Annotated in this window: 211 protein-coding genes and 2 tRNA genes (2 of these 213 running past the window's edge); 72 read left to right on the forward strand and 141 right to left on the reverse strand. The window is 71.5% G+C overall.

The features are described 5' to 3' along the window. From ACRQ4C_RS08960 to ACRQ4C_RS08970, 3 genes are all read right to left on the reverse strand, one after another. Nucleotides 1-198: the beginning of a glycosyltransferase gene (locus ACRQ4C_RS08960; RefSeq protein WP_439688437.1), read on the reverse strand. 819 nt of this gene lie to the left of the window's left edge; the window shows 198 of its 1,017 coding nt (coding positions 1-198); its start codon is at nt 196-198; its stop codon lies off the left edge, out of view. Between the two features lie 71 nt (nt 199-269). Then, nucleotides 270-1,337 (reverse strand): glycosyltransferase family 9 protein, encoded by a 1,068-nt coding sequence (locus tag ACRQ4C_RS08965; RefSeq protein ID WP_439688438.1) that lies wholly within the window; start codon nt 1,335-1,337, stop codon nt 270-272. Next, complete coding sequence (locus tag ACRQ4C_RS08970) at nt 1,334-1,885, reverse strand: D-glycero-alpha-D-manno-heptose-1,7-bisphosphate 7-phosphatase (RefSeq protein WP_439688439.1); 552 nt, start codon at nt 1,883-1,885, stop codon at nt 1,334-1,336. Before ACRQ4C_RS08970 ends, ACRQ4C_RS08965 begins: the two co-directional genes overlap by 4 nt. A 102-nt stretch (nt 1,886-1,987) precedes the next feature. Here ACRQ4C_RS08970 and ACRQ4C_RS08975 point away from each other — a divergent pair, with 102 nt between their 5' ends. The 3 genes from ACRQ4C_RS08975 (at nt 1,988) to ACRQ4C_RS08985 (ending at nt 4,554) form a co-directional block, all read left to right on the forward strand. Further along, complete coding sequence (locus ACRQ4C_RS08975) at nt 1,988-2,983, forward strand: glycosyltransferase family 9 protein (RefSeq protein ID WP_439688440.1); 996 nt, start codon at nt 1,988-1,990, stop codon at nt 2,981-2,983. Between the two features lie 47 nt (nt 2,984-3,030). Continuing rightward, a complete protein-coding gene (locus tag ACRQ4C_RS08980) occupies nt 3,031-3,387 on the forward strand; it encodes a PRC-barrel domain-containing protein (RefSeq protein WP_290131770.1) in 357 nt (118 codons plus the stop codon). 111 nt (nt 3,388-3,498) lie between these two features. Continuing rightward, complete coding sequence (locus tag ACRQ4C_RS08985; protein WP_439688441.1) at nt 3,499-4,554, forward strand: SGNH/GDSL hydrolase family protein; 1,056 nt, start codon at nt 3,499-3,501, stop codon at nt 4,552-4,554. An 18-nt stretch (nt 4,555-4,572) separates the two neighbouring features. Here the strand turns inward: ACRQ4C_RS08985 and ACRQ4C_RS08990 are convergent, their stop codons facing one another. Continuing rightward, nucleotides 4,573-5,421, reverse strand: a complete 849-nt coding sequence (locus ACRQ4C_RS08990) for a universal stress protein (protein ID WP_439688442.1) — start codon at nt 5,419-5,421, stop codon at nt 4,573-4,575. Between the two features lie 250 nt (nt 5,422-5,671). Between ACRQ4C_RS08990 and ACRQ4C_RS08995 the strand changes: the two genes are divergently transcribed. The 3 genes from ACRQ4C_RS08995 (at nt 5,672) to ACRQ4C_RS09005 (ending at nt 9,915) form a co-directional block, all read left to right on the forward strand. Next, nucleotides 5,672-6,133 carry an NUDIX domain-containing protein gene (locus ACRQ4C_RS08995; protein WP_290131767.1) on the forward strand — a complete coding sequence of 154 codons (462 nt, stop codon included), beginning with the start codon at nt 5,672-5,674 and terminating at the stop codon, nt 6,131-6,133. Nucleotides 6,134-6,251: 118 nt separating this feature from the next. After that, nucleotides 6,252-8,270 carry a carboxypeptidase regulatory-like domain-containing protein gene (locus tag ACRQ4C_RS09000; protein ID WP_439688443.1) on the forward strand — a complete coding sequence of 673 codons (2,019 nt, stop codon included), beginning with the start codon at nt 6,252-6,254 and terminating at the stop codon, nt 8,268-8,270. Between the two features lie 268 nt (nt 8,271-8,538). Then, complete coding sequence (locus tag ACRQ4C_RS09005) at nt 8,539-9,915, forward strand: MFS transporter (protein WP_400414083.1); 1,377 nt, start codon at nt 8,539-8,541, stop codon at nt 9,913-9,915. 26 nt (nt 9,916-9,941) lie between these two features. On the opposite strand, the gene ACRQ4C_RS09010 is transcribed toward ACRQ4C_RS09005, so the two are convergent. Next, nucleotides 9,942-10,961 carry a hypothetical protein gene (locus ACRQ4C_RS09010; RefSeq protein WP_439688444.1) on the reverse strand — a complete coding sequence of 340 codons (1,020 nt, stop codon included), beginning with the start codon at nt 10,959-10,961 and terminating at the stop codon, nt 9,942-9,944. A gap of 92 nt (nt 10,962-11,053) precedes the next feature. On the opposite strand from ACRQ4C_RS09010, the gene ACRQ4C_RS09015 reads away from it, so the two are divergent. After that, complete coding sequence (locus tag ACRQ4C_RS09015) at nt 11,054-11,272, forward strand: hypothetical protein (protein ID WP_439688445.1); 219 nt, start codon at nt 11,054-11,056, stop codon at nt 11,270-11,272. Here ACRQ4C_RS09015 and yidC read toward each other — a convergent pair. Both yidC and ACRQ4C_RS09025 read right to left on the reverse strand, forming a co-directional pair. Then, entirely contained in the window at nt 11,269-12,018 is a 750-nt protein-coding gene (gene yidC, locus ACRQ4C_RS09020) for a membrane protein insertase YidC (protein WP_439688446.1), read from the reverse strand. The two genes, ACRQ4C_RS09015 and yidC, sit on opposite strands and share 4 nt — an antisense overlap. 56 nt (nt 12,019-12,074) lie before the next feature. Beyond that, nucleotides 12,075-12,371 (reverse strand): DUF6412 domain-containing protein, encoded by a 297-nt coding sequence (locus tag ACRQ4C_RS09025; protein ID WP_439688447.1) that lies wholly within the window; start codon nt 12,369-12,371, stop codon nt 12,075-12,077. Nucleotides 12,372-12,437: 66 nt separating this feature from the next. Between ACRQ4C_RS09025 and ybaK the strand changes: the two genes are divergently transcribed. From ybaK to ACRQ4C_RS09115, 18 genes are all read left to right on the forward strand, one after another. After that, nucleotides 12,438-12,923: a Cys-tRNA(Pro) deacylase gene (gene ybaK, locus ACRQ4C_RS09030; RefSeq protein ID WP_290131760.1), complete on the forward strand. Its 486-nt coding sequence runs from the start codon at nt 12,438-12,440 to the stop codon at nt 12,921-12,923. 145 nt (nt 12,924-13,068) lie between these two features. Further along, nucleotides 13,069-15,723, forward strand: a complete 2,655-nt coding sequence (locus ACRQ4C_RS09035) for an ATP-dependent Clp protease ATP-binding subunit (protein WP_439688448.1) — start codon at nt 13,069-13,071, stop codon at nt 15,721-15,723. Nucleotides 15,724-15,894: 171 nt separating this feature from the next. Continuing rightward, nucleotides 15,895-16,017, forward strand: a complete 123-nt coding sequence (locus ACRQ4C_RS09040) for a hypothetical protein (protein WP_439688449.1) — start codon at nt 15,895-15,897, stop codon at nt 16,015-16,017. Nucleotides 16,018-16,353: 336 nt separating this feature from the next. After that, nucleotides 16,354-16,587: a hypothetical protein gene (locus ACRQ4C_RS09045; RefSeq protein WP_290131757.1), complete on the forward strand. Its 234-nt coding sequence runs from the start codon at nt 16,354-16,356 to the stop codon at nt 16,585-16,587. Nucleotides 16,588-16,675: 88 nt separating this feature from the next. After that, nucleotides 16,676-17,218 (forward strand): adenine phosphoribosyltransferase, encoded by a 543-nt coding sequence (locus ACRQ4C_RS09050; RefSeq protein WP_439688450.1) that lies wholly within the window; start codon nt 16,676-16,678, stop codon nt 17,216-17,218. A gap of 135 nt (nt 17,219-17,353) precedes the next feature. Next, nucleotides 17,354-19,390 (forward strand): threonine--tRNA ligase, encoded by a 2,037-nt coding sequence (thrS, locus tag ACRQ4C_RS09055; RefSeq protein ID WP_439688451.1) that lies wholly within the window; start codon nt 17,354-17,356, stop codon nt 19,388-19,390. After that, entirely contained in the window at nt 19,390-20,043 is a 654-nt protein-coding gene (locus ACRQ4C_RS09060) for an HIT family protein (protein WP_439688452.1), read from the forward strand. The genes thrS and ACRQ4C_RS09060 overlap by 1 nt, the downstream gene beginning before the upstream one ends. Before the next feature lie 12 nt (nt 20,044-20,055). Then, nucleotides 20,056-20,976, forward strand: a complete 921-nt coding sequence (gene pdxS / locus ACRQ4C_RS09065) for a pyridoxal 5'-phosphate synthase lyase subunit PdxS (protein ID WP_175350594.1) — start codon at nt 20,056-20,058, stop codon at nt 20,974-20,976. After that, nucleotides 20,966-21,571, forward strand: a complete 606-nt coding sequence (gene pdxT, locus ACRQ4C_RS09070) for a pyridoxal 5'-phosphate synthase glutaminase subunit PdxT (RefSeq protein ID WP_439688453.1) — start codon at nt 20,966-20,968, stop codon at nt 21,569-21,571. The genes pdxS and pdxT overlap by 11 nt, the downstream gene beginning before the upstream one ends. A 157-nt stretch (nt 21,572-21,728) precedes the next feature. After that, a complete protein-coding gene (locus ACRQ4C_RS09075; protein ID WP_290131753.1) occupies nt 21,729-22,496 on the forward strand; it encodes a YebC/PmpR family DNA-binding transcriptional regulator in 768 nt (255 codons plus the stop codon). 2 nt (nt 22,497-22,498) lie between these two features. Further along, the gene (gene ruvC / locus ACRQ4C_RS09080; protein WP_290131752.1) at nt 22,499-23,164 is read left to right on the forward strand and encodes a crossover junction endodeoxyribonuclease RuvC; all 666 of its coding nucleotides are present in this window, start codon (nt 22,499-22,501) and stop codon (nt 23,162-23,164) included. Then, nucleotides 23,161-23,781 (forward strand): Holliday junction branch migration protein RuvA, encoded by a 621-nt coding sequence (ruvA, locus tag ACRQ4C_RS09085; RefSeq protein WP_439688454.1) that lies wholly within the window; start codon nt 23,161-23,163, stop codon nt 23,779-23,781. Before ruvC ends, ruvA begins: the two co-directional genes overlap by 4 nt. Further along, on the forward strand, nt 23,778-24,809 hold the full coding sequence (ruvB, locus tag ACRQ4C_RS09090; RefSeq protein WP_290131750.1) for a Holliday junction branch migration DNA helicase RuvB: 1,032 nt from the start codon (nt 23,778-23,780) through the stop codon (nt 24,807-24,809). Before ruvA ends, ruvB begins: the two co-directional genes overlap by 4 nt. 102 nt (nt 24,810-24,911) lie before the next feature. Beyond that, complete coding sequence (locus ACRQ4C_RS09095; RefSeq protein ID WP_290131749.1) at nt 24,912-25,310, forward strand: preprotein translocase subunit YajC; 399 nt, start codon at nt 24,912-24,914, stop codon at nt 25,308-25,310. Between the two features lie 89 nt (nt 25,311-25,399). Then, nucleotides 25,400-27,154 (forward strand): protein translocase subunit SecD, encoded by a 1,755-nt coding sequence (gene secD, locus ACRQ4C_RS09100; protein WP_290131748.1) that lies wholly within the window; start codon nt 25,400-25,402, stop codon nt 27,152-27,154. Further along, nucleotides 27,154-28,155 (forward strand): protein translocase subunit SecF, encoded by a 1,002-nt coding sequence (gene secF / locus ACRQ4C_RS09105; protein WP_290131747.1) that lies wholly within the window; start codon nt 27,154-27,156, stop codon nt 28,153-28,155. Before secD ends, secF begins: the two co-directional genes overlap by 1 nt. Further along, on the forward strand, nt 28,155-28,502 hold the full coding sequence (locus ACRQ4C_RS09110) for a rhodanese-like domain-containing protein (protein ID WP_290131746.1): 348 nt from the start codon (nt 28,155-28,157) through the stop codon (nt 28,500-28,502). The genes secF and ACRQ4C_RS09110 overlap by 1 nt, the downstream gene beginning before the upstream one ends. A gap of 72 nt (nt 28,503-28,574) precedes the next feature. Continuing rightward, nucleotides 28,575-30,902, forward strand: coding sequence for a RelA/SpoT family protein (locus ACRQ4C_RS09115; protein ID WP_290131745.1), 2,328 nt, complete (start codon nt 28,575-28,577; stop codon nt 30,900-30,902). Nucleotides 30,903-30,963: 61 nt separating this feature from the next. Here ACRQ4C_RS09115 and ACRQ4C_RS09120 read toward each other — a convergent pair whose 3' ends face one another. The 3 genes from ACRQ4C_RS09120 to deoC form a co-directional block, all read right to left on the reverse strand. After that, complete coding sequence (locus ACRQ4C_RS09120; RefSeq protein WP_439688455.1) at nt 30,964-31,530, reverse strand: type IV toxin-antitoxin system AbiEi family antitoxin; 567 nt, start codon at nt 31,528-31,530, stop codon at nt 30,964-30,966. A 179-nt stretch (nt 31,531-31,709) separates the two neighbouring features. Beyond that, entirely contained in the window at nt 31,710-32,675 is a 966-nt protein-coding gene (locus ACRQ4C_RS09125; RefSeq protein ID WP_439688456.1) for an ROK family protein, read from the reverse strand. A gap of 91 nt (nt 32,676-32,766) precedes the next feature. Then, nucleotides 32,767-33,510, reverse strand: coding sequence for a deoxyribose-phosphate aldolase (gene deoC, locus ACRQ4C_RS09130; RefSeq protein WP_439688457.1), 744 nt, complete (start codon nt 33,508-33,510; stop codon nt 32,767-32,769). 42 nt (nt 33,511-33,552) lie between these two features. On the opposite strand from deoC, the gene ACRQ4C_RS09135 reads away from it, so the two are divergent. The 4 genes from ACRQ4C_RS09135 to ACRQ4C_RS09150 all read left to right on the forward strand — a co-directional run bounded on the left by ACRQ4C_RS09135 (nt 33,553) and on the right by ACRQ4C_RS09150 (nt 37,826). Beyond that, entirely contained in the window at nt 33,553-35,085 is a 1,533-nt protein-coding gene (locus ACRQ4C_RS09135; RefSeq protein ID WP_439688458.1) for an SDR family oxidoreductase, read from the forward strand. Further along, a complete protein-coding gene (locus tag ACRQ4C_RS09140) occupies nt 35,082-35,666 on the forward strand; it encodes a GDSL-type esterase/lipase family protein (RefSeq protein ID WP_290131740.1) in 585 nt (194 codons plus the stop codon). Before ACRQ4C_RS09135 ends, ACRQ4C_RS09140 begins: the two co-directional genes overlap by 4 nt. Before the next feature lie 47 nt (nt 35,667-35,713). Further along, nucleotides 35,714-36,103, forward strand: coding sequence for a DUF6804 family protein (locus ACRQ4C_RS09145; RefSeq protein WP_439688459.1), 390 nt, complete (start codon nt 35,714-35,716; stop codon nt 36,101-36,103). 169 nt (nt 36,104-36,272) lie between these two features. After that, on the forward strand, nt 36,273-37,826 hold the full coding sequence (locus ACRQ4C_RS09150; RefSeq protein ID WP_439688460.1) for a stealth conserved region 3 domain-containing protein: 1,554 nt from the start codon (nt 36,273-36,275) through the stop codon (nt 37,824-37,826). Nucleotides 37,827-38,103: 277 nt separating this feature from the next. On the opposite strand, the gene ACRQ4C_RS09155 is transcribed toward ACRQ4C_RS09150, so the two are convergent. The 5 genes from ACRQ4C_RS09155 to ctaE form a co-directional block, all read right to left on the reverse strand. Beyond that, nucleotides 38,104-39,063 carry a phosphodiesterase gene (locus ACRQ4C_RS09155; RefSeq protein ID WP_439688461.1) on the reverse strand — a complete coding sequence of 320 codons (960 nt, stop codon included), beginning with the start codon at nt 39,061-39,063 and terminating at the stop codon, nt 38,104-38,106. Between the two features lie 169 nt (nt 39,064-39,232). Continuing rightward, complete coding sequence (gene qcrB, locus ACRQ4C_RS09160) at nt 39,233-40,921, reverse strand: cytochrome bc1 complex cytochrome b subunit (protein WP_290131736.1); 1,689 nt, start codon at nt 40,919-40,921, stop codon at nt 39,233-39,235. Further along, entirely contained in the window at nt 40,921-41,997 is a 1,077-nt protein-coding gene (gene qcrA, locus ACRQ4C_RS09165) for a cytochrome bc1 complex Rieske iron-sulfur subunit (RefSeq protein WP_290131735.1), read from the reverse strand. Before qcrA ends, qcrB begins: the two co-directional genes overlap by 1 nt. Nucleotides 41,998-42,030: 33 nt before the next feature. Next, entirely contained in the window at nt 42,031-42,840 is an 810-nt protein-coding gene (qcrC, locus tag ACRQ4C_RS09170) for a cytochrome bc1 complex diheme cytochrome c subunit (RefSeq protein ID WP_290131734.1), read from the reverse strand. Between the two features lie 21 nt (nt 42,841-42,861). Beyond that, nucleotides 42,862-43,500 carry an aa3-type cytochrome oxidase subunit III gene (gene ctaE, locus ACRQ4C_RS09175; protein ID WP_058724425.1) on the reverse strand — a complete coding sequence of 213 codons (639 nt, stop codon included), beginning with the start codon at nt 43,498-43,500 and terminating at the stop codon, nt 42,862-42,864. A gap of 70 nt (nt 43,501-43,570) precedes the next feature. On the opposite strand from ctaE, the gene trpD reads away from it, so the two are divergent. Next, nucleotides 43,571-44,626, forward strand: coding sequence for an anthranilate phosphoribosyltransferase (trpD, locus tag ACRQ4C_RS09180; protein ID WP_439688462.1), 1,056 nt, complete (start codon nt 43,571-43,573; stop codon nt 44,624-44,626). Nucleotides 44,627-44,817: 191 nt separating this feature from the next. Here the strand turns inward: trpD and glpK are convergent, their stop codons facing one another. Continuing rightward, on the reverse strand, nt 44,818-46,329 hold the full coding sequence (gene glpK, locus ACRQ4C_RS09185; protein ID WP_400414148.1) for a glycerol kinase GlpK: 1,512 nt from the start codon (nt 46,327-46,329) through the stop codon (nt 44,818-44,820). A 232-nt stretch (nt 46,330-46,561) separates the two neighbouring features. Next, nucleotides 46,562-47,287 carry an MIP/aquaporin family protein gene (locus ACRQ4C_RS09190; RefSeq protein WP_290131731.1) on the reverse strand — a complete coding sequence of 242 codons (726 nt, stop codon included), beginning with the start codon at nt 47,285-47,287 and terminating at the stop codon, nt 46,562-46,564. A gap of 293 nt (nt 47,288-47,580) precedes the next feature. Here ACRQ4C_RS09190 and dhaK point away from each other — a divergent pair, with 293 nt between their 5' ends. The 3 genes from dhaK to dhaM are packed head-to-tail and all read left to right on the forward strand — an operon-like array spanning nt 47,581 to nt 49,985. Beyond that, nucleotides 47,581-48,582, forward strand: a complete 1,002-nt coding sequence (gene dhaK / locus ACRQ4C_RS09195; RefSeq protein ID WP_439688463.1) for a dihydroxyacetone kinase subunit DhaK — start codon at nt 47,581-47,583, stop codon at nt 48,580-48,582. 57 nt (nt 48,583-48,639) lie between these two features. Further along, entirely contained in the window at nt 48,640-49,266 is a 627-nt protein-coding gene (gene dhaL, locus ACRQ4C_RS09200) for a dihydroxyacetone kinase subunit DhaL (RefSeq protein ID WP_400414155.1), read from the forward strand. Beyond that, complete coding sequence (dhaM, locus tag ACRQ4C_RS09205) at nt 49,263-49,985, forward strand: dihydroxyacetone kinase phosphoryl donor subunit DhaM (RefSeq protein WP_290131728.1); 723 nt, start codon at nt 49,263-49,265, stop codon at nt 49,983-49,985. The genes dhaL and dhaM overlap by 4 nt, the downstream gene beginning before the upstream one ends. A 6-nt stretch (nt 49,986-49,991) precedes the next feature. Here dhaM and ACRQ4C_RS09210 read toward each other — a convergent pair whose 3' ends face one another. Next, entirely contained in the window at nt 49,992-50,573 is a 582-nt protein-coding gene (locus tag ACRQ4C_RS09210) for a TetR/AcrR family transcriptional regulator C-terminal domain-containing protein (RefSeq protein ID WP_439688464.1), read from the reverse strand. Nucleotides 50,574-50,630: 57 nt separating this feature from the next. Between ACRQ4C_RS09210 and ACRQ4C_RS09215 the strand changes: the two genes are divergently transcribed. Beyond that, on the forward strand, nt 50,631-51,851 hold the full coding sequence (locus tag ACRQ4C_RS09215) for a beta-ketoacyl-[acyl-carrier-protein] synthase family protein (protein WP_439688465.1): 1,221 nt from the start codon (nt 50,631-50,633) through the stop codon (nt 51,849-51,851). Between the two features lie 162 nt (nt 51,852-52,013). On the opposite strand, the gene ACRQ4C_RS09220 is transcribed toward ACRQ4C_RS09215, so the two are convergent. Further along, nucleotides 52,014-52,646 (reverse strand): copper resistance CopC family protein, encoded by a 633-nt coding sequence (locus ACRQ4C_RS09220; protein WP_439688466.1) that lies wholly within the window; start codon nt 52,644-52,646, stop codon nt 52,014-52,016. Nucleotides 52,647-52,724: 78 nt separating this feature from the next. Here ACRQ4C_RS09220 and ACRQ4C_RS09225 point away from each other — a divergent pair, with 78 nt between their 5' ends. After that, nucleotides 52,725-53,756: an alcohol dehydrogenase catalytic domain-containing protein gene (locus ACRQ4C_RS09225; RefSeq protein ID WP_439688467.1), complete on the forward strand. Its 1,032-nt coding sequence runs from the start codon at nt 52,725-52,727 to the stop codon at nt 53,754-53,756. Between the two features lie 138 nt (nt 53,757-53,894). Next, the gene (locus ACRQ4C_RS09230) at nt 53,895-54,887 is read left to right on the forward strand and encodes a lipid II:glycine glycyltransferase FemX (RefSeq protein ID WP_439688468.1); all 993 of its coding nucleotides are present in this window, start codon (nt 53,895-53,897) and stop codon (nt 54,885-54,887) included. Between the two features lie 12 nt (nt 54,888-54,899). Here ACRQ4C_RS09230 and ACRQ4C_RS09235 read toward each other — a convergent pair whose 3' ends face one another. Continuing rightward, entirely contained in the window at nt 54,900-55,268 is a 369-nt protein-coding gene (locus ACRQ4C_RS09235; protein ID WP_290131722.1) for a VOC family protein, read from the reverse strand. A 61-nt stretch (nt 55,269-55,329) separates the two neighbouring features. Between ACRQ4C_RS09235 and ACRQ4C_RS09240 the strand changes: the two genes are divergently transcribed. Further along, nucleotides 55,330-55,776, forward strand: a complete 447-nt coding sequence (locus tag ACRQ4C_RS09240) for a MarR family winged helix-turn-helix transcriptional regulator (RefSeq protein ID WP_290131721.1) — start codon at nt 55,330-55,332, stop codon at nt 55,774-55,776. A 24-nt stretch (nt 55,777-55,800) separates the two neighbouring features. On the opposite strand, the gene ACRQ4C_RS09245 is transcribed toward ACRQ4C_RS09240, so the two are convergent. The 4 genes from ACRQ4C_RS09245 to ACRQ4C_RS09260 form a co-directional block, all read right to left on the reverse strand. Then, on the reverse strand, nt 55,801-55,998 hold the full coding sequence (locus tag ACRQ4C_RS09245) for a hypothetical protein (RefSeq protein ID WP_290131720.1): 198 nt from the start codon (nt 55,996-55,998) through the stop codon (nt 55,801-55,803). 100 nt (nt 55,999-56,098) lie between these two features. Beyond that, nucleotides 56,099-58,465 carry an ATP-binding cassette domain-containing protein gene (locus ACRQ4C_RS09250; protein ID WP_439688469.1) on the reverse strand — a complete coding sequence of 789 codons (2,367 nt, stop codon included), beginning with the start codon at nt 58,463-58,465 and terminating at the stop codon, nt 56,099-56,101. 99 nt (nt 58,466-58,564) lie between these two features. Next, nucleotides 58,565-59,026, reverse strand: a complete 462-nt coding sequence (locus tag ACRQ4C_RS09255) for an NUDIX hydrolase (RefSeq protein ID WP_290131719.1) — start codon at nt 59,024-59,026, stop codon at nt 58,565-58,567. Between the two features lie 10 nt (nt 59,027-59,036). Further along, a complete protein-coding gene (locus ACRQ4C_RS09260; protein ID WP_439688470.1) occupies nt 59,037-59,798 on the reverse strand; it encodes an SDR family oxidoreductase in 762 nt (253 codons plus the stop codon). A gap of 151 nt (nt 59,799-59,949) precedes the next feature. Between ACRQ4C_RS09260 and ACRQ4C_RS09265 the strand changes: the two genes are divergently transcribed. Both ACRQ4C_RS09265 and ACRQ4C_RS09270 read left to right on the forward strand, forming a co-directional pair. Beyond that, nucleotides 59,950-60,423 (forward strand): NfeD family protein, encoded by a 474-nt coding sequence (locus ACRQ4C_RS09265; protein ID WP_439688471.1) that lies wholly within the window; start codon nt 59,950-59,952, stop codon nt 60,421-60,423. Then, on the forward strand, nt 60,420-61,571 hold the full coding sequence (locus ACRQ4C_RS09270) for an SPFH domain-containing protein (protein WP_290131716.1): 1,152 nt from the start codon (nt 60,420-60,422) through the stop codon (nt 61,569-61,571). Before ACRQ4C_RS09265 ends, ACRQ4C_RS09270 begins: the two co-directional genes overlap by 4 nt. Nucleotides 61,572-61,649: 78 nt before the next feature. Here ACRQ4C_RS09270 and ACRQ4C_RS09275 read toward each other — a convergent pair whose 3' ends face one another. The 9 genes from ACRQ4C_RS09275 to ACRQ4C_RS09315 form a co-directional block, all read right to left on the reverse strand. After that, the gene (locus ACRQ4C_RS09275) at nt 61,650-62,000 is read right to left on the reverse strand and encodes an RNA polymerase-binding protein RbpA (protein ID WP_290131715.1); all 351 of its coding nucleotides are present in this window, start codon (nt 61,998-62,000) and stop codon (nt 61,650-61,652) included. A 480-nt stretch (nt 62,001-62,480) separates the two neighbouring features. Further along, nucleotides 62,481-64,181 (reverse strand): apolipoprotein N-acyltransferase, encoded by a 1,701-nt coding sequence (lnt, locus tag ACRQ4C_RS09280; protein WP_439688472.1) that lies wholly within the window; start codon nt 64,179-64,181, stop codon nt 62,481-62,483. Between the two features lie 11 nt (nt 64,182-64,192). Continuing rightward, a complete protein-coding gene (locus ACRQ4C_RS09285) occupies nt 64,193-66,643 on the reverse strand; it encodes a DEAD/DEAH box helicase (protein WP_439688473.1) in 2,451 nt (816 codons plus the stop codon). After that, nucleotides 66,640-67,392: a twin-arginine translocase subunit TatC gene (tatC, locus tag ACRQ4C_RS09290; protein WP_290134243.1), complete on the reverse strand. Its 753-nt coding sequence runs from the start codon at nt 67,390-67,392 to the stop codon at nt 66,640-66,642. Before tatC ends, ACRQ4C_RS09285 begins: the two co-directional genes overlap by 4 nt. A 229-nt stretch (nt 67,393-67,621) precedes the next feature. After that, on the reverse strand, nt 67,622-68,593 hold the full coding sequence (locus ACRQ4C_RS09295) for a helix-turn-helix transcriptional regulator (RefSeq protein ID WP_290131712.1): 972 nt from the start codon (nt 68,591-68,593) through the stop codon (nt 67,622-67,624). After that, nucleotides 68,586-69,608 (reverse strand): helix-turn-helix transcriptional regulator, encoded by a 1,023-nt coding sequence (locus ACRQ4C_RS09300; RefSeq protein WP_290131711.1) that lies wholly within the window; start codon nt 69,606-69,608, stop codon nt 68,586-68,588. Before ACRQ4C_RS09300 ends, ACRQ4C_RS09295 begins: the two co-directional genes overlap by 8 nt. Before the next feature lie 71 nt (nt 69,609-69,679). After that, nucleotides 69,680-70,612: a hypothetical protein gene (locus tag ACRQ4C_RS09305; protein ID WP_439688474.1), complete on the reverse strand. Its 933-nt coding sequence runs from the start codon at nt 70,610-70,612 to the stop codon at nt 69,680-69,682. A gap of 10 nt (nt 70,613-70,622) precedes the next feature. Continuing rightward, complete coding sequence (locus tag ACRQ4C_RS09310) at nt 70,623-71,804, reverse strand: tRNA (adenine-N1)-methyltransferase (protein ID WP_439690885.1); 1,182 nt, start codon at nt 71,802-71,804, stop codon at nt 70,623-70,625. Between the two features lie 71 nt (nt 71,805-71,875). Beyond that, nucleotides 71,876-72,706, reverse strand: coding sequence for an HAD family hydrolase (locus tag ACRQ4C_RS09315; RefSeq protein WP_439688475.1), 831 nt, complete (start codon nt 72,704-72,706; stop codon nt 71,876-71,878). A 228-nt stretch (nt 72,707-72,934) separates the two neighbouring features. On the opposite strand from ACRQ4C_RS09315, the gene ACRQ4C_RS09320 reads away from it, so the two are divergent. Continuing rightward, nucleotides 72,935-73,864 carry a proteasome assembly chaperone family protein gene (locus ACRQ4C_RS09320; RefSeq protein WP_290131708.1) on the forward strand — a complete coding sequence of 310 codons (930 nt, stop codon included), beginning with the start codon at nt 72,935-72,937 and terminating at the stop codon, nt 73,862-73,864. A 548-nt stretch (nt 73,865-74,412) separates the two neighbouring features. Here ACRQ4C_RS09320 and mshC read toward each other — a convergent pair. From mshC to ACRQ4C_RS09335, 3 genes are all read right to left on the reverse strand, one after another. After that, nucleotides 74,413-75,654 (reverse strand): cysteine--1-D-myo-inosityl 2-amino-2-deoxy-alpha-D-glucopyranoside ligase, encoded by a 1,242-nt coding sequence (gene mshC / locus ACRQ4C_RS09325; RefSeq protein ID WP_439688476.1) that lies wholly within the window; start codon nt 75,652-75,654, stop codon nt 74,413-74,415. Beyond that, entirely contained in the window at nt 75,651-76,481 is an 831-nt protein-coding gene (locus ACRQ4C_RS09330; RefSeq protein WP_439690886.1) for an undecaprenyl-diphosphate phosphatase, read from the reverse strand. Before ACRQ4C_RS09330 ends, mshC begins: the two co-directional genes overlap by 4 nt. Nucleotides 76,482-76,568: 87 nt before the next feature. Then, nucleotides 76,569-77,894, reverse strand: coding sequence for a M20/M25/M40 family metallo-hydrolase (locus ACRQ4C_RS09335; protein ID WP_439688477.1), 1,326 nt, complete (start codon nt 77,892-77,894; stop codon nt 76,569-76,571). A 174-nt stretch (nt 77,895-78,068) separates the two neighbouring features. Between ACRQ4C_RS09335 and ACRQ4C_RS09340 the strand changes: the two genes are divergently transcribed. Beyond that, nucleotides 78,069-78,154, forward strand: a tRNA-Leu gene (locus ACRQ4C_RS09340). 294 nt (nt 78,155-78,448) lie between these two features. Here ACRQ4C_RS09340 and ACRQ4C_RS09345 read toward each other — a convergent pair. The 3 genes from ACRQ4C_RS09345 to ACRQ4C_RS09355 all read right to left on the reverse strand — a co-directional run bounded on the left by ACRQ4C_RS09345 (nt 78,449) and on the right by ACRQ4C_RS09355 (nt 81,776). Continuing rightward, nucleotides 78,449-79,042 (reverse strand): hypothetical protein, encoded by a 594-nt coding sequence (locus ACRQ4C_RS09345; RefSeq protein WP_439688478.1) that lies wholly within the window; start codon nt 79,040-79,042, stop codon nt 78,449-78,451. Between the two features lie 11 nt (nt 79,043-79,053). Beyond that, complete coding sequence (locus ACRQ4C_RS09350; protein WP_439688479.1) at nt 79,054-80,193, reverse strand: zinc-dependent alcohol dehydrogenase; 1,140 nt, start codon at nt 80,191-80,193, stop codon at nt 79,054-79,056. Nucleotides 80,194-80,447: 254 nt separating this feature from the next. Continuing rightward, a complete protein-coding gene (locus tag ACRQ4C_RS09355; RefSeq protein ID WP_439688480.1) occupies nt 80,448-81,776 on the reverse strand; it encodes an NAD(P)/FAD-dependent oxidoreductase in 1,329 nt (442 codons plus the stop codon). Nucleotides 81,777-82,154: 378 nt separating this feature from the next. Between ACRQ4C_RS09355 and ACRQ4C_RS09360 the strand changes: the two genes are divergently transcribed. Continuing rightward, the gene (locus tag ACRQ4C_RS09360) at nt 82,155-82,358 is read left to right on the forward strand and encodes a GNAT family N-acetyltransferase (RefSeq protein ID WP_439688481.1); all 204 of its coding nucleotides are present in this window, start codon (nt 82,155-82,157) and stop codon (nt 82,356-82,358) included. Between the two features lie 59 nt (nt 82,359-82,417). Here ACRQ4C_RS09360 and ACRQ4C_RS09365 read toward each other — a convergent pair whose 3' ends face one another. The 4 genes from ACRQ4C_RS09365 to ACRQ4C_RS09380 all read right to left on the reverse strand — a co-directional run bounded on the left by ACRQ4C_RS09365 (nt 82,418) and on the right by ACRQ4C_RS09380 (nt 87,073). After that, complete coding sequence (locus ACRQ4C_RS09365; protein WP_439688482.1) at nt 82,418-82,636, reverse strand: hypothetical protein; 219 nt, start codon at nt 82,634-82,636, stop codon at nt 82,418-82,420. Between the two features lie 7 nt (nt 82,637-82,643). Beyond that, entirely contained in the window at nt 82,644-84,401 is a 1,758-nt protein-coding gene (locus ACRQ4C_RS09370) for a DEAD/DEAH box helicase (protein ID WP_439690887.1), read from the reverse strand. Between the two features lie 209 nt (nt 84,402-84,610). Then, nucleotides 84,611-85,861, reverse strand: coding sequence for a DNA polymerase IV (gene dinB / locus ACRQ4C_RS09375; protein ID WP_439688483.1), 1,251 nt, complete (start codon nt 85,859-85,861; stop codon nt 84,611-84,613). 66 nt (nt 85,862-85,927) lie between these two features. After that, nucleotides 85,928-87,073, reverse strand: a complete 1,146-nt coding sequence (locus ACRQ4C_RS09380; RefSeq protein ID WP_439688484.1) for an acyl-CoA dehydrogenase family protein — start codon at nt 87,071-87,073, stop codon at nt 85,928-85,930. A 23-nt stretch (nt 87,074-87,096) separates the two neighbouring features. On the opposite strand from ACRQ4C_RS09380, the gene ACRQ4C_RS09385 reads away from it, so the two are divergent. After that, complete coding sequence (locus ACRQ4C_RS09385) at nt 87,097-87,906, forward strand: SGNH/GDSL hydrolase family protein (protein ID WP_439688485.1); 810 nt, start codon at nt 87,097-87,099, stop codon at nt 87,904-87,906. Nucleotides 87,907-87,931: 25 nt separating this feature from the next. Here ACRQ4C_RS09385 and ACRQ4C_RS09390 read toward each other — a convergent pair whose 3' ends face one another. The 3 genes from ACRQ4C_RS09390 to ACRQ4C_RS09400 form a co-directional block, all read right to left on the reverse strand. Next, nucleotides 87,932-89,275: a serine hydrolase domain-containing protein gene (locus ACRQ4C_RS09390; protein ID WP_439688486.1), complete on the reverse strand. Its 1,344-nt coding sequence runs from the start codon at nt 89,273-89,275 to the stop codon at nt 87,932-87,934. A 21-nt stretch (nt 89,276-89,296) separates the two neighbouring features. Further along, on the reverse strand, nt 89,297-90,529 hold the full coding sequence (locus ACRQ4C_RS09395) for a D-alanyl-D-alanine carboxypeptidase family protein (RefSeq protein ID WP_439688487.1): 1,233 nt from the start codon (nt 90,527-90,529) through the stop codon (nt 89,297-89,299). Nucleotides 90,530-90,644: 115 nt separating this feature from the next. Beyond that, nucleotides 90,645-91,460, reverse strand: a complete 816-nt coding sequence (locus ACRQ4C_RS09400; RefSeq protein WP_439688488.1) for a TrmH family RNA methyltransferase — start codon at nt 91,458-91,460, stop codon at nt 90,645-90,647. 62 nt (nt 91,461-91,522) lie between these two features. Between ACRQ4C_RS09400 and ACRQ4C_RS09405 the strand changes: the two genes are divergently transcribed. The 3 genes from ACRQ4C_RS09405 to ACRQ4C_RS09415 all read left to right on the forward strand — a co-directional run bounded on the left by ACRQ4C_RS09405 (nt 91,523) and on the right by ACRQ4C_RS09415 (nt 94,070). Next, complete coding sequence (locus tag ACRQ4C_RS09405; protein WP_439688489.1) at nt 91,523-92,407, forward strand: Sir2 family NAD-dependent protein deacetylase; 885 nt, start codon at nt 91,523-91,525, stop codon at nt 92,405-92,407. After that, nucleotides 92,404-93,042, forward strand: a complete 639-nt coding sequence (locus ACRQ4C_RS09410) for a histidine phosphatase family protein (RefSeq protein ID WP_290131690.1) — start codon at nt 92,404-92,406, stop codon at nt 93,040-93,042. The genes ACRQ4C_RS09405 and ACRQ4C_RS09410 overlap by 4 nt, the downstream gene beginning before the upstream one ends. A 302-nt stretch (nt 93,043-93,344) precedes the next feature. Beyond that, complete coding sequence (locus ACRQ4C_RS09415) at nt 93,345-94,070, forward strand: hypothetical protein (protein ID WP_439688490.1); 726 nt, start codon at nt 93,345-93,347, stop codon at nt 94,068-94,070. Between the two features lie 41 nt (nt 94,071-94,111). Here the strand turns inward: ACRQ4C_RS09415 and ACRQ4C_RS09420 are convergent, their stop codons facing one another. Together ACRQ4C_RS09420 and ACRQ4C_RS09425 are read right to left on the reverse strand one after the other, a co-directional pair. Beyond that, nucleotides 94,112-95,194 (reverse strand): glycosyltransferase family 4 protein, encoded by a 1,083-nt coding sequence (locus tag ACRQ4C_RS09420; protein WP_439688491.1) that lies wholly within the window; start codon nt 95,192-95,194, stop codon nt 94,112-94,114. Next, on the reverse strand, nt 95,191-96,228 hold the full coding sequence (locus tag ACRQ4C_RS09425) for an alpha/beta fold hydrolase (protein WP_439688492.1): 1,038 nt from the start codon (nt 96,226-96,228) through the stop codon (nt 95,191-95,193). Before ACRQ4C_RS09425 ends, ACRQ4C_RS09420 begins: the two co-directional genes overlap by 4 nt. Nucleotides 96,229-96,381: 153 nt before the next feature. On the opposite strand from ACRQ4C_RS09425, the gene treS reads away from it, so the two are divergent. Together treS and ACRQ4C_RS09435 are read left to right on the forward strand one after the other, a co-directional pair. Further along, on the forward strand, nt 96,382-98,136 hold the full coding sequence (gene treS / locus ACRQ4C_RS09430) for a maltose alpha-D-glucosyltransferase (protein ID WP_439688493.1): 1,755 nt from the start codon (nt 96,382-96,384) through the stop codon (nt 98,134-98,136). A 196-nt stretch (nt 98,137-98,332) separates the two neighbouring features. Further along, nucleotides 98,333-99,040, forward strand: coding sequence for an exonuclease domain-containing protein (locus ACRQ4C_RS09435; RefSeq protein ID WP_290134239.1), 708 nt, complete (start codon nt 98,333-98,335; stop codon nt 99,038-99,040). 475 nt (nt 99,041-99,515) lie between these two features. Here ACRQ4C_RS09435 and ACRQ4C_RS09440 read toward each other — a convergent pair whose 3' ends face one another. From ACRQ4C_RS09440 to glgA, 3 genes are all read right to left on the reverse strand, one after another. Further along, nucleotides 99,516-99,764, reverse strand: a complete 249-nt coding sequence (locus ACRQ4C_RS09440; protein ID WP_022905175.1) for a type B 50S ribosomal protein L31 — start codon at nt 99,762-99,764, stop codon at nt 99,516-99,518. A gap of 111 nt (nt 99,765-99,875) precedes the next feature. Continuing rightward, entirely contained in the window at nt 99,876-100,658 is a 783-nt protein-coding gene (locus ACRQ4C_RS09445) for an ABC transporter ATP-binding protein (RefSeq protein WP_290131685.1), read from the reverse strand. 90 nt (nt 100,659-100,748) lie between these two features. Next, the gene (gene glgA / locus ACRQ4C_RS09450) at nt 100,749-101,945 is read right to left on the reverse strand and encodes a glycogen synthase (RefSeq protein WP_439688494.1); all 1,197 of its coding nucleotides are present in this window, start codon (nt 101,943-101,945) and stop codon (nt 100,749-100,751) included. Nucleotides 101,946-101,992: 47 nt separating this feature from the next. Here glgA and ACRQ4C_RS09455 point away from each other — a divergent pair, with 47 nt between their 5' ends. Both ACRQ4C_RS09455 and serB read left to right on the forward strand, forming a co-directional pair. Beyond that, the gene (locus ACRQ4C_RS09455; protein WP_290131683.1) at nt 101,993-103,234 is read left to right on the forward strand and encodes a glucose-1-phosphate adenylyltransferase; all 1,242 of its coding nucleotides are present in this window, start codon (nt 101,993-101,995) and stop codon (nt 103,232-103,234) included. Nucleotides 103,235-103,316: 82 nt separating this feature from the next. Then, nucleotides 103,317-103,955 carry a phosphoserine phosphatase SerB gene (gene serB, locus ACRQ4C_RS09460; protein WP_439688495.1) on the forward strand — a complete coding sequence of 213 codons (639 nt, stop codon included), beginning with the start codon at nt 103,317-103,319 and terminating at the stop codon, nt 103,953-103,955. A 24-nt stretch (nt 103,956-103,979) separates the two neighbouring features. On the opposite strand, the gene fabG is transcribed toward serB, so the two are convergent. Then, on the reverse strand, nt 103,980-104,693 hold the full coding sequence (gene fabG, locus ACRQ4C_RS09465; RefSeq protein WP_290131681.1) for a 3-oxoacyl-ACP reductase FabG: 714 nt from the start codon (nt 104,691-104,693) through the stop codon (nt 103,980-103,982). 150 nt (nt 104,694-104,843) lie between these two features. Here fabG and ACRQ4C_RS09470 point away from each other — a divergent pair, with 150 nt between their 5' ends. The 3 genes from ACRQ4C_RS09470 to ACRQ4C_RS09480 are packed head-to-tail and all read left to right on the forward strand — an operon-like array spanning nt 104,844 to nt 106,548. Next, nucleotides 104,844-105,278: a DUF3099 domain-containing protein gene (locus ACRQ4C_RS09470; protein ID WP_439688496.1), complete on the forward strand. Its 435-nt coding sequence runs from the start codon at nt 104,844-104,846 to the stop codon at nt 105,276-105,278. Then, nucleotides 105,278-105,586, forward strand: a complete 309-nt coding sequence (locus ACRQ4C_RS09475; RefSeq protein WP_354670479.1) for a hypothetical protein — start codon at nt 105,278-105,280, stop codon at nt 105,584-105,586. The genes ACRQ4C_RS09470 and ACRQ4C_RS09475 overlap by 1 nt, the downstream gene beginning before the upstream one ends. Further along, on the forward strand, nt 105,583-106,548 hold the full coding sequence (locus tag ACRQ4C_RS09480) for an SURF1 family cytochrome oxidase biogenesis protein (RefSeq protein ID WP_439688497.1): 966 nt from the start codon (nt 105,583-105,585) through the stop codon (nt 106,546-106,548). The genes ACRQ4C_RS09475 and ACRQ4C_RS09480 overlap by 4 nt, the downstream gene beginning before the upstream one ends. 82 nt (nt 106,549-106,630) lie before the next feature. Here ACRQ4C_RS09480 and ACRQ4C_RS09485 read toward each other — a convergent pair whose 3' ends face one another. Beyond that, nucleotides 106,631-108,229, reverse strand: coding sequence for an ABC-F family ATP-binding cassette domain-containing protein (locus ACRQ4C_RS09485; protein ID WP_439688498.1), 1,599 nt, complete (start codon nt 108,227-108,229; stop codon nt 106,631-106,633). Between the two features lie 116 nt (nt 108,230-108,345). Between ACRQ4C_RS09485 and ACRQ4C_RS09490 the strand changes: the two genes are divergently transcribed. After that, a complete protein-coding gene (locus ACRQ4C_RS09490) occupies nt 108,346-108,945 on the forward strand; it encodes a biotin transporter BioY (RefSeq protein ID WP_439688499.1) in 600 nt (199 codons plus the stop codon). 335 nt (nt 108,946-109,280) lie between these two features. Here the strand turns inward: ACRQ4C_RS09490 and ACRQ4C_RS09495 are convergent, their stop codons facing one another. From ACRQ4C_RS09495 to sufB, 5 genes are all read right to left on the reverse strand, one after another. Further along, on the reverse strand, nt 109,281-109,610 hold the full coding sequence (locus tag ACRQ4C_RS09495) for a metal-sulfur cluster assembly factor (RefSeq protein WP_022902786.1): 330 nt from the start codon (nt 109,608-109,610) through the stop codon (nt 109,281-109,283). Next, nucleotides 109,610-110,383, reverse strand: coding sequence for a Fe-S cluster assembly ATPase SufC (gene sufC, locus ACRQ4C_RS09500; protein ID WP_439688500.1), 774 nt, complete (start codon nt 110,381-110,383; stop codon nt 109,610-109,612). The genes ACRQ4C_RS09495 and sufC overlap by 1 nt, the downstream gene beginning before the upstream one ends. Nucleotides 110,384-110,445: 62 nt before the next feature. Further along, on the reverse strand, nt 110,446-110,772 hold the full coding sequence (locus tag ACRQ4C_RS09505; RefSeq protein ID WP_439688501.1) for a non-heme iron oxygenase ferredoxin subunit: 327 nt from the start codon (nt 110,770-110,772) through the stop codon (nt 110,446-110,448). Further along, the gene (gene sufD / locus ACRQ4C_RS09510) at nt 110,772-112,043 is read right to left on the reverse strand and encodes a Fe-S cluster assembly protein SufD (RefSeq protein ID WP_439688502.1); all 1,272 of its coding nucleotides are present in this window, start codon (nt 112,041-112,043) and stop codon (nt 110,772-110,774) included. Before sufD ends, ACRQ4C_RS09505 begins: the two co-directional genes overlap by 1 nt. Next, complete coding sequence (sufB, locus tag ACRQ4C_RS09515) at nt 112,044-113,462, reverse strand: Fe-S cluster assembly protein SufB (protein WP_290131673.1); 1,419 nt, start codon at nt 113,460-113,462, stop codon at nt 112,044-112,046. A 251-nt stretch (nt 113,463-113,713) separates the two neighbouring features. On the opposite strand from sufB, the gene ACRQ4C_RS09520 reads away from it, so the two are divergent. Beyond that, complete coding sequence (locus ACRQ4C_RS09520; protein WP_439688503.1) at nt 113,714-114,685, forward strand: COX15/CtaA family protein; 972 nt, start codon at nt 113,714-113,716, stop codon at nt 114,683-114,685. A 498-nt stretch (nt 114,686-115,183) separates the two neighbouring features. Here the strand turns inward: ACRQ4C_RS09520 and ACRQ4C_RS09525 are convergent, their stop codons facing one another. Further along, nucleotides 115,184-116,110 carry a heme o synthase gene (locus ACRQ4C_RS09525; RefSeq protein WP_290134238.1) on the reverse strand — a complete coding sequence of 309 codons (927 nt, stop codon included), beginning with the start codon at nt 116,108-116,110 and terminating at the stop codon, nt 115,184-115,186. A 510-nt stretch (nt 116,111-116,620) separates the two neighbouring features. Here ACRQ4C_RS09525 and tkt point away from each other — a divergent pair. The 6 genes from tkt to pgl all read left to right on the forward strand — a co-directional run bounded on the left by tkt (nt 116,621) and on the right by pgl (nt 124,924). After that, complete coding sequence (gene tkt, locus ACRQ4C_RS09530) at nt 116,621-118,714, forward strand: transketolase (protein ID WP_439688504.1); 2,094 nt, start codon at nt 116,621-116,623, stop codon at nt 118,712-118,714. A 127-nt stretch (nt 118,715-118,841) separates the two neighbouring features. Continuing rightward, the gene (tal, locus tag ACRQ4C_RS09535; protein WP_439688505.1) at nt 118,842-119,954 is read left to right on the forward strand and encodes a transaldolase; all 1,113 of its coding nucleotides are present in this window, start codon (nt 118,842-118,844) and stop codon (nt 119,952-119,954) included. Between the two features lies 1 nt (nt 119,955). Beyond that, nucleotides 119,956-121,554: a glucose-6-phosphate isomerase gene (locus ACRQ4C_RS09540; RefSeq protein ID WP_439688506.1), complete on the forward strand. Its 1,599-nt coding sequence runs from the start codon at nt 119,956-119,958 to the stop codon at nt 121,552-121,554. Nucleotides 121,555-121,576: 22 nt separating this feature from the next. Continuing rightward, nucleotides 121,577-123,115, forward strand: a complete 1,539-nt coding sequence (zwf, locus tag ACRQ4C_RS09545; RefSeq protein WP_290131668.1) for a glucose-6-phosphate dehydrogenase — start codon at nt 121,577-121,579, stop codon at nt 123,113-123,115. Then, complete coding sequence (locus tag ACRQ4C_RS09550) at nt 123,112-124,056, forward strand: glucose-6-phosphate dehydrogenase assembly protein OpcA (protein WP_290131667.1); 945 nt, start codon at nt 123,112-123,114, stop codon at nt 124,054-124,056. Before zwf ends, ACRQ4C_RS09550 begins: the two co-directional genes overlap by 4 nt. Nucleotides 124,057-124,153: 97 nt before the next feature. Beyond that, nucleotides 124,154-124,924: a 6-phosphogluconolactonase gene (gene pgl, locus ACRQ4C_RS09555; protein ID WP_400414276.1), complete on the forward strand. Its 771-nt coding sequence runs from the start codon at nt 124,154-124,156 to the stop codon at nt 124,922-124,924. A 268-nt stretch (nt 124,925-125,192) separates the two neighbouring features. On the opposite strand, the gene ACRQ4C_RS09560 is transcribed toward pgl, so the two are convergent. The 11 genes from ACRQ4C_RS09560 to uvrB form a co-directional block, all read right to left on the reverse strand. Continuing rightward, nucleotides 125,193-125,555: an RNA polymerase-binding protein RbpA gene (locus tag ACRQ4C_RS09560; RefSeq protein WP_290131665.1), complete on the reverse strand. Its 363-nt coding sequence runs from the start codon at nt 125,553-125,555 to the stop codon at nt 125,193-125,195. Nucleotides 125,556-125,558: 3 nt separating this feature from the next. Further along, nucleotides 125,559-125,810: a preprotein translocase subunit SecG gene (gene secG, locus ACRQ4C_RS09565; protein WP_022902309.1), complete on the reverse strand. Its 252-nt coding sequence runs from the start codon at nt 125,808-125,810 to the stop codon at nt 125,559-125,561. A 117-nt stretch (nt 125,811-125,927) separates the two neighbouring features. After that, complete coding sequence (gene tpiA / locus ACRQ4C_RS09570) at nt 125,928-126,707, reverse strand: triose-phosphate isomerase (protein ID WP_290131664.1); 780 nt, start codon at nt 126,705-126,707, stop codon at nt 125,928-125,930. Next, nucleotides 126,704-127,921: a phosphoglycerate kinase gene (locus tag ACRQ4C_RS09575; protein ID WP_439688507.1), complete on the reverse strand. Its 1,218-nt coding sequence runs from the start codon at nt 127,919-127,921 to the stop codon at nt 126,704-126,706. Before ACRQ4C_RS09575 ends, tpiA begins: the two co-directional genes overlap by 4 nt. A 3-nt stretch (nt 127,922-127,924) precedes the next feature. Then, a complete protein-coding gene (gene gap / locus ACRQ4C_RS09580; protein ID WP_058726334.1) occupies nt 127,925-128,929 on the reverse strand; it encodes a type I glyceraldehyde-3-phosphate dehydrogenase in 1,005 nt (334 codons plus the stop codon). A gap of 303 nt (nt 128,930-129,232) precedes the next feature. Then, nucleotides 129,233-130,213, reverse strand: a complete 981-nt coding sequence (gene whiA, locus ACRQ4C_RS09585) for a DNA-binding protein WhiA (protein ID WP_439688508.1) — start codon at nt 130,211-130,213, stop codon at nt 129,233-129,235. A gap of 75 nt (nt 130,214-130,288) precedes the next feature. Continuing rightward, nucleotides 130,289-131,185 (reverse strand): RNase adapter RapZ, encoded by an 897-nt coding sequence (gene rapZ / locus ACRQ4C_RS09590; protein ID WP_290131661.1) that lies wholly within the window; start codon nt 131,183-131,185, stop codon nt 130,289-130,291. A 188-nt stretch (nt 131,186-131,373) separates the two neighbouring features. Continuing rightward, nucleotides 131,374-133,491, reverse strand: a complete 2,118-nt coding sequence (gene uvrC, locus ACRQ4C_RS09595) for an excinuclease ABC subunit UvrC (RefSeq protein ID WP_439688509.1) — start codon at nt 133,489-133,491, stop codon at nt 131,374-131,376. Beyond that, nucleotides 133,492-136,551 carry an excinuclease ABC subunit UvrA gene (gene uvrA, locus ACRQ4C_RS09600; RefSeq protein WP_439688510.1) on the reverse strand — a complete coding sequence of 1,020 codons (3,060 nt, stop codon included), beginning with the start codon at nt 136,549-136,551 and terminating at the stop codon, nt 133,492-133,494. It abuts the gene before it with no gap. A 48-nt stretch (nt 136,552-136,599) separates the two neighbouring features. Continuing rightward, complete coding sequence (locus tag ACRQ4C_RS09605; protein ID WP_439688511.1) at nt 136,600-137,523, reverse strand: SDR family NAD(P)-dependent oxidoreductase; 924 nt, start codon at nt 137,521-137,523, stop codon at nt 136,600-136,602. After that, the gene (gene uvrB / locus ACRQ4C_RS09610) at nt 137,513-139,585 is read right to left on the reverse strand and encodes an excinuclease ABC subunit UvrB (RefSeq protein WP_439690888.1); all 2,073 of its coding nucleotides are present in this window, start codon (nt 139,583-139,585) and stop codon (nt 137,513-137,515) included. Before uvrB ends, ACRQ4C_RS09605 begins: the two co-directional genes overlap by 11 nt. A gap of 212 nt (nt 139,586-139,797) precedes the next feature. Here uvrB and ACRQ4C_RS09615 point away from each other — a divergent pair, with 212 nt between their 5' ends. After that, nucleotides 139,798-141,132 (forward strand): MFS transporter, encoded by a 1,335-nt coding sequence (locus tag ACRQ4C_RS09615; protein WP_439688512.1) that lies wholly within the window; start codon nt 139,798-139,800, stop codon nt 141,130-141,132. Between the two features lie 115 nt (nt 141,133-141,247). On the opposite strand, the gene ACRQ4C_RS09620 is transcribed toward ACRQ4C_RS09615, so the two are convergent. The 7 genes from ACRQ4C_RS09620 to polA form a co-directional block, all read right to left on the reverse strand. Continuing rightward, the gene (locus ACRQ4C_RS09620; protein WP_439688513.1) at nt 141,248-142,456 is read right to left on the reverse strand and encodes an acyltransferase; all 1,209 of its coding nucleotides are present in this window, start codon (nt 142,454-142,456) and stop codon (nt 141,248-141,250) included. Next, the gene (locus tag ACRQ4C_RS09625; RefSeq protein WP_439688514.1) at nt 142,453-143,949 is read right to left on the reverse strand and encodes a class I adenylate-forming enzyme family protein; all 1,497 of its coding nucleotides are present in this window, start codon (nt 143,947-143,949) and stop codon (nt 142,453-142,455) included. Before ACRQ4C_RS09625 ends, ACRQ4C_RS09620 begins: the two co-directional genes overlap by 4 nt. 22 nt (nt 143,950-143,971) lie before the next feature. Beyond that, entirely contained in the window at nt 143,972-145,099 is a 1,128-nt protein-coding gene (locus ACRQ4C_RS09630) for a BPSS1187 family protein (protein WP_439688515.1), read from the reverse strand. Next, complete coding sequence (coaE, locus tag ACRQ4C_RS09635) at nt 145,096-145,698, reverse strand: dephospho-CoA kinase (RefSeq protein WP_439688516.1); 603 nt, start codon at nt 145,696-145,698, stop codon at nt 145,096-145,098. The genes ACRQ4C_RS09630 and coaE overlap by 4 nt, the downstream gene beginning before the upstream one ends. Before the next feature lie 96 nt (nt 145,699-145,794). Further along, entirely contained in the window at nt 145,795-147,258 is a 1,464-nt protein-coding gene (gene rpsA, locus ACRQ4C_RS09640) for a 30S ribosomal protein S1 (protein ID WP_290131652.1), read from the reverse strand. A gap of 243 nt (nt 147,259-147,501) precedes the next feature. Beyond that, nucleotides 147,502-149,181 (reverse strand): DUF885 domain-containing protein, encoded by a 1,680-nt coding sequence (locus ACRQ4C_RS09645; RefSeq protein WP_439688517.1) that lies wholly within the window; start codon nt 149,179-149,181, stop codon nt 147,502-147,504. 123 nt (nt 149,182-149,304) lie between these two features. Beyond that, complete coding sequence (polA, locus tag ACRQ4C_RS09650) at nt 149,305-151,974, reverse strand: DNA polymerase I (protein ID WP_439688518.1); 2,670 nt, start codon at nt 151,972-151,974, stop codon at nt 149,305-149,307. A 101-nt stretch (nt 151,975-152,075) separates the two neighbouring features. Between polA and ACRQ4C_RS09655 the strand changes: the two genes are divergently transcribed. Beyond that, entirely contained in the window at nt 152,076-152,444 is a 369-nt protein-coding gene (locus tag ACRQ4C_RS09655) for a PaaI family thioesterase (RefSeq protein ID WP_439690889.1), read from the forward strand. A 62-nt stretch (nt 152,445-152,506) separates the two neighbouring features. Then, entirely contained in the window at nt 152,507-152,890 is a 384-nt protein-coding gene (locus tag ACRQ4C_RS09660; RefSeq protein WP_290131649.1) for a VOC family protein, read from the forward strand. 55 nt (nt 152,891-152,945) lie between these two features. Here the strand turns inward: ACRQ4C_RS09660 and ACRQ4C_RS09665 are convergent, their stop codons facing one another. The 5 genes from ACRQ4C_RS09665 to ACRQ4C_RS09685 form a co-directional block, all read right to left on the reverse strand. Then, nucleotides 152,946-153,416 (reverse strand): GNAT family N-acetyltransferase, encoded by a 471-nt coding sequence (locus tag ACRQ4C_RS09665; protein ID WP_439688519.1) that lies wholly within the window; start codon nt 153,414-153,416, stop codon nt 152,946-152,948. A gap of 130 nt (nt 153,417-153,546) precedes the next feature. After that, nucleotides 153,547-154,152 (reverse strand): ANTAR domain-containing response regulator, encoded by a 606-nt coding sequence (locus tag ACRQ4C_RS09670; RefSeq protein ID WP_022903868.1) that lies wholly within the window; start codon nt 154,150-154,152, stop codon nt 153,547-153,549. A gap of 51 nt (nt 154,153-154,203) precedes the next feature. After that, nucleotides 154,204-154,284, reverse strand: a tRNA-Leu gene (locus ACRQ4C_RS09675). Between the two features lie 7 nt (nt 154,285-154,291). Then, a complete protein-coding gene (locus tag ACRQ4C_RS09680; RefSeq protein WP_439688520.1) occupies nt 154,292-155,797 on the reverse strand; it encodes an ATP-binding protein in 1,506 nt (501 codons plus the stop codon). Next, the gene (locus ACRQ4C_RS09685; protein ID WP_439688521.1) at nt 155,794-156,477 is read right to left on the reverse strand and encodes a response regulator transcription factor; all 684 of its coding nucleotides are present in this window, start codon (nt 156,475-156,477) and stop codon (nt 155,794-155,796) included. The genes ACRQ4C_RS09680 and ACRQ4C_RS09685 overlap by 4 nt, the downstream gene beginning before the upstream one ends. A gap of 156 nt (nt 156,478-156,633) precedes the next feature. Between ACRQ4C_RS09685 and ACRQ4C_RS09690 the strand changes: the two genes are divergently transcribed. Next, nucleotides 156,634-157,194, forward strand: coding sequence for a hypothetical protein (locus ACRQ4C_RS09690; protein ID WP_439688522.1), 561 nt, complete (start codon nt 156,634-156,636; stop codon nt 157,192-157,194). Nucleotides 157,195-157,281: 87 nt separating this feature from the next. Here the strand turns inward: ACRQ4C_RS09690 and ACRQ4C_RS09695 are convergent, their stop codons facing one another. From ACRQ4C_RS09695 to exaC, 3 genes are read right to left on the reverse strand one after another with little or no spacing between them, the layout of a single operon-like run. Then, the gene (locus ACRQ4C_RS09695) at nt 157,282-158,460 is read right to left on the reverse strand and encodes a GAF domain-containing protein (RefSeq protein WP_439688523.1); all 1,179 of its coding nucleotides are present in this window, start codon (nt 158,458-158,460) and stop codon (nt 157,282-157,284) included. Between the two features lie 52 nt (nt 158,461-158,512). After that, nucleotides 158,513-158,941 (reverse strand): DUF779 domain-containing protein, encoded by a 429-nt coding sequence (locus ACRQ4C_RS09700; protein WP_290131643.1) that lies wholly within the window; start codon nt 158,939-158,941, stop codon nt 158,513-158,515. Next, entirely contained in the window at nt 158,941-160,482 is a 1,542-nt protein-coding gene (gene exaC, locus ACRQ4C_RS09705) for an acetaldehyde dehydrogenase ExaC (protein ID WP_290131642.1), read from the reverse strand. Before exaC ends, ACRQ4C_RS09700 begins: the two co-directional genes overlap by 1 nt. 237 nt (nt 160,483-160,719) lie before the next feature. Here exaC and ACRQ4C_RS09710 point away from each other — a divergent pair, with 237 nt between their 5' ends. Further along, on the forward strand, nt 160,720-161,259 hold the full coding sequence (locus ACRQ4C_RS09710) for an HdeD family acid-resistance protein (protein WP_439688524.1): 540 nt from the start codon (nt 160,720-160,722) through the stop codon (nt 161,257-161,259). A gap of 110 nt (nt 161,260-161,369) precedes the next feature. On the opposite strand, the gene ACRQ4C_RS09715 is transcribed toward ACRQ4C_RS09710, so the two are convergent. The 18 genes from ACRQ4C_RS09715 to fmt all read right to left on the reverse strand — a co-directional run bounded on the left by ACRQ4C_RS09715 (nt 161,370) and on the right by fmt (nt 183,115). Further along, nucleotides 161,370-162,467, reverse strand: coding sequence for a VIT1/CCC1 transporter family protein (locus tag ACRQ4C_RS09715; RefSeq protein ID WP_439688525.1), 1,098 nt, complete (start codon nt 162,465-162,467; stop codon nt 161,370-161,372). A gap of 249 nt (nt 162,468-162,716) precedes the next feature. Beyond that, nucleotides 162,717-164,162, reverse strand: coding sequence for a pyruvate kinase (pyk, locus tag ACRQ4C_RS09720; protein WP_058727235.1), 1,446 nt, complete (start codon nt 164,160-164,162; stop codon nt 162,717-162,719). Nucleotides 164,163-164,280: 118 nt separating this feature from the next. After that, a complete protein-coding gene (locus tag ACRQ4C_RS09725; RefSeq protein WP_439688526.1) occupies nt 164,281-165,738 on the reverse strand; it encodes a glutamate synthase subunit beta in 1,458 nt (485 codons plus the stop codon). Nucleotides 165,739-165,791: 53 nt separating this feature from the next. Further along, nucleotides 165,792-170,399: a glutamate synthase large subunit gene (gene gltB / locus ACRQ4C_RS09730; RefSeq protein WP_439688527.1), complete on the reverse strand. Its 4,608-nt coding sequence runs from the start codon at nt 170,397-170,399 to the stop codon at nt 165,792-165,794. Between the two features lie 203 nt (nt 170,400-170,602). Next, nucleotides 170,603-171,586 (reverse strand): prolipoprotein diacylglyceryl transferase, encoded by a 984-nt coding sequence (lgt, locus tag ACRQ4C_RS09735; RefSeq protein ID WP_290131637.1) that lies wholly within the window; start codon nt 171,584-171,586, stop codon nt 170,603-170,605. A gap of 214 nt (nt 171,587-171,800) precedes the next feature. Further along, entirely contained in the window at nt 171,801-172,601 is an 801-nt protein-coding gene (gene trpA, locus ACRQ4C_RS09740; protein ID WP_439688528.1) for a tryptophan synthase subunit alpha, read from the reverse strand. Continuing rightward, the gene (gene trpB / locus ACRQ4C_RS09745; RefSeq protein ID WP_439688529.1) at nt 172,598-173,812 is read right to left on the reverse strand and encodes a tryptophan synthase subunit beta; all 1,215 of its coding nucleotides are present in this window, start codon (nt 173,810-173,812) and stop codon (nt 172,598-172,600) included. Before trpB ends, trpA begins: the two co-directional genes overlap by 4 nt. Before the next feature lie 112 nt (nt 173,813-173,924). Continuing rightward, a complete protein-coding gene (trpC, locus tag ACRQ4C_RS09750; protein ID WP_439690890.1) occupies nt 173,925-174,707 on the reverse strand; it encodes an indole-3-glycerol phosphate synthase TrpC in 783 nt (260 codons plus the stop codon). Nucleotides 174,708-174,723: 16 nt separating this feature from the next. Beyond that, nucleotides 174,724-174,963, reverse strand: a complete 240-nt coding sequence (locus ACRQ4C_RS09755; RefSeq protein ID WP_412880880.1) for an HGxxPAAW family protein — start codon at nt 174,961-174,963, stop codon at nt 174,724-174,726. Beyond that, the gene (locus ACRQ4C_RS09760) at nt 174,950-175,702 is read right to left on the reverse strand and encodes a Trp biosynthesis-associated membrane protein (protein WP_290131633.1); all 753 of its coding nucleotides are present in this window, start codon (nt 175,700-175,702) and stop codon (nt 174,950-174,952) included. The genes ACRQ4C_RS09755 and ACRQ4C_RS09760 overlap by 14 nt, the downstream gene beginning before the upstream one ends. Further along, on the reverse strand, nt 175,699-177,228 hold the full coding sequence (locus ACRQ4C_RS09765; RefSeq protein WP_439688530.1) for an anthranilate synthase component I: 1,530 nt from the start codon (nt 177,226-177,228) through the stop codon (nt 175,699-175,701). Before ACRQ4C_RS09765 ends, ACRQ4C_RS09760 begins: the two co-directional genes overlap by 4 nt. Then, complete coding sequence (gene hisI, locus ACRQ4C_RS09770; protein ID WP_400414356.1) at nt 177,225-177,608, reverse strand: phosphoribosyl-AMP cyclohydrolase; 384 nt, start codon at nt 177,606-177,608, stop codon at nt 177,225-177,227. Before hisI ends, ACRQ4C_RS09765 begins: the two co-directional genes overlap by 4 nt. A gap of 109 nt (nt 177,609-177,717) precedes the next feature. After that, a complete protein-coding gene (gene hisF, locus ACRQ4C_RS09775; protein ID WP_439688531.1) occupies nt 177,718-178,512 on the reverse strand; it encodes an imidazole glycerol phosphate synthase subunit HisF in 795 nt (264 codons plus the stop codon). A gap of 8 nt (nt 178,513-178,520) precedes the next feature. Then, on the reverse strand, nt 178,521-179,360 hold the full coding sequence (gene hisG / locus ACRQ4C_RS09780; protein WP_290131630.1) for an ATP phosphoribosyltransferase: 840 nt from the start codon (nt 179,358-179,360) through the stop codon (nt 178,521-178,523). Between the two features lie 74 nt (nt 179,361-179,434). Beyond that, nucleotides 179,435-179,698: a phosphoribosyl-ATP diphosphatase gene (locus ACRQ4C_RS09785; protein ID WP_058726551.1), complete on the reverse strand. Its 264-nt coding sequence runs from the start codon at nt 179,696-179,698 to the stop codon at nt 179,435-179,437. A gap of 80 nt (nt 179,699-179,778) precedes the next feature. Further along, nucleotides 179,779-180,438 (reverse strand): ribulose-phosphate 3-epimerase, encoded by a 660-nt coding sequence (gene rpe / locus ACRQ4C_RS09790; RefSeq protein ID WP_290131629.1) that lies wholly within the window; start codon nt 180,436-180,438, stop codon nt 179,779-179,781. Nucleotides 180,439-180,650: 212 nt separating this feature from the next. Beyond that, nucleotides 180,651-182,183 carry an RsmB/NOP family class I SAM-dependent RNA methyltransferase gene (locus tag ACRQ4C_RS09795; RefSeq protein WP_439688532.1) on the reverse strand — a complete coding sequence of 511 codons (1,533 nt, stop codon included), beginning with the start codon at nt 182,181-182,183 and terminating at the stop codon, nt 180,651-180,653. Further along, nucleotides 182,180-183,115 carry a methionyl-tRNA formyltransferase gene (gene fmt, locus ACRQ4C_RS09800; protein WP_439688533.1) on the reverse strand — a complete coding sequence of 312 codons (936 nt, stop codon included), beginning with the start codon at nt 183,113-183,115 and terminating at the stop codon, nt 182,180-182,182. Before fmt ends, ACRQ4C_RS09795 begins: the two co-directional genes overlap by 4 nt. A gap of 196 nt (nt 183,116-183,311) precedes the next feature. Between fmt and ACRQ4C_RS09805 the strand changes: the two genes are divergently transcribed. Beyond that, nucleotides 183,312-183,767: a DUF4383 domain-containing protein gene (locus ACRQ4C_RS09805; protein WP_439688534.1), complete on the forward strand. Its 456-nt coding sequence runs from the start codon at nt 183,312-183,314 to the stop codon at nt 183,765-183,767. Between the two features lie 69 nt (nt 183,768-183,836). On the opposite strand, the gene ACRQ4C_RS09810 is transcribed toward ACRQ4C_RS09805, so the two are convergent. The 16 genes from ACRQ4C_RS09810 to ACRQ4C_RS09885 all read right to left on the reverse strand — a co-directional run bounded on the left by ACRQ4C_RS09810 (nt 183,837) and on the right by ACRQ4C_RS09885 (nt 202,786). Further along, nucleotides 183,837-185,021 (reverse strand): glycine C-acetyltransferase, encoded by a 1,185-nt coding sequence (locus ACRQ4C_RS09810; RefSeq protein ID WP_439688535.1) that lies wholly within the window; start codon nt 185,019-185,021, stop codon nt 183,837-183,839. Continuing rightward, nucleotides 185,021-186,088, reverse strand: coding sequence for an L-threonine 3-dehydrogenase (gene tdh / locus ACRQ4C_RS09815; protein WP_439690891.1), 1,068 nt, complete (start codon nt 186,086-186,088; stop codon nt 185,021-185,023). The genes ACRQ4C_RS09810 and tdh overlap by 1 nt, the downstream gene beginning before the upstream one ends. A gap of 428 nt (nt 186,089-186,516) precedes the next feature. After that, nucleotides 186,517-188,499, reverse strand: coding sequence for a primosomal protein N' (locus ACRQ4C_RS09820; protein WP_439688536.1), 1,983 nt, complete (start codon nt 188,497-188,499; stop codon nt 186,517-186,519). A 9-nt stretch (nt 188,500-188,508) separates the two neighbouring features. Continuing rightward, the gene (metK, locus tag ACRQ4C_RS09825) at nt 188,509-189,723 is read right to left on the reverse strand and encodes a methionine adenosyltransferase (RefSeq protein WP_290131623.1); all 1,215 of its coding nucleotides are present in this window, start codon (nt 189,721-189,723) and stop codon (nt 188,509-188,511) included. 5 nt (nt 189,724-189,728) lie between these two features. Next, a complete protein-coding gene (gene rpoZ / locus ACRQ4C_RS09830; RefSeq protein ID WP_022906709.1) occupies nt 189,729-189,992 on the reverse strand; it encodes a DNA-directed RNA polymerase subunit omega in 264 nt (87 codons plus the stop codon). 35 nt (nt 189,993-190,027) lie between these two features. After that, the gene (gmk, locus tag ACRQ4C_RS09835) at nt 190,028-190,948 is read right to left on the reverse strand and encodes a guanylate kinase (protein WP_439688537.1); all 921 of its coding nucleotides are present in this window, start codon (nt 190,946-190,948) and stop codon (nt 190,028-190,030) included. Next, complete coding sequence (gene pyrF / locus ACRQ4C_RS09840) at nt 190,945-191,823, reverse strand: orotidine-5'-phosphate decarboxylase (RefSeq protein WP_439688538.1); 879 nt, start codon at nt 191,821-191,823, stop codon at nt 190,945-190,947. Before pyrF ends, gmk begins: the two co-directional genes overlap by 4 nt. Nucleotides 191,824-191,903: 80 nt before the next feature. Next, entirely contained in the window at nt 191,904-195,182 is a 3,279-nt protein-coding gene (gene carB, locus ACRQ4C_RS09845; RefSeq protein WP_439688539.1) for a carbamoyl-phosphate synthase large subunit, read from the reverse strand. Then, entirely contained in the window at nt 195,182-196,381 is a 1,200-nt protein-coding gene (gene carA / locus ACRQ4C_RS09850) for a glutamine-hydrolyzing carbamoyl-phosphate synthase small subunit (RefSeq protein ID WP_290131619.1), read from the reverse strand. The genes carB and carA overlap by 1 nt, the downstream gene beginning before the upstream one ends. Continuing rightward, nucleotides 196,381-196,926, reverse strand: a complete 546-nt coding sequence (locus ACRQ4C_RS09855) for a PH-like domain-containing protein (protein ID WP_290131618.1) — start codon at nt 196,924-196,926, stop codon at nt 196,381-196,383. The genes carA and ACRQ4C_RS09855 overlap by 1 nt, the downstream gene beginning before the upstream one ends. Next, nucleotides 196,923-198,302, reverse strand: a complete 1,380-nt coding sequence (locus ACRQ4C_RS09860; RefSeq protein WP_439688540.1) for a dihydroorotase — start codon at nt 198,300-198,302, stop codon at nt 196,923-196,925. Before ACRQ4C_RS09860 ends, ACRQ4C_RS09855 begins: the two co-directional genes overlap by 4 nt. Further along, entirely contained in the window at nt 198,299-199,261 is a 963-nt protein-coding gene (locus ACRQ4C_RS09865; RefSeq protein ID WP_290131616.1) for an aspartate carbamoyltransferase catalytic subunit, read from the reverse strand. The genes ACRQ4C_RS09860 and ACRQ4C_RS09865 overlap by 4 nt, the downstream gene beginning before the upstream one ends. Continuing rightward, complete coding sequence (pyrR, locus tag ACRQ4C_RS09870; RefSeq protein ID WP_439688541.1) at nt 199,261-199,869, reverse strand: bifunctional pyr operon transcriptional regulator/uracil phosphoribosyltransferase PyrR; 609 nt, start codon at nt 199,867-199,869, stop codon at nt 199,261-199,263. The genes ACRQ4C_RS09865 and pyrR overlap by 1 nt, the downstream gene beginning before the upstream one ends. A 57-nt stretch (nt 199,870-199,926) precedes the next feature. Beyond that, entirely contained in the window at nt 199,927-200,403 is a 477-nt protein-coding gene (gene nusB / locus ACRQ4C_RS09875; RefSeq protein ID WP_290131614.1) for a transcription antitermination factor NusB, read from the reverse strand. A 10-nt stretch (nt 200,404-200,413) separates the two neighbouring features. Then, the gene (gene efp, locus ACRQ4C_RS09880; protein WP_290131613.1) at nt 200,414-200,977 is read right to left on the reverse strand and encodes an elongation factor P; all 564 of its coding nucleotides are present in this window, start codon (nt 200,975-200,977) and stop codon (nt 200,414-200,416) included. Between the two features lie 120 nt (nt 200,978-201,097). Beyond that, a complete protein-coding gene (locus ACRQ4C_RS09885) occupies nt 201,098-202,786 on the reverse strand; it encodes an ABC1 kinase family protein (RefSeq protein ID WP_439688542.1) in 1,689 nt (562 codons plus the stop codon). 146 nt (nt 202,787-202,932) lie between these two features. Between ACRQ4C_RS09885 and ACRQ4C_RS09890 the strand changes: the two genes are divergently transcribed. Together ACRQ4C_RS09890 and ACRQ4C_RS09895 are read left to right on the forward strand one after the other, a co-directional pair. After that, a complete protein-coding gene (locus ACRQ4C_RS09890; protein ID WP_439688543.1) occupies nt 202,933-203,247 on the forward strand; it encodes a hypothetical protein in 315 nt (104 codons plus the stop codon). Further along, a complete protein-coding gene (locus ACRQ4C_RS09895) occupies nt 203,247-203,426 on the forward strand; it encodes a hypothetical protein (RefSeq protein ID WP_290131610.1) in 180 nt (59 codons plus the stop codon). The genes ACRQ4C_RS09890 and ACRQ4C_RS09895 overlap by 1 nt, the downstream gene beginning before the upstream one ends. A 27-nt stretch (nt 203,427-203,453) precedes the next feature. Here the strand turns inward: ACRQ4C_RS09895 and aroB are convergent, their stop codons facing one another. The 9 genes from aroB to ACRQ4C_RS09940 form a co-directional block, all read right to left on the reverse strand. Then, nucleotides 203,454-204,551 carry a 3-dehydroquinate synthase gene (gene aroB, locus ACRQ4C_RS09900; protein WP_439688544.1) on the reverse strand — a complete coding sequence of 366 codons (1,098 nt, stop codon included), beginning with the start codon at nt 204,549-204,551 and terminating at the stop codon, nt 203,454-203,456. Beyond that, the gene (locus ACRQ4C_RS09905) at nt 204,548-205,201 is read right to left on the reverse strand and encodes a shikimate kinase (RefSeq protein ID WP_439688545.1); all 654 of its coding nucleotides are present in this window, start codon (nt 205,199-205,201) and stop codon (nt 204,548-204,550) included. The genes aroB and ACRQ4C_RS09905 overlap by 4 nt, the downstream gene beginning before the upstream one ends. Next, nucleotides 205,198-206,418, reverse strand: coding sequence for a chorismate synthase (gene aroC / locus ACRQ4C_RS09910; protein ID WP_290131609.1), 1,221 nt, complete (start codon nt 206,416-206,418; stop codon nt 205,198-205,200). Before aroC ends, ACRQ4C_RS09905 begins: the two co-directional genes overlap by 4 nt. 42 nt (nt 206,419-206,460) lie before the next feature. Beyond that, nucleotides 206,461-208,005, reverse strand: coding sequence for an endolytic transglycosylase MltG (mltG, locus tag ACRQ4C_RS09915; RefSeq protein WP_439688546.1), 1,545 nt, complete (start codon nt 208,003-208,005; stop codon nt 206,461-206,463). 91 nt (nt 208,006-208,096) lie between these two features. Continuing rightward, nucleotides 208,097-208,540, reverse strand: coding sequence for a Holliday junction resolvase RuvX (gene ruvX / locus ACRQ4C_RS09920; RefSeq protein WP_290134231.1), 444 nt, complete (start codon nt 208,538-208,540; stop codon nt 208,097-208,099). 8 nt (nt 208,541-208,548) lie between these two features. Beyond that, the gene (gene alaS, locus ACRQ4C_RS09925; RefSeq protein ID WP_439688547.1) at nt 208,549-211,206 is read right to left on the reverse strand and encodes an alanine--tRNA ligase; all 2,658 of its coding nucleotides are present in this window, start codon (nt 211,204-211,206) and stop codon (nt 208,549-208,551) included. A gap of 62 nt (nt 211,207-211,268) precedes the next feature. Next, nucleotides 211,269-211,451, reverse strand: a complete 183-nt coding sequence (locus ACRQ4C_RS09930; protein ID WP_439688548.1) for a hypothetical protein — start codon at nt 211,449-211,451, stop codon at nt 211,269-211,271. Between the two features lie 126 nt (nt 211,452-211,577). Further along, a complete protein-coding gene (gene rpsD, locus ACRQ4C_RS09935) occupies nt 211,578-212,207 on the reverse strand; it encodes a 30S ribosomal protein S4 (RefSeq protein WP_058726527.1) in 630 nt (209 codons plus the stop codon). Nucleotides 212,208-212,442: 235 nt separating this feature from the next. Next, nucleotides 212,443-213,795, reverse strand: coding sequence for a replication-associated recombination protein A (locus tag ACRQ4C_RS09940; RefSeq protein WP_439690892.1), 1,353 nt, complete (start codon nt 213,793-213,795; stop codon nt 212,443-212,445). A 165-nt stretch (nt 213,796-213,960) separates the two neighbouring features. Between ACRQ4C_RS09940 and ACRQ4C_RS09945 the strand changes: the two genes are divergently transcribed. Beyond that, nucleotides 213,961-214,767, forward strand: coding sequence for a peptidylprolyl isomerase (locus ACRQ4C_RS09945; RefSeq protein ID WP_439688549.1), 807 nt, complete (start codon nt 213,961-213,963; stop codon nt 214,765-214,767). 113 nt (nt 214,768-214,880) lie between these two features. Then, on the forward strand, nt 214,881-216,113 hold the full coding sequence (locus tag ACRQ4C_RS09950) for a DUF349 domain-containing protein (RefSeq protein WP_439688550.1): 1,233 nt from the start codon (nt 214,881-214,883) through the stop codon (nt 216,111-216,113). A gap of 259 nt (nt 216,114-216,372) precedes the next feature. Here ACRQ4C_RS09950 and ACRQ4C_RS09955 read toward each other — a convergent pair whose 3' ends face one another. From ACRQ4C_RS09955 to ACRQ4C_RS09975, 5 genes are read right to left on the reverse strand one after another with little or no spacing between them, the layout of a single operon-like run. Next, nucleotides 216,373-217,335 (reverse strand): bifunctional riboflavin kinase/FAD synthetase, encoded by a 963-nt coding sequence (locus ACRQ4C_RS09955; protein ID WP_290131603.1) that lies wholly within the window; start codon nt 217,333-217,335, stop codon nt 216,373-216,375. An 8-nt stretch (nt 217,336-217,343) separates the two neighbouring features. After that, entirely contained in the window at nt 217,344-217,802 is a 459-nt protein-coding gene (locus ACRQ4C_RS09960) for a hypothetical protein (protein ID WP_439688551.1), read from the reverse strand. A 59-nt stretch (nt 217,803-217,861) separates the two neighbouring features. Then, entirely contained in the window at nt 217,862-218,227 is a 366-nt protein-coding gene (locus ACRQ4C_RS09965) for a hypothetical protein (protein ID WP_290131601.1), read from the reverse strand. 3 nt (nt 218,228-218,230) lie between these two features. After that, nucleotides 218,231-219,178, reverse strand: a complete 948-nt coding sequence (gene truB / locus ACRQ4C_RS09970; RefSeq protein WP_439688552.1) for a tRNA pseudouridine(55) synthase TruB — start codon at nt 219,176-219,178, stop codon at nt 218,231-218,233. A 39-nt stretch (nt 219,179-219,217) separates the two neighbouring features. Further along, nucleotides 219,218-219,664 carry a hypothetical protein gene (locus ACRQ4C_RS09975; RefSeq protein WP_439688553.1) on the reverse strand — a complete coding sequence of 149 codons (447 nt, stop codon included), beginning with the start codon at nt 219,662-219,664 and terminating at the stop codon, nt 219,218-219,220. Between the two features lie 104 nt (nt 219,665-219,768). On the opposite strand from ACRQ4C_RS09975, the gene ACRQ4C_RS09980 reads away from it, so the two are divergent. Beyond that, on the forward strand, nt 219,769-220,635 hold the full coding sequence (locus tag ACRQ4C_RS09980) for an A/G-specific adenine glycosylase (RefSeq protein WP_439690893.1): 867 nt from the start codon (nt 219,769-219,771) through the stop codon (nt 220,633-220,635). A 3-nt stretch (nt 220,636-220,638) separates the two neighbouring features. Here ACRQ4C_RS09980 and rbfA read toward each other — a convergent pair whose 3' ends face one another. The 8 genes from rbfA to ACRQ4C_RS10020 all read right to left on the reverse strand — a co-directional run. Then, a complete protein-coding gene (gene rbfA / locus ACRQ4C_RS09985) occupies nt 220,639-221,085 on the reverse strand; it encodes a 30S ribosome-binding factor RbfA (protein WP_058726535.1) in 447 nt (148 codons plus the stop codon). 90 nt (nt 221,086-221,175) lie between these two features. Then, on the reverse strand, nt 221,176-224,022 hold the full coding sequence (gene infB, locus ACRQ4C_RS09990) for a translation initiation factor IF-2 (protein ID WP_290131597.1): 2,847 nt from the start codon (nt 224,020-224,022) through the stop codon (nt 221,176-221,178). A gap of 74 nt (nt 224,023-224,096) precedes the next feature. Continuing rightward, entirely contained in the window at nt 224,097-224,411 is a 315-nt protein-coding gene (locus ACRQ4C_RS09995; protein WP_058726537.1) for a YlxR family protein, read from the reverse strand. A gap of 134 nt (nt 224,412-224,545) precedes the next feature. After that, nucleotides 224,546-225,541 (reverse strand): transcription termination factor NusA, encoded by a 996-nt coding sequence (gene nusA, locus ACRQ4C_RS10000; RefSeq protein WP_290131596.1) that lies wholly within the window; start codon nt 225,539-225,541, stop codon nt 224,546-224,548. 149 nt (nt 225,542-225,690) lie between these two features. Then, nucleotides 225,691-227,445 carry a proline--tRNA ligase gene (locus ACRQ4C_RS10005; RefSeq protein ID WP_290131595.1) on the reverse strand — a complete coding sequence of 585 codons (1,755 nt, stop codon included), beginning with the start codon at nt 227,443-227,445 and terminating at the stop codon, nt 225,691-225,693. 163 nt (nt 227,446-227,608) lie between these two features. Further along, nucleotides 227,609-228,742, reverse strand: coding sequence for a flavodoxin-dependent (E)-4-hydroxy-3-methylbut-2-enyl-diphosphate synthase (gene ispG / locus ACRQ4C_RS10010; RefSeq protein WP_439690894.1), 1,134 nt, complete (start codon nt 228,740-228,742; stop codon nt 227,609-227,611). A gap of 123 nt (nt 228,743-228,865) precedes the next feature. After that, the gene (locus ACRQ4C_RS10015; RefSeq protein WP_439688554.1) at nt 228,866-229,420 is read right to left on the reverse strand and encodes a cysteine hydrolase family protein; all 555 of its coding nucleotides are present in this window, start codon (nt 229,418-229,420) and stop codon (nt 228,866-228,868) included. Further along, on the reverse strand, nt 229,417-230,686 hold the 3' portion of the coding sequence (locus ACRQ4C_RS10020) for a purine-cytosine permease family protein (RefSeq protein ID WP_439688555.1). Its footprint extends 173 nt past the window's final position; the window shows 1,270 of its 1,443 coding nt (coding positions 174-1,443); the start codon falls outside the window, past its right edge; it ends in the stop codon at nt 229,417-229,419. The genes ACRQ4C_RS10015 and ACRQ4C_RS10020 overlap by 4 nt, the downstream gene beginning before the upstream one ends.

Genomic DNA, 230,686 nt, shown 5'->3' on the forward strand with positions numbered 1-230,686 from the left:
CTGCAGCACGACCACGTCGACCTCGGCGTCGGCGACGTCCTCCGGCGCTATCTCGACGACCGATGCCGGCCAGTCCCTGCCCCCGCGTCCGAGGCCGTCGGCGTCGCGCGCCGCGGTCGTCGGGACGAGGTACTGGTGCTGGCCGCGGACGAAGGCGTCCATCCAGCCGCCGTGGACGTGCCACACGAGGATGCGCATGCAGGCCTTCCGGGTCGAGGAGCAGGAGGAGAAGGAGAAGCAGTGGCGCACGCTACGCAGCGCTCGCCCGGCTACGGCGCAGGAAGGTGCTCGGTGATCCGCGAAGCGCGGTCCTGCAGTCGGCGGTGCGCATCCAGCACATCCTGGACGGACACACGGGCGAGGCAGGGGTGGCCCGGGACCGGGCACGCACGGGCACGGCTGAGTCGGCACGGTGCGCTCTGGTCGCCGAGCACCTCGACGAGCGGCGCGTACGGCGCCCACTTCACCGCCGGGACGACGGGGGAGAACAGGCTGACGATCGGCACGCTCACGGCGGCCGCGAGGTGCGCCGGACCGGTGTTGCCGACGACGACCACCTCCGCTCCCGCGAGGACTGCGGCGAGCTCCGCCGGGGTCGTCGAGCCGCCGAGGTCGATCCCGGTGGACCCGGCCACCTCGGCCGTCAGTGCCCGCTCACCAGGCGATCCCGTGACCACCACGGGCACCCCGGCGGCGGCGTAGGCGGCGACGAGCGCTCGGTGCTGCTCGGCCGGCCACGCCCGGGCCGGGACGCTCGCACCGGGGTGGACGACCACGTACCTGCCCAGACCGGCCACGGCCGCGGGTGGGGCGGCGTCGAGGCGCACCGCGAGCCTCCCGGCATCGTCGTCGGGGAGCGCGAAGCCCGCGGCCTGCGCGATGCGCAGCGCACGCTCGGGCTCGGGGAGGTCCTCGGGCAGGTCCTCGCCCGGTCGGAGGCGCACGTCGAGGAGCGACCCGGGGTGGTCGACCGACGCGCCGCTCACCCGCGGGACGCCGGCGAGCCGGAGCAGCAGCGCGAGCGGCAGCGGGGACTGGTGGAAGGACGTCAGGACGACGGCCTCGTCCGGGCGCTCCTCGGCGACCAGTGCGCGGAACTCGTCGACGACGGCGTCGTCGATGGGTCGGGCGGTCTCGGTCACCCACGGTGCCGCCCACGTCCGGAGGCTGTCGACGCCGGGGAGCAACCGGCCCGCGGGGGCACCCTGCGGGCCGCAGAGGAGCGTGACGTGCGAGGCGCCGGCGGCGACCGCACGCACTGCCGGACCGGCGACGAGGACGTCGCCGAAGGAGTCGAGCCGCGCGACGAGGACGCGCGGGCCGCGGGTCCCGCTCACGCGACCGGCGTCGGACGCTGTGCGAGGACGAGCGTCACCGCGTCGTCGAGGGTCGCGGCGACGGTGTCCGCCGCGTCGACCTCGGCCGGCCGGGTCCGCGCGGTGGGGACGAGGATGCCCTGCGCCCCGGCCGCCCGGGCCGCCTCGACGTCGGCGCCGATGTCTCCGATCACGACGAGTTCGGTGGCGGGCACCCCGAGCACCTCGGCGGCGCGCAGGACCATGCCGGGCCGGGGCTTCCGGCAGTCGCAGCCGTCGTCGGCGTCGTGCGGGCAGACGCACCACACGTCGAACGGTCCGATCAGCTCGTCCACCCGCGCGTTCGTCGCGTCGACCTGCGCACGGGAGGCCATGCCCTTCGCGATCACGGACTGGTTCGTGACGACCCCGGTCCGCAGGCCCGCGGCGCGGACGCGCTCGACCGCCCGGTGCGCCCCCGGCACCGGGACGACCAGGTGCGGGTCGGCGTTGTAGGGCACGTCGATGACGAGGGTGTCGTCACGATCGAAGAGGACGCCGCCGACGGGGCGGTCCGGTGCGAGGGCCATGCACCGAGCAGTACCGGTCCGGCACCCCGCGTCGGCCCAGGAAGAGCCGTTCCGCGCGGTGCTGACCGCGCCCGCAGGGACGCCCGCCTAGCGTCCGCGACCGTGACCGCCCTGCCGACCATGCCCCCGTCCGACGGCCGACCGGAGCTCCTCGTGCTCCGCGCCATCAAGCTCGGGGACCTGCTCGTCGCCGTGCCTGCCCTGACCGCGCTGCGTCGTGCGTTCCCCGGCCACCGCATCACCCTCGCGACGACGGCCTGGCTCGCCCCCGTCGTCGAGCTCGTCCCGGCGGTCGACGTGCACCTCGCCCAGCATGGGCTCGACCACCCGATCGCCGCCCCGACCGGCTCCGTCGACGTCGCGGTGAACCTGCACGGGGTGGGACCCGAGTCGAACGACCTGCTCGAGGCCCTCCGACCCGGCCGGGTCGTCGGCCACCGGGACCCGGACCGCGGACACGACGGTCCGGAGTGGCCCGAGGGCCTGAACGAACGCGAGCGGTGGGCACGCCTGCTCACCTGGCACGGCATCCCCGCCGACCCGGACGAGGTCGCGATCGACCGGCCGGTGACGCCGTCCGTCGCGCCCGGCGCCGCGGTCGTGCACGTCGGGGCCTTCCACGGCGCACGGCACTGGCCGACCGACCGCTTCGCCGAGGTGGTGCGCGGGCTCAGGGCGCGCGGACACGACGTGGTCCTGACGGGAGGCGCGGACGACGTCGACCGCGCCCGTGCGGTCGCGGACGCGGCCGGCCTGCCGCCGGGGGCGGTCCTCGCGGGAGTCCTCGACCTGCAGCCGTTCGCGGCGGTCGTGGCCGACGCCGCGGTGGTCGTGACCGTCGACACCGGCGCGGCGCACCTGGCCTCCGCCTACGGGGTGCCGTCGGTCGTCCTGTTCGGCCCGGCCCCGCCCGAGGCGTGGGGTCCGCCGGCGTCCGGTCCGCACGTCGTGCTCACCGACGCAGCGCAGCGACGCGGCGACGTGTTCTCCGAGGAGCCGGACCCGGCGCTGCTCGCGGTGGGGCCGGACGACGTGCTGGCGGCGGTGGACGGACTCGGGGTCGTGCCGGTGCGGTCGGGTCCAGCCGTTCGTCAGTAGGTTCGGGAGCGGCAGCCGGAGGGTCCGGCCGCCGGGAGGGAACGACCGTGTTCGAAGCCGCGAACATCCGGGACTGGATCGGCCTGCCGGTCGTGGACCAGTCCGACGAGAAGATCGGGACGCTCGAGAGCATCTACTACGACACGGCGACGTCCGACCCGGCGTTCGGTGCCGTGACCACGGGGCTCGTCGGCTTCCAGAAGCTCGTGTTCGTCCCGCTCACCGGTGCGCTCGTCGCCCCGAAGCACCTCGTCGTCGCGTTCCCGAAGAAGCTCGTGAAGGACGCGCCGTCGATCGCGACGGACGGTGAGCTCGACGCCGCGGTCGAGCCGGGCCTGTACGAGCACTACGGGCTGACCTACCAGACGGGCAGCAACGGCGAGCGACGACTCGGGCGGCGCTGAGGGGCACACTGCGGGTGACGCCGAGGACGAGCCGCTAGCCTGGGCGCTCCGTCCGCCCGTCCTCGTCCGTCCCGTCCGCCGGAGGTCCCCCTGTCCCGCTCGGTCCGCCCGGTGTCCGCCGCCGTCCTGGCCTTGGTCGCTGCGGTCTGCGTCCTCGTGACGACCGGCGTGGTGCCGGGAGCGCCGGGGCCGTCGGCCGCCGAGGCCGCGCCGTCGTGGCCGCAGCCGCAGCCGTTCCCGGTGTCGTCGGACCCGCCCGAGCGACTCGCCGACGTCCCGCCGGGTAGCGAGTACGTGGCACTGGGGGACTCGTACTCGGCCGGGTACGGGCTCGACGACCCGAGTCACCTGCCGACGAACGCCTGCGGGCAGTCCGCCCGCGACTACCCGCACCGCATCGCGCAGCGCTTCGGGCTGCAGCTCACCGACGTCACGTGCGGCGGCGCGACGAGCGACGACGTCACCTCGGGCTTCCAGTTCAAGGGTGTCCCGCCGCAGATCCGTGCACTGTCCGCGTCGACGCGGCTCGTCACACTGACCATCGGCGGCAACGACGCCGACCTCTTCGGCACGGCCGCGTCGTGCCTGGCGCTCAGCGCGAAGGGGCCGGTGTTCTCCGGACGCGATGCCCCGTCGTGCGAGAGCACCCTCGTCCGGGACGGCGAGGACCAGCTCGGCACGAAGATCGCCTCCCGGGTCGCGCTCGGCATCGCGGACACGCTCGCCCGCGTGCAGGAGGCTGCGCCGAACGCCGTCATCGTGTTCCTGGGCTACCCGGCGATCTTCCCCGACGCGGAGCACACGCCGGCGAAGGGCTGCTTCCGTGCGGCGGTGGACCTCGGGACGCTCGCGGGCTCGTTCCCGACCGACACGTACCCGTTCACCGACACCGACGTCGTGTACCTGCACGGCGTCCAGGAGCAACTCGACGACGTGTCCGCCGAGGCCGCCCGTGCCGCCGGGGTCCGGTTCGTCGACGTGTTCGCGGACACCCAGGCGCGGTCTGCCTGCGCGACGAAGCGGCCCTACGTCTCCGGGGTGTCGCTCGACGGCGCGAGCAACCTGCAGCGCATCGACCTCGAGCCGGGAGCCCTGCACCCGAACGAGCGCGGTGTCGCCTACCTGACGGACCGGGTCGCGTCGGCCGTGCAGGACCTCGCCGGCTGACCGACGGCCCGGCCCGGGTCACGCGGTCGCTTCGCGCTCCTCGGCGGCGGCGTGCGCGGTCGGTGGGACGACGCACACCGGCGACACCGCCTCGCGGAGCACGTCGTGCAGGACCGAACCGGAGAGGGCGTGGACGTGGCCCTGCCCGAGCACGACGAGCGACGCCGTGCGCGAGTGCGCCGCGATCGCGTGACCGGGGTGTCCCTCGACCAGCAGCGGGTGGATCCGCAGGTGCGGGTACCGCCGCCGCAGCTCGGCTGTCACCCGGTCGAGCAAATCGGCGTTCCGCGCGCGCCAGCGCATCGGGTCCTCGGCGAAGTCGGTGAGGCCGGTCCGGGTGAGGACGGGCATCTCCCACGCCCGGAGCACGGTCAGTCGCCGGTGCCGCCGCTCCGCTTCGTCGACCGCGATCGCGACCGCCCGTTCGTCGAGCGGCTCCTCGACCGCGAGGACGACGTCACCGTCGATCGGGTGCGGCCCGTCCGGCACGACGACCGTCGGTACCGGGGCGCGCTCCGCCACCCGGGCTGGCCCTGACCCCACCGTCGTCCCGCGGCGGCTCCGCCACGACCCGACCACCAGGAGGTCACCCTCGTCGGACGCCGTCACGAGCGCGTTCACGAACGACCCCGCGTGCCGGTCGACCACGACCTCGACGCCGGGCAGAGCCGTTCGCGCGGCGTCGGCGAGCGCATCGGCGACCCGCTTGCCGTCCGCGCCGACACGGCCCTCCTGCGCCGGGTCGACGCCGATCACCCGGACCCGTTCGATGCCGGTCCCCGACCTGCCGGCGACCCACCGCAGCGCCTGCTCGTGGGGCTTCGCCGCGTCCGCTGCCAACGTCACCGTCGACCACCGTTCGTCCATCCCGATCGACCTCCTCGTGCCGGTGTCGGGGCGTCTGTCGGCGCTCCTTGGCCGCGGAGCGTACTCCCGCGTGTGCAGCGCCGGCTGCACGCTCCCTGCGGTTCCTCCGAGGTGCCGCGCCACCGGTCGCGGGCGCACACCGGGCCGGACGGGAGGGACGAGGCGGGCTGGCACCGTGCCTCCCGGGCGGATCGCCGCACACTGCGTGACCGCACCGACACGTGTGCCGCGCGCTGCGTAGCCTCGGGGCGTGCGTACGAGTGCCGGACTCCTCCTCCACCGCGCTGGGCCGACCGGCACGGAGGTCTTCGTCGCGCACATGGGCGGGCCGTTCTGGCAGCGTCGCCCGCGGTCCTGGTCCATCCCGAAGGGCGAGGTCGAGCCGGGCGAGGACCCGCTCGCGACGGCGCGGCGGGAGTTCGCCGAGGAGATCGGGTCCGCCGCTCCCGACGGCGACGTCGTCGACCTCGGGGAGCACCGGCAGTCCGCCAAGGTCGTGCGGGTGTTCGCCCTGCACGCGCCGCACTTCGAGGTCGCCGAGGTCGTGAGCAACACGGTGCGGCTCGAGCTCCCGCGCGGGTCCGGTCGGTTCGTGGAGGTGCCGGAGGTCGACGCCGCGCGCTGGGTGCCCGTCGACGAGGCCCGGGATCTGCTCGTCCTCGGACAGGTGGCGGCCCTCGACGCCCTCGTCCGTGCGGTCCGACCCGCGTAACGGGCACGTTGCGATTCGGACGGAGTCCGCGCTCGCTGGATAGCCTGAGCGAACGTCGAGATCGCGACGTCTGGTGCAGGGACCAGGACAGCACGAGCAGGGGAGCACGATGCGGCGCTTGCGCACCGTCACGGCGGCACTGACCGCCCTCGCACTCGGAGGGGGACTCGCGCTCGTCGGCGCGTCGTCGGCCTCCGCTGACCCGGCCGGGCACTGGGGGACGTTCACCCTCGCCGGCCAGGCCCGGGACTACTCCGGCACCATGACCCTGCCGGGGTTCCCGGCGACCACCTTCGAGTCGAACGCCCGTCAGGCGACCGTGATCAGCGGCAACTCGACCTGGCAGGGGCCGAACACCGGTCCCGGTGCGGCCTACGGCTCGAGCCGTGGGAACACCTACCTGAACCAGCGGCCGCTCGCCGATGCCGCCGGCCAGCCGTCGGTCACGACGTACACCTTCGCGACGCCGACGCCCGGAGCCAGCAGTTGGTCGTTCGTCCTCGGTGACGTCGACGCCGACCGGGTGACGATCGCAGCGACGACCCAGGGCGGGGGAACCGCGACCGCGGCCGACCTCGGCTTCTCCGGCGTGTACAACTCCTGCTCGGCCTCCACCGCCGGTGGGTGGTCCTGCCCGGCCGACCCGGACGGCACCACCGGACGGGACGTCCCGAGCTGGGACGGGGCGTCGCTGACGCTCACCGGCAACGCTGGCTCCGTCGACACCTCGGGCGCCACCGCGTGGTTCACGCCCACCGTCCCGCTCACGAGCCTCACGCTCACGTTCGAGCGTCGCAGCGGCTTCCCCGTCTACCAGACGTGGTTCGCGAACCGCACCGCGGCGATCTCCGGGACCGCCACGCTCGACGGCACGCCGATCCCCGGTGCCACCGTCACGGTGACGGCACCGCGCGGCACTGTCTACACGACCACGACGAGGGCCGACGGCACGTACGAGTTCCCGGCGCTGCCGGTCATCAACGACTACGAAGTGTCCATCACGCCGCCGCCCGGAGCCACCGGAGCAGCCACCGTGACGGGTGTCTCGCTGAACGGGGTCCCCGGGGGCGAGGACCGGGTCGTGCCCTTCGCGTTCACGTCGCCCGCGGGCACGACGTCGATCATCGGCCAGGTCGTCGACACGAACGGCGACCCCGCGGCCGACGTCCCGGTGGTCATCACCGACCCCACCGCGAACACGACGACCACGACCGTCACCAACGACGAGGGCTACTACACCGCTTCCGGCCTGACGCCGAACACGGCGGTCACCGTCGCTGTGGACGGCGCCGACCCGGTGCAGGTCACGACGGGCGGGGCAGCTCCGGCGGCACCGACCCGGCCCCGGCCGATCGAGACCGACGCGGTGAGCACGGTCAGCGGTGTGGTCCGGCTCGACGGCACTCCCCAGGCGGGCGTCACGGTCGACCTCCTCGACGGTGCCGGCACGGTGGTCGCCACGACGGTCACCGATGCCGACGGCGGGTACTCGTTCACGACCGTGGACGGCACGTACACGGTGCGCTCGGCGCTCCCGGCACCGGGTGCGACGGGCACGACGACGAGCACCGCGGTGACACTGGTGGGCGGTGGCCCGGCCCAGACCCGCGACTTCGCGTTCGTCATGCCGCCTGCTCCGGAGGCCGTCGTCACCAGCGCCAACGGCCGCGTGGTCGACACGAACAACGCGCCCGTCGCCGGCCGCACCGTCACGGCCACGCCGGTCGAGCCCGACTCCGGTGCACCGGTGACCGCGACCACGGGCACCGACGGCCGGTACACCCTCCAGGGGCTGAACCCCGCGACCGACTACACGGTCACGGTCTCCGGGAGCACCGCCACGGTGGACTTCACCTCCGGCCCCGACGCGGGCGCCGTGGTGACCGTCGTCGACCTCGTCGTCGCTGCCGCCGCGACCCCGAGCCCCACCCCGACGGCGACGCCCACCGCGAGTGCCGCCCCGACGACCGCACCGGTCGCCGCGACGGGCTCCGGTCCGACGTCGGGCGCCCTCGCCTACACGGGTGCGGACCTCGGCCCGGGGCTGGTCGCCGCCGGCGTGCTCGTGCTCCTCGGTGCGGGCCTGTTGACGTACCGCTCCGTGCGGCACCGTCGCCGGACGCACCTGCACGACTGACACCTGTCGCGCAACGAGGTGGGACCGCTCGGTCCCACCCCGTTCGTCGTTCCGGGAACAAACCCCGGACCGACGCCGTTGGAGCGCTCCGAGGAAGTTCTCAGTGGTAGCCCCTCGCGCAGCTCGAGTGCATCGTGCAACACTGGAGGAGCGCACTCGCCGTGGAGTCGTACCCACAACACCATCCACAGCTCGAGCGCGCAGCTCCTCGTCGTCCCGGACGTCGTTCGCCGCGCGCTCGGACGTCCCCAGCGAGGAGGTCAGCCCCGTGTCCACCACCACCACCCGAACCTCGGCCGTGCCGGCACACACGCGGCCGATCACCGTCACGACGGGCTCGATCGTCGGCATCGCCGTGCTCGGGCTCGCGACGTTCTTCGCCATCACCACCGAACTCATGCCGGTCGGTCTGCTCGGCACCATGAGCCGTGACCTCGGCGTCTCCGAGTCCACGATGGGTGTGGTCGTCACCGTCTACGCCGCAGCCGTGGCCCTGCTCGCGCTGCCGCTGACGTCCTTCACCGCCCGGCTGCCCCGGAAGACCGTGCTCGTCGCGACGCTCGTCGGCTACGCGGTGTCGAACCTCATGGTGGCGCTCGCGCCGTCCTTCGCCGTGGTGTGCGCGGGCCGGGTCGTCGGCGGCGTCGCCCACGCGCTGTTCTTCTCGGTGGCGTCGGCGTACGCCACCCGCATCGTGCCGCCGCGCCTCGCGGGCCGCGCGATCGCGTTCGTGTACTCGGGCAGCTCGCTCGGCTTCGTGCTGGGCGTGCCGATCGCCACCTGGGTCGCACAGACCATCGGCTGGCGTCCGGCCGTCGGTTCGGTCGCCGTGGCGTCGGCCGTGCTCGCCGGTGTCGCGCTGGCGTTCCTCCCGGCCGTCCGCGGTGCGTCGTCGCCGCACATCGGCTCGCCGCGTGCCTGGGCGCGCACCGGTCTGCTCTCGGTCGTCGTCGCGGACCTGCTGCTGTTCGCAGGGCACTACGTCGTCTACACGTACATCGGCCCGTACGCGATCGACGCCGGGCTCGACGCGCACCTCGTCTCCGGTGCCCTGCTCGTCCTCGGGGCCACCGGGGTCGTCGGGCTCTGGATCGCCGGGCTCTTCGTCGACCGTGCGCCCCGCCAGACCCTCATCGTCGCGGTCGCCGTGATGGCCGCCGCGTTCGCCGTGCTGCCGTTCGTGCACGGGTCGCTCGTCGGCACCATGGCGGTCGCCGGTGTCTGGATGGCGGCGAACGGCACGACCGGCACCCTGTTCATGGCGGCCGCGATCCGGACCGGGGGTGTGTCGCCCGACATCGCCGGCGCCCTCGTCAACGGCGCGTCGAACATCGGCATCGCCGGGGGAGCGGCGCTCGGTGGCCAGGCCCTCGGCGTGGTCGGACTGCAGTGGATGCCGTTCGCCGGCGGCGCGGTCCTGCTCGCCTCGCTCGGGGTCGTCGTCGCGGCACGCAAGGGCTTCCCGGTGCACTCGCACGCGCAGGAGCACCTGTCGACCTCCTCGATCGAGGCCATCACGTCGTCCCTCGCCGTCGTCACGACGTCGGTCCCGACGATCAGCCGGGCGATCCAGACCCTCACGGGGTCGGTCGCCGTCGTCACCGGCGCGGTCCGCACCCACCGCTCCGGCGAGCCGACCGCGTAGCGCGAGCGGCGCTCAGCGGGCGGTGCTCAGTACGAGTCGGTGACCGTGCCCTGCACCCCGCCACCGCGCAGCCAGAGGGTCAGCGTCCCGCTCCTGGACTGCGCGGACAGGGACACCGAGCCGTGCAGCGCGTCCTCCCGCGGGTAGCAGGCCGTCGACGACTCGATCCGGTCGGCCGTCGCGACGAGGCAGATGGTCGAACGGTCGGTTCCGACCCCCGCCCAGACGTTCCACGGCGTCTCCAGGTCGCCGCCGTCGAGGGCCCGGTTCGTGAAGATCAGCCGGGTGCTGTGCAGGCTCACCGGCGCGTCGACGGGGCCCGGGAGCTGGTCCGCGTAGGTCTGCGGCACGTCGAGCAACTGCTCCAGCGTCACGGTGCCCGCCGTCGGCGTGATGCTCGGCGCCGCGGGCATCGACGGCCGCGCCGTCCCGACGACCGTTCCGGCCGCGAACGCCACTCCGACGGCGGCGGCCGCGCCGAGCGCGATCCACACGCGGGGGCGGCGGGTCCACAGCAGGTCGTGGACGCGGCGGCGCCACCCTGCCTGGAGGCTCGCCCCGCCTCCGTCATCCGTCGTCGCCGCCGCCTCGGGGTCGGCCGACGCCACGGTCGCCGGCACTCCGGTCACTCCCGAGGCGGTCGCTCCCGAGGCGGTCGCTCCCGAGGCGGTCGCTCCCGAGGCGGTCGCTCCAGGGGCGGTCGCTCCGAGGGTGGTCGATCCTGGGTCAGCGTCGGGCGCTGCAGGAGCCGCCGGCGCGGGGCCGGCGTCGTCATGTCGGTCGTCGGCGAGCACGTCGCCGACCGGGGCGGCAGGTGCAGTCGGGACGCCGCCGGCGCCGTGCCCCGCAGGCGCTCCCGCCTCGGCGAGGCGCCCGCCCCCGCGCTCCGCGGGCGTTTCGGCGGACGACGGCCGCCGTGGCCGCCGGCCCGCGGCGAGGTCCTGGAGCGCGATGCGTGCGCGGGCGGCCTCCACGGGTGTCGAGTCGGCACCCCATGCCACGGCTTCGAGTCGCGCTCGCTCCTTCGCCAGGTCGTCGTCGGCCATGCGTACTCCCGTTCCGGGTCCTGCTGCCCGCCCCATGGTCGCACTCGGACGGCGACCGTGTTCACCCAGTGCGCGAGGAGTACCCAGGAGCGATGACCAGCTCCGCGAACGACCAGCCCCGCCCGGCCGACGACGAGACCCTCGAGCCGCTCAGCCACGACACCCAGTCCGGCGAGGCCGACTACGTCGCGACGAGCCCGGGCGGGACCGGCACCGAACGCCACGTGCCGACCGCCGACGAGGAACAGGGCCGCGGCACCGAGTACGACCCCGCCGACCAGGGCCCGCAGCAGGAGGGCCAGGGCGGCTAGCCGGCGGCGCGCTCCAGCGCCCGTCGGAGCACCGCGCGCTCTCCGAGTGCCCACGCGGCACTCGTGACGACGTACAGCGCCGCGGCGAGGGGCGCGACCGCGGCGAACACCACCGTGACGAACGGCGCCACCCGCCCGACGGACGCCGCGACGGCGGCACCGGGGACGCTGGGGTCCGTGGGCTCCACGGGGTTCCACCGGCGGTTCGCGCGCCGGGTCGCCTCCACCACGAGCGCGAGGACGGCGAGCAGGACGAGCACGACCCAGGCGTGTGCCCAGAGCGGTGAGGCGAGCGTGACCACGAGCGAGTGCGCCAGCGGCACGCCGACGAACGTCGCCTCGAGCAGCGTGTTCGCCACGCCCCCGATCGTCGCGTGTGTGAACAGGGTGTACAGGAGCGACACCACCGGGGCCTGCGCGAGCACCGGCAGGCACCCGGCGAGCGGCGACACCCGTTCGGCGGTGTAGAGCTCCTGGACGGCGCGCTGGAGTCGCTCGCGGTCCCGTCCGTACCGGCGACGGAGTCCGGCGAGCTGCGGCGCGAGGCGGCGTCGATCCCGCTCGGCTCGCACCTGCAGGACGGACAACGGCACGAGCAGCACGCGGACGGCGAGGGTGAGGGCGACCACCGCGAGCGCCGCGGCGAACGACCCGGCGAAGGGTTGGAAGCAGCCCGTGAGGGCGGCGAGCAGGTCGGCGCCGGCGTGCAGGAGCGTGCCGACGACGGGCAGGGTGGAGAGGTCCATGGGGGTCCGATCGGTCGAGGTGGAGGGGTCGCGGAGCGGTCCGACCACCGACGCGGTCAGACCGGTGCGACGACCCCGGGTGCCCTCGGTCGCGCGTGACCGTCCGCGTCCGGGTGCGACGAAGCGATGTCCGTCCGGAGCACGGCCCACGCGGCGTGGTCGACCACAGTGCTGGGCGCAGGCGTGGCGAGCACGCCGGCGACGACCGCGGTGAGGACCACGACTGCGACGACCGCGGCACTGCCGAGTGCCGTGACGACGACCGCGGGGAGCAGGTCGCCCGCCCCCGTCGCCACCGGTGCCCCCGCGCCGAGCACGGCGACGAGGCGCAGCAAGAACTCGACGACGACCATGGTGCGTTCAGCGTAGCGTCCGCGCGCCGCCCCGGTCCGGCGTCCGGGGAGCGGCATGATCGCGGCATGACCGCTGCATCGCCGAGCACCCCCGCGACGGTCGCACTGGACCGCGCGGGCGTGCCGTACACGCCGCACGTGTACGAGCACCACGAGACCGCCACGAACTTCGGGGAAGAGGCGGCCGCCGCCCTCGGGCTCCGTGAGGAGCAGGTGTTCAAGACCCTGGTGGTGTCGGTGGACGGCGCCCTCGCCGTGGCCATCGTGCCGGTCGCGAACCGCCTCGACCTCAAGGCGATCGCCGCGGCCGTCGGCGGCAAGAAGGCCACGCTGGCCGACCCGGCACTCGCCGAGAAGCGCACCGGCTACGTGGTCGGCGGCATCAGCCCCGTCGGGCAGAAGACCGCACTCCGGACCGTGCTCGACGAGTCGGCGCTGGCGTACGACAGCATCTTCGTGTCCGGTGGACGCCGGGGCTTCGACATCGAGCTCACCCCCGCCGACCTCGTGCGGGTCACGGACGCGATCGCGAAGCCCATCGCCCGGACCTGAGTCGGCAGCGACCTGAGTCGGCACCGACCTGGGTCGACATCGACTTGAGCCGAGTCGCCGCAAGTTTCTCCCCGGACCGGGAATGGGCCGCCCGCCGCTGCGTTGCATTGAGTCGAAGGCACTCAAGTCCAACCAGGAGGCACCCTTGCCAGAGACGTTCGGTCCCGCCGGCAGCGACTCGTTCGACGAGTTCCTCGCACGGCTCATCGCGGCGCAGCAGGCCGGTCAGCAGCGGCCGGTCCCGTTCGGACGCCCCGTCGACATCACGCGACTGCTCAGCTGTCGCACCCACCAGCTGCTCCAGCGCACCGCCGAGTACGCGACCGAGCAGGGCCAGCACGAGATCGACGCACTGCACCTGCTGCACGTCCTCGTCCGGACCGATCCGTTCACTGCGGTCGTCCGCCGGGCCGGCGCCGACCCGGAGCGCCTCGCCGACGAGGTCGAGCAGCGGCTGCCCGCACCGTCCGACGACGACGCACTGACCGAGGGTCGCCCGGCACTGACCGGCACCGCCCAGCGCATCCTGCTCGAGGCGACCCAGGCCGCCAAGGGCTTCGGCAGCACCTACACGGACCCGGAGCACGTCTTCTTCGCGCTCGTCATGGACCAGGACACCGTGACCGGACAGCTCCTCGCGAGCGCCGGCGTCACCCCGCAGGTGATGCAGGAGTACGCGGCGGAGGCGTCGGCTGCGGCACGGGCGGGACGCACGGTGCCCGGCACGACGACGGACAGCGGAAGCACCGAGCAGAGCTCCACGCCGACCCTCGACCAGTACGGCACCGACCTCACGGCCCGTGCCCGCGACGGACGCATCGACCCGGTCATCGGTCGGGCGGACGAGATCGAGCAGACGGTCGAGATCCTGCTCCGCCGCACGAAGAACAACCCCGTCCTGATCGGCGAACCCGGCGTCGGCAAGACCGCGATCGTCGAGGGGCTCGCGCAGCGCATCGTGGACGGTGACGTCCCGGCGCTCCTGCAGGGCAAGCGCGTCGTCGCGATCGACCTGCCCGGCATGCTCGCCGGTGCCCGGTACCGCGGCGACTTCGAGGAGCGCCTCACGAAGGTCGTGGACGAGATCGCCGAGCACGCGGAGGAGCTCATCGTCTTCGTCGACGAGCTGCACACGCTCGTGGGCGCCGGCGGTGGCGGCGAGGGCGGTTCGATGGACGCCGGCAACATCCTCAAGCCGCGCCTCGCCCGCGGCGACCTGCACATGGTCGGCGCGACGACCCTGAACGAGTACCGCCGCATCGAGAAGGACGCCGCGCTCGAGCGTCGCTTCCAGCCGGTGACCGTGGGGGAGCCGAGCGTCGAGGACGCCGTCGCGATCCTCACGGGCCTCGCGCCCCGCTACGAGGAGCACCACGACGTGACCTACACGCCCGAGGCGCTCCGCGCGGCCGTCGAGCTCTCGCACCGCTACGTGACGGACCGCCACCTGCCCGACAAGGCCATCGACCTCGTCGACCAGGCCGGTGCCCGCCGTCGGCTCGCGCTGTCCGGCGACGTGGACGTGGAGACGCTGCGCGTCGAGATCGCCGCGCTCAGCGCGTCCAAGGACGCTGCCGTGGCGGAGGAGCACTACGAGGAGGCGTCGCGCCTGCGCGACCAGATCGACGGCCTGGAGGCCCGGATCACCGCCGCCTCGGAGGCGGGCGCGAGCCGCGCTCCCCACCGGCACGGCCGCGACGCCGCTGACGCGTCGCCGCGGGACCGGCGACCTGGGCCCACCAGTCCGGAACCGGGTGACCGGCAGATCACGGAGGCCGACATCGCCAGCGTGGTCTCCCGCGCCACCGGCATCCCGGCGACACGCCTGAGCCAGGGCGACCGCTCCCGCCTGGCCGTCCTCGAGGACGAGCTGCACGAGCGCGTCGTCGGTCAGGACGACGCCGTGCAGGCGATCGCCCGCGCAGTGCGGCGCAGTCGGACCGGCATGGGCGACCCCCGCCGACCGGTGGGCAGCTTCCTGTTCCTCGGACCGACCGGCGTCGGCAAGACCGAACTCGCGAAGGCGCTCGCGTCCTCGTTGTTCGGCGACGAGTCGGCCATGCTCCGCTTCGACATGAGCGAGTTCGGCGAGCGGCACACGGTCTCGCGGTTGGTCGGTGCCCCTCCCGGGTACGTCGGCTACGACGAGGCCGGGCAGCTCACCGAGCGCGTCCGTCGGAACCCGTACTCGGTGATCCTGCTCGACGAGGTCGAGAAGGCCCACCCGGACGTCTTCAACCTGCTGCTGCAGGTGCTCGACGACGGCCGACTGACCGACGGCCAGGGTCGCACGGTCGACTTCCGGAACACGGTCGTGATCATGACGTCGAACATCGGGTCCGAGTTCCTCGCGTCGCGCTCCGGCGCCCTCGGGTTCTCGGCGGTCGGGGCCGCGGAGGGCTTCGCGGAGGACGACCTGCGTGCCCGGGTGATGGGCAAGCTCCGTGAAGCGATGCGGCCGGAGTTCATCAACCGCATCGACGAGATCGTGCTGTTCCGGAAGCTGACGTCGTCACAGATCTCGTCGATCGTGGCGCTCCTGCTGGAGGACACCGCGCTCCGGCTGCTCGGCCAGGGCATGACCCTGTCGGTCTCCGACGAGGCCGTCGCCTGGCTCGCCGAGCACGGCTACGAGCCCGAGTACGGCGCCCGCCCGCTCCGTCGGCTGATCCAGCGCGAGGTCGACGACCGGATCGCGACCCTCGTGGTGGCCGAGACGGTCCGGAGCGGGGACACGGTCCGCGTGGACGTGGCGGACGGTGTGCTCACCGTGACCGCGGCCCAGCCCGCCGAGGTCTGATCCCGCTCTCCCGGTCGCCTGAACGGCCCGGTGTCTGCACGACACCGGGCCGTTCTGTCGTTGTCGGCGAACAATTCCGGAGCATTTTCATGGAAATGCTTGCGCGGACATTCCCGGTGTGGATAGTGTTCACGAGCACCGTTCAGCACGAGACCGAGAGGGGGCGAGACCATGATGATCATCACCATCACGACGCACCGCGCGACGCCGTTCACCGGCACCGTGCCGTTCACCGGCACCGCGCCGTTCCGTGGCATCACCGGACTCTTCGGCACCCCTGTCCGGGTCCGCTGACCGGAAGCGTCCGCCTCTCCGCACGCCCGCGCTGACAGCGCTGCCGAGCCTCCCGCTCGCGGTCGCTGCCCGTGACGCCCGTCACCCGTACCGCTGTGAGCGGTCCGGGTGGGGCGGCCCGGGGGACGCGTCGGTCGACGACGGTGGCCGACCGGACGCTCTCGCCATCGCCACGCATTCCTGAATGCATTCCGACGCATTCTTCCGACATCGCGCCCGGCGCCGATGCGGTGGTTCGTCGCGCATTCATCCGTCATTTTGTCCGGCCCGCACACCGGGTCGTTCCGTCGCGCCCGGAAGACGTCCGGGCGACCATCCAGTAGGGGATCCACCACCATGTCCACGAAGACCTCCACCCGTCCTCCCGATACCCGTGCGGTGCGCCGTCGGGTCTCGCTGCCCGACCGCATCGCCCTCCGGGTCGGCCTCTGGCTGATCCTGTGGAGTCGGCGCACCACGCCCGTCCGGGTGTCGGTCGACTTCGAGACCCGCCAGCGGATCGAGCGTGAGCAGCGCGACAGCCAGCTGCGGTTGCTGCTGCAGAGCGGTGCCATGCAGCTCTGGCGCTGAGCGACGTGCTGACCTTCCAGCGCCCCGGCCTCCCGGGCGGGGCGCTGGGAGGTCCGGCCGACCGCCGCCACTGCCGTACCGTTGTGCGGTGACCGAAACCGCAGCTGCCCTCGTCGACCGACTCACCGCGATCGTGCCGGACTTCCCGAAGCCGGGGATCCTGTTCCGCGACGTCACACCCGTGTTCTCGGACCCGGTGGCGTTCGGCCGGGTGTGCGAGGCCCTCGCGGCACCGTTCGCCGTGGGCGAGGGCTTCCAGGCCGTCGCCGGCATCGAGGCCCGTGGCTTCGCCCTCGCCGGGGGCATCGCCGCGCAGCACCAGGTCGGCGTCCTGACCGTCCGCAAGGCCGGGAAGCTCCCGGGCGAGGTGCTCAGCGAGCAGTACGCACTCGAGTACGGCGAGGCCGAGCTCGAGCTGCGCCCCGGTCAGCTGCCGCAGGGCACCCGCGTGCTCGTCGTCGACGACGTCCTCGCGACCGGCGGCACCGCGGCCGCGACGATCACGCTCCTGGAGCGCGCCGGCTACGAGGCCATCGGCTTCGCCGCGCTGCTGGAGCTCGACGGCCTCGCGGGCCGCGAGCGCGTCGAGGCTCGTGTCCCGGTGACCACGCTCGGCACCGTCCCGGCCTGACGGAACCGCACCGCGCCTCCAGGCCGTTCCTGCACACCCGCACGCGCCCCGGGCACGCCCCACAGGCGGGCCGCGCCGCGGTCGCGGCGCACTAGTCTTGACGCACCCCTGAACCAATCGAGGAGCACCACGATCGTGACCGAGTCAGTCGCAGCGCCCGCCGACGGCGCCGAGCCCGCAGACCTTCCCCAGGCACCCGAGCCCCGCACCGCGACGACGACCACGACCGGCACGGAGCTGTTCGACGGAGTCCGCGGCGTGGTCGCGATCCGTGTCGCCGGGGTGCTGAAGGACCTCGACGCCGAGGTGCACGAGGGTGACCTCGTCGAGCCCGTCACCCTCGACGAGCAGGACGGCCTCGACATCCTCCGCCACTCCGCCGCGCACGTGCTCGCGCAGGCCGTGCAGCAGATCAACCCCGACGCGAAGCTCGGCATCGGACCGCCCGTCACCGACGGCTACTACTACGACTTCGACGTCGCCGACCCCTTCACGCCGGAGGACCTCAAGGCGATCGAGAAGGGCATGGACCGGATCATCCGGCAGGCCCAGTGCTTCCGTCGCGTCGTCGTGACCGACGAGGAAGCCCGTGATCGCATGGCGGGGGAGCCCTACAAGCAGGAGCTCATCGGCCTCAAGGGCGCCGCGGACACCGGTGACTCGGGCGAGAGCGTCGAGGTCGGTGCCGGCGAGCTCACGGTGTACGAGAACGTCGACCCGAAGACCGGCGAGGTCGTGTGGCAGGACCTCTGCCGCGGTCCGCACGTGCCGCACACCCGGTGGATCGGCAACGCGTCCAAGCTCATGCGCGTCGCGGCGGCGTACTGGCGCGGCTCGGAGAAGAACCCGCAGCTGCAGCGTGTGTACGGCACCGCGTGGCCCGACAAGGACCAGCTGAAGGCGTACCTGGTCCGGCTCGAGGAAGCCGCCAAGCGCGACCACCGCAAGCTCGGTGCCGAGCTCGACCTCTTCTCGTTCCCGGACGAGATCGGTTCCGGCCTCGCGATCTTCCACCCGAAGGGCGGCATCATCCGCCGCGAGATGGAGGACTACTCGCGTCGCCGGCACGAGCAAGAGGGCTACTCGTTCGTCTACACGCCGCACATCACCAAGGGCGACCTGTTCGAGCAGTCGGGTCACCTCGGCTGGTACAAGGACGGCATGTTCCCGGCCATGCACATGGACGAGGCACGCGACGAGGACGGCAACGTCACCCGTCAGGGCGCGGACTACTACCTCAAGCCGATGAACTGCCCGATGCACATCCTCGCGTACCGCTCGCAGGCCCGCTCCTACCGCGACCTGCCGCTCCGGATGTTCGAGTTCGGCACCGTGTACCGCAACGAGAAGTCCGGCGTGATCCACGGCCTCACCCGCGTCCGGGGCATGACCCAGGACGACGCCCACATCTTCACCACGCAGGAGAAGATGAAGGAGGAGCTCACCACGACCCTCGAGTTCGTGCTCTCGCTCCTGCGCGACTACGGCCTCGACGACTTCTACCTCGAACTCTCCACGAAGGACCCGGAGAAGTACGTCGGCGACGACGAGGTGTGGGAGGTCGCGACGAACACCCTGCGCGAGGTCGCCGAGGAGTCCGGGCTCGAGCTCGTCCCCGACCCCGCCGGCGCGGCGTTCTACGGCCCGAAGATCTCCGTGCAGGCGCGGGACGCCATCGGCCGCACCTGGCAGATGTCGACCGTCCAGCTCGACTTCAACCTGCCGGAACGGTTCGAGCTCGAGTACACCGCGCCCGACGGATCCCGCCAGCGCCCGGTGATGATCCACCGTGCCCTCTTCGGTTCGATCGAGCGGTTCTTCGGCGTCCTCACCGAGCACTACGCCGGCGCGTTCCCGGCGTGGCTGTCCCCGGTGCAGGTCGTCGGGATCCCGGTCGCGGCGGAGTACGGCGACTACCTCGACGAGGTCATCTCGAAGCTCCGCTCGCACGGCGTCCGCGCCGAGGTCGACCACTCCGACGACCGCATGCAGAAGAAGATCCGCACGCACACCAAGGCGAAGGTGCCGTTCCAGCTCATCGCGGGCGGCGACGACCGCGACGCCGGAGCCGTGTCGTTCCGCTTCCGCGATGGTCGGCAGGACAACGCCGTGCCGGTTGACGAGGCGGTCGACCGCATCCTGACCGCGATCCGCGACCGCGCGCAGGTCTGATGGACCAGGAGCGGCCGGGAGGCACCGAGCACGTCCCCGGAACCGGTCACGTCGCCGACGTGGCCGGGTCCGGGGTCCCCGGCAAGGGTTCCGGAGACGACCCGCTGGTGATCCGCGACGCCGCGACCGGCGCCGCGGTGCCGGACGCCTTCCAGCGCCTCTGGAACCCGCACCGGATGGCGTACATCGACGCCGGGCGCGAGGGTCGGGGCCGCGGCCACGAGGACGACTGCCCGTTCTGCGAGGCACCCGGCAAGTCCGACGAGGACGCCCTCATCGTCGCCCGCGGGGAGCACGCCTACGTGCTGCTCAACCTGTTCCCGTACAACAACGGCCACCTGCTCGTGTGCCCCTACCGGCACGTGCCGCTGTACGACGAGGCCACGGCGGACGAGCTCCGCGAGATGGGGGAGCTGACGCAGACGGCCATGCGTGTCCTGCGTGCGGTCTCGCACTGCGACGGCTTCAACATCGGCATGAACCAGGGCGAGGTCGCGGGGGCCGGTGTGGCCGGGCACCTCCACCAGCACATCGTCCCTCGGTGGCAGTCCGACTCGAACTTCTTCCCGATCATCGCGCGCACGAAGTCGATGTCGCAGCTGCTCGGCGAGACCCGCCGACTCGTCGCGGAAGGGTGGTCCGCGGAGCACTAGACTGTCGGCATCATGAGCGACAGCAGCAGCACCCCGAGCACCCCCGGCACCTCGATCACCGGCTCCGACCGCGTCAAGCGCGGCCTCGCGGAGATGCTCAAGGGCGGCGTCATCATGGACGTCGTCGACGCCGAGCAGGCCCGCATCGCCGAGGAAGCCGGCGCCACCGCCGTCATGGCGCTCGAGCGCGTCCCCGCCGACATCCGGGCACAGGGCGGCGTCGCCCGCATGTCCGACCCGTCCATGATCGAGGAGATCATCGCCGCGGTGTCGATCCCCGTCATGGCGAAGGCCCGCATCGGACACTTCGTCGAGGCGCAGGTGCTGCAGGAGCTCGGCGTCGACTACATCGACGAGTCCGAGGTGCTCTCGCCCGCCGACTACGTCAACCACATCGACAAGTGGAACTTCACCACGCCCTTCGTCTGCGGTGCGACCAATCTCGGTGAGGCCCTCCGTCGCATCACCGAGGGCGCGGCCATGATCCGCTCCAAGGGCGAGGCCGGCACCGGCGACGTGTCCGAGGCCACCAAGCACATCCGCACGATCAACAAGGAGATCGCTGCCCTCCGGCACCTCAAGGAGGACGAGCTCTACGTCGCCGCGAAGGAGCTCCAGGCGCCGTTCGACGTCGTCAAGGAGGTCGCGCAGACCGGCAAGCTCCCCGTGGTGCTCTTCACCGCGGGTGGCGTGGCCACCCCGGCCGATGCCGCGATGATGATGCAGCTCGGCGCGGACGGCGTCTTCGTCGGCTCCGGAATCTTCAAGTCGGGCGACCCGGCCAAGCGCGCGGCCGCGATCGTCAAGGCCACGACCTTCCACGACGACCCGAAGGTCATCGCCGAGGTCTCCCGCGGGCTCGGTGAGGCCATGGTGGGCATCAACGTCGCCGACGTCCCCGCGCCGCACCGCCTGGCCGAGCGTGGCTGGTAGTCCGACCGCGCACCCGCGCATCGGCGTCCTCGCGCTCCAGGGCGACTTCCGCGAGCACATCGCGTCGCTGACCGAACTCGGCGCCGACGTCGTGCCGCTCCGCCGTCCGGAGGAGATCGCGTCGCTCGACGGCGTGGTCGTCCCCGGCGGCGAGTCGAGCGTCATGGACAAGCTCTCGCGTGCGTTCGGTGTCGCGGAGCCGCTGGCCGCCGCCATCCGCGGTGGTCTCCCCACGTACGGGACCTGCGCGGGCATGATCATGCTCTCGTCGCGCATCGCCGCGGGCATCCCGGGGCAGCAGACCCTCGACGTGCTCGACACGACCGTGCGGCGGAACGCCTTCGGGAGCCAGAACGACTCGTTCGAGATCGACATCCCGATGCCAGAGCTCGGTGAGGCCCCGGTGCACGCCGTGTTCATCCGCGCACCCGTGGTCGAGGAGCACGGGCCGGGGGTCGAGGTCCTCGGGGCGCTCCCGGACGGCCAGGTCGTCGCCGTGCAGCAGGGCAACGTGATCGCCAGCGCGTTCCACCCCGAGGTCGCGGGGGAGGACCGGTTCCACCGGCGCTTCCTCGACCTCGTCCACAGTGCTTGATGCAACCAGTGCCTGACCCGACCAGTGCCTGACCCGACCACCCTGGCGGTTCCCTCGACCGGCCACGCGCTGTCCACAGGACCAGCGCGCCGGACCGACACCGTGCCTCCCGGCTCGGTAGACTGACCAGGATCTTCCGCAAGACGCAAGGAGCACCGTGTCCGGGCATTCCAAGTGGGCAACGACCAAGCACAAGAAGGCGGTCATCGACCAGCGCCGTGCCAAGTCGTTCGCCAAGCTCATCAAGAACATCGAGGTCGCCGCGAAGATGGGCGGCGCCGACCTGTCGGGGAACCCGACCCTGGTCGACGCCGTGCAGAAGGCGAAGAAGACCTCGGTGCCGAACGACAACATCGACCGCGCCATCAAGCGCGGTGCCGGTCTCACCGGTGAGTCGATCGAGTACACGACGATCATGTACGAGGGTTACGGCCCGAACGGCGTCGCGATGCTGATCGAGTGCCTCACGGACAACAAGAACCGTGCCGCGGCCGAGGTCCGGACGGCGATGTCGCGCAACGGTGGCACCATGGCCGACCCGGGCAGCGTCGCGTACAACTTCTCCCGCAAGGGCGTCATCTCGGTCACGAAGACCGATGGCCTCGACGAGGACACCGTGATGGGTGCCGTGCTCGACGCCGGTGTCGAGGACGTCATCGACCAGGGCGGCGGCTTCGAGGTCATCACCGAGGCGACCGACCTCGTCGCGGCCCGCACGGCCCTGCAGGACGCCGGCATCGACTACGACTCGGCCGACGCCGAGTTCGTCCCGGGGCTCAAGGTCCCGGTCGACGCCGAGACCGCCCGCAAGGTGTTCCGGCTGATCGACGCGCTCGAGGACTCGGACGACGTGCAGAACGTCTACTCGAACTTCGACATCCCCGCGGACGTCCAGGCCGAGCTCGACGAGGACGAGGGCGAGTAGCCGTGCTCCGGGTGCTCGGGGTCGACCCCGGGCTCACCCGGTGCGGCGTCGGCGTGGTCGAGGTCGCACCGAACCGGCGTGCCCGGCTCGTGCACGTGACCGTCGTCCGGACACCGGCGGACATGGCGCTCGAGCAGCGCCTCCTCCGGATCGCGGACGGCATCGCCGCCGAGATCGACGAGCACCGTCCGCAAGCGGTCGCCGTCGAGCGGGTCTTCGCGCAGGCGAACGTCCGCACCGTGATGGGCACCGCGCAGGCGGCGGGCCTGGCACTGCACGCGGCGGCGGCGCGCGGCCTGCCGGTCGGCCTGCACACCCCGTCCGAGGTCAAGGCGGCGATCACCGGGTACGGCAACGCCGACAAGCGACAGGTGCAGACGATGGTCGCCGCCGTGCTCGGCCTCGCCGAGGCGCCGAAGCCCGCGGACGCTGCGGACGCGCTCGCCCTCGCGGTGTGCCACGCCTGGAGGCTCGGATCACCAGACCAGGCCGGGTCCGGTCCGTCGTCGCTCACCCCGGCGCAGCGTGCCTGGCGGGACGCGCAGCAGGGCACCGGTGCCGACTCGCCCCTGGCCCGCGCGGCGGCCGCCGCGGCGCGTGGTGGCTCGCGCGGCGTCGCGCGTGGTGCGGGGGCAACGTCGGTGGGCGGCCCTAGGCTCGGAGCATGATCGCGAGTCTCCGGGGCACCTGCATCGACGTCGCCGGATCGAGCGTGGTGATCGAGGTCGGGGGAGTCGGGTACGCCGTCACCGTCACGCCCGCGCACGCCCTGACGATGCGACACGGGGCCGAGGTCTTCGTCCGCACCGCGATGATCGTGCGCGAGGACGAACACCTCCTGTTCGGGTTCGAGACGACCGACGCACTCCGCGTGTTCGACCTCCTGCGCAGCGTGTCCGGTGTGGGGCCGAAGTCCGCTCTCGGGGTGCTCGCCCACCTGGACCCGGGGCAGATCGCCACCGCCGTCGCGAACGAGGACGACGCTGCGTTCCGCAAGGTGTCCGGCATCGGGCCGAAGACCGCGAAGCTCATCACCGTCGCCCTGGCCGGCAAGCTCGCCGCGTTCGAGCAGCCCACCGCGGCGGCGGCAGGTTCGACGTCCGGTGCGCACCCCGCGTCGGAGGACGTCGTCGTCGCCCTCGTCGGCCTCGGTTGGCGTGAGGACGCGGCGCGCGCTGCGGTCGACGCCGTCGTCACCGAGGACCCGGCCGCCGCGACGTTCGGCACCCAGGCGCTCCTCCGCGCCGCCCTCGGGGCCCTCCGACCGGCCGGAGCGGGCCGATGAGCGGCATCACGGCCGCCGGGGCGGAGTCGCAGGAGGAACTCGCCTTCGAAGGCGCCCTCCGCCCCCGTTCCCTCGACGAGTTCGTGGGACAGCGCAAGGTCCGCGGTCAGCTCGACCTGCTGCTCAAGGCGGCGGCGATGCAGGAGCGCACACCCGACCACATCCTGATGGCGGGGCCGCCCGGACTCGGCAAGACCACCCTCGCGATGATCGTCGCGCACGAGTCCGGCCGGCCACTGCGGATGTCGAGCGGTCCGGCGATCCAGCACGCCGGCGACCTCGCAGCCGTGCTCTCGTCACTGGTGCCGGGTGAAGTCCTGTTCATCGACGAGATCCACCGCATGGCACGGTCGGCGGAAGAGATGCTCTACCTCGCGATGGAGGACTTCCGGATCGACGTCATGGTCGGCAAGGGAGCCGGCGCGACGAGCATCCCGCTCGACCTCGCACCGTTCACGCTGGTCGGCGCGACGACCCGGGCCGGCCTGTTGCCGAACCCGCTGCGGGACCGCTTCGGCTTCACCGCACACCTCGAGTTCTACGAGAAGGACGAGCTGGAGCAGGTGCTCATCCGCGCGGCGCACCTGCTGGAGCTCGACATCGACCGCTCCGCCCTGCGCGAGATCGCTGGGCGCTCCCGGGGCACCCCGCGCATCGCGAACCGCTTGCTCCGACGCGTCCGCGACTTCACGCTGGTCCACCGTCCCCGCGACGGCATGGCCGCGGTGCAGGGCGCCCTCGAGCTGTACGACGTCGACGAACTCGGCCTCGACCGACTCGACCGGGCCGTGGTCGAGACGATGCTGACCCGGTTCGACGGCGGGCCCGTGGGGTTGAACACGCTCGCGGTGTCCGTCGGCGAAGAATCCGAGACGATCGAGTCGGTCGTCGAGCCGTTCCTCGTCCGGCTCGGTCTCGTCACCCGCACCCCCCGCGGTCGGATCGCGACGCCGCAGGCATGGCGGCACTTCGGCATGACGCCGGGGCAGTCGAGCGCCGGTCCCGCACTCTTCGGCGACGACGACTGAACCCCCACCGACCGAGCAGTCCCCGAGCGCACACGTCGCCCAGCGAGGAGTGCCCTAGACTGCTACGGCCCGAAACCGAGCAACCAGAGAAGGCATCGCATCATGGGTCAAGAAGTCATCCTCATCGTCATCGTCGTGGCGTTCGCGGCCTTCATGTTCTACAACAGCCGGAAGCGCAAGAAGCAGCAGGCGGAGCTCGCCACCAAGATGGTCCCGGGCGCGCAGGTCATGCTGTCCTTCGGCCTCTACGGCAAGCTCCTCTCGGTCGATGACGAGAAGGTCACCGCCGAGGTCGAGGTCGCCCCGGGCACGATCGTGACCGTGCACCGCCAGACGCTCTCCCGCGTCGTGGACGCGACCGCCGACGACGTCGACACCGCCGTCACGCCGGAGGACGAGCCGAAGCACGTCACCGAGCTTAACGGCCAGCCGGTCGTCGACGACCAGGCCCCGGCCTACGGTGAGCGCACCGACGAGCCGAACCGCAAGAACGACAACTGATGTTCTTGGCTGTCGGGTCGTGAGGCCCGGCAGCATCACTCCTGCCGTCGGCTCGCGTCGTCGGTCCTGACAGAAAGACGAGACGACCGGTGGCACGATCGACACCCGTCAAGAAGGCGCTCCGCTCGCTCACCTGGTTGGTGATCCTGATGGCGGTCCTCGCAGGACTCAACACCGCTGCATCGATCCTCGCCAGCACGACGAAGGACGACACCGACAAGTGGTTCGCGGGCGCCAGCTGGGTCCCGGAGCTCGCGCTCGACCTGCAGGGCGGCACGCAGCTGACCCTCGCGGCGCAGAACACCGAGGGCGGCTCGGTCACGAGCCAGCAGCTCAACCAGGCCGTGAACATCATCCGCCAGCGCATCAACGCGACGGGTGTGTCGGAGTCGCAGATCAACACGCAGGGGACGAACAACATCGTCGTCTCGATCCCCGGCAAGCCCGACCAGGCGACCATCGACCGGATCGAAGCAGCGGCGAAGCTGACCTTCCGTCCGGTGCTGTACACCGAGGCCGCCACGAACACCGCCGTCGGTGGCAGCGACGGCGCCTCGGCCTCGCCGACGCCCTACACGCCGCCGGCATCGCTGCAGGCCACGCCGAGCACGAAGCCGACGAACGGCAGCGATCTCTCGCAGGTCACGCCGGCGCTCCAGGCGCTCTACACGAACTACAACTGCAAGGCACCGGACGACGTCACCGCCGCTCCCGACGACGAACCGCTCGTGACGTGCGACCAGGACGGCGCCGCGAAGTACATCCTCGGTCCGGTCGAGGTCTCGGGCTCCGGCATCAGCAACGCCACCTCGGGTCTCGCCACCGACTCGCAGGGTGCGTCCACCGGCCAGTGGGCCGTCAACCTGACGTTCTCGGGCAAGAGCTCGGACGACTTCCGCGACGTCACCAGCCGGCTCGTGAAGCTGCAGGCGCCGCAGAACCAGTTCGCGATCGTCCTCGACGGCACGGTCATCACCGCTCCGGCGTCGAACGCGGCCATCACCAACGGCAAGGCGCAGATCACCGGCAACTTCACGGCCGACTCCGCGAAGACCCTCGCGGACCAGCTCAAGTACGGCGCGCTGCCGATCAACTTCCAGGTCCAGTCGAACGAGAACATCTCGGCGACGCTCGGGACCGCACAGCTCGTCGGCGGTCTCGTCGCCGGCCTGATCGGCCTCATCCTGGTGATCATCTACTCGGTCATCCAGTACCGGGCGCTCGCGTTCGTGACGGTCCTGTCGCTCGGGGTCGCAGCAGCCCTGACCTACCTCGTCATCGCGATCATGTCCTGGCGCGTCGACTACCGCCTGTCGTTGGCGGGTGTGGCAGGTCTGATCGTGGCGATCGGCATCACCGCGGACTCGTTCATCGTGTACTTCGAACGCATCCGCGACGAGCTGCGGGACGGCCGCGGTCTCGAGGGTGCCGTCGAGTCCGGATGGCGTCGAGCCCTGCGCACGATCCTCGCGTCGGACTCGATCAACTTCCTCGCCGCCGTGGTCCTGTACATCCTCGCCGTCAGTGACGTGAAGGGCTTCGCGTTCACGCTGCTCCTCACGACCCTGATCGACGTCGTCGTCGTGGTGCTGTTCACGCACCCGATGATGCAGCTCATCGCACGCAGCCGGTTCTTCGGCGAGGGCCACAAGTTCAGCGGGCTCGATCCGAGCGCCCTGGGGGCCGTCTACCGGGGACGCGCGCAGTTCCGGGCACCGGTCGTGGACGGCAAGCGTCAGCAGCGGAGCGCCGGTGAGGCGCAGCGCCGCCAGACGATCGCCGAGCGGAAGGCCCGCGAAGCCGCGGGCGACAACGGCACGACGCCGGACGGGAAGGACGACTGATGGCCAGCTTCAGCCAGTTCGGCAGCGACCTCTACACGGGCAAGCGCTCCTACGACATCGTCGGACGCCGTCGCACGTGGTACCTCATCGCGATCGTGATGATCGTGCTCTCCCTCGGCATCCCGTGGCTCCGCGGCGGGTACCAGCTCGGGATCGAGTTCACGGGCGGGTCGGAGTTCACCATCTCCGACGTCAAGACCACGAACCAGGCGATCGCGACCGACACCGTCGAGTCGATCGTCCCCGAGGGTGTGCCGCGCGTGTCGCAGCTCGGGCAGCACGGCATCCGCGTGCAGACCGGTCAGCTGACCGACCGGCAGACGACCGAGGTGCAGGACGCCCTCGCGAAGGCGTACGACGTCCCGGACAGTCAGGTCGCGGCGACGTTCATCGGTGCGACCTGGGGTGCGGACGTCCTCGCGCAGGCCATCCGCGGCCTCGTGATCTTCCTCGCCCTCGCGGCCGTGGTCATGGCGCTGTACTTCCGCACGTGGAAGATGTCGGTGGCCGCCATGACGGCGCTGCTGCACGACCTCCTCATCACGGCGGGCGTGTACGGCATCGTGGGCCTCGAGGTCACCCCGGCGGCCGTGATCGGCTTCCTGACGATCCTCGGGTACTCGCTGTACGACACCGTCGTGGTCTTCGACAAGGTGCGTGAGAACACCAGCCAGGAGAGCGTCCGGACGTTCAAGCAGTCGGTGAACCTCGCCGTGAACCAGACCCTCGTGCGCTCGATCAACACCTCCGTGGTCGCCCTGCTGCCGGTCGCGGCGATCCTCTTCATCGGATCGTACGTCCTGGGCGCCGGGACGCTGCGCGACATCTCGCTCGCGCTGTTCATCGGCATCATCGTCGGCACGTACTCGACGATCTTCATCGCGTCGCCGATGTACGCGCACCTCCGGGAGAACGAGCCGAAGATCAAGCAGGCCGACGCCAAGAAGGAACAGGCCGCGGCGAAGCGGCAGCAGCAGGTCGACGCGACGGCGAACGTCTGATGGCCGTGGACATCACCGACATCGACGTCGCGGAGGCCCGGCGCCGGCTCGCCGAGGGCGCGAAACTGTTCGACGTCCGCGAGCAGGGGGAGTGGGACGAGGTCCACGCTCCCGAGGCGACGCTCGTCCCGATGTCCGAGCTGGTGTCGCGGTGGCAGGAGATCGACGGCGGCGACACCCCCGCGATGGTCATCTGCCACTCCGGCGGTCGCTCGGCGCGCGTGGTCGCTGCCCTCGAACAATCGGGGGTCTCCGCCGTGAACGTGCTCGGCGGGATGACCGCGTGGGAGCAGTCGGGTGCCGCAGTCGTCCGCGGTGCCCAGAGCGAACCGCGTCACGAGCACTGACCGGACGCGCGTAGTCTTGTCGGATCGAGCGCGGAGGAACTCCGCACCGGACGAGGTCTCGGGAGGCGCATCATGACCGACACGCGCGAATCGTCGCCGTCGGACGCCGCGAGCCGCCCGGCCTCGCCCGCCCGTCCGACGAGTCCGATCGGCCCGAACACCACGGGCAACCTCGGCTCGCTCCGCTCCCTGCTCCCGCGCCTGTTCTCCCGTGCGCAGCCAGCCGGAGCGGTCGACACGCTCATCCGCACGGTGCGGTCGCACCACCCGAAGGCCGACGTCACCCTCATCGAACGGGCGTACTCGGTCGCCGAGCAGGCGCACGACGGGCAGAAGCGCAAGTCCGGCGAGCCCTACATCACCCACCCGGTCGCGGTCGCGCAGATCCTCGCCGACCTCGGCATCGGCACGATCACGATCGCCGCGGCGCTCCTGCACGACACCGTCGAGGACACGGACTACCAGCTCGACCAGCTCCGCGCCGACTTCGGTGACGAGATCGCGATGCTGGTCGACGGCGTCACGAAGCTCGACAAGGTCAAGTACGGCGACAGCGCACAGGCCGAAACCGTCCGCAAGATGGTCATCGCGATGTCGAAGGACATCCGAGTGCTCGTCATCAAGCTCGCGGACCGCCTGCACAACGCCCGCACGTGGGGCTTCGTGGAGTCCGCCTCCGCGACGCGCAAGGCCAAGGAGACGCTCGAGATCTACGCGCCCCTGGCGCACCGGCTCGGCATCCAGATGATCAAGCTGGAGCTCGAGGACCTCTCGTTCGCGGTGCTGCACCCGAAGCTCTACGTCGAGATCGACAGCCTCGTGAAGGAACGGCAGCCGAAGCGCGAGCAGTTCGTGCAGAACGTCATCGGCACGCTGAAGAAGGACCTCAAGGCCGCGAAGATCCGCGGTGACGTGATGGGCCGACCGAAGCAGTACTACTCGATCTACCAGAAGATGATCGTGCGTGGGCGCGAGTTCGACGAGATCTACGACCTCGTCGGGATCCGCGTTCTCGTCCCGACCGTGCGGGACTGCTACGCGATGCTCGGCTCCGTGCACGCTCGGTGGACGCCGCTGCCCGGGCGGTTCAAGGACTACATCGCGACGCCGAAGTTCAACCTGTACCAGTCGCTGCACACCACCGTCCTCGGTCCCCAGGGCCGCGCGGTCGAGATCCAGATCCGCACCCACGAGATGCACCAGCGCGCCGAGTTCGGTGTCGCTGCCCACTGGAAGTACAAGCAGCGCGTCACCGGCCGCGACGTCGACTCGTCGAGCCAGAACGACCAGGACATGGCGTGGCTCGCCCACATCACCGACTGGCAGGCGGAGACGAGCGATCCCGGCGAGTTCCTCGACTCGCTGCGCTACGAGATCGGCGCGAAGGAGACCTACGTCTTCACGCCGCAGGGCAAGGTCATCGGCCTGCCGTCGGGCGCCACCCCGGTCGACTTCGCGTACGCCGTGCACACCGAGATCGGCCACCGCACGATGGGGGCGAAGGTCAACGGGCGGCTCGTCCCGCTCGAGAGCACCCTGTCGAGCGGCGACGTCGTCGAGATCTTCACGTCGAAGAACCCCGACTCCGGCCCGAGCCAGGACTGGCTGACCTTCGTCCGGAGCCCGCGCGCTCGGAACAAGATCAAGCAGTGGTTCACCAAGGAGCGTCGCGAAGAGGCCATCGAGCAGGGCCGTGACGCCATCGCCCGCGCGATGCGGAAGCAGAACCTGCCGCTGCAGCGCATCCTCAGCCAGGACACCATCGCCGAGGTCGCGTCCTCGATGCGCTACGAGGACGTCTCTGCCCTCTACGCGGCGATCGGGGAGGGGCACGTCTCGACGCAGTCCGTCATCGAGAAGGTGCTGGGCAGCGTCCAGACCGAGACCGAGACGGACGAGCCGGAGCTGGCGTTCCCGCGGCAGATCACGAGCCGCCAGCTGCGCAACAGCGACTCGGGCGTCCTCGTCCGTGGTGCGCCGGACATCCTCGTGAAGCTCGCGAAGTGCTGCACCCCGGTGCCCGGCGACCAGATCGTCGGGTTCATCACCCGCGGCCAGGGTGTCTCCGTGCACCAGGCGTCGTGCTCGAACGTGAAGTCCCTCATGAACGAGCCGGACCGCATGATCGAGGTCGAGTGGGCACCGTCGTCGAAGTCGGTGTTCCTCGTGCAGATCCAGATCGAGGCGCTGGACCGCTCGGGCCTCCTGAGCGACGTCACGCGTGTGCTGACCGACCACCACGTGAACATCCTGTCGGCGACGGTCTCGACCTCGTCCGACCGACTGGCGCTGAGCCGGTTCGTGTTCGAGATGGGCGACACCACCCACCTGGACCGGGTCCTCAACGCGGTGCGGCGCATCGACGCCGTGTACGACGTGTACCGCGTCAGCGCCGGCTGACGCTCGCCGTCCACAGGGAGGCGCGCCGCGTCGCAGCGAGGCGAGCCCCGGCCGAGCCCGGTCAGGACGGCTCGGAGCCGAACAGCGCGGTGAGACGCCGCTCGGCCTGGCGGACCATCGGCACGACACCGAGCGCACCGAGGGCTCGCCGCAGCTCGTCCGTGCCGACGACGCCGGCCCCGACGAGACCCCGCACGGCGTCCTCGTCGGCAGGGTGCATGCGGCCGGCGGTCGGCCCGGGTGCCCGGAGCAGGTCGATCGCGGTCCGCGGTGGTGTCGTCACCCGGAGCGCCGCGAGGGCCCGGACGTCCTCGTGCGGCAGCGCGACCTCGCGCACCCGGACGGTCGCGGGATCGACCCGGAGCCGCACGTGCGAGGGCACGACGCACTCGTGGGGGAGCGGTGGACGCGACAGCCCGCCCCACACCCAGGCCGCGGTGCGGTGGGCGGCGACGAGGCGGACGTCCGGCAGGGCCCACGCAGCCGCTGCGGCACGCAACGCCGGGTCCTGCGGTTCGGCCGGTGATGCCCAGCACGGACCGACGGGCACGAGCTCCCCGGCGAGCACCGCGGCCCGGAGTTCGGCCTCCGGCCAGTCGTCGGTCGTCAGCAGGCGCGAGCGGGGCACCCGGACATCCTGCCGGACCGACCTGCCCGACCGGGCCGGGCTGTGGACAGGGCCACGGAACGACCGGAGGGGCGGGGCGGGGACGACCCGTGCCTCCCGGCCGACACGCGTCAGCGCACCGCGGGGACGCAAGCCGCGCCGCGCCGCGCCGCGGCACGGCGCGCGTCAGCGACGCTCGGTCAGCGCAGCACGTCCGCCCGGTGCACGAGCGCAGCGGCGCCGATGAGCGGCCCGTCCTGCGAGAGCCCGGTGGGGACGATCCGCACCTTCGTCACGAACGGGAACTCGACGCGCTCCGCCACGGCCTGCCGCGCGAACTCGAAGAGATCAGGGGTGACGTGGGAGAAGCCGCCGCCGATCGCCACGACCTCGAGGTCGACCAGGCTCGTTGCCGCGGCGATCGCCTGTCCGAGCGCGCGACCGCTACGCCGCACCGCTGCGACGGCGATCTCGTCGCCGGCCGCGTACGCGGCGGCGAGGTCCTCGCCCGTCGTGCCGGCGAAGCCCTGACGCTGCGCCCAGGCGACGGTCTTCGGACCGGACGCGACGGCCTCCAGGCAGCCCGTGCCGCCGCATGCGCACGGGTCGTCGAACCCGCCGCACTCGACGTGTCCGATGTGGCCCGCGTTGCCGGTCGGGCCGCTGACCGTGCGGCCGTGCAGGATGAGCCCGCCGCCGACGCCCGTGGAGACGATCATGCCCATCACGTGTTCGGACCCCTGCGCTGCGCCGACCCAGTGCTCGGCCAGGGTGATCGCGAGGCCGTCCATGCGGAGTGTCACGGGGACCCCGGCGGGCACGTGCTGCGCGACGCGGTCCCGCAGCGGGTAGCCGCGCCAGACGGGCATGTTCAGCGGGGACACGAGGCCGTGGACCTCGTCGACGGGGCCGGCCGAACCGATGCCGACGCCGACGAGGACCGCGTCCGCGGGCAGGGTCGCGAGCGTGGCGGTGACGACCTCGTCGACCGCGGCCTGCAGCTCGTCGGACGTCCGGCCGGGGCCGGTCGGGCTGCGGTGCCGCGTGGCCGGCAGGACGACGCCCTGGTCGGTGACCAGGGCGGCCTCGACCTTGGTGCCGCCGAGGTCGACGGCGAGGGCGAGGGCCTGCCCTGGGAGGTGGGCCTGGGTGGTGCTGTCGGTCATGATCGCTCCGGTGCGACGGCCTGGAGGCTCGGTGCACGTCCGGTCCGCCGGCTGGCGTCCCGCAGGTGCTCGGCCCCGGCGGGGGGTGGGGTCAGTAGGACGAGGTGTCGTCGCCGAGCGACGACGCAGCGCCGGTCTCGCTGCGGTGCGCGAGTTCGTCGAGGATGCGTGCCGAGGCGCTCGTGCCGATGCGGTCAGCGCCCGCGTCGACCATCTCGAGCAGGGTGTCGAGGCCACGGACGCCGCCGGAGGCCTTCACGCCGGTGTCGGCACCGACGGTGTCGCGCATGAGGCGGATGTGCTCGGCGGTCGCGCCACCGCCGGCGAAGCCGGTCGAGGTCTTCACGAACGCGGCACCGGCGCGCTGTGCGGCGCGCGATGCGGCGACGATCTCGTCGTCGGTGAGGAACGCGGTCTCGAGGATGACCTTCACCACGGTGTCGCCCGCGGCGTCGACGACGGCACGGACGTCCTGCTCGACGCGGTCCCAGTCGCCGGACCTCGCCGCGCCGATGTTCTGCACCATGTCGAGCTCGAACGCGCCGTCGGCGAGGGCCTGCAGCGACTCGGCGACCTTGGCGGCGGTCGAGGTGGTGCCGTGCGGGAAGCCGATCACGGTGCCGACGCCGACCCCGGTGCCGGTCAGGCGCTCGACGGCGTGCGCGACGTCGCTCGGCCGGACGCACACGCTGAACACGCGGTACGCGGCGGCCTCGTCGAGCTGGGCGTCGACGTCGGAGCGGGTGAGCTCGGGCTTCAGGATCGCGTGGTCGATGAGGGCCCGGACCGCGTCCGCGTCGAGGTGGCCGGGGGTGGGGATGGCTGCGTTGTCCACCCGGCAAGCCTACCCGGAGGCGACGCGCGTACCGTGCCCCACATGCACGTCCTCGTCACCGGCGCCACCGGGTACATCGGCGGTCGCCTCGTCCCCAGACTCCTCGAAGCCGGTCACACCGTGCGGGTCTTCGTGCGGACGCCCCGGAAGCTGCAGGACGTCCCCTGGCACGACGACGTCGAGATCGTGGAGGGTGACCTCGCGGACGCCCGTGCGGTCCGGTCCGCCGTCGAGGGCATCGAGGCGGTCTACTACCTCGCACACGCGATGGGAGCCGCCGGCGACTTCGAGCGCGCCGAGACGCAGGCGGCCGGCACGATGGCGCACGAGGCCCGGGTGGCCGGGGTCCGGCGCTTCGTCTACCTCGGCGGCCTGCACCCCGACGGTGAGCTGTCGAAGCACCTCCGGAGCCGGAAGGAGGTCGGCGACGTCCTGCTCCGTTCGGGCGTCCCGACGATCGCCTACCAGGCGGGCGTCGTGATCGGTTCGGGGAGCACGTCGTTCGAGATGATCCGCCACGTGACCGACGTGCTGCCGTGGATGCCCGCGCCGAAGTGGGTCCGGAACCACATCCAGCCGATCGCGATCCGCGACGTCCTCTACTACCTCGTCAAGGCGCTCGAGATCCCAGCCGACGTCAACCGCACGTTCGACATCGGCGGCCCGGACGTGCTCCGCTACGGCCAGATGCTCAACGGGTACGCGGTGGAGGCCAAGCTGCCACAGCGCGCGATCGCCTCGCTGCCGGTGCTCACCCCCGGGCTCGCCGCGCACTGGTTCAACATCGTGACGCCGATCCCGCGGAAGCTCGCGCGTCCGATCATCGAGTCGCTGCAGTTCGAGTGCGTGCAACGCGAGCACGACATCGACGAGTACGTCCCGCACCCCTCCGGCGGACTGACCCCCTACCGGCGGGCGGTCCGGCTGGCCCTGACCCGCATGCGCACCGGCGAGGTCGAGACGAGCTGGCGGAACGCGACACTCGCCGCGACCCCGGCCGACCCACTGCCGAGCGACCCGGACTGGGCCGGGCACACCGTGTACGTCGACGACCGGGAGCGGCACACCGACGCGTCGGCCGCCGACGTCTGGCGCGTGGTCGAGTCGATCGGCGGGGAGAACGGCTGGTACTCGTTCCCGCTCGCCTGGGTCGCCCGGGGGTGGATGGACAAGATCGCCGGCGGGGTCGGACTGAGCCGCGGTCGACGTGACCCGCAGCGGCTCGAGCAGGGCGACGCGCTGGACTGGTGGCGCGTCGAACGCCTCGACCGAGGGCGCTACCTCCGACTCCGCGCCGAGTTCAAGTCGCCCGGCCGGGCCTGGTTGGAGATGACCGTGACGCCGTCGCCCTCCGGCGGCAGCGACTACCGACAACGTGCGATCTACTTCCCCCAGGGACTGTCCGGACGCCTGTACTGGTACTCGATCCTGCCGTTCCACGGGGTGATCTTCCCCGGCATGGTCGAGCGGATCACCGCCGCAGCCGAGCGGGAGTCGCACAACACCGACTCGACCTCCCGCAACCGCACCCACCAGAATGGCAGTGCTGACACGTCGCACGAGGAGGCAGCATGACCGAGGACCGACCCACCGTCCTGTTCCTGGGGGACAGCATCACCGAGGCAGGGGACTGGGAGAACCGGCTGCCGTCGGAGCGCACGCTGAACCTCGGCGTCGGCGGCGACACCACCGACGGGGTGCTCGCGCGGCTCGACGAAGTGGTGGCCGCCGAGCCCGAGGTCATCGTCCTGCTCATCGGCACGAACGACTTCGGCAACCACCGCGCGAGCGTCGAGCACGTCGTCCGCAACGTCGAGACGATCCTCGTCACCCTGCGCCGCGAGCTGCCCGGTGTCCGGCTGCTCCTCGTGTCGGTGCTGCCCCGGCAGGCCGAGTACCGCGCCAAGATCGAGGAGGCCAACCGGCACCTCCGCCAGTTCGTCGCGACCTGCCACGCGCAGTACCTGGACGCCTGGCCCGCGCTGGCCGACGGCGACCACCTCGCCGACCGCTACTCCGACGACGGCCTGCACCTCAACGACGAGGGCTACCGGGCGTACCTCGACGAGCTCGAACCGGCGCTCGAGCGCGTCCGGGACCTCCCGCCGATGTCCCGTCCGTTCCGGGCGATCGACCTCGACGGCGCGTCCGCCTGATGGCCTCGCGGAGGGGGCGACCCGCGATCGGGTCGTCCCAGCAGGGCGTGCCCGCGAGGCCGACGCCGCGAGCACCGCAGCGCGCCGCTGAGGGAGGCCGCCAGCTGCCGCCCTACACCCGTCCCGCACTCGCGCCGTCGTTGCTCGCCGCCGTCGTGCTGCTCGCGTGCGTCGCGATCATCGACGCCTCGGCGTTCGTGTTCGCCCGGTGGGGCGTCACGGTCCTCGCCCTGATCATCCTCGTGTTCGCCGTGCGCGGGCGCTCCTGGTGGGCAGCGGCCCTCATGGCCGCGGTCGCGGTGTGCTGGAACCCGCTGGTCGTCGTGACGATCCCCGGGCAGGTGTGGGCCGCGCTCCAGATCGTCGCCGCGGCGCTCTTCGTCGTGGTCGGGCTCGCCGTGAAGGTGCCCCGCGAGACGGACGCGGTCGGGAGCTGACCCGACCGCGCCGCGCGTGCCGTGCGCGACGTGGCGGGCGTGCGTCGTGACTCCCGGCCGGTCTCGACGCCAGCCGGTGTCGGGGGTGACGCGCGAACCCCTCGCCCGCACGGACGGTAGGATCAGTCAGTCGGGTGCAGGACCCGACCGATCGACCCGAAGGGCATGGATGAGCGACGAGACCGAGCCGGTGACCGAGAGTCCACTGCTGACCCCTCGCCCGTCGTCCGGCGGTCTCGACCGGCCCGACGTCGTCGTGCGGAAGGGTCGTCTGACGCTCGTCAACGGCCACCTGACGCCCCAGCAGTCCATGATCGAGGACCTGCTGTTCCTCGACGACGCCCTCACCGCCGGCGACGTCGACCACCTGCTCATCCGCGGCAACGACCAGCGGCCGGTGATCGCCGTCGACGAGCGCGACCGGCAGCGTGCCGAGAGCGCGGTCATGGCGGCCGCCGCGAACGAGCCGTTCTACGCGAAGCCGCCGAAGCGACCCGCCGTGCTCGTCCTCGACGACGGCCTCGGGGCACCGGACGAACCCGTCCTGCGCCTGTTCCGCCCGCGGGTCGAGCCGATCGGGCGGCTGCGCTACGGCGCCGAGACGAGCGTGCAGCTCGAGTTCTGGCGCGTCACCGACACCGAGGTCCTCGCCCCCGTCGAGAACGCCCTGATGCGTCGCAGCCTGCCGATCGAGGAGTTCGTGCTCGTCGACATCGACCGGTACGGCCGCACGTGGCGCACCGTCGAGCACATGTTCGACGACCACGTGTCGGACATCCGCTTCCCGATCGACATCGTGTTCTCGTGGGTCGACGGGAACGCGGTCGAGTACCAGCGCGCACGGCAGGCCGCACAGGCGAACGCGGTCCTGGGGGAGGGCGACGACGCTCCCGCCCGGTTCCGGCAGATCGACGAGCTGAAGTACGCGCTCCGATCGGTGCACACGTTCGCGCCGTGGATCCGGCAGATCTACATCGCGACGGACTCGCCGGCGCCGAAGTGGCTCGCCGACCACCCGAAGGTCCGGATCGTCCGCAGCGAGGAGTTCTTCGCCGACCCGTCGGTGCTGCCCACGCACAACTCCCAGGCCGTCGAGTCGCAGCTGCACCACATCCCCGGCATCAGCGAGCACTTCATCTACTCGAACGACGACATGTTCTTCGGGCGCCTCGCGGACCCGTCGGTGTTCTTCAGCCCAGGCTCCGTGACGAAGTTCATCGTCGCGGACACCCGCATCGGCCTCGGCTCCAACAACCCTGCTCGGAGCGGGTTCGAGAACTCCGCCCGGGTCAACCGACGCCTGCTGCAGCAACGGTTCGGCGCGGTGACGACCCGGCACCTCGAGCACGCGCCGACCCCGCTCCGGTCGTCGATCATGACCGAGATGGAGCACGAGTTCGCGGACGAGTTCCGGGCCACTGCGGCGTCGCGGTTCCGTGCGGCGGACAACATCTCCGTGACGAACTCGTTGTACCACTACTACGCGCTGCTCACGGGGCGGGCGATCATCCAGGAGAACGCGTCGGTGCGCTACGTCGACACGACGATGCAGTCCGGGTTGAAGATGCTGGACGACCTGCTCAAGAAGCGGAACGTCGACTTCTTCTGCCTCAACGACGGGAGCTTCCCGGAGGTCAGCGACGAGGAGCGGACCGAGCGCGTCACGGACTTCCTCGAGAAGTACTTCCCGTTCCCGGCGCCGTGGGAGCGCGCCGGCGCTTAGGACGCGCCAGCGTCCTGCCGGTGCGCTCCGGGGGAGCCTGCGAGCCCGGCGCCGAAAACCAGCCACGCGCTCCGGGGGAGCCTGCGAGCCCGGCGCCGAAAACCAGCCACGCGCTCCGGGCGAGCCTGCGAGCCCGGCGCCGAGAGCCGGCCACGTGCGCTCCGGGCGTCGCGCTCCCGGGCGTCGCGCTCCGGGCCTGCCTCACGAAACGCGCCCGTCCCGACGCCGCACGTGTCGATCGACACGCGGGACGTCGGAACGCGCGCGTTCCGTGGGTCTACGGGTGGACGGGGGAGAGCGGCACCGAGTCGAGCGTGAAGACGGGGATGCTCGACGTCACCGGTGCCGGCTCGACCGCAGGAGCGATGCGGACACCCGCGGCGGCGAGTCGGGCCTCCGTCTCGACCGCGGACACCGGCTCGCCGACGGTCGAGTAGTGCCCGATCGGCACGACCGAGTGCACGACGTTCCGGCCGTACACGTGGACGAGGTTGAACGACTGTGCGCCGTCGCGACCCCGGGTGCCGGCCTGGTACTCCATGAGGTCCTGCGTGTAGCAGGTCGCGCTCGCCACCGAGACGGGGATCCCCGCGAATACCGCACTGGTGGAGTAGTGCAGGTGCCCGGCGATGATGCCGATCACGTCGCTGCCCTCGACGACCTCGGCGAGTGACGCCTGGTCGCGGAGTTCCACGAGCACGGCCAGGTCTTGGACGCTCGGGACGGGCGGGTGGTGCATGGCGAGGATGGTGCCGTGCGGTGCGGCCTCGGAGAGGACCTCGGCGAGCCAGTCGAGCTGCTCGGGGGAGACCTCGCCGTGGTGGTGTCCGGGCACGCTCGTGTCGAGGGTGATGACGCGCAGACCGTTGACGTCGTAGACGAAGTCGACGGGACGGTCGGTCGGCTGGATGCCGAAGAGTTCCTGGCGGAAGGCGCCGCGCTCGTCGTGGTTGCCCATCGCCCAGATGAGCTGCGCGCCGATGCGGGCGGCGGCGGGCTCGAGGAGTTCGCGCACGCGGGCGTAGGCACCGGGCTCGCCCTTGTCCGCGACGTCGCCGGTCACGACGATCGCCTCGGGCTGAGCACCCGAGGCTTCGATGTCGGCGATGATCTCGGCCAGCCGTGCGGCGGGGTCGACATCCCCGTAGAGCGGGCCGTCACCGCCGACGAGGTGTGTGTCACTGAGGTGGAGGAGGAAGTGGTTCGGCCTGGGGTGTTCGGCCGTCCGGCTGTCCATCGGTTTCTCGTTCCGTTGACGGGTGCGTGGTGCAACACGCTGCCACACCATTCTGAACCGTCGGTGAACCCGAGACGGTGTTTTCGAATCCAGAGGAACGAACGAGCCCCCCGACCACGAAGTGGACGAGGGGCTCGTTCGTTCTTGCCGAGGAGTGTTCTTGCTCCTGCTAGTGGTTCCCGGCACCGACGGCAGCAGCGGGGTGCTCGCCCTCGGTCAGCTCCGGGCCGTGGTGCGCGGCGTGCGCAGCCTCGAGCTCGGCCTTCGACACCGGGGCGATGCGGTCCTCGAAGAAGAACCGCGACACGCTCGCGCGGGCCTTCTGCAGCCCCGTGATGCGACCCCGGGCGTCCGGGCGGACCATGAGCGGCTTGTACTCGTTGAACTGCAGCAGGCGCCAGCGCTCGTACTCGTCGAGGGGCTCGTGCACCTCGATGTACTCGCCGTGGGGGAGACGGACGATGCGTCCGGACTCGTACCCGTGGAGGACGATCTCGCGGTCCTTCTTCTGGAGGGCGAGGCACACGCGCTTCGTGATCCAGAAGGCGACGAACGGGCCGAGGACCGTCATGGCCTGGATCACGTGGATCACGTGGTCGATCGACACCAGGAAGTGGGTCGCGATGATGTCCGACGACGCAGCGGCCCAGAGGCTCGCGTAGAGCGTGATGCCGGCCGCACCGAGACCCGTGCGGGTCGGGGCGTTGCGCGGACGGTCGAGGATGTGGTGCTCGCGCTTGTCGCCCGTGACCCACGCCTCGACGAACGGGTAGATGAACATCGCCACGATGAGCGCCATGAGCACGGCGATCGGCACGAGGATGTTGAACGACACCGTGTAGCCGAACCAGACGACCTCCCAGTGCGGCGGCACCAGACGGAGCGCACCGTCGGCGAACCCGATGTACCAGTCGGGCTGGGTACCGGCGGACACCGGGGACGGGTCGTACGGGCCGTAGTTCCAGATCGGGTTGATCGTGAACAGCGACGCGATGAGGGCGAGGATGCCCGCGACGATGAAGAAGAACCCACCGGCCTTCGCGGCGAACGCCGGGAGGATCGGGACGCCCACGACGTTGTCGTTGGTCTTGCCCGGGCCGGCGAACTGCGTGTGCTTGTTGATGACGACGAGCACGAGGTGGACACCGAGCACCGCGACGAGGATCGCGGGGAGCAGCAGGATGTGCAGCGTGTACAGACGACCAACGATGTCGGTGCCGGGGAACTCGCCACCGAACAGCAGGTAGGCGATCCAGACGCCGATCACCGGGACGCCCTCGATCATGCCGACGATGATGCGGAGACCGTTGCCGGAGAGCAGGTCGTCGGGGAGCGAGTAGCCGGTGAAGCCCTCGGCCATGGCGAGCACCCAGAGGACGAAGCCGAAGACCCAGTTGAGCTCACGCGGCTTGCGGAACGCGCCGGTGAAGAAGACGCGGGCCATGTGCAGCATCACCGAGGCGATGAACAGCAGGGCAGCCCAGTGGTGGATCTGTCGGACGAACAGACCACCGCGGATGTCGAACGAGATGTTCAGCGTCGACTGCAGCGCGGTCGACATCTCGACGCCCTTCAGCGGGACGTACGCGCCGTGGTACACGACCTCGGCCATCGATGCCTGGAAGAAGAACGTCAGGAACGTCCCCGAGAGCAGGATGACGACGAAGCTGTACAGCGCGACCTCGCCGAGCATGAAGCTCCAGTGGTCGGGGAAGATCTTGCGACCGACCTCCTTCACCAGGCCCGAGATGCTCGTGCGCTCGTCGATGTAGTTGGCAGCGGCCCCGATGATGCGGGAACCGCGCTCCGGCGCCGGCTTGGTGGCCGACGTCGTCGCGGGACGGGTGGTTGTGCTCATCAGCGCTCACGCTCCCAGAAGGACGGTCCGACGGGCTCGTGGAAGTCGCTCTGCGCCACCAGGTAGCCGTCGTCGTCGATCGCGATCGGAAGTTGGGGGAGGGGACGTGCAGCCGGTCCGAAGATGACCTCGCAGTTGTTCGCGACGTCGAAGGTCGACTGGTGGCACGGGCAGAGCAGGTGGTGCGTCTGCTGTTCGTACAGGGCGACCGGGCATCCGACGTGGGTGCAGATCTTCGAGTACGCGACGATGCCGTCGTAGCCCCAGTTCTCCTGGCCCTTGGCGGGGTTGAGGTCGTTGGGGTCGAGGCGCATGAGGAGGACGGCGGCCTTGGCCTTCTCCTCCAGCATGTCCTCCTTGTCGAGCATGCCGTCCGGGATGACGTGGAACACCGAACCGATGGTCACGTCGGACGCCTTGATCGGGAGACCCGTGGGGTCCTTCGTCAGGCGCGTGCCCTTCGCCCACATGGTGTGGCGGAGGAGTTCGTTGGGGTCGGCCGCGGGCGCGAGGTCACGCACGAGGACGATGCCCGGGAGCGGGAACGCGGCCAGCGCGCCGATCATCGAGTTGCGGATCAGCTTGCGACGGCTGAACCCGGACTCCTTGTCGGCGAGCTGGAATGCCTCGACCGCCTTGGCACGGGTCGCGTCGGTACCGCGGGTGCTGTGGCGCATCTCGGTGATCTCGCGGTCGACCACGAGGGACTTCGACCAGTACACGGCACCGAGGCCGAGTGCGAGGAGCGCGAGGGTGATCGACAGACCGAGCCAGAGGTTGGCCAGCCGGACCGTGCTGAAGTCGTCTTCCTTGATCGGGAAGGCGACGTACGCCGCGATCGCGAGGACACTGCCCACGATCGAGAGGTAGAAGAACGTCGCGACCTGGCGCTCGGCCAGCCGCTGCTTCTTCGGGTCGACGTCGGTGCGACGCGCGCGGTGCGGCGGCTCGCCCGGGTTCTCGAACGGGTCCGCGGGCACGACCGCGGTGCCGGCCGAGGCGGTGGTGCCGTGTGTCGTGCCGTGCTTCTCGACAGCCGAGGACGAGTTCAGTGCCTCGTCGTCGTGCTCTGCCATGGTGTTCCCTTCAGTGTCGTTCGACACGGACGATCAGTTGGACTTCGCGGTCAGCCAGACCGTCATCGCGACGACGGCGCCGAGTCCGAAGATCCAGATGAACAGACCCTCTGCCACCGGCCCGATGGAGCCGAGCGCGAAACCGCCGGGCGACTTGTTGTCCTGCACGTACTTGAGGTACGAGATGACGTCGGCCTTCTGCTGCGGGGTCAGGTTCAGGTCGTTGAAGACCGGCATGTTCTGCGGGCCGGTGAGCATGGCCTCGTAGATGTGCTTGCCGGAGACGTCCTGGAGGTTCGGGGCGTACTTGCCCTCGGTCAGCGCACCGCCGGCACCGGCCACGTTGTGGCACATGGCGCAGTTGATGCGGAAGAGCTCGGCACCCTCGGCGGCGTCGCCCTTGCCGTCCGTGAGGTCGCTCGACGGGACGGCGGGGCCGGGGGCGAGGGACGCGACGTACTGCGCGAGCGCATCGACCTGCTCGTCGGTGAACTGCGCCGGCTTCTCCTCGGCCTGGGGGCCGGAGGCGGCCATCGGCATGCGGCCGGTGCCGACCTGGAAGTCGACGGAGGCAGCACCGACACCGATGAGGGACGGACCCTCGCCGGTGCCCTGGGCGTTCAGACCGTGGCAGGTGGCACAGTTCGAGGCGAAGAGCTTCTCGCCCTCGTTGACCTTCGACTGGGTGGACGCGGCCGAGACGGTGCTCGTGCTGTCGTCAGCGTTCGCCGTGGAGCTGAACAGCGCGTACGCACCGCCGGTCGTCATCAGGCCGACGACGATGAGCGAGACGGTCGCCAGGGGAGACCGGCGGCCCTTCTTGGACTTGGTTCTGTTGAACATGCTGTGGGGGCTATCCAGTTCCTACTTGAGAAGGTAGATGACGGCGAAGAGGCCGATCCAGACGACGTCGACGAAGTGCCAGTAGTACGACACGACGATCGCGGTGGTCGCTTCCTTGTGACCGAAGTTCTTGGCGGCGAACCCGCGACCGAGGGTCAGCAGGAACGCGATGAGGCCACCCGTGACGTGGAGGCCGTGGAAGCCGGTCGTCATGTAGAAGGCCGAGCCGTAGGCGCTGGAGGAGAGCGTGACGCCCTCGTGCCAGAGGTTGGCGTACTCGAAGATCTGACCGCAGACGAAGATCGCGCCCATGCAGTACGTGACGAAGAACCACTCGGTCATGCCCCAGTGGCGCGGGTTCCAGCTCGTGCGGTGCACCTGGAAGCGCTCGGCGGCGAAGACCGCGAACTGGCAGGCGAAGCTCGACAGCACCAGGATGATCGTGTTCACCGACGCGAACGGCACCTCGAGCTTGGCGGTCTCGGTGGCCCAGAGCTCGGGCGAGGTGCTGCGGAGCGTGAAGTAGATCGCGAACAGGCCGGCGAAGAACATGACCTCGCTGCCCAGCCACACGATCGTCCCCACGGCCACGGCGTTCGGCCTGTTGAGGACCGGTGCGGTGGCAGATCTGGAGAGAGGGGTGCTAGTCACAGACTCCATTATGGCCGAAACCACCGACAGTGTTTTCGCAGCCAACTGGTGGGTCGCTCGAATTCACTACGATCGGACCATGCACGACCAACTCACGTGGCCCTCGGTGATCAGCGCGCTCATGGCGCGCCAGGACCTGTCGATCAGGCAGTCCACATGGGCCATGGAGGAGATCGTGCAGGGACGTGCGACGTCCGCCCAGATCGCGGCGTTCGCCGTGGCACTCCGTGCCAAGGGCGAGACCGTGGACGAGGTGGTCGGCTTCCGTGACGCGATCCTCGACGCCGCTGTCCCGCTGGACGTCGACCCGATGGCGCTCGACATCGTCGGGACCGGCGGGGACGTCGTCGGGACGGTCAACGTCTCCACGATGGCCGCGATCGTGATCGCCGCGGCCGGCGTGCCCGTGGTCAAGCACGGCAACCGCGCGAGCTCCTCGAAGTCGGGGTCGAGCGACGTGCTCGCCGCGCTCGGACTCGACCTCACGATGGACGCCGCGCGTGTTGCGGACACCTTCCAGCGTGTCGGGCTCACCTTCGCCTTCGCGAGCGCCTTCCACCCCGGGTTCGCGCACGCCGGTCCGGTCCGCCGTGAGATCGGCGTGCCGACCGTCTTCAACTTCCTCGGGCCGCTCGTCAACCCGGCACGCTGCGAGGCCAACGCGGTGGGCGTGGCGCAGCTCGAACTCGTCCCGATCATCACGGGCGTGTTCCAGACCCGCGGCGCGACGGCGCTCGTGTTCCGCGGCGACGACGGACTCGACGAGCTCACCACCACCGGGCACAGCCACATCTGGGAGGTCACCGGCGGCCGGATCATCGAGCACGACCTCGACCCGCGCGACCTCGGCATCGCCCGCGCCCGGACCGAGGACCTGCTCGGCGGCGACCCGGAGCACAACGCGGCGGTGGTGCACCGTGTCCTCGCAGGGGAGACCGGACCGGTCCGCGACATCGTGCTGCTCAACGCGGCGGCGGGACTCGTGTCCTTCCGGCTCGCGGAGGACCCGGCGCAGGCCGACCGTGCGATCCTCCAGCGCTTCCGCGAGCAACTCGCCGTCGCGGCCGAGGCGATCGACTCGGGCGCCGCGGCCCGCAAGCTCGCCGACTGGGTCGGCACCGCACCCGCCGCCTGACGGCGACGAACCACGGAACCGACGTGGAACCAGGCGTGGGGCCTGGTTCCACGTCGGTTCCGTGGTGCAAGGGGAGGCGAGAGGGGGTCGGACACCGGCGCAGCGCCCCGCGACCACCGCAACGGCCTGGAGGCGCGGTGCCGGTCCGTCGGACCCGCACCGCGCCTCCAGGCGGTCACGTCAGCAGCGGACTACTGGACGTCCTCGTCGACCCAGTCGAAGGTCTTCGTGACGGCCTTCTTCCAGAGGCGGAGCTGGCGGTCGCGCTCGGCGTCGTCGAGCTGCGGCTCCCAGCGCTGGTCCTCCTGCCAGTTGGCGCGGAGCTCGTCGAGGTTCGCCCAGAAGCCGACGGCGAGACCGGCGGCGTAGGCCGCACCGAGCGCCGTGGTCTCCGCGACGACCGGTCGGACGACCGGCACGTTGAGGATGTCGGCCTGGAACTGCATGAGCTCGTTGTTCGCGGTCATGCCGCCGTCGACCTTGAGCTCGGTGAGGTCCACACCGGAGTCGGCGTTCACCGCGTCGAGGACCTCGCGGGTCTGCAGCGCCGTCGCCTCGAGTGCGGCACGGGCGATGTGGCCCTTGTTGACGTAGCGCGTGAGGCCGACGATGGCGCCGCGGGCGTCCGGACGCCAGTACGGCGCGAAGAGGCCGGAGAACGCCGGGACGAAGTAGACGCCGCCGTTGTCCTCGACGGTCTTGGCGAGGGCCTCGACCTCCGGGGCGCTGCCGATGAGTCCGAGGTTGTCGCGGAGCCACTGGATGAGCGATCCGGTGACGGCGATCGAACCCTCGAGGGCGTAGTGGGTCTCCTGGTCGCCGAGCTTGTAGCCGACGGTGGTGAGGAGGCCGTTCTCGGACCGGACGATCTCGGTACCGGTGTTGAAGATGAGGAAGTTGCCGGTGCCGTAGGTGTTCTTCGACTCGCCCTGGTCGAACGCCGCCTGGCCGAAGGTCGCGGCCTGCTGGTCGCCGAGGATGCCGGCGATCGGGACCTCGCGGAGGAGGTTCGACGACTCGACGTGGCCGTAGACCTCGGACGAGCTGACGATCTCGGGGAGCATCGACTTCGGCACGCCGAAGTCGGCGAGGATGTCGTCGCGCCACTCGAGCGTCTCGAGGTCCATGAACAGGGTGCGCGACGCGTTCGTGACGTCCGTCTTGTGGACGCCGCCGTCGACGCCACCGGTGAGGTTCCAGAGGACCCAGGTGTCGGTCGTGCCGAAGAGGAGGTCGCCCGCCTCGGCCTTCTCGCGGGCGCCGTCGACGTTGTCGAGGATCCAGACGATCTTGGTGCCCGCGAAGTAGGTGGCGAGGGGGAGGCCGACGACCGACTTGTAGCGGTCGGTGTCACCGTCGGCGAGCTTGTCGACGATGGCCTGGGTGCGGGTGTCCTGCCAGACGATCGCGTTGTAGACCGGCTTGCCGGTGTTCTTGTCCCAGACCACCGCGGTCTCGCGCTGGTTGGTGATGCCGACGGCGGCGACGTCGTGCCGCGTGATGTCGGCGCGGGAGAGCGCCTGGCCGATGACCTCGCGGGTGTTGTCCCAGATCTCGGCCGGGTCGTGCTCGACCCATCCGGCGCGCGGGAAGATCTGCTCGTGCTCCTTCTGTCCGACGGACACGATGGAACCGGAGTGGTCGAACACGATCGCTCGGGTCGAGGTGGTGCCCTGGTCGATGGCGACGATGTAGTCGGCCATTGGTGCTCCTTACGGGTGTCGGTGTCACGGTCGGCTGCGGTGCCGACCGGGCTTCGTGCTGCCCGGGCCGGCTGCTGTGCCGGTCGGGCGGGGTGCCCGGCCGGCTGCTGCGCCGGTCGGACGGGGTGCCCGGGTCAGCAGTGCGCTGGCGGGCGAGGGCCGCCGGCGGCTGGGCCGGCAGGCGGGGTGCCGTGGTCGACGACGGTGTCGGCGTCGACCACGGCCGAGGGGTCTAGGAGACGATCGGGAGCAGGAACGTCGATGCGCCGGCAGCGAGAGCGCCACCGATGAGCGGGCCGACGACCGGCACCCACGCGTAGGACCAGTCGGACGAGCCCTTGCCCTTGATCGGGAGGAAGGCGTGCGCGATGCGCGGGCCGAGGTCACGGGCCGGGTTGATGGCGTAGCCGGTCGGGCCACCGAGCGAGACACCGATCGCGATCACCAGGAAGGCCACGGGGACTGCGCCGAGCTCCTTGGGGGTGCCACCGTTGGTGAACGCGAGGACGACGAACACGAGGACGAACGTGCCGATGATCTCGGTGACGACGTTCCAGGCGTAGCTGCGGATCGCCGGGCCGGTCGAGAAGACGCCGAGCTTGGCGGCCGGGTCCGGCTCCTCGTCGAAGTGCTGCTTGTAGGCGAGCCAGACGATGACCGCACCGATGATGGCGCCGATGAGCTGCGCGAGCCAGTAGAGGAACATCTCGCCGACGGTGATCTTGCCGAGCAGGGCGAGACCGAGGCTCACCGCGGGGTTGAGCTGGCCGCCCGAGCTGTACGACACGGTGACGCCGGCGAAGACCGCGAAGCCCCAACCGATCGTGACCATGAGGAAGCCCGCGCCGAAGCCCTTGGACTTCGTGAGGGACACGGCGGCGACGACACCGCCACCGAGGATGATGAGCATCGCCGTGCCGACGAGCTCGGAGAGGAAATTGACGCCGATGCCGTCCATCGGTGACCTCCAGTGCGTGAGGGTTGGGGGTCCGGTGGTGCGGGTCCGGCACTCCCCGTTGAGTGATTGGGGCGAGCATACTGACGCGGATCGCGGCTCCGCGACGGAATCGCGAGCGATCCGCGAGAAAGTGCACGAACGTGCATCGGGGGTGCGAGATCGCGCGTTCGGAGCGGCTTCCCCGCCGCGATCCTGGTGCACGAACGTGCACGGAGCGCGAACGGGCGGCCGCTGTAGGGTGAACCCGTCACCGTCCAGGTGCGCCCGTCACCGTCGACGAAGGAGTTCCGCGCATGAAGAAGCTCATCAACGACCCGCACGCCGTGGTCGACGAGACCGTCCGCGGGTTCGCCCGGGCACACGCCGGGCACGTGGTGCTGGTCGAGGACCCGATCCACCTGCGCCGCGCCGATGCACCCGTCTCCGGCAAGGTCGGCATCGTGAGCGGTGGCGGCAGCGGACACGAGCCCCTGCACGCCGGGTTCGTCGGGCACGGGATGCTCGACGCCGCCGTCCCGGGGCCGGTGTTCACGAGCCCGACGCCGGACCCGATCGTCGCCGCGACCAAAGCGGTCGACGGGGGAGCGGGGGTGCTCCACATCGTGAAGAACTACACCGGGGACGTCCTCAACTTCGAGACCGCCGCTGAACTCGCGGCGATGGACGACGTCCGCGTCGAGTCGGTCGTGGTCGACGACGACGTCGCGGTGCAGGACTCCCTGTACACCGCCGGCCGTCGGGGCGTCGCGGGCACGGTGGTCGTCGAGAAGTGCGCGGGCGCGGCGGCCGAGCGCGGGGACGACCTCGACGCCGTCGCCGCGGTCGCTCGCCACGTGAACGAGGTCACCCGGTCGATGGGCCTCGCGCTCTCGTCGGGCACGGTGCCGCACGCCGGCGAGCCCTCCTTCACCCTGGCCGACGACGAGGTCGAACTCGGCATCGGCATCCACGGCGAGCCCGGGCGGGAGCGGATCGCGATGGCCCCGGCAGACGAGCTCGTCGACCGTGTCCTCGAACCGATCCTCACCGACCTCGAGGCTCCTTCGGGGTCGAAGCTGCTCCTCCTCGTGAACGGCATGGGCGGCACGCCGCAGTCGGAGCTCTACATCGCCTACCGACGCGCCGAGGAGGTCCTCTCCGACCGCGGCTACGAGGTCACGCGTAGTTTGGTCGGCAACTACGTCACGTCCCTCGAGATGCAGGGCTTCTCGTTGACCGTCACCGTGCTCGACGACGAACTCACCGCGCTCTGGGACGCCCCGGTGGAGACCCCGGCCCTGCGCTGGGGTCGCTGACCCACCGGACCACGATCCCGGCCCGGACCACGGGCCGGCCGCAGAAGGGACACCGCATTGGCGCTCGACACCGCATGGGCCATCGACTGGGTGCGTCGCTCGGCAGCGACGATCGACGACCACCGCGCCGAGCTCGTGACGCTCGACCGCGAGATCGGCGACGGGGACCACGGCGAGAACCTCGACCGCGGGTTCCGCGCCGTCGTCGAGGCGATCGACGCCGGGTCGTTCGACACCCCGGGTTCGGTCTTCAAGACGGTCGCGACCAAGCTCATCTCCACCGTCGGCGGCGCCGCCGGTCCCCTGTTCGGCACGGCGTACCTCAAGGCCGCACAAGCCGCCGGTGACGCGGAGGTGCTCGACGCGTCGGCGCTCGTGGCCGTGCTGACCGCGGCGCGTGACGGTGTCGTCTCGCGGGGCAAGGCCGAGGTGGGCGACAAGACGATGGTGGACGCGTGGACGCCGGCAGTGGACGCCGCCGCATCGGCCGCCGAGGCCGGAGCGGCCCCGGAGCAGGTGCTCGCCGCCGCTGCGGACGCCGCCGCGACCGGTGCCGAGTCGACGGACGCCCTCGTCGCCCGCAAGGGACGCGCGAGCTACCTCGGTGAGCGCGCCGTGGGTCACCGCGACCCCGGCGCGCAGTCGACGGTCTACCTCCTGCGCGCCGCGGTGGACGCCGCGTGACCGTCGGCATCCTCGTCGTCTCGCACAGCGCGGCCGTGGCCTCCGGGACCGTCGAGCTGGCCCGGCAGATGGCGGCGGACGTCCGGCTCGTGGCCGCAGGCGGCACCGACGACGGCGGCATCGGCACCTCGTTCGAGGCCATCACCGCGGGGCTCGAGGAGCTCCGGGACACCGACGGGGTCGTCGTGCTGTGCGACCTCGGCTCGGCCTACCTGACGACCGACACGGCGCTCGACTTCCTCGACGACGACGACCGAGCACGGGTCCACGTCTCGCAGGCGCCGCTCGTCGAGGGCACGGTCGCAGCGGCCGTCGCCGCGCAGACCGGCGGCGACGTCGCGGCGGTCCTCGCCGCAGCCGCCAGCGCCGCCGGACCGAGCACGGCGGAGCTGCCTGGAGGCACGACACCCGACAGCGCGTCGGCACCCGTCGACGGGTCGGTCGGCTCCAGCCCCGAGGACGCCGCCGTCGCGTCGGCCTCGGTCGAGCTCCGCAACGAGAGCGGACTCCACGCCCGCCCGGCGGCGGAGTTCGTGAAGACCGCCGCGCGGTTCGACGCACGGGTGCGTGTGAACGGCGTCGACGCGAAGAGCCTCCTCGCGATCATGGCGCTCGCGCTGCCGAAGGGCGCGACGATCGGCATCGAGGCCTCGGGGGACGACGCGCAGGACGCCGTCGACGCACTGGTCGGGCTCGTGCAGTCCGGCTTCGGGGAGTGACGGGGCTCAGGGAGCGTCGGCCGGCCCCGCGCTGATCGACAGCGTCGCGGCGAGGTCGACGTCCTCGGGGCCACCCGTCCCACCGGCCGCACGGAGGAGGGCCGCTCCGAACGCCGCGCTCCAGAACGTCCTGACGTCGCGGTGGAGCGAGCGGCTGGCCCACCCGCGGTCGGCGGCGACCCGTGCGAGGTAGCGCTCGGACTGTCGGAAGAGCAGACCGAGCAGGTGCGCGCTGCGCTCCCGCCCGCCGACCCCGAGTGCGGCCACGACGAGGGGGAGCGACGGCATCGCCAGCGTCGTGCGCGCCAGGAGGGTCCGGAACGCACCGGGGGAGCCGACCCGCCGTCCCGCTGCCTGCATCCGGCTCGTGTCGCGGAGGAAGAGCGTGAACGCGGCGTCGAGGACGAGGCGGTCCTTCGAGCCGAAGTGGTGCGTGATCTGGTTGGGGTAGACGCCCGCTGCCCGGGCGATGCCGCTCACCGTCACGTCGGTCGACCCTCCCGCGGCGAGGAGCCCCGCCGTCGCAGCGATGATCCGTGCACGGGTCGCCGACCCCCGCGCGGTCGTGCCGTCACCCTCGGTTGCCATGCCGGAATTGTACGTGGTACAACTCAACTTGTTCAACGTACAAGCAGGAGGTTCCGCGTGGACATCGTCATCACCGGGTACGGCAGCGTCACCCCGTTCGGCCACGGCGTCGACGTGCTCTGGGACGCGCTCGTCGCTGGTCGCTCCGGGGTGCACGTCCTCGGCCGCAGCGGCGACCTGTGGGACCGGGTGCCGATCCGGGTCGGGGCGGACGCCGCACTCGACGCCGACACCGCCCTCGGTCGCGTGCGTGCCGCCCGCCTCGACCGCAGCCAGCAGCTCGCATTCGTCGCAGCGCACGAGGCGTGGGCGGACGCCGGAGCGCCCGGCGTCGAAGGCGACCGGCTCGCGGTGGTCGTCGGGACGGGCATCGGGGGAGTGGAGACACTCCTCGACGCCCACGACGTGCTCGGGGACGCCGGCGCCCGACGGGTGTCGCCGCGCGCGGTCCCGATGCTCATGGCGAACGGAGCTGCCGCGCAGATCAGCATCGAACTCGGCGCGCGAGCCGGCGCGTACACGACGGTGTCCGCGTGCGCCTCCGGGGCCGAGGCGCTCGTCACCGCGGCGCGGCTCATCGCCACCGGAGAGGCCGACGTCGTCGTGGCCGGCGGTACCGAAGCTGCGGTCACCCCGGTGACGATGGCGTCGTTCGCGCAGTCGCAGGCCCTCGCGAAGCCGGGCGAGGACGACCCGGCGACGCTCTCCCGCCCGTTCGACGCGGACCGCCGCGGCTTCGTGCTCGGCGAGGGAGCGGGCATCGTCGTGCTCGAACGTGCCGACCACGCCCGGGCACGAGCCGCGCACGTACGGGGACGCCTGGCCGGATGGGCGATCACCTCGGACGCGCACCACATCACGGCGCCGCTCGCCGACGGCAGCGAGCAGGAGCGTGCCATGCGTTCGGCGATCCGGATGGCCGGTGTCGCGCCGCGTGACATCGACCACGTCAACGCCCACGCGACGAGCACGCCGGTCGGAGATGTGGGGGAGGCCGCTGCCATCGCCCGGGCGGTCGGCACGGGCGCGGCGGTGTCGGCCCCGAAGAGTGCGATCGGTCACCTCTTCGGCGCTGCTGGAGCCGTCGAGTCGATCCTCGCCCTCCGCGCCGTCGAGACCGGTGTCGTCCCGCCGACCCTGAACCTCGACCGGCTCGACCCCGCGATCGACCTCGACGTGGTGTCGGGCGCGGCGCGGCGCACCCCGGTGCGCGCGGCGCTCAACAACTCGTTCGGGTTCGGCGGTCAGAACGCGTCACTCGTGTTCACGGCTGCGTGACCGCCCGCGCGACCGACGAGGCGGCGGCGATCCGTGCCTCCAGGCCGGGTGGGGAGCCGGCGTGCCGGCGACCGCTGGTACCCGCTCAGGCCGCCGCGCCGCCGGCCGGGGTGTCGTCGTCCCGCGCGGCCGGGCGAGCGGGACGACGCCGGACGACGGCGCTCAGGCCGCCGCGCCGCCGGCCGGGGTGTCGTCGTCCCGCGCGGCCGGGCGAGCGGGACGACGCCGGATGACGGCGGCGACCACCGCAGCTGCTGCCGCCAGGAGCGCGACCGCACCGATCACCCAGACGGCGACCGACGAGTGGCCGGCGTGGGTCGTCGCACTGGCGGGTCCGGCCGTGGCCGTCGCGATCGGTCCGGCAGTCGCGGACGTGGACGGTGCGGGCGACCCGGTCGGGGCGGCGCTCGGGGTCGTCCAGGCGACGCCCGAGGCAGTGAACCCGTACTCGCCCGTGATCGGGTGACCATCGGGTGACACGTACCGCCAGACGACCCGGTAGGGCCCGTCGGCCAGCGTCACGGCCTTCGACATCGCGGTGCCGGCCACCTCGACGGAGCCCGAGGACACGTCTCGGTCCGATCCGTCGCGGACCTCGATCCGCAGACCGGCGTCGAGGCCGGCAAGCGGCGCCTCGGAGAAGGTCAGGGTGACGCGGTCGAGCGGAACGCTCACCGTCGAGTCGGCCGCGGGGTCGCTCGAGACAAGGGCGGAGTGCGCCGACACCGGGGCCGCTCCTGCGGTGAAGGACGCCGCCAGGAGCAGCACGAGTGCGAAGGCCGACCATGAACGCATGCACAGGAGCCTACGGGCGTGCACCGACGGCCGCTGACGGGTCAGCCCGCGGCGTCGCCCGTCTGCCAGGATGAGCGGGTGCGAGCTGTGCAGTACTCCGACTTCCGTTCCGTGCCGACCGTCGTCGAACTCCCGGAGCCCGTGCTGCCGCCGCACGGTGTCCTCGTCCGGGTTCGGGCCACCGGGGTCTGTCGGAGCGACTGGCACGCCTGGACCGGCCACGACGACTCGGTGTCGTTGCCGCACGTCCCCGGCCACGAGTTCGCCGGCGAGGTCGCGGCGGTCGGCGCCGACGTCCGTCGTACAGCCGTGGGGGACCGCGTCACCGCGCCGTTCGTCTTCGCGTGCGGCGAGTGCGAGCAGTGCCTCGCCGGGGCCACGCAGGTGTGCACGGCGCAGCAGCAGCCCGGGTTCGACCTGCCGGGGTCGTACGCGGAACTCGTCATGGTGCCGCACGCCGACCTGAACGTCGTGACGCTGCCGGACGCGGTCGGGTTCGCCGAGGCCGCGAGCCTGGGGTGCCGGTTCGGTACCGCCTACCACGCCCTGCACACCCGAGGGCGGGTGACGGCAGGGGAGTGGGTGTCGGTGTTCGGCTGCGGAGGCGTCGGTCTCTCCACGGTGCAGGTGGCGGTGGCGGCCGGTGCACGGGTCGTGGCGTCCGACATATCAGCGCAGGCGCTCGGGCGTGCTGCGGAGCTCGGCGCCGAGACCGTCCTCATGGACGACGATGCGGTCGACCGGATCCGCGAGCTGACCGGTGGCGGTGCGCACGTCTCCGTCGACGCGTTCGGGAGCCGTGCGACGTCGGTCGCCGCCGTCGGGACCCTGCGCCCTCGGGGCCGGCACGTCCAGGTCGGGCTGCTGCTCGGGGACGAGGCGACCCCGGCGATCCCGATGGGCCGGGTGATCGGCGACGAGCTCGAGCTGCTCGGGAGCCACGGCATCGCAGTGTCCGAGTACGCAGCGATGCTCGAGGACGTCGTTGCCGGCCGGCTGCGTCCTGCGGACTCGATCGGACGCACGATCGCGTTCGAGGAACTGCCCGGGGCGATCCTGGCGATGGACCGTCCGGCCGCGGGACCGGGGATGGTCGGGGCCACGTGGTGACGGCGGCGCCGCCACCTGAGTTGACATAATATGCATTATCGGCGTATAGAGCTGGGGTCCGGAACTGCGTGACGGCGGCTTGCCGCAGAGTTCTCGCACTCGCCGATCCCGCCGCCTCGAGGTGCCTAGGCTCCTGGCGTGGGTACGACGATGTGGTTCCGGTCAGCTCGTGATGCACTCGAGTGGGATGCGCTCGTCTCGGCGCACCCCGGAGCGACCGGCTTCCACGACTGGGCCTGGCTCACGCTGCAGGCCGAGTGCTTCGACTGGCGCTTCGACCCGCTGGTGGTGACGTCCGACGGCGTACCGGTCGGCGTGTTCCCGGTCCTGCTGCACCGCGGTGTGCTCGCGCGAGCCGTGTTGCCGCCGTTCCCGTTCGTCGGCCCCCTGGTGCCCGACCACATGTTGGTGGCCGTCATGCGGGCCTTCCGGCGGTGGCAGCTCCGGCACGGCGTCCTCGTGGCGCGGTACGACCTCGGGCCGGGCGCGGCGACCGATCCCGGCGCCGCGGTCGCCCGCGCCGGGGTCACCGGGCTGCCGGACAGGACGTTCGTGGTGGACCTCGTCGGCTCCTCGCCCGAGCGACTCGTGCACGCCATGAAGAACGGCGCTCGTCAGTCGCTCCGGCGGGCCGAGCGCAAGGGCGTCGTGATCCGGCCGTCGGAGCCCGGTGAGGTGACCGAGTTCCTCCCCCGCGTCCTCAGCGAGTCGTACTCGAGTCGCGGGGTCCCGTCGCCGTACCCGGAGGACATCGGCGCCCGGGTCGAGCGCTACGCCGCCGCTCGCGACGACGTGTACACCGCCACCGCACTCGTCGACGGGACGATCGCCGGCGTGATCGTGGTCTTCACCGGGCACCCCGTCGTGACGGGTTGGGCCGGCGGGACCCTGCGGGCGTTCCGCGCGGTCAACCCGAGCACCGCGCTCTACCACGACGTGCTGCAGCACGCGCTCCACACCGGGCACACCGCGGTCGACCTCGTCGGGGAGGTCGACGAGGGGATCAGCCGCTTCAAGATGTCCCTCGGTGCGGTCGAGCGGCCGTTCACGACGGTCGTGTCGTCTCCCCTGCCACCGAGCGTCCGGACGGGAGCACTCGCTCTCCGTCGGCGCGTCACGGTCCACGGCTGATCAGCACCCACATCACGCGCGGTCGTGCAGCGTGACCTGGTAGCCGTCCAGGTCGGCGAAGGTGAACGTGCGACCGAAGGGGCCGTCGAACGGCGCCGTCACGATGCGGTGCCCGTCCGCGACGAGTGCGTCGTGGATGTCCTGCACGCCGTCGGCGTGGAACCAGGCGGCAATGCCGATGCCGGGCTGCGGAACGGCATCCAGATCCGTACCCGGGACGACGTCGCGCAGTGCGAACGCGATCGGGGTCGTCGTGAAGACCACCGCGTGCGGCGGACCCGCCGGCGACCGGACGAGTCCGAGGTACTGCTCGTAGAACGCCTGCGCAGCGTCGAGGTCGCGGACCTGGAAGGAGATGAAGTCGGGGCCCGTCACGGCCATGGTGGTGTCCTCTGCTCGGTGTGTCAGTTTCCTGACACTGACTCTATGTCAGACTACTGACATGAGTCAAGACTCCCCCGGCATCGACCTCGAGACATCGCTCGGGTACCTCCTCAAGGAGGCGTCGAGTGCGTTGCGGACCGCGATGGAGGACGTCCTCCGGCCCCTGGGCATGAACGTGACCCATTACTCGTGTCTCGAACTGCTCGCGCAGCGGCCGGGCATGTCGAACTCGGATCTCGCTCGTGGGGCGTTCGTCACCCGGCAGACCATGAACGTGCTGCTCCAGGCGCTCGAGCGCGACGGTGCCGTAGCGCGGACGCCGGACGCTGCTGCCGGGCGGGTGGTGCCGGTCACGCTCACCGCGGCGGGACGAGCCGACCTCGCCCGTGCCACGGCGGCCGTCCGCGGTGTCGAGGACCGGATGCTCACGGGCATGGACGATTCCGAACGCGCGGCGGCGCGGCGGGCGCTGCGGTCGATGGTCACCGCGCTGCGGACGGGCTGAGGGGTCCAGCCGAGCGCGCTGCGGTCACTCCCCCGTCGGTGCGCTGTCGTCCGCGGCGCCCTCGGTGGTGTCGTCACCCTCGGTCGGGACGTCTTCGGCGTCGATCTCGAGCGCGGCGTCCTCGCGGCCGGACTCCTCGAGGAACTGCTCGTCGGTGTCGGGCTGCTCGGGGGTCGCGGCTGCGGTGGTCTCTTCAGCGGGGTCAGGCTGGCTGTACGTCATGCGCTGGACCGTACGCGCGCGTCGCTGAGTGCGACGGCCGACTGCGCAACTGTCTTGTAGCGGTCCGAGCGGAGCGGCTCCCCGTCGGCCGCGCCACCCGTCAGGTGCCCACGAAGTCCGCCAGGTGCTGCGCCGTCAGCGTCGAGCGACCGGACACGAGCTCCTCTGGCGTGCTCTCGAACACCACGCGCCCGCCGTCGTGTCCCGCACCGGGGCCGAGGTCGATGATCCAGTCGGCGTGTGCCATGACGGCCTGGTGGTGTTCGATGACGACCACCGTGTGCCCTGCGTCCACCATCCGGTCGAGGAGGCCGAGCAGCCCCGCGACGTCGGCGAGGTGCAGCCCCGTGGTCGGCTCGTCGAGCACGATCACGTTGCCGGGTTCCCCGAGGTGCACGGCGAGCTTGAGCCGCTGGCGTTCCCCGCCCGACAGGGTCGTGAGCGGCTGCCCGATCGTGAGGTAGCCGAGTCCGACGTCGACGAGTCGCCCGAGGACTGCGTGCGCCGCCGGGATGCGTGCGTCGCCCTCCGCGAAGAACCCCTCGGCCTCGGACACCGACATCGCCAGCACCTCGCTGATGTCCTTGCCGCCGAGGTGGTACGCCAGCACCGACTGGTCGAAGCGCTTGCCGCCGCACTCGGCGCACGTGCTCGAGATGCCGGCCATCATGCCGAGGTCCGTGTAGACGACCCCGGCACCGTTGCACGCCGGACAGGCGCCCTCCGAGTTGGCGCTGAACAGCGCGGGTTTCACGCCGTTCGCCTTCGCGAATGCCTTCCGGATCGGCTCGAGGAGTCCCGTGTACGTCGCGGGGTTGCTCCGTCGGGAACCACGGATGGCGGCCTGGTCGATGGTGACGACGCCGTCCCGGTGCGACAGGGCGCCGTGGATCAGCGAGCTCTTGCCGGATCCCGCGACGCCCGTCACGACGGTCAGGACGCCGGTGGGGACGTCGACGTCGACGTCCTGCAGGTTGTGCACCGACGCGCCCCGGATCTCGAGGGCGCCGGTGGGTGTCCGGACGTCGGTGCGGAGCGCCTGCCGGTCGCCGAGGTGCCGACCGGTCACCGTGTCGCTCGCACGCAGTTCGTCGACCGTGCCCTCGAAGCAGACCCGACCACCGTCGGATCCGGCACCGGGCCCGAGGTCGACCACGTGGTCCGCGATCCGGATGACCTCGGGCTTGTGTTCGACGACCAGCACCGTGTTGCCCTTGTCGCGGAGGCGCAGGAGGAGTTCGTTCATCCGCTCGACGTCGTGCGGGTGCAGCCCCGTGCTCGGCTCGTCGAACACGTAGGTGACGTCGCTCAGCGCCGAACCGAGGTGCTTCACCATCTTCACCCGCTGCCCCTCTCCCCCGGAGAGCGTGCCGGTCGGACGGTCGAGCGACAGGTAGCCGAGCCCGATCTCGACGAACGAGTCGACGGCGTCCCGGAGTCCGTCGAGCAACGGGCCGACACTCGGCGCATCGAGCGCTCGGAGCCAGGCCGCGAGGTCGCTGATCTGCATGGCGCAGACGTCGGCGATGTTCTGCCCGTCGATCCGGGAGGACCGGGCGGTGTCGTTGAGTCGGGTCCCGTCACACGCGGGACAGGTCGTGAACGTCACCGCTCGGTCGACGAAGGCGCGGATGTGCGGCTGCATCGCCTCACGGTCCTTCTGCAGGAAGGAGCGGCGGACTCGCGGCACCAGCCCCTCGTACGTCATGTTGATGCCGGCGATCTTCCGCTTCGTCGGCTCGCGGTACAGGAAGTCCTGCCGTTCCTGCTCGGTGAAGTCGCGGATGGGCTTCGTCTTGTCGACGTACCCGGACTCGGCGAACATGCGGAGGTTCCACCCGTCGGTGCCGTAACCGGGGATCGTGATCGCGCCGGCCGCGAGGGACTTCGTGTCGTCGAAGAGCTGCGCGAGCTCGATGTCGGTCACCAGTCCGCGGCCCTCGCAGTCGGCGCACATGCCACCGAGCCGGTTGTAGGTGACGCGCTCGGCCTTGACGTTCGTGCCCTTCTGGACGGTGATCGCTCCCCCGGCCGACACCGTCGCGAGGTTGAAGGAGAACGCGTTCGGGCCGCCGACGTGCGGTTGGCCGAGGCGACTGAAGAGCACCCGCAGCATCGCGTTCGCGTCCGTGACCGTCCCGACGGTGGAGCGCGGGTCCGCCCCGATGCGCTCCTGGTCGACGACGATCGCGGTCGTCAGCCCGTCGAGCACGTCGACGTCGGGGCGACCGAGCGACGGCATGAAGCCCTGCACGAACGCGCTGTACGTCTCGTTGATCATCCGCTGCGACTCGGCCGCGACCGTGCCGAAGACGAGCGAGCTCTTGCCCGATCCGGACACACCGGTGAACACCGTCAGTCGGCGCTTCGGCAGGTCGACGTCGACGTCCTGCAGGTTGTGCTCGCGCGCCCCGCGGACGCGGATGCGGTCGTGCTGGTCGGCAGCGTGTCCGGAACCGGTATGCATGTACATCACCGTACCGCGCAGAGAGTCGGGACCGACACCCCTGTGGACGGGACGGTCGTGGCGGACGCGAGTCGCGCCTCCAGGCCGCTGCGGAGCAGGTCAGCCGCGCGACCGCGCTGCTCGACGGACCAGGTCGGGGAGCTCCGCCGGTTCGAACGGCTCCTCGGTCGCCGCGAGCTCGTCGACGGTCCACCAGCGCGACGCCGTGATGTCGACGCGTTCGTCGTCGGTCCAGCCACTGTCGTCGAGTCGGAAGCCGTCCGTGTGCACGACGTAGAACTCGGCGTGGCCGCGATCGTGGTCGGCCTCGTCCCAGGTCACGTCGAAGTCCTGCGACCACACGCTCTCGCCGGGGTCGGCGATGACGATGCCGGTCTCCTCGCGGAGCTCGCGGACGGCCGCGTCACGGTGCGACTCCCCCGGGTCCACCCCACCGCCCGGTGTGATCCAGCGGTGGAAGCCGTCGGAGGACGGGGCACGGGTGTCCATCAGGAACACCCGGCCGTCCGGGTCCAACAGGAGGATGCGGGAGGTGCGGCGCAGGCCGGGCTTCGCGGTCACCCGGTCGACGCTACGCGCCGAAGCCGCTGACGTCGCCGACGAGCTTGGTGTGGTCGGCCGGGATCGGCTCGATCGCTGCGAGCGCGATCTCCGCGGCGAACTCGGACACGCTGTAGAGCTTGCCGACCTCTTGCCGGCGCCCCTCGATCGCACCCGGGTTGAGGCGGTTGAGGAGGGTCGCCGTGATGGTGCCCTCGATCATGTCACCGGAGACGACGACGAACTCGATGCCGGCGGCCTCGAGCTGCGGGATGAGCTCGCGGAGTGCGAGCTCGCCGGCACGCTTGCTCTTGGCGACGGGGACGTACTCTTCCATCGTCTCCGCGGTCTCGACGAAGTGGGCCTGGTGACTGGTGACGAACACGACGCGGGAGCCGGCCGGCATGTGCGGGACCGCAGTGCGGAGCATGTCGACCTGTGCGTCGCGGTTCAGGCGGAGCGCGTAGTCCTCGCCGAGTCCGGACTCCATGCCGCCGGACGCGTTGAGCACGAGGAGGTCGATGCCGCCCCACGCCGCGACGACCTGGTCGACCATCGCCTGGACCGAGTCGTGGTCCGTCAGGTCCGCGCCGACGGCGAGCGCTGCGCCGCCGTCGGCGACGATCTTCTCCGCGATCTGCTCGGCACGCTTCGCCTTGTTCCGGTAGTTCACGACGACCTTCGCGCCGGCTTCCGCCAGGTACCCGACGGTGTCGGCGCCGATGCCGCGCGACGAACCCGTCACGAGGACGCGCTTGTCGGCGAGGGATCCGGGGGCGAGGGGGTTGCTCACAGTCGTGCTCCAGGTGGGGTCGGAGGTCTCGTTGCCGCAACGAGCCTACCGTCCGGGGCGCGGCTGTCGGTCGCAGTTGATATGTTGAACGGAGTTTGACCGGCCGTCGCGACGCAGCGAACGCCGTGCGCGACCGAGGGAGGGAGATCGCGTGTCCGGACCTGACTGGATCCAGACCATCGTGTGGATCGGCCTCGTGCTGATCCTGGGGGTGGTCGAGATGTTCACGCTCGACTTCATCTTCATCATGCTCGCGGCGGGAGCCGCCGGGGGGTTGATCGCAGCCCTGCTCGGTGCGCCGTGGTGGCTGTCCGCGCTCGTCGCGGCCGCCCTCGCCCTCCTCCTGCTGCTCCTGGTGCGCCCGCGCCTCCTGCACGCGCTCAACCGGGGTGCCGACCCGCACCGCACCGGCATCGACGGACTCGTCGGCCTGTCCGGCACCGTCGCGGTCGCCTTCACCTCGTCCTCTCCCGGGCAGGTCCGGCTCGCCAATGGTGAGACCTGGAGCGCCCGGCTCGCGGGCATGCCCACCGACCGTCTGCCCGCCCTGGGCACCCCCGTCGTCGTCGAGTCCATCGAGGGCTCCACCGCCGTCGTCCGCATCGATCAGAAAGACGCCTCATGACCTCCCTCTCAACGGGGACGATCCTGCTCCTCCTGCTCATCCTCGTCGTCGTCATCTTCGTGATCGTCGTGCTCGCCCGAGCGATCCGGATCGTGCCGCAGGCGACCGCCGGCATCGTGGAACGGCTCGGCAAGTACCACAAGACGCTCAGCCCGGGTCTGAACCTGCTCGTGCCGTTCATCGACCGACTGCGTCCCCTGATCGACATGCGCGAGCAGGTCGTCTCGTTCCCGCCGCAGCCGGTGATCACCGAGGACAACCTGGTCGTCTCGATCGACACCGTCGTGTACTTCCAGGTCACCGACGCACGGGCGGCGACCTACGAGATCGCCAACTACCTCGGCGCGGTCGAGCAGCTCACCACCACCACGCTCCGCAACGTCGTGGGTGGCCTGAACCTCGAGGAGGCCCTGACCAGCCGCGACAACATCAACGGTCAGCTCCGTGTCGTGCTCGACGAGGCCACGGGCAAGTGGGGTATCCGCGTCGGTCGTGTCGAGCTCAAGGCGATCGAGCCGCCGGTGTCGATCCAGGACGCCATGGAGCAGCAGCTGCGTGCTGAGCGGAACCGTCGCGCGGCGATCCTGCAGGCCGAGGGGACCAAGCAGTCGCAGATCCTCGAGGCCGAAGGACAGCGTCAGGCCGCGATCCTCCAGGCAGAGGGTGACGCGAAGGCGCAGGTCCTCCGGGCCGAGGGTGAGGCACAGGCGATCGCGACCGTGTTCGACGCGATCCACACCGGAGACCCCGACGAGAAGCTCCTCTCCTACCAGTACCTGCAGACGCTGCCGAAGCTGGCCGAGGGCACGGCGAACAAGCTCTGGATGATCCCGAGCGAGTTCACCAAGGCGCTGTCCGGCATCGCCGAGGGCTTCACGGCCGGCCGGAGTGGAGGTGCGCCGGGTTCCGGGGGTGCAGCCGGCGGCGACTTCCTCGAGCGGATCTCCAAGCTGGCGAACGAGAGCCTCGCCAACACGGCTGCTGCGAACGCCGCGGCGTCGTCAACGCCCCGCCCGGACGCCACCGCGGCCGACATCGTGCCGGAGTCCGACCTCGACCAGCGTCTGGCCGAGTCCGACAAGAGCGTCGATGCGCGGCTGGCAGCAGCCGACGAGGCCACGAGCGACGAACTCGGCGACACCAAGTAGAACGCGCACGCAACTAGATGCGCACGAAGAAGCCCGCCCCGGTCATCCGGGGCGGGCTTCTTCGCTTCTGAGGGTGGTTCAGGCGCCACGGCGTGCGCGGAGGAACTGCAACCGTTCCTGCAGGAGCTCCTCGAGCTCTTCACGCGAGCGACGCTCGAGCAGCATGTCCCAGTGGGTCCGGGGTGCCTTGACGTCCTCTTCTGCGACCTCGACGGGAACGCCGTCGTCGCCGAGGAGTCGACCCTCGCGTCCAGATCGGGGGTCCGACCAGGTCGACGGGACCTCGGCATCGGCCGAGAAGATCACGTCGAACGTCTCGCCGGAGTCGGACTGGTAGACCGCGCGCTTGCGGTCCGAGAGCTCAACGCCCTCTTCGCTCTGGAGACTCTGACTCCCGAGCCGCATGCCGCGAAGACTTCGATCAGCCATCGGTGTGCTCCTTCCGCTCGTCCTGCCCTCCACAACACTGTCCCACGGGGGTTCGTTCCCCGACCGGCGCATTCACAGTGCGTTCCCAGTGGGCGGCCGCGGGGACTCGGGACCGCGTGATCTGGCGTCCGGCGGCGGCCACGGCGGCCACGGCGGCCACGGCGGCCGACACGACGGGGACGGGAGGGCGCGGAGCGGGGTGGGCTGCCGCTGTCGTGCGACCGGGCCGGTGTCGTACGACTGCGGCGGTGCCGTTGCTCGCGGTCCGCTCGAGCCAGCGGGCGCAAGGAGCGACCGTGCCGTCGTCGTACGACAACGGCGGCGTCGTACGACGTCGGGCTATCGCGCCGCGTCGACGTGCCCCGTACGGTGTCGGCGCAGCGTGCCATGCGCACCGGACGCGACGAACCACGCGTCGATCACGAGGTGCATCGTCGGGACGCGCGCGCTTCGTGGACCCCCGCCCGCACCGAGCCGAGGTCAGCGGCGCCGACGAGACCAGGGGGCGCAGGCGAGCAGGACGAGCAGGCCGCCGAGCGACAGCAGGAGTGTCAGGGAACCCGAGATCAGTGTCGCCGGCGTCGTGGAGGTCCCGAGCGGCACGTCCGTCACCATCGAGGTCGCGGTGTACGCCGGCACGCGGTCGATCGTGCGTCCGCTCGGGTCGATCACCTGGGACGCCCCGACGGTGGAGATGTTCACGAGGGAGCGCCCCGTCTCGATGGCTCGCATCCGAGCGATCTCGAGCTGCTGGAGGTTCTCGTCGGTGCCGTCGAAGTCGGCGTTGTTCGTCTGCGCCAGGATCACCTGCGCTCCCCCACGCGCCATGTCCGTCGTCAGGCCGTCGTCGACGATGTCGAAGCAGATCGAGATGCCCGCCTTGATCCCGGCGACGGACAGCACGTTCGGTTTCGTCCCGGGGGTGTAGTCGCGCTGCAACAGGCCGATGAGCGACGGCGCGAGCTTCGAGAAGAACCAGCGGTCGGGCACGTACTCGCCGAACGGCACGGGACGCTTCTTGTCGTAGGACGACTGCCACCCCTGGGATGTCCAGACGAACGACGTGTTGTGGAGCACCCCGGACCGTGTCTGGGTGATCGCGCCAGCGACGATCGGTGCACCGACCGACCGGACGACCGAGTCGAGCGCCGACGCCACGACGGGCTGCTGGCGCGGGTCGTACTCGGCGGACGCCTCGGGCCACACCACGAGGTCGACGCCCTTCGCCTCGACGTCGGTGGCGGCGACCTGCGCGGCGAGGACCTCACCCGGCTGCGCCCCGTCGAAGTACCCCGCGGGTCCGTTCCCCTGGACCGACTCGATGCGGATCGTGCCGTCCACGGCCGTCGGCCAGGCGGGTACGGCGAGCACCGCGGCCACGAGGAGGCCGGCGGTCGCGACCCGCGCCGGCAGTCGGAGGACCGCGCCGGGCCGGGTCGGCCGGACGAGCGCCAGGGACACGACGACGGCCACGCAGTACACGACGACGAACGTCAGCCCGAGGACCCCGACGTAGGCGGCCAGGTGGGTGAAGGGCCCCTGCGACTGCGAGAGCCCGATGCGGCCCCACGCGAAGCCGCCGTACGGCCAGCTGCCCGAGAACCACTCTCGTCCGGTCCAGAGTGCGGCGACGACGGCCGGGAGGCCCCACACCCGCCCGGCGGTCGACGGCAGCACCCGGGCGAGCCAGCGGTACGCGAGCGCGATGGCGACACTGCCGAGGGCGAGGTACGCGGCCTCGAGGAGCGCGAGCGCGAACCACGGGACGGGGCCGAGGTAGCGGCCCGCCCACGAGATCGCGGGGATCCAGAACGCGGCCCCGGCGAGGTAGCCGAGCCAGGCTGCGCGGCCGGCCCGCTGTCCCATGACGGCGACGAGGAGGCACGCCACGGCCGGGTAGGCGAGGAACCACCACCCCGGGGACGGGAAGGACAGGGCCAGCAGGATGCCGCCGATGACCGCGAGCGGCAGGGCGGCGCCGAGCGGGAGCGCTCGGAAGGGGTTCACTGCCTCCACCTGGTCGAGGCCGACCCCGCGGACACCGACCGCGCCGGAGGAACCGCGCGACCGGCCGAGCGACCGACCGCGCGCGGACCCTCGCGACCGCTCGTGCGCGCCGGACGGCAGCGCCGTCGCGAAGTCGGCGTCGTGCGGACGCAGGTCGGACTCGGGAGCGTGCACCGGGCCTCCCGTCAGACCGTCGCGTAGGCGACGATGCCGCGGCGCACCGCGTCGGTCGCGCGCCGCGCGGTCTGCGCGAGGTCGTCGTCGCCAGCGTTCCGGACCTGGTCGAGGAGGTCGATCACCTGCTTGCACCACCGGACGAAGTCACCGGCGGGCATGTCGAGCGTCCGGAGGACGTCGTCGAGCGCCGAGCCCGACGCCCACCGGAACATGCCGACCGCCATCGCCGGGGTGGGCGGCTGCGAACCGGCGAGCCGGGCGTCGCGCTCGATGTCGTCGAGCCGGGCCCAGATCGTCAGGGTCTCGTCGAGGGCCGGACGGAACGCACCGCGCGGCAGGGCGTGCTCGGTGCCGGGCGCGTCCTCGCGGCGGGGCTGGTACACGATCGTCGCGGCCATGGCGGCGAGCTGAGCCGGGGTGAGTTCCTTCCAGACGCCGGCCTCGAGGCACTCCGCGACGAGGAGGTCGCGGTCGCCGTAGATGCGCTGGAGGCGTCGGCCGCCGGCCGCGACGGTGGCCTCGCCGGAGCCGTCACCCGAGTCGACGAGGTAGCCGAGCTGCAGGAGCACGTCGGTCACTCGGTCGAAGGTCGTCGCGACGGCGCCGGTGCGGGAACGGATCTGCTGCACGAGCTTGTCGTTGGCGCGCTTGAGCTTGTACCAGCGCTCTGCCCACCGTGCGTGCGCCTCACGGTCGGGGCAGGCGTGGCAGGGGTGCCGCTGCATCCGCCGCCGGACGTCGGTGATCGCGGCCTGGCGCTCCTTGCGGGCACCGTGCGAGGCTTCGCGGCCACCCGGGACGTTGGTCCGTTCGAGGTCGGAGAGCTCACGCCGGAGCGCCGCGTACTCGGTGAAGTCGCCGAGGTGGCAGGTCATCGCCTGCTGGTACCCCTCGAGCGACTCCTGCTGCGACCGGACCTTCCGCGCGAGGTCGACGACGGAGCGGTCCGCCTGGAACTGCGCGAACGACGTCTCGAGGACCTCGCGCGTGCGGCGGCGGCCGAACTGCTCGATGAGGTTGACGGCCATGTTGTAGGTCGGCTTGAACGACGAGTTGAGCGGGTACGTGCGTCGGCTCGCCAGGGATGCCACGGCCTGCGGGTCGAGGCCGTCGGTCCACTGGATGACCGAGTGGCCTTCGACGTCGATGCCCCGGCGGCCGGCGCGACCGGTGAGCTGCGTGTACTCCCCCGGCGTGATCGGCACACGGGCTTCGCCGTTGAACTTCTCGAGCTTCTCGAGCACGACCGTCCGTGCCGGCATGTTCACCCCGAGCGCGAGCGTCTCGGTCGCGAACACGACCTTGAGGAGCTTGCGCTGGAAGAGGTCCTCGACGACCTCCTTGAACGCGGGCAGCAGACCGGCGTGGTGCGCGGCCACCCCGCGCTCGAGGCCCTCGAGCCACTCCCAGTACCCGAGGACGGCGAGGTCCTCGTCGAGGAGCGTCCGGCAGTGGTACTCGGCCGACTCACGGATCTCGCGACGCTCGTCCGCGGTGGTGAGCGACAGGCCCGACCGCAGGACGTTCCGCACGCCCTGGTCGCAGCCCGCCCGGCTGAACACGAAGAAGATCGCCGGCAGGAGCATCCGGTCGTCGAGCATCCGCGCGATCTGCTCGCGGTACAGCTTCTCGGTGCGCGGGCCGCGGCGGTCGTGGTACCCGCCCCGACCGCGTCCGCCGCGGTGTCCGCCGCCGTGCCGCTCGCTCCGGGAGGCTCCCCCGACCAGGCGGAGCAGCTCCGGGTTCACGCGGTTCGTCGCCGCGGCACCGCTCGAGTCGAAGAGGTCGACCATCTTCGAGCCGACGAGCACGTGCTGTTCGAGCGGGACCGGGCGGTCCTCGGAGACGATGACGTCGGTGTCGCCGCGGACGGTCTGCAGCCAGTCGCCGAACTCCTCGGCGTTCGACACGGTGGCGCTGAGCGAGACGAGCCGGACCTCGGTCGGGAGGTGCAGGATCACCTCTTCCCACACGGCACCACGGAACCGGTCGGCGAGGTAGTGGACCTCGTCGAGGACGACCCACGCGAGGTCGTCGAGCAGGTCGGAGTCCGCGTAGATCATGTTGCGGAGGACCTCGGTCGTCATCACGACCACGCGCGCCCGCGGGTTCACGTTGGTGTCGCCGGTGAGGAGCCCCACCTCGGTCTCGCCGTAGGCCTGGACCAGTTCGGCGTACTTCTGGTTGCTCAGGGCCTTCATCGGCGTCGTGTAGAACACCTTCGCCGTGCGCTGCCGCATCGCCAGCCAGATCGCGAATTCGGCGACGATCGTCTTGCCCGCACCGGTCGGTGCCGCGACGAGGACGCTCCGGCCCTGGTCGATGGCGTCGCACGCCGCGAACTGGAACGGGTCGAGGTCGAAGCGGAGGTCGGACCGGAACAGCTCGAGGTTGCGCGAGCGGTTCCGGACCTTCGCTGTCGCGTAGCGTTCGGCGGGGCTGAGGTCCGTGTTGGTCACAGGCCGTACTCTTCGTCGAGCTTGGCCTGCCGCTTCGCTGCACGGCGGTCGTGCAACCACGTGACGGCGCACGCGGCGATGTAGAGCACGGTCATCGGGATCGCGAGCAGGAACATCGAGATGACGTCGGCCGAGGGCGTCACCATCGCGCAGAACACGAGGATGCAGAGGATCGCGATGCGCCAGGACTTGATGATCGCGGACGCGGAGAGCACCCCGACGAAGTTCAGCAGCACGAGGAACACCGGCAGGACGAAGGCGATCCCGACCGCCACGATGAGCTTGATGACGAAGTTGTAGTAGGCCTTCGCGTCGACGATCGAGGTGTCCTGGGTGGACACGAAGCTGCCGAGGATCTGGACCACGTGCGGCAGGATGTACCACCCGAACCAGCATCCCGCGAAGAACAGCGGGATCGCGGTGCCGAGGAAGCCGAACACGTACTGCTTCTCGCGCCGCACGAGGGCCGGCACGATGAACGCCCAGACCTGGTACAGCCAGACGGGGCTCGAGATGACGATGCCGATCGTGATCGCGATCTGCAGCTTGAGGTCGAACGCCCCGGTGATCATCGGGAAGTTCAGCTCGGCCGTGTGCCCGCCGATCTCCGCGAGCTTCGAGACGGGCTGCCGCAGGGCGTCGAGCACGAACGGGGTGAGGAACCACCCACCGATCGCGCACACCACCACCGCGATGACCGCGCGGAAGAGACGGTTGCGCAGCTCGATGAGGTGCTGCCCGAGCGACATGCGGCCTTCGGCGTCCTTCTTCGGGCGCCCGGGCCGCTTCGCTCGCCCGCTTGCGGTCGTCGAAGCCATGCGCCGATCCTACGGGACCGGTCCGACACCGCGCTGCGGCTGCGTGCGTTCGCACAGGCGGCCGGGAGGCACGGTGCGGGCCGGCACCGCGCCTCCCGGCCGGTGGGCGCGTACCCGCGACGCGGCGTGCGTCGGCCGACGCGGACCGGCCGCGACGCGATCAGGCCTCGGCGAGGGCCGCGGCCGCGAAGTCCCGGATCGCCGTGCGCGCCGCCGGCGGGTCGAGCACCACGGCGCGACCGGGCAGCCCGGCGACGAGCCGCACGACGCCGTCGAACCCGTTCGACGCGGCGAGCCGGATGCGGACGCGACCGTCGTCGTCGGGCGCGTCGGCCGTGTCGGCGAGGAAGTCCGCGACGAGCGGCAGCGACGACGAGTCGAGCTCCACGGTGACGATGACGTCCTCGCGGGCTTGCTGGAACAGCGTGTCCGGGATCACCACGTCGGCTGCGCTCGTGGTCGCCGCGCGTTCCTCGACGCGGACGCCGGACATCCGGTCGAGGCGGAAGGTGCGCAGCGCACCCCGGTCGAGGTCCCAGGCGCGCAGGTACCAGTCGGTGTCGATCGACTCGACGCGCAACGGGTCGACACTGCGTGTCCCGCCGCGGCTCCGCGGCCCGGCGTAGTCGAAGGCGAGCCCGCGCCCGTCGGCCATCGCCTGCCGGATCGTCGCGAGCGTCGCGTCGTGGAGGTCCTGTCCGACGGCGACGTTCGACGCGGCACCGCCCGCACCGCGCGAGAGCTTCGCCATGAGGGCACGGATGGCGTCACGGTCCGCGGCCTCGGGCAGCGCCGACAGGTACTGCAGGCCCGCGATCAGTGCCGAGGCCTCGCGGGCGGAGAGCCGGGGCGCGTCGTCGATCGCGACGAGGTTCGTCAGGACGATCATGTCGTTCTGCTCGAAGTCGTCCCAGGCGATGTCGAACAGGTCGCCGTGCTGGTACTGCATCGTCTCGCCGGGGACGCCGGACACCGCGATGAGCTCGACGGCCCGGCGGATGCGGGACTCGGGCACGCCGAAGTGGCGCGCGGCCTCGGCCACCGAGACCCGTTCGCGGTCGATGAGGTACGGCACGAGGGCGAGCAGGAACGCGAGCTTGTCCTGTGCCTGCAGGGGCTGCTGCTCAACCACGGGCGTCTCCTTCGTGGTCGGCGACGAGGCCGCGGAGCCGGGCCGTCACCCGGTCGCGGAGGTCGTCGGGTTCGAGCACGCGGACCTCGGGGCCGAACGCCGCGAGTTCCTCGGCGAGGATCTGCGGATCGACGTGGTGGAGCACGAGGGTGCCGTCCGGCTCGGCGGCCGTGTCGCGTCGACGGGAGAGCCGCCGCTCGGCGTCCGAGCCGGGCACGACGTGGATGCGCGCGGTCCGGGTCGCCCAGATGCGGTCGAGTTCGGCGAGGGCGCGCTCCCCCGCTCCCGCGGGCGCCGGGTGCCGGCCGACCTCGTACTGGGTCACCGGGCCGACGATCCGCGACAGCAGGTAGTTCTTCGTGGCGCCCGTCGAGAACTCGTGCGCGGCGAGCATCCACCGGCCGGCGTGCTGGACGAGCGCGAGCGGCGCGAGCTCGCGTCGACGGGCCTCGTGCTGCCCGGGCGTGATGTAGTCGAAGCGCACGGCGGCCGCGCGGTCGAGGGCGGAACGCAGGGGTTCGAACGCGGCGTCGCGGGCTCGGAGCCGCGGGGCGTAGGCGTCGACCCCGAGCACACCCGAGGCGACGTCGTCCTCGGCGCCGGCGGACCGAACCTTGAGCAGGGCGCGTCGCGAGTCGGCGGAGAGCGCTCCCTCACGCCAGGCCATCGCAGCGAGGGACAGCAGTGCGGACTCGTCCGGTGTGAAGCGGACGTCGAGGGGCAGGTCGTACTCGCCCTTCGGGATGCGGTAGCGCAGCGTCTGGTTGTTGCCCGCGGCGCCGGGCGTCTCGATGGTCTCGAGCGGGATCCCGAGGTCGCGCACGTCGTCCTTGTCGCGCTCGAACTGGCGCTCCAGGGAAGCGTTGTCGCCACCGGGCGTCCAGCGCTGCCGGTACCCCTGCACGTTGGCCAGGATCTCGGCCTTCGTCAGCCCCGACTCCGTCGAGAGCAGTGCGAGCACGAGGCTGAAGAGCCGCTCCTCGGCAGGCACACGGGGGGTACGAGAGGCTGGCACAGGCCGATCCTACGGCAGCGCGGGCGCACCGGAGTGCACCCGCGCGGCGGTCGGTGGGCGGTGCCGAGGCGTCAGCGCGGCATCACTCCGAGCACGTCGATCACGTAGGCGTCCGTCGCGCCCTGGTTGTGCACGATCGCCAGCACCTGGTCGCCGACGCGGTGTCCGAGGATCGCCTCGCGGACGCCGTCGACGATCTGGCCCTTGGCGAGCGGCACGGTCGCGGCACCGGAGCCGTCGGTCCAGTTCGAGCCCGTGACGGACGGGTCGGCGCTCCAGGTCACGGCCGTGTACTTGATGACCGCGGTGTCCTTCGCGGTGAGCTCGGTCCCGTCGCCCTTGCGGAGCAGGTGCGTCTCGTCGGACTTGGGCGCGTCCCACGACGGGATCGTGATCCCGGGGGCGCCGGACGGGGCGAGCACCACGGCGGGCATGCGGTCGCCGGCGAGCTGCGGTGTGCCGGTGGCACGGGCGTCGAAGGCCCGCTTGACGTCGATCACGGCGATGACGGCGTCCTCGGTCTTGCTGCTCGACGAGGACCCGGCGGTGCCGGACGTGGAGCTCAGCGCGCTCTTCGGGAGGGCGACGGCGAGCCGGTCACCGACGTGGGCGCACTCGACGGCCTCGCCGAGCGCGCCGTAGTTCGACGCACCCGCGGTGATCGGCGCGGTCTGGCCGGAGTAGCCGCTCGTCTGGGCGACCTGCCCGGTCGCACCGTCGACGAGGGTGTACTCGATGAGCACGGGGGTGCCGTCCTCGACCTCGCGCCCGGTGCCCTGCTTCACGACCGAGACCTGCGTGCCCTTGGTGGTGAGCCCCGAGGGGACGGAGACCTTCGGCTCCTTGCCGAACGTGCCCGTGGCGGTGACGGCCTCGGACGCGGCACCGGGGCGGGCGCAGCTCGACGGGGTCGTCCCGGCTCCGCTCGCGGAGCAGGCCGTCAGCGTGGCGGCGAGTCCGAGGGTGACCAGGAGCGCGGGGATGGTTCGATGCAGGACGGGCACGGTCGGTACTCTACCGGTCGTCCCCATGCGCCCCGGACGCGTCGGGCGCAGCCGCGTCGGGCGCAGCCGCGTCGGGCGCAGCCGCGTCGGGCGCAGCCGCGTCGGGCACAGCCGCGTCGGGCACAGCCGCGTCGGGCACAGCCGCGTCGGGCGCAGCCGCGTCGGGCACGGACCCCGCCTCAACCGACCCCGCCTCGGCAGCGGCCACCCGGCGTGCCTGCGCCGCCGCCTGCCGTGCGACCTTCCGGAGCTTCTTGTCGCTCGCGCTCCGCTCCCCCACGGCACCGGGCGTCCAGGCCTCGACGTCCTCGTCGGAGAACTCGGCCTTGCCGGCACGACGCTTGAGGTTCGGCAGCACCACGCCGTCGGCGAGCCGCCGGGCGGTCACGAGGAACCCGGTGTGCCCGACCATCCGGTGGTCCGGACGGACGGCGAGACCCTCGACGTGCCAGGTCCGGACGAGGGTCTCGCTCGGCATCGGGTCGGTGAAGCGGCCGGTGTCGCGGAGGGCCTCGGCGGTGCGGGACAGCTGGGTGACCGTCGCGACGTAGCAGACGATGAGGCCGCCCGGCACGAGGGCGTCCGCCGCGGCGTCGACGCACTCCCAGGGGGCGAGCATGTCGAGCACGACGCGGTCCACGCTCTGCGGCTCGGTGGCCCCCGGCAGCTCCTCGACGAGGTCGCCGACGGTCACGGACCAGTTGTCCGGGACGGCGCCGAGGAACGTACCGACGTTGCCGCGGGCGATGGCCGCGAACTCCTCGCGACGCTCGAACGACTGCAGCTGGCCGGTCGGCCCGATCGCCCGGAGCAGGAAGAGCGAGAGCGCACCGGAGCCGACCCCGGCCTCGACGACGCGCGCGCCGGGGAAGACGTCGGCGAACGCGACGATCTGCGCCGCGTCCTTCGGGTAGACGATCGCGGCGCCGCGCGGCATCGACATCACGTAGTCGTTGAGCAGCGGCCGGAGCGCGAGGTACTCGTCGCCGGTCGTCGCACGGATCACGGAGCCGTCGGGCTGCCCGATGACGTCGTCGTGCCGCAGCACGCCGCGGTGCGTGTGGTACTCGCCGCCGGTCTCGAGCGACAGCGTCGTCAGCTTGCCCTTCGGACCGGTCAGCTGCACGCGGTCACCGGACCGGAAGGGTCCGCGGGGCGGCGTGTGCGGCGCACCTCCCGCGGTGTGCGGCAGCGACGCGGTGGCGTCGTCCTGACTGGAGGCGCGGGTCACCGCCGCCTCGTCGCCGACGTGCTCGAGGTCGCTCACCGGGCACCGCCCTCGGTCACCGCAGCCTCGGCGGACACGCGATCCGTGCCTCTCCCCACCGGCACGGCCTGCCCGTCGCTGGCGCGTCGGTCAGGAACCGGCGGCGTGGGCCCAGGCTGTTCGTCGGACACGGCCGCGCGGGCAGCGAGGGCCGGACTGGTCAACTCGACCAGTCGGTCGACGTCCACGCCGGCGAGCGTGGTGAGGTGGACGTCGCCACCAGCGATGTCGGTGAGCGGCACGATGTGCTCGACCGCGATCGTCACGGCGCCGGACGCGACGGCGGAGGCGACGCCCGTCGCCGAGTCCTCGATCGCGACGCACGCGGTCGGCTCGACGCCCAGCTGCGCGGCGGCGGCGAGGTAGGCGTCCGGGAACGGCTTCGGCCGCTCGACGTCGTCACCGGCGACGACGACCCGGAAGCCGCGGTCGCCGAGGGCCTCGGCGGCGACGAGTGCCATCGACCGGCGGGACATCGTGACGAGGGCGGTCGGGATGCCGCGGTCGTGCAGCTCCTCGACGAGCTCGCGAGCGCCCGGCCGCCACGGCAGGTCGTCGTGCCGCAGCCGGTCGGAGACGTACTCGGTCATCCAGAGGACGATCTCCTCGACCTCCATGTCGACCCCGCGGTCGCGGAGGATCTCGCCGGAGCGCTCGAGCCCGGAGCCGACCAGCGACAAGCCGTCCTCGTGCGTCCAGGTGGCGCCGTAGCGCTCGGTCAACTCGACCTGGGACTGCTGCCAGATCGGTTCGGTGTCGATGATCGTGCCGTCCATGTCCCACAGCACGGCCGCGGGCAGGACTCGGTCGGGGCGCTGGGCGGTCACGGGCGACGAGTCTACCGGTCGGCCGGGCGCCGCCACGGCGTGCGGTCGTGGTCGTCTCCGTCCCGCCCGCGCGTCGCGCACGCGTTGCGCTGGCGTCGCGCGCACGTTCCGCTGGAGGCGGACTGCCGCCCGTCGCACCCTGCCGCGGGCCTACAGTGGGTGCCTGGTCAACGTCCCACGCGCGCGGTCCGCACGAGCGGTCCACGCCCCTTCCAGGAGGTCCGCTCCGTGCCACAGCACTCCCCCTTCAGCGAGGGCCGGCTGCTCGTCGTCGCCTTCGAGGGCTGGAACGACGCCGGCGAGGCGGCCAGTGGGCTCGCCCGACGGATCGTCGACGCGCTCGAGCTCGACGAACTCCGCGAGATCGACGGGGAACGGTACGTCGACTACCAGTTCAACCGCCCCACCGTGGGCACCAGCGACGACGGCGACCGCGGCATCCAGTGGCCCCGCATCGTCCTGCACGGCCCGGGCTCCGACGGACCCCCGGTGATCGGTGCGACCGGCTCCGAGTCCGACCGCGAGGTGTTCGTGCTCGTCGGCCCGGAGCCCTCCCGGACGTGGCGCGGCTTCTGCGCCGAGGTGATCGACCTCATCGACGTGTACTCGATCGACGCGGTGGTGTTCGTCGGGGCGATGCTCGCCGACGTCCCGCACACCCGACCGATCTCGGTGTTCGTGTCGAGCGAGAACGCCGGGGTCCGCGCGGCCTTCGACGTCGACAAGTCCTCCTACGAGGGGCCGACCGGCATCCTCGGGGTCCTCGCCGACGCCGTGGACAAGGCCGGTCTGACGACGCTGTCCCTCTGGGCCTCCGTCCCGCACTACGTGCACAACTCCCCCTCGCCCAAGGCCACGCTCTCGCTGCTCGACAAGATCGAGGAGCTCACGGACGTCACGGTCCCCCGCGGCTCGCTCCTGGACGACGCGACCGAGTGGGAGGAGGGCATCGACGCCCTCGCCGCGGACGACGAGGACATGGCGACGTACATCGGGCAGCTCGAGCAGGCGCGCGACACGGTCGACTCGCCCGAGGCCTCCGGGGACGCGATCGCCCAGGAGTTCGAGCAGTACCTGCGGCGCCGGGAGCGCAAGGACGGCAAGGACGGCGGGACCGCTGGCGGCGAGGGCTTCCGCCCGCCGCAGCCGCCGCAGTAGCGGTCGCGCGCGGGTCCGCGTTCGGCGCGCTGTGGTGACGGTCACGACTCCCCGCTCACGAGCGCCCGACGGTCACGAACGGTCGCTCTGCTGGCCGGAGACCGACCGTCCGTGACCGCCCGCCGAGCGGCCGGGGGCGTGTCCTGACCGTTGGTCGCGAGAACGGTCGGGCGCTCGGCCCGCCGTCGTGACGATCACGACTCCCCGCTCACGAGCGCCCGACGGTCACGAACGGTCGCTCTGCTGACCGGAGACCGACCGTCCGTGACCGCCCGCCGAGCGGCCGGGGGCGTGTCCTGACCGTTGGTCGCGAGAACGATCGGCCCCGGAGCAGCGAGGTGACGTGTCGTGCGACCAGCGTGGGCACCTGTCGGACGGGAGGCACGGTGCGGGCCCGCCACGGGCCTCCCGGTCGGCGTACACGCGCGTCGTGCGGCCGGAACGGGCTGGTCGCAGGACGTGTCGGCTCCGGCCGCGCGCGACGGCACGTCGCGCGACCAACGCGGCCGCGCGGCCGCCGCGGCGCCCGCGCGGCCAGCGGCCCCGGGTCAGCCCAGGCGGATGCCGAGCAGCGCGTCGACGAGGTCGACGAGCTCCGGCGTCGCCGCCGTACCGCCCGCGAGCGCGGTGTCGACCGCCGCGACCGCACCAGGCGTGTCGAGGTCGTCCGCGACGCGCGCACGGATCCGTGCGATCACGTCCGCGGCGTCGTCGGCGTGCGACGGCGCACCCGCTGCCCAGGCGTCCCACGACGCCAACCGCGTCGTGGCGGACTCGAGCTCCGCGGGGAACCACTCCCAGTCGTCCGAGTACTTGTGCGACAGGAGCGCGAGCCGGACCGCGCGAGGGTCGGCCCCGTCGTCGAGGAGCCCCCGGACGGTGACGAGGTTGCCGAGCGACTTCGAGATCTTCTCGCCCTGGTAGGCGATCATCCCCGTGTGCACGTACGCGTTCGCGAGCGGCTGGTGCGCCAGCGCCGCTGCGTGCCCCGCGCTCATCTCGTGGTGCGGGAAGACGAGGTCGCTGCCGCCGCCCTGGACGCTGATCGGCAGGCCGAGCTTGTCGCCGGCGATGACGCTGCACTCGATGTGCCACCCGGGACGCCCCGGCCCGAGGACGGTGTCCCAGCTCGGTTCACCGTCGCGTGCGGCTCGCCAGAGCAGCGGGTCGAGGGGGTCGCGCTTGCCGGGTCGGTCGGGGTCGCCCCCGCGCTCGGCAGAGAGGGCGAGCATCGTCTCGCGGTCGAGACGGCTCTCGTCGCCCAGCGCCCAGGCCTCGGTCGGGCGGTTCACGTCGAAGTAGACGTCGTCGCCCTCGGAGTCGTCGGTCGGCACGTCGTACGCGTACCCGGTCTCCTGCAGGAACGCGACGGCCTCGGCGACGCGGTCGACCTCGTCGGTGACGGCCACGTAGTCGTCGGGCGGGAGGATCCGAAGCGCCTCCATGTCGCGACGGAACAGGTCGATCTGCGACGCAGCGAGCTCCTGCCAGTCGACGCCGTCCCGTGCGGCACGCTCGAGCAGCGGGTCGTCCACGTCGGTCGTGTTCTGCGCGTACTCGGTGTCGAGACCCGCGTCACGCCAAGAGCGCAGCAGGGAGTCGAAGGCCAGGTACGTCGCCGCGTGCCCGAGGTGGGTCGCGTCGTAGGGCGTGATGCCGCACACGTACAGCGCGGCGCGCTCGTCGCCGCGGGTCGGGTCGACCGGCTTGCCCGTGGCCGTGTCGTGCACGACGGGGCGGGGCCCCGAACCCGGGACGGACGGGACGGACGGGGCCTCCCAGGCCCTCACGGCTGGATCACACCAAGCGACAGCAACACGAGGAGAACGATACCGAGTGCGATCCGGTAGACCACGAAGGGCAGGAAGCTGCGCTTGCTGATGTAGTTCATGAACGCGGCGATCACGACGAAGCCGACGACGAACGCCACGACCGTCGCGACGAGCGTGTCGACGAGTCCGAACGGTGCGCCGGTGTCGCCGAGGCTCGTCGCCGCCTCGTACAGCCCGGAGAGGAACACCGCCGGGACCGCCAGCAGGAACGCGAACCGCGCGGCTGCCGGCCGGGTGTACCCGAGCGCGAGGCCCATCGACACGGTCGCGCCGGACCGGGAGACGCCGGGGACGAGCGCGAGCATCTGCGCCAGCCCGATGAGGATCCCGCCGCCGAACGTCATGTGCTCGATCCGCCGGACCTTCTTGCCGACGACGTCGAGGACGCCGAGCACGACGCCGAACACGATGAGGACGATCGCGACGATCCAGAGCGATCGGAACGTCGTCTCGATCGAGTCCTTGAGCAGGAGCCCGGCGACACCGATCGGGATCGTGCCGAGGATGACCAGCCAGCCGAGCCGCGCGTCGGGGTCGTTCCGCGGGACCGTCCGGCCGGACAGCGACCGGAACCACCGCCCGACGATCCGGGTGATGTCCTTCCAGAAGTAGATGAGCACCGCAGTCTCGGTGCCGAGTTGCGTCACCGCCGTGAACGCCGCACCCGGGTCCTGCGCGTCGGGCAGGAACAGTCCGACGATGCGCAGGTGCGCGCTCGACGACACGGGGAGGAACTCGGTGAGCCCCTGGACGAAGCCGAGGAAGATCGCCTCGAGGATGTGCATGGCACCGGCCTTCCGGAGGGAGGTCTGTCTGGACACCGCCACGAGGGTGGCGCCCAGGCACCACCACGACGGCGACCCGGCAATGTATCAGTAGGACGCGAAGAGGTCCCCGAGGACGCGCCGCCCGAACGCCAGCGCATCGAGCGGGACCCGCTCGTCGACGCCGTGGAACATCGCCGGGAAGTCCACGCCGGCCGGCAGCTGCAACGGTACGAAGCCGTAGCCCGCGATCCCCAGGGTGGACAACGCCTTGTTGTCCGTCCCGCCGGAGAGCAGGTACGGCAGCACCGGAGCACCGGGGTCGTGCCGACCGAGGACGTCCCGCACGGCGTCGACCAGCGGACCGCCGAAGTCCTGCTCGAGCCCGATGTCGCGGAACGACATCACCACCTCGACGTCGTCGCCCGCCAGCTCGCGGACCCGCTCGAGCACGGACTCCTCGTCGCCGGGCAAGCACCGGATGTCGATGAGCGCCTCGGCCGCGTCCGGGATCACGTTGTGCTTGTACCCGGCCTGCAGCACCGTCGGGTTCGTCGTGGTGTGCAGCGCAGCGTGGATGAACCGCGACGCCGAGCCCGTCGCGAGGGCGACCTCGTCCGGACCGGTCACCGCCGGGTCCACCCCGAGGAACCGGGCGACCTCCGCCACCATCGCGTCCGTCGTCGCCGAGAGCCGGACCGGCCACTCCTCGCTCCCGATCCGCGCGACCGCCGCCGCGAGCTTCGTCACGGCATTGTCGCGGATCACGTGCGAGCCGTGCGCAGCCGTGCCCCGGGAGACGAGCTTGATCCACATCAGGGCCTTCTCGCCGGTCTGCAGCAAGTACGCGCGGCGGTCGCCCAGCGTGATCGAGTACCCGCCGACCTCGCTGATCGCGGCGTCGGCGCCCGCGAAGACCTCCGGGTGCTGCTCGACCACGTGGTGGGAGCCCAGCACGCCGCCGGCTTCTTCGTCGGCGAAGTACGCGATCACGAGGTCACGCTCCGGAGCGCCCTGTGCGGCGATGACGTCCGACAACGACGTCAGCATCATCGCGTCCATGTTCTTCATGTCGACCGCGCCACGGCCCCACAGCATGCCGTCCTTGACCTCGCCCCCGAACGGGTCCACCGACCAGTTCGCCGGATCGGCCGGCACGACGTCGAGGTGCCCGTGCACGACGAGCGCCGACTTCTGCGGGTCGCGCCCCCGGACCCTGGCCACGACGCTCACCCGGTCGGGCTCCGACTCGAACAGCTGCGGCTCGAGCCCGAGGTCGCGGAGCTTGGCCTCGACGTAGTGCGCCGCCTCGGTCTCGCCGCGGGACTTCCCCTCGCCCCAGTTCGTGGTGTCGATCCGGATGAGGTCACGGGCGATCGACGCGGTCTCCTCGAGCTCGATGCCGGCCGTCGTGTTCCCGTGGACGTCTGTCATGCACACCACGCTACCGGCCGGTCCCGACACCGCCGATCCGCGTGACTCCAAGGGACGCGCCCGGGATGCGCGGCCGTGTTCATCGGGCGTTCAGACCCGTGCTAGTGTCTTCTCTCGGCAGGAACGCCGGGGAAAACGCCCCGGATGACCGGCCAGCACAACCGAACAACACCTGTCCGGGTGGCGGAATTGGTAGACGCGCTAGCTTGAGGTGCTAGTGCCCGTATTAGGGCGTGGGGGTTCAAGTCCCCCCTCGGACACAAGAAAACGAATGCCCCCTGGCCTGTCGGCCCGGGGGCATTCCTCGTTCGCGCTTGCCGGCGAGCGTCGCAGTCGCTCCGCTCGTGGCGTCCCGGTGGTCGCCTCCGGTAGGTCGGGTTGCTCGAGGCGGACCCCGTGGCGAGAAACGCGCGCGGTTCGACGTCGCACGCGTCGAACGACGCGCGCGAGGTCGCAACGCGCGCGGTTCATGGAGCCGGCGCTGCGCTCGCGCGAGACGCGCCGGACGGGAGGCGCGGGGCGGGACCGCATCGTGCCTCCCGTCCGGTGGGCGGTCACCGCGAACGACGCGAGCGGGCGACCCGACGCACCACCAGCACGATGCCGCCGGCGGCGGCCAGCCAGCCCCAGTTGGCGACCAGCGGATCGAGCGACCCGTGCCGCCAGTCCCGTCGCGACGCGCCGAGGCGCGACGCGACAGGGTGTCCGACGAGCTCCGCACGCACCCCCGTCTCGTGCACGACCCGGTCCGGTCGACCCCGGAGCGCATCCGTCACCCGGTGGGCGGCCACGTCGATCCGGTCGCCGAGCACGAGCAGCAACCAGTGCGCCAGGCGCCCCTCGCTGAACCGCGCGTAGGCGACTCGCCGGACCGCTCCGGCGAGGCCGCGGAGGGGCTGCGCGGTCCCGAACACCGGCGTGACGTGCGCGTGCTCGATCGAGCGTTCGCGTCCCTCGGCGCCGGGCTGCTGCGTGGGGACGTCCCAGTGCACGCCCGTCGCGGACCCGGCTGCACGCGAGAGCTTGGGCACCGACGGGCGGTCGGCGGGGTCGAGGTCGCTCCCCCACCCGGGGATCCGTGCACGGAGCTCGTCGGCGGTCGGGACGCGACGGGGCGGGTCCGCGATGTACGGGGTGTGATCGGTCATGGCGTGCTCCTTCACGGGACGATGACGGGCTTGATGATCCCGTCGAGCTTCGAGGAGAAGAGGTGGTACCCCTCGGCGATGTGCTCGAGCGGGATCCGGTGAGTGATGATGTCGCTCGGCTTGAGGTGCCCGGTCTGGATGTGCTCCAGCAGCCTCGGCCACTGCCGCTTCACCGGCGCCTGGTTCGCGTGGATGGTGACGCCCTTGTTCATCGCGTCGCCGAACTTCACGGCACTGGGGATCGGGCCGTACGCACCGATCGCGGAGACCGTGCCGCCCTTCCGGACGCCGTCGATCGCCCAGTTCAACGCTGTCGGGGACCCACCCTGCAGCTTGAGCTTCGAGGCCGTGACCTGCTGGGTGAAGTTGCCGTCGGCCTCGGCCCCGACGGCGTCGATCACGCTGTCGGCACCGAGGAAGTCCGTCTGCCGCTTCATCTCGAGCACGACGTCGGGGACCTCGGCGAAGTTGATCGTCTCGGCGTGCGCGAACGTCCGCGCCTTCTCCAGCCGGTGTTCGAGCTGGTCGACGACGATCACGCGACCGGCCCCCATGAACCACGACGACTTCGCCGCGAACAGTCCCACCGGCCCCGCGCCGAGGACCACGACGGTGTCCCCCTCCCGGATCGAGGCCAGCTGCGCCGCGAAGTACCCCGTGCCGAGGGCATCGGTGAGGAGGAGTGCGTCCTCGTCGTCGAGCCACGGCGGGATGACCTCGGGGCCGACGTCCGCGAACGGGACGCGGACCCGCTCCGCCTGCCCGCCGTCGAAGCCCCCGGTGGTGTGGGAGTAGCCGTAGATGCCGCCGACCGCGGTGGCGTTCGCGTTCACGTTGTGGCAGTTCGTGAAGAGTCCGCGGGCGCAGAACCAGCACGACCCGCAGGAGATGTGGAACGGCACCATCACCCGGTCACCGACGTTGAGGTGCGCCACCGACGGGCCCACCTGCTCGACGACCCCGATGAACTCGTGCCCGAACGTGTGGCCGACCCGGGTGTCGGGCATCATCCCGTGGTACAGGTGCAGGTCGGAACCGCAGATCGCTGCGCGTTCGACCCGGACGACGGCGTCGTTCTCGTGCTCGATCCGGGGATCGGGCTTGTCCTCGACGCGGACCCGGTACGGCCCGCGGTACGTCATGGCGCGCATGGACGCTCCTCTCGCTCACAGCATCCACGCTCACCGCTCGGGCGTCCACGCCGTCCCAGGTCCGCGCACCCTGTCCACGCACGTGGCGCCCGCGTTCGCCCGGGTTCGCGAAACGCGCGCGTTTCGACACCGCACCCGTCGATCGACGTGTGCAATGTCGGGACGCGCGCGTTTCGTGGGCGACACAACCACGAACGGACGGGAGGCGCGGTGCCAGCCGGCACCGCGCCTCCCGTCCGTCAGGTGATCGCGCTCTAGCTCTTCGACGCCTCGACGAAGTTTCGGCGCGGGTCCGTCTCCTTGATGAGGGAGGTCGCGTCGCGACCGGAGACCGCGCCCGTGATCCAGCCGATCACGATGCGCGCCTTCCGGTTCAGCGTCGGCATCGCGTACACGTGGTACGACCGGTGCGCGAGCCAGGCGAGCAGGTTCGTCATCTTGACGCCCTTGATGTTGGCCGCGCCCTTCCCGACGCCGTACGACGCCACGGTCCCGATCGACGGGTGGCGGTACTCCTCGAGGGGCTTGCCGCTGATCGTCGCGACGACGTTGTCGGCAGCGACGACGGCCTGACGGACGGCGTTCTGGGCGTTCGGCGGGTAGTACGCCGGCTGCTTCTCGGCCGTCAGGTCGGGGACCTGTGCGACGTCGCCGAGGCCCCAGACACCAGGGACGACCTCGTGGGTGTCCTCGGCCTCGACCTGGAGCTTCGCGTTCGCGGCGAGGTGCCCCTTCGGTCCGCGCGGCAGGTCGGTCGCGTCGAGGAGCGGGTTCGGCTTGACGCCGGCCGTCCACACGAGCAGACCGGCGGCGAACTCGTCGCCGTCCGAGAGCTTGATGACGCCGCCCTCGGCGCTCGGCATCGTGGTCTTCAGCCGGACGTCGATGCCGCGGGCACGGAGCGACTCGAGGGTCCACTTCGACAGCTCCGGGCCAACCTCGGGCGCCACGCGGTCGAGGGCGTCGATGAGCACCCAGCGGGGGTGCTCGCCGGCCAGCGACGGGTAGGTCTTGATCGCGGCCTGCGACACGTCGAACAGCTCGCCGATGGCCTCGACGCCGGTGTAGCCACCGCCGACGAAGATGCTCGTGAGCAGGCGGCGACGCTCGTCCTCGTCACGGCTCGCTGCGGCCTTCGCGATGTTGTCGAGGAGCTTCGCACGCACGTACGCCGCCTCCTCCACGGTCTTGAAGCCGACGCCGTACTCCTCGAGACCCGGGGTCGGGAAGGTCCGCGTCACCGAGCCGAGCGCGACGACGAGCTGGTCGTAGCCGAGGGTGCGGTCGTCGCCGCCGGCCGTCGAGATCGACACGGTCTTGTCCTTCGACGAGATCCCGGTGACCTTGCCCTGGATGACGCGCGTCCGCTTGAGCGCACGACGGAGCTCGAAGGTGACGTCCTTCGGCGCGATGTGGCCGCCGGCGACCTCCGGCAGGAACGGCAGGTACGTGTAGTAGGTGTTCTGGTCGACGAGCGTGATGCGCATCGGGACCGTCGCGGCGTGCTTCTGCAGCTGCTTGACGGTCGTGTAGCCGGCGGAGCCGCCACCGAGGACCAGGACGTGCGGGATCGAATCTGCCATGAGTCCGGTCTACCGGAGTTTCCCTGGTGGCGTCACCAAGCCGCGCCGTCCGCCCGCGGGGTCGTCGCTCGGCGGACGGTACGGTCGGGGCATGACCGCCTCGATCACCGTCCGGCCCGCCGTGCTCGAGGACGCGGAGCGCATCGCGTTCGTGCACGCCACGTCATGGCGGGAGACCTACGGGCGCTTCGTCGAGGACCCCGACCACAGTCCGTGGTTCGCGGTCGAACCCCGCATCGCGATGTGGCGCACGAACCTGACCGAGCACACGTACGACACGGTCGTCGCCCTCGACGGCGACGACCTGGTCGGTTTCGCCGGGACGCACGCGACTCCCCGTCGGACGGCGAGCAGCCGGTGCGGCCGGAGGAGCTCACGATGCTCTACGTCCTCGCCCGCGCACACGGGTCCGGAGCCGGCCAAGCGTTGCTGGACGCGGCGCTGGGGCACCGTTCGGCGTCGCTGTGGGTGGCCGAGGACAACCCGCGGGCGCAGGCGTTCTACCGCCGCAACGGGTTCACCGTGGACGGCGCGACGTCGTCGTTCGGACCGATCGAGCGGTCGGTCCGGATGGTCCGCTGAGGCGAGGTGCCGAACGGCGCGCCCGACGTATCGCCGCGCCGCACCGTGCGTCGCGCTGCTCAGTCGAGACGGTGGTCGCGCCGATGGTCGCGGAGCCGCCACCACGCGGTCTCGGCGAGTTCGGGACCCATGAAGACCCCGTGCTGCGTCCGCCGGGACTCCGTCAGGGAGAAGCGACGCAGCCGGTAGCCCCCGGCGAAGCGGTCGATGATGGCCTCGGGCGAGGACTCCGCGTCGCGCTTGACGAGCCACGTCCGGTCGTCGACGGGCTCGATCACCGGTCGCTCACCGTCGCCCGCCGATCCGGGAGCGCAACACGTCGATGCGCTTCTGGATCTGCTCGACGCTCGCCTGCGCCACGGCCGGACCGCCGCTGATCCGCCGCAGTTCGGCGTGGATCGCGCCGTGCGGCTCGTTGGAGTGGCGCGACCAGATCGACACGAGTCGTGCGAGCTCGGTGCGCTGCTCCTTGAGGGTCAGGTACATCGGGCGGTTCTCGTCCGGCTTCGGCTTCGGCGAGCCGTCCTTGACGGTGCGGCTCTTGGAACGCTTCGCCTGCGACGCCTGCCGTGCCCGGAGGAGGTCGCGCACCTGGTCCGGTTCGAGCAGCCCGGGGATGCCGATGAAGTCGAGCTCCTCGAGGGAACCGACCTCGCCCCCGGAGCCGAACTCGCCGCCGTCGTAGAGCACCCGGTCGAAGGAGGCCTGCGAGTCGAGGGCCTCGAACGGCTGCACCTCGAGCAGGCTCTCCGAGGCGCGGTCCTCGCGGTTGGCCTCCGCGACCATCGCGTCCTCGGGGTTGTACATCCCGTCGTCGGCGTCCTTCGGGCGGTCGAGGGCGTGGTCGCGTTCGAGCTCGAGGGAGGCCGCGAGGGCCATCAGTCCGGGGACGCTCGGCAGGAACACCGAGGCGGTCTCGCCGCGGCGTCGGGCGCGCACGAAGCGGCCGATCACCTGCGCGAAGAAGAGCGGCGTGCTCGCACTCGTGGCGTACACGCCGACGCAGAGCCGGGGCACGTCCACGCCCTCGGAGACCATGCGGACGGCGACCATCCAGCGTGAATCGCCCTCGGCGAACGCGCCGATGCGTTCGGACGCCGCGGCCTCGTCGGAGAGCACGACGGTCGGCCGCCCCCCCGTGATCTGCGTGAGCATCCGCGCGTACGCCCGCGCCGTGGTGGTGTCGGTCGCGATCACCAGACCGCCCGCGTCCGGGACACCGCGCCGGACCTCGGTCAGGCGCTTGTCGGCGGCGGTGAGCACCGCGGGCATCCACTCACCCTCGGGTGAGAGCGCGGTCCGCCACGCCTGCGCGGTGATGTCCTTCGTCACCTGCTCGCCGAGCGACGCCGACATCTCGTCGCCCATGCGGGTCTTCCAGCGCATCTGTCCGGCGTACGCCATGAAGAGGACGGGGCGGACGACGCCGTCCTTGAGCGCCCGGCCGTAGCCGTAGTTGTAGTCGGAGATCGACGTCCGGATGCCCTGCTCGTCGGGGGCGTACTGCACGAACGGGATCGGTGCGGTGTCCGACCGGAACGGCGTGCCCGAGAGCGAGAGTCGACGCGTGGCCTTGGTGAAGGCCTCCCGGATGCCGTCGCCCCAGGTGAGGGCGTCCCCGCCGTGGTGGACCTCGTCGAGGATCACGAGCGTCTTGCCGCCTGCGGTGATGCGCTGGTGGACCTCGGGGTTCATGCCGACCTGGGCGTAGGTGATCGCCACGCCCTGGTAGTGCCGGCCGAACATCCCGTCGCCGTTCTTGAACATCGGGTCGATGCGGATGCCGACGCGGTCGGCGGAGTCCGCCCACTGCCGCTTGAGGTGCTCGGTGGGGGCGACCACGACGATCCGGTTGACCGTGCCGCGGGCGAGCAGCTCGGTGGCGAGCCGGAGTGCGAACGTCGTCTTGCCGGCACCGGGGGTCGCCGCGGCGAGGAAGTCGCGCGGCTCGGTCTCGAAGTACTTCGTGAGCGCCTCGACCTGCCAGGCGCGGAGCTTGGACGCCGTGCCCCACGCTGCGCGGTCCGGGAACGCGGGCGACAGGTGTTCGGCTGCGGCGTTGCCGGCGGCTTCCGCCTGCGCGGCTGCCTCGTCGTGCGGGCGGGCCGGAGCACCCTCGGGCGGGGTGGCCGATGCGGCGTCGAGGTCGCTCGCGACGTGCGCGTCCGGCGTTGCCGACGCGTCGCCCCACAGCGTGGCGGGCTGCTGCTGGTTGTCGTACTCCGCTGCGCTCACTGCACGTGATTCTACCGTCACGCAGGGTCCTGCCGAGCGTGCGGGGCGCGCTGCTCGGGCGCGTTCCGCACCAGCGAGGCCGGTCGCAGCACGCCCGCTCCGAACCGTGCGGCGACCGCGTCGACCGTCGTCTCGGTCTCCCGCCACGGCGCGTCGTCGTCCCAGAGGGCGTTGCTCGCGGCCGCCGGCACGAGGTTCTCACCGCGGACGCCGATGAGCCGGATCCGGTTGCCCGGTCGGTGCAGGACGTCGTACAGCTCGACGGCTTCGCGGTGGATGCGTTTCGCGACGTCGGTCGGTTCGGCCAGGGTGCGGGACCGGGTGAGCGTGGTGAAGTCGGTGTAGCGGACCTTGAGCGCGACCGTCCGTGCCTGGACGTCGGCGCGGCGGAGTCGCACGGCCACCTTGTCGGCCAGTCGGAGGAGCTCGCGGGCGACGTCGTCACGCTCCGTGAGGTCGCGGCCGAACGTGACCTCGTGCCCGATCGACTTCTCACCGACGCCGGACTCGACCGTCCGAGGGTCACGCCCCCAGGAGAGGTCGTGGAGCCGCTGACCGCCGGTGGGCCCGAGCGCGGCGACGAGCGACGGCAGCGGGGTCGTCGCGAGGTCGCCCACGGTCCGGATGCCCCGACGTTCGAGGGTCTCCTGCGTCTTGCCGCCCACGCCCCAGAGCGCGGACACCGGCTGCGGGTGGAGGAACGCGACGGTCTCGGCAGCGGGGACGACGAGCAGGCCGTCCGGCTTGGCGCGGCTCGATGCGAGCTTCGCCACGAACTTGGTCGACGCGGCGCCCACCGAGCAGTGCAGCCCGGTCTGCTCGAACACCGCACGGCGGATGGCCGCGCCGATCTGCCAGGGCGTGCCGTAGAGCCGGAGCGCCCCGGCGACGTCGAGGAACGCCTCGTCGATGCCGAGTCGCTCGACGCGCGGGGTGAAGCGGTCGAACACGCTCATCACGGCGGCGGATTGCTCGCGGTACTTCTCGAAGTGCGGCTCGACGATCACGGCGTTCGGGCACCGGCGCTTGGCGACGGCCATCGGCATCGCGGAGTTCACGCCGTAGCGACGGGCCTCGTACGTGGCGGCGGTCACGACGGAGCGGTCCGAGTCGTGCCCGACGATGACCGGGAGACCGACGAGGTCCGGACGGTCGAGCAGCTCGACGGACGCGAAGAAGGCGTCCATGTCGACGTGCAGCACGGTGGCGGTGACGTCGTCGACGGGTACGTCGGAGACGAGCCGGTTGCGTCCGTCCTGCTTGCTCACAGGGCGATGATGCCATCCGCCACCGACATCGACGTCCCATCAGGACGCACCGCCGCAGCGGACCCCTCAGCGCGCCGGACCGAGCAGCGCCGCCGCGATCGTGCGGGCCGCCGAGTCGCGCGACGACGGGTGGTACTGCCCGGCGCGGACGTCGCGCGCGAGTCGTGCGAGCTCGCTCCCCGCACGGTAGGCGGAACCACCGACCACGCGCATCGCCTCGTCCACGACGTGCTGCGCCGTGTCCGTCGTGCGCGCCTTCGTCCCGACGAGCAGCGGGAACCACCGGGGTCCGTGGTCGACGAGTTCGTCGACGTCACGAGCGAGCGCGTCGACCTGCAGGGCGACCGCGTCGACCGCTCCCTGCGCGTCGGCCAGGGCATGGCGGACGTCAGGGTCGTCCGACCGGGGCGTGCCGTCGAGGGCGGTCCGGTCACGGACGGCCGCGACCGCCAGCTCGACCGCGCGCTCGGCGATCCCCACGTACACCGACGCCACGAGCAGTTCGAAGGCGGCGAACACCCCGAACACCAGGGGGTCCTGGTTCGGTCCGACCGGCAGGACCCGCACGATCCGCTCCGCCGGCACGTGCACACCTTCGAGGAGGGTCGTGCGGCTCTGCGTCGCCCGCATGCCGAGCGTGTCCCAGTCGTCCCGGTGCGTCACACCGCCGTCCGCACGGACCGTGAAGCCGTGCACGAGCACCGGCTCCGCGCCGGAGGTGTCCTTCCCGAAGACGCTCAGGACGTCCCACGCCGGCGCGAGCGAGGTGGAGACCTTCGTCCCCGTGAACCGGTAGCCGCCGTCGCCGTCCGGCTCCGCCGCCGTCAGCGAGTCGAAGAGCACGGCGTCGTTGCCCGGCTCGCTCACCCCGAACGCGAGCAGGTGGTCGTCCGCCGCGTGGTCGGTGACGACCTGGAGGAACGACCCGCCCCGTGCGCGCACGCTGCGGGTCGCCTGCACCCACACCTGGTGCATGCCCAGCCCGAGCGCCGTCGCCGGCGCAGCCGTCGCGAGGGTCCGCTGGACCGCGGCCGTGGCGCGCAGCCCGAGGTCCTGGCCGCCCTGCTCGAAGGGGACGCCGAGCCGCAGGTACCCGGCCGCGCGCAGCTCGTCGAGGTCCTCGGCGCAGAAGGCGTTCGCGGCGTCGTACCCGGGGGCCCGGGCAGCGATGCGCGCGAGGAGGTCCGCGGGGATCGGGTTGGCCGTGCTCATGCCACGAGACTAGGGTCCGATGCGTGTCAGAACGTCATCCCTGGTCCAGGTACGTCGCGATCGGTGACTCGTTCACCGAGGGGATCGGTGACCCGGACCCCACCGTGCCCGGAGGCAACCGGGGCTGGGCGGACCGGGTCGCCGAGGTCCTCGCGCACCAGGCGGACGCGAACGGTGCCGGCGACTTCGCCTACGCCAACCTCGCGATCCGCGGTCGCCTGCTCCAGCAGATCATCGACGAGCAGGTCGAGGCCGCGCTCGCGCTCCGACCCGACCTCGTCACGGTGTCGGCCGGCGGCAACGACATCATCCGCCCCGGCACGGACCCGGACGACCTCGCGGCGAAGGTCGACGGCATGGTCGAGCGGCTCCGCAGTGACGGCGCGACGGTGGTGCTCTTCACCGGGCCGGACGTCGGGATGACGCCGGTGCTCGGCATGGTCCGAGGCAAGACGGCGATCTACAACGAGAACCTGCACGCGATCGCCCTGAAGCACGGAGCACTCGTCGCCGACATGTGGGCGCTCCGGGTGCTCCGCGACCCGAGGATGTGGGCACCGGACCGGCTGCACCACTCCCCGACCGGTCACGCCACCGTCGCCGCCGCCGTCCTCGACACGCTCGGCGTCGACCACGGGCTCGCGCCGTTCGCCCCGGAGCCGCTCGAGTCCCGACCCTGGCGCGAAGCCCGCGTCGAGGACCTCGGGTGGGCGAAGGAGTACCTCGTCCCCTGGGTGGTCCGGCGCATCAAGCACACGTCCTCGGGCGACGGCGTCTCCCCCAAGCGCCCCGAGCTCCAGGACGTCGTGGAGCACCGCTCCGACACGCCGTAGCCTCGGTCGGTCGGTCGACCGCGCGTCAGGCTGCGGGCCGCCGGAGCGTCGTCGGACCGTCGTGCAGCGGCTGCGTCACCCAGTCGAACGTCGCGTCGCCCGAGTCGGTCGCGATCCGGACGTGCGCCGCGTGCGGGGTCTCGACGAACCGCACGGTGACGAGCACCGCTGCGCCGTCGTCGACCAGCGCGGCGCTGCCGGCGAGCGGCCCCTCGACCGCCCACGCGCCCTCGCCGACCGGGACGGACAGGTGCCCGCCCTCGACGTCGAGCTCGAGGCGCCACGCGGCACCGTCGCGGTGCAGCGGACCGTGGGCAGCAGCGTCCGGGAGCCGCTCACCCGCGACCGGGGGCAGAGCGAGCGAGGCGATCCGTGCCTCCAGGCCGGTGTCCGCGCCCGCGTCCACCGACGCCCCGTCGACGGCGGGCAGCAGGTGCTTCCAGGCCGCGTCGAGGACCGCCTGCATGTCGAGGCTCTGCCCGGTCAGCGCGAGCACGACGTCCTGCTCCGGGAGCACGACGCAGAACTGCCCGTAAGCGCCGTCGCCGCGGAACCCGTGCCGTGCCATCCAGAACTGGAAGCCGTACCCCTGGCTCCAGTCGGGGTTCTCCTCCTGCGGGTTCTCGACCTGGACGCGCGTGGCGGCGTCGACCCAGTCCTCGTCGAGGATGCGCTGCCCGTCCCACACGCCGCGCTGGAGGTAGAGCTGACCGAGCTTCGCGACGGCCTCGACCGGTGCGTAGCAGCCGCTGAAGCCGAGTTCGTTGCCCTGCTCGTCCCGCTTCCAGGCGAAGTCGGTGATGCCGAGGGGGTCCAGGAGCCGCGGTCGCAACCAGTCCACGAGCGAGCCACCCGAGACGCGGCGGACGATCTCCGCGAGCGTGTAGGTGCACGGCTGGTTGTACGCGAACACCGAGCCGGGCTCCTCGTCGGGCGGCAGTAGCAGGAAGCCCCGCACGATGTCCGTCGGGTCGATCGCCCGTGCACGCTCGAGCGTCTCCTCCCGGTGACCGCTCGCCATCGCCAGGACGTGCCGGACGAGGATGCGGCGGCTGCGCTCGTCCGTGACCTCGGCGTCGAGCTCCGGGAAGTACGACAGCACGGTCGCGTCGAGGTCGATCAGTCCCGCGCGGACGGCGATGCCGACCCCGGCGGCGGTGAAGCTCTTGCTCAGCGAGTACAGCAGGTGCACGGAGTCGGCGCGGTACGGGTCCCAGGTGCTCTCTGCGGCGACCCGGCCGTGCCGGAGCAGCAGGAACGAGTGCGGCTCGACGTCGGGCGTCGAATCGAGGGCGTCGAGGAACGCGGAGACCCCGCGTCCGTCGATGCCGAGGGCGGACGGGGAGCTGCGCGGGAACGTCGTCGTCACACAGTCGACGCTAGCGGAGGATCAGGTGCCCTGGAACGGGTTCGTCCAGCGCCACCAGACGCCGGGGTCGGTGATCGATCGGTCGAGCTCGAGCGGCACGGTGACCGCGGCGTGGTCCGAGATCGTGAACCGCACCCGACCCACCCGCTCCCCGCGGTCGCCGACCGTCACCGGGTCGAGGTGCGTCTTCGCCGTGACCGTGGTCTTCCCCCACACCAAGACCTCGGACGCCTTCGCCGCGACCGCGTCCGCCCCGTCCTGCCACGGCGTGCTGTAGGTACCGAAGGTCTGCCCCTCGTGCGTGAGCGTCACGAGCTGGAAGTTGTCGGCCACGGACCGCAGCAGCCGCTGCACGTCGTCGTCCAGGGAGTCGTGGTCGACGCCGCCGAGCATCGCGCCGACGACCGTGACCTGTCGGCCGCCCCGCTCGTAGGTCGCCGCGAAGAGGAGGCACGCCCCGGCCTCGTCGAGGGTGCCGGTCTTGATGCCCTCGACCCCGTCCAGACCCAGCAGCTTGTTCGAGTTCTCGATGTCGCCGGCGCCCGGCACGGTGACCTGCTTCGTGCCGACGATCTCCTTGACCACCGGGTTCGCGAGGGCGAGCTGCCCGAGGTCGACCAGGTCCGTCGCCGTCGAGCGGTTCCGCGGGTCGAGGCCCGTCGGCTCGTGGATCACCGTGTCAGCGAGGCCGTGCTCGTCGAGCCACGTGCCCGCAGCCTTCTCGTAGGCATCCATCGACCCGAACGCCCACAGCGCGAGCGACCCCGCGTAGTTGTTCGCCGACTTCATGAGCATGACCTGGAACGTCTGGTACTCGGACAGCCGGAGGCCGTCGGGCATCGGTGCGACCTCGCCGTTCTTCGCGAGGTACGTCGCGTACAGCCCCTGCATCTGCTTCGTGAAGCGGATCGTCGGTCCGCGCTCCCCCGGCTCCAGGGGCTTCTCCTCGAGCACGACGAGCGCGGTCACCACCTTCGTGATGCTCGCGATCGACCGTTGCTCGCGGTCGCCGCTCGTGCGCAGGCTCTCCGGGAAGTCCGTCGCCTCGACCGCGGTGGCGCCGTAGCCCGGGAAGGTGAGGTCGGGCACGGTGGACGTCGGCGCCGAGTAGGTCGTCGTCGCCGCGCTCGCCGGGGCGAACGGCACGACGGCCGCGGCCACGAGGTACCCGACGGCGAGGACGAGCACCGCGACCACGCTGATCGTCACGGGCCGCCGGACGGCGGAGCGGGGGCGGCGGACGACTCGTGGCACAGCCAAGGAGCCTAGCCGGGAGGCGCGGGCCGGCCCTGCGAGGACGCACCGGCTGTGGAGAACGCGAGTCGTGCCTCCAGGCAGGGTCGCGCGCCCCGCGCAGGTCGCCGCCGGGTCAGCGCGCCCGCTGCGCGTGCGCGACGGCCCACAGGCCGACGGCGCTCGCCGCGGCCACGTTGAGCGAGTCGACGCCGTGCGACATCGGGATCCGCACCGTCGTGTCCGCGGCCGCGATCGCCCGGTCGGTGAGCCCCTGGCCCTCCGTGCCCATCACGAGGGCGACCCGCTCCGGGACGTCGGCGACGAACCGGTCGAGGTCGACCGAGCGGTCCGTGAGCGCCATCGCGGCCAGGTGGAAGCCCTGGTTGCGGAGTTCCTCCCCGGCGGCGGGCCACTCGCCGATGCGCGTCCACGGCACCTGCAGCACGGTGCCCATGCTGACCCGGACGCTGCGGCGGTACAGCGGGTCGGCGCAGCGAGGGCTGACGAGCACGGCGTCCGCGCCGAGGCCGGCGACGCTCCGGAACACCGCGCCGACGTTCGTGTGGTCGACGATGTCCTCGAGGACGACGACGAGCTCCGCGCCACGGACGACCTCCGCGACCGTCGGCAGCTCGGGCCGGTGCATCGCGGCGATGGCACCACGGTGCATCCGGAACCCGGTGAGTTCCTCGAGCAGTGCGTCCGGACCCACGAAGACCGGACCGTCGTGCTCCGCGACGAGGGGCAGGACGTCGTCGAGCCACTTCTCCTGCACGAGCACGCTCCGCGGGACGTGTCCGGCCCGGATCGCACGCTCGATCACGGTGTTGGACTCGGCGATGTAGAGCCCGCCCTCCGGCTCGGTCACACGTCGGAGTGCCACGTCGGTGAGTCGTGCGAAGTCGTCGAGGCGAGGGTCGTCGAGCGAGTCGATGCGGACGGGCTGCACGGGGTTCCGTTCTGGGAGGGAAGGACGCGGGACGGTCGGCTGTTGAGGGTACCGTGGAGACGATGCCCCCGAGCGACGAGCACAGCACCGCGGCCGACCTCGACCGCGCCGTCGAGCTGCTCGCCGGCAAGCGCATCGCGGTCCTCTCCGGCGCCGGACTCAGCACCGACTCGGGGATCCCCGACTACCGGGGCGAGGGCCGCGTCGTGCGGAAGCCGATGACCTTCCAGGAGTTCCGGTCCGACCCGGCGAAGCGGCAGCGCTACTGGGCCGGCTCGCACCTCGGTTGGCGGACCTTCGCGGCTGCTGCGCCGAACGACGGGCACCGCGCGCTCGCCGAACTCGAACGAGCGGGGATCGTCACCGGGGTCATCACCCAGAACGTCGACGGGCTGCACCTCCGGTCCGGTTCGCGGCGGGTGGTCGAGATCCACGGCTCGATGGACCGTGCCGTCTGCCTGACGTGCGGCCAGGTGTTCTCGCGCTCGGACCTCGCGGCCACGCTCGACCGGGCGAACCCGTGGATCGACGAGCCCGGGTCCGTGCAGCTCCAGCCCGACGGCGACGTCGAGATCACCGACGTCGAACGCTTCGTCGTGCCCGACTGCTCGGTGTGCGGTGGGGTGCTCAAGCCCGACGTGGTGTTCTTCGGCGAGTTCGTCCCCGCCGAGAAGTTCCGCGAGTCCGTGTCGATCGTCGCCGACGCGGACGCGCTGCTCGTCGTCGGGTCCTCCCTGACGGTGAACTCCGGCGTGCGTCTCGTCGACCACGCCGTCCGGCGGAAGCACCCGGTGGTGATCGTGAACCGCGGCACGACGCGGAGCGACCGCCGTGCTGCGGTGAAGCTCGACGCCGGCACCACCGAGACCCTCGTCGAGCTCGCCTCGCGCCTCGGCACGGTGGCCTCGGGCGCCGGTTCCGCGGAGCCTGGGATGATCGTCGGGTGACGACCCACCTCTCCCTCGTCCGCCACGGCGAGACCGACTGGAACCGGCAGCGCCGCATCCAGGGATCGACCGACATCCCGCTCAACGACGTCGGGCGCGACCAGGCAGCCGGGGCCGCCGAACTCCTCGCGCGCAGGGCCTTCGACGCCGTCGTGGCGTCGCCGCTGTCCCGCGCGCGGGAGACCGGGTCGATCATCGCCGCCCGGCTCGGTCTCGCCGCACCCGACACCTACTCCGGGTTGGCGGAGCGCTCCTACGGTGCGGCCGAGGGGCTGACGGACGTCGAGATCCGCGCGCGGTGGCCGCACGACGACGTCCCCGGGCGTGAGTCGCGGTCGGCGCTCCTCGCCCGTGTGACCGAGCAGCTCGGTGAGATCGCGATCCGGTACGACGGCGCGTCCGTCGTCGTCGCCACGCACGGTGCGGTCATCCGGAGCGTGGTGAACGCCGCCGCACCGGGGACCGCCGACCGGCACAGCACGCCGATCCGGAACGGCTCGATCCACTCGTTCCGGTGGGACCCGGAGCGCTTCCACGCCGAGCTCGTGCGGTTCGACGACCCGATCGACGACGCGTCGGACGGTCCGGGCGGCTACGCCTTCGAGTACCAGAACCCCCTCGAGCGCCGCAGCTGACGGTCGCGCGGCTCGCGGGGCGAGCGGGCCGGGGCGAGCGGACCGGGGCTCACGGGCTGGGCGAGCGGGCAGCCCGAGTCTCGTGCACAGCGACACCTCTCGCGATCGCGAACACGAGCAGCGTCGCCCAGCACGAGACTCGGCGGCGCCCCGCACGAGACTCGGTGCCGCGCCGCGTGAGACTCATCACCTCGAGCCCCGCTGACCCGCTCCCCGCCACCGGACTATGCTCCGGGACACTCCGGGCCGAGCCGAGCGCTCGAACCGCCGACCCGGTCGGGAGGTCCTGAGAGGGGGACCGCATGAGCACCGAACGACCCGGGTGGCCCGCCGAGCCCGACGACGACCTCGACCGCGCGTTCGGCCCCGACACGGCCCCGGTGCCGACCCGGACCACCCCGCAGCGTGTGCGGCGGGGCGCCCTGGTCGCCGGGGGTGTCGTCCTCGCTGCCGGGGTCCTCGCGGCCGCGCTCGTGACCATCATCGGCAGCGTGCAGAACGGCGTCGGCGGGGTCTTCCCCCAGCCAGCCGCAGCGCTCAGCCGGTTCGAGACCGCTGCCGGCGCCGTCGACGGGGTGGTCAAGGTCAACGGTATCCGCACCACGAAGACCGGGTTCGCCAGCTACGACGTCATCTCGGTCGCCACCGCCGAGGACGGCCTGGACGAGACCGCGCAGGCAGCACTCGTCTCCGCGCTCAGCGAGGCCGCGGCGAGGACGGACGGGAACGGCGTCCGGGTGTTCGCGGTCGTCGCGATCGACACCATGCGCGTCGGGATCTCGGCCGACGCCGAGGTCAGCGCGCGCCGCCTCGACCTGGCCAGGCGAGTCGACGCCATCGGCGGGGTGCGTGCGGTGCGGTGTGCCTGGGTCGCGTCGACGCCCTCCGACGACGCGAAGGTCCAGCAGGTCACCGTGCAGACCACGGGGCGTGGAGCAGCCCTCGGTGCCGTGCTCGCGAAGGCGCGGGAGGCGACACAGGGGGTCTTCCCAGGAGCTGCGGTGACGAGCGAGCTCCCGCCCGCGTGACCGGCCGAGGTGTCGCCAGCCGGCCGACGGGCGCGATCCCGTCAGCGAGCCGCCCGGTCCGCCACAGCCCGCTCGACCGCAGCGACGACGTGCTCGGCAGAATCGGCCCACCGGAACCGTGCCGCCTGCTCCACGGACTGATCAGAGGCGTCGTCCCACCGGTCTTCGAGCCGACGCACCGCCGCCGCGACCGCCGACGGCGAGGACGGGTCGAAGTACTCCGCCGCGCTGCCGCCGATCTCCCGGAAGATCGGGATGTCGCTCACCGCGACCGGGGTCCCGACGCCCATCGCCTCGACGAGCGGGATGCCGAAGCCCTCGTCGTACGACGCCGTCACGAGGGCGGTCGCGGTGCGCAGCACGTCCAGGTAGGTCTCGTCGGACGCGCCGTCGTGGAACACGAGCGATCCGCCGGGTGCGATCCGGGTCAGACGGGCACGATCGGCGTCCGAGACCCGCGACATGCAGTGCAGGCGCCATCCGACGCCGAGCAGGGGCAGCGCGGCCGCCAGCGTCTCCACGTTCTTGTACGGCATGAACGACCCCATGTACACGAGGTCCCGGCGCCGCTCCCCATCCTCGGAACGACGCTCGGCCGGGTCTGCCGCGTTGTACGCCACGGTCACGGGTCGCTTCGTCAACCGGTGCTCACGGATGAGGCCGGCGGTCGTCTCGGAGACGGTCACGACGCCGTCGGCGCCGTTCAGCAGGAACCGCTGCGGAGCCCAGGACAGGTGGAAGGCTCGCCACCCCAGCCGGATCGGCCACGAGAAGTCCCGTGGGGGCGTCCGGTTCCGGTAGTAGATGAGGTCGTGCAGGGTGAGCACGAGGGCGTAGTCGCGCCCACGCGACCCCATCGTCTGCATCGGCGAGAACACCGCGTCGAGGCCGAGCGTGTTGACCCGCCGTGCGACGAACGGCTCGCCGGCGTCGGTCGGGGCGGGCAGGAGTTCGTGTGGCAGGCCGTCGGGCAGCGACTCGAGCTGACGGACGTCGTGCACCAGGAGGACGTAGTCGTGCCGGTCGGGCAGGTGTGCGACGACCCCGGCGGTGAACCGCGAGATGCCATCGTGTCGCCCGATGCGGACGTACCGGCAGTCGAGGCCGATGCGGAGGCGACTCACGACGCGCGCTCCCCACGTCGGTCCGGACGGGAGGCCCGGGTCGGCTCCGCCCCGTCCGTCGCCGCCGTCGCGTCGCTCGCGCCGCCGCCCCGTCGTCCGCGGCGCTGATGCGGACGACGCCAGCCGCCGTCGCGCCCCGCGCCCGTGGAGTCGTCCATCCGTCGGAGCACGGCGGAGGCAGCCGCTCCGGGGGTCTCGTAGTGCACGAGGTGCCCGACACCGGGGACGACGACGAGCTCAGCGTCCGCGAGCCGCGCGGCCAGCGCCTGCTGCTCGGGGACGGCCGTGATGTCGTCGTGCTCGGCCGCGATCATCAGCACCGGGACGTCGATGCGGTCGGCGTACTCGGAGACGTCGTGGGTCACCGAGGTGCGGAACGCCTCGAGCACACTCGTGCGGTCGGAGAACGCCGAGAAGTAGCGGTCGTGCTGGTCGTGCACCCAGCGCCGGAGGTCGCGGTCGTGCGACTTGAGCATGGTGATGCTCATGACGCGGACGATCGCGGGGTTGCGGAGCAGCGCGAGACCGACCGGCTTCGGGAGCACAGCGCCGGCCTTGTAGTAGCCGATCGCGGCGCCCGTCGCGATCGCCCGCGGTCCCTGCAGCGCCGGCGCGGCGATCGGGTTCACGAGCACGAGCAGTCGGGTGCGCAAGCCCGCCGCGACGGTGGCGGCGACCACGATCGAGCCGAACGAGTGCCCGAGGACGACCGTCTGCTCGTCCATGCCGAGCGCCGCGTGGAACCCGGTCAGCCATGTGACGTAGGAGTCGATGTCGGACGAGGGCAGCGGGTCCGACACGCCGAACCCCGGCAGGTCCGGCACGACCACGCGGACGCCCTGCAGGTGCGCGGCGATGGTCTCGAGACCGTGGTGGTCGCCCCGGAACCCGTGCACCGCGAGCACGGTGCGGGTGGCGTCCTCGGGGCCGTAGACCCAGTAGTGCGTCGTCCGCCCGTCGATCCGCACCGCGCGGTGCGCGACCGGGGTCGCGGCCATGAGGGACTGGTACGGGGAGAGCAGGGGCGGGCGCATCCCGGCCAGTCTAGGGAAGGCGACCCGCGCGCCCACCGCACCGCCGACCGGATGTGGAGAACTCGCAGACGGGACGCGTCCGCGACGGCGAGCCGTGCCTCCCGTCCGGTCTTCCTGCGGACAGCGCCAGCCGCGCGGCCTAGCGTGTCCAGGGTGACGTTCACGGCCCCGATCCAGCTCCCAGGCCTGACCCTGGACCCGCAGTGGTACAAGCGCTCCGTCTTCTACGAGTGCATGATCCGCTCGTTCGTCGATTCCAACGGTGACGGCATCGGTGACATCCAGGGCGTGATCGGCAAGCTCGACTACCTGCAGTGGCTCGGCATCGATGCCATCTGGCTGCCGCCGTTCTTCCAGTCGCCGATGCGCGACGGCGGGTACGACATCGCCGACTACAAGGCGATCCTGCCCGAGTTCGGCACCCTCGACGACTTCCGCGAGCTCGTCACGAAGTCGCACGAGCGCAACATGCGCATCGTCATCGACATGGTGATCAACCACACGAGCGACCAGCACGAGTGGTTCCAGCAGTCCCGCGAGGACCCGGACGGCCCGTACGGCGACTTCTACGTCTGGCGCGACACCGACGAGGAGTACGAGAACATCCGGATCATCTTCGTCGACACGGAGGAGTCGAACTGGACGTTCGACCCCGTGCGGCGACAGTTCTTCTTCCACCGGTTCTTCTCGCACCAGCCCGACCTCAACTTCGAGAACCCCGCGGTCGTCGAGGCCGTGTACGACGTCGTGCGGCACTGGCTGGACATGGGCGTCGACGGGCTACGGCTCGACGCGATCCCGTACCTCTTCGAGTCCGAGGACGGCAACGGCGAGGGCGAGCCGGAGACCCACGAGTTCATCAAGAAGCTCCGCGCGATGGTCGACGACGAGTACCCCGGCCGGGTCCTCCTCGCCGAGGCGAACCAGTGGCCGCGCGAGACCGCCGCGTTCTTCGGCACCGACGAGGAGCCCGAGTGCCACATGGCGTTCGACTTCCCCGTGATGCCGCGCATCTTCTACTCGCTCCGCGCGCAGCACGCCTCGGAGCTCAAGGCGATCCTCTCCGAGACGCTCGACGTCCCCGAGTCGGCGGCGTGGGGCGTGTTCCTCCGCAACCACGACGAGCTCACCCTCGAGATGGTCAGCGAGGAGTACCGCCAGGCGATGTACGGCTGGTACGGCTACGACCCGCGGATGCGCTCCAACATCGGCATCCGGCGCCGTCTCGCCCCCCTGCTCGACAACTCGCGCGCCGAGCTCGAACTCATCCACGCGCTGCTGTTCTCGCTGCCGGGGTCGCCGTTCCTGTACTACGGCGACGAGATCGGCATGGGCGACAACATCTGGCTGCCGGACCGTGACTCGTCGCGCACCCCGATGCAGTGGACGCCCGACCGCAACGCGGGGTTCTCCACGGCGGACCCGGGCAAGCTGTACCTGCCCGTCGTCCAGTCGCTCGTCTACAACTACCAGCAGGTCAACGTCGAGGCGCAGCTCGCGCAGTCCCGCTCGCTCCTGCACTGGGTCCGGAACGTCATCCACGTCCGCAAGGCGCACCCGGTGTTCGGCCTCGGGACGCTCGACGTCAAGGACACGTCGAACGGCTCCGTGCTCGCGTTCGTGCGCTCGTGGGAGGGGTCGGGGCAGCAGTTCGGACCCTCGGCGGAGGACGTCCTCTGCGTCTTCTCGTTCGCCACGAACCCGACGTCCGTGACGATCTCGGTGCCGGAGTACGCCGGGCGACCGCTGTACGACCTCTTCGGTGGCAGCGTGTTCCCGTCGTTCGACGAGCACGGGTCCGTCACGCTGACGCTCGGGACGCAGTCGTTCTACTGGCTGCACGTGGGCGCGGCACCGGCGGTCGCCCCCGCAGCGGTCGCGCCCGCATCCGCCACGACGACGGCGTAGCGGCCTGGAGGCACGGCGCGGCCCCGCCAGGCGGGTCACGTCGTCCGTGTCGGCGGGTCGCGCGGGCCAGCTCGGTGCGGCCCGTGTCGGTGCCGTCCGTGTCGGTGCCGTCCGTGTCGGTGCCGTCCGTGTCGGTGCGTCCCGTTAGCCTGGCCGCGTGACGTACTCCGCGACAGCAGCCGCACCGACCCCCACGGTGCAGGACCTCTCCGGCCGCCCGTGGTGGCACGCACTCGGCGTCTTCGACCTCGAGACCACCGGCGTCGACGTCGAGACCGCCCGGATCGTCACCGCCCACGTCGGCCTCATCGACATGACCGGTCGCTCCATCGTCGAGGGCGCCTGGGTCGCCGACCCGGGCATAGCCATCCCCGAGGGCGCTGCAGCCGTGCACGGGTACACCACCGAGCGTGCCCAGGCGGAGGGCCGTCCCGCCGGTGAGGTCGTGGCCGAGGTCATCGCTGCGGTCGAGGCCGTGTTCGCCCGCGGCATCCCGCTCGTCATCTACAACGCCCCGTACGACCTCACCGTCCTCGACCGAGAGGCCCGGCGCCACGGTCTCGCCTCCCCCGTCATCGGCAACGTCGTCGACCCGCTCGTCATCGACAAGGCGCTCGACACCTACCGCAAGGGCAAGCGCACGCTCGAGGCCGCGTCCGAGCTGTACGGCGTGACGCTGTCCGACGCACACGACGCCGGTGCGGACGCGATCGCCGCGGGACGGGTGGCGCAGGCCATCGCGGCGAAGTACCCGGATGACCTCGGGGTCTCCGCCGAGGAACTCCACCGCAAGCAGGTCGGCTGGTGCGCCGACCAGGCCGCGTCCTTCCAGGAGTACATGCGCACGAAGCGCGACCCGGCGTTCACGGCCGACGGGCGCTGGCCGCACCGCAACGGCTCCTAGCGCGACGCGCTCCCCCGCGCGCCGGCCGCCGTCCGCGCCGCGGCGCCTCCCCCCGCGCTCCGGCCGTCTCCCGCGCCCGCCCGCGCCCACCCGTGCATGCCGCACGCCACCGAGCGCCTGGCGCCGCCCAACCAAAGACAACCCACACCGCGCATCGATGTGGTTCCGATGGACTCTGGTTGTGCGCCGCCGATCGGCGCTGCCGTACGTCGCGGACAGCGGTACCGCGCGCGGCGCCGCCCGCGCGCGACGCGAGCCGGCCGCGCAACGCGAGCCGGCCGCCGCCGCACAACCAAAGTCGGCCCGCACCGCGGATCGACGTGGTTCCGATGGACTTCACTTCTGCGCCGCCGATCGGTACCGCCCGCGCCACCGGCGCCGCGCCTCGCGCGCCGCCCGCCGCACCGCCACACCCGGAACGGCGAACGGGCGGCCCTCCCGAAGGAGGACCGCCCGTTGCGGAACGCGAGGCTGCTTACTTGGAGAAGCCCTTGAAGCGCTGGTTGAACTTCTCGACGCGACCGGCCGAGTCGAGGATGCGCTGCTTGCCCGTGTAGAACGGGTGCGACGCGGACGAGATCTCGACGTCGATGACCGGGTAGGTCGCACCGTCGAGCTCGATGGTCTTGTCGCTGGTCGCGGTCGAGCGCGTCAGGAACGTCTCTCCGGAGGCCAGGTCGCGGAAGACGATGGCGTTGTACTCGGGGTGGGTGTCGGTCTTCATGGAGATTCCTCGGTTGGATGCGGTCGGGATGCGCGGGTCCGAAAGGACGCCGTGCGGGAAGTCTTCGGCGTGCGCCAGCCGTCTACGTTACCAGATCGGCTCGGCGAGCCGCTACGACGCGCGGGCGGTCCAGCGCCCGTCGTCCTTGGTGACGGCGAGACCGACGCCGAACGCCTGCGAGAGCGTCTCGTCCGTCAGGACCTCGTCGATCGGACCGGCGGCCTGGACCCGTCCGTCGGCGAGGACGAGCGCGTGCGTGAAGCCGACGGGGATCTCCTCGACGTGGTGCGTCACGATGACGATCGCGGGGGCGTCGGGGCTCTGCGCATACCCGCCGAGGGTCCGGACGAGGCTCTCGCGGGCGCCGAGGTCGAGCGACGCCGCCGGCTCGTCGAGGAACAGCACCTCGGGGTCGGTCATCACCGCACGGGCGATCTGCACGCGCTTCTGCTCGCCGTCGCTCAGCTCGCCGAAGGTCCGCTCGGTGAACGCACCGAGGCCCCACTCGTCGAGCACACGCTGCGCACGCCGGACGTCGAGCTCCTCGTACTCCTCGTTCCACCGACCGGTGACCGAGTAGGCCGCCGTCAGCACGACGTCGAGCACGGTCTCGGTGAACGGGATGCGTCGCGCGAGGGCGGTCGACGCGAAGCCGATCCGGGGACGGAGCTCGGCCAGGTCGGCCGTCCCGAGCTCGACGTCGAGGACGTGCACGGCGCCCGAGGTCGGGAACGTCTGCGCACCCGCGACCTGCAGCAGCGTGGTCTTGCCGGCGCCGTTCGCCCCGAGCACGACCCAGCGCTCGTCGTCCTGCACCTCCCACGAGACGGAGTCGAGGATGGTGGCCCCGTTGCGGACCACGGAGACGTCTGACAAGCGCACGACCGAGGGCATGCCCCCAGCCTACGGGGTCGGGACGGCCGGGACCGGCCCGGGAGGCCCGTGGCGCGGAACCTGGTCGGCTCGCGCCACGGACGGCGTGCGTCAGCGACCCGCGAGGACCTGGTCGTACACGGCGCGGGTCCGGTGGGCGATGGCGTCCCACGTGAACTCGCTCTCGACACGGAGTCGTCCGGCGCGGCCCATGAGCTTCGCGAGCCCCTCGTCCTCGAGGACCTCGTTCAAAGTTGCCCCGAGGTCGGCCACGTACCGGTCGGGGTCGGTCGGCGTGCCGGTGCCGTCCTGCGCCTGGTCGATCGGCACGATGCGTCCGGTGAGACCGTCGGCGACGACCTCGGGGATGCCTCCGGTGCCGGTGCCGACGACGGGGATGCCGCACGCCATGGCCTCGAGGTTCACGATGCCGAGGGGTTCGTAGATCGACGGGCAGACGAACACCGTGCCGGAGGACAGCACGTTGACGATCTCACCGTGGGAGAGCATGCGGTCGATCCAGACCACGCCGTCTCGTTCCGAACGCAGGGAGTCGACCAGCCCGGTCACCTCGGCCATGATCTCCGGGGTGTCCGGCGCCCCGGCGCAGAGCACGATCTGCACGTCCGACGGCAGCGACGCCACCGCGCGGAGCAGGTAGGGCAGGCCCTTCTGGCGCGTGATCCGTCCGACGAACACGACGCTGCGACGCGAGGGGTCGATCCCGAGTGCGCGCACCGCGTCCTCGTCGACGTTCGGCTGCCACTCGTCGATGTCGATCCCGTTGTAGACGACCTGCACCCGCTCGGGGTCGATCGACGGGTACGACCGGAGGATGTCGGCCCGCATGGCCTTCGACACCGCGACGACCGCGTCGGCACGTTCGAACGCCTCGCGCTCCATCCAGCTCGACAGCCGGTAGCCGCCGCCGAGCTGCTCGGCCTTCCACGGCCGCAGCGGCTCGAGGCTGTGGGCGGTGACGACGTGGGGGATGTCGTAGGTCAACTGCGCGATCCGGCCCGCGGCGTTCGCGTACCAGGTGTGCGAGTGCACGACGTCGGCGCCCTCGACGTCGGCGGCGATCGCCACGTCGGTGCCGAGCGCCTGCAGTGCGCCGTTGGCCTGCTCGAGGCCGTCCGGCGTCCGGTAGGCCCAGACGTCGGCCTCGTCCCGGAAGGCCCCGAAGGCGCGGACCCGCACCTCGGTGTCCGTACCCGACCGCAGCGCTGCGGTGAGCTCGGCGACGTGGACGCCCGCCCCGCCGTACACCTCTGGTGGGTATTCCCTGGTCAACAGATCGACTCGCACGCGTTCAACGTAACCGTTCCCCGGTCCGGACGCATACTGTGAGCGGTATGGCACCAAAGAAGGTCTTCGGCATCGTCCTCGCCGGCGGAGAGGGCAAGCGCCTCATGCCGCTCACGGCGGACCGTGCGAAACCCGCTGTCCCGTTCGGCGGCAACTTCCGGCTCATCGACTTCGCGCTGTCGAACCTCGTGAACTCCGGGCTGCAGAAGATCGTCGTCCTGACCCAGTACAAGTCGCACAGCCTCGACCGCCACGTCGCGGAGACCTGGCGCATGGAGGGGCTGCTCGGCTCCTACGTCGCGTCCGTGCCCGCGCAGCAGCGACTCGGCAAGCGCTGGTTCGCCGGGTCGGCCGACGCGATCCTGCAGTCGCTCAACCTCCTCCGTGACGAGCGCCCCGACATCGTCGTCGTGGTGGGTGCCGACCACGTCTACCGGATGGACTTCCACCAGATGGTCGAGGCGCACATCGCGTCCGGCCGGAGTGCCACGGTCGCCGCGATCCGCCAGCCGATCGGCCTCGCGGACCAGTTCGGCGTCATCCAGGTCGCCGAGGACGACCCGACGAAGATCGACGCGTTCCTCGAGAAGCCGAAGGACGCGGTCGGTCTGGCCGACTCCCCCGGCGAGATCCTCGCGTCGATGGGCAACTACGTCTTCGACGCCGACGCGCTCGTGGACGCCGTGCTCCGCGACGGCCAGATCGAGACGTCGAACCACGACATGGGCGGTGACATCGTGCCGGACTTCGTGGCGCGGGGCGACGCCGGCGTGTACGACCTCAAGCGCAACGACGTGCCCGGCTCGAACGAACGCGACCGGTACTACTGGCGCGACGTGGGGACGATCGACTCGTTCTTCGACGCGCACATGGACCTCATCGCCCCGGTGCCCGTCTTCAACCTGTACAACCAGGACTGGCCGATCTTCAACCAGCAGACCAACCTGCCGCCGGCGAAGTTCGTCCGCGACGCGAACGGCAACACCGGATCGACGGTGGACTCGCTCGTCTCGCTCGGCTGCCTGGTGTCCGGCGCGCAGGTCGAACGCAGCATGATCGGCCCCTGGTGCGGCATCGACTCCGGCGCGAAGGTCCTCGACTCCATCGTGTTCGAGCGCGCCTCGATCGGTGCGGGCGCCGTCGTCAACCGCGCGATCCTCGACAAGGACGTGGTCATCGCACCGGGTGCGCGGGTCGGCGTCGACCGCGAGGCCGACGAGGCCCGTGGCTTCACGGTCACCGAATCGGGGATCACCGTGGTCGGCAAGGGCGTCAAGGTCGAGGCCTGACGACGAACCAGCAAGGACGGCCTGGAGGCACGGCTCGCGTCACGGACGCGGCCGTGCCTCCGTCAGTCGGTAGCGTTGGTCCGTGCCCCGCTTCCTCCTCGTCCTCGATGCCGATTCCACCCTGCTCGAAGACGAGGTGATCGAACTCCTCGCCGACGCGGCCGGTACCCGGCCACAGGTCGCGGCGATCACGGAGCGCGCCATGCGCGGGGAGATCGACTTCGCGGAGAGCCTCCGGGAGCGTGTCGCGACCCTCGCGGGCCTCCAGGACGACGTCTTCCGCAGAGCGCAGCAGGCGGTCCGCGTCACGCGGGGCGCTGCCGAACTGGTGCGCGGCTTGCACGCCGCGGGCGGCACCGCCGGGGTCGTGTCCGGCGGCTTCCACGAGGTCCTCGACCCGTTCGCCGCCGAGCTCGGCCTCGACCACTGCCGGGCGAACCGGCTCGAGGTGGTCGACGGCGTGCTGTCCGGGCGCGTCCTCGGGGACGTGGTGGACGCGCAGGCGAAGGCGACCGCGCTCCGGGAGTGGGCGGCGGCGGACGGCGTCGACCGACTGCGGACGGTCGCCGTCGGCGACGGCGCGAACGACCTCGAGATGATGCGCGTCGCGGGCCTGTCCGTGGCGTTCGACGCCAAGCCCCGGGTCCGCGCCGAGGCGGACCTGTCCGTGGTCGACCGCGACCTGTCGGCGGTCCTCGTGACGATGGGCCTGCGCGGCTGAACCGCGCAGGCCGTCAGCCGCGCGTCAGTGGCCCATCCCGAGGCCGCCGTCGACCGGGATGACCGCACCGGAGATGTACCCGGCGCCGTCGCCCGCGAGGAACAGCGTGGCGTCCGCGACGTCGTCCACCGTGCCGTACCGGGAGGCGGGGATCTGCTTCTTGAACTCGGCGACGAGCTCGTCCGGCAGCGACGCCGTCATGTCCGTCTGGATGAACCCGGGCGTGACGACGTTGGCGGTGATGCCGCGGGAGCCGAGCTCGCGCGTGATCGACCGGGCCATGCCGATGAGGGCGGCCTTCGACGACGCGTAGTTCACCTGCCCGACCTGACCGAACGTGCCGACGACGCTGCCCATGAGCACGATGCGGCCGAACTTCGCCTTCATCATGCCCTTCGTGGCGCGCTTGACCACCCGGAACGTGCCGGTGAGGTTCGTGTCGACGACGCTCGTGAAGTCCTCCTCCGACATGCGGAGCAGCAGCTGGTCGTTCGTGATGCCGGCGTTTGCGACGAGCACCTCGACCGGACCGAGCTCGGCCTCGACCTGCGTGAAGGCCGCGTCGACGGACGCCGTGTCGGTGATGTCGGCCTGCACCGTGAGCGCACCCTCGGGGCCGCCCGTCCCGCTGCGCGACGTGACCGCGACGCGGTGGCCCTCGGCGACGAAGCGCTCCGCGAGGGCGTAGCCGATGCTGCGGTTGCCGCCGGTGATCAGGACGGTACGGGGGGTGCTCATGGTCGCTCCTCGGGGTGTGTCGGACGGCGTGCCGCCGGACACGCCCGGACGAGCGTACCCGAGCCGATCCGCGCACTCCGATCGCGCGCGGCGGAACCGGAATGTCCGACGGAGGCTTAGGCTTGTCCCCGGGAGACGATGGACATCCGAATGAAGACCACGCACAGCATCACGGCACTCCCCGAGTCGCCGGAACAGGACCGTGCGCACCGGCTCTCCCGCTACGTCTGGCAGATGGCCGTCCGCGTCGTCTGCTTCGTCGCCGCCGTCCTCGTCTGGACCGCCTGGCACACGTGGCTCGTGGTGATCCCGATCATCCTCGCCGGGGTGATCCCCTGGGTCGCGGTCATCCTCGCCAACGCCGGCAACCGCGCCGAGAACGACGTCGTCGCCCCCGCCGGAGCGATCCAGCTCTACGACGCCGACGACGTCCGCATCCGTGAGGAGCAGGAAGCAGCCCGCGCGCAGGCCTACCGCAACGAGCAGGACCGCCTCCGTGACCAGGCCCAGCACGCGCAGGACGAGTGGCAGCGGCACGGCGACCACACGAACGTCTGGCCCCCGAAGACCGGCGGACGGCGCTGATGGGGGCGACGTTCGACCTCTTCACCGAGCCCGGTTCCACCCCGGTGTGCTCGCGCGCCGGCTGCACCGAGACCGCCGAGTGGCGCATCAACTGGCGGAACCCGCGCATCCACGCCACCGATCGGGTGAAGATCTGGGCGGCGTGCGAGGACCACCGTGACTTCCTCGCCGACTACCTCCGCTCGCGCAGCTTCCCCGTCCGCGTGACCGGCATGCACGAGGACGTCGACCGCCTCGACGACCTCCGAGACCCGAACGCCGGGCCGAAGAACGACGTCGGGGTGCGCGCCACCGGCACCGATCGATGACCGACGGCTTCGACCCGAGCTCCCGGTACGGCCGACGACACGCCGCCAAGCTGCAGCGCGAGGTGGCCTCGACGTCGGACGCCCCGCACGAACACGACCCCGACGAGCCGTACGTCGGGTGGCGCTTCGTCCGGAGCCGCCGCTGGCTCGGGTACTTCGCGATCGCCGTGGCCTTCGCGATCGTCTGCGCCCTGTTCGGCATGTGGCAGTGGGACCGCCGGAACGAGGCCGTCCGTCAGAACGAGCAGATCGCGCAGAACTACGACCACTCGCCGGTCCCGCTCGACCAGGCGCTCCCCCGCGCCGCGAGCTGGGACGACGACCAGACCTGGCTCCGGGTGACCGCCACCGGGCGGTACGACACCGACGCGCAGCTCCTCGTCCGGAACCGCGTGCACAACGGCCAGCCCGGCTTCGAGGTCCTCACCCCGCTCGTCACCGCCGACGGCCGCGCGTTCATCGTCGACCGCGGGTGGGTCCCGACGGGCAACCGGCAGGACGCGCCCGACCACGTCCCGGCGCCGCCGAGCGGCGAGGTCACCGTCGTCGTCCGCCTGCAGCAGAGCGAGCCGCGGATCCCCGGCCGCTCCGACCCGTCCCACACCGACCAGGTGCAGTCGGTCACCCTCGCCGACGTCCGCGACAAGGTCGGGATGCCGATCTGGACCGGCGCCTACGGACAGCTCGCCTCCGAGGACCCCGCTCCGACACAGACCGCGCCCCTCGGGTGGGACCGCCCGTCGGCGGACACCGGTCTGCACCTCAGCTACTTCATCCAGTGGTTCCTGTTCGCCGCCGGGGGCTTCGGGTTCCTCGCGTACGTGATGGTGCAGGAGTACCGGAACCTCAACCAGGACGATCCCGACGAGCGCGAGCGCGCCGAGGAGCGTCGTCGCCGGAAGGACGCGAAGCCGAAGTCCGACGCCGAAGTCGAGGACGAACTGCTGAACGCCGGTCGCTGAACGCGACCGGTTCCGGACGGGAGGCCCGTGGCGGTGTCGCCACGGGCCTCCCGTCCGATCGCGCGCACCGCGCGCACGCCGGTCAGGCGAGCTCGATGAGCTCCGCGTACTCCTTGTTCCAGTGGTCCTCGGTGCCGTCCGGCAGCAGGAGGACCCGCTCGGGGTTGAGGGCCTCGACCGCGCCGGCGTCGTGCGAGACGAGCACGACCGCACCCTCGTAGCCGGCGAGGGCGCCGAGGATCTCCTCGCGCGAGGCCGGGTCGAGGTTGTTCGTCGGCTCGTCGAGCAGCAGCACGTTCGCGCCCGACACGACGATCATCGCCAGCGACAGACGGGTCTTCTCACCACCGGAGAGCACACCGGCCTTCTTGTAGCCGTCGTCGCCCGTGAAGAGGAACGAGCCGAGCACACGGCGGGCCTCGGTCTCGTTGAGGTCGTTCGACGCCGACACCATGTTCTCGATCACGGTCCGGTTGACGTCGATGTTCTCGTGCTCCTGCGCGTAGTAGCCGATGCGCAGGCCGTGGCCGGGCAGGATCTCGCCCGTGTCCGGCTGGTCCGCGCCCGCGAGGATCCGGAGCAGCGTCGTCTTGCCGGCGCCGTTGAACCCGAGGATGACGACGCGCGAGCCGCGGTCGATCGCGAGGTCCACGCCCGCGAAGATCTCCAGTGAGCCGTAGGACTTCGACAGGCCCTCGGCCATGAGCGGCGTCCGTCCGCACGGGGTCGGCGTCGGGAACCGCAGCTTCGCGACCCGGTCCACGGCGCGCTCGTCCTCGAGGCCCGCGAGGAGCTTCTCGGCACGCGCGACCATCTGGTGCGCCGCGGCGGCCTTCGTGGCCTTCGCACCGAACCGTGCGGCCTGGTCCTTCAGCGTCGCGGCCTTCTTCTCGGCGTTTGCGCGCTCCTTGCGGCGGCGCTCCTCGTCGGCGGCGCGCTGCCGCTGGTAGAGCTTCCAGCCCATGTTGTACACGTCGATGGACTGGCGGTTGGCGTCGAGGTAGAACACGCGGTTGACGACCTCGTCCACGAGCTCGACGTCGTGCGAGATGACGATGACGCCGCCCGGGTAGGTCTTCAGGTGCTCGCGGAGCCAGACGATCGAGTCGGCGTCGAGGTGGTTCGTCGGCTCGTCCAGGATCATCGTCTCGGCGTCCGAGAACAGGATGCGGGCGAGCTCGATGCGCCGCCGCTGACCGCCCGAGAGCGTCTTGAGCTGCTGGTCGAGGATGCGGTCCGGGAGCTTGAGGTTCGACGCGATCGACGCCGCCTCGGCCTCGGCCGCGTACCCGCCGAGCGCGTTGAACTGGTCGTCGAGGCGGCTGTACCGGCGCATGGCCTTCTCGGCGACCGCGGCGTCGTCGCTCGCCATGTCGAGGGTCGCGAGCCGGATGCCCTCGACGAGCTCGCCGAGGCCCCGGGCGTCGAGGATGCGCTTCCGGGCGGTGTCCTCCGGATTGCCCGAACGGGGGTCCTGCGGCAGGTAGCCGATCTCGCCACCGCGCTCGATCTTGCCGGCGGTGGGCTGCGTCTCCCCCGCCAGCGCCTTCGTCATCGTGGTCTTGCCGGCGCCGTTGCGCCCGACGAGACCGATCTTGTCGCCCTTCTCGACACGGAAGGAGACGTTCTCCATGAGGAGGCGGGCCCCGACGCGGATCTCGAGATCGTGCACGGCAAGCACAGTGGACGTCCAATCAGTTGGTGGTTTTGCACAACGACGTGTGCGGGAGGTGCACCGCTACGCTGACGGGACCGATGGTCCCAGAACGGGACCAGCAGTCCATTCTAGGAGAATCCATGACGAACGCCACCGGGTTCGCTCGCCGCGCAGTCCTCGCCGACCGTCTGCGCACCCACGGCCTGGCCGCCGACGCCGCCCTCGTCGCCGGCGGCGCGCTCTTCACCGCCGCCATGGCGCAGGTCGAGGTGCCGATGTGGCCCGTACCGATCACCGGGCAGACCCTGGCCGTCGTCCTCGTCGGCGCCACGCTCGGCGCCCGTCGTGGCATGCTCTCGCTGCTCGTCTACGCGGTCGCCGGGCTCGCCGGTGCGCCGTTCTTCGCCGGGTTCTCCGGTGGCCTGTCCGCGCTGGCCTCGCCGAGCTTCGGCTACGTGATCGGGTTCGTCCCGGCCGCTGGGCTCGTGGGCTGGTTCGCCCGTCGCAACTGGGACCGGCACATCGGTCGCGCCACCGTGGCGATGCTCCTCGCGAGCGCGGTCCCGTTCGTGACCGGTCTGCCGTGGCTCGCGGCCTCCCTCGGCCAGCTCGGTGCGCCGAACGACCTGCAGTCCGTGCTCGCGGCGGGCCTCTACCCGTTCGTGATCGGCGGCGTGGCGAAGGCCCTCATCGCGGCGGGCGTCCTGCCCCTGGCGTGGAAGGCGCTCGGCCGGCGCTGACGCGCCGCGCTGCGTCGCGAGAGCGGCCGAGGTTCCGGAATGTCGGAACCTCGGCCGCTCTCGTCGTTCCTCCGTGGAACCTCGGTGGGATGCGTGCGGCGAGTCCTGGAACCTCGGGCATCGCGAGCCGCAGAGGAGCCGCGCTGGTCGCACAACACGCCGCGCGCCGAGCGGGTTGGTCGCACGAACAGTCGCCTGAGGGCGCCGCACGCGACACATGCTGCGACCGCGGCGACGGACCCCGGGCGTGTCGCGCGCGACGGACGCAACCCCACGACGGACGGGAGGCGCGGTGCCAGCTGGCACCGCGCCTCCCGTCTGCTGGTCGGTCGCGACTAGATCGAGAAGCCGAGCGCGCGCATCATCTCGCGCCCGTCGTCCGTGATCCGCTCCGGGCCCCACGGCGGCATCCAGACCCAGTTGATCCGGAACGCGTCGACGATCCCGTCGAGCGCGTTCGCCGTGTCGCCCTCGATGACGTCCGTCAGCGGGCAGCCCGCGCTCGTCAGCGTCATGCTGATGACGAGTGCGTTCGCCTCGTCGTCCATCGCGAGGTCGTAGATCAGGCCGAGGTCGACGATGTTCACGCCGAGCTCCGGGTCTTGGACCTCCTTGAGGCCCTCCACGACCTCGTCGAACTTCTCCGGGGAGAGTGCGGTGATCATCAGGCCTGCGCCTCGGCGGCAGCGGCCTGTACGTAGCGGTCGTAGCCCTCGTTCTCGAGGCGCTCGGCGAGCTCGGGGCCACCCTGCTCCGCCACCTTGCCGGCGACGAACACGTGCACGAAGTCCGGCTTGATGTAGCGGAGGATGCGCGTGTAGTGCGTGATGAGGAGCACGCCGAGGCCGGTCGCCGCCTTGGCGCGGTTGACGCCCTCGGAGACGATCTTCAGCGCGTCGACGTCGAGGCCGGAGTCGGTCTCGTCGAGGACCGCGAACTTCGGCTTGAGGAGCTCGAGCTGCATGATCTCGTGGCGCTTCTTCTCGCCGCCGGAGAAGCCCTCGTTGACGTTGCGCTCGGCGAAGGCGGAGTCCATCTTGAGGTCGGCCATCGACTGGCGGAGGTCCTTGACCCAGCCGCGCAGCGCGGGGGCCTCGCCGTCGACGGCGGTCTTCGCGGTGCGGAGGAAGTTCGACACCGTGACGCCGGGGATCTCCACCGGGTACTGCATGGCGAGGAACATGCCGGCGCGGGCGCGCTCGTCGACGCTCATGGAGAGGACGTCCTCGCCGTCGAGCGTGATCGAGCCGCCGACGACGTTGTAGCGCGGGTGCCCGGCGATCGTGTACGCGAGCGTCGACTTGCCGGAGCCGTTCGGCCCCATGATCGCGTGGATCTCGCCCTCGTTGATGGTGAGGTCGACGCCCTTGAGGATCTCCTTGGTGCCCTGATCGGTGTCGATCGAGACCTGGAGGTCGCGGATTTCGAGAGTGGACATTGCGTTCCTTCGGTTGCAGCTGGTGTGCGGCGTCAGCCGCGCGGGAAGAGTGGTGGTGTCGCTCAGTCGACGGGGACCGGGTCGTGCACGTCGACGTAGACGTCGCCGTCACGGACCTCGACCCGGAAGACCGGCACCGGCTCGTACGCCGGGAAGTTCTGCGGCTTGCCGGTCGTCAGGGAGAACTTCGACCCGTGTGCCCAGCACTCGAGTGCGTCCCCCTCGACGAAGCCCTCCGCCAGGGAGATGTCGCCGTGCGTGCAGGTGTCCCCGATGGCGTGCACGACTCCAGCGGAGTCCTTCACGACCGCGACCGCGGTGCCGTCCACGACGACCCGCATCGGGCTGTCGACCGCGATGTCCCCCTCGGCGCAGACCTTCTCGGCCATCAGGCGTCCGCCTGCGCAGCCTCGGGGTCGGTCTCCGGGTCGGCCTCGGCGATGACCGATCGGCCTGCCGCCAGCTCCTCCTCGACCGCCGCGATGAGACGCTCCTCGAGCTCGGGCGCACCGATCTTCTGGATCACCTCGACGAGGAAGCCGAGCACGACCAGACGACGTGCCTCTTCCTCGGGGATGCCGCGGGCCTGCAGGTAGAACAGCTGCTCGTCGTCGAACCGGCCGGTGGCGCTGGCGTGGCCGGCACCCTCGATGTTGCCGGTCTCGATCTCGAGGTTCGGGATGCTGTCCGCGCGCGTGCCGTCAGTGAGGACGAGGTTGCGGTTCTGCTCGTACGAGTCGGTGCCGTCGGCCGGACGGCTGATGAGCACGTCACCGATCCACACCGTGTGCGCGCCCTCGCCCTGCAGCGCGCCCTTGTAGTTGACCCGACCGCGCGTGTTCGGCGCGTCGTGGTTCACGTAGACCTGCTGCTCGATGTACTGCCCCGCGTCGGCGAAGTACACGCCGTACATCTCGGTGTCGGCGCCCTGCGCACCGAGGTGCGTGGACGGGTTGACCCGGATGACGTCACCGCCGAGCGAGACGACCACGTGCTTGAGGAAGGCGTCGCGGCCGACCTCGGCGAAGTGCGTCGACACGTGCACGGCGTCGTCGTCCCAGTCCTGCAGGCTGACGACCGTGAGCCGGGCGTTGTCGCGGACCACGATCTCGATGTTCTCGCTGAGGAGCGCGGAGCCGCGGTTGTCGATCACGACGATGCCCTGCGCGTTCGGCTCGGCCGTGACGACCGTGTGCGCCGCCCGCGGCTGCGAGCCGAAGTCGGAGCGCGTGATGGTGATGAACTCGTGCTGTTCGGTCGCCTTGATCGTGACCGCGAGCACGGCGTCACGCGCCGTCCAGGCTGCCGCAGAGGCGCGGTCCTCGGGGAGCCCGGCGGAACCGACCCGCGGGTCGTCGCTGCGGCCCCACTCGACGTCGGCACCGTCGGACTGGCGCGCGAGGTACGGGTACGGCGCGCCGTCGAGTCCGCCGTCGAGCAGCGGCTGGAGCTTCGCGAGCGGCGCGAACTTCCAGTTGACCTCGCGGCCGGTGACCGTCGGGAAGGCGTCGAGGTCGGCGGACTGGAACCGCTCCGACCGGGTCTGGACGGGGACCTTCGTCTCGGCCGCGTCCCACCCGCCGTCGGAGTGCGCACGAGCGCCGTGCTGCTCGGTGCCGCCGGCTGCGGCGGCGCTGGGCTGTTCGGTGGTGCTGGACATCTAGCCGACGGATCCTTCCATGCTCATCTCGATGAGCTTGTTGAGTTCGAGCGCGTACTCCATCGGGAGCTCGCGGGCGATCGGCTCGATGAAGCCGCGGACGATCATCGCCATCGCCTCGTCCTCGGGCAGACCGCGGGACATGAGGTAGAACAGCTGCTCCTCGCTCACGCGGGAGACGGTGGCCTCGTGCCCGAGCTGGACGTCGTCGACGCGGATGTCGATCGCCGGGTAGGTGTCCGAGCGGCTCACCGTGTCGACGAGGAGTGCGTCGCACCGGACGGTGTTGGCCGCGTGGTGCGCGTTCGGGTCGACCCGGACCTCACCGCGGTACCCCGCGCGGCCGCCGCCACGGGCGATCGACTTCGAGACGATCGAGGACGTCGTGTACGGCGCCATGTGGATCATCTTCGCGCCGGCGTCCTGGTGCTGCCCCGGACCCGCGAAGGCGACCGAGAGGGTCTCGCCCTTGGCGTGCTCACCGGCGAGGTAGATCGACGGGTACTTCATCGTGACCTTCGACCCGATGTTGCCGTCGATCCACTCCATCGTCGCGCCCTCGTGCGCGATCGCACGCTTGGTGACGAGGTTGTAGACGTTGTTCGACCAGTTCTGGATCGTCGTGTAGCGAACGCGGGCGTTCTTCTTCACGATGATCTCGACGACCGCGGAGTGCAGCGAGTCCGACTTGTAGATCGGTGCCGTGCAGCCCTCGATGTAGTGGACGTAGGAGCCCTCGTCCGCGATGATCAGCGTCCGCTCGAACTGGCCCATGTTCTCGGTGTTGATGCGGAAGTACGCCTGCAGCGGGATCTCGACGTGCACGCCCTTCGGGACGTAGACGAACGAGCCGCCGGACCACACCGCCGTGTTCAGCGCGGCGAACTTGTTGTCGCCGGCCGGGATCACCGTGCCGAAGTACTCCTCGAAGATGTCGGGGTGCTCGCGGAGCGCGGTGTCGGTGTCCATGAAGATGACGCCCTGCTGCTCCAGGTCCTCGCGGATCTGGTGGTAGACGACCTCGGACTCGTACTGCGCGGCGACGCCGGCCACGAGGCGCTGGCGTTCGGCCTCGGGGATGCCGAGCTTCTCGTAGGTCGCGCGGATGTCCTCGGGGAGGTCTTCCCACGACTGCGCCTGCTTCTCGGTGGAGCGCACGAAGTACTTGATGTTGTCGAAGTCGATGCCCGTCAGGTCGGCACCCCACGTCGGCATCGGCTTGCGGCCGAACAGCTGCAGACCCTTGAGTCGGTTCTTGAGCATCCACTCGGGCTCGGACTTGAGGTTCGAGATGTCGGTCACGACCTCTTCCGACAGACCACGTCGCGCGGACGCGCCGGCGGAGTCGGAGTCGGACCAGCCGAACTCGTATTGGCCGAGCCCTTCGAGCTCGGGACGGTCGATGAGCACGTCGGACATGGTCTCCTCGTTTCCTTCTCGCGGCAGCGTCACCAGGGCCAACCCGGTACGGCTGGACGCCATTCCACCCCGAGCCACCGACACGGGCGACCAGGGTGCTGCTACCTCGCAACGTCAATGGTTCCACGCAGTCGCGGGCCGTAGTGACGATCACGGCCCATTCGGAGCCGGCGCCTGCCTAGACTTGACTGCCGCTGAACCCTCGAATCCTACAGGTTCGGTGCACGGAACAACAGGAAGGCACCACCCTCGTGACTCGCGTCGGATCCCCCGTCGAGCTGGACGTCCGCACCCGGTGGTGGTCCCTCCCCCGCACCGTCGACGTTCGCGTGATCTGGCTGGCGTGGGCGTCGTTCGTCGTCGAGGTGGTCCTGATCGGCACCGGCGGCCTCGTGCGGTTGACCGCGTCGGGGCTCGGCTGCCCGACCTGGCCGAAGTGCACCGCCGACTCGCTCGTGTCGACGCCGGAGATGGGCGTCCACGGGATCATCGAGTTCGGGAACCGCCTGCTCACCTTCGTGCTGGTCGTCGTCGCCGTCGCCACGTTCCTCGCGGTCGTCCGCATGCGCCGCACCCGCCCCGAGCTCTTCTGGCTCGCGTTCGCGCAGGGCGCCGCCATCCCCGTGCAGGCGGTCATCGGCGGCATCAGCGTCTGGACGAACCTCAACCCCTTCGTCGTCGGCCTGCACTTCGTCGTCTCGGCGCTGCTCACGATGGTCACCGCAGCGCTCGTCTACCGGGCGGTGAACGGCCCGCGCACCGACGTCCGACTCGTCCCCGCCTGGTACACGAACGTCGTCCGAGGGACCGTCGCTGCCGTCGCGGTCACCGTCCTCGTGGGCATCCTGACCACCGGCAGCGGGCCGCACGCCGGCGCAGACGAGGCCGTCGACGGCGGCCGCCTCCACCGCACCGGCTTCGACCCGGCGATCATGGAGCACGTCCACGCGGTCCCCGCCTACGTCCTCTTCGCCCTGACCCTGGTGCTCGTCGTCGGCGCGGTGCGCCTGCGGCTCTCGAGCCGCTGGGCGCTGGCGCTCCTCATCGTCGAGTTCGTCCAGATCGCGGTCGGGCTCACCCAGGCACGCACGGGCCTCCCCGTCGGGCTCGTCGGCACGCACATGGTGCTCGCGGGCCTGCTGGTCGCCGCGACCACCGCCGTGGTGCTCTCGACCAGGAAGAGCGCGGGCCGGGACGCCGTGCGCGAGCCGCTCGACGCCTGACGGCGTCCCCGGAACGACGAAGGACGCGTCGATCGACGCGCGCTCCGTCGTCGCACGGGCGTCCCGCGGCCACACACGCCCGGTCCGACGACGCACCGCGTGATCGACGCGTGGGACGTCGGAACGCGCGCGTTTCGTTGGCCGGTCGCGCCACCCACCGGACGGGAGGCGCGGCACCGGCCCGCCACGCGCCTCCCGGCCGTCACGCACGCCGTCATCGACGGAACACGCGTCGATCGTCGTGCCCAACGTCGGAACGCGCGCGTTTCGCGGGCCGGACGCACCACCCACCGGACGGGAGGCGCGGCACCAACCCGCCACGCGCCTCCCGGCCGTCGTCGTGGAACGACTCCGTCGCTGTCGCACGACAGCGACGGAGTCGTTCGATGCGCCTGCAACACCCGGCGCGCGCAGCGAACGACGGGGCCGCTGTCGTACGACAGCGGCCCCGTCGTCCGACAGCGGTCGGCGCAGGCGGACCTCCCGCTCCGACGAGCGCTAGAAGGTGAAGACCTGCGGGAGCAGCGGGTCGATGCCCACCGCGATGAACAGCAGCGTCAGGTACGTGATCGAGCTGTGGAACACGCGCATCGGCTGCACCTGCTCGACGTGCTGGATCGCCCGCGAGTACAGCCGGTGCGACTCGACGACGAACCAGACGCCGCCGGCGAGTGCCACGACCGTGTAGAGCGGCCCCATGTGCGCCACCGGGATGAGGAGGAGCGAGCAGACCAGCGTCGCCCAGGCGTAGAGCACGACCTGGAGGCCGACGACCGTGCGACCCCGGACCACCGCGAGCATCGGGACCTCGGCGGCGTCGTAGTCGTCGCGGTACTTCATCGACAGCGGCCAGTAGTGCGGCGGCGTCCAGAGGAAGATCACCATGAAGAGGATGATCGGCGTCCAGGTCAGCGACCCGGTCACACCCGCCCAGCCGATGAGGACGGGCATGCAGCCGGCCGACCCGCCCCAGACGATGTTCTGCGGGGTGCGGCGCTTGAGCCACAGCGTGTACAGGAACACGTAGATGAGGATCGCGACGACGCTCAGCGCCGCGGCGAGCCAGTTCACGAAGACGAGCAGCACTCCGGTCGACGCGATGCCGAGGACCCACGAGAACACGAGGGCTTCACGGTCGGAGAGCTCGCCGGTGACGAGCGGCCGGGTGCTCGTGCGCTTCATCAGCCGGTCGATGTCGCGGTCGATGTAGCAGTTGAACGCGGACGCGGAGCCCGCGGACATCGCACCACCGAGCATCGTCCAGAACACGAGCCACAGGTCCGGCACACCGCGGGCGGCGAGGAACATCGTCGGCGCCGTGGTGACCAGCAGCAGCTCCATGACCCGGGGCTTCGTCAGCGAGACGTACGCCCGGACCTTGCGCGAGAGCGTCGATCGGGGTCGATCGGTGTCCGGCCGGGTCACGGTGGCAGTGGGCAAGGGAACCTCAGTCTGTTTCGCGTCAGCTCGCACACTCGGTGGACGGCTCCGTCGTCGTCCGGGCGTGCGTCGACCCGGAATGCACACGGGCCGTCAACAGTTTAGGCCATCGAGGCGCTGCGACGATGCCCCGCCCCGCCATCCGGACCGATCGACGTCGGCGGACGGACGAGCCGGCAGGTCGGCGGGCGGACGCACCGAGACACGGCGCGGCCGTCGCGGACACGCCCGGGCCGTCCGGACGGTCGGCGTTGGAGCGCTGCACCCGGCGTGCGCACACGGTGAACAGAACGTGTCACCTGAACCCTCACTGAGTGCATGGTCACTATGCTGGAGTCGCCCTCCCGCAGTGCGTGCCCCGAAGACGTCGGTCACGACGAGCCGGTCGGCCGCCGCCAGACGGCGACCCGAACCCCGGCCCCCGGGATGGCGATCATGTCCGTGCGATGGCACGAGCCCTCGCACATGTCGCATTCAAGAAGGGTCAACATCCAAGTGGCTGAATTCACCTGGGACGCCATCGACAGGAAGGCCGTCGACACGGCCCGCGTACTCGCCGCCGACTCGGTCGAGGCCGCCGGCAACGGTCACCCCGGCACCGCGATGAGCCTCGCACCGGTCGCCCACCTGCTCTTCCAGAAGGTGATGCGTCGCGACCCCAGCGACTCCACCTGGATCGGCCGCGACCGCTTCATCCTCTCGGCGGGCCACGCCTCGATCCTGCAGTACGTGCAGTTCTACCTGCACGGCTACGGTCTCGAGCTCGAGGACCTCCAGCACCTCCGCAAGTGGGGCTCGAAGACCCCGGGTCACCCGGAGTACGGCCACACCGACGGTGTCGAGATCACGACCGGTCCGCTCGGCCAGGGCCTCGCCTCCGCCGTGGGCTTCGGCTACGCGCAGCGCTTCGAGCGTGGCCTGTTCGACCCGGAGACCGCCGACGGCGAGTCCCCCTTCGACCACTTCACCTACGTGATCGCCGGTGACGGCGACATGCAGGAGGGCGTGACCAACGAGGCCGCGAGCCTCGCGGGCCGCCAGCAGCTCGGTCGCCTGGTCGTCTTCTACGACTCGAACCAGATCTCGATCGAGGACGACACCGACATCGCGTTCTCCGAGGACGTCGCCGCCCGCTACGAGGCGCTCGGCTGGCACGTCCAGCACGTCGACTGGAAGAAGACCGGCGAGTACTCCGAGGACGTCGAGGAGCTGTACCGCGCCGTCGAGGCCGCGAAGGCCGAGACGACCAAGCCGTCGCTCATCGTCCTCAAGACCATCATCGGTTGGCCGTCGCCGACCAAGCAGAACTCCGGCAAGATCCACGGCTCCGCCCTCGGTGGCGAGGAGCTCAAGGGCCTCAAGGAGGTCCTCGGCTTCGACCCCGAGCAGACCTTCCACGTCGACCCCGAGGTGCTCGAGTACACCCGCGGCGCCGTCGCCAAGGGCCAGGCGGAGCACGCCGAGTGGCAGAAGACCTTCGACGCGTGGGCCTCGGCCAACCCGGACAAGAAGGCGATGCTCGACCGCATCAACGCCGGCGAGCTCCCCGAGGGCCTCGAGGAGGCCCTGCCGGTCTTCCCGACCGAGAAGGCCGTCTCGACCCGTGCCGCGTCCGGCAAGGTCATCAACGCCATCGCGCCGCTGATGCCCGAGTTCTGGGGCGGCTCGGCCGACCTCGCCGAGTCGAACCTCACCACGATCGAGGGCGCCAAGTCCTTCGGTCCGGCGGAGGCCTCGACCAAGACCTGGAGCACCGACCCGTACGGGCGTGTCCTCCACTTCGGCATCCGCGAGCACGCGATGGGCTCGATCCTGTCCGGCATCGTCCTGCACGGGAACACCCGTCCGTTCGGCGGCACGTTCCTCATCTTCAGCGACTACATGCGCCCGGCCGTCCGTCTCGCCGCGCTCATGAAGGCGCCGGCGATCTACGTCTGGACGCACGACTCGGTCGCCCTCGGCGAGGACGGCCCGACGCACCAGCCGATCGAGCAGCTCACCGCCCTCCGTGCGATCCCGGGTCTCGACGTCGTCCGCCCGGCCGACGCCAACGAGGTCGCGTACGCGTGGCTCGAGATGCTCAAGCACAAGGACCGTCCGGCCGGCATCGCGCTGAGCCGCCAGAACCTCCCCGTCTTCGAGCGTGGCGAGGGCGAGGCGTCGGGCGAGACCTTCGCGTCGGCGAAGAACGTCGGCAAGGGTGCGTACATCCTCGCCGAGGCGCCGAACGGCACCCCGGACGTGATCCTCATCGCGACCGGCTCCGAGGTCCAGATCGCCGTCGAGGCGCGCGAGCAGCTCAAGGGCGAGGGCATCAACGCCCGCGTCGTGAGCGCCCCGTCCCTCGAGTGGTTCTTCGAGCAGTCGGAGAACTACCGCGACCAGGTCCTCCCGAAGGACGTCACCGCTCGCGTGTCCGTCGAGGCGGGCATCGCCATGAGCTGGCGCGACATCGTCGGCGACAAGGGCCGCAGCGTCTCGATCGAGCACTTCGGTGCCTCGGCCGACTACCAGACGCTCTTCAAGGAGTTCGGCTTCACGACGGAGCACGTCGTGGCCGCCGCGAAGGAATCGATCGCGGCTTCCTGACCCACCGGGGCCGGGTCCGGTCACCCGGATCCGGCCCTTCTGCCGGGAGGCGCGGCTGGGCCCCGCCACCACGCCTCCCGGCCCACAGACCACGGCCAGACGGCCGATGAAGGAAGAAGACACACACATGGCTGAGACCACCCCCACCGCCGCCCTCTCCGAGGTCGGCGTCAGCATCTGGCTCGACGACCTCTCGCGCGAGCTCCTCGAGACCGGCAAGCTCGAGCAGCTCATCGCCGAGAAGAACGTCGTCGGCGTCACCACGAACCCGACGATCTTCGCGTCGGCCCTCGCCAAGGGTGAGCGCTACGACGCCCAGGTCAAGGAGCTCGCCGCGGCGGGCACCGACGTGACGAGCGCGATCTTCGAGATCACCACGCAGGACGTCGCGAACGCGTCCGACGTGTTCAAGCCGATCTACGACGAGACCAAGGGCTTCGACGGCCGCGTCTCGATCGAGGTCGAGCCGGGCCTCGCGCACGAGACCCAGAAGACCATCGAGCAGGCCAAGTTCCTGTTCGACAAGGTCGGTCGCGAGAACGTCCTCATCAAGATCCCGGCGACGCTCGAGGGCCTCGAGGCCATCACCGAGGTCATCGCCGCGGGCATCTCGGTCAACGTCACGCTGATCTTCTCGCTCGAGCGCTACCGTGCCGTCATCGACGCGTACCTCGGTGGGCTCGAGAAGGCCAAGGCCGCGGGCCACGACCTCTCGAAGATCCACTCGGTCGCCTCGTTCTTCGTGTCGCGCGTCGACTCCGAGATCGACAAGCGCCTCGACGCCGTCGGCACCGACGCGGCGAAGGCCCTCAAGTCGAAGGCCGGCATCGCCAACGCGCAGCTCGCCTACCAGGTCTGGACCGAGGCGTTCGCCACCGAGCGCGCCCTGGGCCTGCTCGAGGCCGGTGCGAACACGCAGCGTCCGCTGTGGGCCTCGACCGGTGTCAAGGACCCGTCGCTGCCCGACACGCTCTACGTGACCGAGCTCGCCGCCCCGAACACCGTCAACACCATGCCGGGCAAGACGCTCGACGCGACGTTCGACCACGGTGAGATCCACGGCGACGCGATCGCCGGGTCGTACGACGCCGCGCAGGAGGTCCTCGACCAGATCGCGGCGCAGGGCATCAGCTACGACGAGGTCGTCGCGCTGCTCGAGAAGGAGGGCGTGGACAAGTTCAACGTCTCCTGGGGCGAGCTCGTCGACACCGTGAAGACGGCCCTCGAGGGCGCGAAGTAGCGTGACCGTCTCCATCGCCGCCAGGGGCGCGGCTGCGCGGGCCATCGACACGGTGGTCCCGCAGCTCGTCGCCGACCTGGTCGCGTCGGGCATCACGGCGCAGGACCCCGGGCTCTGGGGTCCCGCCGCCGAGTCCGAGGCGTCGGAGCGTCTCGGGTGGACGGAGGCCGTCGCGGTCTCCCGTCCGCTCGTCGCGGAGATCACGGCGCTGCGCGAGCAGCTCGCCGCCGACGGGGTCGACCACGTCGTCCTCGCCGGCATGGGCGGCTCCTCGCTCGCGCCCGAGGTGATCACGCGGACGTACGGCGTCCCGCTGACGGTGCTCGACTCGACCGACCCGGCTCAGGTCCGGGCGGCGATGGGACACGACCTCGAGCGCACCGTGCTCGTGGTCTCGTCGAAGTCCGGCTCCACACTGGAGACGGACTCTCAGCGACGTGTGTACGAGCAGGCGTTCCGTGACGCGGGGATCGACCCCGCGTCACGGATCGTCGTCGTCACCGACCCCGGCTCGTCGCTCGAGCGGCTCGCACACGACGCCGGGTACCGCGTGTTCACCGCGGACCCGAACGTGGGCGGACGGTTCTCGGCGCTGACCGCGTTCGGCCTCGTGCCGTCCGGGCTCGCCGGAGCCGACATCGACGAGCTCCTCGACGAGGCCGACGCCATCTCGGTGCTCCTCGCCGTGGACACGGACGAGAACCCGGGCCTCGTGCTCGGCGCAGCCCTCGCGACGCTCGACCCCACGGTCGCGAAGATCGGCATCGTGCCCGACGGCACGCACATCGTCGGGTTCGGCGACTGGGTCGAGCAGCTCCTCGCGGAGAGCACCGGCAAGGACGGCAAGGGGCTGTTGCCCGTCGTCCTCACCCCCGACTCCCCCGAGGTCTCCGCGGGACTCGCCGACCTGCAGGTCATCCGCATCGTGGGCTCCCGCGAGGACGAACGCCACGTCGCCGAGGGCGAGGTCGAGATCGACGGCACCCTCGGTGGGCAGTTCCTCGTGTGGGAGTACGCCGTCGCGGTCGCCGGCCGCATCATCGGCATCAACCCGTTCGACCAGCCCGACGTCGAGGCCGCCAAGGTCGCGACCCGTGCGCTGCTCGACGACCGCCCCGCCCCCTCCGAGCCCGCGTTCACGGAGGGCGGCACCGCCGTCCGCGCGACGGCGGGTCTGTCGGTCGGGACGACGATCGCGGAAGCCGTGACGAGCCTCCTGGCCGAACTCCACGCGACCGGCTACCTGGCCGTGCAGGCGTACGTGGACCGCACCGCGAACGGCGACCTCCGACCGCTCCGCGACGCGCTCGCGGCGCGCAGCGGTCGCCCCGTCACCCTCGGGTACGGGCCCCGCTTCCTGCACTCCACCGGGCAGTACCACAAGGGCGGACCTGCGAACGGGGTCTTCCTCCAGATCGTGGCCGACGAGCCGGACGACCTCGGCATCCCGGGGCGCTCGTTCACGTTCGGCCAACTCATCCAGGCCCAGGCCGCCGGCGACGCGAGCGTGCTCGCGGCGCACGGCCGGCCGGTCCTGACCCTCACGACGTCGGACGTCGCCGCTGCCACCGCAGCGTTGCGCGCCGCCGTCTCCCTCTGACTCGTAAGGAGTTCACCGACTCATGTCACCGGTGGCGATCACCCCGGAGCACAACCCGCTCCGGTTGCCGACCGACCGACGTCTGAACCGGATCGCGGGACCCAGCACCCTCATCATCTTCGGCGTGACGGGTGACCTGTCGCGCAAGAAGCTGATGCCCGCGGTCTACGACCTCGCGAACCGGGGGCTGCTGCCGCCCGGGTTCGCGCTCGTCGGGTTCGCCCGGCGCGACTGGGAGGACCAGGACTTCTCCCAGCTGGTGCACGACGCGGTCCGGGACCACTCCCGCACCCCCTTCGACGAAGCCGTCTGGAAGCAGCTCGAACAGGGCATCCGCTTCGTGCAGGGCTCGTTCGACGACCCGGAGGCATTCACCGAGCTGAAGCGCACCGTCGACGAGCTCGACGCCCAGCGCGGCACGCTCGGCAACCACGCGTTCTACCTCTCCATCCCGCCGAAGATGTTCCCGGTCGTGACCGAGCAGCTCAAGGTCTCCGGCCTCACCGAGAAGCGCGACGGCTCGTGGAGCCGTGTCGTGGTCGAGAAGCCGTTCGGTTCGGACCTCCGGACCGCGCGCGAGCTCAACGCGATCGTCGAGAGCGTGTTCGCTCCGGACGACGTGTTCCGCATCGACCACTACCTCGGCAAGGAGACCGTCCAGAACCTCCTGACGCTCCGGTTCGCGAACCAGATGTACGAACCGATCTGGAACTCGAACTACGTCGACCACGTGCAGATCACGATGGCCGAGGACATCGGCGTCGCCGGACGTGCCGCGTACTACGACGGCATCGGTGCGGCGCGGGACGTCATCCAGAACCACCTGCTGCAGCTCCTCGCCCTCACGGCGATGGAGGAACCGGTCTCGTTCAAGGCGGCGGACCTCCGCGCCGAGAAGGAGAAGGTGCTCTCCGCGGTGCGGCTGCCCGAGGACCTCGCCACGGCGACGGCCCGGGGACAGTACGCCGGCGGGTGGCAGGGCGGCGAGAAGGTCCTCGGGTTCCTCGAGGAAGCGGGGATGAACCCCGAGTCCACGACCGAGACCTACGCGGCCATCAAGCTCGACATCGCGACCCGACGTTGGCAGGGCGTCCCGTTCTACCTGCGCGCCGGCAAGCGCCTCGGCCGCCGCGTCACCGAGATCGCGATCGTGTTCAAGCGCGTCCCCGAGGACGTCTTCGGCATCCCGCAGTCGCCCCTCGGCCAGAACGCGCTCGTCATCCGTGTGCAGCCGGACGAGGGCGTGACGCTCCGGTTCGGCTCGAAGGTCCCCGGCGTCGGCACCCAGGTGCGCGACGTGACGATGGACTTCGGCTACGGCCACGCGTTCACCGAGGCGTCGCCGGAGGCGTACGAACGACTCATCCTCGACGTGCTCCTCGGCGACCCGCCCCTGTTCCCGCGGCACCAGGAGGTCGAGCTCTCCTGGAAGATCCTCGACCCGATCGAGGAGTTCTGGCGCGGACAGGGCCAGCCCGAGCAGTACCGTCCCGGCACGTGGGGTCCGGCGTCCGCCGATGCCCTGCTCGCTCGCGACGGCCGGACCTGGAGGCGTCCATGAAGATCGACATGCCGAACACCACGGTCTCGAAGATCCAGAAGAAGCTCGTCCACATCCGCGAGGAGGGCGGTGCGGTCGCGCTCGGCCGCGTCCTCACGCTGATCATCTCGACGGCCCTCGGCCACGAGGAAGAGGCGATCAACGCGGCGAACGAGGCGTCCCGCGAGCACCCGATGCGCGTGATCATCGTCTCGAAGAACGAGGGCGACACGAAGTCCCCCGGGCGTCTCGACGCGCAGATCCGCGTCGGGAGCGACGCGGGCGCGAGCGAGGTCATCGTCCTCCGCGCCTACGGCGAGACGGCCACCGACGAGGAGAGCCTGGTCACGGGCCTCCTGCTGCCGGATGCGCCCGTGGTCGCGTGGTGGCCCGACGCCGCACCGTCGCAGCCGTCCGAGTCCGCCCTGGGTCGCATCGCCCAGCGTCGGATCACGGACGCCGCGGCGCAGAAGGACCCGAACGAGGCCATCGCGGCACTCGGCGAGTCCTACGTGCCCGGCGACACCGACTTCGCGTGGACCCGCCTGACCCTCTGGCGCAACCAGCTCGCCGCGGCGCTCGACCAGCCGCCGTACGAGCCGGTCACCGCCGTCGAGGTCTCCGGTGCGTTCGACAGTCCGTCGACGATCCTGCTCGCGGCCTGGCTGCAGCTGCAGCTCGAGGTCCCGGTGTCCGTCGTCACGTCGCCGCGTGCGACCGGGTCGAGCGGCATCCACGGCGTGAAGCTCGTCCGCGAGAGCGGGGCGATCGAGCTCGAGCGCTCCCTGGTCGACGTCGCGACGCTGTCCATGCCCGGGCAGCCCACGCACGACCTCTCGCTGCCGCGCCGCAACCTGCGCGACTGCCTGGCCGAGGAACTCCGTAGACTCGACCCGGACGTCCTCTTCGGAGACGTCGTCAAGCACGGGGTGCCCCAGCTGCGCGAGTCCATCGCGGGCTGAGCCACCCACTCGACCGGTCCGTCCGCACCCGCGGGCGGACCGGTCGGACCGAAGGCGGTCCGCACGCCGGGCCGCCGACCTCGAACACGGGAGTCACGTGACCAACGAACGACGGGTGCTCGTACACCCCGACAAGCAGGCCCTCGGCGCGTCGGTCGCCGCACGCTTCATCACCAAGATCATCGACGTGCTCGACGAGCAGGAGCGCGCTGACATCGCCATCAGCGGCGGCTCCGTGTCCACGCTCGTCCTCGCGGCGATCGGCCAGTCGCAGGCGCGCGAGAGCGTGGACTGGTCGAAGGTGCACGTGTGGTGGGTGGACGAGCGCTGGGTGCCCGCGGGTGACGCAGACCGCAACGACACCGGCACGAAGGCAGACTTCTTCGACCACGTCGACATCCCCGAAGCGAACATCCACCGGATCGCGACGTCGGACGCCGGGCTCTCGATCGACGACGCCGCGCTCCAGTACGAGCGTGAACTCCAGGACGCCGCTCCCGAGGGTGCCGTCGCGCCCCGGTTCGACATCACGCTGCTCGGTGTCGGCCCCGACGGTCACACCGCGTCGCTGTTCCCCGAGTTCCCGCAGCTCGCCGTCACCGACCGCGCCGTGCTCCCGGTCGACGACTCCCCCAAGCCGCCGTCGCAGCGCCTCACGCTGACCTTCCCGGTCATCAACGCGTCGCAGCGGGTGTGGGTCATCCTGTCGGGTGCCGAGAAGGCGTCCGTGCTCGGGCTCGCCCTGGCCGGCGCCGCCGTGGACGAGGTCCCCGTGGGTGGCGTGCAGGGCCGCAAGCGCACCGTGTTCTTCGTGGACCAGGACGCCGCGCGCGACGTCCCCGAGAACCTCATCGCGTCGACGTACTAGACGCGACCCCCTGACGGACGGGAGGCGCGGTGCCGGCTGGCACCGCGCCTCCCGTCTGTCGTGTGGGCGCGTCGGACGGTCACGACTCCCCGTACCCCGCTCCCCGATGGTCACGAATCGTCGCTGCGAGGCGACGTGAGCGACGATCCACGACCAGCCCACTGCGTTCCGACGGGGTGTTGCGACCTGCCGAGGCGCCACCGCGAACCGCAACACACGAAGGCCCCCGTACCGGATCGGTACGGGGGCCTTCGGACGTGCGTGTGGCCTACTTCGAGGCGGTGCCGCGACGCTCCCGGAGCTGCTGGAGCGCGTCCTCGAGGAGCTGCGCCGCCTCTTCCTCGGTTCGGCGCTCCTTCACGTAGGCGAGGTGCGTCTTGTACGGCTCGGTCTTCGCGACCTGCGGCGGGTTCTCCTTGTCACGACCAGCCGGCAGACCGGTGGACGGCGAGTCGACCGTCTCGGGGATCTCCTCGTCGGGCAGGCCAGCGGCGAAGTACCGCACGACCTCGTTGCCCAGCGCGTCCCAGTACGAGATCGCGACGCGCTCGGCCTGGACCCCGCGGTCCTGCTCGCCCATCGGCCCCGCGCCCACGCGCGATCCGCGGATGGCGCTGCCTCCTGATGCCATGTGTCAGCTCCCCGTCGTGAACTTGTTGATGAGACCGAGCACGATGATCGAGATGATCCAGACCAGACCGAGGATCACCGTGATGCGGTTGAGGTTGCGCTCGGCGACGCCGGACGCCCCGAGGTTGCTCGTCACGCCGCCGCCGAACATGTCGGAGAGGCCGCCACCGCGGCCCTTGTGCAGCAGGATGAGGAGCGTGAGCAGGAGGCTCGTGATCGCGAGCAGGACCTGCAGCACGACGGAGAGAATCGCCACGACGTACCTTTCGTGTCAGTCAGCCGTACGAGTATACCGAGGACGCGTCGCCCCCGGGCACGACGGGCCGGGCATGGAACAGGCCGGCCGCGCGAGCGACCGGCCTGTCCGGGTGGATCAGAGTCCGACGTGCTGGCGGAAGCGCGCGATCGCCGCGAACTCCTGCACGTCGAGCGAGGCTCCGCCGACGAGCGCGCCGTCGACGTCGGGCTCGCGGAGGAAGCCGGCGATGTTGCCGGACTTCACCGAGCCGCCGTAGAGGACACGGGTCGCCGCAGCGGCCTCGTCCCCCCAGGCTGCGGCGATGCCGCGACGGATCGCCGCGCACTCCTCTTGGGCCTGGTCGGCGGTGGCTGCCTGGCCGGAGCCGATGGCCCAGACCGGCTCGTACGCGACGACGATCTCCGCGGGCTGCACCGCGTCGAGGACGACCTGCAGCTGCTCGACCGCGACGACACCGGCGCCGCGCTCCTCGCGCTGCTCACCGGTCTCGCCGACGCACACGACCGGCACGAGTCCGTGCTTGACCGCCGCGGCGGTCTTGGCCGCCACGACCTCGTCGGTCTCGCCGTGCATCGTCCGCCGCTCGGAGTGGCCGACGATGACGTACTGCGCGTCCAGGGCGGCGAGGAACGCTCCCGAGACGTCACCGGTGTAGGCACCGGAGTCGTACTGCGAGAGGTCCTGCGCACCGAAGCGGATCGGCAGCTTGTCCGCCGAGATGAGCGTCTGCACGCTGCGGAGGTCGGTGAAGGGCGGGAACACCGCGACCTCGACGTCGTCGTGGTCGTGGCGGGCGTCCTTCAGCGTCCACGCGAGCTTCTGCACGGTGGCGATGGCCTGGAGGTGGTCCAGGTTCATCTTCCAGTTCCCGGCGATCAGCGGTGTACGGCTCATCGCGACCACCCCAGTGCTTCGAGACCGGGCAGCGACTTGCCCTCGAGGAACTCGAGGCTCGCACCGCCACCGGTCGAGATGTGCCCGAACTGGTCGTCCGAGAACCCGAGCGACCGGACGGCCGCCGCGGAGTCGCCGCCACCGACGACCCCGAGGCCGTCGACCTCGGTGAGCGCCTGCGCGACGGTCTTGGTGCCGGCCGCGAACGCCGGGAACTCGAACACGCCCATCGGCCCGTTCCAGAACACCGTCTTCGATCCGGACACCGCCGCGGCGAAGCGCGACGCGGTCTCGGGGCCGATGTCGAGCCCGATGCCGTCCGTGCCGAACGACGACGACTCGATCGCGTCGGCCGCGACGGTCTCGTGGGGGGCGTCGGCCGCGAACCCGGAGGCCACGACGACGTCGGTCGGCAGGTCGATCGTGACGCCGAGCTCCTGCGCCCGCGAGAGGTACCCGCGGACGGTGTCGAGCTGGTCCGCCTCGAGCAGCGACTTCGCGACCCCGTGGCCCTGGGCCGCGAGGAACGTGAAGAGCATGCCGCCACCGATGCAGAGCGCGTCGACCTGCGGCAGGAGGTGGTCGATGACCCCGAGCTTGTCGCTCACCTTCGAGCCGCCGAGCACGACCGTGTACGGGCGCTCGGGCTTCGACGTGAGGCGCTCGAGGACCGTCAGCTCGGTCTCGATGAGCGAACCCGCGGCCGACGGCAGCGCCGAGGCCAGTTCGTACACCGAGGCCTGCTTGCGGTGCACGACACCGAAGCCGTCCGACACGAAGGCGTCGCCCAACGCGGCGATCCGCTCGGCGAAGGCCTTGCGCTCGTCGGCGTCCTTCGAGGTCTCCTCCGGGTTGAAGCGAAGGTTCTCGAGGAGCAGGACATCCCCGTCACCGAGCTCCGCGGCGGCCGCGGTGGCCTCGTCGCCGACGGTCTCGCCGACGAAGGTGACCTCCTTCCCCAGGAGCTCGGAGAGCCGCTGCGCCACGGGGGCGAGCGAGTACTCCGGAGCCGGCGACCCGTCGGGCCGCCCGAGGTGGGAGATCACGATGACGCGCGCGCCGGCGTTGACGAGCGTGTTCAGCGTGTCGAGCGACGCGCGGACGCGGCCGTCGTCGGTGATCGTGCCGTCCTTGAGCGGGACGTTCAGGTCACACCGGACGACGACGCGCTTGCCGGCGAGGTCGCCGAGGTCGCCGAGAGTTCGGAGCGCCATGGCTTAGAGGCGCTCGCCCACGTACTCGGTGAGGTCGACGAGGCGGTTCGAGTAGCCCCACTCGTTGTCGTACCACGAGGTGATCTTCACGAGGCCGCCGATGACCTTGGTCAGACCGGAGTCGTAGATGGACGAGTGCGGGTCCGTCGTGATGTCGGTCGACACCAGCGGGTCCTCGCTGTAGAGCAGGATGCCCTTCAGCGGGCCCTCCGCGGCCTCCTTGTAGGCGGCGTTGATCTCGTCGACGGTGACCTCGGACTTGGTCTCGAGGGTGAGGTCGGTGATCGAGCCGGTGGGGACCGGGACGCGGAGCGCGAAGCCGTCGAGCTTGCCCGCGAGCTCCGGGAGCACGAGGCCGATCGCCTTGGCTGCACCGGTGGAGGTCGGGACGATGTTCAGGGCGGCGGCGCGGGCACGACGCGGGTCCTTGTGCGGGCCGTCCTGGAGGTTCTGGTCGGCGGTGTACGCGTGCACCGTCGTCATGAGGCCACGCTCGATGCCGAACTTGTCGTGGAACACCTTGGCGAGCGGCGCGAGGCTGTTCGTGGTGCAGGACGCGTTCGAGATGATGTGGTGGTTCGCGGCGTCGTAGGTGTCCTCGTTCACGCCGAGCACGATGGTGACGTCGTCACCCGTGGCCGGGGCGGAGATGATGACCTTCTTGGCGCCGGCGTCGATGTGCTTCTGCGCATCGGCAGCCTTGGTGAAGAAGCCGGTCGACTCGATGACGATGTCGACGCCCAGCTCGCCCCACGGGAGGTTGGCGGGGTCGCGCTCCGCGAGGACCTTGATCGCCTTGCCGTCGACGACGATGTTGTCGCCGTCGAGCTCGACCGTCGCCGGGAGCTTGCCGGTGATCGAGTCGTACTTGAGCAGGTTCGCGAGCGCCGTGTTGTCGGTGAGGTCGTTCACCGCCACGATCTCGAGGTCGGAGCCCTTGGCGAGGGCGGCCCGGAAGAAGTTACGGCCGATGCGGCCGAAGCCGTTGATGCCGATCTTGACGGTCAATGGATCTCCTGGTGGGTGTGGAGCGCCCGAGGGGCGCTGCTTTTCGGAGTCGTGGGCCCCGCGGGCCCACGTGTGGTGGACGATACGCCCCGTAACGTCGCCGTAACGACCCTAGCAGTCGGACACTGCGCGCCCGCGCCGGATGACGGTCCGTCCGGACGGTCGCACGCGGCGCCCTGGACGCACCCCCTGAACGGACGGGAGGCGCGGTGCCAGCTGGCACCGCGCCTCCCGTCAGGTGGTCTGGACGACCGCGATCACGTGGTCGGGACGACCGCGATCACGTGGTCGGGACGACCGCGATCACGCGCCTTCGAGCTCCTCCGGGACGCTCGCCTCGGTGCCCGGGATGCCGAGGTCGGACGCCTTCTTGTCGGCCATGGCGAGCAGGCGGCGGATGCGACCGGCGATCGCGTCCTTCGTCATCGGCGGCTCGGCGTGCTGACCGAGCTCGTCGAGCGATGCGTCGCGGTGCTGCAGCCGCAGGGAACCGGCGTACTGGAGGTGGTCGGGCACCTCGTCGCCGAGGATCTCGAGCGCGCGCTCGACCCGGGCGCAGGCGGCGACCGCGGCCCGCGCCGAGCGGCGGAGGTTGGCGTCGTCGAAGTTGACGAGTCGGTTGGCGGTGGCGCGGACCTCGCGGCGCTGACGCATCTCCTCCCACTCGGCGGTCGTGCGGGCGGCACCCATGACGGTGAGCATCTGACCGATGGCCTCGCCGTCGCGGATGACCACGCGGTGGACGCCGCGGACCTCGCGGCCCTTCGCGGCGATGCCGAGACGCGACGCTGCCCCGACGAGCGCCATCGCGGCCTCGTTGCCCGGGCAGGTGACCTCGAGGGCGGCGGCGCGACCCGGGTCGGTCAGCGTGCCGGACGCCAGGAACGCGCCGCGCCAGATGGCGGCGAGGTCCTCGCGGTTGCCCGTGGTCAAGCGGTTCGGCAGGCCGCGGACCGGGCGGCGGCGGGCGTCCATGAGGCCGGTCTGGCGCGCGAGGGTCTCCCCCGCCTCGAGCACCCGGACCAGGTAGCGCGTGCCACGACGGGACGACGCGGACGATCCGACGCTCGCCTCGGAGCGGACACCGTAGAGCTCCGCGAGGTCCTTGCGCACCCGGTGCACGATGATGCGGGTGTCGAGTTCGACCTCGACCGCGATCCTGCCCGAGATGACGTGCAGACCACCCGCGAACCGCAGGATGGTCGCGAGTTCGGCGGCGCGGACCGTGTTGCGGTTCACGACGACCCTCGCCAGTTCGTCCTTGACCTCGGCAGTCAACGGCACAGCATCATTCCTAACGTTTTCTCGGTGGGGTCCGCGGTCCGGCGTCACACGCGTGGGGAGCGGCCGGAGGGACGGTCACTCCCGGCCGAGATCTCGGTTCTTCACACGCACGGCGACGCTGGGCATCCCGCGGAGGAGACTCGCCAGCTCGGCGACGATGGCGACCGAACGGTGCTTCCCGCCGGTACAGCCGATGGCGATCGTAGCGTGTCTTTTGTTCTCCCGCTGGTACCCCTCGAAGACCGGCTCCAGGACGTCGGCGTAGCGCTCGACGAACGGACGGGCTCCGGGCTGGGCCAGGACGTAGTCCGAGACGGGGGCATCGAGGCCGGTGTGGGCGCGGAGTTCCGGCACCCAGTAGGGGTTCGGCAGGAAGCGCACGTCGGCCACCATGTCGGCGTCGGCGGGCAGCCCGTACTTGAACCCGAAGCTCATGAGGGTCACCTGGACGCCGACGAAGTGGTCGTCGGCGAACTTCTCGGTGACGGTGTTCGCCAGCTGGTGGATGTTGAGGTCCGAGGTGTCGATGATCATGTCCGACGCCTCGCGCAGCCCGGACAGCCGGGAGCGCTCGCGACCGATGCCGTCGAGCAGGGTGCCGTCGCCCTGCAGCGGGTGCGGTCGACGGACCTGTTCGAAGCGCCGCACGAGGACCGCGTCGGTCGCCTCGAGGAAGAGCACGCGGACCCGGGCGGACGTCGTCGAGCGGACCTGCTCGACCGCTTGCTCCGGATCGGTGAAGAAACGCCCGCCGCGGACGTCGACCACGGTCGCGATCTTCGGGATCTTCTCACCGGCGCGGTCGGCCAGCTCGGTGAGCGGGGCGAGCATCTGCGTCGGCAGGTTGTCGACCACGTACCAGCCGAGGTCCTCAAGGGCCTTCCCGACCGTGGACCGGCCGGCGCCGGACATGCCCGTCACGATGAGGATGTCGTGCTGCTGCGGGGTCGTGGATCCGGCGGTGTCAGTCATCTGGGAGGAGGCTCCGTCGTCGCGGTCCGGGCTCGTCGCCCGGGGTCGTCTCGGTCACAGCCGTCGGCCGCGGCTGTCGGGTGGTCGGCTCGGTCAAGGCTACCGTCCGGACCGATCACGGCGCGCGGTCGGTCCGGGTCTCCTCGGTCCGTGGCTCCCGACGAGACGGCCTGGAGGCACGCCGCACCTCACGCGGGCAGCTCCGGCCCGTCGTCGGTCACGTCCGGCACGGTGACGGAGTCGGCCGGGACACGACCGCCGTCGGCGTCGGCGTCGACCTCGTCGGCTGCGTCGGTCACGCTGCCGGCGTCGAGCGCGTCGTCGGGGTCGAGCGCGCCGTCGGCGTCGAGCGCGGCGTCGGTTCCGGGGGCGCTGCCGGGATCGGGGGCGCTGCCGGGTGCGGACGGGCTCGCCGGGTGCTGCGCGAGCTTCGTGACCACCGCGGCCGCCGTCGCCGGCCCGATGCCCGGGACGACGCCGATCTCCGCGGCGGTCGCTGCCCGGAGCCGTGCGACCGACCCGAAGTGCTTCAGGAGCGATGCCACACGCGACGGCCCGAGCCCCGGGATCTCGGAGAGCTGCGAGCGGACGTCGCGCTTCCGGCGGGTCCGCTGATGGGTGATCGCGAAGCGGTGCGCCTCGTCACGGATGCGCTGGATGAGGAACAGGGCCTCGGAGTTGCGCGGCAGGATCACCGGGAAGTCGTCGTCGGGCAGCCAGAGCTCCTCGAGGCGCTTCGCGATGCCGACGAGGGCGATGTCGTGCACGCCGGCCTCGTCCATCGCGCGCTTCGCGGCCTGCACCTGCGGCTGCCCGCCGTCGACGATGAGCAGCTGCGGACGGTACGCGAACCGCTTCGTCGGCTTCGACCCCTCGACGACCTCGTCCGTGGTGACGTCCGGGACGTCGGGCACCGAGGCGTCCTCGTCGAGGCGCGCCAGACGCCGGGTGAGCACCTGGTGCATGCTGTCGGTGTCGTCGGTGGTCTCGGCGATCGTGTACCGCCGGTACTGGTCCTTGCGGGGCAGTCCGTCCTCGAAGACGACCATCGAGGCGACGACGTTCGTGCCCTGCAGGTGCGAGATGTCGTAGCACTCCATCCGCAGCGGGGCCTCGCTCATGCCGAGGGCGTCCTGGATGTCGGCGAGGGCCGCCGACCGCGTCGTGTAGTCCGCGCTCCGCTTCGTCTTGTAGAGCATGAGGGCCTGCGCCGCGTTCTGCTTCGCGGTGCGTGCCAGGCCCGCCCGGTCACCACGCTGCGCGGTGCTGAGCTTCGTCCCACGCCCGCCGCGCCGCTGGCTGAGCCACTCCTGCAGCGCCTCGGCGTCCTCGGGCAGCTCGGGCACGACGACCTCACGCGGGGGTTCGTCACCCGTCGCGTAGTTGCCCTGCACGATCTGCTCGACGAGGTCGCCCGTGGCGATGTCGAGCTCCTTGTCGACCACCCAGCCCCGGACACCACGGATGCGACCACCGCGCACGGAGAACAGCTGCACGGCAGCCGCGAGCTCGTCCTCGGCGATCCCGAACAGGTCGAGGTCGACGCTGTCGCGCAGCACCACGGCGCTCTTCTCGAGCACGGCCTCGAGCGCCTCGACCTGGTCGCGGTACCGGGCGGCCTGCTCGTACTGCATCGCGTCGGCGGAGGCGCCCATGCGCTGGCGGAGCTGCGTGATGACGCGCCGGTCGTAGCTCGACATGAAGCGCACGAACTCCTCGACGAGTGCGCGGTGCTCCTCGATCGTGACCTTCTGCGAGCAGGGCCCGCCGCACTTCCCGATCTGGCCCGGGAAGCACGGCTTGCCGGTCTGCATGGCGCGCTTGTACGACGAGTCCGAACAGGTGCGGATCGGGAACACCTTGATCATCAGGTCGATCGTGTCGTGCACGGCCCAGATCTTCGGGTACGGGCCGAAGTACTTCGCGCCCTTGATCTTCCGGTTCCGCGTCACCATCACCCGCGGCGCCTCGTCGCCGAGGGTGATCGCCATGTACGGGTACGACTTGTCATCCCGGAACTTGACGTTGAACGGCGGGTCGAACTCCTTGATCCACGTGTACTCGAGCTGCAGCGCCTCGATCTCGGACCCGACGGTCGTCCACTCGACGCTCCGCGCCGTGAGGACCATCCGTCGGGTGCGCTCGTGCAGCGTCGGCAGCGGCGCGAAGTAGTTGCTCAGCCGTGCACGGAGGTTCTTCGCCTTGCCGACGTACAGCACCCGGCCGTTCTCGTCACGCCACCGGTAGACGCCCGGATCGGTCGGGATCTCCCCCGCCTTCGGCCGCCACGGAACGGTGTCCGCCACCTACCGCGCACCCGCCTTCTGCTTCGATCCGGCGCCGCTCTTCGCCGCACCCTTGGAACCCGACCGTGCGGAGGCGCTCGGTTGCCGCGCACCGACGGCCTGCTCCTTGCCGACCCGAGCGTCCTGTGCGTCGAAGATCTCGCGCAGGAAGACACCGGTGTGGCTCTCCGGGACGTCGGCGACGTGTTCGGGCGTCCCGGTCGCGAGGACCGTCCCACCGCCGGCACCGCCCTCCGGACCCATGTCGATGAGCCAGTCGGCGGACTTGATGACGTCGAGGTTGTGCTCGATCGTGATGACCGTGTTGCCCTTCTCGACCAGACCCTGGAGGACGAGGAGGAGCTTGCGGACGTCCTCGAAGTGCAGCCCCGTGGTCGGCTCGTCGAGCACGTACACGGTGCGGCCGGTCGAGCGGCGCTGCAGCTCCGTCGCGAGCTTGACGCGCTGGGCCTCACCACCGGACAGCGTCGTGGCGCTCTGCCCGAGCCGCACGTAGCCGAGACCGACGTCGACGAGGGTCTTCATGTACCGGTGGATCGCGGAGATCGGCTCGAAGAACTCGGCGGCCTCGCTGATGGGCATGTCGAGGACCTCGGAGATGTCCTTGCCCTTGTAGTGCACCTGCAGCGTCTCGCGGTTGTAGCGCGCACCGCCGCAGACCTCGCACGCGACGTACACGTCGGGCAGGAAGTTCATCTCGATCTTGATCGTGCCGTCGCCCGAGCAGTTCTCGCAGCGACCGCCCTTGACGTTGAAGCTGAAGCGTCCGGGCTGGTACCCGCGCGCCTTGGCCTCGGGCGTCTCGGCGAAGAGCTGGCGGATCCGGTCGAACACGCCCGTGTACGTCGCCGGGTTCGACCGGGGCGTCCGGCCGATCGGGGCCTGGTCCACGTGCACGACCTTGTCGAGCTGGTCGAGGCCCTTCACCCGCGTGTGCTTGCCGGCGATGTGCCGCGCCCCGTTGAGCTGGTTCGCGAGCACCTTGTAGAGGATGTCGTTGACGAGCGTCGACTTGCCGGAGCCGCTCACACCGGTGACCGCCGTGAACACCCCGAGCGGGAAGTCCACGTCGATCTCCTGCAGGTTGTTCGCCCGCGCACCCTGCACGCTGATGACGCGCTTCGGGTTCGCCTTCCGACGCTCCGCCGGCACCTCGATCGAGCGCCGACCGGCGAGGTAGTCCCCCGTGATCGACTCCCGGTTCGCGATGATCCCCTCGTACGAGCCGGAGTGCACGACGTTGCCGCCGTTGACACCGGCGCCCGGGCCGATGTCCACCACCCAGTCGGCCGTCCGGATCGTGTCCTCGTCGTGCTCGACCACGATCAGGGTGTTGCCGAGGTTCTTGAGCTTGACGAGGGTGTCGATGAGCCGGCGGTTGTCACGCTGGTGGAGACCGATGCTCGGCTCGTCGAGGACGTAGAGCACGCCGGTCAGCCCGGAACCGATCTGCGTCGCGAGACGGATGCGCTGGGCTTCGCCACCGGACAGTCCACCCGCACCGCGCGCGAGCGTGAGGTAGTTCAGCCCGACCTCGAGCAGGAACTCGAGACGGGCCCGGATCTCGCGGAGGACCGCCGCAGCGATGTGGGCCTCGCGCTCGGTGAGCCGGAGCTCCTCCATGAAGGCGTAGGCGTCGTCGAGGGACAGGTTCGTCACGTCGGCGATGCTCCGGCCGTCGACCGTGACCGCGAGCACCTCGGGCTTGAGGCGCGTGCCGTCGCACACCGGGCACGGGACCTCGCGCAGGTACCCCTGGAAGCGCTGCCGCTGCGAGTCCGACTCGGCCTCGGCGAACTTGCGCTCGATGTAGGGCATGACGCCCTCGAAGCCGCTCGTGTACCGCATCTCGCGGCCGAAGCGGTTCCGCCACGACACCGAGACCTGGAAGTCCTTGCCGGTCAGGATGGCCGCCTGGACCTTCGGGTCCAGCTGGCTCCACGGGGTGTCGAGGGAGAACCCGAGGTCCTTGCCGAGGCCGGCGAGCAGCTTCTCGAAGTAGGAGTACAGCCCACTCGTGCCCGTCCACGGCAGTAGGACGCCGTCGCGGAGCGAGGCTTCCGGATCGCCGAGCACGAGGTCGGGGTCGACGGACATCCGGGTGCCGAGACCCGAGCACTCCGGGCAGGCACCGAACGGAGCGTTGAACGAGAACGTCCGCGGCTCGATCTCGGTGAGCGCGAGCGGGTGGTTGTTCGGGCAGGAGAGGTTCTCGGAGTAGGTCCGGACCGCGCCGGGGCCCTCGTGGTCGACGAGGTCGATCGCCACGGTGCCGTTCGTCAGGCGCAGGGCCGTCTCGAGCGAGTCCGTGAGGCGCCCGAGGATGTCGTCGCTCGCGACCAGGCGGTCGATGATGACCGAGATGTCGTGCTTGACCTGCTTCTTGAGCTTCGGCGGGTCGCTCAGCTGGATCCGCTCGCCGTCGACGATCGCGCGGGCGTAGCCGGAGGCCGCGAGCTCCTGGAAGAGGTCGACGAACTCGCCCTTCTTCTTCGAGATCACGGGCGCGAGGACCTGGAACCGCGTGCCGGACTCGAACTCCATGAGCTGGTCGGCGATCTGCTGCACGCTCTGCTTGCTGATCACCTCGCCGCAGACGGGGCAGTGCGGCACACCGATGCGCGCCCAGAGCAGACGCATGTAGTCGTAGACCTCGGTGATGGTGCCGACGGTCGACCGGGGGTTGCGGTTCGTCGACTTCTGGTCGATCGACACCGCGGGCGACAGCCCCTCGATGAAGTCGACGTCGGGTCGGTGGACCTGCCCGAGGAACTGTCGCGCGTAGGCCGAGAGGGACTCGACGTAGCGGCGCTGCCCCTCAGCGAAGATCGTGTCGAACGCGAGCGACGACTTCCCCGACCCGGAGAGCCCGGTGAACACGACGAGGGAGTCGCGCGGGATCTCGAGGTCGACGTCGCGGAGGTTGTGCACGCGAGCGCCCCGGACGCTGAGCGTCGAGGTGCTGTGCGGCGCCGTACCGCCCGGGAGGTGGAGGTCAGCGGGCTCGCCGAAGGCGTTCCGGCCCGAGGTCGCGGTACCGCGGTCAAAGGTGATGGTCATCGCCGACAAGTCTACGAACCGGGACTGACATTCGTCGGGCCGTGGGTGTCACCCGAGTGCGTCGAGAGCGAACGCCACCCCGGCTGCTCGTTCGCTGGCCGTCCAGAGCCGGGCGGCCTCCAGCCGGTCGTGCGCCTTCGGTTCGGCTGTCACCCGTGCGGCCGGTCCCCGGAGCTGCATCCGCCCCGTCGGCCCCCAGTACTCCCCGGACCGGACGCCCGGAGCGACCGCCGCGTGCACGATCGGCTCGGCGCCGTCGTCCTTGCCCTGGGCGTACAGGCGCTGCGCGGGCCGGGTCCACGCCGGCTCTGCCCGGGTCGCCGACACGAGCGGGCGGTCCGGGGCGAGGACGTCGAGCGAGAAGCCCGGGTGCGCAACGACACTGGCCACGGACGATCCGGCGTCGGCGAGGCGCTCGGCCAGCTCGAAGCCGAAGAGCATCACCGCGAGCTTGCTCCGGCCGTACTGCCGGTAGCTCGAGTAGTGCCCGGCGCCGAGCGGATCGGTGCGGTCGAGTCGTGCCCATCGGTGCGCGATCGATCCGAGGTGCACGACCCGGCCCGCGCGTCGCTCGACCAGCGGCAGCACACGGGCCGTCAGGGCGAAGTGCCCGAGGTGGTTCGTCCCGACCTGCAGTTCGTGCCCCTGCGCGGTCGACCGCTGCTCGTGCGAGCCGACCACACCGGCGTTGTTCACGAGGGCATCGATGCCGTCGGGCAGCCGGTCTGCGAGTGCGGCCGCAGCGGCGCCGACGGAGTCCAGGTCGGCCAGGTCGAGCGCGACGTGCTCGACCTCGGCTCCCGGGACCACGGAGCGGATGCTCTCGATCGCCGCAGCGGCCCGCTCGGGGTTCCGTGCCGCGAGGACGACCCGGTGCCCGGCCGCCGCGAGCTGCTCCGATGCCCAGTAGCCGAGCCCCGCCGTCGCCCCCGTCACGACGACGGTCAGGGGAACGCCGGCGTCAGCGGACATGCCCGGCCGACTCCATCTGCCGGAGGGCCTTCTTGAGGTCCTGGACCTCGTCCCGGAGCCGGGCGGCGAGCTCGAACTTGAGCTCGGCCGCCGCCTGCAGCATCTGCTCGTTGAGGTCCGCGATGGTGGCCTCGAGCTGCGTCGCCCCCTCGCCCGCGATGCCGCCACGCTTGAGGTTCGGCGTCGGCGAGCGTCGACCGTCAGCTGCGGGCCGGCCCTCGAGCAGCGCCTTCGTGTCGTCGTTCTCGCGCTGCAAGACCTCGGTGATGTCCGCGATCTTCTTGCGGAGGGGCTGCGGGTCGATGCCGTGCTCGAGGTTGTAGGCGACCTGCTTCTCGCGACGTCGGTCGGTCTCCTCGATCGCGTTGCGCATCGAGTCGGTCATGGTGTCCGCGTACATGAGCACCTGGCCCGAGACGTTGCGGGCAGCACGGCCGATGGTCTGGATGAGCGACGTCGACGAACGGAGGAAGCCTTCCTTGTCGGCGTCGAGGATCGCAACGAGCGAGACCTCCGGCAGGTCGAGGCCCTCGCGCAGGAGGTTGATGCCGACGAGCACGTCGTACACACCCTGCCGGAGCTCGGTGAGGAGCTCGACACGCTTCAGCGTGTCGACGTCGGAGTGCAGGTACCGGACCCGGACGCCGGCGTTCCCGAGGAAGTCGGTGAGCTCTTCCGCCATGCGCTTCGTGAGGGTGGTGACGAGGACACGTTCGTCCTTCTCGACGCGCTGCTTGATCTCCTCGAGGAGGTCGTCGATCTGGCCGTCGCTCGGCTTCACCACGATCTCGGGGTCGACCAGGCCCGTCGGACGGATGATCTGCTCGACGACGCTGTCCGTGACGCCGAGCTCGTACCGGCCGGGGGTCGCCGACAGGTAGACCTTCTGCCCGGCGCGCTCGAGGAACTCCTCCCACGTGAGCGGGCGGTTGTCGAGGGCGCTCGGGAGGCGGAACCCGTGCTCGACCAGGGTGCGCTTGCGGGAGGCGTCGCCTTCGTACATCGCGCCGATCTGCGGCACCGTGACGTGCGACTCGTCGATCACGATGAGGAAGTCGTCCGGGAAGTAGTCGAGCAGGCAGTGCGGGGCCTCGCCCGCCACACGGCCGTCCATGTGGCGGGAGTAGTTCTCGATGCCCGAGCAGAAGCCGATCTGCTCCATCATCTCGATGTCGAACGTTGTCCGCATCCGCAGCCGCTGGGCCTCGAGCAGTTTGCCCTGGCCCTCGAGCTCGGCGAGGCGCTCGGCGAGCTCGACCTTGATGTCGGCGATCGCGCGGTGCATCACGTCGGTGTCCGCCACGTAGTGCGACGCGGGGAAGATCGACACCGCGGGCAGGTCCTCGATCACGGACCCCGTCAGCGGGTGCAGGGAGGACAGCGCCTCGACCTCGTCACCGAACATCTCGATGCGGATCGCGTGCTCCTCGTACATCGGGATGATCTCGATGGTGTCCCCGCGGACGCGGAACGTGCCGCGCGCGAAGTCGACGTCGTTGCGCTGGTACTGCATCGAGACGAACTTGCGGACGAGCTGGTCGCGGGAGATCGTCTGCCCGACGTGCAGCGCGACCGAGGCGTTCATGTACTGCTCGGGCGTCCCGAGGCCGTAGATGCAGGACACCGTCGAGACCACCACGACGTCACGTCGGCTGAGCAGCGAGTTCGTCGTGGAGTGGCGGAGACGCTCGACCTCGGCGTTGACCGAGGAGTCCTTCTCGATGAAGGTGTCCGTCTGCGGGACGTACGCCTCGGGCTGGTAGTAGTCGTAGTACGAGACGAAGTACTCGACGGCGTTGTTCGGCAGCAGGCCGCGGAACTCGTTCGCCAGCTGCGCCGCGAGGGTCTTGTTGTGCGCGAGCACGAGGGTCGGGCGCTGCACCTGCTCGATGAGCCACGCCGTCGTCGCCGACTTGCCCGTACCGGTGGCGCCGAGGAGCACGACGTCGGTCTCACCGGCGTTGATGCGACCCGCCAGTTCGGCGATCGCCGCCGGCTGGTCACCGCTCGGCGAGTACTCGCTGATCACCTCGAACGGGCGCACCGCCCGCGTGGGCTCGATGTCGACTGCCATGCCTCCACGGTAGCCGCGACCACTGACAACACCCGGCTCCGATCGCCCACAGCGCACGGGCCCGCTCCGTGGTCCCACCGCTCGCCGAGGTCGCCCCCGGCGTACTGTCCGCTGCAGGCAGCCTCAAAGCCCGCTGATAAGGACCGGTCGTAGCCTCCGGTCCGTTCAGCAACCCGAACCCCCACCCCCGAAGAGGCCCCATGACGACGGCGACGCCTGCCGCACCGAACCCCGCGAAGGGCACGCCGTTCCGCGGCAGGATCCGCGGCAAGGTGCTCCTGCTCCTCTGCTGCATGTACGCGATCTCGTACATCGACCGCACGAACATCTCCACCGCGCTCCCCCACATCACCGAGGAGTTCGGGTTCAACGAGACCACCGCCGGTCTCGTCGTGTCCGCCTTCGCGCTGCCGTACGCGCTCCTGCAGGTCTTCGGTGGCACGATCAGCGAGAAGTTCGGCCCGCGGAAGTCCCTCTTCGTCATCACCGTGCTCTGGGGTGTCGCGACCCTCTGGACCGGCCTCTCGATCGGCTTCTGGACGCTCGCCGCAGCGCGCTTCCTCCTCGGTCTCACCGAGGCAGCGGCCTTCCCCGCCGCGACGCAGGCGATGAGCCGGTGGATCCCCCGCGACCGCAACGGCTTCGCGCAGGGCGTCGTGCACTCGGCCGCCCGGCTCGGCAACGCGGTCGCGCCGCTCCTCGTCGCCTGGGTGATCGCGGGCACCGGCAACTGGCGGTGGGCGTTCGTCGCCACGGCCGTGCTCTCGGTCGCGTGGGCCGTCGTCTGGTTCGTCTGGTTCCGCGATCGCCCCGAGTCCGCGAAGGGGATCACCGAGGCCGAGCTGGCCGAGCTCCCGCCCGTCGAGACCCGTGCGACCCGTCCACCGGTGCCGTGGCGCCAGCTCGCGAAGCAGATCCTCCCGGTGACGTTCGTCGACTTCGGCTACGGGTGGACCCTCTGGGTGTTCCTGACGTGGATCCCGACGTTCCTCAGCAGCACCTACGACCTCGAGATCAGCTCCTTCGCCTGGTTCACCTCCGGGGTGCTCCTCGCCGGCGTGGTCGGCGACACCGTCGGGGGCGTGCTCAGCGACCGGCTCATCCACCGCGGCGGCGACACCCGGCACGCGCGCCGCATCATCCTGGTGATCGGGCTCGGCGGGTCACTGCTCTGCCTGCTCCCCCTCGTGTTCGGCCAGGGGCTCGCCGTCGCGACCGTGTCCCTCGCGCTCTCCTTCTTCTTCCTCGAGCTCTGCAACGCGAACCTGTGGGCGATCCCCATGGACGTCGCACCACAGTGGTCCGGGACGGCGTCCGGGTTCATGAACACCGGCTTCGGCATCGCCGGCGTCGTCTCGCCGTTCGTCTTCGGTGCCCTGATCGACGCGTCGGGCTGGCAGCTGCCGTTCGCCCTCTCGTGCGCGCTGCTCGCCGCGGCCGCCGTGGTCGCCTGGGTGATGAAGCCGCAGCGGCTCACGTCGACCGACGGCCGACTCGAGGTCGGCACGCCGGCAGCCGAGCGCACCGGCGCCTGATCGGGCGCCGCTCGCGGTGCGTCCGGCCGGACCGGCACCCTGGTGCCGACAGCCTGACGGCCCGGAGGCACGACACCCGTCCGGTGCCGAGCCTCCAGGCCGAGACGTGGCCGGCTCAGCCGGCGGCCACCGCCGCACGCTTCCGCGCCCTCGCCTCGCGCTGCGCGCGCGAGGCGAGCGACGGCCGGCCCGTCAGCGGCACGCTGAGCGGGGTCCAGCGGAACGCCTCGGTGAGCGCGACGGACAGCACGACCACCAGCACGTAGGTGACGAGGGTCAACCAGGGCTTCGCGACGTGGCCCTCAAGCCAGCTGTCGCCGTACAGCAGGAGCCAGATCACGAACGGGTGGCTCAGGAAGATGCCGAACGAGCGGTCCGAACCGTAGTCGACCACCCGGGCGAGGAGACTCCCCCGGCGCCGGCGGTCCGCCCACCGCGCGCCGATCGTCAGGAAGCCGACGAATACCGCGGAGCTCCACACCACCTGGACGGGCTGCAGCGGGGTCCCGGCGGCGTACAACGACTGGCCGAGCAGGACCTGCACGGTCCACACACCGAGCGTGCCCACCCCGACCGCGGCGAAGCCCCAGAGCACACCCCGGCGGTGCACCCGGATGAACCGGAGGAACGCGTCGGCGTGGTCGGCGGCGATCGCCCCCGAGACGATGAAGAAGACGTACGAGAAGAAGAACTGCTTCTGGTAGCCGTGCAGCCACGCGTCGCTCGCCGGGAAGTACTTGTAGCCGGCGAAGACCACGAGCTGCACGACCGCCGCGACCACGAGCACCGTGACGTGGTGCCCTCGGGTCCGCCGCACGAGCCACACGACGACCGGCAGCAGGAGGTACACCTGCATCGTCACGAGCAGGAAGTAGAGGTGGTACCAGGCGACGCCCGTGACGATGCCCTCCGCGTACGTCCGGACGAGGTCCGGGACGTCACCGCGACGCGACGAACTCAGCAGCCACGAGGACGCGACGTACACGAACGACCACGCCAGGTACGGCACCCCGACCAGCAGGAAGCGCTTCGGCCAGAACTGTGCCATGGGCCGTGGACGGATCTCGTAGCTGTAGACGAGCACGAACGCGGTGAGCGAGAAGAACACGAGACGGGTGAAGTGCAGCAACCCGAGCAGGGCGTTCTGACCGACGTCGTCGGTGGCCGCGGTGTGGCTCGTCGTGTGCACGCCGATGACGCACGCGAAGGTCAGGATCCGGAGGACGTCGACCTCGTACAGGTGCCGCGGGCGACCGTCGGCGGTGCGGGTCGGCGACGCGTCGCTCGGGGCTGCCGGGTGCGCGGCCGCGGGCGCTGCGCTCACGGCTGCTCGGCCATCGTCCGGACGTCGGCCCGTCGGATCTTCCCCGTCGGCGCCCGCGGGAGGTCCGGGACGACGGTGATCTCGACCGGTCGGCGGAAGCGGGTGAGCTCGGCCTCGGTGCGGGCGGTCAGGTCGGCGACGAGGACGTCGGCGTCGACCTCGGCGTCGGGACGGACGATGACGTAGGCGACAGGGACGGCACCGAGCACCTCGTGGGGACGGCCGACGACCACCGCCTCGAGCACGCGGTCGTCGGCGAGGAGGACGTCCTCGACCTCGGACGGGTAGACCTTCTCGCCACCGCGGTTGATGACGTCGTCGGAGCGGCCCGCGAGGGACACCCACCCGTCGGACGACACCGACCCGACGTCGCCCGTGCTCAGCCAGTGGTCGGCGTCGAAGCGTTCCGCGGCGCGGCCGCCGAGGTAGTGGTCGACGATGCCCGGGCCGCGGACCCACAGCGCACCGACCTCGTCGGGACCGGCGACGGTGCCGTCCTCACGGCGGACCTGCACCTCGCAGCCGACGGGTACGCCGACGCTCCCCGGACGGGCCGGGGCGTCGAGCGGCGTCGCGGTGATCTGGGACGCACCCTCCGTCATGCCCCAGCTCACGACGAGCGGCACGTCACCGAGGGCGTCCCGGACGGGGTCGGGCAGCGGCGCCGAGGCGCTCCGGACGAACCGCAGTCCCTCCGGGAAGTCGAGCGGGCCGGTCTTCGCGAGCACGGCGAGGACCGCCGGCACCGCGTTGAGCCAGGTCACGCGGCGCTCGGCCAGCAGCTCCCAGAAGCCGGTGCGCCGGAAGCGGCGGTCGACCACGAGCGTGCCGCCGGCGACGAGGGTCGCCAGCAACCCGACGACTTCGGCGTTGACGTGGAAGAGCGGGAGGGAGTTGAAGCCGCGGTCCTCCGGCGTGAGGCCGTTGTGCGACGCGACCGCCCGGGCGACGACCAGCAGCTGCGACGCCGGCAGCTCGACCCCCTTGGGGGTCCCGGTCGAGCCGGAGGTGAAGAGCACCACGGAGCCCTCCCCGGGGGCGTCGACCACCTCGGCCGGCACGTCGCCGTCCCGCACGCCCGTCGGCAGGAACGTGCTCGGGTCGATCCGCGAGGACGGCGCACCCTCGACCGTGGCGTCCTCGTCGCGGTCGGACACCACCAGGCCGGGGCCGCCGAGCAGCGCCGCGAGCCGAGCGGGCTCGCCGACGGGCTGGCCGGTGTCGACCGGGACCGACCGACGACCGGACGCCACCGCGGCGAGGTGCACGACCGCGAACGCGAGCGGGTCGCCGACGTCCACGAGCACCGCGCCGGAGCTCGGCACACCGATGGCGTCGAACGTGGACGACCACGCGGACACGGCGGCGTCGAGGTCGGGGTAGGTGAGGGCACGATGGGAGCGCGCGTCCTCGAGGTACGCGCGGTCACCGCCCTCGGTGGCGCGTCGGGCGATCAGGGCGCGCAGGTCGGGGAGTTCTGCTGCTGGCTGCACGACCTGAGCGTATTGCGAGACCCTATGACCGGTCCGAGGAACGCGAGGCCTCCACCGGCGCAGTGCTCGCGCCGAAGCCGGGCACCGCGGGACTGCCGGACGCTGCGGACCCGGCGGTCTCGCCGGGTGTGTTCGCGAACCGGTGCAGCAGCCACTGCCAGAGCGGCAGCATCACGGGCGTCCCGTCGGACGCGAGCGGAGTGTCGTCCTTGATGATCCGCGAGTGCGACTGCCCGGGGTCGCCGAGGCCGAGGTCGGTGAGGATGGCGTGCGGGTCCGCGCCGGCCAGCGGCGGCGCGGTGTCGGTGCGGAACGGCCCGGACGACCCGGTCAGCCCGAGCGCGGTCCACGAGCCACGGATCCGCGGCCCGAACTCGTCACGGACGTCGTCGATCGCGTACATCCGGGCGACGGGCGTCCGACCCGGGCGGTCCATCCACGCCGCGTGCACCGCGCCGAGCGACTCGACCGGGGACGAGAACATGAGCGAGCCCCGGACGGACCGGACGTGGGCGATGTACGCCGCCTCGCCGCCGCCCTGGGAGTGCCCGGCGACGACGATGTCCGACCAGTCGATGCCCTCGCGAGCGTCGACGAACCGGCCCCACCCGCCGTCCGGGTCGTGGTCGTCGAGGTACTCGATCGCGTTGCGGAACCGGGACACGATCGACCCGGCCGGCGTGACCTGGCTGAACCGCGATGGACGGCTCCCGTCGAACCGGTTCCGCTGCACCTGGCCGTAGCACCGTGCGTCGGCCTCGCACGTGCCCGAGAGCGTCTTGCCCAGGTTCCAGTAGTCGAGCCCGAGCACGTGGTAGCCGTCGCCGAGCGCGGTCGCGAGGAACCGCTGGTACTGCGCCGGCTTCGCGCGGGTCGCCGGGAGGAAGAGCAGCAGCGGGCCGTCACGGTCGGTCCGGGCGGCGAAGTCGTCCCGGTTCGGCTCGAGCCGCTCCCCCGCGATCGACCCCAACCGGAAGCGGTGGAACTCGCCGTCCGGTCCGTGTTCGTCACCGCGTGTGCGTTCCTGCGCGGCCGTCCGTCCGTCGTCCGCGAGGCGCTGCGCCGCGAGGACGTTCGCCGCGACGACGGTGCCCGTCCCGATGGCCAGGAGCAGGACGAACGCGACGGCGAGCAGGACGCGGTGCTTCACCGGGCGATCCGTGCCCAGACCGCGTCGGCCGACCGGATCGTGTCCTCCAGCGTGCCGGTGGCGTCCACGACGTGGTCTGCGAGGGCCAGACGCTCGGCGTCACTCGCCTGCGCGGCGACCCGTCGTTCGGCCTCCGCGTGGTCCATGCCGCGGTGCTCGACGAGGCGTTCGATGCGCTGTGCCGCCGGGGCGTCGACGACCACGACCGCGTCGAACCGGATCGGCCGGGACCCGGCGGCCTCGGCGAGCAGCGGGACGTCGTACACGACGACGGCCTCGGGGTCCGCGGCCGCGGCCGCGTCGAACGCCTGCTGGGCGAGCCGCCAGACCTCCGGGTGCGTGATCCCCTCGAGCGCCTTCCGGGCGTCCGGGTCGGCGAACACGATCGCGCCGAGGGCCGGGCGATCGAGCGAGCCGTCGGCGGCGATCACGCTCGGACCGAACCGTTCGGCGACCTGCGCCAGCCCCGGGCTCCCCGGAGCGACCGCCTGCCTGGCCAATCGATCGGCGTCGACGACGACCGCCCCGTGTTCCGCCCAGCGGGCCGAGACCGTCGACTTGCCGGCGGCGATGCCCCCCGTGAGTCCGATGATGCGCACGCCGACCAGGCTAACGGCGCCGTCCTGCACAACGCCGGAAGCCCGGCACCCCTCTGCTGAGGGAGTGCCGGGCTTCCGGTCGCGGATGCGACTCGATCAGTTGGTCGAGCTGAGCTTCTCGCGGAGCGCCGCGAGCGAGGCGTCGTCGGCGAGGGTACCCGCACCGTTCGACTCGCCCGAGAACGAGGAGGACGACGAAGCGCTGGCCGGGAGGTCGAAGCCACCCTGCGCCTCTTCGGCGATGGTCTTCGCGACCTGCGCCTTGTGGGCCTCCCAGCGCGACTGGGCGGCGGCGTACTGCGCCTCCCACTCGGTGCGCTGGGTGTCGAAGCCCTCGAGCCACTCGTTGGTCTCCGGGTCGAAGCCGTCCGGGTACTTGTAGTTGCCCTGGTCGTCGTACTCGGTCGGCATGCCGTAGAGCGCCGGGTCGAACTCGGTGCCCTCCGGGTCCACGCCCTCGTTCGCCTGCTTGAGGCTGAGCGAGATGCGGCGACGGTCGAGGTCGATGTCGATGATCTTGACGAAGACCTCGTCACCGACGGACACGACCTGCTCGGCGAGCTCGACGTGCTTGTTCGACAGCTCCGAGATGTGCACGAGGCCCTCGATGCCGTCGGCCACGCGGACGAACGCACCGAACGGCACGAGCTTCGTGACCTTGCCCGGTGCGATCTGGCCGATCGCGTGGGTGCGGGCGAAGACCTGCCACGGGTCCTCCTGCGTCGCCTTGAGCGACAGCGAGACGCGCTCGCGGTCCAGGTCGACCTCGAGGATCTCGACGGTGACCTCCTGGCCGACCTCGACGACCTCGCTGGCGTGCTCGATGTGCTTCCAGCTGAGCTCCGAGACGTGGACGAGACCGTCGACGCCGCCGAGGTCCACGAACGCACCGAAGTTGACGATCGAGGAGACGACGCCCTTGCGGACCTGGCCCTTGTGGAGGTTGTTGAGGAACGTGGTGCGCGACTCGGACTGCGTCTGCTCGAGCAGGGCGCGGCGCGAGAGGACCACGTTGTTGCGGTTCTTGTCGAGCTCGAGGATCTTCGCCTCGAGTTCCTGACCGAGGTACGGCGTGAGGTCGCGGACACGGCGGAGCTCGATGAGCGAGGCCGGGAGGAAGCCGCGGAGGCCGATGTCGACGATCAGACCGCCCTTGACGACCTCGATGACCGTGCCGGTCACGACGCCGTCGGACTCCTTGATCTTCTCGACGTCGCCCCACGCACGCTCGTACTGCGCGCGCTTCTTCGACAGGATCAGGCGGCCTTCCTTGTCCTCCTTCTGGAGGACGAGGGCCTCGACCTCGTCACCGACCTCGACGACCTCGTTGGGGTCGACGTCGTGCTTGATCGAGAGCTCGCGCGAGGGGATGACACCCTCGGTCTTGTAACCGACGTCGAGGAGGACCTCGTCGCGGTCGATCTTCACGACGGTGCCGGAGATGAGGTCTCCGTCGTTGAAGAACTTCAGGGTCTTCTCGACCTCGGCCAGGAAGTCATCAGCCGAGCCGATGTCGTTGATGGCGACCTGCTTGGGAGCCTTGGTCGTGGTGGTTGTCATGTAGAGATTGCTCCGAACGGACATGAGTCGGGCTGCACGGCGAGGGAGCGACCCTCTGGTCCGCACCTCGGACGAGGGCGAGCCGGACAGCGGTGTGATTGGTTGGCGCGGATTGCGCCGCACAAGTCTAACCGCACCGGAGGAAGCGCCACAACCGGGCGTGTCGCCGCGCGTCGGGACGCGACCGGGGGCGGACTGGAGGCGCGGTGCCGGCCCGCACCGCGCCTCCAGTCCGTCCCGTCGTCAGCTGACGAGCGCGGTCCGCAGCGTGTCGAGCCCGATGCTGCCGAGCGCGAGCGCGCGGTGGTGGAAGGACTTCAGGTCGAACGCCGCACCCTCGCGCGCCGCGACCTCGTCGCGGATGGACTCCCACACGCGCTGCCCGACCTTGTACGACGGCGCCTGCCCCGGCCACCCGAAGTAGCGCGCCACCTCGAACCGGACGAACTCCGGTGCCATGTTGACGTTCTGCCCCATGAAGTCGAGCGCGTACTCCCACGTCCAGGCGCCCCCGTCCGGGTTCGTCTTCTGCAGGTGCACGCCGATGTCGAGCACGACGCGGGCGGCACGCATCCGCTGACCGTCGAGCATGCCGAGGCGGTCGCCGTCGTCGTCGAGGAAGCCGAGCTGCTCCATGAGGCGCTCGGCGTACAGCGCCCAGCCCTCGACGTGCCCGGACGACCCGGCCAGCTGACGGCGCCAGGTGTTCAGCTCGCCGCGGTTGTAGACGCCCTGGCTGATCTGGAGGTGGTGACCGGGGACGCCCTCGTGGTAGACGGTCGTCTTCTCGCGCCAGGTGCCGAACTCGGTCACACCCTGCGGCACCGACCACCACATCCGACCGGCTCGGGAGAAGTCGTCGGACGGACCGGTGTAGTAGATCCCGCCCTCCTGCGTGGGCGCGATCCGGCACTCGAGGCGCTTGATCGGGTCCGGGATGTCGAAGTACCTGCCGTCCATCTCGCGGATCGACTCGTCGCTCGTCTCCTGCATCCACCGCTGCAGGGCGTCGGTGCCGTGCAGGATCCGCGCCGGGTCCTGGTCGAGGACCTCGATCGCCCGGGCGACGCTCGCGCCGGACTCGATGCGATCGGCGATGCGCTCCTGCTCCTCGCGCATCCGGGCGAGCTCCTCGATGCCCCACGCGTACGTCTCGTCGAGGTCGACCGTGGCGCCGAGGAACCGGCGGGAGTGCAGCTCGTAGTCCTCGCGGCCGACGGCGTCGACCGGGGTGGCGAGCGGCAGCAGTTCGTGCTCGAGGAACTGCCCGAACGACCGGTACGCGGCCGCCGCGACCTCGGCACCGCGGCGGAGGTCGGCGCGCAGGGACTCCGGGAGCGCGGCACCGTCGTCGAGGGCGGCTCCGTCGGCGAGCTGCCGGAACATGCCGTCCTCCGCACCCGTGCGACCAGCCTGCTCGGCGATGAGCGCGACCTGGCGCTTCGCGGGCGTCACCTGCTCGCGTGTGCCCTCGAGCAGGGTCTCGCGGATGCCCTCGAGGGCGTCGGGGAGCGCGGCGAGACGGCTGGCGACGTCCTGCCAGTCGGACTCGGTCGCGGTCGGCATGAGGTCGAGGACCTCGCGGACGTTCTGGGCGGGGCTGGCGATGACGTTGAGGTCGCGGAGGTGCAGCTTCCGCGCGTACGACTCGGCGACCAGGTCGAGCTCGGCGCCGAGGTCGGCCTTCGTGACCCGGTCGACGTCGTCGGTCGCCTCGGCGGCGTCGAGCGCACGCTTCGCCGCGGCCGCGGCCTCCGCCATCGCGGCGGCACCGGCGGGCGAGGTGTCCCCGTACTCCCCCGTCCGCCCCGGCACACCGATGTAGGTGGCGACGGTCGGGTCGAGGTCGACGAGGGTGGTCACCCAGTCCTCGGCGACGCGGTCGACGGCGGTGGGCTGACGGGAAGGACGCTCTTCGATCATGCGATCGACCCTACCCAGCGGCGGCGACCCGCCGCGAGACGGACCGACGGGAGGCTCGGTGCCGGCGGGCACCGAGCCGTCCGTCCGCCGCGTGGTCACGTCGGTGACGCGACCACACCGGCGTCAGTGCGCGGCGGCTTCCCAGTTCGGGCCGACGCCGACCGAGACGTCGAGCGGGACGCTCAACTCGGCCGCCCCGCCCATGCGGGTGCGCAGGATCTCCTCGACGCGGTCCTGCTCGCCGGGAGCGACCTCGAGGATGAGCTCGTCGTGCACCTGGAGGAGCAGGTGCGACTCGAGGTCGCCGTCCCGCAGGTCGGCCGCGACGCCGAGCATCGCGATCTTCATGATGTCGGCGGCGGAACCCTGGATCGGCGCGTTGAGTGCGGCACGCTCGGCGTTCTCGCGCAGGACGCGGTTCGGGCTCTTGAGGTCCGGGAAGGGCCGGCGGCGGCCGAAGATCGTCTCGGTGTAGCCGTCTTCGCGGGCCTGCTCGACCACGTTGCGGAGGTAGTCGCGGACGGCGCCGAAACGGGCGAAGTACTCGGTCATGAGCGTTCGGGCCTCGGACTGCTCGATGCGCAGCTGCTTCGACAGGCCGAACGCGCTCAGGCCGTAGGCGAGGCCGTACGACATCGCCTTGACCTTCGTGCGCATCTCGGGCGACACGTCGGCCGGCTCGACGCCGAACACACGGGCGCCGACGAAGCGGTGGAGGTCCTCGCCCTCGTTGAACGCCTGGATGAGCCCGGGGTCGCCGGAGAGGTGCGCCATGATCCGCATCTCGATCTGCGAGTAGTCGGCCGTGATGAGCGTCGTGTACGGCTCGGCCACCGCGAACGCCGAGCGGACCCGGCGGCCGACGGCGGTCTTCACCGGGATGTTCTGCAGGTTCGGGTCGGTCGAGGAGATGCGGCCCGTGCTGCTGCCGGTCTGCTCGTACCGGGTGTGGATCCGGCCGTCGACGATCGCCGCGTCGAGGGTGTCCACGATCTGCCGGAGCTTCGTCGCGTCACGGTGCTGCAGCAGCAGGCCGAGGAACGGGTGCGGGTGCTGCTCCTGCAGGTCGGCGAGGCTGGCGGCATCGGTCGAGAACCCGGTCTTGGTCTTGCGCGTCTTCGGCATCGCGAGCTCGGTGAACAGGACCTCCTGGAGCTGCTTCGGCGACCCGAGGTTCACCTCGTGCCCGATCTCTGCGAAGGCCTGCTGGGCGAGGTCGGCGGCGCGCTCCCCGAGCTCGTGCGACAGGTTCGTGAGCACGGGCCGGTCGATCGCGACGCCCGTGGTCTCCATGCCGGCGAGGACGTGCACGAGCGGCAGCTCGATGTCGTCGAGCACCCGCAGCGAGGACTCGTCGAGGCGTGCCCGGATCGCCGTCGTCACCCGGAGGACGTACCAGGCGTGGACGCCGACGTTGACCGGGTCGGTCTCGGGCACGAGCTGGTTCGGGTCGGCGGTGGGGAGTTCCTCGCCGAGCTCCTGGTAGACGAGGTCGGCGAGGGGCTGCCCCTGCTTGCCGGGCTGCGCCAACCACCCGAGGATGCGGGCGTCGCCGGCGAGCCCGTTCACCGTGAAGCCGACCGTGGCGAGCACCTTGATCGCGGTCTTCGCGTCGTGGAAGTGCTTCGGCGCGTCGGAGGCGAACCACGCCGCGAGCTGCTCGTAGTCCTTCGCGCCGCTGCCGCCGGGGACGAGCACGGCGTCGTCGTGCGTGGCGATGCCGATCGCGCTGAGGCGGCCGTCGATGACCTCGACCGCGACGCCGAAGCCGTTCGCAGCGTCCTTCGCCTTGCGCTCGAGCCAGTAGCCCAGCTCTTCGTCGATGATCGTCGTGACCTTCGGCGGCGTCGGAGCTCCGTCGGCCACACCGCCGTCGGTCACGGTGCCCTCGGACGGCTCCCCCGTGCCCGCGACCTTGAACACGCGGTCGAGGAGGGTGCGGAACTGCAGCTTCGCGAAGAGGTCGCGGACGGCCTGCTCGTCGAGGGGGCGGAGTGCGACGTCCGCCGGCCCGACCGGCAGCTCGACGTCGTTCACGAGTCGGTTGAGCTTGCGGTTCCGGATCGCGCGGTCCTTCTGCTCGCGGAGGTTGCCGCCGACGACGCCCTTGATCTCGTCGGCGTGCTCGAGCACGCCGTCGAGCGACCCGTACTGGTTGATCCACTTGACGGCGGTCTTCTCGCCGACCTTGTCGATGCCGATGAGGTTGTCGCTGGTCTCGCCGACGAGGGCCGCGATGTCCGGGTACTGGTGCGGTTCGATGCCGTAGCGCTCGTACACCTTGTCGCGGTCGTACCGGGTGAGCTCCGAGACGCCGCGGACGGACGGGTACAGCAGCGTGACGTCGTCGTTCACGAGCTGGATGGAGTCGCGGTCGCCGGAGACGACGTAGACCTGGTAGCCCTGCTCCGACCCCTGGCGGGCGAAGGTGGCGAGGATGTCGTCGGCCTCGTAGTCCTCCTTCGTGACCGTCGTGATGCCCATGGCCTCGAGCGCCTGCTGCAGGAGCGGGATCTGGCCCTTGAACTCAGGCGGGGTCTCGGAGCGGGTGCCCTTGTAGTCCTCGTACTCACGGGTGCGGAACGAGAAGCGGGAGATGTCGAACGCGACCGCGAGGTGGGTCGGCTTCTCGCGCTGCAGGAGCATGAGCAGCATCGAGATGAAGCCGTGGATGGCGTTCGTGTGCTGCCCCTCGCGGTTCACGAAACTGTCGACCGGGAGCGCGTAGAACGCCCGGAACGCGAGGGAGTGGCCGTCGATGACCATGAGGGTAGGCTTTGCGGAGTCCGACACCCGGACAGCCTACCGACGCCATCCGACACGGGAGTCCTGCGCGCGTGACCGACGAAGCGACCACCACCACCGCGGTCGACGACCGCCTGGCCGAGCGCGGCATGGGCGAGCTCGCCGAGAAGATGGGCATGGTGATCACCGAGCTCACGGCCGATCGCGCGGTGGGGACGATCCCCGTCGAGGGCAACCGGCAGCCGGTCGGCCTGCTCCACGGCGGTGCGTACGTCGTCCTCGCGGAGAGCCTCGGGTCGATGGCCGCCAACGTCCACGCCGGCCCCGGGCGCTACGCCGTCGGCATCGAGCTCAACGCCTCGCACTCCCGCAGCGCCACGAGCGGCACCGTCACCGGGACCTGCACCGCGATCCACCTCGGCAACACCCTCACCACGCACGAGATCGTCCTCACCGACGACCAGGGGCGGCGCTGCTCCACCGTGCGCATCACCAACATGATCCGCGACGCCCGCTGACGCGACGGACCGGAGCGACCCCCGCCGCACCGCGACCGCCGGGCACCCACGAAGGAGTGACCATGCCCGCGACCGACTGGAAAATCGAACTCATCATGGTCCCGGTCAGCGACGTCGACCGTGCCCGGGAGTTCTACGAGCGCATCGGGTTCGTCATCGACCACGACCAACGCGTCTCCGACGACGTCCGGTTCGTGCAGGCGACACCGCCCGGCTCGGCCTGCTCGATCGCGTTCGGCGAGGGGATCATGTCGCCGGACGTGCCGCCCGGGTCGCTGAAGTCGGTCCAGGTCGTCGTCCCGGACGCCGACGAGGCTCTCGCCCACTTGCAGGACCTCGGCGTCGACGCGATCGGGGTCGACGAGCTCGCCTGGGGCCGCTTCGTCTTCTTCCGCGACCCCGACGGCAACGCCTGGACGCTGCAGCAGCTCCCGCCGCGGCCCTGACCGCTCCGAGCCTGGTCGCCCCGAGCCTGGCCGACCCGGTTCGGGCTGGGCGGTGTCAGTCCTCGGGCGGCCGCTGCAGCAGCCGTCGAGCGTCGCCGAAGCCGAGCCGCCGGTAGAGCCGCTCGCCGACGACGCTCGAGTGCACCACGACGCGTTCGGCTCCGGCCTCGTCCGCGATCTCGAGCAGCCGCTCGACGAGCCGCCCGGCGACGCCGGCACCCCGGAGGTCCGGGTGCACGTACACGGTCTGGAGCTCGGCCGCCACCCGGCCCCGTGGTCGGTGCGGCGCCGGCGGCCGAGGGTTCAGGGCGAGCCACGCCATGGCGAGCACCCGCCCGTCCCGTTCCGCGACGACGCACCGGTGCGAGTCGGGGTGCTCGGCCGCGAAGACGCGCATCGCGTCCCGGTACTCCGCCGGCGTCACGGCCGGGGCGACGCCATCCTCGTCGACGCTCCACCGCCACCGCAGGTCGGCGACCGCCGCCATGTCGGTCGGCCGGGAGGCACGGATCACCACGTCGTCCATCGCTCCACCCTGCCAGGCGGCCGGCCGGGGCGGGCGCACCCCGCGCCTCCAGGCCGGGTCGCGGCGCCGCAGACGACGAGAGCGCCGCCTCCCTGTGGGAGACGGCGCTCTCGTGCGAGCGACGCGGACGCTACTTCTTGGCGCTCAGCTGCTCGATGATCGCCTTGGCGACGTCGTGCATGGTCAGACGGCGGTCCATCGACGCCTTCTGGATCCACCGGAACGCCTCGGGCTCGGTGAGGCCCATCTTCTCGTTGAGGAGACCCTTGGCGCGGTCGACGAGCTTGCGGGTCTCGAAGCGCTCGACGAGGTCGGCGACCTCGGCCTCGAGCGTGATGATCTGCTGGTGGCGCGAGAGGGCGATCTCGATCGCGGGGAGCAGGTCGTTCGGCGTGAACGGCTTGACGACGTAGGCGAGGGCGCCGGCCTCGGTCGCGCGCTCGACGAGGTCCTTCTGGCTGAACGCCGTGAGGAGGACCACCGGAGCGATGTGGTTCTTGGAGAGCTTCTCGGCCGCGGAGATGCCGTCGAGCTGGGGCATCTTGACGTCCATGACGACGAGGTCGGGACGGAGGTCGGTGGCGAGCTGCACGGCGGTCTCGCCGTCGCCCGCCTCACCGACGACGTCGAAGCCGTTGTCGCGGAGGATCTCGACGATGTCGAGGCGGATGAGCGACTCGTCCTCGGCGACGACGACGCGACGCGGTGCTGCTGGGGTTGCTTCTGTGTCACTCACGAACGAAACCTTACTAGAAGTCGCCTGCACTCCTCGCTCGGCAGGCTCTTGTACGAGTGGCGGGACTCGAACCCGCACGCCGTGAGGCAGAGCATTTTGAGTGCCCCGTGTCTACCGTTCCACCACACTCGCGAGGACATCAGGCTAGCAGCACCCGCAGGTCGAACACGGCGCCGCCGAGACCGTCGGCACCGCGACGGCTGTCGGCGTGCGCGAGCGTCCCGCCGTGGGCCTCGGCGATGCCCCGGGCGATCGGCAGCCCGAGCCCGGCACCACCGGAACGGACGTCGCGGGAGGCCTCGAGCCGCACGAGCCGGTCGAACACCCGCTCCCGTTCGGACGCCGGGATGCCGGGCCCGTCGTCCTCGACCCGGACGACGGCCTCCCCCGACTCCTCCGTCAGGGTGAGGCGGACGGTCCCGCTCGGCCCCGTGGCCCGTGCGGCGTTGTCGACGAGGTTGCCGACGACCTGCGCGAGCCGGTCCGGGTCGACGTCGGCGACCACCGCGTGCTCGGGCACGGTCGCGTCGACGGTGGTGGCGGGCAACCGGAGCCGCAGCCGGTCGACCTCCGCCACGAGCCACGGCCCGAGGTCGGTCGGGCGCCGGTCGAGCGCGATCCCTCGGTCGAGCCGGGCCATCGTGAGCATGTCGTCGACGAGCCGGGCCGCGCGGTCCGCCTGCCGGACGACGTGGACCGCGAGCTCCTCGTTCGTCCCGGGGTCCGCGGCACCGTTCCTGACGAGGGTGTCGGCCGCGGCCCGGACACCTGCGACGGGTGTCCGGAGCTCGTGCGCGGCGTCGGAGAGGAACCCGCGCACCCGTTCCTCGGCGGCGACGGCCTTCGCCTCCGCACCCTCGACGGCGTCGAGCATCTCGTCGAACGCGAGCGCGACCCGTCCGATCTCGGTGTCCGTCCGCTCCGGCCGGAGTCGTCGGCCGCGGTCCCCGGAGGCGATCGAGCGCGCCGCCCCGGTCATCTCGTCGAGCGGTCGCATCGTGCGCCGGACCACGAGGACGAGACCGACGACCGCGACCCCGAGGAAGGCCGCGGACGTGCCGCCCATCACCCAGCCGAGCTGTGCAAGGGTCTCCTGCACGTCACGGGTCCCGGCGGTGAGGGTGATGCGCGTCCCGTCGGCGAGGTCCGACCGGAGCGTGAGCACGCCGTCGTCGTCCCGCACCGAGGACGAGGTGATCCGTGTGCCGGCCGTCGACGTGCTGGTGGACCCTGCTGCGGACGATCCGGTCGCCGCGGATCGCCCCGTGCGCGGGGCGTCCGCCTTCGCAGCGGGGCCCGGCAGACCACCCGGGTCCGGCGGGCCGTTCCGCAGCTGGTCCGGCGTGGGACCGGCCTCGACGGCGGCACCGTCGGGCTCGACGATGCGGACCGAGAGTCCCTGCGCCGACAGCCGGTCGGCGAGGTCGTCGGCGTCCAGCACCCCCACGAGCGCGGCGGCCGCCGACGCGCGGTCGCGCAGGCGGTCCTCGACCTGGGCGGTGAGCCGGGCACCGAGGACGGCCTCGACCGCGACGACGAGTCCCGCGAGCAGGACGGCCAGCAGCACGGTGACGGCGACGACGGTGCGGAGCCGGAGGGAGGTGGTGCGGAGCGGTCGACCGGGAGCGGCGAGGCCCACGCTCACGCGGCACCCCGGTCGACCGCGAGCCGGTAGCCGAGCCCGCGCACGGTGTGCACGAGCCGAGGGCCGTGCGCCTCCATCTTCCGACGCAGTGCGCTGAGGTGGACCTCGACCACGTTCGGGGCGATGTCCTCGTAGCCCCACACCTGGGTCGTGATCTGCGCCTTCGAGACCGTGCGGCCGCGGCTCTCGGCGAGGAACCGGAGGAGCCGGAACTCCGTCGCGGTGAGGTCGAGCACGACGCCGGCCCGTCGGACGGTCGAGGCGTCGGGGTCGAGCACGAGGTCCCCCACCTCGATCACCGACGGGATCCGTCCGCGTCGGCGCAGCACCGCCGTGACGCGGGCGACGAGTTCGGCCATCGCGAACGGCTTCACGACGTAGTCGTCCGCACCCTCGGCGAACCCGCGCAGCCGGTCGTCGAGCTCGTCGCGCGCGGTCGTCATCACCACGGCGGCGTCCGAGCGGGCACGGATGCGCGCGGCGAGCAGGATGCCGCTCGGCCCGGGGAGCATCCAGTCGAGGAGCACGAGGTCGGGGGCCGTCCGGTCGAGGTCCTCGGCGATGGTGCGGCCGTCCGGGGCCTCGGCGACGACGAAGCCCTCGGCGCGGAGGGTCGTCGCCACCGCGGTCCGGAGGGAGTCGTCGTCCTCGACCACGAGGATGCGTGCTGGTGCGTTCACGGCGGACACCGTAGGTCGGCACCGCCATCACGGAGCCTGGAACGGCCTGGAGAAACCCTGTGCGCCGCACATGCTTCAGTCCTGCTTCAGATTCGGATCCGAGCGTCTCCTCCGCGGCGGTCCGACCGGTCAGCCGCTCGACGAACAGGAGACACCATGCAGCACGAACAGGACGACCAGCCCACCGCCGGCCGTCGACGCCGGACCCTCCGGGCGGTCGGCATCGGCACCGCGGCGGCAGCGGCGCTGGTCCTCGGTGGGATCGGTGTGACAGCGGCGATGGCGGCGCCGAGCGCACCGAGCGTCGCCCCGTCCGGAGCACCCAGCGGTGCACCGAGCGGAGCGCCCAGCGGCGCGCCGAGCGGAGCGCCCAGCGGTGCGCCAAGCGGAGCGCCCAGCGGTGCGCCGAAGGCCGGACCCGGAGGCGACGCGAGTGGCCCCGCCGCGGCGCCGGGGTGCGCCGCGGGCCCGCTCGCGGACGGCAAGGCTCCCACCCCGCCGGCCGCGCCGAAGGACGGGAAGGCCCCCACGCCGCCCGCCACGCCGAAGGACGGGAAGGCCCCCACCCCGCCCGCCGCACCGAAGGACGGGAAGGCCCCCACCCCGCCCGCCGCACCGAAGGACGGGAAGGCCCCCACCCCGCCCGCCGCACCGAAGGACGGCACAGCCCCGAGCGAGGGCGGCTCCGCCACGCCCGCGCCGACGACGGGGTCCTGACCGGGTGACCGCACCCGGTGCGGGAGGCGCGCACCGTCGGCCGACCGGTCGACGAGTGTCGTGCCTCCCGGCCGTCAGCGCCTGCGGTCAGGGACGCTCGATCGCCTCGATCGCCGCCACCACGCCGGCCCGACGCGGCGACCGCCGCGGCAGCACAGCGAGCAGCGCGCGGAGCACCTGCTCGTCCGTGGCTCCGTCCGCGGTGCGTGCCCACGCCTGCAGCGCGTCGACGCCGCCGTCGGCGAGCAGCGCCTCGCGGAACCGGGAGCGCACCCGGTCGCGCAGGTCGTCGACACCCGGCGACGCGGACCCGGGCAGGACCGGTCCGGTGTACCGGTCGACGGCCTGGAGGCGCGCCCCGCGGTCGAGCGCGGACAGCACGCTGTCGACGTCGGTCCGGATCCCGGACAGACGGTACGGCCGTGATGTCAGGCGTGCGTCCGGCGCATGGTCAGCGAGCACCCGTCGGAGCCGGACGACCTCGGCGCGCAGCGTCGTCACCGCCCGGACGTCGCCGTAGACGGCGACCGCGAGGTCCGCCGCCCCGAGCCCGGCGGGTGCGGCGGCGAGCACGGCGAGGATCTCCGAGTGCCGCTCGGACAGTCGGACGCTGCGTTCCCCGGTCCGGAGGGTCGCCGTGTCGGAACCGAGCAGGTCCAGACCGGTCGGTCCCGGTCCCGGTCGGGGCGACGGAGCGACGGGGTGACGGAGTGCGGCGAGGGCGAGCTCGGCCTCCGCTGCGGCGGCGGTCGCGGTGAGCAGCGGGAGCGTGTGCCGTTCGACCGCGCGTTCGTCGCCCGTGAGGTCGAGCGCACCGACCACGTGCCCCGAGGCGTCCCGGAGCGGGACCGCCGTGCAGGAGAACGCCTTCACGGCCGTCGCGTAGTGCTCCTCGGCGTGGATCTGGACCGGGCGACCGAGCCGGAGCGCGGTCCCCGGTGCGCTCGTGCCCGCGTGCTCCTCCGCCCAGTCGGCGCCCGCGACGAACCCCATCCCCTCCGCCGCACTGCGGGCCCGGTGCGCGCCCTCGACCCAGACCAGCCGGCCGGCCGCGTCCGTCACGGCGACGATGCACCCCGCGGACCGTGCGTCGTCGAGGAGCAGGCGACGGACGACCGGCAGCGCGGTCCCGAGCGGGCCGGCACGGCGGAGGGCATCGAGTTCGTCGTCGCCGAGTGCGACCTCGGGGAGGCCGTCCGGGTCGACACGGGCGGACCGCTCCCACGACTCGGCGACGAGCGGACGGAGCCCGGACGGTGCGCGCACGTGCCCTCCTGTCCGGAACCCCGACCGCGTCGTCGCGGCTGGTGCGGTCAGCCTACGTCCGACCACTCGCCGGGACCAGGCCCAGGTCGACCAGCTCGTCGTCGGTGAGCATCCGCGACCGCGTCAGGAAGCGCTTGCCCTCCGGGACCTCGAGCGAGAAGCCCGCACCGCGGCCGTCGACGACGTCGATCGTGAGGTGCGTGTACTTCCAGTACTCGAACTGCGACCGGGACATGTAGACCTCGACCGGGTCGATGCCGTCCACGTCCAACGCGCCGAGGAGCACGTCGCCGGGGCCGGTCCGGAACATGCCGACCGGGTAGCACATCGGACTCGAGCCGTCGCAGCAGCCGCCGGACTGGTGGAACATGAGCGGGCCGTGCCGGGCGGCGAGGGAGCGCAGGAGCTCCCCCGCCGCCGGTGTGACCGCCACACGGGCGGTGGCGGGGCGGGGCGCCGCCCCGCCGTCGGAGTCCGGCATCAGAAGAAGCCCATCGGGCCCTCGGCGTAGGACACGAGGAGGTTCTTCGTCTGCTGGTAGTGCTCGAGCATCATCTTGTGGTTCTCGCGCCCGATGCCCGACTGCTTGTACCCGCCGAACGCCGCGCCCGCCGGGTACTGGTGGTACGTGTTCGACCAGACACGACCGGCCTGGATGTCCCGCCCGGCGCGGTAGAGCGTCGTCGCTTCGCGGCTCCACACGCCCGCGCCGAGGCCGTACAGGGTGTCGTTGGCGATCCGGATGGCGTCGTCGTAGCCGCTGAAGGACGTCAGGGCGAGCACCGGGCCGAAGATCTCCTCCTGGAAGATCCGCATCGAGTTGTCGCCCTCGAAGATCGTCGGGGTGACGTAGTAGCCGCCGGACAGCTCCCCGCCGAGGTCGGCCCGTTCACCGCCGGTCAGCAGCTTCGCGCCCTCCTGCTTGCCGATGTCGATGTAGCTCAGGATCTTCTCGAGCTGGTCGTTCGAGGCCTGCGCCCCGATCATCGTCGCCGGGTCGAGCGGGTGGCCCTGCTTGACGGCGCGCACCCGGTCGAGTCCGTCGGCCACGAAGCCGTCGTAGATCTCCTTCGCCACGAGCGCCCGCGACGGACACGTGCAGACCTCGCCCTGGTTGAGGTTGAAGAACGCGAAGCCCTCGAGTGCCTTGTCGTAGAAGGCGTCCCGCTCCTGGGCGACGTCCGCGAAGAACACGTTCGGGCTCTTCCCGCCGAGCTCGAGCGTCACCGGGATGAGGTTCTGCGACGCGTACTGCATGATGAGCCGGCCCGTCGTCGTCTCACCCGTGAACGCGACCTTCCGGATGTCCGGGTGCTGGGCGAGCGGCGCGCCGACCTCGATGCCGAAGCCGTTCACGACGTTGAGCACCCCGGCCGGGAGCAGGTCGCGGATGAGCTCCACGAGCACGTGGATCGAGGCAGGGGTCTGCTCGGCGGGCTTCAGCACGACGCAGTTGCCCGCGGCGAGGGCCGGGGCGAGCTTCCACACCGCCATGAGGATCGGGAAGTTCCACGGGATGATCTGGCCGACGACGCCGAGCGGCTCGTGGAAGTGGTACGCCACGGTGTCGTGGTCGATCTCCCCCGTCGAGCCCTCCTGCGCGCGGATCGCGCCCGCGAAGTAGCGGAAGTGGTCGATCGCGAGCGGGATGTCCGCGCCGAGGGTCTCGCGGATCGGCTTGCCGTTCTCCCACGTCTCAGCGACCGCGAGCATCTGCAGCTGCTCCTCCATCCGGTCGGCGATCTTGTTGAGGATCCCGGCTCGTTCGGCGACGCTCGTGCGGCTCCACGCCGGGAACGCCTTCCACGCGGCCTCGACCGCCCGGTCGACGTCCGTGGAGTCGCCGCGGGCGACCTCGCAGAAGACCTTGCCGGTGACGGGCGTCGGGTTCTCGAAGTACTGCCCGCCCGCGGGGGCGACGTACTCGCCTCCGATGAAGTGGTCGTAGCGCGACCGGTACTCGACGAGCGAGCCGTCCTCGCCGGGGGCGGCGTAGGTGGCGGGCGACGGTGCGATGGTCATGGTGGACACCTTTCGACGACGTTGTCGGCGGCGCTGGGTCCGCGCCTGCCCGCACGCTACGACGGGAGAGGTTGCATCCGGTTGCGCGGTCCCCACCCGGGCAGCGCCGCCCGCGGGAACCGGGCAGCGCCGCCCGCGGGAACCGAGCATCGCCGCCCGCGGGAACCGGGCAGCGGCGCTCGCGGTAGCGTCGATGCCGAGCAGGCCCGACCGCGGCCGACCAGGGAAGGAGCGCTCGTGGACTCTCGTGCCGTCCGGACGTTCCGCGTCTTCGTCGTCGTCACCGCCGTCGTCGCGATCGCCCTGGGCATCGTCGCGATCGCCTGGCCGCGCCCGACCCTGGCGCTCCTCGCGGTGGTGTTCGGCGTCTACCTCGTCGTGGCGGGTGCCCTCCGGGTGTTCGCTGCGGTCCGCGGGCACGGGACGGCACCGGTCTGGCGGTGGACGTCGGGCGTCGTCGGCGTGCTCGTCGGCCTCGCCGGGCTGCTCTGCCTGGTGGACCCGTTCGTGCCGCTCGTCGTGTACGCGGTGCTCGCGGGCGTCGGGTTCATCGTCGAGGGCGCCGTGGCGGTCATGGGCGCGGTCGTCGGGCACCCCGGGTCGTCGCGCGTCCCGACCGCGGTGAGCGGGGTGCTCTCGGTCCTCTGCGGCGTCGCGGTCCTCCTCGCCCCCACGCTCGCGCTCGCGGTCTTCACGGTGCTCGCCGGCATCGCCCTGGTCGTCGTGGGCGCCGCCGCGCTGCTGCTCCTGCCGCCGCGCGCAGCCGTGCGACGCTGACCGGGTCCGCGTCCGTTCCCGTCCGCGGACGCGGGCGGCCGCGGCGACGGCCGACCGACGCCACGGCGTCCGGCCGACGACCGGCCGACGACGATCGGCCGCCGGGGCCGCTACGCGGCGCCGGTCCCGAACAGCAGCCCGAGCCCGTACGTCACGACCGCCGCGCCGAACCCGATCGCGAGCTGCCGCAGCGCCCGCTTGAGCGGTGAGGCACCGCTGAGGACCCCGACGACCGCCCCGGTCCCGAGCAGCGCGACCCCGACGAGCGCACCGGCGACCGTGATCGCGGGCCACCCCTCGAGCCCGAACGCGTACGGCAGGATCGGGATCACCGCACCGGAGGCGAAGAAGCAGAAGCTCGAGAGCGCCGCACTCATGCCGTTGCCGATCGCCTCGTGGTCGTCCCGCGTCGGCGTGGACCCCGTGTCGGCGGACGGCCCGAGCCCGGCGATGACCTCGGCCGCGTGGGCGTGCGCCGCCGCCTCGTCCATGCCACGCGCCCGGTAGACGAGCGCGAGTTCGTTGGCGTCGACGTCGAGGTCCGCCACCGCACGGCCGGCCTCCGGGTGCGGTGCGGATGCCTCGAGCAGCTCGCGCTGCGACCGGACCGACACGTACTCCCCCGCGCCCATCGACAGCGCGCCGGCGAGGAGCCCCGCGATGCCGCTCAGCAGGACGAAGTGGCGGTCGGCCCCGGACGCGCTGATGCCGATGATGAGCGCGAGGTTCGACACGAGGCCGTCGTTCGCGCCGAAGACGGCCGCGCGGAACGTACCGGACAGCCGCATGCGCCCACGGTTCGCGAGACCGCGGACGACCTCGCCGTGGATGCGCTCGTCGGCGGCCATCCGAGCGGTGGCGTCGTCGTCGTCCGCGTACGGCGAGCGGTCCTCGGCCCGCTGCATGAGCGCGAGCACGAACACCGAGCCGAACCGCTTCGCGAGCGACGCGAGGACCCGGGTGCGCAGGCTCCCCCGCTGCGGTCGGCCGACACGGTCGCCGAGGAGCTCGAGCCAGTGCTGCTCGTGCCGCCCCTCCGCCTCGGCGAGGGCGGCGAGGATCTCGCGCTCCTCACCGGTGCGACGCGCGGCGAGGTTCCGGTAGACGGCCGCCTCCGCGCGCTCGTCGGCCAGGTAGCGGCGCCAGCGACGGACCTCGGCGCCGGTGGGTGCTGACGCGGTGTCGTCCTGGAGGCTCACAGCACCCATCCTGCCCGGTCGCGCGACGGGGCGGTCGCGCCGGCCGCGGGGCGGACGCGACGCGGGTCGTCGGGGCGGGTGCGGGATGGACGCGACGCGCGTCGTCGGCGCAGGTGGGGGCGCGACGCGACGTGCGTCGTCGGCGCAGGTGCGGAGCGGGACGCGACAGGGCGCGGACCGGAGGCCGTGCGGATCACCCGCACCGTGCCTCCCGTCCGCGCCCTGTCCAGACTCGACCGGTGTCTGACGCGACCGGTGTCAGTCGCGCACGTAGGCCGGGGCTGCCTCGGCGTGCGCGTCCCCGACACGGTGCACCCGGAGGTCGTTCGTCGACCCCTCGATGCCGGGAGGCGAACCCGCCGTCACGACGACGCGGTCGCCCGGCGCGGCGAGACCGTGCTCGAGGAGGACGTCGTCGACCTGCGAGAACAGCTCGTCGGTGTGGGTCTTCCGGTCGACGAGGAACGAGCGCACGCCCCAGGTGAGCGCCATGCGGCGGCGCGTGGCCTCGTTCGGGGTGAAGGCGATGATCGGCAGGCCGTGACGCAGGCGCGACATGCGACGAGCCGAGTCGCCGGACTCGGTGAACACGCAGAGGTACGACGCCTCGGTGAACTCCGCGATCTCGACGGCCGCGAGGGTGATCGCACCCCCGAGCGTGCGGGGCTTCGTGCCGAGCGGGGCGATGCGCTCGAGGCCGTGGTCCTCGGTGGACTCGACGATGCGGGCCATGGTGCGGACCGTCTGCACCGGGTACTCGCCGACGCTGGTCTCGCCCGAGAGCATCACCGCGTCCGCGCCGTCGAGGACCGCGTTCGCGACGTCGGACGTCTCGGCGCGGGTCGGGATCGGCGACGAGATCATCGACTCGAGCATCTGCGTCGCGACGATGACCGGCTTCGCCATGCGGCGGGCGAGCTCGACCGCGCGCTTCTGCACGATCGGCACGGCCTCGAGCGGGAGCTCCACGCCGAGGTCACCGCGGGCGACCATGATGCTGTCGAAGGCGTCGATGATCTCCTCGAGCGCGTCGACGGCCTGCGGCTTCTCGATCTTCGCGATGACCGGGAGGCGCTTGCCCTCCTCGTCCATGATCTCGTGGGCGCGCTGCACGTCGGCGGCGTTCCGGACGAAGGACAGCGCGATGAGGTCGGCGCCCTGGCGGATCGCCCAGCGGAGGTCGGCCTCGTCCTTCTCGCTCAGCGCGGGGACGTTGACGGCGACACCCGGGAGGTTGATGCCCTTGTTGTTCGACACCGTGCCGGCGACGACGACCTCGGTCCGGACGCGGACCCCGTCGGTGTCGAGCACGCGCAGCCGCACGCGGCCGTCGTCGATGAGGAGTGGATCGCCGGGCTTGACGTCCTGCGGCAGGCCCTTGAAGGTCGTCCCGCAGATCTCCTTCGAGCCGGGGACGTCCTCGGTCGTGATCGTGAAGACGTCTCCGACCGCGAGCTCGTGGGGGCCGTCGGCGAACTTCGCCAGGCGGATCTTCGGGCCCTGCAGGTCGACGAGGATCGCGACGGGCTTGCCGAGCTCCTCGGCGGCGCGACGGACGTTCTCGTAGTTGGCCTCGTGGACGCTGTAGTCACCGTGGCTGAGGTTGAGTCGGGCGACGTCGACGCCCGCCTCGATGATCTCCTTGACGGTCTCGTACTCCGACGTTGCCGGTCCGAGCGTCGAAACGATCTTTGCGCGTCTCAATGGATTCCTTCTGGTGGTGGATGGTGCTTGGGTTTCCGCGCTGTGGGGCCGCGCGGAACGAAGCGAGGCCACCAGCACCCTACCGAGTGCCGGTGGCCCGTCGCTCACTCGTCGTGCATCAGACGGTGATCGCGCGGTCGGTCGCCTTGACCGGCGCCGGCAGGATCGTCGAGCCCTCGAGGTACTCGTCGACCTTCGCGGCGGCGGCACGGCCCTCGGCGATCGCCCAAACGATCAGCGACTGCCCGCGACCGGCGTCCCCGGCGACGAAGACGCCCGGCTCGTTGGTGGAGTAGTCGGCCTCGCGGGCGAGCGCTCCGGACGGCGCGGTGGGCAGCCCGAGCTGGGGCTCGATGGTGTCGGTCTCCGGCCCGGTGAAGCCCATGGCGATGAGGACGAGGTCGGCGGGGATCTCGCGCTCGGTGCCGGCCTTCGGGACCCGTCGGCCGTCGAGGTACTCGGTCTCGGCGACACGGAGGGCACGGACCTCGCCGGCCTCGTTGCCGAGGAACTCGACGGTGGAGGCGAGGAAGTGCCGCTCGCCGCCCTCCTCGTGGGCGCTCGTGACCTCGAACACGGTCGGGAACATCGGCCACGGCTGCTCGGACGGACGTTCGAGCGGCGGCTGCTTGCCGATCGCCAGGTTCGTCACGCTGAGGGCGCCCTGCCGGTGTGCGGTGCCGATGCAGTCCGCCCCCGTGTCACCGCCGCCGATCACGACGACGTGCTTGCCCTCGGCCGTGGTCTGGTTGTCGACGGTCGTGCCGGCGTTCGTCTTGTTCTGCTGGACGAGGTAGTCCATCGCGTAGTGGACGCCCGCGAGGTCGCGCCCCGGGATCGGCAGGTCGCGCGGGACCATCGCCCCGGTCGCCACCACGACGGCGTCGTAGCGGGACTTCAGGTCGTCCCAGGTGATGTCGCGCCCGATCTCGACACCCGCGCGGAAGCGTGTGCCCTCGGCCTGCATCTGGGCGAGACGCGCGTCGATCTGGCGCTTCTCCATCTTGAAGTCCGGGATGCCGTAGCGGAGCAGGCCGCCGATCCGGTCGTCGCGCTCGTACACCGCGACCGTGTGGCCGGCGCGGGTCAGCTGCTGCGCGGCCGCGAGCCCGGCCGGACCGGAGCCGACGACCGCGACGGTCTTGCCCGTCAGGCGCTCGGGCGGGTGCGGCGTGACCCAGCCGTTCTGGAACGCCTCGTCGATGATCGAGACCTCGACCTGCTTGATCGTCACCGGGGGCTGGTTGATGCCGAGCACGCAGGACGCCTCGCACGGCGCCGGGCAGAGCCGACCCGTGAACTCCGGGAAGTTGTTCGTGGCGTGCAGCCGCTCGATCGCCTGCCGACCCTCGCCGCGCCAGGTGAGGTCGTTCCACTCCGGGATGAGGTTGCCGAGCGGGCAGCCCTGGTGGCAGAACGGCACGCCGCAGTCCATGCAACGGCCGGCCTGGCGCTTGAGTGCGCCGGACTCCTGCTGCTCGTAGACCTCTTTCCAGTCCATGAGCCGCACGGGGACGGGGCGTCGCTGCGGGAGCTCGCGCTCCTGCACCTTCAAGAAGCCCTTCGGGTCAGCCATTGGTCGCCTCCGTGGTGTTCGTGTACGCAGCCGGTTCCACCATCCGCGCCCGGTCAGCCATTGGTCGCCTCCAAGATGCGGTTCCAGACGATGTCGCCGTCGGGGTCGAGCCCTTCTTCCACGGCCTGTTGCCGGGTTGCGAGGACCGCCGCGTAGTCGCGCGGCAGGACCTTCACGAAGCCGCTGAGGTCACCGGACTCGAGCAGTTCCGCCGCGACCGTCGACCCCGTCTCATCGCGGTGTCGCTCGAGCAGGTCGGTGACGATCTCGACGTCGGCGCTGTCGAGCGGCCCGAGACGCAGCTCCCCGCTCGCGAGGGCGTCCTGGTTGACGTCCTCGTCGCGGAGGCCCAGCACGTACGCGGTTCCGCCCGACATGCCGGCACCGAGGTTCCGCCCGGTCTCGCCGAGGATGAGCGCCAGCCCACCGGTCATGTACTCGAGTGCGTGGTCTCCCACACCCTCGACCACCGCGGTCGCCCCGGAGTTGCGGACCAGGAAGCGCTCTCCCACGATCCCGCGGATGAACATGCTGCCCTGGGTCGCGCCGTACCCGATGACGTTGCCGGCGATGACGTTCTCGGCCGCGTCGAACGCGGACTCGTCGTCGGGGCGGACGATGACCTCGCCGCCGGAGAGGCCCTTGCCGACGTAGTCGTTGCTGTCGCCCACCAGCCGGAGCGTCACGCCCGCGGGCAGGAACGCGCCGAGCGACTGCCCCGCCGAGCCGCGCAGGGTGATGTCGATCGAGCCCGCCGGCAACCCGTGCTCGCCGTGGCGGAGGGTCACCTCGTGCCCGAGCATCGTCCCGACCGCGCGCTCCGTGTTGCGGATCGGCAGGTCGAGCGCGACCGAGCCCCCGTGCTCGAGCACGTCGGCGGTGCGCTGGATCAGCTCGACGTCGAAGTGCTCGTCGAGTTCGTGGTCCTGCTCGCGGTGGTGTCGGCGTGGCTCGTCCGCCTCGAACGTCGGACCCTGCAGCACCGGACCGAGGTCGAGACCGGAGGCCTTCCAGTGCTGGACGGCGCGGTCGACGTCGAGCACGTCTGCCTGGCCGATCGCCTCGTCGAGCGACCGGAACCCGAGTTCGGCGAGGAGCTCGCGGACCTCCTGAGCGATGAACTCGAAGAAGTTCACGACGTACTCGGCCTTGCCGGAGAACCGGGCGCGGAGCTCCGGGTTCTGCGTCGCGACGCCGACGGGGCACGTGTCGAGGTGGCACACCCGCATGAGGATGCAGCCCTCGACGACGAGCGGAGCGGTCGCGAAGCCGTACTCCTCGGCGCCGAGCAGCGCGGCCACGACGACGTCGCGCCCGGTCTTCATCTGCCCGTCGACCTGCACCACGACGCGGTCGCGCATGCCGTTGAGCATGAGCGTCTGCTGGGTCTCGGCGAGGCCGATCTCCCACGGGGTACCGGCGTGCTTCAGCGAGTTGAGCGGCGAGGCGCCGGTCCCACCGTCGTGGCCGGACACGAGGACGACGTCGGCGAGGGCCTTCGTCACCCCGGCCGCGACCGCGCCGATGCCGGACTGGCTCACGAGCTTGACGTGCACGCGCGCGGACGGGTTCGCCCGCTTCACGTCGAAGATCAGCTGCTTGAGGTCCTCGATGGAGTAGATGTCGTGGTGCGGCGGCGGCGAGATGAGCCCGACACCGGCGGTCGCGTGCCGGGTGCGGGCGACCCACGGGTAGACCTTCTGCGGAGGCAGCTGCCCGCCCTCGCCGGGCTTGGCGCCCTGGGCCATCTTCAGCTGGATGTCCGTGGCGTGCGTCAGGTACATGCTCGTCACGCCGAAGCGGCCGGACGCGACCTGCTTGATCGCACTCCGACGCTCGGGGTCGAGCAGACGCTCGACGTCCTCGCCGCCCTCACCCGTGTTCGACCGGGCACCGAGACGGTTCATCGCGATCGCGAGGGTCTCGTGGGCCTCCTGCGAGATCGAGCCGTACGACATGGCGCCCGTGTTGAACCGCTTCACGATCGACTCGATCGGCTCGACCTCGTCGAGCGGCACCGGCTGGCGGGCGCCGTCCTTGAAGCGGAACAGCCCGCGGAGCGTCATCAGCGCCTCGGACTGGTCGTCCACGGCCTTCGAGTACTCGCGGAAGATGTCGTAGCGGCGGGCGCGCGTGGCGTGCTGCAGGCGGAACACCGTGTCCGGGTTGAAGAGGTGCGGCGGGCCCTCGCGTCGCCACTGGTACTCGCCGCCGGTCTGCAGCCGCTCGTGCGAGAGCACCGCGCCGTCCTGCGGGTAGGCCTGGGCGTGCCGCTCGGCGTTCTCGCGGGCGATCACGTCGACGTCGACGCCGCCGAGGATCGATGACGTGCCGGTGAAGTACCGGTCGACGAACTCCTGGGACAGACCGACCGCCTCGAACGCCTGGGCGCCCGCGTAGCTCGACACCGTCGAGATGCCCATCTTGGACATGATCTTCAGCACGCCCTTGCCGAGCGCCTTGATGACGTTCCGGACGGCCTGCTCGGGCGTGATGCCCGTGATCATCCCGGCGCGGACGAGGTTCTCGCACGTCTCCATCGCGAGGTACGGGTTGATCGCCGAGGCGCCGTAGCCGATCAGGGTGGCCACGTGGTGCACCTCGCGCACGTCGCCGGCCTCGACGATCAGGCCGACCTTCATGCGCTGCTCGGTGCGGATCAGGTGGTGGTGCACGGCAGCGAGCAGCAGGAGGCTCGGGACCGGGGCGTTCTCGGCGTTGCCGTCGCGGTCGGACAGCACGATGAACTGCTTGCCCGACTCGATGGCGGCGTCGACCTCGGCACAGACCGCGTCGATGCGCTTCTGCATCGCGGCCTCGCCGTCGTCGACCCGGTAGAGGCCCTTGATCGTGACGGTGAGGTGCCGTCCCGACGCGGTCTCGAAGTGCTGGATCTTCGCGAGCTCGTCGTTGTCGATGACCGGGAAGCCGAGCACGATCTGCTTCGCGTGCTCCGGGCCGGCGGACAGGAGGTTGCGCTCCGGACCGAGACCCATGCCCATCGAGGTGATGACCTGCTCGCGGATGGAGTCGAGCGGCGGGTTCGTCACCTGCGCGAACTGCTGCGTGAAGTAGTCGAAGAGCAGCCGCGGCCGCTGGGAGAGGACCGCGATGGGCGTGTCCGAACCCATCGCACCGAGCGGCTCCGCGCCGGTCTGGGCCATCGGGCGGAGGAGGATCCGCACTTCTTCCTCGGTGTAGCCGAACGCTCGCTGCCGTCGGGTCACCGAGGCCGGCGTGTGCACGATGTGCTCGCGCTCCGGCAGGTCCGCGAGGTTGATCCGACCGGACTCGAGCCACTCGCTCCACGGGCCCGACCCGGCGAGCGACCGCTTGACCTCGTCGTCCTCGATGATGCGACCGGCCTCGGTGTCGACCAGGAACATCCGACCAGGACGCAGGCGGCCCTTGCGGACGACCTTCGCGGCCGGGACGTCGATGACGCCCGTCTCGGAGCCCATGACGATGAGTCCGTCGTCGGTGACGAGGAACCGACCCGGACGCAGGCCGTTCCGGTCGAGCGTCGCGCCGACGAGCGTGCCGTCGGTGAAGGTGATCGCGGCGGGGCCGTCCCACGGCTCCATGAGCATCGAGTGGTACTCGTAGAAGGCACGGAGCTCGGGGTCCATGCCGGTCTGGTTCTCCCAGGCCTCCGGCACCATCATCGACACCGCGTGCGGCAGCGACCGACCGGTCAGGCTGAGGAGTTCGAGGACCTCGTCGAACGAGGCCGAGTCACTCGCGCCGGGGCTGACGATCGGCAGCAGCGGCGCCATGTCCCCGAGCAGCTCGCTCTGGAGCTGCGACTGCCGCGCCCGCATCCAGTTGCGGTTGCCGCGGACGGTGTTGATCTCGCCGTTGTGCGCGAGCGTGCGGAACGGCTGCGCGAGCGGCCACGACGGGAAGGTGTTCGTGGAGTACCGCGAGTGCACGATCGCGAGCTTCGACGCGAAGCGCTCGTCGCTGAGGTCCGGGTAGAACGGCTCGAGCTGCAGCGTCGTGACCATGCCCTTGTAGACCATGGTCCGGCTCGACAGCGACATGAAGTAGACCTCCACGTCGTGCTCGGCACGCTTGCGGAGGCGGAACGCCTGGCGGTCGAGGGCGATCCCGTTCCAGGCAGCACCGTGCACGTCGTGCCGGTTCGACGCGACGAACAGCTGGGCGAACGCGGGCATGGCGGCACGGGCGAGCGTGCCGAGGACCTCCGGACGCACCGGGACCTCCCGCCAGCCGAGGACACGCAGGCCCTCTTCGCGTGCGATCCGCTCGACGGCGCCCTGCACACGGTGGCGGTCGTCCTCGTCGAGGGGCAGGTAGGCGGTCCCGACGGCGTACTCCCCCGCCGCGGGCAGGTCGAACGACACCTCGTCACGCAGGAAGGCGTCCGGCACCTGGCAGAGGATGCCCGCACCGTCGCCGGTCCCGGCGTCCGACCCGACGGCACCGCGGTGCTCGAGGTTGCGGAGCGCACCGAGGGCGGCGTCGACGATGTCGTGCCCGGCGGTGCCGCGGAGCGTCGCGACCATCGCGAGCCCGCAGGCGTCCTTCTCGTTCGCCGGGTCGTACATGCCGGTGGCGTCGGGGACGGCCGAGAACCGGCGGTGCGGGGGCAGGAGCGACGACGCGGTGCTGCGCGTCTGGTCTGGCTGGTGCGCCATGGGGAACCGTCCTCACGAGGATGGGAACAGGGACAGCGGTGGCCCGGTGGTGCGTTCCGCCCGGACGGGCGGGACAGGTGCCCGTCCGTACCGACGGCGGGTTGCCCCGTCGGCACGGGTGGTGTGGAGCCCGGTTCGTGGCGGGCGGTGGTCGGTCGGCGTCCGGTCCGGGGCGCTCGGAGCTCGCTGCGGGGCGCCGAGCGCTAGGACCGGGTGGTGCCGACCGGGTCGGCGGCGACGGCTGCAGGCTCGTCGTCGTGCTCCGACCAGGTGTCGTCCGAGTCTACATCGGCGCGTGCGTCGGGCCCGCGACCGGGCAGGTACGGCGAGGGCTCCTTGCCGGTGTGTCGCCGCGACTGCACGAGGAAGATGACGATGCCGAGCAGGACCGCCGCGAGGGCCATCCAGACGTTCGTGCGGACACCGAAGAAGGTCTCGCTCGTGTCGACACGGATCGACTCGAGGACCGAGCGGCCCGCGCCGTACCAGATCAGGTAGAGCGCCATGACCTTGCCCCACTGCAGCGTGAACTTCCGCGCGAGGAAGAGGATGACGAGCACGCCGAGGACGTTCCAGATGATCTCGTAGAGGAACGTCGGCTGGAAGAGGGTGCCCTCCGGCAGGCCCTTCGGGTACGCGGCGTTGGTCGACTCGATCTCGAGGCCCCACGGCAGGCTCGTCGGCATGCCGAACAGCTCGTGGTTGAAGTAGTTGCCGAAGCGTCCGAACGCCTGCGCGAGCAGCACACCCGGCGCGATCGCGTCGATGAAGGTCGTGAAGCGGAGGCCGACCTGGCGGCAGCCGATGAACGCGCCGACGGATCCGAGGATGAGCGCGCCGAAGATGGCGAGCCCGCCCTCCCAGATGTAGAGGAACGACCACGGGTCGCGCCCGGGCCCGAAGTAGTCGCTGACGTGGGTGAACACGTGGAAGAGGCGGCCACCGATGATGCCGGCGGGGACGGCCCAGATCGCGATGTCGATGATGATCCACCGCTCGACACCGCGGGCGTTCAGCCGGTGGTTCGCCATCACGACGGCGACGACGATGCCGATGAGGATGCAGATCGCGTACGCGTGGATGCGGAAGTCGAGCGGCAACGACCAGCCGAACGCGTCGCGGAGCCAGGCGGTCACGTCGAAGTACTGCCAGGCGGTGCTCGGGCTCGGGATGCTCAGGAGGGGCATGGAGGTGCGGTCGCCTTTCGGTGCTTGCTGGCCTGGCCGCCGTCCGGCGCGGCCTCGATCACTGTAGCGCGGACCACCGGCCCGCCATGACCGTCGTGGACGGTCCTGTGGAAATCGTGACGGTCGGTGTCTTCCCTGGGGACGACCGACCGGAGGCCCGGATCACGTGACCGCGTCGCGCACGTGATCCGGGCCTCCAGGCAGGTGCCGTCCGTCAGCGGCGCTGCGCGCCGCTCGTGAGGTCCGCCGCGCGGTCGGCGACGCCCTGCACACCGAGGTCGGCGAGGGCACGGACGAACGCCGACCCGACGATCGCGCCGTCGGCGTACTCGAGGACTTCCGCGACCTGGTCGGCCGTCGAGATGCCGAGCCCGACGCACGTGCGCTCGACACCGGCGTCCCGCAGGCGCGACACGACGGTCCGCGCGGCGGCGTCGACCCCGACGCGCGCACCCGTCACACCCATGGTCGACACGGCGTACACGAAGCCGCGGCTCGACTCGACGGCCTGGTGCATGCGCGCGTCCGTCGAGGACGGCGCGGCGAGGAAGACACGGTCGAGGTGGGTGCGCTCCGAGGCGTCCATCCACTCGCGGGCCTCGTCCGGGATGAGGTCCGGCGTGATGAGCCCGGACGCACCGGCGGCGACCAGGTCGTCGGCGAAGCGGTCGACGCCGTAGCGCAGCACCGGGTTCCAGTACGTCATCACGAGCACCGGGACGTCGGCCCGACTCGTGATCTGGTCGACCGCGTCGAAGACCTGCGCCACACGGAAACCGTTCGCCAGGCTCTCCTCCGCGGCCCGCTGGATGACCGGGCCGTCCATCACCGGGTCGGAGTACGGCAGACCGAGCTCGATGACGTCCACGCCGTTATCGGCGAGGGCGACCGCCGCGTCGACGCTCGTCTGCACGTCCGGGAAGCCTGCGGGCAGGTAGCCGACGACGGCTCCGGCCCGCTCGGCGTTGGCGGCGTCGATGGTCGACGCGACCGAGGTGTTCGTGTTCGTGCTCACAGCTGCACCGCGTTCTCGTCGAGGATGCCGAAGTACCGGCTGGCGGAGGCCACGTCCTTGTCGCCGCGGCCGGACAGGTTGACCAGGATGACCCCGTCGGGGCCGAGTTCCTTGCCGAGCTTGATCGCACCGGCGAGGGCGTGTGACGACTCGATCGCGGGGAGGATGCCCTCGGTGCGGCTGAGGAGGCGGAAGGCCTCCATCGCCTCGGCGTCGGTGATCGGCTCGTACTTCGCGCGTCCGATCGCCGCGAGGTGCGCGTGCTGCGGTCCGACGCTCGGGTAGTCGAGCCCGGCGGAGATGCTGTGGCTCTCGATCGTCTGGCCGTCCTCGTCCTGCATGAGGTAGGACTTCGTGCCCTGGAGGACACCCGTCCGGCCGAGCGAGATGCTCGCGGCGTGGCGACCGGTCTCGATGCCGTCGCCACCGGCCTCGTAGCCGTACAGGGCGACGGACTCGTCGTCGAGGAAGGCGTCGAAGATGCCCATCGCGTTCGAACCGCCACCGACGCACGCGGCGACGGCGTCGGGCAGCCGGCCGACCTTGTCGAGCACCTGCTGCCGGGCCTCGTCCCCGATCACCTTGTGGAACTCACGGACCATCTCGGGGAACGGGTGCGGACCCGCGACCGTGCCGAGCAGGTAGTGCGTGTGCTCGACGTTCGCGACCCAGTCCCGAAGGGCGTCGTTGATGGCGTCCTTGAGCGTGCGGGAGCCGGTCTCCACGGGGATGACCTCCGCGCCGAGCAGCCGCATGCGTGCGACGTTCAGGGCCTGGCGCTCCGTGTCGACCGCGCCCATGTAGACGACGCAGTCCATGCCGAACAGCGCGGCGGCAGTGGCGGTCGCGACGCCGTGCTGCCCGGCGCCGGTCTCCGCGATGAGGCGGGTCTTGCCGAGCCGCTTCGCGACGAGCGCCTGGCCGAGCACGTTGTTGATCTTGTGCGAACCGGTGTGGTTGAGGTCCTCGCGCTTGAGGATGATCCGGGCACCGCCGGCGTGCTTCGCGAACCGGGGCACCTCGGTGATGATCGACGGGCGTCCGGTGTAGTCGCGCTGCAGGTCGTCGAGCTCCTGCCGGAACGCCGGGTCGGCCCAGGCCTCGCGGAAGGCCACCTCGAGCTCGTCGAGCGCCAGGACGAGGGACTCGGGGACGAACCGTCCGCCGAAGTCGCCGAAGTAGGGGCCGTGCTGATCGCGGAGCGAGGTCACGAGGTGCCTTCCGTGCGGGGTCCGGGACTGCCGGACCGGGTGGGTCGTTGCGGGGCCGGGGGTCGACGGTCCCCGGGAGCCGGACGTCGTCTCGGTGCCCGCCCGTCCGGTGTCAGGACCGGGCGGCGGCGATGAACGACGCGAGCGTGGCGGCGGGGTCGTCGCCCGTGACGAGCGCCTCCCCCACCAGGACGACGTCGGCACCGGCGGAACGGTAGTGCGCGACGTCGGCGGGACCGGCGACGGCGGACTCGGCGACGCGGACCACACCGTCGGGGATGCGGTCGGCGAGCGAGCCGAACAGGTCGCGGTCGAGCGAGAAGTCGGTGAGGTCCCGGGCATTGACGCCGAGGATGCGGGCACCGGCGTCGAGACCACGCGAGACCTCGTCGGCGGAGTGTGCCTCCACCAGCACGCGCATCCCGAGCTCCTCGGCCAGGCCGTGCAGCTCGACGAGCCGCGCCTGCTCGAGGGCCGCCACGATGAGCAGCACGACGTCGGCACCGGCAGCCCGCGCCTCGACGACCTGGTACGGGTCGGCGATGAAGTCCTTGCGCAGGACGGGCACGCCCACCCGGGCCTTGACGGCCTCGAGATCTGCCAGGCTGCCGAGGAACTTCCGGCCCTCGGTCAGGACGCTGATCGTGGACGCACCGCCACGTTCGTAATCCGCGGCGAGGGCGGCGGGGTCGGCGATCGGGGCCATCGAGCCGCGGGACGGGCTCGCACGCTTGACCTCGGCGAGGATCTTGACGTCGTCGCCGGGGGCGAGGAACGTCAGCGCGTCGAGGGGCGACGCCACCCGGTCGAGGTCGCGTTCGACGTCCGCGTAGGGACGGTCGGCGCGACGGGCGGCCGCGTCCTCGAGCGCGCCCGCGACGAGGGTCTCGAGCACGTTCGGCATGGTCGGACTACTCGCCGTGGTGCTTCGGGACGAACTTCGGGCCGTTGACGCCGTAGCCGGCCTTCGCCATGACGGCGCCGACGATGAGGCCGACGACCACGACCGCGGCGGAGATCCACACGCCGATCGGCTGGTCGAACCAGAAGAAGAGCGTCCCAGCCGCGAAACCGATCAGCATGATGACGACGGCCGTCCAGGCTGCCGGCGAGTGGCCCTCGCCGAGTTCTGCGGGCTCAGTGTTGCTCACGGTGCTCCTCGTTCTGCTCCGGCGTCGTCGGTCGATCGCCGTGTTCCAACCCTACCGCGTCGACCGTGGCGGTCCCGGCACGCTCGCCGTCGGCGGACGGCTTGCGGTCAGTGCCGTGCGGACCGTCGGCGGACGGGTCGGTCGGGTCCGTGCCGGCCGACAGGTCGTCCCAGTCGGTCACGGCATCGCGCTGCGTCGCGGTGGCACGTGCGTCCGCAGCCGCGCCCGCGGTCGCCGCGCCGTACTTGCGGCTCGGCCCCGGCCACGCGCGCTGCACGAACAGCACGACGATCCCGAGCACCACCGCCAGCACGCCGCCGGCGATCCCCACCGCGGGCCACGCCGTGACGTCCACCGAGGACACGACACGCCGGACACCGGCGAGGTCACTCACCCCCGCGACCTCGCCGATCGCCGCACGGGCGGACGCGACCGGGTCACGGAGCGCGGACGCCCCGGTGACCACGACGGCGACGCCGAGGAGCACCTCGACCACGGCGAGCACGACCCGCAGCACCCGTCCCGCGATCGTCAACGCGAGGAACAGCGCCAGGCTGGCGATCGCGAGCGCGGTGTACTGCGGCACGGTCTTCGACCCGTCGGCGGTCACGGTCGCGACCACGGCCGACCCCGCGCGCAGGTGCACCGTGAACCACGTCTGGGTCCACGACAGCATCACGACGCCGGCGACCAGCAGCCCGGCGACCACGACGAGCGGACGGGAGCGCCGGAGGGTCACGACCGCACCTCGCGCATCCGGTTCGCCGTCGCGACCGCGCGCAGCGGCGCCGCAGCCTTGTTGACGGTCTCCGTGTGCTCGGTCGCCGGTTCCGAGTCGGCGACGAGGCCGGCTCCGGCCTGCACCCGTGCGACGCCGTCCTGGATCATCGCGGTCCGGATGGCGATCGCGAGGTCGGCGTCACCCGCGAAGTCGAAGTAGCCCACGACCCCGGCGTACGCGCCCCGCTTGGCCGGCTCCAGCTCGTCGATGATCTCGAGCGCGCGCGGCTTCGGTGCCCCCGACAGCGTCCCGGCGGGGAACGTCGCCCGGAACACGTCGATCGCCGAGGCGTCCGGGCGCACGGCACCCTCGACGCTCGACACGAGGTGCATGATGTGGCTGAACCGCTCGACGGTCATGAACTCGGTCACCGCGACGGTGCCGGGCTCGCACACCTTCTGCAGGTCGTTGCGCGCGAGGTCCACGAGCATGAGGTGCTCCGCGCGCTCCTTCGGGTCCTCGAGGAGGTCCTCACCGAAGCGGACGTCCTCCTCCGGCGTCGCACCACGTGGGCGTGACCCGGCGATCGGGTGGGTGATCGCACGGCCGGCCTGCACCTTCACCAGTGCCTCCGGTGAAGCCCCGACGATCCAGAACGGGTCGTCGTGGGTGTCGCGGAGCGCGAGGAAGTACATGTACGGGCTCGGGTTCAGCGTCCGCAGGACGCGGTAGACGTCGAGCGGGTCCGCGGTGACCTCGTGGTCGAAGCGCTGCGAGATGACCACCTGGAAGACGTCGCCGTCGCGGATGAACTCCTTCGAGCGCTGCACCGCGGCCATGTACTCGTCCGGGGTCGACCGGTGTGAGGGGGTCGGTTCGGCGATGTCGAAGGCCTCGGCCACGGTCGCGACCGTCGGCTGGACGAGGTCGGCCTGCATCCGGTCGAGCCGGGCCTGGGCGTCCGACCACATCGCGTCGGCGTCGTCCTCACCGTCGTTGAGCACGCTCGCGACGAGCAGGACGAGCCCCGTGCGGTGGTCGAGCGCGGCCAGCTCGGACACGAACGCCAGGGCCTGCCCCGGCACGTCGAAGTCGGCCGCGGGCACGTTCGGTAGGTGTTCCAGCTGTCGGACGGCCTCCCACCCGATGAACCCGACGGTCCCGCCGACGAGCGGCGGCGTACCGGGGACGCGCGGGGTCGCCCACCGCTCGTGGAGCCGGGCGAGGACGTCGAGCGGCGCGCCGTCGAGCGAGTCGACCGCACGCGAGGCGGGGATGCCGGTGTCGATCCAGACGGCACGGTCGTCGTCCTGGGTGAGCACACCGAAGCTCCGCACGCCGACGAAGGACCAGCGCGACCACAGGCCGCCCTGCCCGGCGGACTCGAGCAGGAACGACCCCGGTCGGCCGTCGGCGAGCTTGCGGTAGACGCCGACCGGGGTCTCGCTGTCGGCGAAGAGCGCGCGGACCACGGGTACGACGCGGTGGTCGGCGAGGAGTCCGTCGAACTCCTCGCGCCGGGTGGAGTGCGGCTGGTCGGTCATCGGGAGGCCTCCGGAGCGGTCGCCGTGACGGGCGAGAGCGGATCGACGTCGAAGCAGGCGTGCGCGCCCGTGTGGCACGCGGCACCGACCTGCTGCACGGTCACGAGCAGGGTGTCGTCGTCGCAGTCGAGCGCCGCGGCACGCACGTACTGCGCGTGCCCGGAGGTGTCGCCCTTGCGCCAGTACTCCTGCCGCGAGCGGGACCAGAAGGTCACCCGCCCCTCGGTCAGGGTGCGGCGGAGGGCTTCCCGGTCCATGTACCCGAGCATGAGGACGTCCTTCGACGTTTCCTCCTGCACGATGGCGGGGAGCAGGCCGTCCGCACCGAATCGCACGCGGTCGAGGACCGCGTCGGTGCTGGCGCTGGTGCTGTCGGTCATGAGGTTCCTAGCCTACGGCGTGCCGCGGAGCGTCACGCGGGGTGTGGAGGATCGGACGGGAGGCCCGTGGCGACGCCGCCACGGGCCTCCCGTCCGTCAGCGGGTCGGCTCAGCGGACGAGTTCGCCCGCGGCGCGCAGCGCCGCCTTGACGTCGCCGATCGTCATCTCGCCGCGGTGGAAGACGCTCGCGGCGAGGACCGCGTCGGCTCCCGCCTCGACGGCCGGGGCGAAGTGGTCGAGGTGACCGGCGCCACCCGAGGCGATCACCGGGACCGACGCGACGGCGCGCACGGCGGCGACGAGCTCGAGGTCGAACCCGTTCTTCGTGCCGTCGGCGTCGATGGAGTTGACGAGGAGTTCCCCCGCACCGCGCTCCACCGCTTCGCGCGTCCATGCGATCGCGTCGAGGTCGGACTCGGTGCGACCGCCGTGCGTGGTGACCACGAAGCCGGACGGCATCCGGTCGGAACGCTTGATGTCGAGCGACAACACGACCGCCTGCGCGCCGAAGCGGTCGGCGATCTCGCCGACGAGCTCCGGGCGGGCGATCGCGGCGCTGTTCACACCGATCTTGTCGGCACCGCACTGCTGCAGGCGCGCGACGTCGTCGACGCTCCGGACGCCGCCGCCGACCGTGAGCGGGATGAAGACCTGCTCGGCCGTGCGGGTGACCGTGTCGTACATCGTCGCGCGGTTCTCGACCGTGGCACCGACGTCGAGGAACGTCAGCTCGTCCGCGCCCTGCTCGTAGTACCGGGCCGCGAGCTCGACGGGGTCGCCGGCATCCTGCAGGTCGAGGAAGTTCACGCCCTTCACGACGCGACCGCCCTGGACGTCGAGGCACGGGATCACACGGACCGCGACGCCACCCTCGCGAGCCGGGGTCCCCGAAGCACCGGACACCGCGGCGTTCACAAGCGTGCCGCGTGGATCGAGCTGACCAGGATCGCCCGGGCGCCGAGCTCGTACAGCGAGTCCATGATCTGGTTCATGTCCGAGCGCGGGATCATCACGCGCACCGCCGACCAGTCCCGACCGTGCAGGGGCGACACCGTCGGGGACTCCATGCCGGAGGCGATCGCGGTGGCGTCGGGCACGAGTGACGTCGGGATGTCGTAGTCGAGCATGACGTAGCCCCGCGCCACGAGGACGCCGTGCAGGCGTCGGCGGAGGACGTCGATGCCCGGGCGGGCCTCGTCGGTGGCGATGAGGACGGCGGTCGACTCGAGGATGACCGGCCCGAAGATCTCGAGCCCGGCCTGCCGCAGCGTGCTGCCCGTCGAGACCACGTCCGCGACGGCGTCGGCGACCCCGAGTCGGACCGCGCTCTCGACCGCGCCGTCGAGCTTCACGAGCGTCGCGGTGACACCGTGCTTCGCGAGGAAGTCGCCCACGAGGCCGGGGTAGCTCGTCGCCACCCGAACGCCCTCGAGGTCCTGGAGCGAACCGAACCGCCCCGGTGCCCCGGCGAACCGGAACGTCGAGCCGGCGAAGTCGAGCGCGTCGACCTCGTGCGCCTCGGACCCGGAGTCGAGCAGCAGGTCGCGGCCGGTGATGCCGACGTCGAGCGCGCCCGAGCCGACGTAGGTCGCGATGTCACGCGGACGGAGGAAGAAGAACTCGACCCCGTTCCGCTCGTCGATGAGGTGGAGCGCCTTCGGGTCGCGGCGACCGGCGTACCCGGCCTCCCGGAGCATCTCGGAGGCGGTCTCGGACAGTGAGCCCTTGTTGGGCACGGCGATGCGGAGCATCAGGGGTCTGCTTTCTGGAGGAGGTCGGTGACTGCTGTCAGGTGCGGACCACGCCCGTGGGCGCGGAGTGCGTCCTACAGATGTCGCCAGACGTCCGCCGGGGTGAGTCCCTTCGCGACCATGAGCACCTGGAGGTGGTAGATCAGCTGCGAGATCTCCTCCGAGGTGCGCTCGTCGCCCTCGTACTCGGCCGCCATCCAGACCTCGGCTGCCTCTTCCACGATCTTCTTGCCGATCTGGTGCACGCCGGCGTCCAGTTCGGCGACGGTGCCGGAGCCCTCGGGGCGCGTGCGCGCCTTCTCGGTCAGCTCCGCGAACAGGTCGTCGAACGTCTTCACGGGGACCAGGCTACCGTCCTGCGTCGCCTCGCCGACCGCACCGTCCGGACGGGAGGCACGGGTCGCGTCGTCCACGTCGGTCACGATCGGGCTGCTGCCGCGGCTCCGCGGAGGTCCGCGATGCGCTGCGCCGGCTCGCCGCCGTAGACGGCCGACCCCGCGACGAGCGTGTCGGCGCCGCTGCGGACCGCCTCGGGCACGGTGTCCACCGCGATGCCACCGTCCACCTCGAGCCAGACGTCGAGGCCGGAGGCGTCGACCGCGGCCCGTGCGTCCGCCAGCTTCGGCATCACGGACGGCATGAACGACTGGCCGCCGAACCCGGGCTCGACGGTCATGAGCAGGACCATGTCGTACGCGTCGAGGTGGTGGAGCACCTGCGTGATCGGGGTGCCGGGCTTCACCGCGACGGCGGCACGGGCGCCGTTCGACCGGATGGCCGCGGCGGTGGCGACCGGGTCGGTGGCTGCCTCGAAGTGGAACGTTACGCTGGACGCCCCGGTCTCGGCGTACTTCGGCGCCTCGGTGTCGGCGTCGGTGATCATGAGGTGCACGTCGAGCGGCACCGGGGAGACCTCCTGCAGGCGCTGCACGATCGGCAGGCCGAGCGTCAGGTTCGGCACGAAGTGGTTGTCCATCACGTCGACGTGCACCATGTCGGCGGTCTCGATGCGGTGGAGCTCCCGCTCGAGGTTCGCGAAGTCGGCGGACAGGATGCTCGGCGAGATGCGGATCGTCACCCGGCAACCCTACCGGCGGCCGTCGGACCGGGATGCTCGTGGAGCGACGCCGCTGTCGGACGACACCGTGGACGTCGCACGACGACGGACGTGTCGTTCGTCCTGCGCGCGCGAGGTCCGCGCGCGCAACGGACGACACCACCGACGTCGGACGACGGCGGACGTGTCGGTCCTCAGCGGTCGGCGCCCCCGGCGCCGGGCGGCTGCGCGCCTCAGCCCACGCGGCGGAACAGCGCGACGAACATGGCGTCGGTGCCGATCCGGTGCGGCCACAGCTGCGCGACCGCACCGTCCGCCACCTGCGGGTCCCGCACGGCCACCGACCGCACGATGCCCGCGGTGTCGAGCTGCTCGAGCACGCCGGGGTGGCGTTCGAGCACGGCGTCGACCTGACCGCGCGTCTCCGCGAGGTGCGGCGAACACGTGACGTACGCCAGGGTCCCGCCCGGCGCGAGGACGCGGACGGCAGCGTCGAGCAGCTCGGCCTGGAGCGCGGCGAGCTCCGGGACGTCCTCGGGCTGCTTGCGCCACCGCGCCTCGGGTCGACGTCGGAGCGCCCCGAGCCCGGTGCAGGGGGCGTCGAGCAGGACGCGGTCGTACTGCACGCCCGCACCGTCCCGACCGAAGCGTCGCCCGTCGCCCTCGACCACGGTCACGCCGTCGCCGAAGCCCGCGAGGGCCTTCCGCACGAGCCCGGCCCGCGCCGGTACGAGTTCGTTCGCGACGAGGTGCGCGCCGCCGACGGCTGCCTCCGCGGCGAGCAGCGCAGCCTTGCCCCCGGGCCCGGCGCACATGTCGAGCCACCGCTCCCCCGGTCGCACGGCGGACGACCGGCTGAGCGCGAGGGCGGCGAGCTGCGAGCCCTCGTCCTGCACGCGGAGTCGGCCGGCCGCGACTCCCGGCACGCGGGCGGGGTCACCGGACACGCCGCGGATGCCGGTGGGCGACACGGGGAGCAGGTCGGCGTCAGGCCGGACGGGAGGCACGGTGCCGGTCGCGTCGTCGGCCGCCGGTACATCGTCGGTCCCGTCCACCGCGCCGCCGCCGTCCACGGCAGCGCCGTCGATCGGGTCGGCCGCATCGCCGTGCGACCCGGTCGCGGTGGCGACGTCGTCGTCCGTCGCGAGCCCGGGGAGCGCCGCGAGCTGCACCCGCGGTGCGACGTTGTCGGCCGCGAGCAAGGCCGCGAGCTCGTCCCGGGACCGCTCGGCGGCGAGGGCGTCCCGCAGCGCCGACACGACCCACGTCGGGTGGGACCAGCGCGTCGCCAGGAGCGCATCGCCGCCGCGGCCCTCGGTGATCGCGGCGTCCCACTCGGCGTCGGTCCGCGCGGCGACCTTCCGCAGCACGGCGTTGACGAAGCCGGTGGCGCGGCGGGCGCCGACCTCGCGGGCGAGCTCGACCGTCGCGGAGACGGCGGCGTGCGTCGGGGTGCGCATGCCGAGCAGCTGGTGGGTGCCGAGGCGCATCACGTCGAGGACGTCGGCCTCGATGTTCTCGACCCGACGGCCGGACGCGATGCCGACGATCGCGTCGTAGCGGCCGAGCATCCGGATCGACCCGTAGGTGAGCTCGGTCGCGAACGCAGCGTCGCGCGCGGCGAGCCCGGCACGGCGGATCCGGGCGGGCAGCAGGAGGTTGGCGTACGCGTCGTCGACCTGCACGGCGCGGAGGACGTCGTACGCCACCCGCCGGGCCGACGTCGGACGCGGTCCCCGGCTGCGCTGAGCTCCGGCGGCGTTCATGCGAGGACCTTCCCGTCGAGCTGGCCGAGCCCCCGGGCCCAGGCTGCGGCGTCCATCGCCTTCTTGCCGGCGGGCTGCACCTCGGTGAGCACGAGCGGGTCGTCGGCCGTGCCGACCAGCAGCCGGCCGTCGACCAGGCCGAGCGCGCCGGGCGCGAGGTGCGGGGCGGAGGAGGGCGTGCCTCCCGGCTGCAGCGCGCTGCGGAGCAGCTTGACGCGCGTCTCGCCGAGGTGCGCGAACGCGCCGGGCTCCGGCGTGACGCCACGGATCCGTGCGTGGACGTGGACGGCGGGCTCGTCGAAGCGGACGTGCGCGTCCTCGGCCGTGGGCTTGGGTGCGAGGGTGACGTCGCCGGTCTGCTCGGTGGCGACCGCGGTGCCGGCCGCGAGGTCGTCGACGACCCGTGTGACGACCTCGGCACCGGTCTCCGCCATCGCGTCGAGGACGTCACCGCTCGTCGCGTCGGGGTCGATCGTGAACGGCTCCGACGCGTACACGGGGCCGGCGTCGAGGGCCTCGACGAGCTGGAACACCGTGGCGGCCGTGTCCGTATCGCCGGCCATCACCGCACGCTGGACGGGCGCGGCGCCGCGGTACGCCGGCAGGTCGGAGAAGTGCAGGTTCACCCAGCCGAGCCGCGGGGTGTCGAGCGCGGGACGGCGGAGGAGCGCGCCGTAGGCGACGATCACGCCGAGGTCAGGCTCCAGCGCGGCGAGCTCGGCCGTGACCGCGTCGTCGACCCGGGACGCCTCGATCACCGGCAGACCGAGTTCCGCGGCGACCTGCGCGACCGGCGTCGGCGTCAGGACCCGCTTGCGACCCTGCGGTGTCGCGGGGCGGGTGAGCACCGCGACGATCTCGTGGTCGGAACCCGCGAGTCGGCGGAGGGTGGGGACGGCCGCAGCGGGGCTGCCGGCGACGACGAGACGCATGGGGTCCATCGTCCCACGGCCGCGCAGGCGGACGTCACGCTCGTGCGGTGCGCGCGCGGCTGGTCACGACCACTGGTCGCGGAGGGTCGGCGGGGTCGACGAGTCTCCCACGCCGACGTGTCCCGGCTGCGCGGACGTGGAACGAGGCGTCCACCCGGTGCGTACGGTCGGGGACACGCCGAACCAGGGAGGCACCATGTCCGACGTCACCACGTCCACCGACCGCTATGCCGGCTCGAGCATCCAGAAGACCGCGCTCGTCGTCGGCATCGTGTTCCTGCTCGTCGGCATCGCCGGGTTCGTACCGGGGCTCACGTCGGGCGACCTCGCCGGGGCCGGCCACGGCTCGATGGCGATGCTGCTCGGGATCTTCCAGGTCTCGGTCCTGCACAACGTCGTGCACCTGCTGTTCGGGGTCGTGGGGCTGCTCGCGGCGCGCTACCCGACGGGCTCCCGGATGTACCTCGTCATCGGCGGGCTCGTCTACTTCGTGCTGTGGGTCTACGGCCTCTTCACCGCGGGCACGATGTCCGGCGCGAACTTCGTGCCGCTGAACTGGGCGGACAACTGGCTGCACCTCGTGCTCGCGGTCGGCATGGTGGCGCTCGGGATCGTGTTGCCGCGCGAGCGTCGGCGGCCGGTCGGGCCCTGACCGGGTCCGACAGGTCCGCCTCGTCCACGACGGCCCCGGGAGCGAGCAGCTCTCGGGGCCGTCGACGCGTCAGGCCGGTCCGACGGCGTCCCGTGCCGCCACGAACGCGTCGACGCACCGCCGCACCTGCTCCTCGGTGTGCGCCGCCGACAGTTGCACCCGGATCCGCGCACGCCCCTTCGGCACCACCGGGTAGCTGAACGCCGTCACGTAGACACCCTGCGCCTGCATCTCGTCCGCGATCCGCGCCGTGCGGGCGGCGTCGTGGAACATCACGGGCACGATCGGGTGCTCCCCCGGCAGCAGCTCGAAGCCGGCGTCGGCCATCAGGGACCGGAACGTCCGGGCGTTCGCGGCGAGCCGTGCCCGGGCGTCGTCCGAGCGCTCGACGAGGTCCAGCGCGGCGACCGTCCCCGCGGCGATGACCGGCGCCAGGGAGTTCGAGAACAGGTACGGGCGCGACCGCTGCCGCAGCAGGTCGACGATCTCCCGCCGTGACGCCACGTAGCCGCCCGACGCCCCGCCGAGCGCCTTGCCGAACGTCCCCGTGTACACGTCGACCCGGTCGGCGACGCCGCAGAGCTCGGGTGTCCCCCGGCCGTGCTCGCCGACGAACCCGACCGCGTGCGAGTCGTCGACGATGACGAGGGCGTCGTACCGCTCGGCGAGGTCGCAGATCTCGGCGAGCGGCGCGATCGACCCGTCCATCGAGAAGACGCCGTCGGTGACCACCACACGGAAGCGAGCCGACGAGGCGGCGGCGAGCTGTGCCTCCAGGTCGGCCGTGTCCCGGTTCCGGTACCGGAACCGCTGCGCCTTCGAGAGCCGGATGCCGTCGATGATCGACGCGTGGTTCAGCTCGTCCGAGATGATCGCGTCGTCGGGGCCGAGCAGCACCTCGAAGAGGCCGCCGTTCGCGTCGAAGCACGACGAGTACAGGATCGCCGCCTCGGTGCCGAGGAACCCCGCCACCCGCCGCTCGAGGTCGAGGTGCAGGTCCTGCGTGCCGCAGATGAAGCGCACGCTCGCCATCCCGTACCCCCACCGGTCGAGGGCGTCCTTCGCAGCGTCGACGAGGTCCGTCGAGTCCGCGAGCCCGAGGTAGTTGTTCGCGCAGAAGTTCAGCAGGTCGGTGCCGTCCGCCTCGATCGCCGCCCGCTGCGGACCGGCGATGCCGCGCTCCCGCTTCGTGAGGCCCGCGTCCTCGATGCCCGCGAGCTCCGTCGCCAGGTGGTCCTTGATCGCGCCGTACATCAGTGCTCCGTCCAGTCGATGACGACCTTGCCGCCGTCCGCGCTCGCCGCCGCGGCGAACGCTGCCTCCCAGTCGCGCGCCGGGTAGCGCGCCGACACGATCGAGCCGATGCGGTCCCGCAGCACCGCATTCGTCTGCAGCATGGAGCTCATCGCCTGCCACGTCTCGAACATCTCACGGCCGTAGATGCCCTTCACGGTGAGCATGTGCGTGACGACCTTGCCCCAGTCGACCGCGATCGGCCCGCTCGGGAGCCCGAGCATCGCGATCCGTCCGCCGTGGTTCATGTTCTCGACGAGTGCGGGCAGCGCGGTGGGTGCACCCGACATCTCGAAGCCGACGTCGAACCCCTCGCGCATGCCGAGTCGCCCCTGCGCTGCGCGGAGCGCGGCAGCGCCGTCAGCGTGCACACCGTCACCTCGGACGTCGACGCCGAGGTCGGCGCCCATCTGCTCCGCCATCCGGAGCCGGTTCGGGCTGACGTCCGTGCCGACGACGAACCGTGCGCCGGCGTGGCGTGCGACCGCGATCGCCATGAGGCCGATCGGGCCGCACCCGGCGACCACGACGTCCTCGCCGACGAGCGGGAACGCGAGCGCCGTGTGGACCGCGTTGCCGAGCGGGTCGAAGAGCGCACCGACCTCGGGCTCGACGCGCCCGTGGTGCACCCAGACGTTCGTGCCCGGCAGCGTGAGGTACTCCGCGAACGCGCCGTCGCGCTGCACCCCGAGGCCCTTCGTCCGGATGCACATCTGTCGGCGGCCGGCCCGGCAGTTCCGGCAGGTGCCGCAGACGATGTGGCCCTCGCCGGACACGAGGTCCCCGACGGCGACGTCCCGCACGCCGGCACCGACCTCGACGACCTCGCCGAAGAACTCGTGGCCGGGGACGAGCGGAGCGGTCACCGCCGACGCCGCCCAGTCGTCCCACCGCTGGATGTGCAGGTCCGTCCCGCAGATCCCGGTGCGGAGGACCCGGATGAGGACCTCGTCCTCCGTCGGTTCCGGCACCGGCCGGTCGGTCATGGTCAGACCCGGACCCGCGTCCGGCTTGTAGAGCGCCCGCATCGGCGTCACCTCGTCACTTCGTCGTGCGTGTGATGTGTTCGGCGGTGGTTCGTGGCCACCGTCGTCCAGCCTCCCACAGGTCGGCTCGCGCGGGGCGCGGGGCGCGGGGCGCGGGGTGCGCGGCGCCGGGGGCGCGGGGTGCGCGGCGCCGGGTGCGCGGGGCCGGGTGCTGGTCGCGTCCGGCACCGGCCGGGAGGCACGGCTCAGCCCCGCCACGCACGGCGCGCCCGTCGGTGGGTCGGGTCCCGCGAGGCGCCCGCGCGGATCGCGGCGCGTGCACGGAGCGACATCGCCGCTCCGTGGCGCGTGCACGAACGCCGGCGCCGATCGTTGCGCGTGCAAAGAACGAGGGCACCGCTGTCGTACGACGACGACCGGGTCGTTCGGCAGCGACGGGACACAGCACCGCGGGGCCGTGGCCGCGCCGGTCAGACCTCGGTGAAGGGCTCGGCGTCGTCGAGCCGCACGCGCAGCGTCGGCGCCGCACGACGACGGTTGCCACCCGGGAGGACCCGCCGGGTCGACGAGCGCCGGATCACCTCGGCCTTGAGCGTCGCCGCGACCTCCGCACCGTGCGCGTACGGGAACCGCACGATCGCCCGGACGGTCCCGGGCACCGGGTCGCCCTCGACGGGCACCGGGCCGAGGACGGGGCCAGCCGTGGCGTCGCCGAGGGCCTCGACCGCGGCCGTCACGGCCTCGTCCGTCCCGGTGAGCGTCGCGACGCGGACCGCCGGCGGGAAGTGCAGCTCGCGGCGGTCGGCCAACTCGTCGTGCGCAGGACCGTCGAGCCGCCACGTCGCCATCGCCGTCGCGAGTCGCCCGCCGATGCCGACGAGGTAGACCTCGGCGCCGGGTGCGCCCTTCGCCGCGGCGTTCGTCCAGAACCGCAGGACGTCCTCCTGCACCCGGAGTCCCTCGCGGGCCAGCAGCCGCTCGCCGTCGAGGAGCAGCACGCACGCGTACCCGCCGGGCACGCTCGGCTCCGCACCTCGGGTCGCGACGACCACCGCGGGGCGGGCCGGCACCTCGTCGAGCGGCCGGGAGCCGTCGGCGACCACGATCCTCGCGCCGGGGAACGCGCGACCGAGCTCGTCGGCGGTGCGCTGCGCCCCCTGCCCGACCGGCTTGAGCTTCCCGCCGCCGCACGTCGGACAGCGGAACCCGACTGCGAGCGCACCGCAGAACCGGCACTGCGGCGTCGCGTTCCGGTGCGGGCTGCCGAGCGGCCCCCCGCACACCCGGCAGTGCGCACGCTCGCCGCAGTCGGCACAGACGAGGCCGGTACCGAAGCCCGGGTTCGCGACCTGGACGAGCACCGGCCCGTGCTGGCTGGCCTCACGAGCAGCTCGCCACGCCGTGCTCGGGATGCGTGCCTGCGCGGCGAAGCCCTCGGCGCTCGCCTGCTGCGCGGTCGGGACCACCTTCGGCGTCGGCACCCGGTACGGTGCGACCTCCTGCAGCCAGTGCAGTTCGACGAGCCGTTGCACGTCGGTCGAGCGGGCGTGCGCGAGGAACAGGAGCGCGGCGCCGGACTGCGCGGTGCGGACGAGCGCGACGTCCCGGGAGTGCACGTACGGTGCCCGGGGCTCGACGAACGAGGCGTCGCCGTCGTCCCACATCGCGATGAGGCCGAGCTCGGTCGCCGGCGCGAACACCGCCGTACGGTTGCCGATCGCGACCACCGCGTGCGTCCGGGCCTGCAGGAGGGCCTTCGCCCGCTGCCCGTTGGTCTGCTTGGCGTCGAACCGGACGACACGCTCGGGCGGCAGCACGGCGAGGAGCGCCCGCTCCAGGTCGGTGACGTCGCGGAAGTCGGGCACGGCGAGCACGGCCGACTGCTCGTGGGCGACGACCTGCGACGCTGCCTGGGCGAGCGTCGCGGCCCATCCCGGCACCCAGACGGGTTCGTCGGCGGAGCCGAGGTCGACGGGGTGGGGGACGGCGTCGACCGCAGCCCGACCGTGGTCGGCGAGCAGTGCCTCCAGGGCGCCCTCGGCGTAGCCGGTGACGGGGGTGGGGTCGACCACCGCCGGCGACCACGACGTGTCGCGGGCCAGCCAGGCCTTCTCGGCGCGGACCTGACGGGTCGGCACCGCGAGCCGGAGCACGTCGGAGGCGACACCGGCGCCGCGGTCGGCGACGGCGCGCGCGAGTGTCCAGATCTCCGGCGCCAGGACCGGCACCGGGGAGAGGACCTCCTCGACCTGGCTCAGCTCGCCGGGCCAGTCCCCTTCGGACACGACCTCGACGACGTAGGCGTCGGACATCCGGGCACCGGTCCGGAGCGGGACCTTCACACGGACCCCGGGCACGCAGTCGTCCTCGAGCTCGCTCGGCACCCGGTAGTCGAACAGACGGTCCAACTGCGGGAGCGGCGAGTCGAGGACGACGCGCGCGACGGTGGTCACGCGGGACCGCTAGACGGTGGCGGGGACGAGTCCTGCCGCGGCGCGCAGTTCCTCGACGCGGTCGAGCTGTTCCCAGGTGAAGCCGGGGAGGTCACGACCGAAGTGGCCGTACGTCGCCGTGGTGGCGTAGCGCGGCTTGAGGAGGTCGAGGTCGCGGATGATCGCGGCGGGCCGGAGGTCGAAGACCTGCAGGATCGCGGCCTCGATCGTGGCGTCGTCGACGTGGCCGGTCCCGAAGGACTCGACGTACAGTCCGACGGGCTTGGCACGGCCGATCGCGTAGGCGACCTGGACCTCGAGCCGGTCGGCGAGGCCCGCGGCGACGGCGTTCTTCGCGACCCAGCGGAGCGCGTACGCGGCCGAGCGGTCGACCTTCGACGGGTCCTTGCCCGAGAAGGCACCGCCGCCGTGCCGGGAGGCGCCGCCGTAGGTGTCGACGATGACCTTGCGCCCGGTGAGCCCCGCGTCGCCCTGGGGACCGCCGATCTCGAAGCGGCCGGTCGGGTTCACGATGACGTCGACGTGCGACGCATCGAGGTCGACCTGGGCGAGCACCGGACGGATCACGTGCTCCGTGACGTCCGCGGTGAGCTGCTCGAGCGTGACGCTCGGGGCGTGCTGCGTCGAGAGCACGACGGTCTCGACGGTCTTCGGCACCACGCCGTCGTACCCGACCGTCACCTGCGTCTTGCCGTCCGGGCGGAGGTACGACAGCTCGCCCGACTTGCGGACCGCGGCCAGACGCTCGGCGAGCCGGTGCGCGAGCCAGATGGCGACGGGCATGTACTCGGGGGTCTCGTTCGTCGCGAAGCCGAACATGATGCCCTGGTCACCGGCGCCCTGGCGGTCGAGCGGGTCGACGCCGGCACCCGAGCGGCTGTCGAGCGACTCGTCGACGCCCTGCGCGATGTCCGGGGACTGCGCACCGATCGACACCTCGACGCCACAGGTGCGACCGTCGAAGGAGACCTCGGACGAGTTGTACCCGATGCCCGTGATCACGTCGCGGACCAGCTTCGGGATCTCGACGTAGCCGGAGGTGGTGACCTCACCGGCGACGTGCACGAGGCCCGTCGTCACCATGGTCTCGACGGCGACGCGCGCGTGCGGGTCGACCTCGAGCAGGGCGTCGAGGATGGTGTCCGAGATCTGGTCGCAGATCTTGTCGGGGTGCCCCTCGGTCACCGACTCGGACGTGAAGAGGCGCAGGTTGCTCGTCGTCACCGGGATCAGTCGGTGGGCTGCTGCTGCTTGGTGACCGTCAGCTTGTCCTCGTTGATCTCGTGGAGCGCGACGGAGAGCGGCTTGTCGTCGATGGTCGAGTCGACCAGCGGACCGACGTTGTCGAAGAGCGAGCCCTCGTGCAGGTCGGCGTAGTAGTCGTTGATCTGGCGGGCGCGCTTCGACGCGAAGATCACGAGCGCGTACTTCGACTCGACCTTGGCGAGCAGGTCGTCGATGGGCGGGTCGATGATGCCCTGGGGGTTGGCCATGGTGTCTCCTGTCGAGGGACGAATACGGTCGCCCGTCAGGGCGCAGTGAACAAGTCTACGACTTCGTGTGCCGCGGTGCTGACATCGGAGTTCACGATCTTCACGTCGAACTCGTCCTGCGCGGCGAGTTCGACCTTCGCGGTCTCGAGCCGGCGGGCCTGTTCCTCGGCGGACTCGGTGCCGCGACCGATGAGCCGGCGGACCAGTTCCTCCCACGTGGGCGGTAGCAGGAACACCAGCACCGCCTCGGGCATCGCGTCCTTCACCTGGCGGGCGCCCTGCAGGTCGATCTCGAGCATCACGCGGTCGCCGGCGTCGAGCGCGCGGTCGATCGGCGGACGGGGCGTGCCGTAGCGGTACGAGTTGTGCACGGTCGCCCACTCCAGGAGCTCGCGCTCGCGGATCATCCGGTCGAACTCGGCGTCGTCCACGAAGTAGTAGTGCACGCCGTCGACCTCGCCGGGGCGGGGCTTCCGGGTCGTCGCGGACACGCTCAGGTTGACGTCCGGGAAGTGCTCGCGGATGTACGCGCTGACGGTGCCCTTGCCGACGGCCGTCGGCCCGGCGAGCACCACGAGCTTCGACGCCGTGCGCTTCTGCCCGCGGGCGGCGAGCCAGTCCGCCAACGCCGAACGCTGTCGGACACCGAGCCCGCCGAGCCGCTTCGAGGTCGCGATCCGCAGCGTCTGCATCACGGAGTCCGCGCGCGCCGGACCGATCCCGGGCAGCGACGTCAGGAGGTCGCGGACCCGGAGCGACTTCTCCGCCGGGGCGTCCTCGTCGGACCACGCGGCACGGGCGACCTCGAGCGGCGTCCGCTCCCCCGCGACGATCGCGGCCTTCACTGCGGCCCGGGCGCGTCGCGCCGCCACCGCGGCCTGCGCGGCGGCGACACGGTCGACCTCCGGCGGGTTCCGGTGGGCCGGGAGCGACTCGCGGTCGGTACCGTCCGTCACGCGGCGGCTCCGAGCGCTGCGGCGATCCGGTCGGCACGGTCGGCCACGAGCGCGGCGACGCCGTCCGGGCCGTCCACGAGCAGGCCCCGCGACTCGTTCACGAGCACCTGCCCGGCGCGGGCGCCGTACAGCGAGCGGAGGTCCTCGATGCGGGCACCCTGAGCGCCGAAGCCCGGCGCGAGCACCGGCGCGGTGCCGATGTCGTCGCCGGAGATCCCGAAGTCGTCGAGGTCGAGGGTCGCGCCGAGCACCAGCCCGACGTCCCCGAGGGGCTGCTCGGCTGCGCTCTGGTTGTCGTCTGCCACGTCCTCGACGATACCGGCCGCCACGGTCCGGCCGGCACGCGGCCCCTCGGCGAGCACCGCGGTCTGCAGCACGCGCGCCTCGGGGTTGCTCGTCGCCGCGAGCACGAAGACCCCGGCTCCGTTCGCCCGGGCGGTGTCGATCGTGCCGCGCAGCGACCCGTAGCCGAGGTACGGCGACACGGTCATCGCGTCGGCCCGGAAGGGCCCGTCGCGGTCGACCCAGGCCTCCGCGTAGTCGTCACCGGTGCTGCCGATGTCGCCGCGCTTCACGTCGGCGACGACCAGGAGGCCCGCATCGCGTGCCCGACGCAGGGTCGCGTCGAGCGCACGGTAGCCCGGCACCCCCGCGGCCTCGAAGAACGCGATCTGCGGCTTCACGACCGCCGCGCGGCCGGCGGCCGCGTCGACGAGGGTCGCCCCGAAGGCGGTCAGGCCCTGCTCGTCGCGGCCCAGCCCCCACGCCGCCAGGGTGGCGGCGTGGGGGTCGATGCCGACGCACAGTGCGGAACGCGACGCCATGGCGGCCGCGAGCCGGACGCCGAATGAGGCCGCGCCTCTCCCCACCGGCACGGCCGAACCGCCGCTGGCGCGTCGGTCCGGAACCGGCGGCGTGGGCCCAGGCCGGGTGTCAGCAGCCACGAGACCGGCCGTCACCAGGTCGCACGCTCGAGCGCGTAGTCCTGCAGGCTGCGCACCGTGTGCTCGGTACCGATCGTCTCGATGGCGGCGACCGCCGCGCCGAGCTGGGCGATCGTCGTGAACAGCGGCTTGTCCGCCGCGACGGTGGCCGCACGGATCTCGTAGCCGTCCGCGCGACCGGCCGCGCCGGAGGGCGTGTTGATGACGATGTCGACCTCACCGCGGGCGAGCAGGTCGACGACGCTCTCGCCGCCCTCGCTGTACTTGCCGACGAGGGTGACCTCGATGCCGTTGCGGCGGAGGACCTCGGCGGTGCCCTCGGTCGCGGTGATCGTGAAGCCGAGCTGCTGGAGGCGGTGGATCGGCAGGACGACCTGGCGCTTGTCGGTGTCGGCGACGCTCACGAAGACGGTGCCGCTCGTCGGCAGGCCCCCGTACGCGGCGTCCTGCGACTTGAGGAACGCCCGCGGGAAGTCGCGGTCGATGCCCATGACCTCGCCCGTGGAGCGCATCTCGGGGCTGAGCACCGAGTCGACGACCTGGCCGTCGTGCGTCCGGAAGCGGCGGAAGGGCAGCACGGCCTCCTTGACGGCGACCGGGGCCTGCGCGGGCACCGACGAGCCGTCGCGCTCGGGCAGGAGCCCCTCGGTGACGAGCTGGTCGATGCTCGTGCCCGTCATGATGCGGCTCGCGGCCTTGGCGAGCGGGATGCCGAGCGCCTTGGAGACGAACGGCACGGTGCGGCTCGCGCGCGGGTTCGCCTCGAGGACGTAGAGCACGCCGGCGCCGATGGCGAACTGGACGTTGAGCAGGCCCTGCACGCCGATGCCGCGCGCGATCCGCTCGGTCGCCTCGACCACGCCACGGATCTCGGCCTTGCCGAGTCCGACCGGGGGCAGGGTGCACGCCGAGTCGCCGGAGTGGATGCCGGCCTCCTCGATGTGCTCCATGATGCCGCCGATGTACAGGCGCTCCCCGTCGAAGAGGGCGTCGACGTCGATCTCCACCGCGTCGTCGAGGAAGCGGTCGACCAGGAGCGGGAGCTCCGTACCGATGATCGCCTGGTCGGCCATCCGGTCGAAGTAGTCGGCGAGGGCCGTCGGGTCGTAGACGATCTCCATGCCGCGACCGCCGAGCACGAACGACGGGCGGACGAGGACCGGGTAGCCGATCTCCTCGGCCACGGCGGTCGCGCTCGCGAGGTCGTGCGCGGTCCCGTTGCGGGGCGCGAGGAGGCCCGCCTCGTCGAGGATCGCCGAGAACTGCCCGCGCTCCTCGGCGGAGTCGATCGCCGCGGGCGAGGTGCCGAGGATCGGGATCCCCGCTGCCTCGAGCGGCTTCGCGAGCCCGAGGGCCGTCTGGCCGCCGAGCTGCACGACCACGCCGACGAGCTCGCCGGACGCCGCCTCGGCCTCGATGACCTCGAGGACGTCCTCGGTGGTCAGCGGTTCGAAGTACAGGCGGTCCGACGTGTCGTAGTCGGTGGAGACGGTCTCCGGGTTGCAGTTGATCATGATCGTCTCGAACCCGGCGTCGCTCAGCGCGAAGGACGCGTGCACGCAGGAGTAGTCGAACTCCACGCCCTGGCCGATGCGGTTCGGACCGGAGCCGAGGATGACGACCTTCTTGCGGTCGCTCGCGGCGACCTCGGTCTCGGTGTCGTACGACGAGTAGTGGTACGGCGTGAGGGCCGGGAACTCGCCGGCGCAGGTGTCGACGGTCTTGAAGACCGGACGGATGCCGAGCGCGTGCCGGGCGTCGCGCGCCTCCTGCTCGGAGATCCCCCGCAGGCTCGCGATCTGGGCGTCGCTGAAGCCGTGCTCCTTCGCCCAGCGCAGGGTGTCCGCGTCGAGCGTCTCCGCAGCGCGCACCTCGTCGGCGACCTCGTTGATGAGGACGATCTGGTCGATGAACCAGGGGTCGATCTTCGTGGCCTCGAAGACCTCGTCCGCGGTGGCGCCGGCGACGAGCGCCTGCTGCACCGTGACGATCCGGCCGTCCGTCGGGGTCTTCGACTTCTCCAGCAGCGCGTCCTTGTCGAGCTCGGCCGCCGGGGTGTCCCAGTGGAACGACGAGCCGCGCTTCTCGAGCGAACGGAGCGACTTCTGCAGCGCCGTGGCGTAGTTCCGGCCGATCGCCATCGCCTCGCCGACGCTCTTCATCGTCGTGGTGAGGGTGGCGTCGGCGGCCGGGAACTTCTCGAACGCGAACCGCGGGGTCTTCACGACGACGTAGTCGAGCGTCGGCTCGAAGCTCGCCGGCGTCACCCGCGTGATGTCGTTCTGGATCTCGTCGAGGCGGTACCCGATGGCGAGCTTCGCGGCGATCTTCGCGATCGGGAAGCCCGTCGCCTTCGATGCCAGGGCCGACGAGCGCGACACGCGGGGGTTCATCTCGATGACGATGATCCGGCCGTTCGACGGGTCGACCGCGAACTGGATGTTGCAGCCACCGGTGTCGACGCCCACGCGGCGGATGATGTCGATGCCGATGTTCCGCATGTTCTGGTACTCGCGGTCCGTCAGCGTCAGGGCCGGGGCGACCGTGATCGAGTCGCCCGTGTGGACACCGACGGGGTCGACGTTCTCGATCGAGCAGATGACGACCGTGTTGTCGAAGTTGTCCCGCATGAGCTCGAGCTCGTACTCCTTCCAGCCGAGGATCGACTCCTCGAGGAGCACCTCGGTGGTGGGGCTGGACTGGAGGCCGTCACCGACGAAGCGGACGAGCTCCTCCTCGTTGTAGGCGAAGCCCGAGCCGAGGCCACCCATCGTGAAGGACGGGCGGACGACGAGCGGGTACCCGAGGTCGGCCGCGTACTCCTTGGCCTCGTCGAGGGTGTGCGCGATGTGGCTGCGGGCGACGTCGGCGCCGGACTCGAGAACGAGCTCCTTGAAGAGCTGGCGGTCCTCGCCGCGCTGGATCGCGTCGACCTTGGCGCCGATGAGCTCGACGCCGTACTTCTCGAGGATCCCCTCGGCGTCGAGCTTGATCGCCGCGTTGAGCGCCGTCTGGCCGCCGAGGGTCGGCAGGACCGCGTCGGGCTGCTCGATCTTGATGATCTCCTCGAGCGACGCGCTCGTGATCGGCTCGATGTAGGTCGCGTCGGCGAAGTCGGGGTCGGTCATGATCGTCGCCGGGTTCGGGTTGACGAGGATGACGCGGACGCCCTCGGCGCGGAGGACACGGCACGCCTGGGTGCCCGAGTAGTCGAACTCGGCGGCCTGCCCGATGACGATCGGGCCGGAGCCGATGACGAGGACGGAGTTGATGTCTGCGCGCTTCGGCATCAGTTGGCTTCCTTGGTGACGTCGGCTGCGGGGGTCGTGGCGTCGGCGGTGGCCGCGTCGAGCGGCCGGCCGTCGCGTCGGGCACGGACGAGGTCCGCGAACCGGTCGAACAGGTACATCGAGTCGTGCGGACCGGCCGCCGCCTCGGGGTGGTACTGCACGCTGAACGCGGGCACGTCGAGCGCGCGGAGGCCCTCGACGACCTGGTCGTTCAGCGAGTAGTGGGAGACCTCGACGCGGCCGAACCCGGCGGGCGACTCGATCACCTCGCCGAGGGGCGCGTCGACCGCGAAGCCGTGGTTCTGGCTCGTGATCTCGACCTTGCCCGTGGTGGTGTCGAGCACCGGCTGGTTGATGCCGCGGTGACCGAACGGCAGCTTGTACGTGCCGAAGCCGAGCGCGCGGCCGAGCAGCTGGTTGCCGAAGCAGATGCCGAAGAACGGGCGACCGGTCTTCAGGCTGTCCTGCAGGAGCTCCACCTGGGCGTCGCTCGCCGCCGGGTCGCCGGGGCCGTTCGAGTAGAACAACGCGTCGGGAGCCAGGGCTTCGAGCGCCTCGGCGGTGATGTCCTGCGGCACGACGTGCACCTCGAACCCGCGCTCGGCGAGGTACCGGGTGGTCGAGGCCTTCACGCCGAGGTCGAGCACGGCCAGCCGGCCGATCTGCTCGCCCACCGCGGGGACCACGTAGGTCTCGGGCGTGGACACCGTCGCGGAGAAGTTCGCACCGGTCATCGCGGCCTGGTCGCGGACGGCCGCGAGCTGCTCGTCCGCCGACAGGTCCGCCTCGGGGCCGCTGAACACGCCGCCCTTCATCGCGCCCGCGTCGCGGATCCGACGGGTGAGCGCCCGCGTGTCGACCCCGGAGATGCCCACGATGCCGTCACGGACGAGGTGGTCGTCCAGCGTGGCGTTCGCCCGGTGGTTCGACACGATCCGGCTGGGGTCGCGGACCACGTACCCGGCCACCCAGATGCGGCGGGACTCGGGGTCCTCGTCGTTCACACCCGTGTTGCCGATGTGCGGCGCGGTCTGCACCACGATCTGCCCGGCGTAGGACGGGTCGGTCAGCGTCTCCTGGTACCCGGTCATGCCGGTCGCGAAGACCACCTCACCCAGGGACCGGCCTCGGGCGCCGTACGCCCGTCCCTCGTAGCGGGTGCCGTCCTCGAGGACCAGTACGGCCCGTTCGCGTGTCATCAGTTCGTCCCTTCGCCCGCGGTGTGCGGGTGCTCGTGCTTCGTCGTCGGTCCCTGCAGGGCGGCGAGTGCTGCTGCCGCGTCGCCCTCCGGGAACCGGAAGTAGGTGTCGAGGTCCGTCGCACCTGCGGCGCCGGTCGCCGTCCATCGCAGACGGACCAGTCCCCCGGGCTCGACCACTCGGTCGATGGCCCACGTGGCGCGGTCGGCGCCACGGACGGCGTCGGTCGCGACCCAGCGGTCGGGTGCCCCGGCGTGGTGCAGCACCACGCCGTGCTCGTGGACGGTCACGCCCCCGCGGCTGCGGAAGCCGAGACCGCCGGCGGTGATGCGCTCCAGCGGCTGGTCGGCGCGGGTCGTCGCGACGGTGAAGCCGTCCCACGACCCGACCTGCGGACCCGGGTCGGCCGGGACCGGGACGGGAGGCACGGCTGCGGCCTGCGCGCGGCTCCGGGTCCGCCAGGTGCGCGCCATCGCGAGGAACAGCAGGGCCACCAGGAGGAGGATGACTCCCCCGGTGAGCCACCGGGAGGCGTCGCCGCTCACCGTGCCCCCTCCCGGGCCGCGGCGGCGTGCGCCGCGACCGTCTCGGCTGCGCGCGCCGCGACCGTCTCGTCGTCGACGACCGCACCGTCGAGCACGGTCGGGTAGCCGTGGTGGAACGTCGCGACGACCCGGCCGGGCAGCCGCATGCCGAGGTACGGCGAGTTCTGCGACTGGCCGGCGAGGTCGGTCACGGCGAACTCCCGCGACGCGCTCGGGTCGTAGAGGGTGACCTCGGCCGGCGCGTCCTCGGCGATCCGCTGCCCGTGGCCCTCGACCTGGCCGATGCGTGCCGGCGCCTCGGAGAGCACGCGGGCGACGTCCGACCAGGCGAGCTGCCCGGAGTCGACCACGGCGGACTGCACGACGCTCAGCGCGGACTCGAGGCCGACCATGCCGTTCGCGGCGGCGGGCCACTCGCAGCACTTCGCCTCGGCGGTGTGCGGCGCGTGGTCGGTGGCGACGATGTCGATCGTGCCGTCGGCGAGGGCGGCCCGGAGCGCCTCGACGTCCTCGCGGGCACGGAGCGGCGGGTTGACCTTGTAGCGGGCGTCGTACCCCGGCGCGCCGTCGACGCCGGCGATGAGGTCCTCGGTCAGCACCAGGTGGTGCGGCGTGACCTCGGCCGTGACGTCGATCCCGCGGGACTTCGCCCACCGGATCACCTCGACGCTGCCCGCGGTCGAGACGTGGCAGATGTGCAGGCGTGCGCCGACGTGGTCGGCGAGCAGGACGTCGCGGGCGATGATCGCCTCCTCTGCCACGGCCGGCCAGCCCGCGAGTCCGAGCTCCGACGAGAGCCGGCCCTCGTTCATCTGGGCGCCGAGCGTGAGCCGCGGCTCCTGGGCGTGCTGGGCGATCACACCGCCGAAGCCCTTGACGTACTCGAGCGCCCGACGCATGAGCAGCGGGTCCGCGACGCAGGAGCCGTCGTCCGAGAACACCCGGACCCGCGCGCGGCTCGTCGCCATCGCCCCGATCTCCGAGAGGTGGGTGCCCCGCAGGCCCTGCGACACCGCGCCGATGGGGCGGACCGTGACGTAGCCCGCGTCGTCCCCGAGCGCCTGCACCTGCTCGACCACGCCGGCGGTGTCCGCCACCGGGTTCGAGTTCGCCATCGCGTTCACGGCGGTGAACCCGCCGGCGGCCGCCGCGCGCGAGCCGGTGCGGACCGTCTCGGACTCCTCGCCGCCGGGCTCGCGGAGGTGGGTGTGCAGGTCCACGAGGCCGGGCAGGGCGATCAGCCCGTCGGCGTCGACGACCGTGGCGCCGGCCGTGTCGAGACCGGACCCGACCGCGGTGATGCGCCGTGCCTCCAGGCGGATGTCGGCGCGCGTGCCGTCGACCAGCTGCGCGCCGCGGATGAGGTGGGCGGTCATGCGACGGACTCCTTCGCGTCGTGGTCGCCCGTCAGGGCGAGGTAGAGGACGGCCATGCGGACGCTCACGCCGTTGGCGACCTGCTCGACGACCGTCGAGCGCGGGTCGTCGGCGGCGACGCCGGCGATCTCCAGGCCGCGGTTCATCGGGCCGGGGTGCATGATCAGCGTGCGCTCGGGGAGACCCGCGGCGCGCGCGGCCGTGAGGCCGAAGTGCCGCGTGTACTCGCGCTCGTTCGGGAAGAAGGCGTCGTGCATGCGCTCCTGCTGGATGCGGAGGAGCATCACGACGTCCGGGTCCTCGGCGAGGGCGACGTCGAGGTCGTGGTGGACCGCGGCGCCGAACGGGCGGTCGACGGCGGGCAGCAGCGTCGGCGGGGCGACGAACGTGACCTCGGCGCCGAGCGTGCGGAGGAGCCAGGCGTTGCTGCGTGCCACGCGGCTGTGCAGGACGTCGCCGACGATCGCGACGCGGACGCCGTCGAGGCCCTGGCCCCGGCTCGCCGCACCGTGCAGGCGGCGGCGCATCGTGAAGGCGTCGAGCAGGGCCTGCGTCGGGTGCTCGTGCGTGCCGTCGCCCGCGTTGACGACCGGGACGTCGATCCAGTCGGCGTCCGCGAGCACCCGCGGGGCGCCGGACGCGCCGTGGCGCATCACGATGCCGTCGATGCCCATCGCACCGAGGGTCTGGACGGTGTCCTTGAGCGATTCGCCCTTCGAGACGCTCGATCCCTTCGCCGCGAAGTTGATGACGTCGGCGGAGAGACGCTTGGCGGCCGCCTCGAACGAGATGCGGGTCCGGGTGGAGTCCTCGAAGAAGAGGTTCACGACGGTCTTGCCGCGGAGGGCCGGGAGCCGCTTGACCTCGCGCGTGTTGACCTCGGCCATCTCCTCGGCGACGTCGAGGATGTGGACGGCCTCGGCGCGGGAGAGATCGGCGGTGGAGAGGAGGTGGCGCATCAGACAGCACCGCCCGACTGCGTCCCGCTCTGCGCGCTCTGCGCGCTCTGCTCGCTCTGCGCGCTCTGCTCGATGACGACCTCGTCCGTGCCGTCCGTCTCGGTCAGGCGCAGCGTGACCCGCTCGTCGGAGGCGGTCGGCAGGTTCTTGCCCACGTGGTCCGCGCGGATCGGGAGCTCGCGGTGGCCCCGGTCGACGAGCACGGCGAGCCGGACCGCGCGCGGCCGGCCGATCCCCTGCAGCGCGTCGAGCGCGGCCCGGACGGTGCGGCCGGAGTAGAGCACGTCGTCGACGAGCACGACGACCTTGCCGTCGATGCCGCTCGTCGGGATCGTCGTCCGGTGCGGCGCCCGCCCGATGCCGTGGCCGAGGTCGTCACGGTGCATCGTCACGTCGAGGGTGCCGAGCCGCTGCTCGCGGTCGGCCGCCCACTCGGGCTCGATGTCGGCCAGGATCGCGGCGAGGCGCTCCGCCAGGACGGCACCCCGTGTCGGGATGCCCAGGAGCACGAGGTCCGAGGCGCCGTGGTTGGCCTCGAGGATCTCGTGCGCGATGCGTGTCAAGGCACGCGTGATGTCGGTGTTCTGCAGGACCGTTCGGGTACCCACGCCGACCTCCTTCCCCGCCTCACCGGACGGACTTAAAGGACGCTGACGTGGTCAACCCTACCGGGACTCCTGGCCCCCTGCGACCGTCCGACCGGACGGTGCATCCTGCTGCTTCGACCCGCTGACCCGACCGCCGGCGACCGCTCCGAGCACACCGTTGACGAAGCCCGCGGACTCCTCGGTGGACAGGGACTGCGCGAGCTCGACGGCCTCGGCGATCGCGACGGCGTCGGGCACCTCGCTGTTGAAGCGGAGCTCCCACACGCCCATGCGGAGGATGCAGCGGTCGAGCACCGGCATCCGGGCGATCGACCAGCCCTGGGCGTGGTCGACGATCACGGAGTCGATCTCGTGCCGGGCCTCGTCCACACCCGTGACGATCTGCCGGGCGTAGTCCCAGCTCGAGGCGCGCTCGGGCTGGTCGAGGTGCCGGACGGTCTCCGTCGCGAGGACGTCCGCGATCGGCAGCTCGCGGACCTCCGCCACGTACAGCATGTCGAGGGCGCGCTTGCGGGCCTTCGAACGAGCACTCATACGGCGTCGCCTAGTTGTTGACGCGGCCGAGGAAGCTGCCGTCGCGCGTGTCGATCTTCACGGTGGTGCCGCTCTCCAGGTACAGCGGGACCTGGATGCGGTGACCGGTCGCGATGATCGTCGCGTCCTTCGTGCCACCGGACGAGCGGTCGCCCTGGAGACCCGGCTCGGTCTCGACCTCGGTGACGATCGACGTCGGGAGCTCGATGTACAGCGGGTTGCCCTCGTTCATCGCGATGGTGACCATGGCCGACTCGAGGAGGTAGTTCTTCGCGTCGCCGACGACGGTCTCCGAGACGGGGATCTGGTCGTAGGTGTCGGTGTCCATGAACACGTACGACTCGCCGTCCTGGTACAGGTACTGGTAGTCGCGGCGGTCGACGGTCGCGGTGTCGATCTTGGCGCCCGCGTTGAACGTGCGGTCGACGACCTTGCCGGAGACGACGTTCTTGAGCTTCGTGCGGACGAACGCACCGCCCTTGCCCGGCTTGACGTGCTGGAACTCGACGACCGACCAGAGCTGGCCGTCGATGATGAGAACGGCGCCGTTCTTGATGTCAGTGGTGCTCGCCATGGGTCTTCCGTTCGATGGTGTTGTGAAGGTCTCGCGGGCACTGCGGCCCGGCGCGGCGGTCGCTGGCCGGATCGGCGCGACGCCCCGACGAGTGTAGCGGACGGGTCCGCCCCGGCCGCCTCAGTCCCGCCGCCGCGCCCGCCACGCGTCGATCGCCGCCCACCCGAGCAGCACGACCGTCGCCCCGCCGAGCAGCCCGCCCGCCGCTCCGGTCGAGAGCACCGCCGTCGGACGGGCCGGGAGGGTCAGGTACACGATCGACAGGATCCCGGCGCCCGACCCGAGCAGCACGAGCAGGATGCGCCGGATGAGCCCGGTCACGAGCCGGCGGTCCTGCCGGTCCCCGAACAGCCGGATGTTCACCGAGAGCCGCCCGGACTCGAGCGCCTCCGTGATGCGGTCGACCCGACGTGGGAGCTTCCGCGCCGCGGACACGACGCCGAACAGCTCACGCACCGCGACGTCCCGCAGCGCCGACGGCCGCAGCTGGTCGCGGATCTGCTGCTTCGCGAGGTCCCGCGACTCCTCGAGGAGGTCGAACGAGGGCGTCAGCGTCCGGAGCGTGCCCTCGAAGATCGCGAGCGCCCGTGCCGCCGCCACGAAGTCCGGCGGTGGCTTCAGTCGGTAGCGCCCGAAGACCTCCACGGCGTCGTCCACGGTCTGCACGCCGATGCGGGCACCGGGACCGAGCTCGTCCGCGACGAAGCGCGCGATGTCCCGACGGAAGTCGGCCTCGTCGCGGGCATCGCGCACGGGCGCCATCCGCAGGACGTTGTCGGCGATCCGGGCCGTGTCGTCCTGGAGGTAGCCGGCCAGCAGTTCCTGGACCGTGTCCCGGAGACCGGGGTCGAGCCTCCCGACCGATCCGAAGTCGATCAACGCGGGCCGGCCGTCGGGCAGGAGCACGACGTTCCCCGGGTGGAGGTCCGCGTGGTACAGCCCGTCGAAGACCACCTGCCGGAGGAACGCGCGGAGGATCGCGCGCATCGGCGCGTCGAGGTCGCGGTCCGACCGCTCGGCGCGCAGCGCGCTGAGCGTGTCGCCCTCGAGGAACTCCATCACGAGCACGCGACGACCGGACAGCTCCGGGTACGGCACCGGGAGGTACACCTCGTCGGGACGGGCACTCCTGGCCTGCGCGGCGCGGAGCGCGGCGAGGTTCCGGGCCTCGGAGGAGAAGTCGACCTGCCGCACCAGGTCCGCCGCGTACTGCGCCGCCACGTCGACGACGCCGACCTGCCGTGCCTCCGTGCTCGTCCGCGTCAGGAACCGCACGACCCGCAGCGCGATGTCGACGTCGCGACGGACGGCGGTGTCGATGCCGGGCCGTTGCACCTTGACCGCGACCTCGGTGCCGTCGTGCAGGCGCGCACGGTGGACCTGCGCGATCGACGCGGCGGCGACGGGCTCCGGGTCGAACGACGCGAAGACCTCGTCGACGGGTGCGTGCAGTTCCGTCGCGAGGAGCTCGGCGACCTGGCCGGCCGGCGCGGGCGTCACGTTCCGCTGCAGGTGGGCGAGCCCCTCGGTCCACTCGTCCGGGAGCAGGTCGTCACGGGTGGAGAGCAGCTGCCCCATCTTCACGAACCCGCCGCCGGCCTCCTCGAGGGCTCGACGCAGGTGTTCGGCCTGGTCACGCCGCAGGTCGCTCGTTCCCGGATCCCGGGAGAAGTCGAGGCGGCGGAACGGGACGAGGTGGTGACGTCGGGCGATGCGCAGGAGCTCGGCGAAGCGGCGGCCGCGGGTTCGCAGGCTGCCGACGTCCGCGTCCTGCTGGCCGAGGTCGCTCAGGCGGGGCGGGGTGGGCACCGACCCAGTGTGCTCCCGTGGCCTGGGTCCGGCGGGTGCGGTGCGGGTACGAGGACGGTCCCTGCACAGCCGGGAGGCACGGCGCGCGTTCCACAGGTCGGCTCGCGTCGCGTCCGTGGCCGGCGCGTGCGACGGAGGATCGGGGCATGGAGACAGCACTCGTCAGCGCGGTCATCGCCGCGGTCTGCGCCGCCGTCGTCAGTTGGTTCGGCGCGTTCCAGTCGCGCAGGGTGGCGAACCGCGACCACGCCTGGCGGAGGTTCGTCTGGTCGATCGGCGACCGCAAGTCCCGGGCGGAGTACGACATCTCGATCGCTGTGCTCCGGCAACTCGAGCACGTAGCGTGGTGGTCCAAGCCAGACCGTGAACTCGCGACGCGAGCGCTGCGCCGGGTGGCTCGCACGCCTGTTCGGGACGACGGCTCTCCTGACCGGACCGACGACCCCGCGGAGGAACGCTGATGCCCATCCTGAAGCCACTGCCCGATGCGATGGACCCCGATCGTGACGACGACGAGTACTGGGCGTACGAGAACGGCGCCACGGTGCCGGAGTACCTGGAGTGGCGTCGCACCAATGTCCTCACCGTGTCGATGCGGGTGAAGTGGTGGTGGCGGCGGACCCGGCGCGTCCTGCGCTGAGTCCGCCCACGCACTCGACGTCTCCGATTAGACGCCGACCTCCTGGTACGCCGTGAAGAGCAGGTGGTCCTCCGGCCCCTCGAGCGTCGTCGGCTTGCCGACCCCGTCGAGGATGATGAAGCGCAGCATGCCCGCGCGCGCCTTCTTGTCGCGGCGCATCGTCGCGAGCAGGCCCTCCCAGCGTCCGATGCCGTACGAGGTGGGCAGTTCGAGCGACTCCAGGATCGAGCGGTGCCGATCGACCGTCGCGTCGTCGAGGTGCCCGGTGAGCCGCGCGAGCTCGGCGGCGAAGACCATGCCGACCGCCACCGCTGCGCCGTGCCGCCACTGGTACCGCTCTGCGTGCTCGATGGCGTGGCCGAGCGTGTGCCCGTAGTTGAGGATCTCCCGCCGACCCTGCTCGGTGAAGTCGTCCGAGACCACCTGCGCCTTGAGCTCGATCGCCAGCTCGACGACACGGCGGAACTCCGGCGTGGTCGGGTCCGTCACGCGCGCGACGTCGGCTTCGATCACGTCGAGGATCTCCGGGACGGCGATGAACCCGGCCTTCACGATCTCGGCGAACCCGGTGAGGATCTCGTTGCGCGGGAGGGAGCGGACGAGGTCGAGGTCGGCGACGACCGCACGCGGTGCGAAGAACGCGCCGACGAGGTTCTTGCCCTCGTTGGTGTTGATCCCCGTCTTGCCACCCACACTCGCGTCGACCATGCCGAGCACGCTCGTGGGGATCGCGATGTACGGCACGCCGCGCAGCCAGGTCGCGGCGACGAAGCCGGCGAGGTCGGTGACGGCTCCCCCGCCGAGCCCGATCACGGCGTCGGTGCGCGTGAAGTCCGACTGCCCCATGATCTGCCAGCAGAACGCCGCGACCTCGACGCGCTTCGCGCCCTCGGCGTCGGGGACCTCGGCGATGAGTGCCTCGATCCCGGCGTCGACGAGCAGCGCGCGGAGGTCGTTCGCGCGTGCGCCGAGCGTCGGCGCGTGCACGATGAGGACCTTCGCGACCCGGGAGCCGAGCAGCGCGGGCACGGAGGCGAGCAGCCCGTTGCCGACCGCGACGACGTAGCCGTCATCGCCGCCGACGCGGATCTCGGTGGTGCCCTCGGGCAGGACGGCTTCGGTCACGGGGTCGCTCCTGGTTCGTTCGTGTGCGGTGCTGCTGCGCCGGGCGCGCCGGGCGCGCCGGGCGCGCCGGGCGCGCCGGGCGCGCCTGGTGCGGTCGCACCCGCCTGCTGTTCGTGATCGCGGACCCAGGCGACGACGTCCGCCACGACGTGGGACATCGGCCGGCGCGAGGTGTCGAGGACGACGTGAGCGAGTTCGGCGTAGGTCGCGGCACGCTCGTCCATGATGGTCTGCCACGCGTCGATCCCGCCCTGGGCGAGCAGCGGACGGTCGCTCCCGGCGATCCGGTCGGCCACCGCCTCGGGCGACACCGTGAGGAGCACGATCCGTGCCCCTGCGAGCGCCTCGCGGGTGGCCGCGTGCGTCACGGCCCCGCCCCCGACGGCGACCACCCCACCGCTGGTGACGGCGTCGCGGACGGCGGCGGCCTCGAGCTCACGGAACGCAGGCTCGCCGCGCGTCTCGAAGATCGTCGGGATCGGGCCGTGGTCGCGGACGATCACCCGGTCGGTGTCGGTGAACTGCACGTCGAGGGCCTTCGCGACGCGCTTGCCCACGGTCGACTTGCCCGCGCCCATCGGGCCGATGACGACCACCGGCGCCGAGAGCCGACCCGAGCGTGTCGCGCCGGCTCGCGGTCCGCCGCTCACAGGACGGGTGTGGTGTCCGCCGACTCGGTACGACGGGAACGGAGCGTCTCGGGGATCGACGCGAGGTACGCGTCGAGGTTCCGCTTCGTCTCCGCCACGCTGTCGCCGCCGAACTTCTCGAGGACCGCGTCGGCGAGGACGAGCGCGACCATCGCCTCGGCGACGACGCCCGAAGCGGGGACGGCGCAGACGTCGGAACGCTGGTGGTGCGCGGAGGCGTCCTCCCCCGTCGTGACGTCGATGGTGTGCAGCGCGTGCGGCACGGTCGCGATCGGCTTCATGCCGGCGCGGACCCGCAGCACGGTCCCCGTGGACATGCCGCCCTCGGTGCCGCCGGCACGGTCGGTGGTCCGGACGATCTCGCCGTCCTCGCGGTAGAGCTCGTCGTGGGCCTCGGAGCCGCGGCGACCGGCGGTCGCGAAGCCGTCGCCGACCTCGACCCCCTTGATCGCCTGGATGCCCATGATCGCTGCGGCGAGACGGGCGTCGAGTCGTCGGTCCCACTGCACGTGCGACCCGAGCCCCGGCGGCACGCCGTAGAAGAGGACCTCGACGACGCCGCCGAGGGTGTCGCCGTCCTTCTTCGCGGCCTCGACCTCGGTGACCATCCGCGCCGAGGTCTCCGCGTCGAAGCAGCGCAGCTGGTCATCGTCGAGACGGTCGACGTCGTCGGGGAGCGGCAGGGCCGTGCCGTCCGGGACACGGACGGTCCCGACCTGGAGCGTGTGCGCCACCGATCGCATGCCGAGCTCGGCGAGGAAGGACTTCGCGACGGCGCCGAGTGCCACGCGGGCGGCGGTCTCGCGTGCGGAGGCGCGTTCGAGGATCGGGCGGGCCTCGTCGAAGCCGTACTTCTGCATCCCGACGAGGTCGGCGTGACCGGGTCGCGGGCGGGTCAGCGGCGCCGAGCGCCCACGCGACATCTCGGTCTGCTCGATCGGCTCGGGGCTCATGACCTCGACCCACTTCGGCCACTCGGTGTTGCCGATGCGGATCGCGATCGGGCTGCCGAGGGAGTAGCCGTGCCGCACACCGCCGGACACGTGCAGCTCGTCCTGCTCGAACTTCATGCGGGAGCCCCGGCCGTACCCGAGCTTGCGGCGCGCGAGGTCGGTACGGATGGACTCGAACGACACCGGGACACCCGCGGGCAGACCCTCGAGCATCGCGATCAGTTCGGGTCCGTGGGACTCACCAGCAGTCAACCAACGAAGCATGGTGCCAATCCTCCCACAGCGGGGTCGTGTGCGACGCCGGGCCTACTGGTAGTCGGGGTGCGCCCGCAGCCACGCCTGGAACTTCGCCACCGCGACCTGGTGCTCGGCGTAGGTGTCCGAGAACACCGTCTCGCCGGTCTCGAGGTTCACCGTCACGAAGTACAGCCACTTGCCCTGCGCCATGTTCGTCACGGCCTTGATCGCGATGTCGCCCGGGTTCGAGATCGGTGCCGGCGGCAGCCCCTTGTGCACGTAGGTGTTGTACTCGTTCGAGGCGTCGTCCCGCTCGGCGTCGGTCGTGGTCACGCGGTGCGTGTTCCCGGTCCCGTACGCGACGGTGGCGTCAGACTGCAGCGGCATGTCGATGTCGAGCCGGTTCTGGAAGACCCGCGCGACCTTCGGGTAGTCCGCCGCGAGGCCGGCCTCCTTCTGCACGAGCGACGCGAAGACGATCACGCGCTCCTGGTCGCCCTCGGCCACGCCTGCGGACGCCAGGTGTTCCTTCATGGTGTCGACCATGGACTGGAAGTACTGCTTCGCGGTCCACCCCGGGTTGATCGGGTAGGTCGCCGGGAAGAGCCACCCCTCGAGGGTCTTCGCGTTCGCCGGGAGCCCGTAGGCGGAGACGTCCTTCGCGGCGGCCGAGACCTCGGCCTCGGTGAGACCGGCCTTCGAGACCATGCCTGCCTCGATGTCCTTCAGCGCCGTGCCCTCGGGGATGACGATCGACGCCTTCACGGCGTTCGACGGGTCCTGCAGCGCCGCGAGGGCCGCCTTCGAGCTCATCTCCTTCTTCAGGGTGTACGAGCCGGGCTGGAACTGCACCTCGGGCGACTGCAGCAGGAGCTTGTAGAAGACCTTCGAGCTCTTCACGACGTCGCTGCGCTGGAGGGTCTTCGCGACGTCCTCGCCGATGTCGCCCTGTCGGATGGTGATGGTGACCTTGCCGGTCCCGTCACCGCTGTAGTCGTCCGACTCCTGCGCTCCGGTGACGGCGGCGACGACCTGCTGGATCTTCGGCGCGATGAACCCGTACCCGGCGACCCCGCCGGCGAGGACGATCGCCACGATCACGATCCCTGCGATGAGCGGTCCGCGGCGGCGCGGTGGTCGCGGTTCGCGACCCGGTCTGGAGGCACGGCCTCCCCCGCCACGCCCCTCGCCGGCTCCTGCTGCCGTGGCTCGTGCCACCTCGTCCTGCGGCACGACGTGCTCACCGGTGAGCAGGGCGGTCACCTCGGGGTGCAGCTCGTCGGCGCTGGTCGCGACGGGTGCGTCGGCCGGCGACACCGGACGGTCACGGTCACGTCGCGTGACCGGCGGAGACTGGTCGTCGACGGGCTCGGCGTCCAGGCGCTGCTCGTCGACGGGCTGGCCACCCCCACGCTGCTGGTCGCCACGCTGCCCGTCGGGGCCGGCGTCCGCGTGCTGCTGCTCCGCGGCTGCGGCGCGTTCGGCCTCTCGTGCGCGCGCCTCTCGGCGTGACAGCGGGCGATCGTCGTCCGACGCGGCGTCGTCGCCGGGGCGTCGCCGCCCGCCGTCACCGGCGGGCGAGATGATCGCGTTCCAGTCCAGGTCGTCTGCCAACGGATCCTCTGGTCTCTCGTTCGGGGACTCCACCTGGGACACCGCGATCGGCAGCGGTCCGTCGGAACCCGCTCATCGCTGGGCTCGTCCGTCAGGGGAGCTCGGCCCCTGGTGGGGCGCCGGACGCACGCTCGTGGTCGAGCGCGTGTTGCAGAATGATAACAGCGGCCGCTTGGTCGATCACGGCGCGGGACTTCTTCGTGTTCCGCCCGGCCTGGTGCAGGCCGCGCTGTGCCGTGACGGTCGACAGCCGCTCGTCCACGAGCCGGACCGGACGGTGCTCGGCGATCCGGGCGGCGAACACCCGCGCGTCCTCGGTCGACGGGGTGTCTCCGCCGGACATCGAGAGCGGCAGCCCGACGACCACCTCGAGGACGTCGTACTCGTCCGCGATCGCGAGGATCCGCCCGAGGTCGGTCTTGTCGTCGCGGCGGACGGTCTCGACCGGCGTCGCGAGCAGCCCGTCGCGGTCGCACACGGCGACCCCGATCCGGGCACGGCCGACGTCGATGCCGAGCCGTCGCCCGGACCGGATCGCCACGCTCAGCCAGCCAGGCGGGCGGTCACGGCTCGGAGCGCCGCGGGCAGCGCCGCTGCGTCCGTGCCGCCGCCCTGTGCGAGGTCGGGCTTGCCGCCGCCTCCGCCGCCGAGGACGCCGGCGGCCTCCTTGGCGAGCGGGCCGGCCTGGACACCCGCGGCGCGTGCCGCGTCGTTCGTCGCGACGATGACCACCGGCTTCTCGTTCACGACGGCGCCGAGCACGACGACGGCCGCACCGTCGCCGAGCTGCGCACGGACCCCGGTCGCGAGGGACCGGAGGTCGTCGCCCGACTGGACACCGTCGACGGTCTCCGCCACGACGGTCGTGGCGCCGACGGTCGATGCCGTCCGCGCGATCGCCGGCACGCGCTGCTGCAGGTTCGCCGACTCGAACTCGGCGATCCGCTTCTGCGCGGTCTTCAGGTCGTCCATGAGGGACTGGATGCGCGTCGGGAGGTCCTCTCGCGGGGCTTTGAGCGCGCTCGACAGCTGGGACACGATCGTCCGCTCGACCGCGAGGTCACGGAAGCCCTCGAGTCCGACGAGGGCCTCAACGCGGCGGTTCGTCGAACCGACGCTCGACTCCCCCACGAGGTTGACGAGTCCGACCTGCGCGCTCGACGCCACGTGGGTGCCACCGCAGAGCTCGCGCGACCACGGGCCGCCGATGTCGACCATGCGGACCTCGGCGCCGTACTTCTCGCCGAACAGCGCCTGCGCACCGAGTTCCTTCGCCTCGGCCAGCGGGAGCACGCGCGTCGAGACCTCGAGGTCCGAGCGGATCGCGTTGTTCACGACGTCCTCGATCTCGGAGCGCGTCTCGAGCGACACCGGTTGCGACCAGGAGAAGTCGAGACGCATGTAGCCGGACTTGTTGTACGAGCCGGCCTGCAGCGCCTCCGGGCCGAGGATGTCCCGCAGCGCCGCGTTCACGAGGTGCGTCGCGGAGTGGGCCTGGGTCGCACCGCGGCGGTACTCCGCGTCGACCACGGTCGTGGCGGCGTCGCCGACACCGACCTCGCCCGAGCGGACCTGCACGGTGTGGCTCCAGAGCCCGGTCACCGGGCGCTGGACGTCGAGGACCTCGAGGTCGAAGCCGTTGCCGATGATCGAGCCCTGGTCGGCGTCCTGACCGCCGGACTCCGCGTACAGCGAGGTCTCGCCGAGAACGACCTCGGCGATGTCGCCCGCGACCGCACGGTCCACGCTGACGCCGTCGACGATGATCCCCAGGACGGAGGTCTCGGCCTCGAGCGCGTCGTACCCGAGGAACGTCGTCTCGCCCTTGGCCCGGAACGCGCTGTAGACGCTGAGGTCCGCCAGGGCGGTCTTCTTGCTCTTCGCGTCCGCCTTCGCACGGGCACGCTGCTCGGACATCAGGGTGTCGAAGGCGCCACGGTCGACGTCGACCCCGGCCTCCTCGGCCATCTCGAGCGTCAGGTCGATCGGGAAGCCGAACGTGTCGTGCAGCAGGAACGCGGTGTCGCCGCCGATCGCGGGCTTGCCGTCCGCCTTCGCACGTTCGACCGCCACGTCGAGGATCGTCGTGCCCTGCGCCAGCGTGCGGAGGAAGGTCTCCTCCTCCGCGTAGGCGATGCGGGCGATGCGGTCGTAGTCGGACGCGACCTCCGGGTAGGCGTCCTGCATCGCGTCGCGCGACGCCGGGAAGAGCTGCGGGAACGTCGCGCCCTCGACGCCGAGGAGCCGCATGGCGCGCACCGTGCGGCGGAGGAGGCGACGGAGGATGTAGCCGCGCCCCTCGTTCGACGGCGAGACACCGTCGGCGATGAGCATGAGCGCCGAGCGGACGTGGTCGGCGATGACGCGCATCCGGACGTCGTCCTCGTGCACGGCGCCGTACCGGCGGCCGGAGACCTCCGCCGCCTTGTCGAGGACCGGGCGCACCTGGTCGATCTCGTACATGTTGTCGACGCCCTGCTTGATGAACGCGACGCGCTCCAGGCCCATGCCGGTGTCGATGTTCTTGTTCGGCAGTTCACCGGTGATCTCGAAGTCGTACTTCGACCGCACGTCGGCGATCTGGTACTGCATGAAGACGAGGTTCCAGATCTCGACGTAGCGGTCGTCGTCCGTCGCCGGGCCGCCGTCGATGCCGTACGCCGGGCCGCGGTCGAAGAAGATCTCCGAGCACGGGCCGGCCGGACCGGGCTGCCCGGTCGACCAGTAGTTGGTGTCCTTGCCGAGCCGCTGGATCCGCTCGTCGGGCAGGGACGAGTGCTGCTTCCAGAACGCGATCGCCTCGTCGTCGTCCTCGTACACCGTGACCCACAGGTCGTCGGGCGAGAAGCCGAGGCCGCCGTCGGACTCCGGCGTCGTCAGGAGTTCCCAGGCGTACTGGATCGCCTGCTCCTTGAAGTAGTCGCCGAACGAGAAGTTGCCGTTCATCTGGAAGAACGTGCCGTGGCGAGGGGTCTTGCCGACCTCTTCGATGTCGTTCGTGCGGATGCACTTCTGCACGCTCGTCGCCCGCGGGTACGGCGCCGGGACGAGCCCGGTGAGGTACGGGATGAACGGGACCATGCCGGCCACCGTGAACAGGAGCGACGGGTCGTCCGAGACGAGCGACGCGGACGGGACGACGGTGTGCCCGCGGTCGCCGAAGAACTGGAGCCAACGGCGGCGGATCTCTGCGGTCTGCATGGTGCTTCCTGGTTTCAGGTCGAGTGCGTGCGAGGAGGACGTGCGTCGGTCGGTGACCGCGCTCAGACGTCGGTGCGGAGCTCGGCGTCGCGGGACTTGTACCCGTCGGCCACGGCGTCCGCGAAGGCCTTCGTCCGCGCGTCCACGTCGGCGAAGAAGCGCGCGCCGGAGGGCGTGTTCGCGACCTGGTGCGCGACGACGAACCCGATGACGACGCCGACGGCGACGAAGAACAGCTGCTTCACGGTGCCTCTCCCTCTCGCGTGCGTGGTGTGCACGCCCGACAAGCTTAGTGGCGGTGCTGAGCGGGAACACGGAACGGCGGGCCGTCCTCTGAGAGGACGACCCGCCGTTCGTGGGTGATCAGGCGATCAGCGCGCTGCGTAGTACTCGACGACGAGCTGCACTTCACAGGTCACGGGGACCTCGGCGCGCTTCGGGCGACGCACGAGGCGGGCCTGGAGCTTGTCGATCTCGACCTCGAGGTAGCCCGGGACCTTCGGCAGGACTTCCTGGTGCCCACCGGCGGCGGCGACCTGGAACGGCTCGAGGGACTCGGAGCGCTGCTTCACGTGGATGAGCTGCCCCTCCTTCACGCGGAAGGACGGACGGTCGACGAGCTTGCCGTCGACGAGGATGTGACGGTGCACGATCAGCTGACGGGCCTGCGCGGTGGTGCGGGCGAAGCCGGCACGCAGCACGAGGGCGTCGAGGCGCTGCTCGAGGAGCTCGACCAGGTTCTCACCGGTCAGGCCCTTCGTCTTGCGGGCCTCTTCGAAGACGATGCGGAGCTGCTTCTCGCGGATGCCGTACTGGGCGCGCAGACGCTGCTTCTCACGGAGACGGACGGCGTAGTCGCTGTCCGCGCGACGGCGGGTACGGCCGTGCTCACCGGGGCCGTAGGGGCGCTTCTCGAGGTACCGGGCCGCCTTCGGCGTCAGCGGGATGCCGAGCGCGCGGGAGAGGCGGGTCTTGCTGCGGGTACGTGACTTGGTAGACACAGGGTCCTTTTCTCTGTCTGAACTGAACGGATCACGGGTCTCGGCACGCGCACGCACCGACGAACCCCGCGAAGGGATCCAGAGGGATGAGCCTGTGGGATCGGACGGCTACAGTCCGAACCTCTGTCCCCGTGCCACAGCTGTGACACTCTGTCCTCGACGCAGCCGCACGCGAGGACCAGGACGTAGGCGCATCAACGATAGCAGCAACCCGGCGCCGTGACGACCGCCGCGCCTACTCGCCCCGCGTGATCTTCCGGAGTCGTTCGAGCCGCGGGCCGACCTCGCGCTCGAAGCCGTTCGTCGTGGGGGTGTAGTACTCGGTGCCCTCGAGCGCGTCGGGCAGGTACTGCTGCCGGGCGACACCGTGTTCGGCGTCGTGCGAGTAGACGTAGCCCTTGCCGTGCCCGAGCCGCTTCGCCCCCGGGTAGTGGGCATCGCGCAGGTGGGTCGGTACCACGCCCATGCGCCCGGCCTTGACGTCCGCGATGGCCTGGTCCACGCCGTTGTACGACGCGTTCGACTTCGGCGCCGTCGCGAGGTACACGACGGCCTCTGCCAGCGGGATGCGCCCCTCGGGCATGCCGATCAGCTGCACCGCCTGCGCGGCTGCGACGGCGATGGGCAGCGCCTGCGGGTCCGCCATGCCGATGTCCTCGGACGCCGAGATGATGATGCGCCGGGCGATGAACCGCGGGTCCTCGCCGGCCTCGATCATCCGGGCCAGGTAGTGCAGCGCGGCGTCGACGTCGCTCCCCCGCACCGACTTGATGAAGGCGCTGATGACGTCGTAGTGCTCGTCACCTTGCCGGTCGTACCGCAGCAGGGCCCGGTCCACCGCAGCCGCCACCGTGTCGGCATCGACGACCGGGACGGTGTCGTCGTCATCGTCCTGCGCGGCCGACGCCGATCCGGCGGCCGCCTCGAGCGCGGTCAGCGCACGACGCGCGTCGCCGGAGGCGAGCCGGACGATCGCCGCCCGGGCCTCGTCGCCGAGGACGACCCCGCCGCCGAGACCGCGGGGGTCCTCGACCGCGCGGTCGACGAGCATGCCGAGGTCGGCGTCGGTGAGCGGCTTGAGCGTCAGCAGGAGGGATCGGGACAGCAGCGGCGAGATCACCGAGAACGACGGGTTCTCGGTCGTCGCCGCGATGAGGATCACCCACCCGTTCTCGACCCCCGGCAGCAGTGCGTCCTGCTGGGCCTTGCTGAAGCGGTGGATCTCGTCGAGGAAGAGGACGGTGGTCGACCCGTAGAGGTCACGGTGCGCGAGCGCCTTCTCCATCACCTCACGCACGTCCTTCACGCCCGCGGTGACCGCCGAGAGCTCGACGAACTCGCGGCCCGACTGTCGGGCGATCGCCTGCGCGAGCGTCGTCTTGCCGGTGCCCGGAGGCCCCCAGAGGATCACGGAGACGCCGCCTGGGTTCTCGCGCGTGCCGGTGGCGAGCTGCACGAGGGGCGACCCCCGGCCGAGGAGGTGCTGCTGACCGGCGACCTCGTCGAGGGAGGTCGGTCGCATCCGCACCGCGAGCGGCACGGAACCCTGGGCGAGCCCCGCTCGCCCACCCGTGGTGGGCGCGTTCATGCCCGAGCGGTCCGTCGCCATGGGACCAAGCCTAGGCGTCACCACCGACAGCGCCGCCCACCGGCCGGGAGGCGCGGTGCGGGCCCGACCCGTGCCTGCCGGCCGGAGCGTGGTGCGTTCCGCTACGCTCGTCGCACACTCGAGACGAGAGGCCGTACCAGCACCGTGGCACCGAAGAACCAGGCGCGTGACAACCGTGAGGCGCGCGAGCGCCTCCGTCTCTACCAGGCCCGCCAGGGCCTGCACGAGCGGCAACGGCGACGTCGGGTCCGGGACAACGTCGTGGGCGGGATCGTGCTCGTCGTCGTGGCCGCCCTCGCGACGGGGTCGCAGCTCGCCTTCGCCGGCGCGCAGGGCTCCGGGAAGGCCAGCGCGAGTGCCTCGGCCACCGCGACACCCACCCCGAGCGCGACCGCCGGGAACACCGGCGACGTGCCGAGCAAGTCCATCGCGGAGGGCTCGACCTGGACCGGCACCCTCACGCTGAACAAGGACGTGCGGCTCGGCATCGAGCTCGACGGGCAGAAGGCCCCCCAGGCGGCGAGTGTCGAGATCAAGCTCATCCAGGAGCAGTTCTACAACGGGACCACGTGCCACCGGCTCGCCGACAGCACGAGCCTGCAGTTCCTCCAGTGCGGCTCGGCGAACGGCGACGGGACCGGCGACGCCGGGTTCCAGTACGGCCCGCTCGAGAACGTGCCGAGCGACGGGGAGTACGCGAAGGGCACCATCGCCATCGCCCGGAGCTCGTCGCCGTACTCGCAGTCCACCCAGTTCTTCATCGTCACCGGCGACACCACGCTCGACGGCTCGACGGGCGGCTACACGGTCGTCGGCAAGGTCACGAGCGGGCTGTCCGACCTCGTCTCCGAGATCACCTCGAAGGGCATCTCGGACCCCGGCAGCGACGGCACGGGCGAGCCGAAGGTGAAGACGACGATCACCGGCGCGACCATCGAGCGCGAGCAGTAGTCCACAACCCGTCGTCCCCGGCCGTCCCCGGGGCCGCTCCGTGCAATAGGCTGACGACCTGACCGTGCCGACGGGGACGTCGGCGATGCACGACCACGATCGAGGCGAGACCTGTGGGATCTGACGAAGCAACGACCTGGGGGCGGGTCGACGAGAACGGGACGGTGTACGTCCGGTACGAAGACGGCGAGCGAGCCGTCGGCGAGTACCCGGACGCCACCGCGGACGAGGCCCTCGCCTACTTCGCGCGGAAGTACGCCGACCTGGAGGGCCAGGTGAAGATCGCCGAGCAGCGCGTCCAGCGCGGCGCCAGCGCGAACGACGTGTCCCGTACCGTCGCACACCTCCGCGAGCAGCTCGCCGACGCCCGCGTCGTCGGTGACATCAAGTCGCTCGAGGACCGCGTGCAGGCGCTCACCGACCAGGTCGGGTCGCTCACGAAGGAGCAGGCCGAGCAGGCGCAGCAGGCGCTGACCGAGGCGCTCGCGTACCGCGCCGCCCTCGTGGAAGAGGCCGAGGGCCTCGCGGCGGTGGACCCGGCGCGTGCCCAGTGGAAGCAGATCACCGCGCAGCTCGACGACGTGTTCGCACGGTGGCAGCAGCACCAGCACGACGGCCCGCGCATCCCCAAGAACGAGGCCAACGAGCTCTGGAAGCGGTTCCGCGCCGCCCGCTCGACCGTGGACCAGCACCGTCGGGCGTTCTACTCGGAACTCGACGCCCAGCACCGCGACGCCCGGAGCCGCAAGCAGGACCTCGTCGCGCAGGCCGAAGCGCTCGCGCCGCGCGGCTCCGACGCGATCCCGACCTACCGGCAGCTGCTGGACGACTGGAAGCGTGCGGGCCGGGCGGGCAAGCGGCACGACGACGCACTGTGGGCACGGTTCAAGGCGGCCGGTGACGTCCTCTTCGAGCAGCGTCACGCCGAGGCTGCCATCGAGAACGAGGAGTTCTCCGCCAACCTCGAGGCCAAGCAGGCACTCCTGACCGAGGCCGAGCCGCTGCTGCAGGAGACCGACCGGGTGGCCGCGCGTCGGACCCTCACGGGCATCCAGCGCCGTTGGGACGAGATCGGCAAGGTGCCCCGCGGCGACGTCCGTCGCATCGAGGACCGCCTCCGGCAGATCGAGGACCACGTGCGGAGCCTCGAAGACGAGCACTGGAAGGCCTCGGACCCGGAGCGCAAGGCCCGGCAGACCGGTCTCGCGAGCCAGCTCGAGGACGCCATCGGCAAGCTCGAGTCCGAGCTCGCGGCGGCCAAGGAGTCCGGTGACGTCCGGAAGATCAAGGACGCGCAAGAGGCCCTCGACGCCCGGAAGATCTGGCTCGACGCGCTCGGCGGCTGATCGTCGCACCGCACGCAGGACGCCCCGCGACCGATCGGTCGCGGGGCGTCTTGTGTGTGTGGGCTCGGCGCGCGATCGGGCCCGGTCGTCGGCGTGCGTACTTCCCCCGAGAGCGACACAGTTGCGGGTCGTGCGCCCGGAGTTCTGTCGCTATCTCGAGAGCGACACGACGAGCCCGTCAATTTCGCGGAACGGACGCCGGGCCAGCGGCCGGCCGGCTCGGGGGCGCACGCACGACGCTCGTGCCGCGCGGCCGACGTCAGACGGGTGCGGGCAACCCGAGGAGCAGGCGGATGTCGCGGTCGTCCTGCCGCATCTGCTCGGCGAGCTCGTCCATGGACGAGAACTTCACCATGCCGCGGACGTACGAGACGAACAAGACCGCGATCGTGTCGCCGTAGAGGTCGATGTCGACGTCGAGCAGGTGCGCCTCGATCTGCTTCTCCGGCACCCCCTCGAACGTCGGGTTGTTGCCGACCGACACCGCCGCCGGGTACACCGTGCCCTCGTGCAGCACACGAGCGGCGTAGACACCGTCGGCGGGGACGAAGCCCTCGCAGTGCGGGTCGAGGTTGGCGGTCGGGTACCCCATCGCGCGGCCCCGCTGGTTGCCGTGCACGACGACGCTGCGCACCGCGTGCTCGCGGCCGAGGAGCCGCGCGGCCTCGGCGACACGCCCGACACCGAGGAGCTCGCGGATCCACGTCGAGGACACCCGACGCTCACCGGCCGGCCGGACGTCGTCGACGAGGTCGACGTCGTCGATGAGCTCGACCGTGAACCCGTACCGCTCCCCCAGACGGCGGAGCAGCGCGACGTCGCCCGCGCCGCGACGACCGAAGCGGAAGTCGCTCCCGACGAACACCAACCGTGCGTGCAGCGTGCCGACGAGGATCTCGGACACGAAGTCCTCGGGCTCCTTCGACTGGAGGTCCTGGTCGAAGTGCAGGAGCACCGTCGCGTCGACACCCACCTGGTCGAGCAGCTCCCGACGCTGCGCCGTGCTCGTCAGCGCCGGCGGGGTCTTCACGGGGTCGATCACGCTGAGCGGGTGACGATCGAAGGTGACGACGGTCGACACGAGTCCCTGCTGCTCCGCCGCGCGTTCGAGGTGCGCGATGACGGCACGGTGGCCGACGTGCACGCCGTCGAACTTGCCGATGGTCACGGCGCTCGGCCCGAAGCCGTCGGCCACGTCGGCGAGGTCGTCGTAGTACTGCACGGGGGTCCCTACTCGCCCACGCGGGCGGTCGTGGACGGGTCGGTCCGGTCAGCGGTCGACGCGGTCGCCGCCGTGCGGTGGTGCTTGCGGAGCCACCACAGTCCCGCGATCGGCAGCACGAGCGGCGCGAAGAGGTACCCGAGGCCGTAGTACGACCAGACGGTGTCGTCCGGGAAGAGCTGGCGGTCGAGCAACGAGAGGGTCCCGACGACGAGGACACCGGCCATCTCGAAGCCGATCGTGACGCGGGCCACGCGGTACCAGGCGCGACCGGGCGCGATCAGGGCGATCATCGCGACGATGTACACGACGGCGGCGACCGCGCTCAGCGTGTAGGCGAACGGTGCGAAGGAGAACTTCTCGATGATCTGCACGACACTGCGACCCGTCGCGGCCAGCGCGAGGATGCCGTAGACGGCGATGAGGACGCGGCCGACGCCGGTCGCGAGTGAGGATCTGGTCGCCATTGCACCGATTCTACCGACGCCCACCGTCACCGATGACCGGGACGTCACGGGTCGTCGGGTCAGGTCAGTGCGAACCAGATCTGGTACATCCGGTAGACCATCACGGCGACGGTGAACGCTCCGGCGCCGAGGACGACCGTGCTCCACCGCGTCCGGTCGATGAGCGCCCAGACGATGGCCGCAGGCGGGACGAGGAGCACCGACACCGCGTACACGCCGAACTCGAGTGCGTTGCCCTGCGGCGGGCTGCCGACCGCGGGCAGCACGAGCGAGATGACGCCCTGCGCGAGCAGCAGCAGCTCCACGAGGACGAGCGAGCCGACCGTGTAGTCGTTGGGCTTCCGACCGACGAACCCGACGACGACCGCGAACAGCCCGGCGACGACCGCCACGACGAGCTGCACCCACATGAACCACTCGATCACGGGTCAGGCTCCCGTCGGGGTGGAGAGGGCGGTCGGGAAGTTGGTGATGACCCGGAGCTGGCCGCGACGGACGGAGACGAGTCCGACGAGGCGGTCCGACCCCGAGGCGATGGCGGCGACCGGGCCGTCGTGGTCCGGGTGCTCGGCGCGGACCCGCTTGCCGTCCGCGAGGTCCTTCGCGGCCACCGGGTCGAGCGCGACGGTCGGGAAGAGGGTCCGCGCCACGTCGGCGGGACGCAGGAGCGCTGCCCGGACGTCGACCGAGTCGTCCTCGATGTCGACCGCGTCGTCGACGTGGAACGGCCCGACGTCGATGCGCCGGAGTGCGGTGAGGTGGGCTCCGGTGCCGAGCGCGGCGCCGACGTCGCGAGCGAGTGCACGGACGTACGTCCCCGATGAGCAGGCGACGACGACGTCGAGGTCGACCACCTGCACGTCGGCACCGTCGACGGAGACGGTGTGCTCCTGACGGCCGGTCACGTCGAAGCGCGACACCGTGACCGTGCGGGACTTGAGCACGACCTCCTCGCCCTTCCGTGCGAGGTCGTACGCCCGACGGCCGTCGACCTTGATGGCGCTCACGGTCGAGGGCACCTGGTCGATCGTGCCGCGCTGTGCCGCGACCGCCGTCTCGACAGCGGCCTCGGACACGTCCGCGCCGGAGACGCCCGTCGCCGCGGTCGGGTCGCCGTCGGCGTCGTCGGAGTCCGTCGAGACACCGAGACGGATCGTCGCGGTGTACGTCTTGCCGAGGCCGACGAGGTGCGTCAGCAGCCGGGTGGACGGCCCGGCACCCAGCAGCAGCAGTCCGGTGGCCATCGGGTCGAGGGTGCCGGCGTGGCCGATCTTCTTCAGTCCGAGCCGACGTCGAGCGATCGACACGACCCGGTGACTGGAGATCCCCTGCGGCTTGTCGACGAGGAGGATCCCGTCCGGCGGCGATTCGAGCACCCGGAGAGGTTACCAGCGCCCGTCACGACCGAGGTCCGTTCAGCAGGCGTCGTTCCACTCGCGGCGGGGGTGCTCGGGGTCGGTGACGTCGAGCACGGCGGACGCGGCGATCTTGACGTCCGCACGGCGTTCGAGCCGTCCCTCCTCTTGCTCGACCCACAGCGACCACCGCCACAGGCCACGGACGCCCGGGTCGAGGACGCCGTGGCCGTGCACCACGAGCACGCCGGGACCTGAACCGGTGGAGCGGAACGGTGCGACGAGCTCGGACCGGAGCTGGTCGGCCGACGCCGAGGGGGCCGCAGCGGCCATCGCCTGCACCCCGTGCTTCTCGAAGCCGGCGACGAGCGCCGCGGCCACGTGCTCGAGGTCGGTCCCGGACTGTCCGTCGATCCCGACGACGGTCCGGTTCGTGCCGACCTGCGCGATCGCCTCGGCCGCGATCGCGGCCATGGTGTCGGTCTCCTGCGGTGCCCAGCGTGCCATGCACCCCACCGTAGGCTGTCCTGGTGAACGCGAGTCGAGCCTCCAGGCCGGGTGTGGAGAACGCGCGACCTGTGGACGGCACCGCCGAGACCGGCGCCCCCGACATCGCCACCCCGCTCATCGCGTGGTTCCGCGCCGAGGCGCGCGACCTCCCCTGGCGCCGTCCCGGCTTCCCCGCCTGGGGCACGCTCGTGAGCGAGATCATGCTGCAGCAGACGCAGGTCGCGCGTGTGGTCCCCCGACTGGAGGCGTGGCTCACCCGCTGGCCGACCCCTCGCGACCTCGCGCAGTCGCCACCGTCCGACGCGGTGCGCGCGTGGGACCGGCTCGGCTACCCGAGACGGGCGCTCGCGCTGCACGCGGCCGCGACGGCGATCGCCGAACAGCACGACAACGTCGTGCCGCGCGACGTCGACGCGCTCCTCGCGCTGCCCGGCATCGGCGACTACACGGCACGGGCCGTCGCGGTCTTCGCCTACGGCGACCGGCACCCCGTGGTCGACGTCAACGTCCGCCGCGTCCTCGCACGGGCCCTGCTCGGTCAGGGTCAGCCCGGTCCCGCGAAGGCGAAGCAGGACCTCCCCCTCATGGAGTCGGTGCTGCCGGCGGACCGCGACGACGCCGCCGCCACGAACGCCGCGGTGATGGAACTCGGAGCGCTCGTCTGCGTCGCCCGCTCCCCCGCGTGCGACGCCTGCCCGATCGCGGACCGCTGCGCCTGGCGCGCCGCCGGGTACCCGGACCACGACGGGCCGCGCGCACCGAAGCAGGCCAGGTTCGCCGGGAGCGACCGGCAGGTGCGGGGCCTCATCATGGCGGAGCTCCGCGCGAGCGACGTGCCGGTGCTCCGGCCGGAGATCGACCTCGTCTGGCCGGACGCCGAACAGCGGGAGCGTGCACTCGCCTCGCTCGTCCGCGACGGACTGGCCGTCGGCGACGATGCGGGCGGGTACACGCTCCCGGTCGGCTGAGGACTACGCCCGAGCGGCGTCGTCCTCCTCGTCGTCGTCGTGCTTGTACGGGTCGGCGTCGCCGGCGTACTGCGCTCCCGCCGAGGCGGCACGGACCTGCGCGTCCCGGACCTGCGCCTGCGCGAGCAGGTCCTCCATGTGCGCCGAGGTCTCCGGGAGCGCGTCCGCGATGAACTCGAGGGACGGGGTGAGCCGCGCCGTGATGTTCTTGCCGACCTCGCTGCGGAGCATGCCGGTCGCCGCCTTGAGCGCCGCTGCCGAGTCGGCGCGCTCCTCGTCGGTGCCGTACACGGTGTAGAACACGGACGCGTGCTGCAGGTCCCCCGTGACACGGACGTCGGTGATCGTCACGAAGCCGAGTCGCGGGTCGCGGAGGCCCTTGTCGAGCCGGCGTGCGACGACCTCCTTGATGCGGTCCGCCATCTTGCGGGCGCGCTGCGGGTCAGCCATAGATGCCTCCTGGGGCAGGGATTCTTCTGGTGGAACGGGTGGACCCCGCCGCTCCCTGGGGGAACGGCGGGGTCCAGGATAGCCAGGCGACTAGTCGCGCGGCTTCTCGACGAGCTCGGTCGTCTCGATCTCGTCACCGATCTGGATGTCGTTGTACTTGCCCAGACCGATACCGGCCTCGAAGTCCGTGCGGACCTCGGTGACGTCGTCCTTGAAGCGACGCAGGGACTCGATCGCCAGACCGTCGGCGATGACGACACCCTCGCGGATGACGCGCGCCTTGGCATTGCGGGTGATCGTGCCGGAGCGGACGATGACACCGGCGATGTTGCCGAACTTGGAGGAACGGAACACCTCGCGGATCTCCGCGACGCCCGACTGGACCTCTTCGTACTCGGGCTTGAGCATGCCCTTGAGGGACTGCTCGATGTCCTCGAGTGCGTTGTAGATGACCGAGTAGAAGCGCACGTCGATGCCTTCGCGGGCCGCACGCTCGCGGGCCTTGACGTCCGGACGGACGTTGAAGCCGACGACGATCGCGTTGTCGATCGTGGCGAGGTCGATGTCCGACTCCGTGATCGCACCCACACCGCGGTGCAGGATGCGCAGCTGGACGCTGTCGTCCACCTCGATGTCGAGGAGCGACTGCTCGAGTGCCTCGACGGCACCGGAGACGTCACCCTTGATGATGAGGTTGAGCGAGTCGACCTTGCCCTCTTCGAGTGCACGGGTGAAGTCCTCGAGCGAGATGCGCTTGCGGGCCTTGGCCAGCTGGGCGTTGCGCTCGGCGGCCTCACGCTTCTCGGCGATCTGACGAGCCGTGCGGTCCTCTTCCGTGACGAGGAACGTGTCACCGGCGCGCGGCACCGACGACAGACCCTGCACCTGGACCGGACGCGACGGGGTCGCTGCCTGGACGGCGACACCGTTCTCGTCCGTCATCGCACGGACGCGACCGTAGGCCGTGCCCGCGACGATGGCGTCACCGACGTGGAGCGTGCCGGACTGGATGAGCACGGTCGCCACCGAACCACGACCCTTGTCGAGGCGCGCTTCGATCGCCACACCGCGGGCGTCCTTGTCGGGGTTCGCACGCAGGTCGAGACCGGCGTCGGCCGTGAGCAGCACCGCGTCCAGGAGGTCCTGGATGCCGATGTTCTGACGGGCCGACACGTCGACGAACATGACGTCGCCGCCGTACTCCTCGGCCACCAGGTTGTACTCCGTGAGCTGCTGGCGGACCTTGGCCGGGTTCGCGCCTTCCTTGTCGATCTTGTTCACCGCGACCACGATCGGCACACCGGCCGACTGGGCGTGGTTCAGCGCCTCGATCGTCTGGGGCATGATGCCGTCGTCCGCCGCGACCACGAGGATCGCGATGTCGGTCACCTGCGCACCACGAGCACGCATGGCGGTGAACGCCTCGTGACCAGGGGTGTCGATGAAGGTGATCGGACGCTCGACGCCCTCGTGCTCGGTGACGATCTGGTACGCACCGATGTGCTGGGTGATGCCGCCGGCCTCGCCCTCGACGACCTTCGAGTTCCGGATCGCGTCGAGGAGGCGGGTCTTGCCGTGGTCGACGTGACCCATGACGGTGACCACCGGGGGCCGCTGCTGCAGCACCGAGTCGTCCTCGTCCTCGAGTTCGCCTTCGAGGTCGATGTCGAAGCCCTCGAGGAGCTCCTTGTCCTCGTCCTCCGGCGAGACGATCTGGATCTTGTAGCCCAGCTCCTCACCGAGGACCTCGAACGTGGCCTCGTCCAGGGACTCCGTGGCGGTCGCCATCTCACCGAGGTGGAACAGCACCGTCACGAGGTTGCCGGGGCTCGCGTCGATCTTGTCCGCGAAGTCCGAGATGCTCGCACCGCGACGCAGACGGATGACCGTGGTGCCGTCGCCGCGCGGGACCTGCACGCCGCCGAGCGACGGCGCCTGCCGCATCTCGTACTCGGCGCGCTTCGTCCGCTTCGACTTGCGGGCACGGCTCTTGCCGCCACCGCGACCGAACGCACCTGCGGTCCCACCACCGGGACCGCGGCCACGACCGCCACCACCGGCGGGACGCGGGCCGCTGAACGCCGGGCGGCTGAAGCCACCACCGGCGCCGCCACCTGCACCACCGGGTCGGTTGAAACCGCCGCCCTGGCCGCCGCGGCCGCCACCCTGGCCCGGGCGCTGCCCGAAGCCGTTCGGACGACCCTGCTGGCCGGGGCCACCCGGACGGGGAGCACCGGGGCGCGGGACACCGGGACGCGGCGGGGCCGGACGCGGGATGCCGTTGCCGCCACCCTGACCGGCGGCCGGACGCTGGCCCATGCCCTGGTTCTGCGAGTACGGGTTGTTGCCGGGGCGCGGCGGGCGGGAGCCCATGCCCTGGCTCGACGCGTAGGGGTTGTTGCCCGGACGCGCGCCCGGCTTCGGGCCACCCGGCTTGGGGCCGGCGGCCGTGTTCGGCTTCGGCGAAGCGGAACCGGTGGCCTGGCCACCCTTGTTCGCCGTGCCCGAGGCCTTCTCGGCCGCTGCGGCCTTCTGCGCGGCCTCTGCCTCGGCCTGACGCTGTGCGACCGACTTCGGCGCGGCCGGGGTCGGCGCGTCGGAGGCGGGCTGCTCAGCGGCGGGTGCCTGCGGGGCAGGGGTCGGCGTCGCCGGACCCGGCTTCGCACCGGGCTTCGGCGCGGCGGAGCGGGATGCCGTGCCCGGCTTCGGGGCGGCGGCACCGGGCTTCGGCGCAGCTGCTCCGGCCGCGGGCGCGGCGGTGTTCGACGCCGAGGCGCCGGCCGCCTGCAGCGCAGCACGGAGCTTGCGCGCGACGGGGGGTTCCACACTGGAGCTCGGGCCCTTGACGAACTCGCCGAGCTCCTTGAGCTTCTCCATTGCGGTCTTGCTGTCGACACCGAGTTCGGATGCGATCTCGTGTACGCGTGGTTTTGCCACTGTTCTCCTTCACGGGTCCTGCCCCGTGAAGGGGCAGGACTCACTGGATGACGGGTCTCATTTCGAGCCGCTCATCAGTTGTCCATAAGCCGTTCAGCCTGTTCTGTCGTGTCCGGGCGCTCGGATGCCGGCGCGGCCGTGAGGCCTTGCAGGTACTCGAGGACCGAGGACGTGTCGGGTTCGCGATCCAGCCGAAGTGCCCGGCGGAATGCCCGGCGCTTGACGGCCAGCTCGTAGGCGTCGACGGTCGGGGTGAGCCACGCTCCCCGGCCCGGCATGACTGCCTTCGGATCCGCCACGACTCGCCCGTCGCCGAGGGCGACGACACGGAGGAGGGAGGATCGGGGCGCGCGACGGCGACTGCCGATGCACGTTCTGACGGGTTCCACCTTACTCCTTGCCTCGGACGGACGCGATCCGGCACGCCCGGTGGGCCCACGCCGGCAGCGAAACGCCGCCGACGCGACGCCGTCCGCGAGGCTGCGCCTGCGCGGTCACGCTCCGTTGCGACGGTTCGTCGCGGTCACTCGTCGCCGTCGAGGATCGAATCCGGTTGGATGTCGATCCGCGCACCGGTGAGCTTCGCGGCGAGACGGGCATTCTGCCCCTCCTTGCCGATCGCGAGCGACAGCTGGTAGTCGGGCACGAGCGCACGGACGGCCTTCGTCGAGGCGTCGAGCACGAACGCACTCGTCACCTTCGCCGGCGACAGCGCGCTCGCCACGAACGTCGCGAGGTCGGGCGACCAGTCGACGATGTCGATCTTCTCGGCACCGAGCTCGGTCGTCACCGCACGGACGCGCGCACCGAGTTCGCCGATGCAGGCACCCTTCGCGTTGACGCCGGGCTCGTTGGCCTTGACCGCGAGCTTCGTGCGGTGGCCGGCCTCCCGGGCGAGCGAGGTGATCTCGACGACCCCCGACGCGATCTCCGGGACCTCGAGCGCGAACAGCTTCCGGACGAGCCCGGGGTGCGTGCGCGAGACGGTGATCTGCGGGCCCTTCGGACCACGGCCGACGCTCGTCACGTACACGCGGATGCGGCTGCCGTGCTTGTACTCCTCGCCCGGCACCTGCTCCTCGGGCGGCAGGATCGCCTCGACGGTGCCGAGGTCGACGTGCACCATCTTCGGGTTCGGCCCCTGCTGGATGACGCCGGCGACGATGTCGCCCTCCTTGCCGCGGAACTGGCCGAGGATCTTGTCGTCGCCGATGTCGCGGAGGCGCTGGTTGATGACCTGCTTCGCCGCGAAGGCCGCGATGCGTCCGAAGTCACTGGGCTGGTCGACGGCCTCGCCGACGACGGTGCCCTCCTCGTCGCGCTCGGGCACGTAGACGGAGACCTCGCCGCTCTTGCGGTCGAGCTCGACCCGGGACTGTGCGTCCGCCGGCTCGCCGTTCTCGGCGGTGTGCTTGTGGTAGGCCGTCAGGATCGCCTGCTCGATGATCTGGACGAGTTCTTCGAACGGGATCTCCCGCTCGCGCTCCATGAGTCGCAGGACTGCGAGATCGATCTTCACCGAGGTGCCTCCGTATTCAGCTGAGTCGCCTCCGCAGTGGAACGTCGCGGAAGTCGGCGACCAGCGTACCCCAGAACGGCCTGGAGGCGCGGTGCCAGCTGGCACCGCGCCTCCAGGCCGTCGTGTCGTCCCGTCGCGGGCGTGACTCGCTAGATCGCGCGGACCGCGTCGAGCAGCTCCGCGACCGGCACGTCGCGGCGCTCACCGGACGCGCGGTCCCAGAGCTCGACGACACCGTCGGCGGCGTTCCGCCCCGCGACGACGACGATCGGCATGCCGAGGAGTTCCGCATCCCGGAGCTTCACGCCGGGCGACACCTTGGGACGGTCGTCGTAGACGACCTCGAAGCGGTCGCCTTCGAGCGTGTCGACGATCGAGGTCGCGAGGTCGTAGGCGACCGAGTCCTTGCCGGTCGCGACGACGTGTACGTCGAACGGCGCGACGTTCTTCGGCCAGACCAGGCCCTTCTCGTCGTTGTGCGCCTCGGCGAGGATCGCGAGGATCCGCGTCACGCCGATGCCGTACGAGCCCATCGTGACCGTCGCGAGCTTGCCGTTCTCGTCCTGCACCTTGAGGCCGAGCGCCTCGGCGTACTTCCGGCCGAGCTGGAAGACGTGGCCGATCTCCATGCCGCGAGCGGTCTCGAGCGGACCGGAGCCGTCCGGGGCCGGGTCGCCGGCGCGGACGTCGGAGACCTCGGCGACGCCGTCCGCCGTGAAGTCACGGCCCATGACGAGCCCGGAGACGTGCACGCCGCGCTCGTTCGCCCCCGTGATCCAGGCCGTGCCGTCTACGACGCGGGGGTCCACGAAGTACCGGACGCCGGACGCGCTCTCGGCGCCGAGGACCTGCGGACCGATGTAGCCCTTCACGAAGACGCCGGGGTGCTGCTTGAAGTCGTCGTCGCCGGCGGCCTCGACCTCGGCGGGCGCGAAGGCCACCTCGGCGCGCTTGAGGTCGACCTCGCGGTCACCGGGCAGGCCGACGACGACGACCTCACGGGTGCCGTCGAGGTGCGTCAACGCGAGGACCACGTTCTTGAGCGTGTCAGCGGCGGTCCAGGGGGCGCCGTCGCGCGGGGCGACCTCGTTCGCGTGCGCCACGAGGGTGTCGATCGTGGGGGTGTCCGCCGCGGGGAGCAGTACCGGCTCCGGCTGCCCCTCGATCGGCAGCGACTCGGGCACCGGGGTGACGTAGGCCTCGACGTTCGCCGCGTAGCCGCCGGCGCTGCGCACGAAGGTGTCCTCGCCGACCGCGATCGGGTGCAGGAACTCCTCGGACTTCGAACCGCCCATGGCGCCGGCGTCCGCCTTGACGATCGCGTACTCGAGGCCGAGCCGGGCGAAGATCCGCTCGTAGGCGTCACGCATCGTCTGGTAGCTGCGGTCGAGACCGGCGTCGTCGATGTCGAACGAGTACGCGTCCTTCATCGTGAACTCGCGACCGCGCAGGAGACCGGCACGCGGGCGGGCCTCGTCGCGGTACTTGTCCTGGATCTGGAACAGCGTGACGGGGAGGTCCTTGTACGACGAGTACAGGTCCTTCACGAGCAGTGCGAAGAGCTCCTCGTGCGTCGGCGCGAGGAGGTAGTCGGCGTCCTTGCGGTCCTTGAGGCGGAAGATGCCGTCGCCGTACTCGGTCCAACGGTTCGTCGCCTCGTACGGCTCACGCGGTGCGAGTGCCGGGAGCAGGACCTCCTGCGCACCCGCCGCGACCATCTCGTCGCGGATGATGCCCTCGATGCGGGCACGGACCCGGAGGCCGAGCGGCAGCCAGGCGAAGATGCCCGGGGCCTGGCGACGGACGTACCCGGCGCGGACGAGCAGCTTCGCGCTCGTCACCTCGGCGTCGGAGGGGTCGTCGCGGAGCGTGCGGAGGAAGAGATGGGAGAGCCGTGTGACCACGGGGCAAGCCTAGCGGCGCGGCGCTCACCCAGCGGTCCCGGTGACGGACGGGAGGCGCGGTGCCAGCTGGCACCGACCTCCCTCGCAGGCTCGGTCGGCGCGCTCCGCACGACGCTCCGCGTCGCCGTCGAGCGGAGCGTGCCCGTCGGTCAGGCAGTGACCGCTACGGCGTCGTGATGACCTGGACGGAACCGGTGGCGGCCGCGGGACCCATCTCGTCGGCGAGGCGGTTCGCCTCCTCGATGAGGGTCTGGACGATCTCACGCTCGGGCACGGTCTTGATGACCTCGCCCTTGACGAAGATCTGGCCCTTGCCGTTGCCCGACGCGACGCCGAGGTCGGCCTCGCGGGCCTCACCGGGGCCGTTCACGACGCAGCCCATGACGGCGACGCGGAGCGGGACGGTCATGCCCTCGAGCCCCTTCGTGACGTCGTTCGCGAGCTGGTAGACGTCGACCTGCGCGCGGCCGCAGCTCGGGCACGAGACGATCTCGAGCTTGCGCTCACGGAGGTTGAGCGACTGCAGGATCTGCAGGCCGACCTTCACCTCCTGCACGGGCGGCGCGGAGAGCGAGACGCGGATGGTGTCGCCGATGCCCTCGGCCAGCAGGATGCCGAACGCCGTGGCGCTCTTGATGGTGCCCTGGAACTCCGGGCCGGCCTCGGTCACGCCGAGGTGCAGCGGCCAGTCGCCCGCCGCGGCGAGCTGCCGGTACGCCTTGACCATGACGATCGGGTCGTTGTGCTTGACCGAGATCTTGAAGTCGTGGAAGTCGTGCTCCTCGAAGAGGCTCGCTTCCCACACGGCCGACTCGACGAGCGCCTCGGGGGTGGCCTTGCCGTACTTCTGCAGCAGGCTCGGCTCGAGCGACCCCGCGTTCACGCCGATGCGGAGCGAGACGCCGGCCTCCTTCGCAGCCTTGGCGATCGCGCCGACCTGGTCGTCGAACTTCCGGATGTTGCCCGGGTTCACGCGGACCGCGGCGCACCCGGCGTCGATGGCCTGGAAGACGTACTTCGGCTGGAAGTGGATGTCGGCGATGACCGGGATCTGCGACTTCTTCGCGATGATCGGCAGCGCGTCGGCATCGTCCTGGCTCGGGACGGCGACGCGGACGATGTCACAGCCGGACGCGGTGAGCTCGGCGATCTGCTGCAGCGTCGCGTTGATGTTCGTCGTGGGCGTCGTCGTCATCGACTGCACGGAGACCGGTGCGTCACCGCCCACGAGGACCTTGCCGACCCGGATCTGCCGCGACCTGCGACGCGGGCTCAGGGTTTCGGGGACTTTCGGCAGACCGAGGTTCACTGCTGGCACGGTCGTCACTCTACGCGGTCGCGGTGACGCGACCGCCGCCGTCTCACAGGCGGGACGCGGGCGGCGTCAGCTGCGCGCAGACGCCCGTCACGTCGGCCGCGCTCAGAGGTCGTTCGCGGAGTCGACCACCGTGATCAGCGGCGCGTACAGCCGCATCGCCGCGAGAGCACGCTCGTGGTCCTCGTCGCTCGCACCCGCGCAGGCGTCCGCGACGACCGTGACCTTCGCACCGGCGTCCGCCGCCGCGAGCGCGGTCGACAGGACGCAGCAGTCGGTGGAGACACCGGTCAGCACCAGGTGCGGGTGGTCGCCGACGACGGCCTGGAGGCCCGTCCCCCACTTGCCGAACGTCGGTTCCGTCACGACAGGGTCGCCGCGGTCGGCAGCTGCGGTCGCGAAGGGCTCGGTCAGCGCGTACAGCGGGTCGGCGTCGGGCACGAGGGCGAACGGCCAGTCGCGGTAGTACGGCACCCACGCACCCTCGGGCCGCTCGGGCGCGACGAACCGGGTGAAGACGGTCCGACCGGTGAAGCGGGGCAGCAGGTGCTCGATCGCCATCCCGGCGTGGGCGTACCGCGGTGCAGCCCAGGGACTCTCCCCCGTGAAGACCTCCTGCATGTCGACGACGACGAGACAGGCGTCGTCGGTCACCGTCATGCGCGGTCCTCCTGGCGGCGCACGGCTCCGGCCGAGAACAGGAGTGTGCCGAGGAAGCCGACGAGCAGCGCGACGAGGACGCCGAGGTTCGCGTACGCCCACGCGCCCTCACGGCCACCGAGCCCGAACGGCCCGAGCAGGTACCCCTGCCAGGCGAGCCACCCTGGCCCGGACAGGGTGACGAGTCCCCAGCCGAGTGCGGTCCCGACGACGATGAGGGCGACCGCGCTCCACCGCACGTCGCCGTAGCGACCGCGTCGGTCCTCGAGCTCGGCTTCGGCGTAGTCACGGCGGCGCAGTAGGACGTCGGCGACGAAGACCCCGGCCCAGGCCGCGATCGGGACGCCGAGCGTGATCAGGAACGATTGGAACGGCTGGAGGAAGGTCCCGGCGAAGAACACGACGTACACGGCTCCGATGACCATCACCACACCGTCCACCCCGGCCGCGACCGGCCGCGGGATGCGCACGCCCGCGCTGAGCAGCGCGAGCCCAGACGAGTAGATGTCGAGCACCGCACCACCCACGATGCCGAGGATCGCGACGACCGCGAACGGGATGAGGAACCAGACGGGCAGGATCGTCGTGAGCGCGCCGATCGGATCGTTCTGGATCGCGGTGTTCAGCTCCTTCGACGACCCGGCGAGCAGGACGCCGAAGACGACCAGGAGCGCCGGTGCGAGGGCCCCGCCGAACGTGGTCCATCCGACCACCCCGCGGGTGGAGGCCGTCCGCGGGAGGTACCGCGAGTAGTCGGCGGCTGCGTTGACCCAACCGAGGCCGAACCCGGTCATCACGAGCACGAGGGCCCCGATGACCTGCTGGACACTGCCCGCCGGCAGCGCGGCGATCGCGGCGAAGTCGATCGAGGGAACCGCGAGGACCACGTAGACGACCGTGAGCACGGCGGTGATCACGGTGATCCACGTCTGCAGCCGCATGATGACGTCGAAGCCAGCGATCCCGGCACCGACGACGAGCGCGGCGACGACGATGAGGGCGACGACCTTCGTCAGCACGCCGCCGTCCCACCCGAGCTCACGGAACACGGTCGACGTGGCGAGCACGGCCAGGGCTGCCAGCGCGGTCTCCCACCCGACCGTGAGCACCCAGCTCAGGAACGACGGCAACCGGTTGCCGCGGACACCGAACGCCGCACGGCTGAGCACCATCGTCGGGGCGGACCCACGCTTGCCCGCGATGGCGACGACGCCGCACAGCAGGAACGAGAACGCGACGCCGACGACCGTGATGATCGTCGCCTGC

It is taken from the genome of Curtobacterium sp. SP.BCp, from assembly GCF_051903255.1.
Lineage (GTDB): Bacteria > Actinomycetota > Actinomycetes > Actinomycetales > Microbacteriaceae > Curtobacterium.

Excerpts from the sequence above, each read along its gene's own strand:
- ACRQ4C_RS08970 (WP_439688439.1), bottom strand. The coding sequence starts at position 1,885 with ATGGCCCTCGCACCGGACCGCCCCGTCGGCGGCGTCCTCTTCGATCGT.
- ACRQ4C_RS08990 (WP_439688442.1), bottom strand. The coding sequence starts at position 5,421 with ATGGACGAACGGTGGTCGACGGTGACGTTGGCAGCGGACGCGGCGAAG.
- ACRQ4C_RS09010 (WP_439688444.1), bottom strand. The coding sequence starts at position 10,961 with ATGGCCGACGACGACCTGGCGAAGGAGCGAGCGCGACTCGAAGCCGTG.
- ACRQ4C_RS09015 (WP_439688445.1), top strand. The coding sequence starts at position 11,054 with ATGACCAGCTCCGCGAACGACCAGCCCCGCCCGGCCGACGACGAGACC.
- yidC (WP_439688446.1), bottom strand. The coding sequence starts at position 12,018 with ATGGACCTCTCCACCCTGCCCGTCGTCGGCACGCTCCTGCACGCCGGC.
- ACRQ4C_RS09025 (WP_439688447.1), bottom strand. The coding sequence starts at position 12,371 with ATGGTCGTCGTCGAGTTCTTGCTGCGCCTCGTCGCCGTGCTCGGCGCG.
- ybaK (WP_290131760.1), top strand. The coding sequence starts at position 12,438 with ATGACCGCTGCATCGCCGAGCACCCCCGCGACGGTCGCACTGGACCGC.
- ACRQ4C_RS09040 (WP_439688449.1), top strand. The coding sequence starts at position 15,895 with ATGATGATCATCACCATCACGACGCACCGCGCGACGCCGTTCACCGGC.
- ACRQ4C_RS09045 (WP_290131757.1), top strand. The coding sequence starts at position 16,354 with ATGTCCACGAAGACCTCCACCCGTCCTCCCGATACCCGTGCGGTGCGC.
- ACRQ4C_RS09060 (WP_439688452.1), top strand. The coding sequence starts at position 19,390 with ATGGACCAGGAGCGGCCGGGAGGCACCGAGCACGTCCCCGGAACCGGT.
- pdxS (WP_175350594.1), top strand. The coding sequence starts at position 20,056 with ATGAGCGACAGCAGCAGCACCCCGAGCACCCCCGGCACCTCGATCACC.
- ruvA (WP_439688454.1), top strand. The coding sequence starts at position 23,161 with ATGATCGCGAGTCTCCGGGGCACCTGCATCGACGTCGCCGGATCGAGC.
- ruvB (WP_290131750.1), top strand. The coding sequence starts at position 23,778 with ATGAGCGGCATCACGGCCGCCGGGGCGGAGTCGCAGGAGGAACTCGCC.
- ACRQ4C_RS09095 (WP_290131749.1), top strand. The coding sequence starts at position 24,912 with ATGGGTCAAGAAGTCATCCTCATCGTCATCGTCGTGGCGTTCGCGGCC.
- secF (WP_290131747.1), top strand. The coding sequence starts at position 27,154 with ATGGCCAGCTTCAGCCAGTTCGGCAGCGACCTCTACACGGGCAAGCGC.
- ACRQ4C_RS09110 (WP_290131746.1), top strand. The coding sequence starts at position 28,155 with ATGGCCGTGGACATCACCGACATCGACGTCGCGGAGGCCCGGCGCCGG.
- ACRQ4C_RS09115 (WP_290131745.1), top strand. The coding sequence starts at position 28,575 with ATGACCGACACGCGCGAATCGTCGCCGTCGGACGCCGCGAGCCGCCCG.
- ACRQ4C_RS09125 (WP_439688456.1), bottom strand. The coding sequence starts at position 32,675 with ATGACCGACAGCACCACCCAGGCCCACCTCCCAGGGCAGGCCCTCGCC.
- ACRQ4C_RS09135 (WP_439688458.1), top strand. The coding sequence starts at position 33,553 with ATGCACGTCCTCGTCACCGGCGCCACCGGGTACATCGGCGGTCGCCTC.
- ACRQ4C_RS09140 (WP_290131740.1), top strand. The coding sequence starts at position 35,082 with ATGACCGAGGACCGACCCACCGTCCTGTTCCTGGGGGACAGCATCACC.
- ACRQ4C_RS09150 (WP_439688460.1), top strand. The coding sequence starts at position 36,273 with ATGAGCGACGAGACCGAGCCGGTGACCGAGAGTCCACTGCTGACCCCT.
- ACRQ4C_RS09155 (WP_439688461.1), bottom strand. The coding sequence starts at position 39,063 with ATGGACAGCCGGACGGCCGAACACCCCAGGCCGAACCACTTCCTCCTC.
- qcrB (WP_290131736.1), bottom strand. The coding sequence starts at position 40,921 with ATGAGCACAACCACCCGTCCCGCGACGACGTCGGCCACCAAGCCGGCG.
- qcrA (WP_290131735.1), bottom strand. The coding sequence starts at position 41,997 with ATGGCAGAGCACGACGACGAGGCACTGAACTCGTCCTCGGCTGTCGAG.
- qcrC (WP_290131734.1), bottom strand. The coding sequence starts at position 42,840 with ATGTTCAACAGAACCAAGTCCAAGAAGGGCCGCCGGTCTCCCCTGGCG.
- ctaE (WP_058724425.1), bottom strand. The coding sequence starts at position 43,500 with ATGGAGTCTGTGACTAGCACCCCTCTCTCCAGATCTGCCACCGCACCG.
- trpD (WP_439688462.1), top strand. The coding sequence starts at position 43,571 with ATGCACGACCAACTCACGTGGCCCTCGGTGATCAGCGCGCTCATGGCG.
- glpK (WP_400414148.1), bottom strand. The coding sequence starts at position 46,329 with ATGGCCGACTACATCGTCGCCATCGACCAGGGCACCACCTCGACCCGA.
- ACRQ4C_RS09190 (WP_290131731.1), bottom strand. The coding sequence starts at position 47,287 with ATGGACGGCATCGGCGTCAATTTCCTCTCCGAGCTCGTCGGCACGGCG.
- dhaK (WP_439688463.1), top strand. The coding sequence starts at position 47,581 with ATGAAGAAGCTCATCAACGACCCGCACGCCGTGGTCGACGAGACCGTC.
- ACRQ4C_RS09210 (WP_439688464.1), bottom strand. The coding sequence starts at position 50,573 with ATGGCAACCGAGGGTGACGGCACGACCGCGCGGGGGTCGGCGACCCGT.
- ACRQ4C_RS09220 (WP_439688466.1), bottom strand. The coding sequence starts at position 52,646 with ATGCGTTCATGGTCGGCCTTCGCACTCGTGCTGCTCCTGGCGGCGTCC.
- ACRQ4C_RS09235 (WP_290131722.1), bottom strand. The coding sequence starts at position 55,268 with ATGGCCGTGACGGGCCCCGACTTCATCTCCTTCCAGGTCCGCGACCTC.
- ACRQ4C_RS09240 (WP_290131721.1), top strand. The coding sequence starts at position 55,330 with ATGAGTCAAGACTCCCCCGGCATCGACCTCGAGACATCGCTCGGGTAC.
- ACRQ4C_RS09245 (WP_290131720.1), bottom strand. The coding sequence starts at position 55,998 with ATGACGTACAGCCAGCCTGACCCCGCTGAAGAGACCACCGCAGCCGCG.
- ACRQ4C_RS09250 (WP_439688469.1), bottom strand. The coding sequence starts at position 58,465 with ATGCATACCGGTTCCGGACACGCTGCCGACCAGCACGACCGCATCCGC.
- ACRQ4C_RS09270 (WP_290131716.1), top strand. The coding sequence starts at position 60,420 with ATGACCTCCCTCTCAACGGGGACGATCCTGCTCCTCCTGCTCATCCTC.
- ACRQ4C_RS09275 (WP_290131715.1), bottom strand. The coding sequence starts at position 62,000 with ATGGCTGATCGAAGTCTTCGCGGCATGCGGCTCGGGAGTCAGAGTCTC.
- tatC (WP_290134243.1), bottom strand. The coding sequence starts at position 67,392 with ATGTCGCTCGGGCAGCACCTCATCGAGCTGCGCAACCGTCTCTTCCGC.
- ACRQ4C_RS09330 (WP_439690886.1), bottom strand. The coding sequence starts at position 76,481 with ATGCACATCCTCGAGGCGATCTTCCTCGGCTTCGTCCAGGGGCTCACC.
- ACRQ4C_RS09335 (WP_439688477.1), bottom strand. The coding sequence starts at position 77,894 with ATGACAGACGTCCACGGGAACACGACGGCCGGCATCGAGCTCGAGGAG.
- ACRQ4C_RS09345 (WP_439688478.1), bottom strand. The coding sequence starts at position 79,042 with ATGACCGATCACACCCCGTACATCGCGGACCCGCCCCGTCGCGTCCCG.
- ACRQ4C_RS09350 (WP_439688479.1), bottom strand. The coding sequence starts at position 80,193 with ATGCGCGCCATGACGTACCGCGGGCCGTACCGGGTCCGCGTCGAGGAC.
- ACRQ4C_RS09355 (WP_439688480.1), bottom strand. The coding sequence starts at position 81,776 with ATGGCAGATTCGATCCCGCACGTCCTGGTCCTCGGTGGCGGCTCCGCC.
- ACRQ4C_RS09360 (WP_439688481.1), top strand. The coding sequence starts at position 82,155 with ATGCTCTACGTCCTCGCCCGCGCACACGGGTCCGGAGCCGGCCAAGCG.
- ACRQ4C_RS09380 (WP_439688484.1), bottom strand. The coding sequence starts at position 87,073 with ATGAGCACGGCCAACCCGATCCCCGCGGACCTCCTCGCGCGCATCGCT.
- ACRQ4C_RS09405 (WP_439688489.1), top strand. The coding sequence starts at position 91,523 with ATGCCCCCGAGCGACGAGCACAGCACCGCGGCCGACCTCGACCGCGCC.
- ACRQ4C_RS09415 (WP_439688490.1), top strand. The coding sequence starts at position 93,345 with ATGAGCACCGAACGACCCGGGTGGCCCGCCGAGCCCGACGACGACCTC.
- ACRQ4C_RS09425 (WP_439688492.1), bottom strand. The coding sequence starts at position 96,228 with ATGCGCCCGCCCCTGCTCTCCCCGTACCAGTCCCTCATGGCCGCGACC.
- ACRQ4C_RS09440 (WP_022905175.1), bottom strand. The coding sequence starts at position 99,764 with ATGAAGACCGACACCCACCCCGAGTACAACGCCATCGTCTTCCGCGAC.
- ACRQ4C_RS09445 (WP_290131685.1), bottom strand. The coding sequence starts at position 100,658 with ATGCCCTCGGTCGTGCGCTTGTCAGACGTCTCCGTGGTCCGCAACGGG.
- ACRQ4C_RS09455 (WP_290131683.1), top strand. The coding sequence starts at position 101,993 with ATGGCACCAAAGAAGGTCTTCGGCATCGTCCTCGCCGGCGGAGAGGGC.
- fabG (WP_290131681.1), bottom strand. The coding sequence starts at position 104,693 with ATGAGCACCCCCCGTACCGTCCTGATCACCGGCGGCAACCGCAGCATC.
- ACRQ4C_RS09470 (WP_439688496.1), top strand. The coding sequence starts at position 104,844 with ATGAAGACCACGCACAGCATCACGGCACTCCCCGAGTCGCCGGAACAG.
- ACRQ4C_RS09475 (WP_354670479.1), top strand. The coding sequence starts at position 105,278 with ATGGGGGCGACGTTCGACCTCTTCACCGAGCCCGGTTCCACCCCGGTG.
- ACRQ4C_RS09480 (WP_439688497.1), top strand. The coding sequence starts at position 105,583 with ATGACCGACGGCTTCGACCCGAGCTCCCGGTACGGCCGACGACACGCC.
- ACRQ4C_RS09490 (WP_439688499.1), top strand. The coding sequence starts at position 108,346 with ATGACGAACGCCACCGGGTTCGCTCGCCGCGCAGTCCTCGCCGACCGT.
- ACRQ4C_RS09495 (WP_022902786.1), bottom strand. The coding sequence starts at position 109,610 with ATGATCACCGCACTCTCCCCGGAGAAGTTCGACGAGGTCGTGGAGGGC.
- sufC (WP_439688500.1), bottom strand. The coding sequence starts at position 110,383 with ATGTCCACTCTCGAAATCCGCGACCTCCAGGTCTCGATCGACACCGAT.
- ACRQ4C_RS09505 (WP_439688501.1), bottom strand. The coding sequence starts at position 110,772 with ATGGCCGAGAAGGTCTGCGCCGAGGGGGACATCGCGGTCGACAGCCCG.
- sufD (WP_439688502.1), bottom strand. The coding sequence starts at position 112,043 with ATGTCCAGCACCACCGAACAGCCCAGCGCCGCCGCAGCCGGCGGCACC.
- sufB (WP_290131673.1), bottom strand. The coding sequence starts at position 113,462 with ATGTCCGACGTGCTCATCGACCGTCCCGAGCTCGAAGGGCTCGGCCAA.
- tal (WP_439688505.1), top strand. The coding sequence starts at position 118,842 with ATGGCTGAGACCACCCCCACCGCCGCCCTCTCCGAGGTCGGCGTCAGC.
- zwf (WP_290131668.1), top strand. The coding sequence starts at position 121,577 with ATGTCACCGGTGGCGATCACCCCGGAGCACAACCCGCTCCGGTTGCCG.
- ACRQ4C_RS09550 (WP_290131667.1), top strand. The coding sequence starts at position 123,112 with ATGAAGATCGACATGCCGAACACCACGGTCTCGAAGATCCAGAAGAAG.
- ACRQ4C_RS09560 (WP_290131665.1), bottom strand. The coding sequence starts at position 125,555 with ATGGCATCAGGAGGCAGCGCCATCCGCGGATCGCGCGTGGGCGCGGGG.
- tpiA (WP_290131664.1), bottom strand. The coding sequence starts at position 126,707 with ATGAGCCGTACACCGCTGATCGCCGGGAACTGGAAGATGAACCTGGAC.
- ACRQ4C_RS09575 (WP_439688507.1), bottom strand. The coding sequence starts at position 127,921 with ATGGCGCTCCGAACTCTCGGCGACCTCGGCGACCTCGCCGGCAAGCGC.
- rapZ (WP_290131661.1), bottom strand. The coding sequence starts at position 131,185 with ATGACTGACACCGCCGGATCCACGACCCCGCAGCAGCACGACATCCTC.
- uvrA (WP_439688510.1), bottom strand. The coding sequence starts at position 136,551 with ATGACCATCACCTTTGACCGCGGTACCGCGACCTCGGGCCGGAACGCC.
- ACRQ4C_RS09605 (WP_439688511.1), bottom strand. The coding sequence starts at position 137,523 with ATGTCCGCTGACGCCGGCGTTCCCCTGACCGTCGTCGTGACGGGGGCG.
- ACRQ4C_RS09615 (WP_439688512.1), top strand. The coding sequence starts at position 139,798 with ATGACGACGGCGACGCCTGCCGCACCGAACCCCGCGAAGGGCACGCCG.
- rpsA (WP_290131652.1), bottom strand. The coding sequence starts at position 147,258 with ATGACAACCACCACGACCAAGGCTCCCAAGCAGGTCGCCATCAACGAC.
- ACRQ4C_RS09645 (WP_439688517.1), bottom strand. The coding sequence starts at position 149,181 with ATGATCGAAGAGCGTCCTTCCCGTCAGCCCACCGCCGTCGACCGCGTC.
- ACRQ4C_RS09655 (WP_439690889.1), top strand. The coding sequence starts at position 152,076 with ATGGGCGAGCTCGCCGAGAAGATGGGCATGGTGATCACCGAGCTCACG.
- ACRQ4C_RS09660 (WP_290131649.1), top strand. The coding sequence starts at position 152,507 with ATGCCCGCGACCGACTGGAAAATCGAACTCATCATGGTCCCGGTCAGC.
- ACRQ4C_RS09665 (WP_439688519.1), bottom strand. The coding sequence starts at position 153,416 with ATGGACGACGTGGTGATCCGTGCCTCCCGGCCGACCGACATGGCGGCG.
- ACRQ4C_RS09690 (WP_439688522.1), top strand. The coding sequence starts at position 156,634 with ATGCAGCACGAACAGGACGACCAGCCCACCGCCGGCCGTCGACGCCGG.
- ACRQ4C_RS09700 (WP_290131643.1), bottom strand. The coding sequence starts at position 158,941 with ATGCCGGACTCCGACGGCGGGGCGGCGCCCCGCCCCGCCACCGCCCGT.
- exaC (WP_290131642.1), bottom strand. The coding sequence starts at position 160,482 with ATGACCATCGCACCGTCGCCCGCCACCTACGCCGCCCCCGGCGAGGAC.
- ACRQ4C_RS09715 (WP_439688525.1), bottom strand. The coding sequence starts at position 162,467 with ATGGGTGCTGTGAGCCTCCAGGACGACACCGCGTCAGCACCCACCGGC.
- ACRQ4C_RS09725 (WP_439688526.1), bottom strand. The coding sequence starts at position 165,738 with ATGGCTGACCCGAAGGGCTTCTTGAAGGTGCAGGAGCGCGAGCTCCCG.
- gltB (WP_439688527.1), bottom strand. The coding sequence starts at position 170,399 with ATGGCGCACCAGCCAGACCAGACGCGCAGCACCGCGTCGTCGCTCCTG.
- lgt (WP_290131637.1), bottom strand. The coding sequence starts at position 171,586 with ATGCCCCTCCTGAGCATCCCGAGCCCGAGCACCGCCTGGCAGTACTTC.
- ACRQ4C_RS09765 (WP_439688530.1), bottom strand. The coding sequence starts at position 177,228 with ATGACCGACCAGCCGCACTCCACCCGGCGCGAGGAGTTCGACGGACTC.
- hisI (WP_400414356.1), bottom strand. The coding sequence starts at position 177,608 with ATGACCGACAGCACCAGCGCCAGCACCGACGCGGTCCTCGACCGCGTG.
- hisG (WP_290131630.1), bottom strand. The coding sequence starts at position 179,360 with ATGCTCCGCATCGCCGTGCCCAACAAGGGCTCACTGTCCGAGACCGCC.
- ACRQ4C_RS09795 (WP_439688532.1), bottom strand. The coding sequence starts at position 182,183 with ATGAACGCCGCCGGAGCTCAGCGCAGCCGGGGACCGCGTCCGACGTCG.
- fmt (WP_439688533.1), bottom strand. The coding sequence starts at position 183,115 with ATGCGTCTCGTCGTCGCCGGCAGCCCCGCTGCGGCCGTCCCCACCCTC.
- ACRQ4C_RS09805 (WP_439688534.1), top strand. The coding sequence starts at position 183,312 with ATGTCCGACGTCACCACGTCCACCGACCGCTATGCCGGCTCGAGCATC.
- ACRQ4C_RS09810 (WP_439688535.1), bottom strand. The coding sequence starts at position 185,021 with ATGTACGGCGCGATCAAGGACCACCTGGCGACGGAGCTCGCGGGCATC.
- tdh (WP_439690891.1), bottom strand. The coding sequence starts at position 186,088 with ATGCGGGCGCTCTACAAGCCGGACGCGGGTCCGGGTCTGACCATGACC.
- rpoZ (WP_022906709.1), bottom strand. The coding sequence starts at position 189,992 with ATGGCCAACCCCCAGGGCATCATCGACCCGCCCATCGACGACCTGCTC.
- carB (WP_439688539.1), bottom strand. The coding sequence starts at position 195,182 with ATGCCGAAGCGCGCAGACATCAACTCCGTCCTCGTCATCGGCTCCGGC.
- carA (WP_290131619.1), bottom strand. The coding sequence starts at position 196,381 with ATGACACGCGAACGGGCCGTACTGGTCCTCGAGGACGGCACCCGCTAC.
- ACRQ4C_RS09860 (WP_439688540.1), bottom strand. The coding sequence starts at position 198,302 with ATGACCGCCCACCTCATCCGCGGCGCGCAGCTGGTCGACGGCACGCGC.
- ACRQ4C_RS09865 (WP_290131616.1), bottom strand. The coding sequence starts at position 199,261 with ATGCGCCACCTCCTCTCCACCGCCGATCTCTCCCGCGCCGAGGCCGTC.
- nusB (WP_290131614.1), bottom strand. The coding sequence starts at position 200,403 with ATGAGTGCTCGTTCGAAGGCCCGCAAGCGCGCCCTCGACATGCTGTAC.
- efp (WP_290131613.1), bottom strand. The coding sequence starts at position 200,977 with ATGGCGAGCACCACTGACATCAAGAACGGCGCCGTTCTCATCATCGAC.
- ACRQ4C_RS09890 (WP_439688543.1), top strand. The coding sequence starts at position 202,933 with ATGGAGACAGCACTCGTCAGCGCGGTCATCGCCGCGGTCTGCGCCGCC.
- ACRQ4C_RS09895 (WP_290131610.1), top strand. The coding sequence starts at position 203,247 with ATGCCCATCCTGAAGCCACTGCCCGATGCGATGGACCCCGATCGTGAC.
- aroC (WP_290131609.1), bottom strand. The coding sequence starts at position 206,418 with ATGCTTCGTTGGTTGACTGCTGGTGAGTCCCACGGACCCGAACTGATC.
- alaS (WP_439688547.1), bottom strand. The coding sequence starts at position 211,206 with ATGCAGACCGCAGAGATCCGCCGCCGTTGGCTCCAGTTCTTCGGCGAC.
- ACRQ4C_RS09940 (WP_439690892.1), bottom strand. The coding sequence starts at position 213,795 with ATGAACGCGCCCACCACGGGTGGGCGAGCGGGGCTCGCCCAGGGTTCC.
- ACRQ4C_RS09960 (WP_439688551.1), bottom strand. The coding sequence starts at position 217,802 with ATGGCGACCAGATCCTCACTCGCGACCGGCGTCGGCCGCGTCCTCATC.
- ACRQ4C_RS09975 (WP_439688553.1), bottom strand. The coding sequence starts at position 219,664 with ATGGCACGCTGGGCACCGCAGGAGACCGACACCATGGCCGCGATCGCG.
- rbfA (WP_058726535.1), bottom strand. The coding sequence starts at position 221,085 with ATGGCTGACCCGCAGCGCGCCCGCAAGATGGCGGACCGCATCAAGGAG.
- ACRQ4C_RS10015 (WP_439688554.1), bottom strand. The coding sequence starts at position 229,420 with ATGACGGTGACCGACGACGCCTGTCTCGTCGTCGTCGACATGCAGGAG.